At 62.7% G+C, this 202,039-nt stretch carries 185 protein-coding genes, 3 tRNA genes, 1 other RNA gene and 1 pseudogene; 71 read left to right on the forward strand and 119 right to left on the reverse strand.

What is annotated here, in order from left to right; genetic code table 11:
- From L2I41_RS10065 to L2I41_RS10125, 13 genes are all read right to left on the reverse strand, one after another.
- Positions 1-628 (reverse strand): ABC transporter ATP-binding protein (locus tag L2I41_RS10065; protein ID WP_237153423.1); only part of this gene is annotated, 628 nt, incomplete at its 3' end.
- Between the two features lie 37 nt (positions 629-665).
- A complete protein-coding gene (locus tag L2I41_RS10070; RefSeq protein WP_237153424.1) occupies positions 666-2,909 on the reverse strand; it encodes a glycoside hydrolase family 2 protein in 2,244 nt (747 codons plus the stop codon).
- A 16-nt stretch (positions 2,910-2,925) separates the two neighbouring features.
- Positions 2,926-3,741 carry a carbohydrate ABC transporter permease gene (locus L2I41_RS10075; RefSeq protein WP_237153425.1) on the reverse strand — a complete coding sequence of 272 codons (816 nt, stop codon included), beginning with the start codon at positions 3,739-3,741 and terminating at the stop codon, positions 2,926-2,928.
- On the reverse strand, positions 3,738-4,655 hold the full coding sequence (locus L2I41_RS10080) for a carbohydrate ABC transporter permease (protein WP_237153426.1): 918 nt from the start codon (positions 4,653-4,655) through the stop codon (positions 3,738-3,740). Before L2I41_RS10080 ends, L2I41_RS10075 begins: the two co-directional genes overlap by 4 nt.
- A 95-nt stretch (positions 4,656-4,750) precedes the next feature.
- A complete protein-coding gene (locus tag L2I41_RS10085) occupies positions 4,751-6,016 on the reverse strand; it encodes an ABC transporter substrate-binding protein (protein ID WP_237153427.1) in 1,266 nt (421 codons plus the stop codon).
- Positions 6,017-6,450: 434 nt separating this feature from the next.
- A complete protein-coding gene (locus L2I41_RS10090) occupies positions 6,451-7,491 on the reverse strand; it encodes a LacI family DNA-binding transcriptional regulator (RefSeq protein ID WP_237153428.1) in 1,041 nt (346 codons plus the stop codon).
- A 130-nt stretch (positions 7,492-7,621) separates the two neighbouring features.
- On the reverse strand, positions 7,622-8,239 hold the full coding sequence (locus L2I41_RS10095; RefSeq protein WP_237153429.1) for an ATPase: 618 nt from the start codon (positions 8,237-8,239) through the stop codon (positions 7,622-7,624).
- Positions 8,236-8,451 (reverse strand): hypothetical protein, encoded by a 216-nt coding sequence (locus tag L2I41_RS10100; protein ID WP_237153430.1) that lies wholly within the window; start codon positions 8,449-8,451, stop codon positions 8,236-8,238. Before L2I41_RS10100 ends, L2I41_RS10095 begins: the two co-directional genes overlap by 4 nt.
- 144 nt (positions 8,452-8,595) lie before the next feature.
- Positions 8,596-8,672, reverse strand: a tRNA-Arg gene (locus L2I41_RS10105).
- Between the two features lie 67 nt (positions 8,673-8,739).
- Positions 8,740-9,045 (reverse strand): ETC complex I subunit, encoded by a 306-nt coding sequence (locus L2I41_RS10110; RefSeq protein WP_237153431.1) that lies wholly within the window; start codon positions 9,043-9,045, stop codon positions 8,740-8,742.
- A gap of 64 nt (positions 9,046-9,109) precedes the next feature.
- Positions 9,110-9,186: transfer RNA gene (locus L2I41_RS10115), tRNA-Pro, on the reverse strand.
- A gap of 134 nt (positions 9,187-9,320) precedes the next feature.
- Entirely contained in the window at positions 9,321-9,848 is a 528-nt protein-coding gene (locus tag L2I41_RS10120) for a DUF192 domain-containing protein (RefSeq protein ID WP_237153432.1), read from the reverse strand.
- A gap of 153 nt (positions 9,849-10,001) precedes the next feature.
- Complete coding sequence (locus L2I41_RS10125) at positions 10,002-10,577, reverse strand: cold-shock protein (RefSeq protein ID WP_237153433.1); 576 nt, start codon at positions 10,575-10,577, stop codon at positions 10,002-10,004.
- Positions 10,578-11,035: 458 nt separating this feature from the next.
- On the opposite strand from L2I41_RS10125, the gene L2I41_RS10130 reads away from it, so the two are divergent.
- The 4 genes from L2I41_RS10130 (at position 11,036) to L2I41_RS10145 (ending at position 13,985) form a co-directional block, all read left to right on the forward strand.
- Entirely contained in the window at positions 11,036-11,476 is a 441-nt protein-coding gene (locus L2I41_RS10130) for a VOC family protein (RefSeq protein WP_237153434.1), read from the forward strand.
- A gap of 351 nt (positions 11,477-11,827) precedes the next feature.
- Positions 11,828-12,943 carry a YcbK family protein gene (locus L2I41_RS10135; RefSeq protein ID WP_237153435.1) on the forward strand — a complete coding sequence of 372 codons (1,116 nt, stop codon included), beginning with the start codon at positions 11,828-11,830 and terminating at the stop codon, positions 12,941-12,943.
- Positions 12,944-13,084: 141 nt separating this feature from the next.
- Positions 13,085-13,159: transfer RNA gene (locus tag L2I41_RS10140), tRNA-Glu, on the forward strand.
- A 295-nt stretch (positions 13,160-13,454) separates the two neighbouring features.
- Entirely contained in the window at positions 13,455-13,985 is a 531-nt protein-coding gene (locus L2I41_RS10145; RefSeq protein ID WP_237153436.1) for a dihydrofolate reductase family protein, read from the forward strand.
- Positions 13,986-14,190: 205 nt separating this feature from the next.
- Here the strand turns inward: L2I41_RS10145 and L2I41_RS10150 are convergent, their stop codons facing one another.
- Genes L2I41_RS10150 through L2I41_RS10180 form a run of 7 tightly spaced genes read right to left on the reverse strand, consistent with a single transcriptional unit; the run spans position 14,191 to position 20,136 of the window.
- Complete coding sequence (locus tag L2I41_RS10150) at positions 14,191-15,381, reverse strand: hypothetical protein (RefSeq protein WP_237153437.1); 1,191 nt, start codon at positions 15,379-15,381, stop codon at positions 14,191-14,193.
- Positions 15,375-16,004, reverse strand: a complete 630-nt coding sequence (locus tag L2I41_RS10155) for a tetratricopeptide repeat protein (RefSeq protein WP_237153438.1) — start codon at positions 16,002-16,004, stop codon at positions 15,375-15,377. Before L2I41_RS10155 ends, L2I41_RS10150 begins: the two co-directional genes overlap by 7 nt.
- Positions 16,004-16,924: a vWA domain-containing protein gene (locus L2I41_RS10160; RefSeq protein ID WP_237153439.1), complete on the reverse strand. Its 921-nt coding sequence runs from the start codon at positions 16,922-16,924 to the stop codon at positions 16,004-16,006. Before L2I41_RS10160 ends, L2I41_RS10155 begins: the two co-directional genes overlap by 1 nt.
- Positions 16,921-17,874, reverse strand: coding sequence for a VWA domain-containing protein (locus L2I41_RS10165; protein ID WP_237153440.1), 954 nt, complete (start codon positions 17,872-17,874; stop codon positions 16,921-16,923). The genes L2I41_RS10160 and L2I41_RS10165 overlap by 4 nt, the downstream gene beginning before the upstream one ends.
- 1 nt (position 17,875) lies before the next feature.
- Positions 17,876-18,235, reverse strand: a complete 360-nt coding sequence (locus L2I41_RS10170) for a hypothetical protein (RefSeq protein WP_237153441.1) — start codon at positions 18,233-18,235, stop codon at positions 17,876-17,878.
- On the reverse strand, positions 18,225-19,133 hold the full coding sequence (locus L2I41_RS10175) for a DUF58 domain-containing protein (protein WP_237153442.1): 909 nt from the start codon (positions 19,131-19,133) through the stop codon (positions 18,225-18,227). Before L2I41_RS10175 ends, L2I41_RS10170 begins: the two co-directional genes overlap by 11 nt.
- A gap of 10 nt (positions 19,134-19,143) precedes the next feature.
- Positions 19,144-20,136 (reverse strand): AAA family ATPase, encoded by a 993-nt coding sequence (locus L2I41_RS10180; protein ID WP_237153443.1) that lies wholly within the window; start codon positions 20,134-20,136, stop codon positions 19,144-19,146.
- A 333-nt stretch (positions 20,137-20,469) separates the two neighbouring features.
- On the opposite strand from L2I41_RS10180, the gene L2I41_RS10185 reads away from it, so the two are divergent.
- Complete coding sequence (locus L2I41_RS10185; protein WP_237153444.1) at positions 20,470-21,237, forward strand: 2-keto-4-pentenoate hydratase; 768 nt, start codon at positions 20,470-20,472, stop codon at positions 21,235-21,237.
- Positions 21,238-21,255: 18 nt separating this feature from the next.
- Here the strand turns inward: L2I41_RS10185 and L2I41_RS10190 are convergent, their stop codons facing one another.
- From L2I41_RS10190 to L2I41_RS10200, 3 genes are all read right to left on the reverse strand, one after another.
- Positions 21,256-23,439 (reverse strand): glycoside hydrolase family 44 protein, encoded by a 2,184-nt coding sequence (locus L2I41_RS10190; protein ID WP_237153445.1) that lies wholly within the window; start codon positions 23,437-23,439, stop codon positions 21,256-21,258.
- 344 nt (positions 23,440-23,783) lie between these two features.
- A complete protein-coding gene (locus L2I41_RS10195; RefSeq protein WP_237153446.1) occupies positions 23,784-24,470 on the reverse strand; it encodes a response regulator in 687 nt (228 codons plus the stop codon).
- Positions 24,442-26,013, reverse strand: a complete 1,572-nt coding sequence (locus L2I41_RS10200) for a sensor histidine kinase (protein WP_237153447.1) — start codon at positions 26,011-26,013, stop codon at positions 24,442-24,444. The genes L2I41_RS10195 and L2I41_RS10200 overlap by 29 nt, the downstream gene beginning before the upstream one ends.
- Before the next feature lie 345 nt (positions 26,014-26,358).
- Between L2I41_RS10200 and L2I41_RS10205 the strand changes: the two genes are divergently transcribed.
- Positions 26,359-28,239: a potassium transporter Kup gene (locus L2I41_RS10205; RefSeq protein WP_237153448.1), complete on the forward strand. Its 1,881-nt coding sequence runs from the start codon at positions 26,359-26,361 to the stop codon at positions 28,237-28,239.
- Positions 28,240-28,322: 83 nt separating this feature from the next.
- Complete coding sequence (locus L2I41_RS10210; protein WP_237153449.1) at positions 28,323-28,736, forward strand: nuclear transport factor 2 family protein; 414 nt, start codon at positions 28,323-28,325, stop codon at positions 28,734-28,736.
- 96 nt (positions 28,737-28,832) lie between these two features.
- Here the strand turns inward: L2I41_RS10210 and L2I41_RS10215 are convergent, their stop codons facing one another.
- From L2I41_RS10215 to L2I41_RS10230, 4 genes are all read right to left on the reverse strand, one after another.
- Complete coding sequence (locus L2I41_RS10215) at positions 28,833-30,503, reverse strand: methyl-accepting chemotaxis protein (protein WP_237153450.1); 1,671 nt, start codon at positions 30,501-30,503, stop codon at positions 28,833-28,835.
- 665 nt (positions 30,504-31,168) lie between these two features.
- Positions 31,169-31,651, reverse strand: a complete 483-nt coding sequence (locus tag L2I41_RS10220) for a YbaK/EbsC family protein (RefSeq protein WP_237153451.1) — start codon at positions 31,649-31,651, stop codon at positions 31,169-31,171.
- Between the two features lie 97 nt (positions 31,652-31,748).
- Complete coding sequence (locus tag L2I41_RS10225; protein ID WP_237153452.1) at positions 31,749-31,949, reverse strand: hypothetical protein; 201 nt, start codon at positions 31,947-31,949, stop codon at positions 31,749-31,751.
- A gap of 122 nt (positions 31,950-32,071) precedes the next feature.
- Positions 32,072-32,377: a hypothetical protein gene (locus L2I41_RS10230; RefSeq protein WP_237153453.1), complete on the reverse strand. Its 306-nt coding sequence runs from the start codon at positions 32,375-32,377 to the stop codon at positions 32,072-32,074.
- A gap of 171 nt (positions 32,378-32,548) precedes the next feature.
- On the opposite strand from L2I41_RS10230, the gene L2I41_RS10235 reads away from it, so the two are divergent.
- From L2I41_RS10235 to L2I41_RS10250, 4 genes are all read left to right on the forward strand, one after another.
- Positions 32,549-33,265, forward strand: a complete 717-nt coding sequence (locus L2I41_RS10235) for a response regulator (RefSeq protein ID WP_237153454.1) — start codon at positions 32,549-32,551, stop codon at positions 33,263-33,265.
- A gap of 1 nt (position 33,266) precedes the next feature.
- On the forward strand, positions 33,267-34,622 hold the full coding sequence (locus L2I41_RS10240; RefSeq protein ID WP_237153455.1) for an ATP-binding protein: 1,356 nt from the start codon (positions 33,267-33,269) through the stop codon (positions 34,620-34,622).
- Between the two features lie 102 nt (positions 34,623-34,724).
- Positions 34,725-36,764: a glycine--tRNA ligase subunit beta gene (glyS, locus tag L2I41_RS10245; RefSeq protein ID WP_237153456.1), complete on the forward strand. Its 2,040-nt coding sequence runs from the start codon at positions 34,725-34,727 to the stop codon at positions 36,762-36,764.
- 162 nt (positions 36,765-36,926) lie between these two features.
- Entirely contained in the window at positions 36,927-37,571 is a 645-nt protein-coding gene (locus L2I41_RS10250) for an HD domain-containing protein (RefSeq protein ID WP_237153457.1), read from the forward strand.
- Between the two features lie 48 nt (positions 37,572-37,619).
- On the opposite strand, the gene L2I41_RS10255 is transcribed toward L2I41_RS10250, so the two are convergent.
- Positions 37,620-38,078 (reverse strand): hypothetical protein, encoded by a 459-nt coding sequence (locus L2I41_RS10255; protein WP_237153458.1) that lies wholly within the window; start codon positions 38,076-38,078, stop codon positions 37,620-37,622.
- Between the two features lie 163 nt (positions 38,079-38,241).
- Positions 38,242-38,643: a winged helix-turn-helix transcriptional regulator gene (locus tag L2I41_RS10260; protein ID WP_237153459.1), complete on the reverse strand. Its 402-nt coding sequence runs from the start codon at positions 38,641-38,643 to the stop codon at positions 38,242-38,244.
- Positions 38,644-38,752: 109 nt separating this feature from the next.
- Here L2I41_RS10260 and L2I41_RS10265 point away from each other — a divergent pair, with 109 nt between their 5' ends.
- Positions 38,753-39,610: an SDR family oxidoreductase gene (locus tag L2I41_RS10265; protein WP_237153460.1), complete on the forward strand. Its 858-nt coding sequence runs from the start codon at positions 38,753-38,755 to the stop codon at positions 39,608-39,610.
- 84 nt (positions 39,611-39,694) lie between these two features.
- Here L2I41_RS10265 and L2I41_RS10270 read toward each other — a convergent pair whose 3' ends face one another.
- Together L2I41_RS10270 and L2I41_RS10275 are read right to left on the reverse strand one after the other, a co-directional pair.
- Positions 39,695-40,378 carry a response regulator transcription factor gene (locus L2I41_RS10270; RefSeq protein ID WP_237153461.1) on the reverse strand — a complete coding sequence of 228 codons (684 nt, stop codon included), beginning with the start codon at positions 40,376-40,378 and terminating at the stop codon, positions 39,695-39,697.
- A gap of 32 nt (positions 40,379-40,410) precedes the next feature.
- On the reverse strand, positions 40,411-42,087 hold the full coding sequence (locus L2I41_RS10275) for an electron transfer flavoprotein-ubiquinone oxidoreductase (RefSeq protein ID WP_237153602.1): 1,677 nt from the start codon (positions 42,085-42,087) through the stop codon (positions 40,411-40,413).
- Positions 42,088-42,444: 357 nt separating this feature from the next.
- Between L2I41_RS10275 and L2I41_RS10280 the strand changes: the two genes are divergently transcribed.
- Positions 42,445-43,302 (forward strand): uracil-DNA glycosylase, encoded by an 858-nt coding sequence (locus L2I41_RS10280; protein WP_237153462.1) that lies wholly within the window; start codon positions 42,445-42,447, stop codon positions 43,300-43,302.
- Between the two features lie 384 nt (positions 43,303-43,686).
- On the opposite strand, the gene L2I41_RS10285 is transcribed toward L2I41_RS10280, so the two are convergent.
- The 9 genes from L2I41_RS10285 to L2I41_RS10325 form a co-directional block, all read right to left on the reverse strand.
- Positions 43,687-44,238: a flavodoxin family protein gene (locus L2I41_RS10285; RefSeq protein ID WP_237153463.1), complete on the reverse strand. Its 552-nt coding sequence runs from the start codon at positions 44,236-44,238 to the stop codon at positions 43,687-43,689.
- Positions 44,239-44,865: 627 nt separating this feature from the next.
- Positions 44,866-45,246: RNase P RNA component class A (gene rnpB / locus L2I41_RS10290), an RNA gene on the reverse strand.
- A gap of 49 nt (positions 45,247-45,295) precedes the next feature.
- On the reverse strand, positions 45,296-45,895 hold the full coding sequence (locus tag L2I41_RS10295) for a lytic transglycosylase domain-containing protein (RefSeq protein ID WP_237153464.1): 600 nt from the start codon (positions 45,893-45,895) through the stop codon (positions 45,296-45,298).
- Between the two features lie 144 nt (positions 45,896-46,039).
- Positions 46,040-46,768 (reverse strand): N-acetylmuramoyl-L-alanine amidase, encoded by a 729-nt coding sequence (locus tag L2I41_RS10300; RefSeq protein WP_237153465.1) that lies wholly within the window; start codon positions 46,766-46,768, stop codon positions 46,040-46,042.
- On the reverse strand, positions 46,765-47,505 hold the full coding sequence (locus tag L2I41_RS10305) for an SDR family NAD(P)-dependent oxidoreductase (RefSeq protein ID WP_237153466.1): 741 nt from the start codon (positions 47,503-47,505) through the stop codon (positions 46,765-46,767). Before L2I41_RS10305 ends, L2I41_RS10300 begins: the two co-directional genes overlap by 4 nt.
- Before the next feature lie 24 nt (positions 47,506-47,529).
- Positions 47,530-48,999: an amidophosphoribosyltransferase gene (purF, locus tag L2I41_RS10310; protein ID WP_237153467.1), complete on the reverse strand. Its 1,470-nt coding sequence runs from the start codon at positions 48,997-48,999 to the stop codon at positions 47,530-47,532.
- A 288-nt stretch (positions 49,000-49,287) separates the two neighbouring features.
- Positions 49,288-49,968 carry a CvpA family protein gene (locus L2I41_RS10315; RefSeq protein WP_237153468.1) on the reverse strand — a complete coding sequence of 227 codons (681 nt, stop codon included), beginning with the start codon at positions 49,966-49,968 and terminating at the stop codon, positions 49,288-49,290.
- A gap of 166 nt (positions 49,969-50,134) precedes the next feature.
- Positions 50,135-51,553: a DNA repair protein RadA gene (radA, locus tag L2I41_RS10320; RefSeq protein WP_237153469.1), complete on the reverse strand. Its 1,419-nt coding sequence runs from the start codon at positions 51,551-51,553 to the stop codon at positions 50,135-50,137.
- Positions 51,554-51,799: 246 nt separating this feature from the next.
- Positions 51,800-52,432, reverse strand: a complete 633-nt coding sequence (locus L2I41_RS10325; RefSeq protein ID WP_237153470.1) for a hypothetical protein — start codon at positions 52,430-52,432, stop codon at positions 51,800-51,802.
- Between the two features lie 432 nt (positions 52,433-52,864).
- Here L2I41_RS10325 and L2I41_RS10330 point away from each other — a divergent pair, with 432 nt between their 5' ends.
- Positions 52,865-53,131, forward strand: a complete 267-nt coding sequence (locus L2I41_RS10330; protein ID WP_237153471.1) for a hypothetical protein — start codon at positions 52,865-52,867, stop codon at positions 53,129-53,131.
- Positions 53,132-53,802: 671 nt separating this feature from the next.
- Here the strand turns inward: L2I41_RS10330 and L2I41_RS10335 are convergent.
- Complete coding sequence (locus L2I41_RS10335; RefSeq protein ID WP_237153472.1) at positions 53,803-54,237, reverse strand: CBS domain-containing protein; 435 nt, start codon at positions 54,235-54,237, stop codon at positions 53,803-53,805.
- Between the two features lie 269 nt (positions 54,238-54,506).
- Entirely contained in the window at positions 54,507-55,226 is a 720-nt protein-coding gene (locus L2I41_RS10340; protein ID WP_237153473.1) for a rhomboid family intramembrane serine protease, read from the reverse strand.
- Positions 55,227-55,709: 483 nt separating this feature from the next.
- On the opposite strand from L2I41_RS10340, the gene L2I41_RS10345 reads away from it, so the two are divergent.
- The 3 genes from L2I41_RS10345 (at position 55,710) to L2I41_RS10355 (ending at position 58,274) form a co-directional block, all read left to right on the forward strand.
- Positions 55,710-56,357: a PAS domain-containing protein gene (locus L2I41_RS10345; protein ID WP_237153474.1), complete on the forward strand. Its 648-nt coding sequence runs from the start codon at positions 55,710-55,712 to the stop codon at positions 56,355-56,357.
- Positions 56,358-56,531: 174 nt separating this feature from the next.
- Complete coding sequence (locus L2I41_RS10350) at positions 56,532-57,146, forward strand: PilZ domain-containing protein (protein ID WP_237153475.1); 615 nt, start codon at positions 56,532-56,534, stop codon at positions 57,144-57,146.
- Between the two features lie 525 nt (positions 57,147-57,671).
- Positions 57,672-58,274, forward strand: coding sequence for a transglutaminase-like cysteine peptidase (locus L2I41_RS10355; protein ID WP_237153476.1), 603 nt, complete (start codon positions 57,672-57,674; stop codon positions 58,272-58,274).
- Between the two features lie 320 nt (positions 58,275-58,594).
- On the opposite strand, the gene L2I41_RS10360 is transcribed toward L2I41_RS10355, so the two are convergent.
- Both L2I41_RS10360 and L2I41_RS10365 read right to left on the reverse strand, forming a co-directional pair.
- Positions 58,595-60,646, reverse strand: a complete 2,052-nt coding sequence (locus tag L2I41_RS10360) for a putative bifunctional diguanylate cyclase/phosphodiesterase (RefSeq protein WP_237153477.1) — start codon at positions 60,644-60,646, stop codon at positions 58,595-58,597.
- A gap of 341 nt (positions 60,647-60,987) precedes the next feature.
- Entirely contained in the window at positions 60,988-61,317 is a 330-nt protein-coding gene (locus tag L2I41_RS10365) for a DUF6949 family protein (RefSeq protein WP_237153478.1), read from the reverse strand.
- A gap of 221 nt (positions 61,318-61,538) precedes the next feature.
- Between L2I41_RS10365 and L2I41_RS10370 the strand changes: the two genes are divergently transcribed.
- Entirely contained in the window at positions 61,539-62,255 is a 717-nt protein-coding gene (locus L2I41_RS10370) for a hypothetical protein (protein ID WP_237153479.1), read from the forward strand.
- Between the two features lie 125 nt (positions 62,256-62,380).
- Here the strand turns inward: L2I41_RS10370 and L2I41_RS10375 are convergent, their stop codons facing one another.
- Both L2I41_RS10375 and cysE read right to left on the reverse strand, forming a co-directional pair.
- Positions 62,381-62,593, reverse strand: coding sequence for a DUF3126 family protein (locus tag L2I41_RS10375; RefSeq protein WP_237153480.1), 213 nt, complete (start codon positions 62,591-62,593; stop codon positions 62,381-62,383).
- Between the two features lie 303 nt (positions 62,594-62,896).
- Positions 62,897-63,730, reverse strand: a complete 834-nt coding sequence (gene cysE, locus L2I41_RS10380) for a serine O-acetyltransferase (RefSeq protein ID WP_237153481.1) — start codon at positions 63,728-63,730, stop codon at positions 62,897-62,899.
- Positions 63,731-63,902: 172 nt separating this feature from the next.
- Between cysE and L2I41_RS10385 the strand changes: the two genes are divergently transcribed.
- Positions 63,903-64,709 carry an enoyl-CoA hydratase gene (locus tag L2I41_RS10385; RefSeq protein ID WP_237153482.1) on the forward strand — a complete coding sequence of 269 codons (807 nt, stop codon included), beginning with the start codon at positions 63,903-63,905 and terminating at the stop codon, positions 64,707-64,709.
- A 969-nt stretch (positions 64,710-65,678) separates the two neighbouring features.
- Here L2I41_RS10385 and L2I41_RS10390 read toward each other — a convergent pair.
- From L2I41_RS10390 to cysQ, 3 genes are all read right to left on the reverse strand, one after another.
- The gene (locus L2I41_RS10390; protein WP_237153483.1) at positions 65,679-67,271 is read right to left on the reverse strand and encodes an AMP-binding protein; all 1,593 of its coding nucleotides are present in this window, start codon (positions 67,269-67,271) and stop codon (positions 65,679-65,681) included.
- A 263-nt stretch (positions 67,272-67,534) separates the two neighbouring features.
- A complete protein-coding gene (locus tag L2I41_RS10395; RefSeq protein WP_237153484.1) occupies positions 67,535-68,695 on the reverse strand; it encodes an AGE family epimerase/isomerase in 1,161 nt (386 codons plus the stop codon).
- 52 nt (positions 68,696-68,747) lie between these two features.
- A complete protein-coding gene (gene cysQ, locus L2I41_RS10400; RefSeq protein ID WP_237153485.1) occupies positions 68,748-69,557 on the reverse strand; it encodes a 3'(2'),5'-bisphosphate nucleotidase CysQ in 810 nt (269 codons plus the stop codon).
- 325 nt (positions 69,558-69,882) lie between these two features.
- Here cysQ and L2I41_RS10405 point away from each other — a divergent pair, with 325 nt between their 5' ends.
- The 3 genes from L2I41_RS10405 to L2I41_RS10415 all read left to right on the forward strand — a co-directional run bounded on the left by L2I41_RS10405 (position 69,883) and on the right by L2I41_RS10415 (position 73,027).
- Positions 69,883-71,466: a hypothetical protein gene (locus L2I41_RS10405; protein ID WP_237153486.1), complete on the forward strand. Its 1,584-nt coding sequence runs from the start codon at positions 69,883-69,885 to the stop codon at positions 71,464-71,466.
- Between the two features lie 120 nt (positions 71,467-71,586).
- Positions 71,587-72,324, forward strand: a complete 738-nt coding sequence (locus tag L2I41_RS10410) for an ABC transporter permease (protein ID WP_237153487.1) — start codon at positions 71,587-71,589, stop codon at positions 72,322-72,324.
- A complete protein-coding gene (locus L2I41_RS10415; protein WP_237153488.1) occupies positions 72,308-73,027 on the forward strand; it encodes an ABC transporter ATP-binding protein in 720 nt (239 codons plus the stop codon). Before L2I41_RS10410 ends, L2I41_RS10415 begins: the two co-directional genes overlap by 17 nt.
- Before the next feature lie 3 nt (positions 73,028-73,030).
- On the opposite strand, the gene L2I41_RS10420 is transcribed toward L2I41_RS10415, so the two are convergent.
- The gene (locus tag L2I41_RS10420; protein WP_237153489.1) at positions 73,031-73,678 is read right to left on the reverse strand and encodes an SGNH/GDSL hydrolase family protein; all 648 of its coding nucleotides are present in this window, start codon (positions 73,676-73,678) and stop codon (positions 73,031-73,033) included.
- A gap of 38 nt (positions 73,679-73,716) precedes the next feature.
- Complete coding sequence (locus L2I41_RS10425) at positions 73,717-74,760, reverse strand: acyltransferase family protein (protein WP_237153490.1); 1,044 nt, start codon at positions 74,758-74,760, stop codon at positions 73,717-73,719.
- Positions 74,761-75,086: 326 nt separating this feature from the next.
- Here L2I41_RS10425 and L2I41_RS10430 point away from each other — a divergent pair, with 326 nt between their 5' ends.
- From L2I41_RS10430 to L2I41_RS10450, 5 genes are all read left to right on the forward strand, one after another.
- Complete coding sequence (locus tag L2I41_RS10430; RefSeq protein ID WP_237153491.1) at positions 75,087-76,070, forward strand: helix-turn-helix domain-containing protein; 984 nt, start codon at positions 75,087-75,089, stop codon at positions 76,068-76,070.
- A gap of 243 nt (positions 76,071-76,313) precedes the next feature.
- On the forward strand, positions 76,314-77,165 hold the full coding sequence (locus tag L2I41_RS21530; protein ID WP_304610550.1) for a hypothetical protein: 852 nt from the start codon (positions 76,314-76,316) through the stop codon (positions 77,163-77,165).
- A gap of 50 nt (positions 77,166-77,215) precedes the next feature.
- The gene (locus tag L2I41_RS21535) at positions 77,216-78,283 is read left to right on the forward strand and encodes a hypothetical protein (protein ID WP_304610551.1); all 1,068 of its coding nucleotides are present in this window, start codon (positions 77,216-77,218) and stop codon (positions 78,281-78,283) included.
- 1,023 nt (positions 78,284-79,306) lie between these two features.
- Positions 79,307-80,215 carry a TolB family protein gene (locus L2I41_RS10445; RefSeq protein ID WP_237153492.1) on the forward strand — a complete coding sequence of 303 codons (909 nt, stop codon included), beginning with the start codon at positions 79,307-79,309 and terminating at the stop codon, positions 80,213-80,215.
- 247 nt (positions 80,216-80,462) lie between these two features.
- On the forward strand, positions 80,463-81,785 hold the full coding sequence (locus L2I41_RS10450) for a solute carrier family 23 protein (protein WP_237153493.1): 1,323 nt from the start codon (positions 80,463-80,465) through the stop codon (positions 81,783-81,785).
- Between the two features lie 49 nt (positions 81,786-81,834).
- Here L2I41_RS10450 and L2I41_RS10455 read toward each other — a convergent pair whose 3' ends face one another.
- From L2I41_RS10455 to xoxF5, 7 genes are all read right to left on the reverse strand, one after another.
- Positions 81,835-82,440: an alpha/beta hydrolase gene (locus L2I41_RS10455; protein ID WP_237153494.1), complete on the reverse strand. Its 606-nt coding sequence runs from the start codon at positions 82,438-82,440 to the stop codon at positions 81,835-81,837.
- Positions 82,441-82,472: 32 nt separating this feature from the next.
- Positions 82,473-83,435: a glutathione S-transferase family protein gene (locus tag L2I41_RS10460; protein ID WP_237153495.1), complete on the reverse strand. Its 963-nt coding sequence runs from the start codon at positions 83,433-83,435 to the stop codon at positions 82,473-82,475.
- A gap of 169 nt (positions 83,436-83,604) precedes the next feature.
- A complete protein-coding gene (locus tag L2I41_RS10465) occupies positions 83,605-84,105 on the reverse strand; it encodes a rubrerythrin family protein (RefSeq protein ID WP_237153496.1) in 501 nt (166 codons plus the stop codon).
- Positions 84,106-84,289: 184 nt separating this feature from the next.
- Positions 84,290-84,844 carry a PQQ-dependent catabolism-associated CXXCW motif protein gene (locus L2I41_RS10470; protein ID WP_237153497.1) on the reverse strand — a complete coding sequence of 185 codons (555 nt, stop codon included), beginning with the start codon at positions 84,842-84,844 and terminating at the stop codon, positions 84,290-84,292.
- Between the two features lie 11 nt (positions 84,845-84,855).
- Complete coding sequence (locus L2I41_RS10475) at positions 84,856-85,737, reverse strand: substrate-binding domain-containing protein (protein ID WP_390634095.1); 882 nt, start codon at positions 85,735-85,737, stop codon at positions 84,856-84,858.
- Positions 85,738-85,961: 224 nt separating this feature from the next.
- Positions 85,962-86,471 carry a c-type cytochrome, methanol metabolism-related gene (locus L2I41_RS10480; protein ID WP_237153498.1) on the reverse strand — a complete coding sequence of 170 codons (510 nt, stop codon included), beginning with the start codon at positions 86,469-86,471 and terminating at the stop codon, positions 85,962-85,964.
- 319 nt (positions 86,472-86,790) lie between these two features.
- On the reverse strand, positions 86,791-88,596 hold the full coding sequence (gene xoxF5, locus L2I41_RS10485) for a lanthanide-dependent methanol dehydrogenase XoxF5 (protein WP_304610552.1): 1,806 nt from the start codon (positions 88,594-88,596) through the stop codon (positions 86,791-86,793).
- 328 nt (positions 88,597-88,924) lie between these two features.
- Between xoxF5 and L2I41_RS10490 the strand changes: the two genes are divergently transcribed.
- Together L2I41_RS10490 and L2I41_RS10495 are read left to right on the forward strand one after the other, a co-directional pair.
- Positions 88,925-89,992: a quinoprotein relay system zinc metallohydrolase 2 gene (locus L2I41_RS10490; protein WP_237153499.1), complete on the forward strand. Its 1,068-nt coding sequence runs from the start codon at positions 88,925-88,927 to the stop codon at positions 89,990-89,992.
- Between the two features lie 81 nt (positions 89,993-90,073).
- Positions 90,074-90,892 carry a quinoprotein dehydrogenase-associated SoxYZ-like carrier gene (locus tag L2I41_RS10495; RefSeq protein ID WP_237153500.1) on the forward strand — a complete coding sequence of 273 codons (819 nt, stop codon included), beginning with the start codon at positions 90,074-90,076 and terminating at the stop codon, positions 90,890-90,892.
- A 60-nt stretch (positions 90,893-90,952) separates the two neighbouring features.
- Here the strand turns inward: L2I41_RS10495 and L2I41_RS10500 are convergent, their stop codons facing one another.
- From L2I41_RS10500 to L2I41_RS10510, 3 genes are all read right to left on the reverse strand, one after another.
- Positions 90,953-91,327 (reverse strand): hypothetical protein, encoded by a 375-nt coding sequence (locus L2I41_RS10500; protein WP_237153501.1) that lies wholly within the window; start codon positions 91,325-91,327, stop codon positions 90,953-90,955.
- A 94-nt stretch (positions 91,328-91,421) separates the two neighbouring features.
- Positions 91,422-93,188, reverse strand: a complete 1,767-nt coding sequence (locus L2I41_RS10505) for a cation:proton antiporter domain-containing protein (RefSeq protein ID WP_237153502.1) — start codon at positions 93,186-93,188, stop codon at positions 91,422-91,424.
- A gap of 574 nt (positions 93,189-93,762) precedes the next feature.
- Positions 93,763-94,158, reverse strand: coding sequence for a septal ring lytic transglycosylase RlpA family protein (locus L2I41_RS10510; RefSeq protein ID WP_390634098.1), 396 nt, complete (start codon positions 94,156-94,158; stop codon positions 93,763-93,765).
- Here L2I41_RS10510 and L2I41_RS10515 point away from each other — a divergent pair.
- Positions 94,109-94,333 (forward strand): hypothetical protein, encoded by a 225-nt coding sequence (locus L2I41_RS10515; RefSeq protein WP_237153503.1) that lies wholly within the window; start codon positions 94,109-94,111, stop codon positions 94,331-94,333. The genes L2I41_RS10510 and L2I41_RS10515 overlap by 50 nt on opposite strands.
- A 257-nt stretch (positions 94,334-94,590) precedes the next feature.
- Complete coding sequence (locus L2I41_RS10520; RefSeq protein ID WP_237153504.1) at positions 94,591-95,019, forward strand: hypothetical protein; 429 nt, start codon at positions 94,591-94,593, stop codon at positions 95,017-95,019.
- A 61-nt stretch (positions 95,020-95,080) separates the two neighbouring features.
- Here L2I41_RS10520 and gpt read toward each other — a convergent pair whose 3' ends face one another.
- Complete coding sequence (gene gpt, locus L2I41_RS10525) at positions 95,081-95,599, reverse strand: xanthine phosphoribosyltransferase (RefSeq protein ID WP_237153505.1); 519 nt, start codon at positions 95,597-95,599, stop codon at positions 95,081-95,083.
- A 57-nt stretch (positions 95,600-95,656) separates the two neighbouring features.
- Positions 95,657-96,424, reverse strand: a complete 768-nt coding sequence (locus L2I41_RS10530) for a competence/damage-inducible protein A (protein WP_237153506.1) — start codon at positions 96,422-96,424, stop codon at positions 95,657-95,659.
- A 153-nt stretch (positions 96,425-96,577) separates the two neighbouring features.
- On the opposite strand from L2I41_RS10530, the gene mprF reads away from it, so the two are divergent.
- The 5 genes from mprF (at position 96,578) to L2I41_RS10555 (ending at position 102,814) form a co-directional block, all read left to right on the forward strand.
- Positions 96,578-99,190 carry a bifunctional lysylphosphatidylglycerol flippase/synthetase MprF gene (gene mprF, locus L2I41_RS10535; RefSeq protein ID WP_237153507.1) on the forward strand — a complete coding sequence of 871 codons (2,613 nt, stop codon included), beginning with the start codon at positions 96,578-96,580 and terminating at the stop codon, positions 99,188-99,190.
- Positions 99,187-100,557, forward strand: coding sequence for an AcvB/VirJ family lysyl-phosphatidylglycerol hydrolase (locus tag L2I41_RS10540; RefSeq protein ID WP_237153508.1), 1,371 nt, complete (start codon positions 99,187-99,189; stop codon positions 100,555-100,557). The genes mprF and L2I41_RS10540 overlap by 4 nt, the downstream gene beginning before the upstream one ends.
- A gap of 141 nt (positions 100,558-100,698) precedes the next feature.
- Entirely contained in the window at positions 100,699-101,400 is a 702-nt protein-coding gene (sfsA, locus tag L2I41_RS10545; RefSeq protein WP_237153509.1) for a DNA/RNA nuclease SfsA, read from the forward strand.
- 158 nt (positions 101,401-101,558) lie between these two features.
- Positions 101,559-102,389: a type I methionyl aminopeptidase gene (gene map / locus L2I41_RS10550; RefSeq protein ID WP_237153510.1), complete on the forward strand. Its 831-nt coding sequence runs from the start codon at positions 101,559-101,561 to the stop codon at positions 102,387-102,389.
- A gap of 5 nt (positions 102,390-102,394) precedes the next feature.
- Positions 102,395-102,814 carry a VOC family protein gene (locus tag L2I41_RS10555; RefSeq protein WP_237153511.1) on the forward strand — a complete coding sequence of 140 codons (420 nt, stop codon included), beginning with the start codon at positions 102,395-102,397 and terminating at the stop codon, positions 102,812-102,814.
- 74 nt (positions 102,815-102,888) lie between these two features.
- Here L2I41_RS10555 and L2I41_RS10560 read toward each other — a convergent pair whose 3' ends face one another.
- Positions 102,889-103,128 carry a DUF1178 family protein gene (locus L2I41_RS10560; RefSeq protein ID WP_237153512.1) on the reverse strand — a complete coding sequence of 80 codons (240 nt, stop codon included), beginning with the start codon at positions 103,126-103,128 and terminating at the stop codon, positions 102,889-102,891.
- Positions 103,129-103,376: 248 nt separating this feature from the next.
- On the opposite strand from L2I41_RS10560, the gene L2I41_RS10565 reads away from it, so the two are divergent.
- Positions 103,377-105,407 carry a DUF4139 domain-containing protein gene (locus tag L2I41_RS10565; protein WP_237153513.1) on the forward strand — a complete coding sequence of 677 codons (2,031 nt, stop codon included), beginning with the start codon at positions 103,377-103,379 and terminating at the stop codon, positions 105,405-105,407.
- A 50-nt stretch (positions 105,408-105,457) separates the two neighbouring features.
- On the opposite strand, the gene L2I41_RS10570 is transcribed toward L2I41_RS10565, so the two are convergent.
- Positions 105,458-105,787, reverse strand: coding sequence for a MazG nucleotide pyrophosphohydrolase domain-containing protein (locus L2I41_RS10570; RefSeq protein ID WP_237153514.1), 330 nt, complete (start codon positions 105,785-105,787; stop codon positions 105,458-105,460).
- 126 nt (positions 105,788-105,913) lie between these two features.
- Between L2I41_RS10570 and radC the strand changes: the two genes are divergently transcribed.
- The gene (radC, locus tag L2I41_RS10575; RefSeq protein ID WP_237153515.1) at positions 105,914-106,615 is read left to right on the forward strand and encodes a RadC family protein; all 702 of its coding nucleotides are present in this window, start codon (positions 105,914-105,916) and stop codon (positions 106,613-106,615) included.
- 102 nt (positions 106,616-106,717) lie between these two features.
- On the opposite strand, the gene L2I41_RS10580 is transcribed toward radC, so the two are convergent.
- From L2I41_RS10580 to L2I41_RS10605, 6 genes are all read right to left on the reverse strand, one after another.
- Positions 106,718-107,404 carry an OmpA family protein gene (locus L2I41_RS10580; protein WP_237153516.1) on the reverse strand — a complete coding sequence of 229 codons (687 nt, stop codon included), beginning with the start codon at positions 107,402-107,404 and terminating at the stop codon, positions 106,718-106,720.
- A 72-nt stretch (positions 107,405-107,476) separates the two neighbouring features.
- Entirely contained in the window at positions 107,477-108,283 is an 807-nt protein-coding gene (locus tag L2I41_RS10585) for a hypothetical protein (RefSeq protein WP_237153517.1), read from the reverse strand.
- A gap of 12 nt (positions 108,284-108,295) precedes the next feature.
- Complete coding sequence (locus tag L2I41_RS10590) at positions 108,296-108,811, reverse strand: hypothetical protein (protein ID WP_237153518.1); 516 nt, start codon at positions 108,809-108,811, stop codon at positions 108,296-108,298.
- Entirely contained in the window at positions 108,808-109,878 is a 1,071-nt protein-coding gene (locus L2I41_RS10595; RefSeq protein WP_237153519.1) for a hypothetical protein, read from the reverse strand. The genes L2I41_RS10590 and L2I41_RS10595 overlap by 4 nt, the downstream gene beginning before the upstream one ends.
- 37 nt (positions 109,879-109,915) lie before the next feature.
- Positions 109,916-110,464, reverse strand: coding sequence for a hypothetical protein (locus tag L2I41_RS10600; RefSeq protein WP_237153520.1), 549 nt, complete (start codon positions 110,462-110,464; stop codon positions 109,916-109,918).
- Positions 110,461-110,988: a hypothetical protein gene (locus tag L2I41_RS10605; protein ID WP_237153521.1), complete on the reverse strand. Its 528-nt coding sequence runs from the start codon at positions 110,986-110,988 to the stop codon at positions 110,461-110,463. The genes L2I41_RS10600 and L2I41_RS10605 overlap by 4 nt, the downstream gene beginning before the upstream one ends.
- A gap of 243 nt (positions 110,989-111,231) precedes the next feature.
- On the opposite strand from L2I41_RS10605, the pseudogene L2I41_RS21675 reads away from it, so the two are divergent.
- Positions 111,232-111,333: pseudogene (locus tag L2I41_RS21675) on the forward strand (RadC family protein); the annotation flags it as partial.
- Positions 111,334-111,587: 254 nt separating this feature from the next.
- Here L2I41_RS21675 and L2I41_RS10615 read toward each other — a convergent pair.
- Positions 111,588-113,846, reverse strand: a complete 2,259-nt coding sequence (locus L2I41_RS10615; RefSeq protein ID WP_237153523.1) for a putative bifunctional diguanylate cyclase/phosphodiesterase — start codon at positions 113,844-113,846, stop codon at positions 111,588-111,590.
- A 516-nt stretch (positions 113,847-114,362) separates the two neighbouring features.
- Positions 114,363-115,382 (reverse strand): 1-aminocyclopropane-1-carboxylate deaminase, encoded by a 1,020-nt coding sequence (locus L2I41_RS10620; protein WP_237153524.1) that lies wholly within the window; start codon positions 115,380-115,382, stop codon positions 114,363-114,365.
- Between the two features lie 198 nt (positions 115,383-115,580).
- Between L2I41_RS10620 and L2I41_RS10625 the strand changes: the two genes are divergently transcribed.
- The 6 genes from L2I41_RS10625 to L2I41_RS10650 all read left to right on the forward strand — a co-directional run bounded on the left by L2I41_RS10625 (position 115,581) and on the right by L2I41_RS10650 (position 122,012).
- The gene (locus L2I41_RS10625) at positions 115,581-116,042 is read left to right on the forward strand and encodes an Lrp/AsnC family transcriptional regulator (protein ID WP_237153525.1); all 462 of its coding nucleotides are present in this window, start codon (positions 115,581-115,583) and stop codon (positions 116,040-116,042) included.
- 195 nt (positions 116,043-116,237) lie between these two features.
- Positions 116,238-117,641, forward strand: coding sequence for a circularly permuted type 2 ATP-grasp protein (locus tag L2I41_RS10630; protein WP_237153605.1), 1,404 nt, complete (start codon positions 116,238-116,240; stop codon positions 117,639-117,641).
- Positions 117,642-117,714: 73 nt separating this feature from the next.
- A complete protein-coding gene (locus tag L2I41_RS10635) occupies positions 117,715-118,659 on the forward strand; it encodes an alpha-E domain-containing protein (protein WP_237153526.1) in 945 nt (314 codons plus the stop codon).
- 6 nt (positions 118,660-118,665) lie between these two features.
- Complete coding sequence (locus L2I41_RS10640; RefSeq protein ID WP_237153527.1) at positions 118,666-119,490, forward strand: transglutaminase family protein; 825 nt, start codon at positions 118,666-118,668, stop codon at positions 119,488-119,490.
- A gap of 187 nt (positions 119,491-119,677) precedes the next feature.
- Complete coding sequence (locus L2I41_RS10645; RefSeq protein WP_237153528.1) at positions 119,678-120,418, forward strand: proteasome-type protease; 741 nt, start codon at positions 119,678-119,680, stop codon at positions 120,416-120,418.
- An 82-nt stretch (positions 120,419-120,500) separates the two neighbouring features.
- Positions 120,501-122,012 (forward strand): capsular polysaccharide export protein, LipB/KpsS family, encoded by a 1,512-nt coding sequence (locus L2I41_RS10650; protein WP_237153529.1) that lies wholly within the window; start codon positions 120,501-120,503, stop codon positions 122,010-122,012.
- Positions 122,013-122,171: 159 nt separating this feature from the next.
- Here L2I41_RS10650 and L2I41_RS10655 read toward each other — a convergent pair whose 3' ends face one another.
- Together L2I41_RS10655 and L2I41_RS10660 are read right to left on the reverse strand one after the other, a co-directional pair.
- Positions 122,172-122,939, reverse strand: coding sequence for a siderophore-interacting protein (locus L2I41_RS10655; protein WP_237153530.1), 768 nt, complete (start codon positions 122,937-122,939; stop codon positions 122,172-122,174).
- 241 nt (positions 122,940-123,180) lie between these two features.
- Positions 123,181-124,713: an acyl-CoA carboxylase subunit beta gene (locus tag L2I41_RS10660; protein WP_237153531.1), complete on the reverse strand. Its 1,533-nt coding sequence runs from the start codon at positions 124,711-124,713 to the stop codon at positions 123,181-123,183.
- Positions 124,714-124,879: 166 nt separating this feature from the next.
- Here L2I41_RS10660 and L2I41_RS10665 point away from each other — a divergent pair, with 166 nt between their 5' ends.
- Complete coding sequence (locus L2I41_RS10665; RefSeq protein WP_237153532.1) at positions 124,880-126,505, forward strand: alkaline phosphatase PhoX; 1,626 nt, start codon at positions 124,880-124,882, stop codon at positions 126,503-126,505.
- 450 nt (positions 126,506-126,955) lie between these two features.
- Here L2I41_RS10665 and L2I41_RS10670 read toward each other — a convergent pair whose 3' ends face one another.
- The 4 genes from L2I41_RS10670 to ndk form a co-directional block, all read right to left on the reverse strand.
- On the reverse strand, positions 126,956-127,750 hold the full coding sequence (locus L2I41_RS10670) for a glycoside hydrolase family 25 protein (RefSeq protein ID WP_237153533.1): 795 nt from the start codon (positions 127,748-127,750) through the stop codon (positions 126,956-126,958).
- Between the two features lie 99 nt (positions 127,751-127,849).
- Positions 127,850-129,526, reverse strand: a complete 1,677-nt coding sequence (locus L2I41_RS10675; RefSeq protein WP_237153534.1) for an NAD+ synthase — start codon at positions 129,524-129,526, stop codon at positions 127,850-127,852.
- Positions 129,527-129,568: 42 nt separating this feature from the next.
- Entirely contained in the window at positions 129,569-130,111 is a 543-nt protein-coding gene (locus L2I41_RS10680; protein WP_237153535.1) for a response regulator, read from the reverse strand.
- 181 nt (positions 130,112-130,292) lie between these two features.
- Complete coding sequence (gene ndk / locus L2I41_RS10685; protein WP_237153536.1) at positions 130,293-130,715, reverse strand: nucleoside-diphosphate kinase; 423 nt, start codon at positions 130,713-130,715, stop codon at positions 130,293-130,295.
- A gap of 338 nt (positions 130,716-131,053) precedes the next feature.
- On the opposite strand from ndk, the gene L2I41_RS10690 reads away from it, so the two are divergent.
- A complete protein-coding gene (locus tag L2I41_RS10690; protein WP_237153537.1) occupies positions 131,054-132,097 on the forward strand; it encodes a cytochrome-c peroxidase in 1,044 nt (347 codons plus the stop codon).
- A 6-nt stretch (positions 132,098-132,103) separates the two neighbouring features.
- On the opposite strand, the gene L2I41_RS10695 is transcribed toward L2I41_RS10690, so the two are convergent.
- Positions 132,104-133,039 (reverse strand): LysR family transcriptional regulator, encoded by a 936-nt coding sequence (locus L2I41_RS10695; protein WP_237153538.1) that lies wholly within the window; start codon positions 133,037-133,039, stop codon positions 132,104-132,106.
- A gap of 145 nt (positions 133,040-133,184) precedes the next feature.
- Here L2I41_RS10695 and L2I41_RS10700 point away from each other — a divergent pair, with 145 nt between their 5' ends.
- On the forward strand, positions 133,185-135,188 hold the full coding sequence (locus tag L2I41_RS10700) for an oxidoreductase (protein ID WP_237153539.1): 2,004 nt from the start codon (positions 133,185-133,187) through the stop codon (positions 135,186-135,188).
- 105 nt (positions 135,189-135,293) lie between these two features.
- Here L2I41_RS10700 and L2I41_RS10705 read toward each other — a convergent pair whose 3' ends face one another.
- The 3 genes from L2I41_RS10705 to L2I41_RS10715 form a co-directional block, all read right to left on the reverse strand.
- Entirely contained in the window at positions 135,294-136,217 is a 924-nt protein-coding gene (locus tag L2I41_RS10705; protein ID WP_237153540.1) for a hydrogen peroxide-inducible genes activator, read from the reverse strand.
- 205 nt (positions 136,218-136,422) lie between these two features.
- Positions 136,423-136,917 (reverse strand): SRPBCC family protein, encoded by a 495-nt coding sequence (locus L2I41_RS10710; protein ID WP_237153541.1) that lies wholly within the window; start codon positions 136,915-136,917, stop codon positions 136,423-136,425.
- Between the two features lie 265 nt (positions 136,918-137,182).
- Entirely contained in the window at positions 137,183-137,866 is a 684-nt protein-coding gene (locus L2I41_RS10715; RefSeq protein WP_237153542.1) for an invasion associated locus B family protein, read from the reverse strand.
- A gap of 367 nt (positions 137,867-138,233) precedes the next feature.
- Here L2I41_RS10715 and L2I41_RS10720 point away from each other — a divergent pair, with 367 nt between their 5' ends.
- Positions 138,234-140,048 carry an extracellular solute-binding protein gene (locus L2I41_RS10720; protein WP_237153543.1) on the forward strand — a complete coding sequence of 605 codons (1,815 nt, stop codon included), beginning with the start codon at positions 138,234-138,236 and terminating at the stop codon, positions 140,046-140,048.
- Between the two features lie 44 nt (positions 140,049-140,092).
- A complete protein-coding gene (locus L2I41_RS10725; RefSeq protein WP_237153544.1) occupies positions 140,093-141,742 on the forward strand; it encodes an AMP-binding protein in 1,650 nt (549 codons plus the stop codon).
- Here L2I41_RS10725 and recO read toward each other — a convergent pair.
- From recO to L2I41_RS10745, 4 genes are all read right to left on the reverse strand, one after another.
- Positions 141,723-142,451, reverse strand: coding sequence for a DNA repair protein RecO (recO, locus tag L2I41_RS10730; protein WP_237153545.1), 729 nt, complete (start codon positions 142,449-142,451; stop codon positions 141,723-141,725). The two genes, L2I41_RS10725 and recO, sit on opposite strands and share 20 nt — an antisense overlap.
- A gap of 113 nt (positions 142,452-142,564) precedes the next feature.
- The gene (locus tag L2I41_RS10735; RefSeq protein ID WP_237153546.1) at positions 142,565-142,927 is read right to left on the reverse strand and encodes a c-type cytochrome; all 363 of its coding nucleotides are present in this window, start codon (positions 142,925-142,927) and stop codon (positions 142,565-142,567) included.
- A 66-nt stretch (positions 142,928-142,993) separates the two neighbouring features.
- Positions 142,994-143,845, reverse strand: coding sequence for a quinoprotein dehydrogenase-associated putative ABC transporter substrate-binding protein (locus tag L2I41_RS10740; RefSeq protein WP_237153547.1), 852 nt, complete (start codon positions 143,843-143,845; stop codon positions 142,994-142,996).
- Positions 143,846-143,861: 16 nt separating this feature from the next.
- Positions 143,862-145,670, reverse strand: coding sequence for a PQQ-dependent dehydrogenase, methanol/ethanol family (locus tag L2I41_RS10745; protein ID WP_237153548.1), 1,809 nt, complete (start codon positions 145,668-145,670; stop codon positions 143,862-143,864).
- 644 nt (positions 145,671-146,314) lie between these two features.
- Between L2I41_RS10745 and L2I41_RS10750 the strand changes: the two genes are divergently transcribed.
- Entirely contained in the window at positions 146,315-147,796 is a 1,482-nt protein-coding gene (locus L2I41_RS10750) for a GGDEF domain-containing protein (RefSeq protein WP_237153549.1), read from the forward strand.
- Positions 147,797-147,817: 21 nt separating this feature from the next.
- Here the strand turns inward: L2I41_RS10750 and L2I41_RS10755 are convergent, their stop codons facing one another.
- From L2I41_RS10755 to L2I41_RS10805, 11 genes are all read right to left on the reverse strand, one after another.
- Entirely contained in the window at positions 147,818-148,447 is a 630-nt protein-coding gene (locus tag L2I41_RS10755) for a regulatory protein RecX (RefSeq protein ID WP_237153550.1), read from the reverse strand.
- Positions 148,444-149,187: an RlmE family RNA methyltransferase gene (locus L2I41_RS10760; protein ID WP_237153551.1), complete on the reverse strand. Its 744-nt coding sequence runs from the start codon at positions 149,185-149,187 to the stop codon at positions 148,444-148,446. The genes L2I41_RS10755 and L2I41_RS10760 overlap by 4 nt, the downstream gene beginning before the upstream one ends.
- Positions 149,180-150,754 (reverse strand): Ppx/GppA phosphatase family protein, encoded by a 1,575-nt coding sequence (locus tag L2I41_RS10765; RefSeq protein ID WP_237153552.1) that lies wholly within the window; start codon positions 150,752-150,754, stop codon positions 149,180-149,182. The genes L2I41_RS10760 and L2I41_RS10765 overlap by 8 nt, the downstream gene beginning before the upstream one ends.
- 229 nt (positions 150,755-150,983) lie before the next feature.
- Complete coding sequence (locus L2I41_RS10770) at positions 150,984-151,253, reverse strand: usg protein (protein ID WP_237153553.1); 270 nt, start codon at positions 151,251-151,253, stop codon at positions 150,984-150,986.
- Between the two features lie 145 nt (positions 151,254-151,398).
- A complete protein-coding gene (locus L2I41_RS10775) occupies positions 151,399-152,493 on the reverse strand; it encodes a branched-chain amino acid ABC transporter substrate-binding protein (RefSeq protein WP_237153554.1) in 1,095 nt (364 codons plus the stop codon).
- A gap of 166 nt (positions 152,494-152,659) precedes the next feature.
- Complete coding sequence (locus tag L2I41_RS10780) at positions 152,660-153,778, reverse strand: branched-chain amino acid ABC transporter substrate-binding protein (RefSeq protein ID WP_237153555.1); 1,119 nt, start codon at positions 153,776-153,778, stop codon at positions 152,660-152,662.
- Between the two features lie 175 nt (positions 153,779-153,953).
- Positions 153,954-154,301, reverse strand: a complete 348-nt coding sequence (locus L2I41_RS10785; protein WP_237153556.1) for a DUF6867 family protein — start codon at positions 154,299-154,301, stop codon at positions 153,954-153,956.
- Between the two features lie 13 nt (positions 154,302-154,314).
- Positions 154,315-155,052 carry an ABC transporter ATP-binding protein gene (locus L2I41_RS10790; RefSeq protein ID WP_237153557.1) on the reverse strand — a complete coding sequence of 246 codons (738 nt, stop codon included), beginning with the start codon at positions 155,050-155,052 and terminating at the stop codon, positions 154,315-154,317.
- Positions 155,049-155,939, reverse strand: a complete 891-nt coding sequence (locus L2I41_RS10795; protein ID WP_237153558.1) for an ABC transporter ATP-binding protein — start codon at positions 155,937-155,939, stop codon at positions 155,049-155,051. The genes L2I41_RS10790 and L2I41_RS10795 overlap by 4 nt, the downstream gene beginning before the upstream one ends.
- A 1-nt stretch (position 155,940) precedes the next feature.
- A complete protein-coding gene (gene livM, locus L2I41_RS10800) occupies positions 155,941-157,329 on the reverse strand; it encodes a high-affinity branched-chain amino acid ABC transporter permease LivM (protein ID WP_237153559.1) in 1,389 nt (462 codons plus the stop codon).
- A gap of 5 nt (positions 157,330-157,334) precedes the next feature.
- Positions 157,335-158,252 carry a branched-chain amino acid ABC transporter permease gene (locus L2I41_RS10805; protein WP_237153560.1) on the reverse strand — a complete coding sequence of 306 codons (918 nt, stop codon included), beginning with the start codon at positions 158,250-158,252 and terminating at the stop codon, positions 157,335-157,337.
- Positions 158,253-158,769: 517 nt separating this feature from the next.
- On the opposite strand from L2I41_RS10805, the gene L2I41_RS10810 reads away from it, so the two are divergent.
- Both L2I41_RS10810 and purB read left to right on the forward strand, forming a co-directional pair.
- Positions 158,770-159,327 carry a flavin reductase gene (locus L2I41_RS10810; protein ID WP_237153561.1) on the forward strand — a complete coding sequence of 186 codons (558 nt, stop codon included), beginning with the start codon at positions 158,770-158,772 and terminating at the stop codon, positions 159,325-159,327.
- An 80-nt stretch (positions 159,328-159,407) separates the two neighbouring features.
- The gene (gene purB / locus L2I41_RS10815) at positions 159,408-160,736 is read left to right on the forward strand and encodes an adenylosuccinate lyase (RefSeq protein ID WP_237153562.1); all 1,329 of its coding nucleotides are present in this window, start codon (positions 159,408-159,410) and stop codon (positions 160,734-160,736) included.
- Positions 160,737-160,757: 21 nt separating this feature from the next.
- Here purB and L2I41_RS10820 read toward each other — a convergent pair whose 3' ends face one another.
- Positions 160,758-161,024 (reverse strand): excalibur calcium-binding domain-containing protein, encoded by a 267-nt coding sequence (locus L2I41_RS10820; protein WP_237153563.1) that lies wholly within the window; start codon positions 161,022-161,024, stop codon positions 160,758-160,760.
- 96 nt (positions 161,025-161,120) lie between these two features.
- On the opposite strand from L2I41_RS10820, the gene L2I41_RS10825 reads away from it, so the two are divergent.
- The gene (locus L2I41_RS10825) at positions 161,121-161,672 is read left to right on the forward strand and encodes an RBBP9/YdeN family alpha/beta hydrolase (protein WP_237153564.1); all 552 of its coding nucleotides are present in this window, start codon (positions 161,121-161,123) and stop codon (positions 161,670-161,672) included.
- 6 nt (positions 161,673-161,678) lie between these two features.
- Here L2I41_RS10825 and L2I41_RS10830 read toward each other — a convergent pair whose 3' ends face one another.
- On the reverse strand, positions 161,679-161,894 hold the full coding sequence (locus L2I41_RS10830) for a hypothetical protein (protein ID WP_237153565.1): 216 nt from the start codon (positions 161,892-161,894) through the stop codon (positions 161,679-161,681).
- 93 nt (positions 161,895-161,987) lie between these two features.
- Here L2I41_RS10830 and L2I41_RS10835 point away from each other — a divergent pair, with 93 nt between their 5' ends.
- Complete coding sequence (locus tag L2I41_RS10835) at positions 161,988-162,881, forward strand: LysR substrate-binding domain-containing protein (protein ID WP_237153566.1); 894 nt, start codon at positions 161,988-161,990, stop codon at positions 162,879-162,881.
- 16 nt (positions 162,882-162,897) lie between these two features.
- Here L2I41_RS10835 and L2I41_RS10840 read toward each other — a convergent pair whose 3' ends face one another.
- Together L2I41_RS10840 and L2I41_RS10845 are read right to left on the reverse strand one after the other, a co-directional pair.
- The gene (locus L2I41_RS10840) at positions 162,898-163,656 is read right to left on the reverse strand and encodes an HpcH/HpaI aldolase family protein (protein WP_237153567.1); all 759 of its coding nucleotides are present in this window, start codon (positions 163,654-163,656) and stop codon (positions 162,898-162,900) included.
- 143 nt (positions 163,657-163,799) lie between these two features.
- Positions 163,800-164,123, reverse strand: a complete 324-nt coding sequence (locus L2I41_RS10845) for a DUF1476 domain-containing protein (protein WP_237153568.1) — start codon at positions 164,121-164,123, stop codon at positions 163,800-163,802.
- 350 nt (positions 164,124-164,473) lie between these two features.
- Here L2I41_RS10845 and purC point away from each other — a divergent pair, with 350 nt between their 5' ends.
- The 8 genes from purC (at position 164,474) to grxD (ending at position 170,502) form a co-directional block, all read left to right on the forward strand.
- On the forward strand, positions 164,474-165,271 hold the full coding sequence (purC, locus tag L2I41_RS10850; protein WP_237153569.1) for a phosphoribosylaminoimidazolesuccinocarboxamide synthase: 798 nt from the start codon (positions 164,474-164,476) through the stop codon (positions 165,269-165,271).
- Between the two features lie 85 nt (positions 165,272-165,356).
- Entirely contained in the window at positions 165,357-165,599 is a 243-nt protein-coding gene (gene purS, locus L2I41_RS10855) for a phosphoribosylformylglycinamidine synthase subunit PurS (protein WP_237153570.1), read from the forward strand.
- Positions 165,600-165,602: 3 nt separating this feature from the next.
- The gene (locus L2I41_RS10860; RefSeq protein WP_237153571.1) at positions 165,603-165,722 is read left to right on the forward strand and encodes a phosphoribosylformylglycinamidine synthase-associated small membrane protein; all 120 of its coding nucleotides are present in this window, start codon (positions 165,603-165,605) and stop codon (positions 165,720-165,722) included.
- 24 nt (positions 165,723-165,746) lie between these two features.
- Positions 165,747-166,418 (forward strand): phosphoribosylformylglycinamidine synthase subunit PurQ, encoded by a 672-nt coding sequence (purQ, locus tag L2I41_RS10865; RefSeq protein WP_237153572.1) that lies wholly within the window; start codon positions 165,747-165,749, stop codon positions 166,416-166,418.
- 205 nt (positions 166,419-166,623) lie between these two features.
- Positions 166,624-167,193, forward strand: a complete 570-nt coding sequence (locus L2I41_RS10870; protein WP_237153573.1) for a BLUF domain-containing protein — start codon at positions 166,624-166,626, stop codon at positions 167,191-167,193.
- A 234-nt stretch (positions 167,194-167,427) separates the two neighbouring features.
- Positions 167,428-169,632 carry a phosphoribosylformylglycinamidine synthase subunit PurL gene (purL, locus tag L2I41_RS10875; RefSeq protein ID WP_237153574.1) on the forward strand — a complete coding sequence of 735 codons (2,205 nt, stop codon included), beginning with the start codon at positions 167,428-167,430 and terminating at the stop codon, positions 169,630-169,632.
- A 100-nt stretch (positions 169,633-169,732) separates the two neighbouring features.
- A complete protein-coding gene (locus tag L2I41_RS10880) occupies positions 169,733-169,963 on the forward strand; it encodes a BolA family protein (protein ID WP_237153575.1) in 231 nt (76 codons plus the stop codon).
- A gap of 200 nt (positions 169,964-170,163) precedes the next feature.
- Positions 170,164-170,502, forward strand: a complete 339-nt coding sequence (grxD, locus tag L2I41_RS10885) for a Grx4 family monothiol glutaredoxin (protein ID WP_237153576.1) — start codon at positions 170,164-170,166, stop codon at positions 170,500-170,502.
- Positions 170,503-170,592: 90 nt separating this feature from the next.
- Here grxD and L2I41_RS10890 read toward each other — a convergent pair whose 3' ends face one another.
- Positions 170,593-172,476, reverse strand: coding sequence for a methyl-accepting chemotaxis protein (locus L2I41_RS10890; protein WP_237153577.1), 1,884 nt, complete (start codon positions 172,474-172,476; stop codon positions 170,593-170,595).
- Positions 172,477-172,841: 365 nt separating this feature from the next.
- On the reverse strand, positions 172,842-174,182 hold the full coding sequence (locus L2I41_RS10895; protein ID WP_237153578.1) for a DUF4832 domain-containing protein: 1,341 nt from the start codon (positions 174,180-174,182) through the stop codon (positions 172,842-172,844).
- A 172-nt stretch (positions 174,183-174,354) separates the two neighbouring features.
- On the opposite strand from L2I41_RS10895, the gene L2I41_RS10900 reads away from it, so the two are divergent.
- On the forward strand, positions 174,355-175,467 hold the full coding sequence (locus tag L2I41_RS10900) for a serine hydrolase domain-containing protein (RefSeq protein ID WP_237153579.1): 1,113 nt from the start codon (positions 174,355-174,357) through the stop codon (positions 175,465-175,467).
- A 62-nt stretch (positions 175,468-175,529) separates the two neighbouring features.
- On the opposite strand, the gene rpsD is transcribed toward L2I41_RS10900, so the two are convergent.
- Positions 175,530-176,147, reverse strand: coding sequence for a 30S ribosomal protein S4 (gene rpsD / locus L2I41_RS10905; protein WP_237153580.1), 618 nt, complete (start codon positions 176,145-176,147; stop codon positions 175,530-175,532).
- A gap of 539 nt (positions 176,148-176,686) precedes the next feature.
- On the opposite strand from rpsD, the gene L2I41_RS10910 reads away from it, so the two are divergent.
- The gene (locus tag L2I41_RS10910) at positions 176,687-178,486 is read left to right on the forward strand and encodes a bifunctional diguanylate cyclase/phosphodiesterase (RefSeq protein ID WP_237153581.1); all 1,800 of its coding nucleotides are present in this window, start codon (positions 176,687-176,689) and stop codon (positions 178,484-178,486) included.
- Here L2I41_RS10910 and murI read toward each other — a convergent pair.
- The 3 genes from murI to L2I41_RS10925 all read right to left on the reverse strand — a co-directional run bounded on the left by murI (position 178,458) and on the right by L2I41_RS10925 (position 181,079).
- The gene (gene murI / locus L2I41_RS10915) at positions 178,458-179,249 is read right to left on the reverse strand and encodes a glutamate racemase (protein ID WP_237153582.1); all 792 of its coding nucleotides are present in this window, start codon (positions 179,247-179,249) and stop codon (positions 178,458-178,460) included. The two genes, L2I41_RS10910 and murI, sit on opposite strands and share 29 nt — an antisense overlap.
- Before the next feature lie 325 nt (positions 179,250-179,574).
- Positions 179,575-180,333, reverse strand: coding sequence for an RNA methyltransferase (locus L2I41_RS10920; protein ID WP_237153583.1), 759 nt, complete (start codon positions 180,331-180,333; stop codon positions 179,575-179,577).
- A gap of 323 nt (positions 180,334-180,656) precedes the next feature.
- Positions 180,657-181,079, reverse strand: a complete 423-nt coding sequence (locus L2I41_RS10925; protein ID WP_237153584.1) for a winged helix-turn-helix transcriptional regulator — start codon at positions 181,077-181,079, stop codon at positions 180,657-180,659.
- A 98-nt stretch (positions 181,080-181,177) separates the two neighbouring features.
- On the opposite strand from L2I41_RS10925, the gene L2I41_RS10930 reads away from it, so the two are divergent.
- Positions 181,178-181,993 (forward strand): oxidoreductase, encoded by an 816-nt coding sequence (locus tag L2I41_RS10930; protein WP_237153585.1) that lies wholly within the window; start codon positions 181,178-181,180, stop codon positions 181,991-181,993.
- A gap of 60 nt (positions 181,994-182,053) precedes the next feature.
- Here the strand turns inward: L2I41_RS10930 and chrA are convergent, their stop codons facing one another.
- A complete protein-coding gene (gene chrA, locus L2I41_RS10935; RefSeq protein WP_237153586.1) occupies positions 182,054-183,229 on the reverse strand; it encodes a chromate efflux transporter in 1,176 nt (391 codons plus the stop codon).
- A 253-nt stretch (positions 183,230-183,482) separates the two neighbouring features.
- Here chrA and L2I41_RS10940 point away from each other — a divergent pair, with 253 nt between their 5' ends.
- On the forward strand, positions 183,483-184,700 hold the full coding sequence (locus tag L2I41_RS10940) for an NADP-dependent isocitrate dehydrogenase (RefSeq protein ID WP_237153587.1): 1,218 nt from the start codon (positions 183,483-183,485) through the stop codon (positions 184,698-184,700).
- Positions 184,701-184,877: 177 nt separating this feature from the next.
- Here L2I41_RS10940 and L2I41_RS10945 read toward each other — a convergent pair whose 3' ends face one another.
- The 5 genes from L2I41_RS10945 to L2I41_RS10965 all read right to left on the reverse strand — a co-directional run bounded on the left by L2I41_RS10945 (position 184,878) and on the right by L2I41_RS10965 (position 189,010).
- The gene (locus L2I41_RS10945; protein ID WP_237153588.1) at positions 184,878-185,411 is read right to left on the reverse strand and encodes a hypothetical protein; all 534 of its coding nucleotides are present in this window, start codon (positions 185,409-185,411) and stop codon (positions 184,878-184,880) included.
- The gene (locus L2I41_RS10950; protein WP_237153589.1) at positions 185,408-186,253 is read right to left on the reverse strand and encodes a ParA family protein; all 846 of its coding nucleotides are present in this window, start codon (positions 186,251-186,253) and stop codon (positions 185,408-185,410) included. Before L2I41_RS10950 ends, L2I41_RS10945 begins: the two co-directional genes overlap by 4 nt.
- A 1,264-nt stretch (positions 186,254-187,517) precedes the next feature.
- On the reverse strand, positions 187,518-188,039 hold the full coding sequence (locus L2I41_RS10955) for an EVE domain-containing protein (RefSeq protein ID WP_237153590.1): 522 nt from the start codon (positions 188,037-188,039) through the stop codon (positions 187,518-187,520).
- On the reverse strand, positions 188,039-188,407 hold the full coding sequence (locus L2I41_RS10960) for a VOC family protein (protein WP_237153591.1): 369 nt from the start codon (positions 188,405-188,407) through the stop codon (positions 188,039-188,041). The genes L2I41_RS10955 and L2I41_RS10960 overlap by 1 nt, the downstream gene beginning before the upstream one ends.
- An 87-nt stretch (positions 188,408-188,494) precedes the next feature.
- Entirely contained in the window at positions 188,495-189,010 is a 516-nt protein-coding gene (locus L2I41_RS10965) for a GNAT family acetyltransferase (protein WP_237153592.1), read from the reverse strand.
- A 208-nt stretch (positions 189,011-189,218) separates the two neighbouring features.
- On the opposite strand from L2I41_RS10965, the gene L2I41_RS10970 reads away from it, so the two are divergent.
- On the forward strand, positions 189,219-189,818 hold the full coding sequence (locus L2I41_RS10970) for a PadR family transcriptional regulator (protein ID WP_237153593.1): 600 nt from the start codon (positions 189,219-189,221) through the stop codon (positions 189,816-189,818).
- Between the two features lie 140 nt (positions 189,819-189,958).
- On the opposite strand, the gene L2I41_RS10975 is transcribed toward L2I41_RS10970, so the two are convergent.
- The 3 genes from L2I41_RS10975 to recA all read right to left on the reverse strand — a co-directional run bounded on the left by L2I41_RS10975 (position 189,959) and on the right by recA (position 195,572).
- Positions 189,959-191,194 (reverse strand): cyclic nucleotide-gated ion channel, encoded by a 1,236-nt coding sequence (locus L2I41_RS10975; protein ID WP_237153594.1) that lies wholly within the window; start codon positions 191,192-191,194, stop codon positions 189,959-189,961.
- Positions 191,195-193,852 (reverse strand): alanine--tRNA ligase, encoded by a 2,658-nt coding sequence (alaS, locus tag L2I41_RS10980; RefSeq protein WP_237153595.1) that lies wholly within the window; start codon positions 193,850-193,852, stop codon positions 191,195-191,197.
- A 634-nt stretch (positions 193,853-194,486) separates the two neighbouring features.
- Entirely contained in the window at positions 194,487-195,572 is a 1,086-nt protein-coding gene (gene recA, locus L2I41_RS10985; RefSeq protein WP_304610553.1) for a recombinase RecA, read from the reverse strand.
- A 148-nt stretch (positions 195,573-195,720) separates the two neighbouring features.
- On the opposite strand from recA, the gene L2I41_RS10990 reads away from it, so the two are divergent.
- Positions 195,721-196,668, forward strand: coding sequence for a PfkB family carbohydrate kinase (locus tag L2I41_RS10990; RefSeq protein ID WP_237153597.1), 948 nt, complete (start codon positions 195,721-195,723; stop codon positions 196,666-196,668).
- Between the two features lie 276 nt (positions 196,669-196,944).
- Positions 196,945-197,856: a pseudouridine-5'-phosphate glycosidase gene (locus tag L2I41_RS10995; RefSeq protein ID WP_237153598.1), complete on the forward strand. Its 912-nt coding sequence runs from the start codon at positions 196,945-196,947 to the stop codon at positions 197,854-197,856.
- A 76-nt stretch (positions 197,857-197,932) separates the two neighbouring features.
- On the opposite strand, the gene L2I41_RS11000 is transcribed toward L2I41_RS10995, so the two are convergent.
- A complete protein-coding gene (locus L2I41_RS11000; RefSeq protein ID WP_390634115.1) occupies positions 197,933-199,159 on the reverse strand; it encodes a cytochrome P450 in 1,227 nt (408 codons plus the stop codon).
- 311 nt (positions 199,160-199,470) lie between these two features.
- Here L2I41_RS11000 and L2I41_RS11005 point away from each other — a divergent pair, with 311 nt between their 5' ends.
- Positions 199,471-201,411: a putative bifunctional diguanylate cyclase/phosphodiesterase gene (locus tag L2I41_RS11005; protein WP_237153600.1), complete on the forward strand. Its 1,941-nt coding sequence runs from the start codon at positions 199,471-199,473 to the stop codon at positions 201,409-201,411.
- Between the two features lie 40 nt (positions 201,412-201,451).
- On the opposite strand, the gene L2I41_RS11010 is transcribed toward L2I41_RS11005, so the two are convergent.
- The coding region (locus L2I41_RS11010) for a response regulator (RefSeq protein ID WP_237153601.1) at positions 201,452-202,039 on the reverse strand (588 nt) is incomplete at its 5' end.

The raw sequence follows: 202,039 nt of genomic DNA on the forward strand, positions 1-202,039 counted from the left end.
CCCCGCGCAGCACCACGATCCTGTCGGCCAGCGTCATCGCCTCGACCTGGTCATGGGTCACGTAGATCACGGTGGCGCCGAGCTTGCGGTGCAGCTTGGCCAGCTCGATGCGCATGTGCACGCGCAACTCGGCATCGAGGTTGGACAGGGGTTCGTCGAACAGGAACACCTTGGGATGGCGCACGATGGCGCGGCCGATGGCGACGCGCTGGCGCTGGCCGCCCGAAAGCGCCTTCGGCTTGCGATCGAGCAGCGGTTCGAGTTCGAGAATGCGCGCGGCGTCCAGAACCTGCTTCTCGATCTCCGGCTTGGGCACGCCGGCAAAGCGCAGGGCAAAGCCCATGTTCTCGCGCACGGTCATGTGCGGATAGAGCGCGTAGCTCTGGAACACCATGGCGATGCCGCGCTTGGACGGATCGACGTCGTTCATCCGCTCGCCGCCGATCTCCAGCGACCCCGAGGTGATGTCCTCAAGGCCGGCGATCATGCGCAGCAAGGTGGACTTGCCGCAGCCCGACGGGCCGACGAACACCACGAACTCCCCCGACTTCACGTCGAGATCCACGCCCTTGATCACATTCACCGTGCCGAAGGATTTGCGCACGTCCCGAAGGATAACGTCGGTCATGATCTGGCTTACCTCAAGGCGATTGGAGTTCGAGGGATCAGGCGACCGTCAGCGAGACGGTCGTGGCGGCAAAGCGCGGCGAAGTGACGGTGAGCGTGGCCGCTCCGGCGCCGCCGGTGGTCTCGACCCAGAGGCCGACCGAACCACCCTTCAGCACCTGCGACGACGGACCGATGACCTTGATCGGGCCGGTGACCGAGAAGGACACGGTGTCATCGAGGAACGGCAGGATATTGCCCTTCTGATCGAGCGCGCGGACGATGACGCGGGTGGCGTCCTTGGCCGTGGCGGAGAGTTCGAGATCGTCGGCCTCCACCTCAAGCGTCGTCGGCAACGGATCGTCCGCATAGTGGATCGACTTGACTTCCTTGCCGTCGATGAAGCCGGTGATGGTGGCCGCTTCCCACTGCATGCCCCACAGGCCCAGTTCGTCGGGCGTGAAGACGCGATGGTCGATGACCACGGGCGCATGTGGCAGATGCGGGTAGGTTTCCCGATCCGGCTTGACGCGCTTGACCACTTGGCTGCCGTAGCGGATCTCCACCTCGTCGCAGTTGGTGAGCACGATGAGCGGCAGGATGCCGCCGATGTTGCGCTCGCCTCGGGCATAGAAGGTGACGGGCTGCATCACCACTTCATCAGAGGGATCGCACTGGGAGGTATAGACCCAGGCGGCGAACTTTGGCTCGCGGAACATGTCCATCACGCCGTGATGGCAGATGCGGTCGCCGGAACCGAAGTCCTTGTGGGTGTTGTAGTCGAACATGCACCAGCCGATGCAGCCGGAGATGTTGGGATCGCCATAGGCGGCGTTGAGGATTTCGAGATAGCGCGTCACATGCTGAGCCTGGCGCTGCTCCTGGTCCCAGCGCTTGGTGGGATGCATGTGGCCGTTGAACTCGGTGACCATGTAGGGAACATTGCGGCCGAGGCCGGTGATCTCCGTCTGGCTGCGCAGCGCCGTGCGCGGACGATTGTTGCCCGGCAGCTCCTCGTTGCCGAGGATGAAGTCGTTCATGGTGTAGACGTCTTCGAGGAACTCGCTCTCGGTGATGTAGCGCACGCCGCCGGTCTGGCGGGTGGAATCGAGTTCATGGGCGAGACGGTTGGTCTCGATGTAGAAGTCGTGCACGTCACGCGACTCGTTGATGCGCACCCCCCACAGGATGATCGAGGGATGGTTCCAGTCGCGCGTGACCATGGCGCGCACATTGGCAATCGCTTGCGCCTGCCAGGCCTCGTCCCCCACGTGCTGCCAGCCGGGGATCTCCTCGAAGACCAAGAGCCCCAGTTCGTCGCAACGATCGAGGAACCAGGTGGACTGGGGATAGTGCGAGGTGCGGACCAGATTGACCTTCAGCTTGCGCTTGAGGAGTTCGGCGTCGCGCTCCTGGGCGCGGCGGCCCATGGCGTAGCCCACATAGGGCCAGGCCTGGTGGCGGTTGAGGCCACGGATCTTCAGCGGCCGGCCATTGAGGCGGAAGCCTTCCGGCGTGAACTCGGCGGTACGGAAACCGAAGCGGACCGCATGGGAGTCAGAGCCGGAGGCGTGGGTGGTCTCGACCTCGGCGGTGTAGAGCACCGGCGTATCGAGATCCCACAGGGACAGGCCTTCGAGATCGGTGAACACCAGCTTCACGTCGGCGGCGAGCTCGGCGGTCGACGTGGCAAGAACGGAACCCGTGGCGTCCTTCAGCGTCACCTTGACGGTGCCCTCGAGCGGCAGCTTCTGCGGGTTGGCAGTGAGCACGCGCACGGACACCGACTTGCGCTCGGCAAGCGCGTCAAGCGTCTCCACCTTGACGTTGGAGACATAGACCGGGGCAGTGACGCGCAGCCAGACGTCGCGATAGATGCCAGCATAGGTGAGATAGTCGATCTGGCCGCCGAAGGGCGGGATCGCCGGATTCTCGGCGCCGTTGATGGTGACGGTGACGAGATTGTCGCCCTTGTTCAGAAGATCGGTCAGGCGCGCCTCGAAGGGCGTGTAGCCGTCCGGGTGGGCGGCAACCGTCTCGCCATTCACATAGACGACGCTGTCGGCCATGGCGCCGTCGAAGACCAGCGCCACTTCCTTGCCCTCGAAGGCCGGCTGCCAGGCGATGCGCTTCTGATAGGTGAAGGCGCGCTGGTATGCGGTTTCGTCAAAGTAGTTGAACGGCGTCTCGACGGCGGTGTGCGGCAGGGTCACGTCGCGCCCGGCAGCGAAGGCTTCGATCAGCGCCTTCTCGGCACCTTCATGGAAGGACCAGTTGCTGTTGATTTGAGTGGTGGTGCGCATTTGCAAAGCCCTGGAGTTACTTGACCGAACCGATCATGCCTTCGACAAACTGCCGCTGCATGGCGAAGAAAACGAAGAGCGTGGGAACCGTGGCGATCACCGTGCCCACCATGACGACGCCATAGTCGGGGTAATAGGCCGATCCCAGCGAGGAGATCACCAGCGTGATCGTCTTCATCTCGTTGGACTGAAGCACGATGAGCGGCCAGAGATAGTTGTTCCACGCCGTCATGAAGATGATGATGAAGGCCGCCGCATAGGTGGACCGCATCACCGGAATGTAGATCAGGAAGAAGATCTGCCATTCCTTGAGCCCGTCCACCCGCGCCGCATCGCGCAGTTCATGGGGGAAGGACTTGGTGTTCTGGCGGAAGTAGAAGATGATGAAGGCGGACCCGACGAAGGGCAGCAGCACGGCGACATGCGTGTTGATCAGCCCGGCCTTGCCCATCATCATGAACAGCGGGATCATCAGCGCCGCAAACGGCACCATCAGCGTCAGCAGGATCGCGTTGTAGATGCGCTCCTTGTTGCGCGAGCGGAAGATCTCGAAGCCATAGCCGGCCATGGACGAGACCAGCAGCGTGATCAGCGTCTGCAGGATGGCGATCTTCAGCGAGTTCCAGAACACCACCGGCACATTCACCTGGGTGAAGAAGGCCGCGGCATTGGCGCTGAGCGCATCGCCGAAGCCGACCTTGCCCTTGACGATGTCGGTGGTGGGGTTGGTGGCGCCGAAGGCCATCCACAGGAAGGGGAAGACCGACAGGAAGGCCATCACGCCGAGGAAGGCGTAGGTGCCTGCGGAGCGGAGCGTGCGCATCGGGTTCATCGGTCGCTCTCCCGGGCAAGATAGAACTGGATGAAGGCCAGGATCGCCACCAGGAACACGATCACATAGGACACCAGCGCGGCGTAGCCGAAGCTCGGCATGAACTTGAAGGTGAGGTTGTAGATGTAGAGCGACAGCGTCAGCGCCGAGTTGGACGGCCCCGCCGCACCGCCGGCCGAACCCCCGCCGGTGATGTTGGCGACTTCGTCGAACAGCTGCAGCGTACCGATGGTGGAGGTGACCGTGGTGAACAGGATCACCGGCTTCAGCATCGGGACCGTGAGGAAGGCGAAGCGGCCGATGGAGGGCACGCCATCGATGCGCGCGGCCTCGTAGACCGACTTGTCGATGTTCTGCATGGCCGCCAGATAGAAGATCATGTTGTAGCCGGTCCAGCGCCAGGTGATGGCGATGATGATCATGGTCCGGCACCAGAAGGGATCGGTCATCCAGGGGATGGGATCGCTGATGAGGCCAATGGTCTCAAGCGTCGAATTGACGATGCCGTCGGTGACGAACATCGACTTGAACAGCACCGAGTAGGCCACCAGCGAGGTGACGCAGGGCAGGAAGATCGCCGTGCGGAACAGGCCGCGGAAGCGGATGGCCGGATTGTTGAGCACCGCCGCCATCACCAGCGCCAGCGTCAGCATGATCGGCACCTGGATCAGGAAGAAGATGAAGGTGTTGCTGAGCGCCTGAATGAAGAGCGGATCGTTCCAGAGTTTGACGAGATTGCCATAGCCGGCAAACGTCATGTTCATGCCGCGTCCCTGCTGGAACGACATCCAGAAGGATTGCAGGATCGGGAAGATCATGAAGATGGCGATGAGCGTCAGGGCCGGGGCGACGAACAGCCAGCCGTTGATGTCAAATCTGCGGCGCTGGGCCGGGCCACTCGCAAGCGAAGACATGCGCCCTCCTTCTCCGGAAGCGGTGCTTTGGCAAGAGCTGATAAAAGCCGGGCGCGGAACCAAAGGCCCCGCGCCCGGGCAGCAACAGGGGAGGATTACTGCAGCTGCGACTTGACCTGCGCGTCGACGGCCTTCAGCACGTCGTCAACCGAGGTGCCCTTGGCCAGATCCGGCAGGTGGGCGGCAATGGCGCTGTCCACTTCGTTGGTGAACACGCCGTAGTTCACGGACGGAACCTTGCTCAGCCAATCGGAGAAGTTCTGCCAGATTGGCTCGCCGCCGAAGAACTCGTCGTTGGACGAATAGGCAGTACCCGTACGAGCGGCCAGAAGCGAACCGACGGCACCGCGATCCACCAGGATCTTCTGGTAGAAGTCGATGTCCTTGGCGTAGATCTCGTTCAGGAAGTCGATGGCTTCGTCCTTGGCCTTGGAGCCGGACAGGACATACCAGCTGGAACCGCCGAGGTTCGACGCGGCGACAGCGCCGGGCACGTCGAGCTTCGGAATCGGGGCGACGCCCCACTTGCCCTTCTGGTCGGCACCGGACTTGACCGTGCCGGTGATCCACACGCCGGTCGTCACCGAGGCAACGTCACCCGAGGTGAAGGCGCCAACCCAGTCGGCCCAGCCGGCGGCCGGCTTGTAGATGCCAGCCTGCAGGATCTTCTGCTCGACTTCCAGCGCAGCCTTCAGGCCGGGGTTGTCGAGGATGTTCGGATTGCCGTCCTTGTCGAAATACCACGAACCAGCGGACTGCATGAAGATGCGGACATAGCCGGCGTCATTGGGATCGAGCGCGAGCATCTTGTGGCCGGTCTTGGCTTCGACGGCCTTGGCGATCTCGATATACTTGTCCCAGGTCAGGTCCTGCATGTCGGCGGGCTTGTAGCCGGCAGCCTCGATGTAGTCCTTGCGATAGTAGAAGCCGGTGACGCCGGAGTCGAAGGGCATGGAGTAGACCTTGCCGTCGAGCGTGGCGAGCTGAACCTTGTAGGGCGCAAAGCCGGAATAATCGACCTTGTCGCTGAGCGGGGCGAAGGCGCCCGGGAAGGACTGAAGATACTTCTGCGCGCCGTAATCTTCGATCAGGACGATGTCGGGCATGCCGTCGGAAACGCCAGAGGCCAGACCGGTCTGCAGCTTCTGCTCCACGTCGACCTTGGCGAAGTCAACAACGTTGAGCTTGAAGTCCGGATGGGTCTTCGCATAGCGATCGCCGGCTTCCTTCATGATCGCGACGTTGAAATTCGGGTCCCAGCACCAGACGGTGAGTTCGGCGGCCTGAGCGGTCACGATGGCGAGGAGGCTCGCGCCGGCAAAGGCGAGCGTTCCCCGGCGAAGGGTCTTGCTGAAATTCATCTATGTCTCCTCCACTGCCCGGCACCCTCCTCCGACCTGCCTCTCAGGTCGCGCGACAACGCGGGGGTGCCCGTCGAAGGCGATGTCCTCGCCTTGTGCCGCCAGTATTGCCCAGAAGCGAACAGCGCGCAAGGTGTTTAGTAAAATTTACTAACTTTTGCCTCAAGCATTTGAAACGATTGAATTTTTGAAAGGTAAATTTTTCAGGCGGTCTACGGCACGGCCTTTTGGCCCACAGATTCTTTACCGCCAAGCACCACCCGAGCCCCGCCGCGAAGGGGCAGATGAAAGGGACGGAATGCTGTAAAAACGTTTCAAGTCAGATAGATAGCCGGAAAATATTTTCAGTGCGCATGGACGCCCGGAGGGCTCCGTCAGCGCGCAGCCAACAGGGTTCCAGACAGGTCAAATCCACAGGGAAGCCAGCAAAGGCGTTAACCAGTTCCACCGGGCGCCCGCGTGCTGTCGCGCCAGATGATCTCGGTGGCGATGATCAGCTTCTTGGCATAGTCGCGCCCCGCCATGCGCTCGGCAAGCAGGTCGAAGGCATTCTCGCCGATTCGCTCGGCCGGGATGCGGACGGTGGTCAGCGGCGGCGCCAGGAACTGGGCCGAGGGAATGTCGTTGAAGCTGGCGATGGCGATGTCGCGCGGGATCGACAGCCCCTTCTCCTGGATCGCCCGGTAGGCACCGATGGCCATGTTGTCGTTGGAGGTGACGATGATCTCCGGCAGCGTCGGTGCCTCGAGGAGGCTGCGCGCCAGCTGGTAGCCGTTTTCGAAACAGAGCCGGTCTGCCAGAAGATAGAAGGCGGGATCGAACAGCTCGTGCTGCTGGGTCCACTGCTTGAAGGTGATCGCCCGCTCCTCGTTGGAGGGATAGCGCACATTGCCGCTCGGCCGATCGTCGCCCAGGAAGGCAAAGCGCCGGTAGCCGACGGCGTGCAACTGGTCGAGAAGCCGCGTCATGGCAAAGCGCAGATCGCAAGCCACGATGTCGAGATCGTCAACATAAGGCGCAAAATCGGCAAAAATCAGGTTCGGCGTCATCTGCCGCACCCAGTCGATCTCCGCATCGGTGTGCAGCCCCAGCGCGATGATGCCGGAGAGTACGGATGGGTCATCGACCGTCGGCAGCGCACCGGAATTGTAGAAGGTGACCACCTCCACCCGGTTGGCCCGTGCCCGTGCCTCGATGCCGAGCCGAACGCCGATGTAATAGGGATCAGCCATCTCGTCTTCGGCGCGCAGGAAATGCACGATGGCAATGCGACCGTTGCTGGCGGCGTCCGCCCCGACCGGTCGGCCGGCGCGCGGACGGTTGCGCGGCGTCAGATAGTTGAGCGCCTCCGCCGTCTCGATGATCGCCTGCCGCTTCACCTCGGTGATCGACAGCGAGGTGTCGTAATTGAGGACGCGCGACACCGTGGCGGACGAAACGCCCACCGCCTTGGCTATTTCCTTGATCGTGACCATGGAACCGCGTCCCGCATTGCCTTGCACAATCGATGCGCTTGCTAAGCGTACTGCAGGACCGGGAGCAAGCTCAAGCGGTCCAGGTAAAATATTTACCAGTGGATTTTACCGGATTTGAAGATGGCAGTCCTTAGAGCATGACGTCAGAAATGGTCAGACCGAGAGCGGTGGCGAGCGCCTCACCGATGCGCGCTTGTACAGGGACTCGTTCATCGAGATCGCTTTGGTCAAGATGAGAGCCTGACACAATTGCCAGGATTTTCGATGCAATTTCGGAGTTGTCGTAGATGATGGCATTATGTGCGAGTGAAAGCGCCGGAGAGAGATTCAACAAAGACGAAACGAACCTGCGACGCACTGTCACGTCGTCGATATGATGCCCGCCGCGCTCGACCCTCTCTTTGATCCGCAAGATGCACGCATCGTCGCTGCGAACGCAAACAAACACGAGACCAACTTCGTATCCCAACTCGCGACACTTACGCATGATCTCAATCGACTGTCGACTACCCAGGGTCGTCTCATATACGAAGCTTTGGCGTAACGACATGAGCTCTTTGAGACGCATCAATACGGCACGCCCAGCCTTCACAGAAGCACTTGAAGGGGAAGTTGGGCTCAGGTTCCGTGCAATCAGATCGGCATTGACATATTCGCCAATTGGCCTGAGCAGCTCATAAATGGTCGACTTCCCCGATCCATTCGGCCCCGCAATAATGGTGCAGAACGACGGGACTGTGGTGGTCATCTGCGACGATCTGCAGATTCAACAATTGCCCCCATCACGCTCACAACTTTAACCAAACGCTGCACACCGCCGGGAAGCTCCTCAATAAAGCCGCCACGAGCCAAGTCGAGGTAATAAATTGAGGTCCCCGCCGCTTGCGCAATCATGCGGGCAAACTGACCGATCTGCCTGACAGACTCGGCATTCTCACGGCTCTTGTCTAACAGCATCATCGAGCATCATCTCCGTTGACACGACAAATGGGCATGAAGCGAAGGGTAGAAAAGTACCCCCATAGACATCCGTGCGGCTTGCCTTGCGACGTTCTGACTTTGACGCGGCCTTTCACACAATGAAAGGCGAAAACTCTTACCATTTGGCGACTCCAGCAGGGCTCGAACCTGCGACCTGCCGCTTAGAAGGCGGCTGCTCTATCCAGCTGAGCTATGGAGCCATGCCATTGCGGTGACGCGCCCATGAGGTGCGTCGGACGCTGGCCGCTCGGGGCCAGCCGACCCCGGTCAGTGCGTCCAGACTTCGGCCTTGGAGCTCTTGAAGTTGTCCGAATAGGACATGCGCTTGGCGGTGCGCTCCTTGGGCTCGACCACACGATAGGCAAGGCCGTTGCGCGTGGCATAGGCGATGGCCTGATCGCGCGTCTCGAAGCTGAGCTTGACCTGCTGCAGCATGTCGGTCGACGAGGTGTAGCCCATGAGGGGCTCGACGGTCTTGGCCCGCTCCGGTTCGAACTCGAGCACCCAGTTCTCGGTGCGACCGCGCCCCGACTGCATGGCGTTCTTGGCCGGTTTGTAGATGCGAGCTGCCATATGTCCCACTCTTGCTGCCAAGGGTCATCGACCCGGCGGAGCCGGATCCGTGGCCCGGAAGTGATGGTCGGGGCAGCAAGATTCGAACTTGCGACCCCCTGCTCCCAAAGCAGGTGCGCTACCAGACTGCGCCATACCCCGACGATGAATTTCTGCTGGTTTTCCTAGCCGCTTCAGCGGTGCGGTGCAAGGGATCATACGCAAAAAGCACTGCAAGCGCACCTGCCACGCGCCCTCGCGAACGGCAAAACACGGAAAAAACCGCGATGCTCGCCTCAGCCGGCGACCTTGCGGGCGATGCGGTCGATGACGGGATGGCTGATGCGGTCGCCCACCTTCAGCTTGATGTAGCGCGCCTGATCGGCGTTGAGCTCCAGCACGAAGCGAACCGGCGGCCCGGAGGGAATCAGGGAGTCCGACCGCGGCCGGGCATCAGGCGCGATCGAGACAACGCGGCCATCCTCGCCGATGAACACGATATCGAGCGAGATCAGCGTGTCATGCATCCAGAAGGTGGCCTCGCCAGTGCGCTTCATGTCGAAGAGCATGCCGTGATCGCGCGGCATCTCGCGCCGATACATGAGGCCGAGCTCGCGCGTCTTTTCGGTGTCGGCCACCTCGACGTTATAGGGGTAGACGCCGGTCTCGGTGGCGATGCTGAGCACGCTGGTCGGCCCTTCGACCGGCACCGGCATGCTGTCGGCCCGACTTTCACCGGGAGCCAGACGGAAAACGACAAAGGCCACCACAAGGGCGGCGATCAAGGCGCGCAGCACGAGGCGCCAAGAAAAGGATGACTGCATCGAAGTCCGCTCCATACGAGATACACGGAAAAGACCAACCCGCGGAAAAGCCCCCTCATCCCCCAGGGCAAAACCAGCAAATGTCAGGAAGAAAGCGCGAGCCAACAGGGTCTCGCGCCAGAAACGAGAGGCGACAAGCCGCCTCTCCTAGCCTCAATGCGACGACGGAATGCCGCCCGACTGCACCGGCCGGATCTCGGCGACCATCTTGCCCTTGGGGCCGTCGCCATAGCGAACCAGCACCTTCTGGCCCGGCCGCAGCTCGGTGATGCCGAAGCGGCGCAAGGTTTCCATATGCACGAAGATGTCGTCCGACCCGTCGCCCCGGGTCAGGAAGCCGAAGCCGCGGATGCGGTTGAACCACTTGACCTCGACCTGCTCAAGCCCGCTCGACGGCGTGACCTGAACATGGGTCCGCGAGGGCGGCAGCTGAGAGGGATGAACGGCCGTGGATTCGTCCATGGACAGAACGCGCAGAGCCTGCAAGCCCTTGGGCCGCTTCAGCACTTCGCAAACCACGCGGGAGCCTTCATAGGCCGTCTGGAAGCCATCGCGGCGCAGACAGGTCACATGCAGCAAAATGTCGGGAAGCCCCGGCTCGTCGGGAACGATGAAGCCGAAACCCTTGGCGACGTCAAACCACTTGATGACACCGACCAGCTCGACAACCTCGAGCCCGAGCTCCTGCTCGATCTCCTGATTGTCACTAAACACCTGAGCCTTGGCCATGCTCCCAGCCCCCACGATTACACTGACCCCCGACGCAAATGCCTTCGCGCCCCGACTATTCGTGATTCTGCAGGTTCAAATCTACCATCAACAAGGAGGCCTTCCGCAAGCCCCGAAGACCGGCCAATTAACTATTTTCGCCGCTTTTTCGCCAAACTTTCCGTCAATCGTTACCATGAAAGCCGGTTTGGCCCGAGATCCAGCTAAATATCGCAGCGCACAAGACAATTTCCGCGAGGCCACAAAGCCTCTTGCCATGCCGCGGCGACCGAAGGCATGCTGCCGGGCCTCTCACCGGGCCATTATCCGGCCGGTCAACCTGCCAGAGCGCTTTCCGACCTGATGGAATCATCAAGTCGACTGGAAATCGTTCCGGATTCAATACCTTGCGCAGCCGTTTTTCGATCATGCGGTTTCAACATGATCGGCGGACGCTCCAGCCAATCAGGGAAAACTCCATGCGTTATCTGCACACCATGGTCCGCGTGACCGACGTGGCCCAATCCCTCCACTTCTATTGCGACCTGCTCGGCATGCGCGAAGTGCGTCGGCATGAGAGCGAGAAGGGCCGCTTCACCCTGATCTTCCTGGCCGCCGCCGAAGATGTTGCCCGCGGGACAGCGGAATCGGCGCCGCTCGTGGAGCTCACCTACAACTGGGATCCGGAAGTCTATGGCGAAGGCCGCAATTTCGGCCATCTCGCGTTCGAAGTGGACGACATCTACGCCCTCTGCGCCAAGCTGCAGGCCGGCGGCGTGGTGATCAATCGCCCGCCGCGCGACGGACACATGGCCTTCGTGCGTTCGCCCGACAATGTCTCGGTCGAACTCCTGCAAAAGGGCGACGCCCTGCCCGCCGCCGAGCCCTGGGCCAGCATGCCCAACACTGGAAAGTGGTGACCGGCACAGGTTTGCCGGCGCCCGCGCCGACAAGGGGCGGCGAGCGAGCAGAAGTCTCGCCGCCCAAAAATTCGTGAATCTTATCAATTACTTGAAACAAGGCCCACAGTGGCAAGCACCAGCCGCGGGCCGCAACGGTTCGCTACAGCCGCCTCCGTTAAGACATTTTTTACTTGCTTGCTTTGCCGCGCCGGTATTGTTTGTGCGCGGTGATTACGGGGGACGGTCCGTGCGGGAGGCGCGGCACCGACCATATTTTGCGTTTTTGTTCCGGCTGAACACGCTCGGTACTGCCTGTTGCAAGGCAAGGGCAAGACAGCGGTTCGGCTGATTTGGGGAAGGATATTGCGTATGGATGCAAAATGGCTCATTGCGGCCGCTCTGGCTGCCCTGACCGCCGCATCCTGCTCTCAGGTGATGGACGGCAGCGACTTTGCTCCCGTCAAGACAACCAGTGTCACGGCCTCGGCCTTGCCGACGCCCACAGACCCGAAGGCGCCCGCCGACACCAAATCTCCCGCCGACGCCACCGCCGCAGCTGCACCCGCCGCCACCGATCAGCCGACCCAGGCTGCCGCTCTGGCGCCCGCCCAGGCGGGAACGGCCCGCAGCCTGTTCGCCATGCTGCTCGGCCCATCCGATACACCGCCCAAGGCGCAGGAAGCGGAAGCGGCCATCCGCACCGAGGAAGCCGGAGCGCCCAAGGCCGCCGACACGGCCGCAGCGACGGCCGCACCGGACGCCAAGGCCACCGATGGCAAGACGGCGGACGGCAAGACGGCGGACGGCGCCTCGGCGCCGCAGGCGGCCGAGGACGACGCGCCCGACGAAATCTCGGAAGCCGATCTCGCCGGCGAGGCGGAAGCCGACCCGACCAAGGTGGCCGTACCGGAAGAGCCGATCAACGACGGCCTCGAGCACGACTTCGTCAACGTCTACACCTCCAAGCCGGACAAGCCGGTGGAGAAGATCGAAGGATTGCCGGGCGTCGACTGGAACAACGGCATCGTTATGGCCTCCATCGGCTCCGACGATGACCCGCGCGATCTCTTCGGCGGCGAAACCCACCCGTTTGCCCAGCAGGTTCCCGGCATCCCGCATCAGACCGTACAGGCGGCCAACGGCCTTCTGCTGGCCTGGTCCGGCATCAATGTGGACTGCGTCAAACCCAACCTGCTTGGCCTTGTGCGCCGCGCCGAAGGCCATTTCGGCCACAAGGTGGTCGTCACCTCCGGCTACCGCTCGCCGTCGCACAATCGCCGTGTCCGGGGCGCCCTGCACTCGCAGCACCTCTATTGCAACGCGCTGGACCTCTACATGCCCGGCGTATCGCGCGACGACCTCGCCCGCTATTTCTTCGACCAACCCGACCGCGGCGGCCTGGGTCTCTATTGCCACACCAGGTCGATTCACATCGACACCGGCCGCCGTCGCGAATGGCGCTGGAGCTGCACCCGCCGCGGCTGAGCGGGCTAATCCGGACAACAATTTTCCGAATATTTCACAATATATTTCAATGGCTTACAATTTTTCCGCAAAAACTTGTCCGATTTTGCGTTTGCCCACTTGCCCTCTCCGGGGAAGCCCTCTATAAGCCCCCCTCGTTGGGCGGCCTTCGTCTATCGGTTAGGACACTAGCCTTTCACGCTGGAGAGACGGGTTCGATTCCCGTAGGCCGTACCACCCCAACATTTTCCCCGACATCGATGATGTTTCACGACCGTGCCCAGCCTCGGGGCAAATCGAGTGTCGTATCGCGAGTGCCCGCATCGGTGAACCATTTGCCGAGGGGCTGGACAGATCCGGCCACGCGAGACACAGTTCCCGGATAACCATTGCCGCCGGATCCCGAGAGCCGCCGCCGATCAGACTGAAACCGCATGATCGACAAGCACCTGCTCGAACGCCTGGATGCGGAGCGATTTCCAGTCGGCTTGGGCGATAGCCTCGGGTCGGACAGCGTTTGAGGAGCAGGCTCATGGCAAAGCTGGTGTTCGGAATGAACATGTCGCTCGACGGCTATGTCGACCACACGGCCTTTGCGCCAGGCCCGGAGCTCTTTCGCCACTTCATCGAACAGGTGAAAGGCCTTGCCGGCGGCCTCTACGGGCGCAAGATCTATGACCTCATGCGCTATTGGGACGAGGATCAGGACGACTGGGGCGACGCCGAGCGCGACTTTGCGGAGGCCTGGCGCGCGCTTCCGAAGTGGGTGGCCTCGCGGTCGCTGACGGAGGTCGGCCCCAATGCCACGCTGGTTTCAGGCGAGCTGGACGACTTCGTCCGCAAGCTGAAGGCGGACAGGGATGGCACGATCGATGTCGCCGGCACGCGCCTTGCGCACAGCCTGGTGCCGTCCGGTCTGATCGACGCGTATCACCTCTACATTCACCCTGTCGTTCTGGGTTCCGGAACACCCCTCTTTGCCGGGCCACGCCCGCCGTTACGTCTGGTCGCGACCGAGCAGATGGACGCGAACGTCGTCCGGCTGAGCTACGTTCCGGCGTGAGGCTGAGGCGGTTCGGCCATAGGCCGAGCGCAAGGAATGGATCGGCAAGCGTTTGGTTGCCGGTGCCCGGCAACCCTGGCCGGCGTGCCTCCTCGAGCGCTTTCCGACCTGACGGAATCGTCAGGTCGACAAGAAATCGCTCCGGACTCCAGAGTTTGAGCAGCCGCTTGTCGATCATGTTGGTTCAACCTGATCGGCGGGCGCTCTAAGCCTCCCGCAGCACGCGCCGCGCGAAGGCTCTGGCGTCGAAGCCTTTCGTCTGGGGCTGCGGACTGAACAGCGCGCTGTCGATGGGGGCCAGCAGGTCTCGTCGCCGGGCTGTTGGCGTTTGCTGGCGCGAGAGCCAGCGAGCAGCGGCCTGACGCGCCGTCGGCAAGTCGCCGCGACGGGCGGCGGCCTTGAGCAAGGACGCGTCGCGATCGGGCAACAGGCGCCGGAGGCGCCGGCGAAACAGGTCTCGCTCGGCAGGCGTCAGCGGACGCACAAGCGAGGCAAGCGCGATCAGGGCCAGGAGCAGGCCGACGATGCCGGCGAGCACAAGGCTCCAGGCGGGACTGAAATAGTCGGTCCACACGGTCGTGGTGTTGTTGCCGAAGCGCGCGTCGCCGATACGGCGCGGTCCAAGGGCGGCCTCGCGCGCCTCGCCGGAGGCGACATCATACCAGGGGAAGACGACCGCCGGCAGCGTGCCCACCTCGCCGGTGATCGGACGCAGCTGCCAGCTCCAGGTGAGCGTGGCGAGCGGGCCGTTCGGTGTCGGCTCGATGTGGCGCTCCTCGGGTGCCACGAAGCTGATCAGCCACGGCTCGCGGATCACCGGTGCCGCCGGCAAGCGCTCGGGATCGGCGCCCAGGATCTTCAGCGTGATGGTGCGGCGCGTGTTGACGCCGTCGGTGAGCCCGGCGGGATCGCGACTCCAGTCGTCGGTGAGTTCGACCGAACTTGCGGGCATCCAGGCCTGCCCGGCCACGGCGGGCGCGGGCGCGATGTCGATGGTTGTCGGGCCCGACGTGAACACCTTGTCGACCCAGCGATTGTTCTGTTCGACCACGGAGACGCGGTGCACGAAGGGCGCGAAGGTGAAATGGCCGGGCGCCTTGGCAAACAGGGCCAGACGCCGCTCCAGCACCTTGAGGCGCCGATCGCCGACGGTCTGCTCGGTCCACTTGTCGCGTTCGAGCTGCACCCAGTTGAAGCCGGTGAAGGGGGGCATCTGCAGGGACTCGCGACCGATGCCATAGGTATATTCGGCCCGGAATGTGGCGAAGATCATCTGGCCGACGATCGGGTGCGGGGTCTGGAACAGAAGCTCCAGACGGGCGTCGGGCTCGGCGGCGCGGGAGGCTCCGAGGCTTGTGCAAAGCGCAAGCACCAGGACAAGGAGGCGGGTCACCATGGGCTCTCCTCCGGCTGAATCAGGCCATTGTCCTGACGCCGCTTGTACTCGACCGCCAGCAGCTTCTTGAGATACTCCCCCGGCGAATCGGTCAGGCCGGTCATCCAGCCGACGGAAGCTTCGATGCCGCGCGCCTTCAGCGGCTTGTAGACATGGCGCTGGTCGGTCAGCGTCCCGGGTACGACGGGATCGTTCTGGTCGCCGGAGGCAACGCCCATCACCTTGGTGGGAATGCCGCCATGGGCGCCATTGGTCTCGCCCACCACCACGTTGACGAACTTGGCGACGATATCGCGGTTGATGCGCGCGTCGTCGTCGCGCGGATTGGCGAACAGCACCGCATCGAAATAGGCGAGCGACAGATCGTATTTGCCGATCTTGGCCAGGGTCAGCGCCCGGTCATAGGTGGCGACCCGGCCTGCGGCGGTGAAGGCCGAATCGGCCGAGGTATAGTCGCCGGCGTGATAGAGCGCCACGCCGCGAGCGGCTGGATCAGACAACAGGCGAGCGGCCAGGGCCGGTTGCCCGGCAAGCAGGGCGAGCTTGCCCCAGGCGTCCGGTCCGGCGGCAACACCGAAGGCGACTGCGAGCAGAGCCAGCACGGGAACGAGCAGGCGGCGCATCAGGCAGTCCTCCGAAACAGCAGGAAGACAGGCAGCAAGGCGAGCAGGATCAGCCAGCGGCCGAGATCATGGAAGAACAGTGGGGCCAATCCGGCCTCGACGATATCGCTATCGGAGGATGCGACCGCGCCGGCCACGCTGACCGGATCGGCGGCGCTGAAGGTCTGGCCACCGGCGCGGGCCGCAAGCTCTGCCAGGGCCCCAGGCTCAACGGCCGGAGCGCCAGCGGGCGGCGTGACCTTGACCGCCACCGTGAACAGGCGACCACCCGTCTTCCGCAGGCGTTCGGCGGCGGCATCGGCGGCGGGGGTCAGGCCGCCGCCATCGGAGATCAGCAGCACGTCCGCATGGGTCAGATGGGCGTCGGTGAGGACGTCGGCGGCAAGGTTGAGGGCCTTGTCGGGACGCGAGCCACCGGCCGGCATGGTGTCGGCGTCGAGCACGCCGATGAGGCTTTCCGGCGTTGCCGCGTCGGTGGTGAGTGCACTGGCGAGATAGGCCTCGCCGGAATAGAGGATCAGGCCAACCGGCCGGCCGCCGGATCGATCGAGCACCAGGGCTGCCACCGCCTGCGCGTCGTCGAGACCGCCGCCCTTGATCAGCGACGGCGACAGGTCGATCAGGACCAGGATGCCGTTGAGATTGCGGAAGGCCGGCGCCTGCAAGCGCGTCGACGGCCCTGATAGGGCCAGCGCCAGCAACAGGCCAGCGACCAGCGGCAACGGCAGCACCCAGCCGGCCTGGCGTCGCATCACGTGGCCGACCCGCTGCATCGCCGCCAGCAGCGCCGGATCGGTGGCCTTCTCCCAGGCTGCAAGCCCCAGACTGCGCCGATGCGCCAGCAGCGCCACAGCGATCAGGACCGGAAGGGCGAGAAGCCAGAACGGGCGTTGCAGGATGAGACCAAAGACGTCGATCATGCCTCGCGCTCCCGCGTCAGCAGCAGAACGAGCGACAAGAGGAGGGCAAGCCCGGCCGGCCAGATCCAGAGATCGCGATAGACGCTGACCGGCGGCTGGTCGGCCAGCGACGGTTCCAGCTTGTCGATGGCAGCGGTGACCGCGCCGAGATCGTCGAGCGTCTTGACGCGATAGCTGACGCCGCCGCTCGCTTCGGCAATGGCGCGCAGCGTGGCGCTGTCGACGGCGTCACGATCGGTGGGCGAGGTCTCAAGGTCGCGCGGGCCAAGGGCGATACTGTCGATGCGGACGCCGAAGGACCTGGCGAGCGTGCCGACTTCCGCCGGGACGACGGTGCCGGAGGTATCCGATCCGTCGGAAAGCAGAATGATCACGCGGCTCTTGGCGTCCGAAGTGCGCAGCCGTTTGAGCGCGAGGCCGAGCCCGTCGGCAATCGCGGTCGACTGACCGGAAATGCCGATGCTCGCCTGCGCAATGGCCGCCGACACCGCCGGCAGGTCGAAGGTCAGCGGCGCGGCGAAATAGGCCTGCTCGGCGAACAGGACCAAGCCAACCCGATCCCCCTTGCGCCCCTCGACAAAACGGGTCGCCACATGCTTGACGGCGTCGAGCCGGGTGATGTTGGCGCCGCCCAGGGAGAAGTCGGCGATCTGCATGCTGCCGGAGAGATCCAGCACCAGAACGATGTCACGGCCGGAGACGGACAGCGCGTCCGTCACCGCGATCTGGCGCGGTCCGGCCAGGCCGACCACCAGCAACAGCCAGATCAGGGCCGGCAGGAGGCGTGGCGCGAGCCGCACGAGGCCGCCACTGGCACCGCTCGCCAGACGATCGGCGATGGAGGGCGGCAGGTAGACGGCACCGCTCGGCGCCCGCTTGAGCGGCGGCAGCAAGCGCGCCAGCAAGGGCAGCGGCAGAAGCAGAAAGGCGAGCGGCAGGGCGAAGTCCATGTCACCTCCGCCGCGCGGCAAGCGTGAGGATCCGCCGATCCACCGCGTCGAGATCGACGCTGCCGGCCGCGCCATAGAGGGCGGCGCGGTCGTCGTCGGAGAGACGCCGCCCGAACCGGGCCAGCACCTGCCCCTGCCGGAACAGGCGCTCGTCGGCCGGCAGCGTCGCCAAGGTCGCAAGCTCTGCCCTGACGCGCAGAAGGTCAGCCTGCCGCGACGCGAGGAAGGGGCGCAGGGCGAGACCGATCAGCAACGCCACCAGGATGCCGAGGCTGAGCGCCGCCATAAGGTCCTGCACCCCGAAATCGGCGAAGGCAAGCGGCATGCGCACCGGCCCGAGGGCGGCGATTTCAGGCGGCATGACGGCTGTCCTCCAGTAGGGCGAGGCAAAGCTGCTCGTCGGTCGCCGCGGCGTCGACCAGCCGCACTTCGGCCCCGAGCCGGCGAAGACGTTCCGGCCGCGGGTCCGGTGGGACGGAAGGCTTGACGCCGATGTCCGTCCAGTTCACCCGGCCGGGCCGCGTGAACCAGGGATAGCCGCCCGGCAGCGGCGCCGTTTCGAAGGCGTCGGTCACCAGCAACACCACCAGCCGCATGCGGCGGGCAATGGCCTCGGCGAGCGCATCGAAGTCGTCACCGGCGTCGTCAAGCGCTGTGGCCAGATAGAGCGTGCTGCCCGAGGGCATCAGGCGCCCGGCCTGTTCGAGCGAGACTTCAAGCGTCTGGCTGCGTGCCCGGCCGGCGGCGGCCATCGCCCGGGCATGGCCGTAGGCGAACAGGCCGGCTGCTTCGGCCATGGCCCGATCGCGCGACCGCAAGGCGAGAAAGCTGCCTTCGACTTCATCAAGGCCAACGATCATGGCGCCGAGCCGACCGCCGGCCATCACCGCCTGCCAGCCACAGAGCGCCAGCACTTCGGCGGCAGCGACCGATTTCAGGCGGCGACGTGTGCCCCAGAGCATGGGCGGCCGAAAGTCGGCGATCAGCAAGGCCGCCTTGTCGCGGTCATCATGGAAGCTGCGCACATGCACGCGACCGGTGCGGGCGGTGGTCATGGCATCCACATGCCGGAAATCGTCGCCTTCCACATAGGGGCGCACCTCGCGGATATCGAGGCCGTTGCCGCGCGCCCGTGTCGGGAAACCGCCCGGCCGCCCGGCAGCGGCCAGCTTCGGCTCGGGCAGATGGCCGACAAGATTGCGCAAGTGGATCAGACGGTCGGCATCGACCTCTGCGCCGGCGGTATGCGGCTCGGCCATGGCGCGCTCCTCACAGCGGTTCGATACGATCGATCAACTTGGCAATCAGGCTGCGCGCGCTTTCGCCATCGGCGGTGGCGCGCCAGGTGGGAACGAGGCGATGGGCAAGAATGTCGGGCGCAAGCTCGGCCACATCCTCCGGCAGGCCGTGGTCGCGGCCTCGCAGATAGGCGCGGGCCTTGACGGCAGCAGCCAGCGACAGGGTTCCGCGCGGAGAGACCGGATGGGCGATCAGGCGGCGGATGTCGGGCGCTGGCTGCTCCTCGCGCGTCGCCATCACCAGACGGACGATATAGTCCTTGAGCGCAGGCGCCAGCCGGACGGAGGCCGCCTCGGCGCGGGCGGAGAAAATCGATGCCGCATCAAGGTTATGGCTGACGGCAGGCGCGGTGCCGGCCGTCTCGCTCTCGACGAGATCGATGATGGCGCGCTCGGAGGTCGCGTCGGGCAACGCGACCAGCACATGCATCTGGAAGCGATCGAGCTGGGCTTCGGGCAGCGGGAACGTGCCCTCGTGCTCGATTGAGTTCTGTGTCGCCACCACCATGAAGGGGCGCGGCAGAGCGTGCGTGATGCCGCCAACCGTGACCTGCCCCTCGGCCATGGCCTCAAGCAGCGCCGACTGCACCTTCGGCGGCGCCCGGTTGATCTCGTCGACCAGGAGCAGCGAATGGAACACCGGGCCGGCGACGAACTCGAAATCGCCCCGCTCCGGGCGGAAGACCTGCGTCCCTGTCACATCGGCCGGCATCAGGTCCGGCGTGCATTGGACGCGGGAGAAGGAGCAGTCGAGCCCTTCGGCAAGCAGCTTCACGGCGCGCGTCTTGGCAAGACCGGGCGGTCCTTCGACAAGAACGTGGCCGCCGGTGAGCAGCGCGATCATCAACCGCTCCACCAGGGAGCCGCGACCGATGAGGCCGAGTTCAACCGAAGCGGCGAGATCGATGACCTTTTGGCGCGTGACGAATGCGACGGACGACGTGGACGGCGTCTGGTCGTTCATGAATCCCTCCCGGATACACAGGCGCCTCTTCGGTGCGCTTTTGCGGAAGGTTACGGGGTTACCCGGACGTCGCCAAGGCTGCACCGATGGGCGAGCCTGAGACATATTGCCCTGCGCGAGCCACGACACGCAGCCGGCAAGCACGGGAAAATCCCATTCGGCAGAGGACGTTCTGGCCAGCACGGACGGCAAACGATATCAGTTCCTGTCAACCCGCTCGGCAAGTGACTCGGCTGACCGGACGATTGCCTCGTCCGCAACAGCGATTCTGCCGACAAACTGCGTGACGTCCCGGGCTTTCTGCCCTCCCCGTTTCGATGTGAAGGACATTCCATGCCCAGCGAGACCGCCGTTCAACGCCTTGCCGCCCTGCTTGTTGATGCCCGCCGCACCGGCCGAAAGCTGGCCAGCATTGAAAACGATCTCATCCCCACCGCTGCAATGCAGGCCGACGCCGTGCAGATGGCGGTGGTCGACGCGCTCGGGCGCATCGGCGGCTACAAGGTGCTGCAGATCGGCGAGGCCGAGGGTGCCTGGGGCGCCATTCTGTTCAGCCATGTCTACGCGGCCCCCGCCGCCACGAACTACGACCTGTCGCCGCTGAAGGTGGAAGTCGAGGTTGCCTTCCGCATGGCCCACGACCTGCCCGGCAAGCCGGACGGTAGCGCCTATTCCACCGAGGAAGTGCATGACGCCGTCGGCTGCGCCTTCGTCGCCTTCGAAATCCTCGAGAGCCGCCTTGCCGCCGATCCCAAGCCGGCACCGCTCCTGTCGCGCGCCGACGCCATGGGCAACTGGGGCCTGATTTCCGGCCCGGCGGTGACCAACTGGCTGCCGCTGATGAAGTCCGACCTGGAGGTCTCGCTGGAGATTGCCGGGCGGAGCGTGGTCAGCCAGACCGGCGGCCATCCCTCGGGCTTGCCGCATCACGCCCTGACCTGGCTTGCCAATGCGCTTGCCAAGGCCGGACACGGCCTCGTGGCCGGCCAGGTGGTGACCACCGGTGCTTTCGGCGGTGGCCATCTCATCGCTCCGGGAGAAACCGCCATCGCCTCCATCGAAGGCCTTGGCAGCATCCGCTTCACGCTCAACCGGTCCTGACGGCGGGGCCGGCAGGGATCAGTGAAGCGTACAGGTCATGCCGTTCAGCTTGATGCTGACCGGCTTGGCATTGGCGCCGGTATAGTCGGCATAGAAGCCGACGTCGATCGAGCCACCGGCGCCGATGGATTTCGTCCAGTCGGCAGGCGTGACCAGCTGCTCCTTGCCGAGCGTCTGCAGGGTGCCGTTCCACAAGTTGGAAATCACCTGATTGCCGGCAAAGCTCCAGTTGAGCGCCCAACCGTTGATCGCCTTGCCGCCGGTGTTGGTGATGTGCAGGTTGGCGACAAAGCCGGTATCCCAATCGGACGTCACCTTGTAGGTGATGGCGCAGGTCTTGGCCGTCTGATCGGCCGGTCGCACCGGCACGGTGATCGTCCTTGCGTCGACAAGCCCCTTGCTGTCCTTGACCGTCAACGACAGCGGGAAGAAGCCATAGCTCTTGTAGGTGTGACTGACGGCGACGCCGCTGGCGGTCTTGCCGTCGCCGAAGGTCCAGGCATAGGACGCGATCGGGTTGGTTTTCGCCTGCGAACTGTGGGCGTCGAGCGACGTTGTCGCCGAGACGGGCAGCGCCGATTGCAAGGTTGCCGGCGTCGCAGTGAACTTGGCAACAGGCGGCTCGGCCACCACCGTCCCCTTGGCGGCGACGACCACCATCGTCACGCTTTGGGCCGGCGTCGGCACGGTGATGCTGCCACCGGAGACCTTGGGCGCGGCAAGGCGGGCAATGGTGTTCTTCGAGGTAAGCTGATAGGCGAGCACCTGCCCCGAGGGCGTGAACCCCTTGAGCTCCACACGCGTGCTGCTGGCCGCCCCACTGGTGCCGGGCAGCGACTTGTTGATCACCATCACCGTCAGCGCCTTGTCGGCCTGACGCAAGGCGGCAAAGGCGGAGAGTTCATCGGGATTGGCCACCTTGGCGGAAACGCCGGTTTCACCGAAGACATGCAGGTTGCCGTCGTAGTTGCGGTAGAGCTGCATGGCCTTGAAGGTGGGCGTCTCGGTATGCGGCACCGTCCAGCGCGTGGCGATGTCGAGACCTTCGCGACCGAAAATGCCAAGCACGTCGGCCTGCGCGGTCGCGCCGCTGATGGTGCCGTCCGCACCCCAGCTGTATTCGGTCAGGGCCGTCGGAGTGCCGGCGTAATAGTTGTTCTTCACCAGCGCCTTCATGCGCGGGATGAGATTGACCTTCTGGCCGATCCAGCTCTCCGACACATAGGACGGATCCCACAGCTCGCGCGTCGAACGATTGCGCAGCCGCTGCACGGCGGCGCTCATGTCGTCGCTATACTCGCCCGACTGCGGATAATAATGCATGCTGAAGACGTCGATCGGCCGACCGGCCTTCTTCATCTCGGCGAGCAGCCAGGCCATGTAGTCGGCCCCCTTCTGGACGCCGGCGTGGTCTGGCGGCTCGCTGTTCCAGCCGTGGTCACCGGACCAGACTTGGTCGTAGCCGCTGTAGAGGAACGGCAGCCAGCCCCATTCCTCCGGCCCGACGATCTTGGCCGAGGGATCGGCAGCGCGAATGACGGCGGCATAATCGATCATCGCGTCGCGCGCTTCGACGGCGTGCACGCCTTCGGGATGGACGTCCCGATGGGTCGAGGACCACAGGCTGACTTCATTGTCGAGCAGATAGAAGTCCGGCCCCTTCGAGGTTGCCGGGCCGAAGGCCGTCACCAGATGCTGCACGAAGCCCTTCTGGGTCGCCGGCGTCGAGGGCACGTAAGCGTCCTGAGGGGCGTTATTCTTGACGTTGCCGCCCGAGACCAGGATGCCGTTGCCGGCATCGGGATACCAGGAGTCATGCTCGGTCTGGGCGCCGTATTTCTTGATGGAAAAGGCCGGCAGCACGCTGCGCTGATCGCCGAGCTTGGCGATCCAGGCCAGCATGGGCACCGTCACCATGGACGACACGTTCGCTGCGTTGTTGGTCTTGACGAAGGTATCCGCCTCGCCCGACGGGGCCGAGGAGGCGTAGGGATAGCTCTCAAAGAACCAGTCGCTGGCAAGGTTATGCGCGTTCTGCTGCCAGTTATAGGTGGAGAGACCGTTGCCGCCCATGCGGTTGATGGTGAAGTTCAGGCGCTTCAGATCCGTCGCGGAAATCGTGTCGGCGTCGCCAACGCTGATGCCGTAGATCAGCGGGTTGATCGGGTGCTGCCGAGCCGCCGACGCATCAACTGACACCACGGCAGTGCTCCGCGCTTGCGCGGAGCCAGTGGCAAGACAGGTCGTCAGCAGCAAGGCAGAGCCAAGACGGCGAAGGGATGACGAGCAAATGATCATGGGTCACCGTGAATGAACTGGTGGACGCAAAAGACGTAAAATCTGACGAAAAACTCATGAATTCGAACCGAAACCAGCGGTTCGCCCTTCAGTTTTAACACCTGAAAGCAAATTGAAGTCAATGATCGGCAGTCACGGGCCGATGCCGTGCTTGCAAGAGCCCGAGATCAAAATGAACGGTTCATCACCATCAAGGATTCAAGGCTTCCTGCAGGTATTGCAGGTGACTTTACCCTTTTCCAACCACCTCAACCGGCATCGGACAGACGATAGCCAACCCCAGGTTCGGTAATGATCAGCCTGACATCTCCGGTATCACCCAACTTCTGTCGCAGCTGGCCGACATAGACGCGCAAATACTGGGTATCGCCGGCATGTTCATCGCCCCAGATGGCCGAGAGCAACTGCCGGTGCGTCAGCACGGTGCCCGCATGGCGGGCCAGTTGGGCCAGCAACTCGTATTCGGTCTTGGTGAGGCGAATGTCCTCGCCATCCCGGGCGACACGGTGGCGAGCCAGATCGATCTCATAGGCACCGCAGCGCAGAACCGGACCCTCGCCGTCGATCCGCCGCCGCTGCCGCAGGGCGGCGCGCAAGCGTGCCAGCAGCTCGCCGACGCTGAAGGGCTTGTTGACGAAATCATTGGCGCCCATGTCGAGCGCCAGGATCTTCTCGGCCTCGCGATCCCGCGCGGACAGCACGACGATCGGTGTGGCGGACCACTGCCGAAGCGCGACGATCACATCCTTGCCATCGAGATCGGGCAAGCCGAGATCGAGGATGATCACGTCCGGCTTGCGGGACTGCGCGAGGTCAAGTGCCGCCCGACCGGTCTCCGCCCGCACCACCTCGTAGCCCTCCACCTCCAGCACCGGCGTGAGGAACCGGTGGATGGCTGGCTCATCGTCAACCACCAGCAGGATCGGCTTGTTCATCTTCACTGTCCTCTGGATGCGAAGCCTCAAGGGGCAGGCGCAGGGTGATGCGACAGCCGTGGCCATCGGCAACCGGACTTTCGGCCGTCACCTCGCCGCCGTGCGCTTCGACGATACCCTGGGTGATGGCAAGGCCGAGGCCGAAGCTTTCTCCGCCATCGGCCGCCGACGCCTTAGCGCGGGCAAACTTGGCGAAGACACGCGGCAGGAGATCCGCTGGGATGCCCGGTCCATCGTCGGTCACCGCGACGAGCGCCCGCTGCCCCTCGCGCCGGATGGAGAGATCGATGACGGCCCCTGCCCCGGCATGCCGTAGGGAATTGCCCAGCACGTTGCCGAGCGCCTGTTCAATCAGGCTGGCATCCGCCCGGACAAGCGGCATGTCCGCGGCGAATTGAACCCGGATCGACTGGCTTGCGCCGCGGCGACGAGCCAGCGCAACGACGCGATGGACGCTGTCGGCAAGGTCCACCCAGTCCCGTTGCAGGTCGAGTGCTCCCGCCTCAAGACGGGTGATGGCGAGCAGATTGCGGACCATGCCGTCGAGATGCTCGGCTTCCTCGTGGATCGAGGACAGTAAGTCGGCACGCTGCGGCGCCGAGAGCCGCTCGCCATAGTCGATCAGGCTGGACGCAGCTCCGAGGATCGAGGAAAGCGGGGTGCGGAAATCATGGCTGACGGACGCCAGCAGGATGTTGCGGACGCTTTCGGTTTCAGCCGCCGCCTTGGCGACGCTGATCTCCGAGGCCAGGCGCGCCCGGTCGGCGGCAATGGCCGCATGCTCGGCAAGGGAATAGAGCAGGATGACCTGTTCGGTGTCGAGCGGCGCGCCCTTGCCTTCGGCCGCAACGCCGATGACGCCGAGGCGGCGATGGCCCGCCGACATGGGGGCGAAAATCCAGCTGGCCTCGGCATGGGTCGCCGTGCCGGCACCGCTGAGTTCGCGACAGGCAAAGGCCCAGCGCGCGGCGGCCAGTGCCGCCTCGTCGAGCGTGGCCGATGAGGACGCCGCGGCGAGCGTGAGGTCGTCATCCTCGGCCAGCAGGAACACCGTCCGCCGCCCGAGGATGGCGGAGGCCTCGTCTGCCGCCGTCGCCAGCACCGTCGCGCGATCGGCGACCGACGACAGTCGGCGGGCAAATGCATAGAGCTGGCGCATTTCGAGGCCGCGGACCACCACCTCATGCGCCCGCTGACGCGATCGACCCGCCACCGCCGACGTGATCACCGCCACCACCAGGAAGGCGACCAGCGTGACCAGCTCGCGCGGCCGGGCGACGGCGAGCGTGTACAAGGGCTCGATGAAGAAGAAGTTGTAGGCGAGGAAGGCCAACCCGGACGCAAACACCGCCGGCCAGATGCCGAAGCGGATGGCCGGAACCAGCACCGACAGCAGCAGGATCGGAGAGACGTCCACAAGGCCAAGGCGGCGCGACACCACCAGCGCCAGGGCCAATCCGGCGCCTACACTGAAGCCCGCTTCCACATAGGCACGTACCGGCCCCGGTCGCCGCCAGTCGAGCCGCAGGGCGCTATCGGGCATATCGCCCTCCGCGCGCGCCACCAGCGCCGGCGTATCGGTGCCATCAGGTGCCTGGCGCGAAAAAGGAGGAGGCTGCAATCCGCTCATGAATGGCAACACTATCAACCTTGCTGCACCAGGAAAACACCAAGCCGCACCGCGCGACGAACATGAGCCCAGCCAAGCCAAGGACCGGACAACCGACCACCGTGCGGCCGACATAAAGTTTATATAAATATCTGATTTCAAACCATAAAGAAAAAATAAAAAACGGCCAGATTCCCTGTCTTTGAAATAGATATGACATTGAGATCGGCCATATGAAAATTATACTTGGGCCATCATTTAACGAAAGACCGATCTTTCATGACTGACACTGCACATGCGTCCCACCCGAAGGCCGGTTTCTGGACGCTGGCGCTTGGCTCCATCGGCGTTGTCTACGGCGATATCGGCACAAGCCCGCTCTATGCCCTCCGCGAATCCCTCAATCACGCTGCCGCCGACGGCCTCACCCAGGAAGAAGTGGTGGGCATCGTCTCGCTGCTGCTGTGGTCGCTGACGCTGATCGTCACCATCAAATACGTCATCTTCATCCTGCGCGCCGACAACCGCGGCGAAGGCGGCACGCTGTCGCTGCTCGCCCTTGCCCAGGAAGCGGTTGGGCGGCGGACCCTGGCCCTGTTCCTGCTCGGTGTCGCCGGCGCGGCGCTGTTCTACGGTGACGCCATCATCACGCCGGCCATCTCCGTGCTGTCGGCAGTGGAAGGCCTGGAACTGGCCTCGCCCGGCTTCACCAATTATGTGCTGCCGCTGACGGTCGTGATCCTGATCGCGCTGTTCGCCATCCAGAATCAGGGAACCGGCAGTGTCTCGGCCTGGTTCGGGCCGATCACTCTCGTCTGGTTCCTGATCATGGGCGCGCTCGGCGTGATGCACATCGGCGACGACCTGTCGATCCTGGCCGCGCTCAATCCGATCGAAGCGATCCGCTTTGTCGTCATCCACGGCTTTGGCGCCTTCACCGTGATGGGTTCGGTGTTCTTGGCGGTGACCGGTGCGGAAGCGCTCTATGCCGACATGGGCCATTTCGGTCGCAAGCCGATCCAGTTCGCCTGGATCGTGGTGGTGTTTCCTGCGCTCGCGCTCAACTATCTGGGTCAGGGCAGCATGGTGATGGCCCATCCGGAAACGCTGGAAAACCCGTTCTTCCTGATGGCGCCGAGCTGGGGCCTGCTGCCGCTGGTGGGAATGGCCACCGTTGCCACCGTCATCGCCAGCCAGGCCGTGATTTCCGGCGCCTTCTCGCTGACCCAGCAGGCGATCCAGCTCGGCTTGCTGCCGCGTCTGGAGATCCGCCATACGTCGGAAGCACAGGTCGGGCAGATCTACATGCCCAAGGTCAACTGGCTGCTGCTGGTTGGCGTGCTGTTCCTGGTGTTCACCTTCAGGAGCTCCAGTGCTCTGGGCAACGCCTATGGCATCGCCGTCACCGGCACCATGGTCAGCACCTCGCTGATGGCCTTCATCGTCTTCTGGCGCGCCTGGCATTGGCCGCTGTGGAAGGTGTCCGCCGTCATCGCGCCGCTGCTGGTGGTGGAAATGGTGTTCCTGACCTCCAACATGCTGAAGCTGTTCGAAGGCGGTTATGTACCGCTGTTCTTCGCGGCCATGGTCGGCTTGATGATGTGGACCTGGGTGCGTGGATCGGACCTGACGCTCGCCAAGGCGCGCGCCGAGACCATCCCGCTCGCCGACCTCATCGGCATGCTGCAGCGCTCATCCGCCGTGGTGAGCAAGGGCACGGCAGTGTTCATGACGTCGGACCCGGAGATTGCCCCCAGCGCGCTGATGCATAACCTCAAGCACAACCACGTCATTCACCAGAATAATGTGGTGGTGAAAGTAAGCTACGCCACCGCGCCGCATGTGGCCGAGGCCGACCGGATCACCATCACGCCGCTCGACAGTTCCTTCACGCAGGTCACGGTGACCTTCGGCTACATGGACGACGCCAATCTGCCCATGGCGCTGGCGCATGCGCGCAAGAGCGGTATCAAGTTCGACATCATGTCGACGAGCTTCTTCCTGAGCCGACGCTCGTTCAAACCCGCCGCGCAATCGGCCATGCCGCACTGGCAGAACCGCCTCTACATCGCCCTGACCAAGCAGGCGACCGACGCGACTAGCTACTATCGCCTGCCCTCCAATCGCGTGGTGGAGATCGGCCAGCAATTCACCATTTGACCAACGGGATGGAGGAAGTTGCCGGCGAAAGCTGCAAGATTTACACTCAATGCCTCTCACACAGTCTCTGGAAAGCTCCGAGCATGACCGCAAGCGAAACGACAGAAGCTCTTCGACGCAAGGTCTCAACAATGTCGCGCCTTCTGCATGATCGCGACCCGGCAATCGTCGATGAACTCTGGTCGCCGGGATTCCGGCTGGTTGGCTCGGAAGCGGGAGAGATCGCTGCAAACCCGGACGAACTGCATGCACTGTTCAAGATGCTGTTCGCGCGGCCCGTGCGGCATGCCTTCGACTTTTCAAGGTTTGATGTAGACCGCGAAGGCAATATCGCCTGGCTCTTTGCCGAAGGGCACCTGGTCATGACAGGTGATGCAGGCGTCTCCAGGTGCCCCTATCGCCTGACGGCCATCTTCCAGCACACGGGAACAGACTGGATCTGGAGGCTGTTTAGCGGTGCAGAACCGGCAGCACCAGTCGAACATAGCCAGGACTGAAGACGGCGGCTTGCCGGCCGAACTTGAGTCAAAAAGGAAACACGGGGCTCGGAAGGACATCCGGGCCCCGCGCAACTTGGCAAAATCGGTAGACGATCAAGCCGCCCGCAGCGACCGCACGAAGTCGGCGACTTCCTGCTGCAGCGATGACGACTGCTCGTTGAGGCGGCTCGACAGCGTCATCAGCTGGGTAGAGGCGGCACCGGTCATCTCGGCGGCCGTGGAGACGCCGGCGATGTTGCTGGTGACCGCCGTCGTACCGGTGGCAGCGCGCTGGGTGTTGGCGGCGATCTCGTTGGTGGCAGCCCCCTGCTCTTCCACCGCCCCGGCGATGGCCGACGACGACTGCTGGATATTCTGCACCGTGCGGACGATGCGCGAGATGGCATCGACCGTCGTGCCGGTGGCCGTCTGGATTTCGCCGATCTTCTTGCCGATCTGGTCGGTCGCCTTGGCCGTCTGGTCGGCGAGCTGCTTGACCTCCGCGGCAACCACCGCGAAGCCCTTGCCCGCATCGCCAGCGCGCGCCGCTTCGATGGTGGCATTGAGCGCCAACAGGTTGGTCTGGGCGGCAATGTTGTTGATGAGCTCGACCACTTCGCCGATCTGCTGCGCAGCCTGCGACAGGGTCTGCACATTGTGGGCCGACGTTTCGGCTTCGACGGCGGCTTCCTTGGCAATCATCGACGACTGACCGACCTGCTTGCTGATCTCCTGGATCGAAGCGGAAAGCTCCTCGGCGCCGGCCGCGACTGTCTGAACGTTGGAGGCCGCTTCCTCGGCGGCACCGGCGACAGCCTGGGCCTGGCGAGCGGTTTCCTCGGCGGTAGCCGACAGATTGCGGGCGGCGTCGGACACTTCACCCGACGACTTGCCAAAGCCGGTGGCGAGGCTCTCCATGCGAGAAACGAAGCGATCGGCAAGTTCCGCGCGACGGCGGATCGCGGCTTCCTCTGCGGCCTTGGCCGCTTCCTGCGCCTTGCGCTGAGCTTCGGCATCGGCAAGGCTGACGCGGAAGGCCTCAAGACCGCCGGCGATGCTGCCAACTTCGTCCTTGCGCCCGATGCCGGCAATGTTGAGAGCGTAGTTGCCGCCTTGCATGGATTTCATGTTGTCGATCAAGTGAGCGATGGGCCCGGTGACCGCACGCCGCAACAGGAAGACCGCCAGGGAAACAACCGCAACAATCATCACGACGATGCTGCCCAAGGATAACCAGACCGCGGACCAGCTATCTGCGGTGTTTCCGTCGGACTCCGCAGTCATCTCTGCGATCAAGTCGTTGTTGAATTCCACAGCCTGCTTTTGGATGTCGACCAGCGCCGGGCGGCACTCGGCATTCATCTTGTCGAGTGCCTTGAGGTTATCCGCCGCATCGTTGGACTGCCCGAGCTTGGCAACCTCACCACAGGCGCCGGAAAGCAGCGCATGCAGTTTTCCCTCAATACTCTCAAGTTCGGCACGCTTTTCCGGCACGGCGCCGATCACAAGCGACATGTTCTTGTCGTAACCTTCCATCGCTGAACTGCGGGCCGTCGCAGCATCCTGATTGTCCTTGTCCGTCTTTGCCGCCGCATTCCAGTAGAGCGACATTGCAAGATCGGAGATGTTTCGATTGGCCCGCGCCAGATTGATTGCCGCCGTGCTCGGCCCGTCGATCAAGGTCGAGTAGCTGCTGTCGATGCCAATCATCTTGTAACCGGAGAAGCCGCCTCCCGCGAGCGCTCCCAAGCCCATCAAGCCGATCAGTGAAGCGACTTTCGACATTAGCGATAGATCTGCGTAAGACATCCGAGCCAACCCCCTCAAATAAACTGCCAGCCCAAGGCAATTTTGCGCCAATATAAAAATGTTTCATACAAATGATTAATGAAAAATTAAACATCACATACACGGAATTGATATCTAGTGCTGTCAAGACAATCATTTGTATATAGGCGCAGTACAACTTCCTCATCAATTGTTTTATATTGATATTTATATCAATGATAAAAGCTGCTGAATTTGGAAAAAACTATGATGTTTTTGCAAGTATGGCTTGACGAGATGCGGCAGTACGTAAGAGCGGTAAGTATCAATCGGTAAACAAAAAAAGTTACACGCAGGCCCTTCACAAATGGATGTCGCACCGAGATGACACTGCAAAGCACCGGACTTTGATGTCGCGCGTTCTGCCAAATGATTCGCGCATATGGGGAAACCTGCAGGTGGCTTGCCTGCCTTGTCTGTGCGCACTGGATGGACCTGCGCCATGTATACAAGAGGCCCGGGCATGGTGGCCGGGCCAGTCGTTGTCTGAACAACTGCGGCAGGCAACGCATATATCTCGACACAGACCAGAAGGTCTGGAAAATCAGTCTCCATGCTGCACATTTCAGAAGCTTGGAGGCACCTGGAATGCACAACCTTAACGCCACCAATACACGTAAGATTTACGCTACAAAGCGAATTGCTTGAGTGGCTTGCAGCAAATCGGCGGGAGTCGTTTGAAAGACGGCGTTCGGTGTTCCGGCAGCAGCCCAGATGACATCGAAGCTCATCAAGTGTTCGTCGATGTATGTCTTGAGCGGCGAGACATGCCCCAAGGGCGGAATGCCGCCGATGGCAAAGCCGGTGATCGCACGGACCTCAGCCCCCTTGGGCCGGTCGAGCGCCTCGCCGAAGATGGCCACAGCGCCGTCCTCGTTGACGCGGTTGATGCCGGAGACCAGCAGCAGATAGGGCGTCCGCGTCTCGCGACCGACGAAAACAAGCGACTTGGCGATCTGCGCCACCGTACAGCCGCAGGCCGCAGCCGCGTCCTCCGCCGTCTTGGTGCTGTCGGCCATGACCTTGATGGAGATGGACAATCCCCGTTCGGTTGCTCCGGCAAGCACACGCAGGCAGGCATCAGGCAAGGCTTGATCGGCAGACATGGAACGCTCCAAATGAAAAAGGCACCCGGGATGACCCCGAATGCCCTTATCACCTCTTTGCCCCTTGGGAAATTCCTACCCTTGAATTGTCGCCTGTTCAGGCTGTCTTGTGCTCGTCGTCATGGACGAGATTGCTGATCGTCTTCCAGGCCCCCGGAAAGGCACCGGCGCGGCCGGCGAGTTCCCTGATGTCGTGCTGGCGCACGGCCTCAACGACCTCTTCGCCCGTCGGCACGGCGGCCGTGAGCTTGTCTTCCTTGGACAAAGGCGAACCGTCACCATGAGGCAGATTGGACATTTGGGCACCGAAAAGTGAACCTGAGAATTCAATTATACAGGACCCACCCCAATCCGCTCCATTGGGTGAAAACACCATCGGTAGCAGTCGCTATGCCTTGATCGTGCCCATGCAACCGACCGTCAGCGGGAAATGCTGCCGGACCGCTGCACGGTACGCCCGGCCGGGCCGGTCGCCGAACCATTGGAGGTGCAGACACCCTGATAGCAGGTCACCGAACCGCCGTAGGTGGCAACACCGCCGTTGGGGCCGGTCACGGTGCCACCATAGTTGCAGCTGCCGTTCGCGCAGGAGCCGGAGCCCTGGCTGTTGATGGTGCGACCGGACGGCAGGGTGACCGTACCGTGACGCTGCCAGGCACTGGCGTCGGAAACGGCTGCGATGGAAACCAGGGCGGCAATGGCAAGCGAGACGAAGGACATTTTCATTGGCTTCACTCCAGAGATCCGGTTCAGCGACCGGCGACGAGATGAAGCTAGACTTGTCGTGTCATCCTGATTTGATGGGAACGTAACGCTTGGTCCAAGCCTTGTAACAGTTTGTCAAAAGCACCGGATTCATCTTGCGCGACAAAGGTGATTTGGCCAACCATGAAGCCCATGAGCGCACATGAAACATTCATCCTGATGGTTGAGGACGATCCTGAGATCCGCAGGATGGTCGGTGACTTGCTGCGGGGCGAAGGCTACGAGGTCGTCGCGGTGGAGAGTGCAGCCGGAATGGACCAATGCCTCGCCACGCGCCAGCCGAACCTGCTGATGCTGGACCTCATGCTGCCGGGCGAGGACGGGCTCTCGATCTGCCGGCGCATCCGCCAGACCCACCGCTTTCCGATCCTGATGCTGACGGCCAAGAGCCACGAAGTGGACATCGTGGTTGGCCTCGAAATGGGGGCCGACGACTATCTGAGCAAGCCCTTCGGTCCGCGCGAACTGCTGGCGCGCGTGCGGGCCCTGCTGCGCCGGGGCCACAGCCCCGCGGAGACGGCGGCCTCGCGCCGCCACGGCTTTGCCGGCTTCGTCATCGATCTGGACATGCGCAGCGTCAGCGATCCCGATGGCGAGCCGCTCCCCCTGACCACGTCGGAGTTCGATCTCCTGGCCTGCTTCGTCCAGCGGCCACGCAGGGTGCTGTCGCGCGACCAGATCCTCGACATGCTGCGCGGCCATGAGGCGCAACCCTTCGACCGAACCGTGGACATGCTGGTCTCCCGCCTGCGCAAGAAGCTTGACCGGCAGGATCAGGACACGCCCCTGATCTCGACGGTCCGCAACGGCGGATATGTGTTCACGGCCGCCGTACAGAAGATGGCCTGACATGCTGCGCATCGCCCTCCTGATCCGCGTACTGTTCGGCTTCGTGGCGGTGCTGCTGCTGGCCTGGCTCGGGCTGATCGCCTTCGCCTATCTCGTGGCCAATGAGCGCCAGTCGGACATCAACCCCGCCCCCTCGGCCACCCAGGTCGCCGCATTGGTGACACTGCTCGACGCCGCCGAGGCGGGCGACCGGGAAACGATCCTGGCAGCGGTGCACACCAATCGTCTGGATGCCCGCATCCTCTCGGACGAAACGCCCTTGAGCGTGGGGGAGACACCCGACAGCGCCGCGATGGCTCTCGCCAACGAAGTCAGCCGCCTGTTGCCCGGCCGCCCCTTCAGCGTTGACGCAATCTGGCTGCCGCCCCGGCAGGAGCGCTGGCTGCCCGGACGACCGAATGGCATCGAGTTCCGCATGAAGCTCGCTTCCGGCGAGCTGCTGGTGGTGGACACGCGCAGCCCCGTGGTGATGACCGGGCTGGGACTGCCGGTGGGCTTCGGCGCCGGCCTCGGCAGTGCGCTGCTGGCGCTGATTGCGGTCGCCCTGCTGATATCGGCAACCCGCCCCCTCGTCCGACTGGCAGCGGCGGTGGACAGCCTCGAGCCGGGATCGGCACCAATCGATCTGCCCGACAGCCGCACCGTGGCGCCGGAGATACGCGCCATCGCCCAGGCGATCATCCGCCTTCAGGACCGGCTGTCGTCCATGCTGGCGACCCGCATGGTGCTCATCGGCGGCATCTCCCACGACGTTCGCACCTTCGCGACCCGATTGCGGTTGCGCGTCGAGAAAATCGGCGATCCGGAAGAACGGGCAGCCGCCGGCAACGACATTGACGACATGATCCGCCTGCTGGACGACGCCATGCTGGCCGCCCGCGTGGGGGCCGGCGAACAACAACTGGAAATGATCGATTTCCGCGATATCGTCGCCGATCTGGTCGCCGACAGACAGGCGGTTGGCCAACCCGTCGAGCTTGCCGCGACGCCCGCTCAACCGACCTTTGTGCTGGGGGATGCCTTGGCACTCAAACGCGTTGTCGGCAATCTCACCGACAATGCCGTCAAATATGGCCAGCAGGCGATCCTGACGCTGGAACTGTCAGCCCGACACGCGACGCTGCATGTGGACGATCGTGGCGCCGGCATCCCCACCGATCAACGCCAGGCGGTGCTCGAACCCTTCGTGCGCCTGGAACAGTCACGAAACCGATCGACCGGCGGCGCGGGCCTGGGCCTCGCGGTGGCGCGAAATCTGGCCGAAGGCCACGGCGGAACGCTGACCATCGGCGACGCGCCGACCGGTGGCGCCCGGTTCACCCTGCAGGTGCCGCTCATGGAAATGGATCCGGGTTGAGCCCGAGCGTGCGAAGTCCCTCAATCTCCGTCGTTCCGGGGATGACATTTTGCTTCGAACCGACTAATCAGGGCCCGCGCATTTTGTCAGGACAGGACCGCCATGCCCGATCTTCTCATCGAACTCTTTTCCGAAGAGATTCCCGCCCGCCTCCAGGCGAAGGCCTCGGACGATCTGAAGGCCCTGATCACCGGCGGTCTGGTCGAGGCAGGCCTGACCTATGAGAGCGCCGGTGCTTTTGCGACGCCGCGCCGCCTGACGCTGATCGTTCATGGCCTGACCGCCCGCTCGCCCGATCTCAAGGAAGAGAAGAAGGGCCCGCGCACCGACGCCCCCGCCGGCGCCATCCAGGGCTTCCTGCGCGGCGCCGGACTGGCCGACATCTCCGGCGCGCGCGTCGTCAGCGATCCCAAGAAGGGCGACTTCTATGTCGCCGATCTCGTGAAGCCCGGCCGCGCCGCCACCGATATCATCGCCGAGCTGGTGCCCGCGGTGATCCGCGCCTTCCCCTGGCCCAAGCCGCAGCGCTGGGGCGCTGGCAGCCTGTGGTGGGTGCGCCCGCTGCATTCCATCGTCTGCACCTTCGGCACCGAGACCGAAGAGCCGGAAGTGGTGCATTTCGAGATCGAGGGCATCAAGTCCGGCAACATCACCTTCGGCCACCGCTTCCTCGCCAACCAGGCGATCCGCGTGCGCCGCTTCGAGGATTATGTGGCGAGCCTGGAAAAGGCCAAGGTGGTGCTGGATCCGGCCCGCCGTCGCGACATCATCCTGCATGACGCGCGCAACCTCGCCTTTGCCGCCGGCCTCGAGCTGGTGGAAGACGAGGGCCTGCTGCACGAAGTGGCCGGCCTCGTCGAATGGCCGGTGGTGCTGATGGGCAGCTTCGATCCGGCCTTCCTGGAAGTGCCCGACGAAGTGATCCGCGCCACCATCCGCGCCAATCAGAAGTGCTTCGTGCTCAAAGACCCGAAGACCGGGCGGCTTGCCAACAAGTTCATCCTCACCTCGAACATGCAGGCGGACGACGACGGCAAGACCATCATCGGCGGCAACGAGCGCGTCATCCGCGCCCGTCTGTCGGACGCCAAGTTCTTCTGGGACGGCGACCTGAAGATCCCGCTCGACAGCCTCGTGCCCAAGCTCGACGCCATCACCTTCCACAAGGACATCGGCACGCAGGGCGAACGCGTCCAGCGCATCGTGGCGCTCGCTCGTCAGATCGCCCCGCTGGTCGGCGCCGATGTGGACCTGGCAGCCCGCGCCGCCCTGCTCTGCAAGGCCGACCTCCTGACCGGCGTCGTCGGCGAGTTCCCCGAAGTGCAGGGCCTGATGGGCCGCTATTACGCCACCCGCGCCGGCGAACCGGCTTCCGTGGCCACCGCGCTCGAAGATCACTGGAAGCCGCAAGGCCCGTCCGACCGCGTGCCGACCGACCCGGTCGCCATTGCCGTGGCGCTGGCCGACAAGCTGGATACGCTGGTGAACTTCTGGCTGATCAACGAGAAGCCGACGGGTTCGAAGGACCCGTTCCAGCTGCGCCGTGCCGCGCTGGGCGTGATCCGCATTGTGCTGGATAATGAACTGCGGCTGTCGCTCAACACGATCGCCGCCCGCACGCCGGACCTCCTCGACTTCTTCGCCGATCGCCTGAAGGTGCAGCTGCGCGAGTCCGGCGCCCGCCATGACCTCGTCGACGCCGTCTTTGGCCTCGGCGGTCAGGACGATCTGCTGATGGTGGTCAAGCGCGTGCAGGCGCTGGGCGCCCTGCTCGCTTCCGACGACGGCAAGAACCTGCTGGCCGGCTACAAGCGCGCCGCCAACATCCTCAAGGCCGAGGAAAAGAAGGGCACCAAGGTTGCGGCGGCCGTCGACGCCTCGTTGTTCAAGGTGGCCGAAGAGTCCACCCTTGGCACTGCCGTCGACGCCGCGTCGAAGGCCGCCGCCACGGCGCTCGCCGCCGAGGACTTCGAAGGCGCCATGAAGGCGCTCGCCAGCCTGCGCGCCCCGGTCGACGCCTTCTTCGACAAGGTTCTGGTCAACGACGAGGACGAGGCGATCCGCGCCAACCGCCTCGCCCTGCTCACCGCGATTCGCAACGCCTGCCACCAGGTGGCGGACTTCTCGCGCATCGAGGGATAAGGACGCTCAAGGCCGGACCGGCGGCGCATCCGTGCTGCCGCCGGCCGTTCCTCTGTCTCCTTGCAAGCCGACGAAATATCAGCGCAGGACAATATAAGTTTGCAGCGCACCAAGGGCTTGGTTAATACTTAAGGCGAACCTTCATCTTCATCGGATCGCCCCGTGATCGAGCCGCCGTTTACCCCGCATGACCACCTCGCCGCGCGCCTGCTGCCGCACTCCGGCGGCAATTCCGGCGACGGAAGCCACGACATGTCGCATCTCCTGCGCGTGTGGAAGAATGTGGTGACGATCCAGGCGATCGAGGGCGGAGACGCGGAGATCCTGGCCGCTGCCGTTCTGCTGCATGACGGCGTGTCGGTGGAGAAGAACTCGCCCTTGCGCTCCAAGGCTTCGACGCTTGCCGCCGAGAAGGCACGCGGCATCCTCAAGGGACTCGGCTGGGCCGACGATCGCATCGACGCTGTGGCCCATGCCATCGAGGCGCACAGCTATTCCGCCGGCATCGAACCGACCACGATCGAAGCGCGCATCCTGCAGGACGCCGACCGACTTGATGCCATCGGCATGGTCGGCGCCGCCCGCTGCTTCTACATCGCCGGCCGCATGCAGAGTGCGCTCTACGATCCCGGCGATCCCTATGCCGCGACACGCCCGCTCAACGACGCGCGCTATGCGATCGACCATTTCAAGGCCAAGCTGTTCAAGCTGGCCGACGGCTTCAAGACCGAGACCGGCCGCCGCCTGGCGGACGAGCGCCAGAGCCGCCTCAAGCGCTTCTACGACGAGTTCCTCGAGGAGATTTGAGGGCGCAGGACTGGGTTGACCGGTGCCCGCGCCCGCCTGAACTCGGCCTCAGCTGGCGCGCAGGAAATAGTCGGTCGGCGTCTTGCCGCCCTTCCCGCTGGCGTAACGCAGATGCGGTTCCGGCGCCTGATTGTCGGCGATGATCATGTGATCGGTGGTGACGGTGTGCAGCACCAGATAGACATGGTCTGCACCGGGAACACCGCCGAAATCAAAGGTAACGCCAACATCCCCCGGCTGCTGCTCGCCGACCGGAATGTGAGCCCAGCCGCGGCTGCTGATCTGGCCGCCGAGAATATGCGCCAGCTTGCCAGCCCCCAGGGTCATCGGCACGTCGATGCCGGCGAGCTTCAGCAGTGCACTGAGCGTCGCCGCGCAGCCATTCTTGGGAAACGGCGGCTCGCCCGCAGCCTTCAGCGCCTGCGCGGCAATCTCCTGCGCATGCTTGAGGCTTGCGAGATCGTCACCAAGTTCGATCAGTTTGGCAATGTGATCCTTGTCCGCCATGGTCCACCCCCTCGATGCGGGCGCGACAGGCAGCGCGCGATGACTTCCATCGCTTCAGCCGCTCATCAGCCTGACGCCGCAGGGCTAGTATAACCACGGACAATGCGCGTTAATCAATCATTAATTGCAATACAATCAAACACAACTTTAAGACATCCCTTCCTCAAGCCGCCTCGTCTTCCTCGCCGCGTTTGCCATGCAGAACCCGGCCAACGTTGACCTCGATCCAGTTGACCAGAGTCTCAACCAGATCAGACACTTCACGCCCCATGGGCGTCAGGCTGTACTCCACGTGCGGCGGCACAACCGGGTAGGCCTTGCGATGGATGAAGCCGTCGCCCTCCAGCACCTGCAGCGTCTGCGCCAGCATGCGCTCGCTGACGCCGCCGATCTTTCGGCGGAGATCGCTGAAGCGATGGGTACCGTCCTTGAGAGCCACCAATACCAGCACACCCCAGCGGCTGGTCACATGCTGGAGGATATCGCGCGACGGGCAATCTGCGGCAAAAACCTCGCCGCGACGCAGGGCTTCCGACAGGCTTCCGGTCTGGGGTTCAGAGGGCATCGACGTTTTTTCCATACTAACATTTTTGTACGTACTTCCGAAAAGGAAGTTAGTGGCTTATCTCCGGGGCGTCAACTGCGTTCCATTCGAACATTCAAGGGATACCATCATGATTGCCGTTACCGGAGCCACCGGCCACCTTGGCCGCCTTGCCATCGAAGCCCTGCTGAAGTCGGTTGCCGCGAGCGAGATCGTCGCCGTGGTCCGCACGCCGTCCAAGGCCGAAGACCTCAAGGCCAAGGGTGTCGTCGTGCGCCAGGGCGACTATGACGCCCCTGCGTCGCTCGAAGCCGCTTTCGCCGGCATCGACAAGCTGCTGCTGATCTCCTCGAGCGAAGTCGGCAAGCGCCTGCCCCAGCACAAGGCTGCGATCGATGCCGCCAAGGCGGCCGGCGTCAAGCTGATCGCCTATACGAGCATCCTGCGCGCCGACACCTCCCCGCTCGGCTTGGCCGTCGAGCACAAGGCCACCGAAGCGCTGCTGAAGGACTCGGGCGTGCCGCACGTCATCCTGCGCAACAGCTGGTACAACGAGAACTACGTGGGTTCGATGCACGCGGCCCTGCAGTTCGGTGGCTATGCCGGTTCCGCCGGCAACGGCAAGATCGCCGCCGCCTCGCGCAAGGATTATGCGGAAGCCGCCGCGGCCGTCCTCACCTCCAGCGAGAACCAGGCCGGCAAGGTCTATGAACTCGCCGGTGACACCGCCTTCACCATGAGCGAACTGGCCGCCGAGACCGCCAAGCTGGCCGGCAAGCCGGTCGGCTACAATGACCTGCCGGAAGAGGCCTACAAGGGCGTCCTGGTTGGCGCCGGCCTGCCGGAAGGCTTTGCCGCGCTCCTCGCCGATTCCGACGTCGGCGCTTCCAAGGGCGGCCTCTTCGACGACAGCCACACCCTCAGCAAGCTGATCGGTCGCCCGACGACGCCGATGCTGGAAACGCTGGCCGCCGCCCTCAAGGGCTGAACGAGCGAGACAGCCTGAAAGCACAACGGCCGGTCATTGGAGACCGGCCGTTGCCATATCTGCAGAAAATCTTCAGACCGAAGGTCAGATGAGACCGTGCTCGACCATCCAGGCCGACGTGATGGCCGCTTGGCTGCGCGAGGTGATCTTCAGCGTCTCCAGGATCTTGCCCACATGCGCCTTCACGGTCGCTTCGGAGATGCCGAGCTGATAGGCGATCTGCTTGTTGAGCAAACCGTCGCCCAGAAGCTGGAACACCTTGAGCTGCTGCGGCGACAACGCCGACACCAGGGCGGAACGCTCGAGCACCGCCTGCGAAATGGCCGTAGGATCGGCACCGACCTCGATGATGGTGCCGCCGTCGAGCACCGTCTCGATCGCCGCCGCAAAGGCGTCTTCCGACGACCGCTTGCCGATGAAGGCGCGGCAGCCGAGTTCGAGACAGCCCTGGGCCAGTTCCTCACCCGAGTTGGACGAATAGACCGCCACCCAGGCCTTCGGCGCCAGCGCGCGCATGCGCTTGATGGTGTCGAGGCCGCGCATGCCGGGCATCACCAGATCGGTGATGACCAGCGTGTTCTCGCCCGTCTCCATCACCGCATCGGCCAGCTCGTCGTAAGTGGTCGCCAGAATGGGCTGCTTGAAGCCGAAGCGCTTCTTCAGCATGCGCACCACAGCGGACTGAATGATCGGATGGTCCTCCGCCACGATCGCAGTCCAGGTACGGCCGATTTCCAACGGCGAGGCTTCGTCGCTCTTGTCACTCATCTCCAGTTCCTACCCTTCATTCAAGCCTGACGTCACATGTTCGGGTAGTTCGGGCCACCCGCCCCCTCCGGTACCGTCCAGTTTATGTTCTGATTTGGGTCCTTGATGTCGCACGTCTTGCAGTGCACGCAGTTCTGCGCGTTGATCACGTAGCGCGGTGCGGCTCCCCCTTCCGTCACCCACTCGTAAACGCCGGCCGGGCAGAAGCGGGCCGACGGTCCGCCGAAGACGCCGAGTTCCGACGACGCCTGCAGCGCCAAGTCCTTCACCTTGAGATGAACGGGCTGGTTTTCCTCATGATTGGTGCTCGACAGGAACACCGACGACAACCGATCGAAGGACACCTTGCCGTCCGGTTTGGGATAGGCGATCGGCTTGCATTCCGCCGCCGGCTTCAGCGAGGCCGCGTCGGTCTTGCCGTGCTTCAACGTGCCGAAGACCGAGAAGCCGAAAAGCTCGTTGGTCCACATGTCCAGCGCGCCGAGCGGAATGCCGACGAAGGTGCCGAGCTTCGACCAGAGCGGCTTGACGTTGCGAACGGTCTTGAGGTCCTTGCCGACCGCCGAGGCGCGCCAGCCATTCTCATAGGCCGACAGCTCGTCATGCGCCCTGCCCTCGGCCAAGGCCGCCGCGGCAGCTTCGGCCGCCTGCATGCCGGTCAGGACAGCGTTGTGGCTGCCCTTGATGCGCGGAACGTTGACGAAACCGGCCGCGCAGCCGATGAGCGCGCCGCCGGGGAAGGTCAACTTCGGCACCGACTGATAGCCGCCCTCGGTGATGGCGCGCGCGCCATAGGCGATGCGCTTGCCACCCTCGAAGGTGCTCTTCACAAGCGGGTGCTGCTTGAAGCGCTGGAACTCTTCGAACGGCGACAGGTGCGGGTTGGAATAGTTGAGGTGCACCACGAAGCCGACGGCCACCTGATTGTCTTCCAGATGGTAGAGGAAGGAGCCACCGCCGGTCTTGTTGCCGAGCGGCCAGCCGAAGGAATGCTGGACGAGACCTTGGGCATGCTTGGCCGGATCGATCTGCCACAGTTCCTTGATGCCGATACCGAACTTCTGGACGTCGCTGTCCTTCGACAGATCGAATCGCCCGATCAGTTCCTTGGCGAGCGAGCCGCGCACGCCCTCGCCGATCAGCGTATACTTGGCGTAGAGCGCCATGCCGCGCTGGAAGTTGGGGCCTGGGGTGCCGTCCTTGTGCACGCCCATGTCGCCGGTCGCAACGCCGATCACCTTGCCGGCATCGTCATAGAGCACTTCGGCAGCTGCAAAGCCGGGATAGATCTCGACCCCGAGGGCCTCGGCCTTCTGCGCCAGCCAGCGGCAGACATTCCCCAGCGAGACGATGTAATTGCCGTGATTGCCCATCAGCTTCGGCATGAAGAAGTTGGGCAGGCGGACGCCGCCGGCAGGTCCGAGCAGATAGAAGCGGTCGTCGTTGACCTTGGTCTTGAACGGATGATCAGCCTCGTCGCGCCAGCCCGGCAACAGCGCATCGACGCCGATGGGATCGACGACGGCGCCGGAGAGGATGTGCGCACCGACTTCGGAGCCTTTCTCGAGCACGACGACGGAGATCTCCTGCCCCTTCTCGGCAGCGATCTGCTTCAGGCGAATGGCGGCGGCAAGCCCTGATGGGCCGGCTCCGACGATCACCACGTCGAATTCCATTGCGTCCCGTTCCGGCAGATCCATCGACGTCATCTTGCTCAACAGCCCCTTGTTGCCTGTGCCCCAAACGGAACCTTCACCCCTCGTGCCGAGACGGCTCCGCTGTCCAAATGCGAAAACCTACCGGTCATACCGCAGCGCGAAAAGCCTGTCCCTTAACAATTCTGACAAATTGACGGTTCGATCCAGGCATTTTGGCGCAGGCATGCTGTTGAAACACTATATGCCCCCCTGATGCAACCGAAATCCAGAATGATAACGTTTACGTAAAGGGAAATCATATGCACCCTGCCTCTGCACGACCGGCGGGGGAAGCTGCAGCAAGCTACTTGCGGGGCTGAAACAGTGAACTATAGATAGCCTATGCAGACCGAAGCCGCCCCAGCCAGCATGTCAGGACTCGACGCAGCGACCGCGCTGTTCGAGTGGTATGCCGCCATGGGCGTCGATCTCGCCGTTGATGACGCCCCCGTCGATCGCTTCGCGCAATCGGCCGCGCAGATGGAGGCGCAGAAGGCCCAGCGTGCCGCCCCTGTCCCACGCGTTGCCCCGGCACCCGCGGCCGCGACTCGCTCGGCAGCGCCGCCGCAGGCCAAGACCGCGTCGCAAACCGCACGCCTGCCCTCCAACGAGACCGTGATGCAGGCCCGCGAAGCCGCGAGTTCGGCCCAAACGCTGGATGAACTGCGGGCTCTGCTGGAGCGTTTCGACGGCTGCAATCTGAAACTCACCGCCAAGTCGCTGGTCTTCGGCGACGGCAATCCCAAGGCCCGCCTGATGCTGGTGGGTGAAGCCCCCGGGCGGGACGAGGACATCGAGGGGCGCCCCTTCGTCGGCCGCTCGGGCCAGCTGCTCGACCGGATGCTGCAGGCGATCGGTCATAGCCGCAACGAGAACGCCTATATTGCCAACGCCGTCTACTGGCGGCCGCCGGGCAATCGCGATCCATCCGATCAGGAAGTGGCGGTGTGTCGCCCCTTCATCCTGCGGCAGATCGAACTGGTGAGCCCCGATATCGTGGTGTTTCTGGGCGCCCAACCGGTCAAGGCCTTGCTCGGCGGTGACGCCGCCCGCAGCGGCATCCGCAAGTTGCGCGGTCATTGGACCGAGCTCGACACGGGAACGCGCAAGTTCAAGGCACTGCCCACCTATCACCCCGCCTATCTGCTGCGGGCACCGCTCGAGAAGCGCCTCGCCTGGCGCGACTTCCTCGACGTGAAGGCGACGCTGGAGCCGGCGGCGCGCTGAGCGCAGCCCTGAAGAGCCTGCAATCCCTGACGCCGATCCTATCACTACAGTTGCAATATTTGTGATGCCGGTCTGCAAGAGGCAATTTTCTGCGCTTCGGTGCTCACGTACTCAAATGTACGCTCCGCTCCGAGGCTCGAAAATCACCCCTTTCGCCACGGCCTGACAAATCAGCAACTGTTGTGCTATCCCCCAAATAGAAAAGGGCGACCACCGGAGTGATCGCCCAATCCTTCAGAACGCTAGAGCATCCGCCGATCATGTTGAAACAACATGATCGAAAAGCGGCTGCTCAAGTTCTTGAATCTGGAGCGATTTCCAATCGACCTGATGATTCCATCAGGTCGGAAAGCGCTCTAGACGCCGCTGATGCGGATCGCCCGATCAGGCCAGCTTGGCAGCCACTTCGGCAACGCGCTTGCCATAGGCCTTGGCGGTGTCGAGGTCGCCCTGCGGGATCTCGTCAACACCGGCATCCGACGGCGACTGAACCAGAAGACCGACCGAACCACCGAGGTTGTTGACGTCGGTGCGGGCAGCGGCCTTGCTGTTGGCCGGGGCCAGACCGAGGCTGACCCAGATGCCGCCGTGCTGCGAAGCCAGCGTCTGCAGGGTGATCAGGGCCACCTGCTTGTCGCCGTTGAGGCTGGCGGAGTTGGTGAAGCCGCCGAACACCTTGTCCTGCCACTTGCGGGTGAACCAGGCCTTGGAGGTGGCATCGGCGAACTTCTTGAACTGCCAGCTCACGTTGCCCATGTAGGTCGGCGCGCCGAAGACGATGGCGTCAGCAGCATCGAGAGCTGCCCAGCCGGCGTCCGAGACATTGCCTTCGGCGTCGATGGCGACGAGTTCGGCAGCAGCGCCGGCAGCAACCTGCTCGGCAACAACCTTCGTGTGACCGTAACCGGAATGATAAGCAACAACGACCTTGGCCATTTTCATTTTCCTTGTGTGCGGCGGCGACATTCGCCCCGGAACTGCTGACGGCCCCAAGGCCCGCTTCAATGCGGCCCCCTGGAACACATCCAAATCTTCGACAGCTGGCTGATGAGGCACCGCGCAGCACCCACGGACGGCAAAATGACGCCTACATGGATAAAACCGCTGAACACATCACCTCACGACGACACTGGATCGCGTGAAATCAATGGAGAGCGCCAAGACGACACCCCAGCTGACTGCGATGAGAGCTAATCAATATGAGGCTGTAACGCAAGACGGCGACGATCACTGGCGCGATGATCAATATGTTCACGGAAAGTGGACAATGAAGCCGCTTCTGACGACGCAGGCAAAATCACCGAGAGTTTTGCTGAAAGGCGCGGGAATATGGAAAATTTTATCGCATTGCCCCCGTCCGGCGCAAGCGTGCCATGGCAAGTCAACGACCACGCGGCGCGATAAACATCTTGTGATGCACCGCGCTGGAGAGCCTGCCGGCCTGAGACGATTGTCCGGGCGACAACAAATCGCGCCCACTTCAAGAGCTTGCGGGCCGATGTGTCACATCGACCGCGGACCGGAGTCTCGCGGCCAGTCCACAAGGGACGGCCGGAGAGGAGAAATGCCAGTCGGTCTGTAAGCCGGGTTCTGTGAGCGTTGCCGCCCGACGACCATTCATCTGGGACGCCCGTTGCCGGACGCCTCGTGCAACCAACCCGGACGACTGGCCCGCAGACAGGCTGGAGCCGAAGCTCCGCGTCATCCCTATTCGGTCTTGCTCCCGGTGGGGTTTGCCGTGCCGGTTCCATTGCTGGTCCCGCGGTGGGCTCTTACCCCACCGTTTCACCCTCACCCCGGCGCGCCGGGGCAATCTCATCTCTGTGGCACTTTCCCTAGGGTCGCCCCCGCCGGGCGTTACCCGGCACCGTGTCTGCGTGGAGCCCGGACTTTCCTCCCGGACGGGCTTTCGCCACTTGTCCGCGCGGTCGTCCGACCGACTGGCGCGCTCCCTGTTGCACGGGGGCGCGCCAAGGTCAAGCCAAGCCCTCGGTCAAAGGGATGCGACATAGTCCTGAACCGACGAACAATAGTCGGCGGCATGCCGGTTCATGCGCGTGGCCTTGAGGCCCGCGTTGTAGCGCAGGATGGTGCCGCAGGTGTTGCCCCCGGCAAGCTTGTAGGCACCGGCCAGATAGGCCATGCCCCAGGTGAGATTGGTATCGACGTCATAGAGGGCAGCGGTGCTGCCGTGATAGCCGAGACCGCGCGCCGTGGCCGGCTTGATCTGCATGAGGCCGACCTCGCCCTGGCTTCCACGCGCCTTGGGATTGAACTTGCTCTCGTAGGCAACAACGGCTTCCGCAAGATCGGCGGGCACACCGGCTGCCTTGGCATGGGCGGCAATTCGGGCCTTGAGATCGCCCTGCGTCCTGGAAACGCCCTTCACCTTGTCCGAGGCCGCCTCAACGGCATCCAGCTTGGGCTTCTTGCCGAACAACATCTCGTAGATGTTGTGGGGCTTGTCGTCGTCTTGGACCGTGGCCGTCTTCGGCTCTTCGGCGAAAGCTTGCGGGGCGGCCAGTTGGGTGACGAAGGTCGTCACGAACACGGTGGCCAGGATCTTTGCAGTCACGTTATTGCTAGTCTTCATGCGTTCACTGTCCTGTCATCCTCCCAGCGGATGAGGAACGGAACTGCCTGCCGAATGGGGCCTCAAATTGATTCGAATGCGGCGCATGGCAGCCATGCAGCCGCAAAATCCTCCCCATTCCAGCCGCATTCCTTCGGACGCAACTTAACCGGCTACCGTTTGGAACGGTGGAAAGAGCGCATGAACCCGGCGCGCCGTTGCCATGGTGATCGCATCGAGATGACCGTCGACACGCGACATCCGCCAGTGGCGCTGGAAGGCGCGGATGACGGACGTAGAGTCGGTGTCCTCGTGGTGAATGCCGAAGCCGATCTCGCCGCAAAGGCGCAGAAACTCAGGCAGATCGGCCAGTTCGCCCTCTACGGCTTCCGGTGCCCAGAGGCCGATCCCGGACTTCGCGCACACATCCCAAGGGAAGAACTCGCCGGGATCATCCTTGCGGGTCGGCGCAATGTCCGAATGGGCCACCACCTGATGGGGCGGGATCGCATGGCGGGCGAGGATGTCGCGGCAAAGCTCCAGCACGACCGCGATCTGCCGATCGGGAAAGGGTCGGTAGCCGAACTCGTGGCCGGGATTGCAGATCTCGATGCCGATGGAGCGCGAGTTGAGATCGGTCACGCCCCGCCAGAAGGACCGACCGGCATGCCAGGCGCGCCGCGCCTCATCGACCAGCTGGAAGATGCGACCATCCTCATAGACCACATAATGGCTGCTGACCTGCGCCACTGGATTGCACAGCCAGTCGCGGGCGCCCTCTTCGGTGCGCATGCCCGTATAATGCAGCACCAGATGATCGATCGGGCCGCCGCCAACCCGCTCACCGTGATTGGGGGACGAAAAGCTTCGATCGACGGAAAGGGCTGAGATCATTGCGGCGGCTGCAGCTTCATCCAGGTCTGGGTGGGGAAGTCATAGAGCGCGCCGGTGCGCGATTCTTCCGGCGCCACCATGGCGACGATATGCGGCGCAAGATCTTCCGGCGTCTTCAGCGTCTCCGGATCCTCGCCCGGCATGGCCTGAGCGCGCATGCGCGTGCGCAGCGGGCCGGGATTGAGAAGATTGGCCGTGACGGTGAAGTTCACCATCTCCGCCGCATAGGCCAGGACCAGCGAGTTGAGCGCCGCCTTGGTTGCCGCATAGACGCCCCAGAACGGCCGGTCCTTCCAGGATGCGGCCGAAGAGACGAACACGCAACGCGCCGCGGACGACGCGCGCAACAGCGGGTCGAGCGAACGGATCAGGCGATAGTTGGCGGTGACGTTGATGGCGAAGGCCTGATCCCACTTGTGCAGCGGGATATGACCGACCGGAGACAGCCCGCCCAGCACGCCGGCATTGCCGACCAGCACGTCGACGCGACCGAAGCGCTGATCGAGCGCAGCGCCCAGCTGGTCGATCTTGTCCCCCTGGGTCAGGTCGAGCGGGACCAGCGTCGCCGAGCCGCCGACGGCGGTGATGGCATCATCAAGCTCTTCGAGCCCACCTTGCGTGCGCGCCACAGCGACGATGTGGTGGCCGGCCTTGGCCAAGGCCACGGCCGTGGCAAAGCCGATGCCACGGGACGCGCCGGTGACCACGGCGATGCGCTTGTCGGTAGCTTCCGTCATGATCTGCCCTTCAGCTCTGAACGCTCAAGTGCCGTCGCCGACAGCCGACAGCTGCCGCACCGGTCCGGAGCTGTAGGCGTCGATCAACGCCGTGGGATACTGGCCCGTGAAACAAGCGTCGCAATATTGCGGGTTGTCATTGTCGCGGGCCATTTCGCCAACGGCGCGATAGAGACCATCGATGGAGAGGAAGGCGAGGCTGTCCACCTGGATATAGCGCGCCATCTCGTCGATGGTCATGCGCGAAGCCAGCAGCTTGCCCTTCTCCGGCGTATCGACGCCATAGAAGCAGGAGTCCGTGGTCGGCGGCGAGGCGATGCGCATATGCACTTCCGCCGCGCCGGCCTCGCGCATCATCTGCACGATCTTCAGCGAGGTGGTGCCGCGCACGATGCTGTCGTCGACGAGCACGATGCGCTTGCCCTCGATCACCGTGCGATTGGCATTGTGCTTGAGCTTGACGCCCATGTGACGGATGGAGTCGGTCGGCGAAATGAAGGTACGGCCGACATAGTGATTGCGGATGATGCCGAAATCGAAGGGAATGCCCGACGCTTCCGCAAAGCCGATGGCCGCCGGCGTGCCCGAGTCCGGGACCGGGATCACCACATCGGCTTCCGCGTGGCTCTCACGGGCGAGTTCAGCGCCAATGCGCTTGCGCACCTGGTAGACCGACGTGCCGCCATAGACCGAGTCCGGACGGGCGAAATAGACATATTCGAAGATGCAGAAGCGCGACGGCCGCTTGTCGAAGGGACGCAGGCTGTCGACACCGCGGTTGGAGATCACCACCATCTCGCCCGGCTCGATCTCGCGCACGAAACGGGCGCCGATGATGTCGAGCGCACAGGTCTCCGACGCCAGCACCACGGCGCCGTCCAGGTCGCCCATGATCAACGGGCGAATGCCGTGCGGGTCGCGGCAGCCGATCATCTTTTCCTGGCTGAGGCAGACCAGCGAATAGGCGCCCTCGATCGACTTCAGGGCGTCAACGATCTTGTCGACCAGCGCCGCCCGCTGCGAAGTAGCCACCAGATGCAGGATGGTCTCGGTGTCGGAGGTCGACTGGAAGATGGCGCCCCGACGCTGCAGCTCGCGCTGGATCGTCATGGCATTGGTGAGATTGCCGTTGTGCGCGAGAGCAAAGCCGCCGATGGCGAGCTCGGCATAGAGCGGCTGCACGTTGCGCAGGCCCGAACCGCCGGTCGTCGAATAGCGAGTATGGCCGATCGCCCAGTCGCCCGGCAGACGGCTGATGACATTGGGCTTGGAGAAATTGTCGCCGACGAGACCGATGTGACGTTCGCTGTGGAACTCGCGGCCGTCAAAGCTGGTAATACCGGCCGCTTCCTGCCCGCGATGCTGCAGGGCATGCAGGCCAAGGGCCGCCAGCGCCGCCGCATTCTTGGCGCCGAAAATGCCGAAAACACCGCATTCCTCGTGGAAGCGATCGTCGTCGGGCGACGAGAACGGGTCGAGCGTGAAATCATCCATGGTCGGCTCTCTCTGTCGAAGCTCTGGCCGGGCAAACCGCGCCCGATCCCGCCATCTGATTGCGCTGCCCCTTGGGATCGCGATCCCGGACAGGCGGTTATCCTGCTCACTCCTTGAACCGTCAGGCCATTTTGCCTGCCGCCGCCGGCTTGCGCCGGACCGGAGCGTCTCCTCACCCGCAATTAGCCGGCGGTATAGTACAAACCGCGCGCTCTTCAAACGACAAATGCGCCGGATCAACCGACGCATCGCCGAAAGAAGTGGCTGACCCGCGCACCAACACCCAGATCAAGGCGTCGGCTTCGGGGGATTTGTCGACTGCAGCAACTGGTCGAGACCCTGCTGCTCGTTGGGTTTGTAGTCACCACCGGGCGCCGGCTGGTCGGCGTCGGGCTGGTCAGCGGCAGCACCATTGTCCTGGGGAGCGGCGTTACCGGTGTTGTCTTCCATGAGCGGGTTCTGGAACTGCTCGAGAATCTTCTGCTCCGGATCCTCAGGCAGCGCCGCCATCAACTTGGCACCGATGGCGTTGATCAGCGGCCGCGACTTGGCATCCGCCACCCACTGCGGCTGCGACTTCTCGTCATGGACGAACCAGTTGAAGAACAGCATGCCCACGACGACCAGCAACAGGCCGCGCGCGGCGCCGAACAGGAAGCCCAGCGTGCGGTCGAGCGGACCGATGCGGCTGTCCAGCACGAAATCGGAGATGCGCATGGTGATGAAGCTGACAATGATCAGCGTCACGATGAACACCCCGCCGGCCGACGCCGCGATGGCAATCTGCTTATGCGAGATGTGCGGCTCCACATAGGGCAGCACGCGATCATAGAGGAAGAATGCCGCCGCAGCTGCGGCCACCCAGGCCGCAATGGACAGCACTTCGCGCACAAAGCCACGGATCATCGCCAGAAGGGCGGAAATCAACATGACGACGATCAGAATACCGTCCAGGAGCGTAATCGGCATCTTGGGCCCTTTGAAGCGACAAAAGCGCGGACGCGCGCGCCCGATTCCCTGTATGTTTGCCAGCGGACATAACCGTAACGGCGCGACCTTGCAAATTCAATCGGCTCGCAAGGCCTCCGTCGGGCCGTCCCCGACTATTGGAACATGAAGCGCGCGCAGGCGTCCGTCAGCCATGAGCCGCCCGCCGCTCGCGTTCCGGTACGCCACCGGCGGCAATTCGCGTGACCAGATCGACCAGTTGCGCCACTTGCGCCCGCTTGATCGCAGCCCCTGCGGACTCCCCTGCCCCGGCCTTCGGCGCGACAGCGCGAACAAATCCCAGCTTCTCCGCCTCCTTGAGACGTGACGCCGCATGCGCCACCGGCCGAACCGCCCCCGACAGCGACACTTCGCCGAAATAGACGCAATCATGGCCCAGCGGCACACCGGCCAGCGACGACACCAGCGCCGCAGCAACGGCCAGGTCGGCGGCTGGCTCCTGGATGCGCAGCCCCCCTGCGACCGCAAGGTAGACATCATGCTGGCCGAAGCGGACGCCACAATGCGCTTCCAGCACGGCCAGGATCATCGACAGGCGATTGCCGTCCCAGCCGACGACCGCCCGTCGCGGTGTGCCCAGCGAGGTGGGCGCCACCAGGGCCTGAATTTCGACCAGCATGGGGCGCGTCCCCTCCATGCCGGCAAACACCGCGGCGCCTGCAGCCGACGCGTCACGCTCGCCCATGAACAGGGCGGACGGGTTGGGAACTTCCTTGAGGCCGAGCCCGGTCATCTCGAACACGCCGATCTCGTCAGTCGGCCCGAAGCGGTTCTTGACCGAGCGCAGCACGCGGAAATGCCGCGCGCCGTCGCCTTCAAAATAGAGCACCGCATCGACCATATGCTCGACCACGCGCGGACCGGCGATGGAGCCGTCCTTGGTCACGTGGCCGACAAGAACCACGGTCGCCCCGCTCTCCTTGGCATAGCGGACCATGGCCTGCGCAGCCGTGCGCACCTGCGCGACCGTGCCGGGACCGGCCTCCACCAGCTCGCTCCACAGCGTCTGGATGGAATCGATCACCACAAAGTCGGGCGCGGGACCATCCTGCAGCGTGGTGAGAATGTCCTCGACCGAGGTTTCCGCCGCCAGCGACACGGGCGCGGACGCAAGCCCGAGCCGTTCAGCCCGGAGGCGCACCTGTGCCACTGCCTCTTCGCCGGAGATGTAGACGACGCGCGCGCCCTTCTGCGCCAGCGTCGCCGCCGCCTGGATCAGAAGCGTGGACTTGCCGATGCCGGGATCGCCGCCCACCAGCAGCGCCGAGCCGCGCACGAAGCCGCCACCGGTCACCCGATCGAGCTCGGCAATGCCGGAAGCCAGGCGTGGCGCCTGCTCGATCTCGCCGGACAGCGCCACCAGAGGCACCACCCGGCCCTTGCGCATGGGGCGGCCCTTCTGGCCGAACACCGACGTCCCGATGCTGCCGCCCGCCACCTCCTCAACGAAGGAGTTCCATTCCCCGCAGGACTCGCATTTGCCAACCCAGCGCGGGCTGGTGGCGCCGCAAGTCTGACAGACGAAGGTGGTGCTACGCTTGGCCATGAATGCTCCCGACGGAATCGCTTCGGGCCACACTGCCCCAATGTTCCTGTTTTGTCCACAACATTCCCTTGGACCGCGCCATTCGCCTGACGGAGGCAATGAGGTTGGGAAAACGCCGCCTCAGACCAATTCGCCAGAATGCTGACGCATTGGCTCATTGAGAACAATTCGAATTTCTCATTTGCGTCAAAGGCATGAGAAATTCGAATACGGAATACCAAGAGTCATTTTCAATGCCACTTGGTATCAGACCAGCAGGTTCAAACTGCCCGGCGCCTGGCTGGAGTCGGAAGCGGTCGATGACGTGTCCGTGCCCGTCGAGCTGGATGTGCTCCCGGATGTGGCATCGGTGGAGGACGTCCCGTCGGATGCTGTGCCCGAGGTGCCGTCGGTCACCGTCGTGGTGCCGTCTCCGGCCGTATCCGGCGCCGCAACAGCGCTGGCGCCACTGGCTTTCGAAGAAGTGGGGGCGGCAAGCGAACTCAGGATCGACTGTGTGCGGCGGGTATCGAACATCGGCTCGCTGATGTCGCCAAGCGAAGCCTGGCTTTCCGCCAGCTTCTTCTGGCCTTCAGCGATCTTCTTCTGCATTTCCGACTTGTACCAATCGACCAGATTGGTGGACTCCAGCATGGCCTGGAGCGTAGCGCCTTTGAACTTGTCGTAGTTGCGCTTCACATAGTCGGCCATCGCCTCGTCGGTGCTGGTGGCATTGAGGAAAGCCGCGCCCCAATCGGTGCCGGTCTGGGCCGGGCCGAAGAAGATGTCGTTGGCGCTCGCGGATGCGGAACTGGCGCTCGTGCCACGCGACTTCACCGCCTCCATCGACCATTTCGATGCGGTGCCATATGTCGCGATGGAATGGACCCTGTAGGCCATGGCCAGCATACCCCTTCTGGCCGAAAACCATGGACCAACATGGTTAATGCTCTGTAAATTTCAGGTGAGCCCAGCCGCCCTGCCCGCGTGCCTCCCCGCGGATTTGCAGGATTTTCCCGCAATCGTCATTAACGAAGGGCGCCAGCTTGCCCCACTATTGGACAGGCGAAAACTGCCAGGGCCACGGGCCGGGATGGCCGGTCTCAACAAAGAATTACCCAGGCTGGCAATCCTGACCAGGGTCCGCTGTCCGGCAAACGGCCACGCGGCATCCTTCTGGTCAAATCTGCGCATTCGCGGCACGTGGCGCGGATATCCCGTGAAAAATGAAGCTAACAAAGCCCTTAAGCCACAGTTTCGACGTCATTAGCCGAAAAACAACCGTCTCCTGCTAAGTTGAGTTCGTCAGCAGGGATAAGGGACCACAATAAAATGCAATCGACCAAATCATTGATCGTGGACGCCGTTTGCCGCTTCCCCGTGCAAGAGACGGCAGCCTGGCGTGAACTGAACAAAGGCCCCGCCACCGCGGAAATCGATCACATTGAAGCCCGCGCCGCCTCCATCAACACCACCGACTGCCTGTTCGACGGCGAAGCGACGATCGTCCTCAAGGACGCCCGCGCCCTGCAGGCGATGATCTTCGGACGGTTCGATGGCCGCCGCGCTGAAGTCGAGCGCATCGTCATTGCCGCCTGATCACGGTTTGCATGAAAAAGGGGAAGGCGCAGGCGCCTCCCCCTGAATTGCTTTTGAGCCTGCCGAACTGACGGGCTCACGATCGTCGACGTTGAAGACTGCCCGGTGCTCAATGCCCCTGTTCTTTTCGAACAAGGCCGCACCAATGGGGCAAAGCCTCAGATCACGCCGGCAACGATCGCGACGACGAATAAGAACGCCGCACACACAATCAACGTGTTGAGACTTCTGGTCATGCTCATCGCGGGCCATCCCTCTCGTTAGTGATCGGTGCCAGCCATATTGCAGCCGGCACACCAGGCTTCTCGTTCGTGCCCCAGCCCTATCGGCCGAGTTTCCTGCAGGAGAGCATAGGCCATGAAGGCGCTCTTCCATCAGGGCGCAGAGGGAAACTGTATCCCCAAAATCGGAAATGACAATAGATTTCGTTCATGCACCGCAGCAATCCACAAAATGGCCAGCGAAGACAGCCGATTAATGCGGGATTGAAGCGATTTAACAAATATGCAGGATTTACTACATACTGAAGAATTAAATCTGACGGAAAATACTTGGAAACTACTGAGTTTCGACAGTAGCTGTCGCGCAGACAGCAATATTCGGACCCGGGAACATCCCGGATCCGATGGACCAAACAGGCAACGAAGTGTAACGGGCTGGCGATGCCGGGATCACGCCGTGAACAGGTAGTTCCGGAATTCCGACGTCTCCAGGGCAATCTCCGCCATGCGATGCTTGACGACGTCGCCAATCGAGATCAATCCGACCAGCACACCACCTTCAACAACCGGCATGTGGCGGAAGCGCCCGGTGGTCATCATTTCCATGATGTCCTCAAGCGTATCGGCCTTGGAACAGGTGGATACCGCCCGCGTCATGAACTGCGAGACCGCTTCGTCCAGCGCAGCCGGTCCCTGCAGCGCCAGAACGCGCACCACGTCGCGCTCGGACAGGATGCCCACAACGCGGCGTGCTTCATCGACCATGACAAGAACGCCGATGCGCTTCTCGGCAAGCCGCGCAACCGCGCGACCAAGCGACATCGTGGAGTCTCCCGTGACGACTTCGTTGCCCTTGAGCGACAAGATCTGCTTTACGGTGGTCATCTGAAAAATCCTCCGCTTGCGCCTGAATGTGACTGTCGTGGAATGCCTGCTGCAATCAGCGGGACGCCGCCTCTCCCAAAGCGCACGCCCTCGCCGAATAGAGCGACGGGCATCACACCACGGTGACGCGCCCAACAGCCTTCCGCTCCAAGTCCTCCCGGAAGCCGTCCGCAGGCACGACCGTGGATCATGATGGATGCAAAGGCGGCCCAAGATCAAGTCAAATTTCAGAGACCTTCAAATACGTACTACCACATCGCAACAATTCACTAGACGATCCGATTAACTGAACCACGATCAAATATCGAAAACAACAGAATTCCCGCAATATATCCAAACACGTTCATGAGGATTGTAACGGAAAGACCTCCATGCGAGCCGAAAATGAAGGCAAACAGAGCGTTTGCAACGAAAATAAAACCAAAAAGTCGCAAAACCTTTTCGTTTGACCACATTTCGACGATCCCCAGCGCCTTCACATGCCACTGGTTGCCATCACCGGTCATCATCCCAGAGAAGCCACTCTGATAGACAAACCTGACGGCACCACCCAGTTGCGCACTGATCATGAATGACGGACCGATCAGAACCGACTGCGGATCCCGCGACAACACCCAGAATACCGCGGCGCCGATCGCTGCGGACATGCCGGAGAACAGTGCGAATCGCAGCGTGCCGAACCGGAAGGCCAGCGCCGAACCGAAGGCCATCATCCAGAGCATCTCGAAGACGAGATCGGAAAGAGACGTGTTGAGGAAGACGTAGGTGACGAACGTCCAGGCCTGTGCGCCCGCCCCTCCGGGCATGATGACCCCGGCAATATAGCGCAAGGGCGTGAAGCAGAAGGTCAGGAAGAAGTTCTCCGCCCCCGCCTCCGCCAGATAATACCGCTGACCGACGAAGACGGCAGCCGACACGAAGATGAAGACGATGATGGCCGAAGGCAGGTTGAACATGGGCTCCTGCCCATGACCAAGGTCGCGATTCATGACGGCTTCCAGACGCGGAACGATAAATGAAACAGTGGTGCGCCGCGCACGGAGGTCTCGGCCAGATCAGCCGTCACCATCGCCGCCGGCAGCCCACGGTCGAACGCCCGATCCATAGCGAAGAAGCGGCAAAGATGCAAAGAAAAGCCCGGCACCTGTTGCCAGGGCCGGGCCGGTCGCCTCCCCGAAGTTAACCTTCGGTGGTCTTGCCGAAAAGTGATGCTGTCAAGTTCAGAGCCAGAACTTGAGAGAAACTATGCGGAAATCATCGTTCGTTAGCAAGCGCAAGCCGTTATTAACCTTAACTCGCGCAGCCCCGGTTAGCCACCCCCTGCAACAATTAACAATTGGTTAGCACTGGCACGCGCCCTGCAAGACCTATGTCGGAACAACGACACCACAGCCCGATCTGTCTCAAAATGACAAGGGATCAGGCTGAGCCGGACCGGGATACCCTGGAATCGGCGGCAACTGGGGACCGACATGAAACACGCCGTCACACGCTCGCTGTACGAATATTGGACCCGCCTGCGCGGGCACCGTACCGCACCGGGACGGCACGAGGTCGAGCCCGGCGAAATCCGCAGCATCCTCGGCGACACCTTCATCCTCGAGGCGGCCGATCGCAACGTCTACAATTTCAGGCTCGCCGGTACGCGCCTCTGCGCGGCCTACTGCCGTGAACTCAAGGGACGCAACCTCCTGGACTTCTGGTCCGGCAAGGATCGGGAGTCCGTGGCTTGCCTGCTCGCCGCGATCGTCGAAGACGGCGCTGCTGCCGTCATCGGCCTGAACGCGCAGAATGAGCGCGGCCAGATCATGCCGGTCGAAATGATGCTGCTGCCGCTGCAGCATGACGGTCCGGGGCATACCCGGATCCTCGGCTGCTTTGCCCCGATGGACCAGCCCTACTGGCTCGGAATGCTGCCCGTGATCCGCCAGCCCATCCAGAGCCTGCGCCTGATCTGGCCGGACGAAAAGCCGTCCTTCCTGCTGCGCGGCGATCAGGCGCCGGCAAGCCCCAGCCAGGAGCCCCCTGCCCTCAGGACGGGCACCGGGCGCACTTTCGGCCACGCCCCGGGACGCCCGGTTGGGCATCTTCGGGTCATCGATGGCGGCCGCCGGGAGTGAATCCCGCCCGGCAAGCCACATCTCAATGCCAGCAGACCGCCACACGCAACGCGAGTGGCGGTCTTTGCATAAGTGTATAAAAACTAGGTCGCAACATACACCCAATATTAAGCAAGGAACGCCTAGGCTCCATTTCACACCGGAGGCTATTCTCCCGTTTCAATGGACGTCACAATGGCGACCCTCGCTGATCCCGATCGCGCCACGCGAAAGATGCCTAAACCGGAGAGACGCCGGTTTCAGCGCGTGAAGATCAACGTGCTCGGCCGCTTCATGCTGTCCAATCGAAATGAGTATCCTTGCCAGGTCCTGGACATGTCGCCAGGCGGTGCCGCGCTGATGACGCCGGTATCCGGGGAACTCGGTGAACGTGTGGTCGCCTATATCGACCACGTCGGTCGCATCGAGGGGGAGATCACACGCCATCTTGAAGGCGGCTTTGCCATGACGGTCAACGCGACCGCCGGCAAACGCGAAAAGCTCGCCGCGCAGCTGACCTGGCTTGCCAACCGCGACGTACTCAATCTTCCCGAAGACCGCCGCCACGAGCGCATCACGCCGCGCCGGCCGTTCTCCGACGTTGTCATGCCCGACGGCAAGGAAGTCCGCTGCAAGATCATCGACGTGTCGCTCTCCGGCGCCGCTCTTGCGACCGACGTCCGCCCGCCGCTTGGCTCGCCGATCACCATCGGCCGCATGCGGGCCCGTGTGGTGCGCCACTTCCCCGAAGGCATCGCCGTTGAATTCGCGATGCTGCAGTCGGAAGACATGATCAACAACAACCTTTGACGCGCGATGGCGGCGACCTGATGCGAGCCCATCACGGCCCGCATTTACCCGCCATTGACTCTGCGGCCATTTCAGCCAAAGCAATGCCGTAATTTCTCCTGCAATTTCCGACGCTTCGTAGGCATTGCAAAGGATTTTAGGCGTCGAGGGCGCAAGCCGCAGCCCAACCGTTGCCATGGCATTAAGAGCCCTGCCCCGGCTATTTCCCCTTCGCCGTTAATATTCGCGCCCAGCACCGGGGCATGGCCGTCTCTGCCGAAAAGTCGCTGCTTTCCGGTCCCTGTGCCGCCCCGACGCAGGGAGCGACACCGCATTGAACGGTAAACATTCACGAACTCACCTGACGCCGACGGTAAACGCCACCTCAACAAGGCGTATTGGCCCATAGTAAAAATTAGGTTATCCGAAACCAATACAAAGTTAATCAGAGATTATTTCGGCACTGAAAGTTTGAATTCCTGATTTCACGCGACCTCAAAATCATTGTGTCAATCTCCCTAGCAACAACAGGGAGACGTCACGACGATGTTCAAGATCGCGACGCTTAAGAATATAACGCTATTTAGCTTGATCGTCATGGGCAGCAGCGAAGCATTTGCTACCCAGAAAATGATGGAGATCAAGGGAACCACGCCGCCGCCGATTGGATATATCCAGTTCTGCGGAGTTCATCCTGACGATTGCCGCCCCTACGTGCGCCCCAACCAGATCGTTCGTCTGGACACAAACTCATGGACTCAGTTGTCGCAGGTCAACTCCGGCGTCAACGCGGCCGTCATGCCGGCCACGGACATGCAGATCTATGGCGTCATCGAGCGCTGGGAATATCCCAAGGTCGCCGGTGACTGCGAGGACTATGTCCTGGAAAAGCGGCGCGAACTGGTGAACGTCGGCTGGCCGGAGAGCGCCTTGCTGATCACGGTTGTCCGCGATGAGGCCGGCGACGGCCATGCGGTCCTGACGGTCCGGACTGACCGCGGTGACGTGGTGCTGGACAACAAGACCGACCAGATCCTCGTTTGGGCCGATACGCCCTATTCCTACCTGAAGCGACAGTCCCCTGCGAACCCCAACAGCTGGGACCTGATCCAGGATGCACGGACCTCCCTTGTGGGCTCGGTCAACTGATCAACGCGTTGGAACAGCCATGGACTTTGCCGGTGCCGGGAACCCCAGCACCGGCTTTTTGCTGTCCATGGAAGACGGACGGCCGAGTGCTGACGGCATCAGGCGCAGGTGCCTGCAGGCCAGAGACTTTACTAGTCGTTACAGCTCATGACGCTGTGACGGCCTGAAATGGGACGGGTTCGGGATGAGGGACTGGCGATGTGCGTCATGCGCAGACCGACGGAAGCGCTGACCTTCGGTTCGGGAGGCATCCAATCTCGCGACAGGTACGCAGACCAACCGCAGAGAGAAGACACCGGGCTTGCCCCAAAGACACGCAGTCAGATGCCAGCGGCTGCCAACAAGGGCTCAGACTTGACGCCGGGCATGGACGACGCCATGCGGTCGCCGATCTGCCGCAACTGCTGAACCGCCGCCTGCTCGTCGGGATAATTGGCATCGCGCCAGGCTTCAAAGGCGTCCGCCGGCATGGGCTTGGCGAAATAATAGCCCTGCACCAGATTGCAGCCGAGCGATTTGACTTCCGCCAGCTGCTCGGCCGTCTCGACACCCTCGGCAACAACATCGCAATCGATGGCGCGCCCAATACCGATGATGGCGGAGACCAGTGACTTCATCTGCTTGTCGTGACCGATGCGCCGAACGAAGGTCTGATCAATCTTGAGACGATCCGGCTTGAGATGCGACAGATAGGCGATGTTGCTATAGCCGGTCCCGAAATCGTCGAGCGCCAGTCGGACCCCGAGCTGCTCCAGGCCTTCGAGATTGCGCGAGACGACGGCATCATCGCCGAGGATGACGCCCTCGGTGATCTCAAGCTCCAGCCGATGAGGATGGAGATTGTGCAGCCTGAGGAGATCGCGCACCTGCGACACGAACTCCCGCTGCTGGAAGTGCATGGCCGAGACGTTGACCGCCACGGTCGGCGGGTGCTGCCATTTCTTGGACCAAGCGGCCGCCGTGCGGATGGCCTGATCGAGCACGAAGTTGTCGATTTCGAGAATGAGTTCGCTGGTCTCGGCGGCCGGGATGAACAGCGCCGGCGGCACCATGGCCCCCGTCTCGCGATCATACCAACGCAACAGCGCTTCGGCCGAGGGAACATGCGGATAGGCGACATTCACCTGCGGCTGCCAATGCAGCTGCAACTGGCCATCCTTGAGAGCATTGCGCAGACGATCGCGGATCGTCAGCACGCGCTGCCGTTCCTGCCGGATCTCCGCGTCGTAGAACTGCAGCCGCCCGGCCCCTTGCCGCTTGGCCTTGTAGAGGGCAAGGTCGGCAAATTGCAGCGCTTCGCGCACCGTCGTCGCATCGGATGGGCAGAAGGCCGCGCCGGCCGAGCAGCGGACCACGATCTCGGTGGTGCCGAACTGAACCGACGTGTTGAGCTGGGTGAACGCCGAGCGCAACATGGTGACCGCGCCGGCATCGAAGAACCCGTCGATCGGCAGCGCGACGACGAACTCGTCACCGCCCCAGCGTGCAACGTGGGAGTTCGGACCGAAGTTGGCCGTCAGCTGCCGGACGAACGCCCGTAGCACGGTGTCGCCGGCCATGTGCCCGAACTCGTCGTTGACCTCCTTGAAATCATCGACGTCGAGAACAACCAAGGCCAACGGCAGACGGTCGCTGCTGCGCTCGTAGCTGTCGATCCATTTTTCAAAGCCCTGACGGTTCAGGAGCCCGGTCGTCGCGTCGTGACTTGCCTGGAACTCGGCTTCGCGCCTCGACTTGCTGTTCAGCCCCAGGAGCATGAGCATCGACGCAACAGCGCCAAGCAGGGAGATGAACAGCTTGAGCAAGGCATGTCGGCTGGCGTCCAGCGCCTTGCCTTGCATGTCAATCAGCACCGCGCTCTGAACATTGAGCTCCTCGTTCATCCGCTCGAACAAGGTCTTCAAGCGCGTGAGGTCATGGGTGAGTGCCTGCCTGAAGCCCGCGTCCGTGATGTCCCCCGTGGCCATTGCGGCGATCACACCATTGCCAAGTTCCTGAATCTGGCTGGTGTAGACCCCAAAAGGGGACTCAGCCCCACCCTCGAGATCGGAGACATTGTGAACGAGAGGCAGGAGATTCTTGATGTAGCTCGCAAGCATGGCCAAGTCGGTTGTCGACAGCGACTTGTGCCCCCCGATGTCGAAGAGCGACTCCATCCCGCCGAGCGACTTCAGCTTCTCGATGACCCAGCGATTGGCAGCGAAACTCAAACTGGGTCGGGAACTCTCGATGCTTTGAACCGTGTTGTAGGCGTCAATCGCCGTATTCTCGGCAAAGACGATCAAACCCAAACAAAGCGCGATCGGGGCCGTCGTTCGCAAGTATTTTGCCTTGGCGATGGTCTGCAGATGCAGACGACGCAATAGTTTCATCAGGAACCATCCGGCCTTTGCTCAACCGCCCTCAAGTTCGGCGACTATGACCGAACCTTTCGAAAGGCGTTTATCTCTTGGCGCAAATCATTGCTGCGCAAGAGCGATCCTGGCAAAGACAGGTTGCGGAAACGTTTCTAATTCTTCGGCTTGATCAAAAGGAGGCCATAAAAGAGACAAATTCCCAATCACGCTTCAATTCGTGAATTGAGTGCGTCAAAATAAATATATCTCAAAGCTAATCAAACGGACAACTGGCCACCTCAACCTGATGTGGCAGCCTGTACGACATAACACTTGACGTGGTCGCCCCATCGGGAAATGGGGCGGGCAACAAGGTCTTACTGGAACGTTTGCGCCAGCACCACAAAGAACGGCAACAGCATCACGCCCGAGCACAGGCTCCAGGCACCTGCAATCGCTGTGGATGCAAACAGCCAGCCAACCGGGCGATGTTCGATGACACGGCCACGAATGGCGTTCCGCATCAGGATTGCCGGACCGGCAAACATGATGAGGAACGTCTGGGCAATACCCATCAGCATGGAGTCGCCCTTCAGCTCGAAGCGCGCCGGTTCGGTCGTGAACAGCTGATAACCCGAGGACAGAATGCCCGCGAGCACGAAGCCGATGGCAATCGAAAAACTGGCCAGCACCAGATCCTGAGACATATCTTTAACCCCGAATTAACCCAAATCCGAAATGAAACATTAAGGACTGTTTCGGCAAGCGAGTCGCAAATGGCGGGCCAGCAGCGATCTGGACCTGATATTGGCGATTTTCCGCGCAGTCTCCCAGATTTTCCAGGCCACGAGGACAATCGAGCCTCGGGACTGTTTCATTTCGGGAGTTGGGTGTGACCCATTACGCGGCATATCAGGACCATGACCTGATGCAGACACGCCGCCGCCGACCGCAGCGCCGGGCGAGTGCATCGGCTTGGCTGTTGCGCGGTATCACCACCTGCGTTGCCCTTGCCGGCTTTGCCCTCCTCGGCAACCTGATCCTCGGATGGGCCAACGACCTTGGAGAGCTGGACGGCCGAACCACGGATGCCTCGCCCGTAACCCTGTTCATCGGCCAGCAGCGCCTGTCGGTTCCCGCCAACATGTTCCGCTTCGACAACCAGCGCAACGTCGGGCCGCATGACCACGTGGATCTTGCCGTCCATTGGCCCGAGATGGCCGGCTATCAACCCGCCTTCCGCAGCGACTACATGGACACCGGGCCGGATGCCCCCATCGTCTATGTCACCGTCCGCGTCCGCGATACCCTGACCGACAGCGCCGGGCGCCTGATCAACGTCTACCAGCACTTCTTCCAGGACGGCGCCATTCCCGCACCAGCCGGCCTGATCGGCCATCGCATGAGCGCCGAGTCCGGGCTCGAAGGCGAAGAGGTCTACTTCGAAGCCGGCTCCACCGACCCCTTCACCACCCATTGCACGGCACCGGACAGCTCAGGCTATCCCGCCTCTTGCCTCACCGAGATCCACGCCGGTGACGACCTGTCTGTCCTGATCCGCTTCCGCAAGGGCATGCTGGGGAACTGGGCCGGCATCAAGAGCGGCATTCGCGTGCTGCTGCTGAGCTTCGGCGTCACCGCCTGACAAAGGCGACCGCGCAGGCTGTGTGTGCAGGGGCGCCTGAGATCGGAGCGCACGCCCCTGCGCCAATCCCTCTCAGCACCTCTCAAGAAAAACGCGCGCCGGAGACCGGCACGCGCTCTGTTTGATCAGCCTTCGAGATCCATGCCGAGAATGGCCATCTGGAAATTGTAGGACTTCTCGTCATCCTCGTCGTCTTCATAGACCACGCCGATGAACTCTTCGCCGACGTAGACTTCCGCCGAGTCCGACTTCCTCGGCCGCGTCCGAACCGAAATGGTCGGCGACGCGAGGGTCTTGCGCAGGAATTTTTCGATCTTGGCGAGTTCGTCTTTCGTCAACTTGTATCTCCAGAAAATGTAGTGGCCGGCAACGGGCGCAAGGGACTGCGCCGCAGGAGGTACCCCGGCCCCAGCCCCTTCATACACGCTCCGCCCCACAAAAAAACCCAGGCGCTCGCATATGCACCGAAGTTATGCCATTTCGCCCAGATGCTGACGCATCGGCTCAATGAAGACATTTCGAATTTCTCATTTGCGTCAGAAGCGTGAGAAATTCGAAAGCGGAATACCAAGAGTCATTTCCAATGCCACTTGGTATTATGCGTCCCGCCAGAGAGGATGAAGCAAGACGGCAGACAGCACTCAGATCGCTTCGCCGCCAAATTCAGGCAGACGCTGCTCCATGCTGTGCGACGGCTCGGCGCACCCGGCCTCGCCGATCACCTTGGCGGGAACCCCGGCAACGGTGGTGCACCGCGGCACCGGCTTCAGCACCACCGAACCGGCGGCGACACGCGAGCAGCTGCCGACCTCGATGTTGCCGAGGATCTTGGCGCCGGCACCGATCAACACGCCCGCCCGAATCTTCGGGTGACGATCGCCGGTCTCCTTGCCGGTGCCGCCCAGCGTCACATCCTGCAGGATCGACACATCGTCGTCGACCACGGCCGTCTCACCGATGACGATGCCGGTAGCATGATCGAAGAACAGCCCACGCCCGAGCTTGGCGCCGGGGTTGATGTCGGTCTGGAACACTTCCGACGAGCGGCTCTGGATGTAGAGCGCGAAATCGCGCCGCTTGCGCGTCCAGAGCCAATGCGACAGGCGGTAAGCCTGGATGGCATGGAAGCCCTTGAAATAGAGCAGCGGCTCGATCAGGCGGTCGCAGGCGGGATCGCGATCATAGACCGCCATGATGTCGGAGCGGAAAGCCTCGCAGATCGAAGGATCATCGGCTACCGCTTCCTGATAGGCTTGCGCGATCATGGTCGGCAGCACCGTGGTGTTGCCCAACCGATCTGCCACGCGCTGAATGACGGCGTCTTCCAGGCGCACCTGATCGAGAATGGTCATGTGCAGGAAACTGCCGAGCGCCGGCTCGCCATCGACGGCGGCGGAGGCTTCGAGGCGCAGCCGCGCCCAAACCGGATCAAGCGCCTCCGTATGCCGGCCTCGCGCCGATGCCAAGCTGCTCATCGTGACACTCCAATCTCATTTCGACACGCCACGCGGACGTCATTTGCCGGCGCGAACACCTCACTCTCGACCAAAAGCGTGGGTGAGGTCGTCCACTGTTGTGCCATAGGATAGTGGTTCATGCGCCTCAGGAAAAGTCCGGGGTCGATGACTTTATTTCAGGGACCCATCAATGGCTGAAATTGATTGCCTTTCCACCCCGTCCATTCGCGTGGAAATTCGCGATAGTGTCGGCTGGCTTCTGATCGACAATCCGGCACGGCATAACGCCCTGACGTTCGCCATGTGGCAGGCGATACCCCAGGCAGTCGCCGCGCTGGATGCCGATGACTCAGTCCGGCTGATCGCAGTGTCCGGCGCCGCCGGGGCTTCCTTTGCCTCTGGCGCTGACATCTCCGAGTTCGATATCGTCCGCTCCGACGAAGCCGTATCGATCGCATACGAGGCGGCCAACGCCGACGCCTTCAGCGCCTTGCGCAAGGCCGCCAAACCAACCGTCGCTGTCATCCGGCGCTTCTGCATGGGTGGCGGCATCGGCCTGGCCGCCGCTTGCGACTTGCGCTTTGCCTCCGACGACAGCGTCTTCTCCATTCCCGCCGCACGTCTGGCTCTTGCCTATCCGGTCGACGCGGTGGCCGACATCGTGCATCTGATCGGCCCTTCCCCAACGCGCGATCTCTTCTATACGGCAAGACGCCTCGATGCCGCGGAGGCTCACCGGCTCGGCCTGATCGACCGCCTGATACCGCTCGAAGGTTTCGAGGCGAGCATCGCCGCCAGCATCGCCGAGATCACCGCTCTCGCGCCGCTCACCCAGCGCGCCGTCAAGTCCGCGGTTCGCCTGGCCCTGGAGCCGGACGCTCGGAACCTGCGCGAACAGGCGCTGCGCGATGCAGCCCGCTGCTTCTCGAGCGACGATTACAAGGAGGGGCGCGCCGCCTTCCGGGAGAAGCGCCAGCCGACGTTCACGAGCCGCTAGTGCCTGGAGTGACGCCGGCTTTGCCGCCTCACGCTGAGGTGCTCGAATGACATGAGGCCGGCCGCGCTGAGACCGTCGTCGTCTCGGTCACACGCAGGGCGGTGCGAACCTGACGGCAGCAACGAGAGATTCATCTGCCCGGTCAGCCCTTTGCCTCGTTATGCACAAGGCTTCGAAGCGCCGGTCGAGTGACTCCAAAAGAGGCATCAGCACCCAGCGCCAACTTACGGAAATGACTCCAATTTAGGCTTGCCTGAGCAGTCGGATTTTGATTCTCTCTGCCTCAAGGCCGAAGCAAATCGGCCAGAAAAAACGTGCCTGATCCGCAGGGAAACTGCGGTTTGGGCTTTAACAGGCTGACGGCGAAAGTCACAAAAGCGCTGTTCTCTGCGTAGGCGACGGCAATGCCTGACTTCAGGTGTTGCGTTCGACGCTTGAGGAGGCATGAGCGCAAAGAGCAAGGATTTCGACACAAAACATTGTTTTTATTGATTTTCCTAGATTCTCTTAAAGCACATCGACAAATTCAGGCAGCCGCGCAAGCCCGACCTGCCTTCAGGCTTTAAGATTTACCTTTAACTATATGATAACCATATATTTTTATCGACTGTTAATGTGTTACGTAATCCCGATAGTCAACCGGAAGGGTTGAGCGAACGGAATCCTCACCCGCTTTAAGAGTCTCATGCAATGGATAACAAAGCTTGAATCCGGATCAGAAACTGAATCCGTTCAATCGCTTAGGCCATTCTGAACCTTTATCTTTCCCGCCTTGCTGAGAAAATGAATCCGCCGGCGCGAACCGGATACGCTGTGAAATGACTGGCCGCGGGGGCGATGGTGCGTGGATCTTGTCGCAGCGGATTTGATCGAGGGCGCACGGGCGTCTTGACACAGGGCCTCACCTGCCCGGCAAGCGCCATGGCGCGATCAGGTCAGTCGCAGGTCAATACAAAGATGGAAACGGGCTCAGGTTGAGCGGGCCATCAGTTCGATGGCGACGAGATCCATCTTGCCTGTGCCAAGCACCGGCAAGCTGTAGGTCTTGACGATCTTGCGGGGGATGCTGAGTTCGGGCACACCATGGGCCTGGGCGTAGGCCAGCAGGGCATCCACCGACGCCTCACCACTGTCCGTCACAAGCACCAGAGCTTCGCCCTTGCGGGCATCGGGCACGCTGACCACCGCGTGGGACGTCTCCGGCCACAGCGCCGCCGCATAGGCCTCCACGGCCGCAAGCGACACCATCTCGCCGCCGATCTTGGCAAAGCGCTTGGCGCGCCCGCGGATGAACAGGAAACCTTGTTCGTCGATCACGGCGATGTCGCCGGTGTCATACCACCCGCCCGGCTCGCCCCGTTGCAGCACGCCGGGCTGATCGGCCTTGAAATAGCCGATCATCACATTCGGCCCGCGCAGGAACAGTCGCCCGCCGTCGTCGAGCCCCTGGATCGGCTCAAGGCGCGCTTCCATGCCCGGCAGCAGGCAACCGACCGAACCAGGCTTGAAGGCTCCCGGATAATTGCAGCAGACCACGGGCGCACATTCGGTGGCGCCATAGCCTTCGTTCAGCACCACGCCGAAGCGATCCATCCAGAGCGCGCGCGTCTGATCCTTGACCCGCTCGGCACCGAGAATGGTCAGCTTGACGCCCTTGAAATCCTCGTCCTCCGCCGACCGCGCCCAGCCGCCGGCAAAGGTGTCGGTGGCGATCAGGACGGACGACCCCGTCTCGCGGACCAGAGCCGGGATCTGCTTGTAGTGAAGCGGCGAGGGATAGAGGAAGCTTCTGAAGTTGGCGATCAGCGGCAGCAGCAGGCCTGCCGTCAGGCCGTAGGAATGAAACACCGGCAGCGCGTTGAACATCACGTCGCCGGGCACGAAGGTATAGAGATGCGTCACCTGACCGATATTGGCCAGCAGGTTGGCACTCGACAGGGCCACGCCTTTCGGCAGGCCTTCGGTTCCCGAAGTGAACAGAACCGCGGCGACATCGTCGGGCTTGCGACGATAGAGACCATGGAAGACGCGCGGCAGTTTTGCATAGGCAGCGCCGATCACCTTGTCGACAAGCGTCAGCTCCTTGCGCACCTTCTCAAGGTAGACGATGCGCACCTTCTCCGACAGCCGTTCAACCAGTTCCTCAAGCTTCAGCGTCTTGATGAAGAGCTCGGAGGTGACCACCGTCTTGATGCCGGCCACGATCACGGCCGCTTCAATGTTCTTGTAGCCGGCCGAGAAGTTGATGAGGGCCGGCGTGCGGCCGTAGGCGGTGAGCGCGAACAGGGTGACGGCAACGCCGTTCACATTCGGCAGCATGACGCCGACATTCTCGCCCTTGCGCGTCAAGGCCGCCAGGCGACGTCCGAGGACGCAGGACGCCAGCATCAGACGACGGCGGCTGATGGGCTCCCTTTGCTGATCCTCAATGGCCGGGGCATCTGGATTGACATCGAGGCTGTCGATGAAGGCGTCGAACAGACTGCGCTGGTAGAGCCGCCGATCGAGATCGGTCTTCTCCGGCGGGACGCCATACACCCTGTCGCCAATCGTTCCGCTCATGCTCTGCTTCCTGCCCCTGCTGCCTTGCGATCTCTTTGAGGGCTTGTCCTCGGATCACTTTGCGGCCGCCACGTTTCCAAGGGTGAACTTGCTATCACTTCAACGCAAGCCCCGAAAGATCAAGCACTTGCAAGATCCACCGGACTCTCTTTGTCAAACTCCCCGCAGAACCGATCGACGAGATCGCCCCTTCGCCTGGCAAAAGGGGCGGCAAGCGCCGCCCCATCCGTAGTCTCGGGAAACAGGTCGAACATCCTGCACCATCAATGCGTTACGACATACTTCCTGATTTCGTCGATCGCGCAGATGATGTGATAGAAGGTCGAGGCAGGTGCCGGCTCGACCACGAAAGAGCCATCCGCGTTCATACGATCGCGCCAGAGGCCTGGCGTATCGACCTCGAAGAAGCCCATCAGCGCCCGCGACGCCTTCTCGACGGCGATAAGATGAACGTCACGCGCCGCGTCGTCGGCGGTCAGGGCTGCCAGGGCGATGTTGCCCTTCATGCGCTCGGTCTGCGACCACAGACGGGCATGGCCCTGCTTGACCGAAAGATCGTCCCAAAGCTCGAAGATCGCCACTTCATGCGGACGGTTAAGGCCATGAACCTCCGTCTCCGCCACCATCTTGCGCGCGGCAGCAATGGCGTCGTCGCGCTTGCGCGACGCACCCCAGCGCGCCAGGAGCCAGGCCCATTCATACTGGTGGCCGGGTTCCAGGATGCGCCCGGCGTCGCCGGCGGCCACAACCCAGTCGCCGTCGAAGAACTCGCGCAGCCAGCCGGACTTGTCGATGAACTTTGTGAGGCAGAGGTTGGCGATCTCGTCGGCAAGTTCCGACCAGACTTTGTCGCCGCCGACCTCTTCCCAGGCAAGGCACGCCTCGAACATGTGCATGTGCGGATTGGCCTTGAGCGGCAGGCTGCGCGGGTTCGCCTCCTCGAAGCCGGCCACCGGATGCTTGTAGCGCGTCATCAACAGGTCGCGCAGCTTGACCGCCGCCGCTTCCACACGGCTGCGGTCGTCGAGAACGGACGCGGCAGCAGCAAGAGCGAACAGCGCAAAGGCCTGATCATAGAGCGAGAAGGTATCGTCCTTCGGGCTGCCGTCGGCTTCCGTGACCATGCGGATCGAACCGTCGGGCAACAGGCACTTCGCGAAGAAGTAATCGAGACCGTCGGAAACGGCCTTCTTCCACGGTCCCGACCAGCCCAGCCGGCCGGCCAGCGCGAAGCTGAAGATTTGACGCGAGGTCACGCGCGTGCGGCGGGCGCGCGGCTCGATCTCGCAGCGCAGTCCGAGCACTTCATGAAAGCCTGCGCCAGCATGATCAACGCCGAAGCCATACCAGATCGGCAGCGCCTCGCGGTGCAGCCAGGTCATCATCTCATCACAGACGGTCTTCACAGCCTCAGCAGCACTCATGTTCTTGATCCTCAATAAGACGGGGGCACTCAACCTTCGCTTCGCTCGCGCGTCAAGTTCGGATGAGGCTCGGGTGCCCTGCCGCCAGAAAATGCGGATTGGCAAAATCGCAGTCTTCGGCCTGATTGCGCTTGCCATAGAGGAAGGCCGTCCCGTCGGTTCGCGTCATCAGCCCACCAGCGGCCCGCAAAACAGCATCGCCGGCCGCCGTGTCCCATTCCATGGTCCGACCGAAGCGCGGATAGAAATCAGCCTCACCGGCAGCGATCAGGCAGAATTTCAACGAAGACCCGGCCGAAATGAAACGCTCTACCGCAAAAGCTTGCAAGAAGCTCGCCATGCTGTCGGAGCCATGCGACCGCGATCCAACCACGGTCACGCCCGAAGGCGGCAGCGCGCGCACCACGATCGAGCGACGCGGCCCGGCCCGCCCGTCAACCACCTCGGCCGTGCAAGCCCCATCCGGGCCGCCGGCGAAGAGACGCCCCTGCGCTGGGGCATAGACGACGCCCATCACCGGCACCCCATGCTCGATCAGGCCGATGTTGACGGTGAACTCGCCATTACCTGCGATGAACTCCTTGGTGCCATCCAGTGGATCGACCAGAAAGAAGCGCTCGCCGGTTGCTGGAATGCGCCCCGCGGCCACGCTTTCCTCGGCCACCACCGGCACATCCGGCGCCAGCCTGGCGAGCGCGGCGAGAATGACGGCCTCCGCTCGCTCATCCGCTTCGGTGACCGGCGAGGCATCCGCCTTGCGGCTGACGGCGATCGGCTGGGCATAGACGTCGAGAATTTCCCGCCCGGCCTCGATGGCCGCAAGGATCAGTCCGTCGAGTAGGGCCGGGGAAGCAAGGGTCATGGTGGTTTCCGGAAAATGCAGACTGGTCGCTCTATGGCAAGCCATCGCCTTGCCTGTCAACGCAAGAAGCCCGAACCCGCGGCAATCCCATGCCCGTCGTCCAGCCGACCGCAAGATTTCGACGGCAGCAAGGTCTCGAAAGTTGGCGACCTGCCAACCCGCCTGTCAAAGCAATAGGGCGAGCCAGTTGAACCGGTGCCCCATCGGCGAGCTTTTCGGTGGGTATCTTGCTGGAAATCTGTGACGCTTTGTTTCTGGTTTGCATCTTGCCAGCCCAGATTGCAGACTTGCGCCAGATAGACTTGATTCTGCCGGGGTGGAGACCATGCCTTTCGATTTGCTGCGCCGGATGATGCTGGTGGTGGCACTTGTGGTTCTCCCGAGCGCCGCAATGGCCGATGTCGTTCAGTCCCAACCCTTCGGGCCGATCAATGACAGCTTTGCAACGCCGACCGACTTGTCGGACGACGAGTATCTGACGTTGGGTTCGCTGCTCTTTGCCACGCGGCAGATCGGCGAACCGGCAATCTCGGCGACGTCTGCGGGTCGATCGGTCTGGTACAACTACAAGCCAAAGGCGGATACGCGTGCGGTCATCGCGCTGACAACAGGCAACCTCGAGGCGGCGCCGTTCCAGATTGCCGCCTACACCGGCGACACGCCGTCCAGCCTCAAGCGCCTGGCGGCAGCGACCATGAAGGGCGTGGATAGCGAAACCGTCAGCCTCGTCCTCGACCTGACGGCCGGCACCACCTATCGCATCAAGATCGACACGGCCATCCAGGCCGGCGGGTTCAGACCCTACTTCAACATCGGGCTGCGCCGGATCGCAAGTGCTGGCGGCCTTGCCATGTTGCGCTGGCGGTCGGCCATCATCGAGGATGGCACCTCGGAAAACCGTGAAGTGCTCGTGGTCAACGGGTATGGCAAACAGGTCGACGTCAAGCCGGACGTCGGCGATCTTGCCGATCGGATTGCCGTGGCATCCGCGACCATCAAGCTGGCACCCAAGGCCGCCACGTGGTTCCGGGTCGCAGACCAGGGATCGAAAGCTCCGGACAACACGACCAAGCAAGGCAAGCTCGTCGTCACCGCATCAGAGGTGAACGCCAAGGCATCCATCGGGTCGAGTTCCGTGGAAATCAGCCATGTCGCGGTCAACCTGACCGACCGCCCCACTCTTACAGTGCGGTTTGCACGGCCAGGGCAAGGCTTCCGCACCACCCTGCATTTCCTCTCGTCCGCAGACGTGGCGAACACATCGACAGTTGACGCCTCCGGCTGTCGTTTCGAACCCGACGAAGCCTTGGTGGGGACGAAGTTCTACCGGCTCGGTGACAACGGCAAATGGGTGGACATGAACCGGCCATTTGCCATCGCCGCAGGAACCACAAAGCACTTTCAGGTCGTCACCTCGGGCTGGATGTCCGGACGCGCCGTGTCGCTGCGCTGCGGCCATCGATCGATCAGCCTCAACACCGATCCCATGGCCCGGATGACCGGTTATCCGCAACTGGGCGAGCCAGCCACCCTGACGGTCACCTCGAAGAATGTCGACGGTCTGCTGCGCTTCGCCATGCCTGACTTTGCGACCTCGCGCCTCACCGCCAAGATCGTGAACGGAGCCGGCTACGCTGGCGAATACAGGTTCGCGGTTGCAGCGAACAGCACGCCCGCCGGGCAAGTGGAAGCCTATTGCCTGTCAAATGCCTCGGGCGTCTGCAAGGCCGCGACAACAACCACACCGCTCACCTTGAATCTTGCTGAGCGTGAAACCGTTTACGTCACCTTGATGATCCATCGCGGCAATGCGACCGGCGATGCGCTTGTCACCTACAGCGCTCTCGCCACCGACGGCATCGCCAACCGACAGGCGGCCACCGGTGGTTTCATGATCACCGAACAATGACGCCTGCGACCCTTCGGCGCCGATAAACCGATTGACGCCGCCACGCAGGCAATCCGACAATGCTCCGAGGAGGACACTGTCGTGCCGATGGGAGTGAGATCAGCCGCAGGGCGGCGAACCGTGACAGCTGGCCTGTCGGCAGTGATTCTGATCGGCGTGTGGGGTCTGGTGGCTGCCATATCCCCCTCGCGCACCCTGCCCGCCCCCTGGGAAGTGGCAACCGCATTGGGCGACGAGATCACCTCCGGGCGGCTGCCCTGGCACCTCTTCTGCACCCTCTCCCGCGTCAGTGCCGCATTCCTGCTGGCCATGAGCCTCGGATCGGCCATCGGCATCGCCATGGGCCGCCATCGCGCCGTCAATGAAGCGCTCGACCTCTGGCTGGTGGTGCTCTTGAACCTGCCGGCGCTGGTGATCATCATCATGGCCTACATGTGGTTCGGCCTCACCGAAGCCGCAGCCATCGGCGCCGTGGCGCTCAACAAGCTGCCCAATGTGGTGGTGACCTTGCGGGAGGGCGCCAGGGCGCTCGACCCGGATCTCGACCAGATGGCGCGCGCCTTCCGCCTGTCCTGGCGCAAGCGCATGGCGCATGTGGTGCTGCCGCAGCTGACGCCCTATTTCGCCGCCTCGGCCCGCTCGGGCCTCGCACTCGTTTGGAAGATCGTGCTGGTGGTCGAACTTCTGGGCCGATCCAACGGCATCGGCTTTCAGCTCAACATGTTCTTCCAACTGTTCGACATGGCGTCGATCCTGGCCTATGCCATCTCCTTCGTAGCGGTTATGCTGGCCGCCGAGATGCTGATCCTGCAACCTTTTGAACGACGGGCGAACCGCTGGCGTGTCCGAACCGCTTGAACTGCACATCGCCCGCAAGACCTATCGGGGCGCCGAGGGCGGAACGGTGGAGGCCGTCCGCGATCTGTCGCTGGCCTTTGACAGCGGCCGCTTCACCGCATTGATCGGCCCCTCCGGCTGCGGCAAGACCACATCCCTGCGCATCCTCGCCGGTCTTGACCACGACTTCGAGGGCCGCGTGAAGCTGCCCGCCGACACGCGCATCGGCTTCGTCTTCCAGGAGCCACGCCTCCTGCCCTGGCGCACGGTGATCGACAACATCCGCCTGGTGCTCGACGCGCCCGACACGGCCGATCTCACGCCTCTGATCGACGAGCTGGGCCTGTCGGGCATGGAACGCAAGTTTCCGACCGAACTTTCCCTCGGCCTCGCACGCCGGGTGGCGCTCGCCCGGGCGTTGGCCATCGCGCCGGACCTGCTGATCCTGGACGAGCCCTTCACTTCGCTCGACGAGACCACCGCGCTACGCCTCAGACAGATGGTGCTGACCGCCTGGAAGCGCCGCCACACCACGGCGATCCTGGTGACCCACAACATTCGCGAAGCGCTTCAGCTTGCCGACCGCATCATCCTGCTCGCGCCCTCCCCGGCCCGCGTCGTTGCCGACCTTGGCATCGGCCTGCCGCAGGAGGAGAGGACCGAGGCTTTTGTCGAGGAGATGCGCACGAAGATGGTGCGCGACTGGCCGGGACTGGTGGCGTGAGGCTCAGCCCTCCGCGTCGATCGCCTTCAGGAAGGCACGGGTGAGGATGGTGTGACCGGTCAGTGTCGGGTGGATGCGATCGGTGGCGATGCCCATGGGGTGGATGTCCCCGGTGATCGCGTCGAAGGCGGCCTGCGTATCGACGAAGATGGCCCCATGCTTGTCCGCCAGCTTGCGGACGACAGCGCCATATTGATCGATCAGGATGCGCATGGGATCGGCGGTGTTGGGCTCGACGAAATAGGGCGTCATCAGGATGAGGCCCTTGAGCGAGGGCAGAGTGCGGGCAATCAGCCGCTCGAGCGTTTCCTCATATTCGCCGATCAGCACGTGCTTTTCCGTCTGAAGTCGCGCATCGAACTGCCGCCAGACATCGTTGACCCCGATCATGATCGACAGCCAGTCGGGCTTGAGCGCCTCCACATCGGTGGACCAGCGGGCTTCGAGATCGCGCACGGTGTCGCCCGAAACGCCCATGTTGACCACGCGAATCCGGGCTTTCGCATGCACGGCGTTGAGATGGGCATTGATCAGGCCGACATAGCCGGTGCCGAGGGAGTCGAACAGGGCTTCGCCGATCGGTTTGGCCCGGCTCCAGTCGGTGATGGAGTCGCCAATCATCAGGAGCTTGCTGTTCGCATGGATCTTCATCGTCGTGTCCTCAGTTTTGGCGACCTGAGCTTCGACTTTCACCACACGCGGTTGAGCCAGGCGCGCACCCTGTTTTCATAGACGTAAAAGATGAAGAAACTGAAGGCGATGACCGCCAGGAGCACGATGGCCTTGTAGCCGGGATCGGGCGGAAAGACGTATTTCTTGTACTGATAGAAGGGCTGTTGCCACAGATAGAGCGAGAAGGACGCAATGCCGAACAGGCGCAGCGGATTGAAACTCAGCGCACGGCGGAACCAGGCCGGCGTTTCGGCGAGATGATTGACCGTGAAGGCGAAGAAATAGGGCGCGACCGTCATGGTCAGCATCCACGGAAACACGCTGCCGATGTAGAGCGCCGATCCGGCCGCAAGGGATACCAGCGGCATCCACGGCCGAACATGCGGGACCATGCGGTCTTTCAGCAGCGCATAGCCGGCGGCGAGCAGCAGATTGGTAGAAGCCACTTCCGAACGCACCCAGAAGTCGCCGGGCGGCGCGATGGCCGGGATCAGGAAATAGGCCCAGTGCAACGCCGCCGTGGCGGTGCCGACGCCGATCAGCACCCAGCCTTCACGACCGCGCAGAAACGGCAGGAGCGTGAGCAGCGACAGGAACACATAGGAGTGCTCCTCCACATTGAGCGACCACAGATGGCCGATGGGATAGTGGCTTGCAAAAATCAGCTCATCCGTCGGCACATAGGAGCGCAGGAACAAGGCCGTCGACAGCGTCTCGCCAAGGCTGGCCGGTTGACCGATCAGGGCGGCCACGCCGAAAACCACCAACAGGAACAGAAAGAAGGACGGGATGATGCGGGATATGCGGCGCTTGTAGAAGGTGGTGAGCGGCACGCGCTTGACGAACAGGATGCGGCTCATCAGCAGGCCGGACAGGCAGAAGAACACGTCGACGCCCATTCGTCCCGAGTGCCAACCCTGGACGATGAAGAAATGCCCCTGCAAGACCAGGAGGATGGCAAGACCGCGCCAGCCATCGAGATAGGCCACGCGATCAAGTTCGGACGAGCCATGGGTGGCGGAGGCTTCGACAACATGTCCGATGGTAACTGCACTACTCAAGATGACCTGTTCCCCGCATGCGCGCCACATGCCCCGACCGATTGCCTGCCACAGCGGCACCCGAGAGCTGGATCTCAACCTATTCGACCTGACGGTGCCCCTGCCGCCATGCCGATCATCAACTTGCCGAACCACTAGCAACTGACCGGGTCGCGGGCAACTTTGACAGGGCAAAACAGGCGAAATTACGTGCTGAGACACTCCGGAACCGATGGCTCCCGCGATTATCCGCATGCCGGACCCGAAGTCTTGCAAGAAGCGTCCGGTCGTCTAAGATGATCTCTGGATATTTCTGTCGATTTCATTGAGAGAGTTTTGCGTGGAGAGTGGACGTGAGCCTGCCATTTCGAAGTCTCACAACGGTTAGCACGGGCGGCGATGTTCGCGGCCTGAACGATCTTTACGATGCCTATGGGCACATGATCGGTCACCGCTACTCCATAGCCCATGGTGTCGCGACCGATGCGCCAAGCGACTTTGCCAACATCTCCGTACCCGGTGCCTGTGCGACGATCTTCCGCAATGGCGCGTCGGACTTCGTGATGTCGCCCAACCAGCAAGGCCTCGATCTGGTGATCTTCTCCGTTCCCGCTGCGGGCGCCACGCTGAGCTACGCGCAAGGTGGCAAACATGCGGTCGCGGCATCCGGGGAGGCGATTGTACACGCAACTGACAAGACGTTGGTTGGCAAGTCCAGTCAGACCGGTGATGTCACGGCCATCGCCCTGCCGCGGCAGAAGCTGAAGGAAAGGGTCGCGAGCGAGGACCTGCTGACGCTCAGCACCCTCACCGCCGACACCCCCAGCGTCGGGCTGTTTCTGGGCCATGCCCGCAATCTCCTCGGCCTCGCCAAGGTTCCCGACGCCGCCCTCTCGGATTTGATCAGCGAGCAACTGTGCGATCTGGCAGCGCTGGCCATCGGCGCCAGCGCCAAGGCCGTCGACGAACTCAAAGAGGGCGCCTCGCTGGCGCAGGCCCGCTATCAGAGGGCCATCCGGTACATCCGGTCACGGCTGACTGATCCTGCCCTGTCGGAAGACGAGATCGCCGCCAATCTCGCGCTTTCCACATCGTCGACCCGGCGCCTCTTCGCCCAGAACGGTACCTCGCTCGCCCGTTCGATCCGCAACATGCGCCTCGATCTGGCCGCCAGTCATCTCGCCGATCCGCGTCATGCACACCGGAAGATCCTGGACATAGCCCTCGACTGCGGCTTTCTGAGCCTGTCGGCCTTCTACGTCGCCTTCCAGGCCCGCTTTGACACGCACCCGACCGACATGCGGCCGGACAAGGCCGCGTGGTCAAATTGACAAAATCCGGAGTCCTTTTGACCGGATTTGGGACGCACGACACCCCTTAGCGCTGTTAACTGCCAAGGACGAACTCTTCCCGACGCTCGGCTCATCTGCCGACCGTCGGAGCGTTCGGCCTTGCGTCCTGTTCCGCTACCTCGACCCCAAATCCTTTGGCCCGCTCTCCTTTTACTGACGACAGACTGCGCCCGGCACCCGTGCCGCACCACAGGCTGAGCCCATTTTGATCAAGGACTTGCCATGCGTCTTCACCCCATTCTCGCCCTCTCTCTTTTTGCGACCTGCCTTGCCGTCGTGCCAGCCAGCGCCAAGGTCGTGATCACCAAATCAGAGATTTCCCAAGGCAAGCTGGTCGTCGAGGGCACCTCGACCACGGATACGACGATCAAGCTGGACGACGCCTATACGGCGACCATCAACGCCACGACGCGCAAGTTCAGCTTCTCCAAGGTCTATCTGCCGAAGAACTGCATCGTGACGCTCAAGCTCGGGGCCTCCAACGCAGTGGCGGCGACTGCCGTGGTGGCCTATTGCGGTCCAAAGGGCCTCAACGCCATGGGCTCCTGGTCCTCGTCCAAGGTCTACGCCGAGAATGACGTGGTCACCTATGCCGGTTCGACCTGGCGGGCCAAGGCCAATCCCGATGCCAACACCAACCGCCTGCCCAGCACGGCGACCACCTTCTGGGAAAAGCTGGCCGCCAAGGGCGACACTGGCGCAACGGGACCGCAAGGCCCAGCGGGAGCCCAAGGGGCGACCGGAGACCAGGGACCAGCCGGCCCACAAGGCGCCACCGGGCCGCAGGGCCCTGCAGGTGAAACCGGACCGCAAGGCCCGGAAGGCCCGACCAAGACCTTGGCCCTGTCCTGCACCAGTCCCACTCCGACAACCCTTACCCAGGCTCCAGGTGCAAACCAAGTGCTCTGGGCACCCGGCTGCCCGAACAACTACACATTGGTGTCCAGCTTTTGCTCGACGACGTCTTACAACGTGGCAATCGTCAACTACCCTCAACAATGCGCCGCATGGAACAAGACGGATACGACCCAGACCACCACAGCCCATTCGGTCTGCTGCAGGATTTTACAATAGCATGGAGCCACCTTGACGGGATGAGGGCAAAATTTTCTCAAGTGATTTGAATGACCGGGCTCCTCCAAGCGGCAAGCGAAGAGGCAGTGCGTGAGGAGAAACAAATGCGTGTTCTGCAAGTCACCTTGGGCGCGATGCTTCTGGCGACAGCGTCGTTGCTTCCGGCCAATGCCAAGGTGGTGATCAACAAGTCTGAGATATCCCAAGGCAAGTTGATCGTTGAAGGCACCTCGGACACCGGCAAGACGCTGTCCCTGGACGACACCTTTACCGCGACCATCAACACCAAGACCCGCAAGTTCAGCTTCAGCCAGGTCTACCTGCCCAAGAGTTGCACCGTCTCGCTGAAGCTCGATGCCGCCAACACCGTTGCCGCTACCGCCCTTGTGGCCAATTGCGGCCCGCAAGGCCTCAACGCGCGTGGGTCCTGGTCGTCGGCCAGGACCTATGTGGAAAACGACGTCACGACTTACGCCGGCTCCACCTGGCGGGCCAAGGCCAATCCCGGCATCAACAGGAACCAGTTGCCGACAACGGCCACCGCCTTCTGGGAAAAGCTCGCCGCCAAGGGCGACACAGGTGCGACGGGGCTGCAGGGCCCGGCGGGACCGACCGGACCTCAAGGCGATACAGGGCCAGCCGGTCCAAAGGGTGACACCGGCGCCCAAGGCTCGACCGGACCGCAGGGCCTGAGTGGCGTACTGGAATTCTGGAGTCGTGATGGTACGCCCAACACCAGCCTTTTCGACAGCACCGGTAACACCTACGTCTTCGGTTCACCTCCGGTCTCAGACATCTGGATCGGTAGCAGCGCGCAGAAGCTCTTCGTCAACACCTCCCTTTCCGCTCGCAGCTATACCGGACAGCATTGGCTTTCCCTGCATGTCTGCTGGCGTGAGACTGGCACATCGATTCTGCACGAAGCCAATGGCTATGATGCCTGGGGTTATTTCGGAGATCCGACCAACAACTCATCCTTGGCCAAGAGCACGGTTCTCGAACTCACCCCGGAAAAGCACTACGACGTCGGCCCCTGCATCAAGGCTGAAGCAAACTCCGCCCTCAAGTTTTCCTTCACTTATTCCAATACCACCATTTTGAAATTTGTGACCCCGTGACGCCACAAACACCGTCACCTCCGCGAGGCCTCGGCCTCCGGAGCTTTGCTTTGATCTTCTTCTCCCCACGAGATGCGGGGACGGGAGCGCGGCGGGGCCGCGGTAAGGTTTGGAGTAGGATAGCGGTCGCCCGCGCTCCCGTCCGGTGTGTACGAAGCCTGTCCGGAAGCTCGCGCCCCCGATTTTAAACGGTACGTCTTCAGGGCTGTCCCGGCTTTGGTCAGCGCCTCAAGCGAGGCACCTCCCGAACCTCCGTCTGCCGCAACGCTCGAAAGCGCGCGGGGGAAAGACGGAGGCCCATCGGCCGGAGCCGGGCGGTCCCGGTTACGTAAGGACGGGCTGCGTGACTCATCGCCATCAGTGCCGCCTCCGTCGCTCTGGACCCACCCGACACCCCTATCGCCCTCCTGCTTCAGGGCACCTGGTCCTAGTGCCAGGCAGTGGTACCGAGGTCAGGCTCGCCCGGGACTGCCGCCAGTCGGCAGGCGCGGGACCGGTCCCCGGCCAGATGCTCGGTGCTGGATCCTGACACCTCCCCGCCGGCCGCGGATGGGGGGAGTATGGGGGCGGGTTGGTGGGAGGGGGATAAGATTTTTTTGGGGGATGGCGGGGGGTGAGATTGGAAGTGGCCCGCCTCCCACCATCCCCAACGCCGTCATGGTCCGTGAAGACGGACCATCCATGCAGTCAGAGCAAAGATGTAGATGGCTGCATCGGCAACACTCTCCGAAAGAAGCGGGCCTTCGGACTTTGTTCGCGTGACTGCGTGGATGGTCCGTCTTCACGGACCATGACAATCGGAAAGGTGGGGGGATTGTTCTGAACCGATGGCGCCTGGAGCAAAGAATTGCGGCGACTGCTTTTCCAATTCACGCATGGCGACTGGGAGGCTGGCATAGGTGGCCCGAGGTGAACTCGGACAGCAGTCACCGCAATCCTGCGGCAAAGCAAATCCTCTGTCGCTTTTTCTCACGAAGCCTTTCATTCTCGGCGCGTCGGCACGCCATGGGAGGAGAGAGCGCCATGACTGGGGTTGAGACAGACTTCAAGGCACGTGGGAGAGCGCTCAGCGAGGGGCAGGTCTCCCAATTGACGGTGATCGACACTGTGTCCGGCGAGGCCAACGTTCTCTTGCGGACGCCAAGCGTCATTGAGGCGCCCAACTGGACGCCGGATGGGCGGCATCTCATTTTCAATGCCGGCGGTGAACTCTGGCGCATCCCAGCGGTCGGCGGCGAGGTGGAGCGCATCGACACGGGCCCGCTGCGCGATCTCAACAACGACCACGTCCTGTCGCCGGACGGACAGACGCTCCATGTCAGCTCGGACGACGGCCATCTCTACGCCCTGCCCGCTACAGGCGGAGAGCCGATGCGGGTCTCCAACGAGCACGCCGAGCCCTTCCATTATTACCTGCATGGCATCTCGCCCGATGGCGCGACCCTCGCCTATGTGGCGGTGGAAGGCCCGGCGGAACGGCGGCGGATCAATCTCTTCACCCTCCCTGCCGCGGGCGGGGCCGACCACCGGCTCAGCGACATCGACAAGCCCAACGATGGCCCCGAGTTTTCGCCCGATGGCGCCTGGATCTACTTCAACTCCGAGCGCGCCTCGACGACGCCGGGCCACGCCCAGATCTTCCGCATGCGCCCCGACGGTAGCGGCATCGAACAAATGACTTTCGATGAGCGCGTGAACTGGTTCCCGCATCTGTCGCCCGATGGCCGGCAGATGGTCTACCTGAGCTATCCCCCAGAGACGCTCGGGCACCCGGCGGACAAGCCGGTGGTCCTCCGGCTGATGGATCCCGACGGCGGTCCGGCACGAGATCTCGTGGCGCTGTTCGGCGGACAGGGCACCATCAACGTCAACAGCTGGGCACCCGACAGCCGGCGCCTGGCCTATGTCGCCTATCCCCTTGCCGGCAAATGACGGCAGGCAGGCAAACAGTCTTCATCCACATACCAAGCCTTACCGACTCGCCCCGAGGCGGCCCAAGGGCATAGTAGACACCCGGTCGTCCGCGAGTCTTCCCGCTGGTCTTCTGTTGCGCCGGGAATGCCTCCACCCACAAAGAACGTGCCTCCCTGATGTCCCGCTGGAGCCCTGTCGGTTCCGGCGGCAGAGCCGCAGGCGCAACCCGAACAGGCCCGCTCCGACCGGCGGCAAGCGAGGAAACATGACCGACACGCCTTCCGAAAGCTGGTTTCCCAAGTGGAAGCTGACGACGAGCGACCGCGTCGCGCCCGATGAGCGCCTGCCCTGGCCGCAGACCGTGATTGCCGGCCTGCAGCACGTGGTGGCCATGTTCGGCTCCACCGTGCTGGCGCCGATCATCATGGGCTTCGATCCCAACGTGGCCGTGCTTTTCTCCGGTATCGGCACGCTGGTCTTCTTCCTGATCGTCGGCGGGCGCGTGCCGTCCTACCTCGGGTCGAGCTTCTCCTTCATCGCCGTGGTGATCGCCGCCAGCGCCTATGCCGGCAGCGGGCCGAATGGCAACATCTCCCTGGCGCTCGGCGGCATCATCGCGGCCGGCGCCGTCTACGCACTGATCGGCCTTGTGGTCATCAAGGTCGGTTATGGCTGGATTGAAAAGCTGATGCCGCCGGTGGTGACGGGCGGTATCGTCGCCGCCATCGGCCTCAACCTGGCACCGATCGCGGTCAAGGGCATCTCGGCCTCGGGCTTTGACCGCAGCGTCGGCCTCGTGACCATCGTGGCGGTGGGCGTGGCGGCGGTCTATGCGCCGGGCGTGATGAAGCGCATCCCCGTGCTGATCGGCGGCCTCGTCGGCTATCTCTATTATGCCCTGGCCGCCGGCCTTGCCGGGGCGACGCCGATCGATTTCGCCAAGCTCGCAGACGCCCCCTGGTTCGGTGCGCCGCAGTTCACCGCGCCGACCTTCTCGTCGGGCGCCATCGCGCTGATCGCGCCAGTGGCCATCATCCTGGTGGCGGAAAACCTCGGACATATCAAGGCGATCAGCGCCATGACCGGCCGCAACCTCGACGCCTACATGGGCCGCGCCTTCCTTGGCGACGGTGTGGCAACCATCCTCTCGGGCTTCTGTGGTGGCACCGGTGTCACCACTTACGCCGAGAACATGGGCGTGATGGCGGTAACGCGCATCTACTCGACGCTGGCCTTCGTGGTGGCGGCGCTGTTTGCCATCCTGCTTGGCTTCTCGCCGAAGTTCGGCGCGCTGATCCTGACCATCCCCGGTCCGGTGATCGGCGGCCTCTCCATCGTCATCTTCGGCCTGATCACCGCCACCGCCGGCCGCATCTGGGTCGAGCACAAGGTGGACTTCTCGGAGACCAAGAACCTGATCACCACCGCTGCCGCCGTGATCGCCGGCGCCGGCGACCTGACGCTGAACATCGGCGGCTTCACGCTGGGTGGCATCGGGACGGCGACCTTCGGTGCCATCCTGCTCTACGCGCTGCTGAACCGCCGGCCGGATACGCCGGAGGAGCACACCTCGCTGCCGCCACTGTGACGACTCAGGAACACGAAACGGCGGGAGCCTGGCTCCCGCCGATTTGCTGTCACCCGAGCATGCCGGAGAGGAACCGCCCGGCGAGGCTGGCGCCTTCAGGCGAGATGGTGTGGCCGAGACCGGCCAAAGCGTGACGCTCGACAGTGAAGCCCGCCTGCTGCAAGCGGCTCTCGGCCTGCTCGCTCTCGGTCGCCGGAATCACCCGGTCGGCCGTTCCATGCACCAGCAGAACCTTGGTTTGCGTGGCGGGCGCAAAGGGCTCAGGTGAAGAGAGCCGTCCGGAAAAGCCCACCACCGCCGCCACCGGCCAGCGACCGGACGCAAGCGCATCCAGCGCCATGATCGTGCCCTGCGAGAAGCCGGCAAAGGCGACGCGATCGAGGCGATCGGTGAAGCCGGCCCCGGAAATCGCCGCGGAAACAGTGCGGTCGAAGGCCTCGCGCGCCGCGACGATCCGCTCGCCGCGATTGGACTCGTTGACGCCGGCAATCGAGAACCACTGATAGCCGAACCGGCTTTGATCGAAGGCGAAGGGCGCGTCAGGGGCGACGAAGACGGCGTCCGGCAATGCACCGGCCCAGACTTCGCCGAGCGCTTCAAGATCGGCGCCGCTGCTGCCAACACCGTGCAGCAGGATGACAAGGGAGTTGCTCATCTGGAAATCCTTGGAGGTCGGGACACGTGTCGTCAATGGCCAGCGAGCCAGGGCAGATCAGGGCCGACGGGAACGATGCAGTTGGGGTTCAGCGCCTTCAGCGAATAATAGCCGCGCTTGATGTGATCCATGTTGACGGTCGCGCGGATGCCGGGCAGCGCGAGCACGCGCAGCATATAGGCCTGAACCGCGGCATAGTCGGCAAGGCGGCGAAGGTTGCACTTGAACAGGCCGTGATAGGCGGCATCGAAGCGCACCAGCGTCACGAACAGGCGGATGTCGGCCTCGGTGAAGCGGTCGCCGAAGAGATAGACCCGACCGTCGGCGAGCCGCGCTTCGAGGTCATCCAGCATGCCGAACACCTGATGGAAGGCCTCCTCATAGGCGCCTTGCGTGGTGGCAAAGCCGGCGCGATAGACGCCGTTGTTGAGGCGGGGATAGATCTCGGCATTGAGGGCGTCGATATCGGCCGCCAGATCAGCCGGATAGAGATCCACGTCCGAACGCGCCAGCGTGCCGAAACCCGTGTTGAAGATACGCAGGATGTCGGCGGACTCGTTGTTGACGATGGTCTGCCGCTCTTTGTCCCAGAGAACAGGCACTGTGGCGCGACCGGTGAAGCGAGGATCGGCGCGGGTGTAAAGTTCGTGCAGATGGGTGACGCCGTGCAGCGGATCCGCCGTCGCGCCGGGATAGTCGCCGAAGCGCCAGCCCTGCTCTGTCATGGTCGGCTCGACCACGGAGACCGAGATCACATCCTCAAGCCCCTTGAGGCTGCGGGCCATCAGCGTACGCGAGGCCCAGGGGCAGATGAGGCCGACATAGAGGTGATAGCGCCCGGCCTCGGCGGCAAAGCCGCCCTCCCCGGTCGGTCCGGCTAATCCGTCGACGGTGACGAAATTGCGAAAGCTGGAGATCTGGCGCACGAAGCCGCCCTTGGCGTCTGCCTGCTGGACCGGATGCCAGTCCGCCGTCCATTTTCCGTCCACAAGCATGAAGTCACTCTCCGAAAGCCTAACTGCTGTTCGGAGACATAGGTCGTTCGACAAATGCAATAAAGAGCCCGCGACGAAACAAGATCGTTCACGAAATGGGAAACAATGCGCAAGAAGCGCTCCCCGCCGCATGGCGGAGAGCGAAAGATGCGGCCTTGAGCGAAGGAGCTCAGCCGATCACGTCGTAATTCTCGCCCTTGAGATGGCAGACCGGGCAGGCGTCCGGCGCGTCGCCGATGACGGTGTGGCCGCAGTTGGGGCAGACACGAACCACGACATCGCCGATGTCGGCGCCCGCCTCGACGGCGGCCAGCGCTTCGGTGAAGAGATCGAAATGCACCTTCTCCACATCGAGCGCATAGCGCATGGAGATCTCGGCCTTCTTCTGGCCCTCCGTCTTGGCCGTCTCGACCATGGGCGGATACATCTCGGTGAACTCTTCCTTCTCGCCGGCCATGGCGGCCTTGAGGTTCTCGACCGTGCCCTTGATGCCACCCATGGCTCGGAAATGGGCGAGCGCGTGAATGGTCTCAGCCGCCGCCACTGCGCGGAACAGCTTGGCGACGCCAGGGAAGCCGTCGTTCTCGGCGCGCTCACCGAAGGCGAGATACTTGCGGTTGGCCTGGCTTTCGCCGGCGAAGGCTTCCTTGAGATTGTCGAGCGTTTTCATGGGTCACGGTCCTTGCTGGGCGGGCGGCATGCGCCCGCTGTCGGGGGATCAGGGAACGGAAGCCCCCAAATCCGTCCGCTGTACCGAGACCTTAGAAAAGTTCCGAGGACTTGGGGATCAGGACAACCCCGCGAAACCGTGTTTCCCTGAGCCAGCGACCGCTCTGCAGGCCCAATGGTGCAAACTATTCCGTGATACCCGGCCGCGGTACCGGCTCCCGCTTCTCGACCGGCAGGCCTGCGGCTGTCCAGCCATCAGTCCCCTCGGGGTACCAGCTGACGGCGGTATAGCCCCAGGACACCGCCCGCTTGGCGGCGTTCCAGCTCATCCAGCATTGCGAGCGGCAATAGAACACGACGCTGCGGCCATGTTCGCCCGCAACGGCCTTGTCGAGATTGTCGCGGAAGTAGGCCTCCATCTCGGCCGAGAGCTCGCCATAGCCAACGTCCGGCAGCCAGATGGACCCGGGAATGTCTTCACGCGGCGGCAGATGGAAGATGGTGCCCTTGGGCAGGTTCGGCTTGGGCGGCTTGGGCAACACATCGATCAGGACGGACTTGCCGTCCGCTCGCCGCGCGACCATCTCCTTGGTGCTCAGCACATGCGCTCCGGCCAAAGTGTCGGGAACCGGCGCGCGATACTCTTCCGTGCGATAGCCGGACGGCTCAGGCACACCCGCTGCGGCAGTGCCGGCCAGAGACAAGACAATGACACCGCAGGCGATGAAGCTTCGAACCATGACACCCTCGCTCATTCGGTGATGGGACGATCCTTCTCATCCAGAATCGGAACACCAAAGTCGATCAGGATCTTGTTGATCTCCTTCTGGTTTTCCTTGATCAGGGTGTTGAGCTGACGCTTCCAGTTCTGGTCGGATGCCCGCACACCCATGGTGATGCGATAGGTCATCTTCGGACCGTGGGTCTCCTTGACCAGCGGCACCACCTTGAGATCCTGCCCGCTCTTCTTGGCAAAATAGCCCCCGATCGGCCCCCAGAAGATCGCTACGTCGGTGGTGCCATCCACGAGATCCTTGATCATCATCTCGGGCACATGCGTGTAGCGCGTGTCCACCTGCAGCGGATAGGGATGCACCGAAGCCATGAAGCCGGCGGCGGCGATGTTGTTGCCCGGCGGCGTGCCGGCAACGAGGCCGATCTTCAGCCCTTTGAGACGCGGATCGGACAAGGTGTCGATGCCATCGGCCTTGGAGCCGGCCTTGGTGACCATCACATAGGACGTCCGATAATAGGCATTGGTGTTCTGCACCAACTCGTCGCCCTGCGCATATCCCATGATCACGTCGCAGCGGCGCTCACCGAGCGTCTTGCGCACGAAGCCGGTGGCCATGGGATACCAGGTGTATTCGACATGCTTGCCGAGCTTGGCGGCCAGCAGGTCGGCAAGCTTGTTCTCGAAGCCTTCAAGCTTGTCGTTGGAGCTTGGCAGGCTCGACGGATCGGCACAGACCCGGAAGTTGTTGGGGTCGATGAGCTCGACGGCTTGCGAAAAGGTCTCTGCCGTCACGCGGTCCTGCGCCTGGTTGAGCGCGGCGTCCTGCGCCAGAGACGGCAACGTGTTGAGACCGGCCAGAAGACCGAAGAGAGCGGCAGCGGATTGCTTGCGGGACACGAAACCCTCCCATGGCTCGGCCATACACCGAGCCTTTCTTCACCGCGCCGATCTCCGCCGGCGTTTGGATTGCGTCGACTGAACCACAGGCCCAGGCAAAGATCACGTTACCATCTGGTCACATCGGGCGACGGACTCAACCTGGCACGCCCCAGATGGCGCCGCGAGGGCTCGCGATCCGATGTCCTGCGGGGCGGCGCATACCGCCTGCCCCGCCAACTGGATCAGTTCGTGAAGCCCAGGCAAGAGTAGGCAGCCTCCTTGGCGGTCTTGTTGAGCGGCGGCTTCTTGGGCTCGCCACGGTCGATCGCACCATCGGCACGGGCGCGCAGATAGACGTAGATATAGTCCATGTAGCACATGACGTTGAGGTCGGTGCCCCAGGCCGGCATCACCGAGTTGCCCGCGGTGTTCCACTTGTTCTGCTGACCGCTGGCGACGATGCCGGCAAAGGTCGAGTAGTCGAACTTCTGCAGCGACTTGGCGAGCGGCGGCGCAAAGGACGAACCCATGCCGTCCGGCCCATGGCAGGCCATGCAGTTGGCCGTATAACGCTTGTAGCCCATCCAGGTGTAGTAATCGACGGTGCCATCCGCTTCCTTCTTGTAGGTGGGATCACCGTTGGCATCCAGCCATTTGCCAGCATCATCCTGGCTTACGGGAGCGGGATCGTTGGCATAGGCTGCGCCGGCCACCAGCATTGCTGCAACAAAGGTCAAGGTCTTCACGAACATCAACGTCTCCAGTCCTCTCTGGTTGGGCTCTCTTCGCGCCGGCATCTTGTTTTGTCTTGAGCCCTGATTTGACACCTATTCCAGCTGAACAGTCGATGAGCCAAATGGCCGCGCCTATTCTTTGGAACCTCTGAGCCCCCGCCGATCAGGCAGAATCAATCGGATCGACAAGCGGTTGCCCAAACTCTTCAATCCGGAGCGACGTCCTGTGGGCCTGACAATGGCGTCAGACCGGAGATCACTCCAAGGAAAAGGCCCGGAGCGCCCCCGCGCGCGGCGGGTGAACCGGGCCTTTCCACTGTCACTTCAAGCCATACGATCAGGGCAGCGTGAACACGGTCAGCTGGCCACCGAGAGCGGTGTACTTGCTGAGACCGGCATAGCCACCCACCGCGCCAAGGCCGGCGTTCGGATCGGTCAGGCCGGCGGCGAGACCGATACCGGCCCAACCACCAACACCCGAGAGCACCGACACATACTGCTTGCCGGCATGCTCGTAGGTCATCACGTTACCGATGATGCCCGACGGGGTCTTGAACTTGTAGAGCAGCGTGCCGTCGGTAGCAGACACAGCCTTCAGGTAGCCTTCGAGGGTACCGTAGAAGACGATGTCGCCATCGGTGGCCAGAGCGCCGGACCACACCGAGAACTGCTCGGGCAGCGACCAGACGATCTTGCCGGCAACGCCGTCCCAGGCGATGAAGTTACCCATGCCGCCATGGCTGTTCGGCGCGGGATACATCGACAGGGTGGCACCGACATAGGGCTGACCCGCGGTGTAGGACACGCGGAACGGCTCGTAGTCCATGCAGACGTGGTTGGTCGGCACGTAGAACAGCTTGGTCTTCGGCGAGTAGGCCGCAGGCTGCTGGTCCTTGGAACCAAGCGCCGCCGGGCAGACGCCGGTGGTGTTGGTGTCTTCGCCGTTCTGATGGGTCGAATACTGGGCAACGACAGCCGGACGACCGTAGTTCGGGCTGTTCTTGTCCATGTCGACGCCGGTCGACCAGTTGACCGCCGGGTCATACTTCTGGGCAACCAGAAGCTCGCCGGATTCACGATCGAGCGTATAGCCGAAGCCGTTACGGTCGAAGTGTGTGAGCAGCTTGCGCGGCTTACCATCAACGTCCTGATCGGTCAGGATCATTTCGTTGATGCCGTCATAGTCCCACTCGTCATGCGGGGTCATCTGATAGACCCACTTGGCGACGCCGGTGTTCAGGTCGCGGGCCCAGATGGTCATCGACCACTTGTTGTCGCCCGGACGCTGCGACGGGTTCCACGTGGACGGGTTACCCGAGCCGTAATAGACCAGGTTCAGAGCCGGGTCGTAGGAATACCAGCCCCAGGTCGTGCCGCCACCGATCTTCCACTGATCGCCTTCCCAGGTCGAGATGCCCGAGTCCTTGCCGACCGGCTTGCCGAGAGCGGTGGTCTTCTCCGGATCCATCAGCGTGTCGCTGTCCGGACCCATGGAATAACCGCGCCAGGCCTTGGTGCCGTCCTTCAGGTTATAGGCGGTGATCGAACCGCGAACACCGAATTCACCACCGGAGATGCCGATGAAGACCTTGTCCCCGAACACATGCGGCGCCGAGGTGCCGGTCTCGCCGATGGCCGGATCGCCGTTCTTCACGGACCAGGCAACGGCACCGGTCTTGGCGTCGAGCGCCACGACGGTGGTGTCGGCCTGATGCAGGATGATCTTGCCGTCGCCATAGGCGAGACCACGGTTGACCGTGTCGCAGCACATCACCGGGATCACGTTCGGATCCTGGGTCGGCTGGTACTTCCAGAGAATGGCGCCGTCGTTGTTCAGATCGAGTGCGTACACGATGTTCGGAAACGGCGTGTGGACGTACATGACGTCGCCGATCACCAGCGGCGAACCTTCGTGACCGCGCAGAACGCCCGTCGAGAACGTCCAGGAGACCTTGAGGTCCTTGACGTTGTCCTTGTTGATCTGGTTCAGCGTCGAGTAGCGCGTATTGGAATAGTTGCCAGCCTGGGCCGCCCAGTTCTTGGCATCACCAATCAGGCCATCAAGTTCGGCATCGGCGTAAGCCGCACCGACCGAAAGGGCCATGAAGGCCGTCATGCATACTGTGGAAAGAATTTTCCTCATCAGTGTTCTCCCTAGACCACACTTTATGAGTGTACCGGATCTGACGACGATGCGTTTCGGCTGAAAACCGACCGCAAGCCAAGGATGTCCGGGTGTCCTCCGACCGTGTGTCACGCCCGATGCACTAAGTTCCCTCTCCCGTGCATCGGCCTCCGATATCGCCCGCACTTCCCTCCAGCGCGGCCGTCTATCGATCGGCGACTTCGATCAATGTACTGAGCTTTACGGATGCTCGCAAGCACACCCCCTTGTTCGACCTTGGGCTAACACCTACCAAACAAGTCAGGACAGCGGCCGGGAGACCGCTGAAGCCCCGGGAGGAAAATCAATGATTTTCAATGCTTTGCGCGAAAAACAACGAAAATCCTATATTCACATGACCAATCGACCGATTGATAGCGCCTATCAAAAGGTCGATGGACCGCGTGCAGTGCAACAGCAAAAGCCGTTGCCGCGGAGGTGTATTGCCGGCCTCGGCAACCTGGCTTCCCTGGCTCTCATGGCCGCAATGGCGCTGTCGTGTTCCCTCGCCGAGGCTGCCCCTCTGACCATCACGGAGATTGCGCCGGGCGTGTTCGCCCATCAAGGACAGGTGGAGCCTATGACCTTGGGAAACCGAGGGAATATCGCCAACATCGGCTTCATCGTCGGCGATAAATCGGTCGCAGTCGTCGACACCGGCGGCTCCGTTGCCGAGGCGCAGGACCTGCTCGAAACAATTCGTTCAACCACAGACAAGCCGATTTCGCATGTGATCCTGACCCACATGCATCCCGACCACATCTTCGGCAGCGCAGCATTCCTGAGACCAGATGTCGCATTCGTAGGCCACGCGCGTCTTAATGCCGCTATCGAAGCTCGATACAGCTACTATCTCGAAGCAAACCGGCCGATCCTCGGCGAAAAACTCGTCCGCGAACTCAGCCAGGCACATGTAACGCTTCCCGTCGCGGATCGGCTGGACATCGACCTGGGCGGTCGAATCATCAGCCTCCGCGCCTGGCCTCTTGCCCATACCGACAATGACCTGACGGTGCTGGACCAGAAGACCGGCGTGATGTTTACCGGCGACCTCGTCTTCACCACCCACACCCCCTCCATCGACGGATCGATCAGAGGCTGGCTGAAGGTGCTGGACGAGATGGCCCGGATGCCGGTCAGCAAGATCGTACCCGGACATGGGGCCATCGGCGCACCCTGGCCGGCCGCCATGCAGGCCGAGCAGCGCTATCTGAATGTGCTCGTGGACGACATCAAGGCCGCGCTCGCCGCCAACAAGACGCTGGCTGAAACGGTCGAAACCGCCGGCCGCAGCGAAGCGGGCAACTGGCTGCTGTTCGACGACTACAACAAGCGCAATGTCACCACCGCCTTTGCCGAACTCGAATGGGAGTGATCAGCGAGGCGCGGCGGGGGGACGCATGTATGAATGATCTCTAATATGCAACAATGCTTCAGGGAAATGGGAGGATTTTCCATGACACAGGCAATACGACTGACCATGGCAGCGGTGCTGCTGGCGCTTACGACCCAGCTGGCCATCGCCGAGACCACGACGGCAAAGGACGACGCCTGGCCCGGATTGGTGACCGACGTGTTCCAGGACCGCAAGATGACCGCGGATCCCGCGATCATCAGCCTTGAAGCTCCCTATCGTGCGGAAGACGCCGCCATCGTGCCGATTGCCATCAACGCCGCGCCACCGCCCGGCGACAGCCGCTATGTGGCGCGCATCACGGTGCTGGTGGACAACAATCCCTCGCCTGTCGCCGCCACCTTCGAGTTCGGACCGAAGGCCGGCGTGTCGCATCTCGAGACCCGCGTGCGCGTCAATCAGTATACCAACATCCACGCGGTCGCCGAACTCAGCGACGGAACGCTCTACGTGGCCGAGAAATTCGTGAAGGCCTCGGGCGGCTGCTCGGCCCCTGCCCTCAAGGATGCCGCGGAAGCGGCCGCCAACGTCGGCGTGATGAAGCTGAAGCAGTTTCCGCCGAAGGACGGCGGCTCGACCCTGCGGGAGGCCCAACTCATGGTTCGCCATCCGCAAAACTCGGGGATGCAGATGGATCAGATGAGCCACACCTATATTCCGCCGTGGTTCATCGACGAACTCGCCATCCATCAGGGCGACGACCTGTTGCTGAAGGTGACCGGCGGCATCTCGCTGTCGGAAGATCCCAACCTGCGCTTCACCTACATTCCCAATGGCGCGACCACCTTCAATGTGACCGCGACCGACACCGAACAGAAGACCTACAAGGGCAGCTGGCCGGTGCAGCCGAGCGGCTCCTGACCGGTTCCACGCTGGACCGAACGGGGCGAAATCGCCCCGTCGCGGTGCGCAAAGGCGACATCAGAAGCAGCGCATCTCCGCTTCGGCCTGCGCGCGCTTCAGCTCGCCCACCACATTCTTGGATTCCTTGGCGTTGCGGAACAGCGAGCCATTGTCGCCGGTCATCTGCCCGAGCGAAATGAACGTCGAGGCCTTCTCGTAGGTGTCGTAGCTGATGATGGTGGCGATCACGTCGACCGAACAGGAACAGCGATGCAGGGCATCCTGCGTCTCGCCGTTGGCCTTCATGCAGCCATAGACATAGTCGGCGCGCGCTTCGGTCGGAAAATCATTCGGGATCTCCTCGGCCAGTGCTGCGGTTGGCGCCGATCCCGCGACAGCCGTGGCGATCACGACGGCCCGCATGAGCGAACTCAACGGATAAGTCATTGGCATTCCTTCCTCCCCCACCGAATCTACCATTGGGCAGCGGAAGTTTCCAATCACGCGACCTGCGGCCAATTGATGCCGCGGATCGCGAGGAGCCCCATCACGCCGATGGGCGGCGATAAGTCGGCCGCCCGGCGGCCTGCTGCATCTCCCGCCGGAACTCATCCCGCTTGTCATGGATCGATGCGATCACCGGCCCCATGGCGATGCCGAGGCCGACGAGCGAGGTTTCGGACAGTTGAAGGCTGGACTCCACCGTCTCCGGCACCGCTTCGGAAACCCCGAGCGCATAGAGGTGTCGGGCATGGCCCGCATCGCGAGCCCGCGAGAAGATCGGAATGTCCGGCCTCAACATGCGCGCGACCGCCAGAACGGCGTCGATCGCTGCGGGATCGTTGACCGTGATGACTACAGCGGCCGCATCGGCGATGCCGCAGGTCTTGAGGAACGACTGGCTGGTGGCGTCGCCATAGTGGACCGCACGCCCCGCCCTGCGATCGCGCGACACCGTCACGGGATCAACGTCCACTGCCAGCACTTCCTTGCCATGGGCTTCGAGCATGTCGGCGACGACGCGACCAACGCGGCCGAAGCCGACGACAATCACGTGGCCCGCCCCGTATTCAGGCGCGGCGAGGATCTCCGGATCGATCGGGGCCGCGTTGAGCTGGTGTTCCAGCCGGCGTCCCAGCGCCGCCAGCGCCGGAATGAGCACCATGGAGATGGAGGCGATGGTGAGGACGAAACTCGCCGTCTGCCCATCGACCACGCCGGCCGCCTTGGCGGCCCCGATGCAGACGAAAGCGAACTCGCCGCCGGCGGCCAGGCCCAACCCAGCCTCGAGCGACGTGCCCAGCGACAAGCCGAACAGCCGCCCGAGCGGCAGCATCAGCAGCAGCTTGATGGCGATGATCCCGGCGAGACAGACCGCCAGCAGCATCGGTTCCCGCGCCACCTCGCGCAGATCGACGCTCATGCCGACGGTGAAGAAGAAGATGCCGAGGAACAGCCCCTTGAAGGGGTCCATGATGGACTCGATAGATCGCCGATATTCCGTCTCGGCGAGCAGCAGACCGGCGACGAAGGCACCAAGCGCCATGGACATGCCCGCCATGGCAAAGACCACGCCGGTGCCGACGATCACGAACAGGATCGCTGCAATCATCAACTCGCGCGAATGCACGCTGGCGGCCAGACGAAACAGAGGCCGCAGAAAGAGGCGCCCGAGCACCATGGTCACCGCCAGCGCCGCCAGCGCCTGCAGGAGCGCCATGCCGACGCTGAGGATCAGGCCACCCCGGGCCTCGCCCTCCAGCGCGCCCACCAGCATCAGGATCGGGATGACCGCCAGGTCCTGCGCCAGCAGCACCGCGAAGGAAACGCGCCCCGACTGCCCCGCCAATCGCCCCGTCTCCGACAGCGTCTCGATGACGATCGCGGTGGACGACAACGCCAGACTGGCCCCGACGAGAGCGGCCGTCGCCCCATCTGACCCGGCGATGAGCAGAACGCCGGCAATGGCGCCGGCCGCGAGCACGATATGCGAAAAGCCAAGCCCGAAGACAAACTTGCGCATGGTCATCAGGCGGGCAAAGGACAACTCGAGCCCGATGATGAACATCAGGAAGACGACACCGAGGTCCCCGATCGGCTCAAGCCCCTTGGGATCGACCACCGTCATCCAGTAGAGAAACGGCAGCTTGTCCATCAGGCTTCCCAGCCCGAGCGGCCCCAGCAGGGCGCCGGCACCGAGGTAGCCGAGAACCGGACTTATTCCCAGACGCTTGACGAGCGGAATGACAACGCCAGCAGTTCCCAGAACAACCAGAGCATCGGAATAGGCGGCAACATCAATCGAACTGCTCACGGACGGTCCTGCTGGGTAGACGAACATCAATGAGTGAAAATGGCCACAGCTTCACCGCGAAGGAAATAGCCAATTGCCGCCCGCTGAGCATTTTCCGGAGAAACTCGGGAATGTGACCCGTTCACGATTTCGCGCGCAGGCAATGACTTGCCGTGTCACCTGCAGAACAGGCGCCCGCCACATGGGTGGCAGTTGGTGCGGACGACGGGAATCGAACCCGTATTCTCAAAGAGAGGCAGATTTTCATACCACTTCGGCTTTCGCCGCCGCCCTGGGGCGTTCGTGGTCTGGACTGTCCCTTCGCCTTGGCCCTTCAGGCTTTAGGCGCCGCCCGTCCAGTCTCTACACCTTCCTCCCGGCGCGGGAGGCTTGGCTCGGGATTGGCCTAGGGAGCATGCCCTTTAGCTTTCCCCGACTTTGAGCGGTTCTACGCCGCGGATTTCCCCGCGGGCACTCCAATTTTAAAGTCTGCTGCGTCTACCGATTTCGCCACGTCCGCATGGCTGACCGGGATATGGCCGCACGCGCGCCCGGTCAAGCCCTGAAGGTTGCGTCGGATAGACTTTCGCTCGGCTTATCCGCAAGCGCCAGCCGGAACGGTGCCTTGACCGTTGACCACGGAAAGGCGCACGCGCGCCGTGCCGGCGCCAATGAAGCCGAGATCGCGGGCAGCGCCGCGCGAGACATCAATCACCCGATTGCGAATGAAGGGGCCCCGATCGTTGATGCGAACCACAACGGATCTACCGTTGTTGAGGTTCTCCACCTTGACCAAGGTGCCGAAGGGCAACGTCCTGTGCGCTGCCGTACGCTGATCCGGCGCCATGCGCTCCCCGCTGGCCGTCCGGCTGTGAGAGGCGTACCAAGAGGCCTTGCCACATTGGGCAGAGGCGGGTGCGCCCTGGTGAAAAAACGCGGTCATGACTGCGACCGTGAAAAAAGCGCGTCGTGCGCTTGTTTTGAGATGCATGCAAAAAGTCCCTGATCCAAGCCCGCGTTGCCACCGCGGCCATGCCTCCATTGCGACCTCCGGTGACATCCCGGACATCGGCGATGAGTGCGAAAGCGCCACAAAATGTGGCAAGAATCAGGCAACTACGAAACAGCGGCACACGCAAAAAGTGCGCAAGGGAAAAATCGATTAAGCATCAACTGTTTATCAGGTGAAGAAATTTCGTCGCAACTGTCCACTTTTTGCGAACAGATCCCCGATTTTGCCGGCAAATGAAGGGCGATCTGGCAAATTGTGCCCGCTCTGACCGGCATGCTAGAAGGAAGAGAGCCTTCCGGTGACGTTGGCTTGGCGCCACGATAGAGGGCTCTTTGAGCCATTCAGGGCGCTGTTCGGCGTCTGAGTGCACCGAGCGTCCACCGGCCGAGGCCGCGACAAGTGAGGGGAAACATGCTCAGGAAAGTTATTTTCACGGTTGGCATTCTTGGTCTCGCCAACCCGGCAATGGCGTTTCAGAGCTGCGCCGACGCCGGCATCGGACTGGAGTCCCTCGTTCCGCCGGCCGCATCGCATTCACGCTATTATTTTGACAATGCCGTCTCGCTCTATGTCGTCGACACCATCGAGCCTGCCTGCTGCTCCGCCGGGTTGGCGGTGGTGCTGCCCGATCCGGAAAGCCCGCAAGGCGACTTTCAGTGCCTCGCCATCCTGAACTATCGCGGCCTCGACCTTGAGAATGCGTCGGAGACCGACGAGGGCGACAAGGGCATCGTCTTGGAGATCCCCACCGGCGGCACGCTGCAGGACGCCGACTCCCAGGATGGCCGCGTGTTGCGTCTCAGGATCACGCCCGAGCCGTACACGGTCTCGGTCGAATGAAAAACGCCGCGTGCGGGCGAACCACACGCGGCGTTGAGGCAAATCGTCGACAGAAGGGCGCTCAGCCCTCGGTCTGCTTGCTGATCGGCGGCTGGAAGGCGAAGCCCATGTCCCAGGGGAAATAGATCCAGGTGTCCTGGCTCACCTCGGTGATGAAGGTATCCACCAGCGGACGCCCCTTGGGTTTGGCGTAGACCGTGGCGAAATGCGCCTTCGGCAGCATGTCGCGCACGATCCTGGCAGTCTTGCCGGTGTCCACGAGGTCGTCGATGATCAGGACGCCAGCGCCCTGCCCGCCATCCATGTCGATGACGTTCTGGTTGACTTCCTTGATGACCTGCAGTTCGCCCTGATCCTTGTAGTCATGGTAGGAGGCAACGCCCACGGTCTCGATGATGCGGATGCCGAGCTCGCGCGCCACGATCGCCGCCGGCACCAGTCCGCCGCGCGTGATGCAGACGATGGCATGCCATTCGCCATGACCGGCAAGACGCCAGGCAAGTGCGCGGGCATCACGGTGGAACTGGTCCCAGGAAACCGGAAACGCCTTGGGCGCCAGCGGCTGTGCATCGTTGGTCATCTTGTCTTGTCCTGAAAATGAAACTGGGGACGGTAAAAGCGAATTCCGCGACCTTTTTCAATAGGCAGCAGGCTTGCCATCCCCCGCTTTCATGCGCGTTACGGATTCAATCATATCGATGATCGCCGCCTTGGCCCTCGCCAGGGCCTCGGGATCGCGCGAACGCACCACCAGCTTGGTCGAAAAGGTGCGCTCCCCCATGGTGGGATAGCTGCCGATGACGGTGTCGGTATGCGCCTTGGCAATCGCCCCCAGACGTTCGGCGATCACGCCCTCGCCGAAGGGGCAATCAACCGTCTCGGACAGCATGCGCGTACCACCCTCAAGCTGAGGCTCTATGTTGAGGAGCATGGCCTCCATGATCTTCGGCACGCCGGCCATGACGAACACATTGCCGATGCGGAAGCCGGGTGCCTTGGAGACCGGGTTGGCCACCAGCGTGCCGCCAACCGGAATCCGCGCCATGCGCAGCCGCGCCTCCGTCAGTTCTTCCGGCGTGCGGTAGTGTTCGCGCAGGATCGCCACGGCGTCGGGATGATGCTCGACCGGCACGCCGAAGGCCAGGCCGATCGCATCCGCCGTAATGTCGTCATGCGTCGGCCCTATCCCGCCCGTAGTGAACACATATGTGTATCGGGCACGTAGAGCATTGACAGCTTCGACGATTCTATCGCTTTCATCGGGCACGACACGAACTTCCTTCAAGTCGATGCCGATACCCGTCAGGAACCCCGCGATGTGGCCTGAGTTGGAGTCTCGCGTACGACCGGAGAGAATCTCGTCGCCAATCACCAAAACGGCAGCAGTCGGTAGGACACTTGTCATTTGTTCTGTTCCTGAATGTTAAATCGCCGTCATGTTTGGCGTTTCCAGTGGAGCGCCACCCGTCTTGCCCAGATTTTGGCACAATGTTGTCCGCCATGCTCGCCTGATGCAAATCAGAGACAACAAGTGTCTGTTTTATAGGCTTTTATACAGATGTCGAAAGTCGGCGAAAACTCTATCGGCCACGCCACCGATGTTGGGTCATCCGAACTTGACGCCGTCAGGGTGTCGGTGCTTGGTCGCTTCAAACCGGCCATCATCGGCCTGATCGCCTTTGCCGTCGTCGGCTTGTCGGCGGTCGCCCTCACTCATCTCCTGTCCGACTTTGCATTCGACGACTTCATAGCCGCCGTTGAAGACACGACCTGGACCAACATCCTGCTCGCGATCGCCTTCACGGCCGTGAGCTTCCTGGCCCTCTCCGTCTACGACCTGCAGGCCCTGCGCTTTGCCGGCGCGAAGATGCCCTATCGGGTGGTATCGCTCGCCAGCTTCTGCGCCTATTCGGTCGGCAACATCGCCGGCTTCGGCCCACTGACCGGTGGATCGATCCGCTATCGATTCTACTCGCCCCTGGGGCTGGCACCAGAGACCATCGCCAAGATCGTCGCCTATGTGGCCGGCGCCTTCGGCCTTGGCCTGACCTTCGTCACCGGCATCGGCCTGACGCTCTCGGGCGGCGCCCTGGCGACGTCCGCCGGGCTTTCGACCGGCTTCGTGCATGTGGCCGGCTGGGTCGCGCTGGGCATCGTGGTCGCGGTACTAATCGTCTCCGCCGTCATGAAGGATGGCATCACCATCAAGGGATGGTCGCTGTCGCTGCCAAGCACCGGTGACCTGCTGGTCCAGATCGTCGCCACATCGGTGGACGTCATCGCCGCTGCGGCTGTCCTCTACGTCCTGCTGCCGCCGGGCGACGTGAGCTTCCTGCTGGTGCTCTCGGTGTTCTCGGTGGCGATCGGGGCCGGCGTGCTGAGCCATCTGCCCGGTGGCGTCGGTGTATTCGAGACCATCATCGTCGGCGGCCTCGGCTCGCACCTGCCGCTCGACGGCATCGTCTCCGCTGTCTTCCTCTATCGCGTCATCTACTTCGTGCTGCCGCTGGCTGTGGCCGTGCTCGTACTGATCGGCGCAGAGGCCCAGCGCGCCACCAAGGCCAATCCGGCGCTGGCCAACGCGCTCTCCGGCATCACGCCGACGCTCATCGGCACGCTGACCGTCGTGCTCGGTGCCATGCTGGTGTTCTCGGCCGTAACGCCGAAGGACGATGACAACATCGACCTGATTTCTTCACTCTTCCCGCTGCCGCTGGTCGAAAGCGCCCATTTCACCGGTTCGATCATCGGCGTCTTCCTGATGGTGGCCGGCCGCGGCCTGGTACACCGCCTCGACGGCGCCTGGTGGCTGGCCATGCTGCTGACCGCGCTCTCGATTCCCCTCGCCCTGGTCAAGGCCATGGCCGTGGGGGAAGCGGTGATGCTCGGCATCCTGATCCTCAGCCTGCTGGCGTCGCGCCCCATCTTCCGCCGCCGCGCCTCGCTGCTGCATGACCGGCTGACCGCGAGCTGGTGGACCTGCATCGGCATCGTTCTGGCACTCGCCTTCGGCATCCTGCTGTTCGACTACAAGGAAGTCCCCTACAGCCATGGCCTGTGGTGGCAATTCGAGTTCGACGCCGAAGCGCCGCGCTCGCTGCGCGCCGCGTTCGGCATCGGGCTCGCCACCGCGGCCATTGCCGCAACCATCCTCACCCGCCCGCCACGGGGGCGCATTACGCCGCCGACGCGAGAGGAACTCGATCTCGCCACGGCCATCGTCGCCACCAGCGACCGTGCCGACGCCAATCTGGTGCAGATGGGCGACAAGAGCCTGATGTTCTCCGACGACGGCAAGGCCTTCCTGATGTTCTCCAAGCGCGGCCGCTCCTGGGTAGCCCTCGGCGATCCCGTCGGCGCCGAAGAAGGCCAGCAGGAGCTGATCTGGCGCTTCGTCGAACTCGCCCGCGAGCACGGAGGACGCGCCGCCTTCTACCAGGCTTCGGCGGAGATGCTGTCCTTCTACGCCGACGCCGGCCTCTCCGCGTTCAAGCTCGGCGAGGAAGCGGTGGTCGATCTCGCCCGCTTCGACCTCAAGGGCTCGAAGAAGGGTAATTTGCGCAACGCCATGAACAAGGCCGAGCGCGAAGGCATCTTGTTCGAGGTCCTGCCGCCCGAAGCCGTTCCGGCCATCCTCGACGAACTCCAGGCGGTCTCCGTTGCCTGGCTCGGCGATCGCAAGGAGAAGACATTCTCCCTCGGCGCCTTCGACCGCGACTACATGCTGCGCCAGCCGGTCGCCGTGCTGAAGCGCGACGGCAAGATCTACGCCTTCGCCAACATCATGCTTGCGGGCGACAAGACCGAGGCCGGCATCGATCTGATGCGTTTCGTGCCCTCAGCGCCCAACGGCACCATGGAACTGCTCTTCACCCGCCTGCTGCTGCATTACAAGCAGGAGGGTTATGCCCACTTCACGCTGGGCATGGCGCCGCTGTCGGGCCTCTCGGAAAGCCCGATCGCGCCGCTCTGGCACAAGCTTGGCCGCGCCGCCTTCGAGCACGGCTCCGCCTTCTATAACTTCCACGGGCTCAAGGCCTTCAAGGCAAAATATGATCCGGACTGGCAGCATCGCTACATGGCTGTGGCCGGCGGCCTCAATCCCGTGCTTGCACTTGCCGACGTCACGTTCATCATTGGCGGCGGCCTCAAAGGGGTAATCTCCAAATGAAGCGACTACTGATCGTCGCGGTTGCCGTGGTGCTTTTGCTCACCGGCGCTGCGGCCCTCGCCTTCTTCTATCTGTTCCCGACCTACAACAAGGAAAAGCTGGACACGCTGGCGATCGCCGAGATCGTAACGCCGATCACCGCTGCCAAGGGAACGGTCGTTCTTCTCTCCGGCGATGCTGGCTACACCTTCAGCGACAAGATCAAGGCGCGCCTGCTGGCGGCCTCCGGCGCTGTGGTCATCGGCCTCGACACGCCCGCAACGCTCGCCAAGGGCGGCTCCACGAAGGACGATTGCGTCTATTTCGTTTCCGACATCGAACAGGCCAGCCAGGACGTCCAGCGCGCCTTCGACATTCCCCACTACCACTCTCCGGTCATCGCGGGCTCGGGCCTCGGCGGCACCTTCGCACTGGCGCTCGCCGCCCAGACGCCGGAAGCCACCATCGAGCGGACCATCGCCGTCGATCCGCTGGCCGCTCTGCCGCTGACCAAGGAACTCTGCTCGGCTGCCGAACACAAGAAGTCGCCCGACGGCAAGGGCTGGATCTACGCGCTGCAGACCGGTCCGCTGCCCGATCCGGTCGACGTCTACCTGACCGGCGGCCGCGACAAGGACGGCGCTGCCCATGTCGACCAGTTGATCGCCGCCGGTTTTGGCATCCACAAGATCGAAACCAACATGCCGGCTCGTACCGCCCTGCGCACCGCACTGACGGAAGAGCTGCACCGCAGCGGCGACGATTCCTCGCCCCTGTCCGATCTGCCGCTTTCGCCGCTGCCGGTGGCCGCCACGCATGACACCATGGCGATCATCCTCTCGGGCGATGGCGGTTGGCGCGATATCGACTCCCAGATCGGCACCTTCCTGTCACAGGATGGCGTGCCGGTCGTCGGCGTCGATTCCCTGCGCTACTTCTGGAACACGGTGCCGCCGGAACAGGCCGCCAAGGATCTGTCCCGCATCATCGACACCTATCAGGAGAAGTGGAAGGTGAGCAAAGTGGCGCTCGTCGGCTACTCCTTTGGCGCCGACGCCCTGCCCGCCATCTACATGGCGCTGCCGGACGCGGAAAAGGCCAAGGTGTCCCTCGTCTCGCTGCTCGCCTACACCGGCGCGCGCCAGTTCGAGATCCAGATCAGTGCCATCCTCGGCGGCAAGACCGATCCCAACGCGCCCTCGACGATCACCGATCTCGAGAAGATCCCCGGCAAGATCGTCCAGTGCGTCTACGGCACCGAGGACAGCGAGAGTGCCTGCCCGCGCGTCAAGCTTGACGGCATGCAGGCCGTGCAGCACCCCGGCGGTCATCACTTCAACGATGACTACCTGCCGGTCGCCAAGGACATACTCGCCCGCATCCAGTAAAATCGCGAGTCCTTGAAAATGACTCTCGGCATCCCGCTTTCGAATGTCTCATGCCCTTGATGCAGATGAGACATTCGAAATGTCTTCCATGAGCCGATGCGTCAGCGTCTTGGGCAGAATTGGTACAGCAGGAGCGCGCCCGTGCGTTTTGACAAGCCTCTGACGCCCGGGCGCCTCATCAAGCGCTACAAGCGTTTCCTCGCCGACGTCCTCCTGGACAGCGGCGAGGTCATTACGGCCCACGTGGCCAACTCCGGTTCCATGATGGGCCTCTGCGAGCCCGGCTTGCGCGTCTGGCTGTCGCGCTCGGACGACCCCAAGCGCAAGCTGGCCTGGAGCTGGGAGTTGGTGGAGACCGCCGAAGGCGCGTTGGTCGGCATCAATACCAGCCATCCCAACGCCATCGTCGCCGACGCCATTCGCGCTGGCCACGTCCCTGCCCTCGCCGGCTATGACAGCTTGCGCCGAGAGGTGAAATACGGCCGCAACAGCCGTATCGACATCCTGCTGGAAGCCGCCGATCGTGCGCCCTGCTATGTCGAGGTCAAGAATTGCACCTTGGCGCGACAAGCCGGTCTGGCCGAATTTCCCGATGCTGTGACGAGCCGCGGTGCCAAGCACCTGCAGGAACTCTCCGACATGGTCGCCGCCGGACATCGCGCGGTCATGGCCTATCTCGTTCAGCGCAACGACTGCGACCGTTTCGAGATCGCGGCCGACATCGACCCGGTCTATGCCGCCTCCTTTGCCGAAGCGACAACCGCCGGCGTCGAAGTGCTGGTCTTGCGTTGCGCCCTGAGCCTCGAGACGGTAGAGATAAGTCACCTCATTCCCCTGGCCTAGACCGGAGCCGCTCCCCCGCGGCCAACGCAATGACCAGTCGCGGTCTCCATGTCGGATCCCATGCCGTGAACGGTATACTCGACAGATCGGCCCGTTTTGTGAGAAAGACAATCGTTCGGTCGACCGCGCCCGAGCTGAGAACCAGGATTCAGGACCACATGATCAACTATGTCGACGCCGCAGTTGCCCCGCTTCGCAACACCGGCGACATCAGGCTTTACAATCAGACCGACTTCGAAGGCATGCGCAAGGCCAGCCAGCTCACGGCCTCCTGCCTCGATGAGCTGGTCGATATCGTCAAGCCCGGTGTCACGACACAGGCGATCGACGACTTCGTCTATGGCTACGGCCGGGACCACGGCGCCTTGCCGGCGACGCTCTTCTACCGCGGCTATACCAAGTCGGTCTGCACCTCGATCAACCATGTGGTCTGCCACGGCATTCCCGATGACAAGCCGCTGCGCGAGGGCGATATCGTCAACATCGACGTCACCTTCATCGTCGACGGCTGGCACGGCGATTCCAGCCGCATGTATGGCGTCGGCGCCATCAAGCGCGCTGCCGAGCGACTGATCGACGTCACCTATGAGTCGCTGCTGCGCGGCATCGCCGCCGTGAAGCCCGGCAACACCACCGGCGACATCGGCGAGGCCATTCAGAGATATGTGGAAGCCGAGCGCTGCTCGGTGGTGCGCGACTTCTGCGGCCACGGCGTCGGCAAGCTGTTCCACGACACGCCGAACATCCTGCACTACGGGCGCAAGGGCGAAGGCCCGGTGCTGAAGCCCGGCATGATCTTCACCATCGAGCCCATGGTGAACCTCGGCAAGCCGCATGTGAAGGTGCTGTCCGACGGCTGGACCGCCGTGACGCGCGACCGCTCGCTGTCGGCCCAGTTCGAGCATGCCGTTGGCGTCACCGATACGGGTGTCGACATCTTCACGCTGAGCCCCAAGGGCCTCGACAAGCCGCCGCTGATCGTGGGGTGATCGCGATGAGCGCGCCCAAGCTGGAAGGCCTGCTGGAAACCGCGCTCTATGTTTCGGATCTCCAGCGTTCGGCGGCCTTCTATCGCGATATCCTCGGGCTGACACCGCTGTCGGAAAGTCCGCGTCTGGTTGCCCTGGACGCTGGCGCGCAAGGCGTTCTGCTGCTGTTTCAGGCAGGGGCCACGTCGGCGGATTTGATCGATGACGACGGCTGTATCCCCGGTCACGAAGGGACTGGCCGCCTGCATATGGCCTTCGCCATCGCGGCCGATCAGCTGCAGCACTGGCGCGACCACCTCGCGGCAAAGGGCATTCCGCTTGCGGGCGAAGCGCACTGGAAGCGAGGCGGTACCAGCCTGTACATTCGCGATCCCGACGGCCACGCCATCGAGTTTGCCACCCCAGGCCTGTGGCCGACGCGCTAGATACGCCCGTTGCCGACGCTTGAATTTCGAGCGATTTCCTGTCGATCCGACGCTTCCGCAGAACGGAAAGCGCTCTAGAACCCTGCCGCCATGGCGCAACCGGGATTGCAGCAGGTAGCCGGATTGCAGGCCGGTTCCGGCGCGGCAGCCTTCGAGGCGCCGACGCTCGGCGCCATCAACGCCTTCTCCACTTGCGCCGCGCCGCAGGACGGACAGGCGAAGGACGACTTGCGTGCGTCCCAATCCGCCATGTTCTCAAACCAGTCGTCAAAATCATGGCCGCAGGCGACACAATGAAGATTGTAGTGGATCATCGATCTTCCCAAGGATAGGCGTGTTCTGCGCGGGAATGTTGCGGCCAGCGTTGATTTGTCAAGCTGGGGTCAACGCGGAGGAGAAGCCCCCAGGCCGCCCAGCCTTTGCCACACAGACGTCATCAGGCAAGCTCATTTGTCCTCGATGATCAAGAACATCCGACAACAAGGACTTGGCAAATCTGCGGATTTCGCCGACTTTCACGTCGGAGCATGTTGGACCATTGATTGTTCGGGAGGACATTACCTTGAAACGCCTTTCTCTCGTCACCGCCCTGCTCGCGGCGACCTCTTCGCTTGTCCTCGTCAACACCGCCTTCGGCGCTGAGCAGGTCGGCAGCATTCTGCTGTCCTCCGGCGGTTTGGCCGAGATTGTCAAGCACGTGGAACTCGGCGACAACGACAAGGCGATCTCCCTCGAAATCCCGGTGGATCAGGCAGACGACGTGCTGAAAAGCCTCATCGTCAGCGACCCCGCCGGCACCGTCGCCACGGTCACCATCGATGGCGCCAACGCCGTTGCCCAGGCCTTCAAGCACATGCCGTTCAAGCGCGAAGACCTCGCTTCAACGGCGACGATCGCCGCCGCCATGACCGGCTACAAGGCCACCATCGACGACGGCAACGGCCATGTGGATCTCGGCGTCATTCTGGGCGTGACACAGATTCAGCGCGCCACCACCGGCGAGCCGATCGAAGTGCCGGCGGCAACCGTGCAGCACGAGGACGGCTCGCTCGCCCAGGTCCTGCTCGGCCCCGGCGCCTCGGTCACCTTTGCCGACGAGAGCGTGCAGAAGCGCATTGAAACCGCCATCGCCGCCGTCCGGCAGGCGACCGACACCAACTTCCGCACCATCCGCATCGAAACCACCGGAAGCGGCAAGCGGACCGTCGATCTCTCCTATGTGGTGGCCGCTCCGGTGTGGAAGGCCGCCTATCGCATCGTCCCCGGCACCGACGGCAAGTACCGCGTCCAGGGCTGGGCCGTGCTGGAAAACGGCACGGGCGACGACTGGAACAACGTCTCGGTCACCCTCTCCTCGTCCAATCCGGTGGCGCTGAAGCAGCGCCTGCTCGACATGTACTGGCGCGACCGCCGTGAGGTGCCGATCATGCTGCCGGGCGGCGCCATCAATCCCATCGTCGACGGCTCACAGGGGGATGCCGCCGGTGCCATGGACCAGATGGGCGAGGCGGACATGCCAGGTCTTGCCGCGCCGGCACCGATGGCCATGGCCGAAGCGGCGCCTATGGTCGGCGGCATGGCCGCCAAGACGACGGCGCAGCGCTTCACGCCCCAACCGTCGCGCGGCCCGGAAGCCATCTCCAGCGAGGGCGACGTCGGCATAACCTTCACCCTGCCCCAGCCCGTCACGCTGCTCGCCGGTCAGACGCTGACCGTCCCGATCATCGACGCCGATTTCGACGCCGACCTCGTTTCCATGTGGCAGGGCGGCAGCGCCGGGGATCACCCGGTCGAGGCCATCTTCCTCGACAATGCCTCCGGCAAGAGCGTGCCGCCGGGCATCTTCACCGTCTATGGCAAGGAAGGCTATCTGGGCGATGCGCAGGTGCTGGGCATTCCGCCGGGCGAGAAGCGATTTGCCGCCTTTGCCGCCGATCCGAAGACCCGCGTCACCAGCGAGTCGACCGACGACTCCACCATCACCGGCATCAAGGCCCGCGACGGCCTGCTGACGGTCACCTCGACCGCCATACGCAAGACCGTCTACCACGTCACCGCCCCGAAGGATGCCGGGCGCACCCTGCTGATCGACCACATGAAGCTCAGCGGCTACGACGCCAGTACGACGGCCGAGGTCGTCTCCGACGAAGCCGATCGCCTCCGCCTGCGCGCCAAGGTCGAGGCCGGCGCCAAGCTGGATATTCCCGTGACCGAGAAGACCGTGGAAAGTCAGGTGGTGACGGTCGCCGAAAGCAGCGCCGACAGCCTCGTCTACTGGGCTTCCACCAAGGCCATCGAGCCCGAGATCGCGGCCAAGCTGAAGGCGATCGCCGCCCTCAAGCACAAGGTGGACGACTACCAGCGCGCCGTGGACGAAGCCGATCAGGTCGTCTCCCGCAAGACGGCCGAGCAGGAGCGCATCCGCGCCAACCTCGCTGCCCTGCCCGAGACCTCCGACAGCGCCAAGTCCTACATCGCCAAACTCGACAAGAGCGAAGCGGCCATCGACGCGGCGCAAGCAGATCGGACCAAGAATCAGGATCTCGCCGACAAGGCCAACCAGGACCTCGACGACGCGATCCGCGCGCTCTGATCACACGCCAACCTGTCAGCCGCCGTCCGCGTGACGGCGGCTCACGGCTTTCAGGCGCCCGGGCTCAGGCCGTAGGCCGCTTCCCATTTGAACCACTTGCGCGCTACCGCTGCATCCAGGTCGACCCCGGCCGCGCGGGCGAACACCAGCAGCTGACACAGCACGTCGGCCATCTCGTCGGCCAATCGCTCGTCGAGGCCCTCGTTCGGCCGGCGCGACCGACCGGTCTGCGCAAGATGGACCTGAACCAGTTCGCCCATCTCCTCCTGCACCTTCAGCATGAACCAATCGCCGCTGCGATCGATGCCGAAAGCACCGGCATAGCGGCTGGAAATGGCCTCAAGACGTTCGGCCATAGCGTTGAGATTCAACTCGGTCATCACGATTCCCCGGTTGGATGGCAAACGCATCCGAGCAGCATCGACTGTCTAAAACTGGCAGTATGCCGTCCCGACAAATCTGCTAAGTTTTATGCAATCGTGCCCGGACACCAGACGGATTCGCCCATGGGTGACTTTCAGGAAGGCAATGCCAATCTCCCCCACTACACGGGGCATCGCGAAAGACTGCGAGAGCGCTTCCGCACCGCCGGCGCCGAAGCGCTTGCTGACTACGAGATCCTGGAACTGGTACTGTTCCGCTCGATACCGCGTCAGGACGTCAAGCCTCTGGCCAAGCATCTCCTGGCCACCTTCGGCTCGCTTGCCGAGGTGCTTGGCGCGTCCGAAGCTCGGCTGAAGTCGATCAAGGGCATGGGCGACGCCACTATCGTCGACTTCAAGGTGGTGATGGCCGCCTCCCAGCGCATTGCCCGTTCGGCCATGGTCAAGAAACCGGTACTGTCGTCCTGGTCGTCGGTGATCGACTATTGCCGCACCGCCATGGCCTATGAGGAACGCGAGCAGTTCCGCATCATCTTCCTGGACAAGAAGAACCAGGTGATTGCCGACGAGGTTCAGCAGACCGGGACTGTCGACCACACACCGGTCTATCCGCGCGAGGTGGTCAAGCGGGCGCTGGAGCTGTCATCGACCGCCATCATCCTCGTCCACAATCACCCCTCCGGCGACCCGACGCCCTCGCGCGCCGACATCACGATGACCAAGAACATCGTCGACGCCGCCGCCCCCTTGGGCATCACCATCCACGACCACATCATCATCGGCAAGGACGGCCACGCCAGCCTGAGAGGCTTGCAGCTGATGTGAGGCGGCACCGCTTCTTGTGGGGCAACCGATTATCTCTGCAGCGCCAGGCATTCGAGGTGATCCAAGGTAGGTGACGACCGTCATCTCCATGGCCACCGGCCATCACTGGTCAGGCACAAGGAAGATCTCGACCCGACGATTCCGGTAAGAGCTCAGCGCGGCATCGTCGGGCGCGATCGGCTCGCTATGACCACGGCCGGCGACCCGAATGCGCCCCGCGGCGACACCGTTTCCCACGAGAATGGTCTTGACGCTCTCGCCTCGCTGCCGCCCGAGGGCATCGTCTTCGCCAAGTGACGTGTGGCCGATCACTGAAACCGCTCGCTGTGGGTAGCGATTGAGAATCTTGGCGACGGAACTCAGGCGCATCTGGCTGAGATTTTGCGGCACGTCGCTTCCGGTGTCGAAGCGCACATCCTCCGCGGAGTTAAGGACGATATTGTTCTCTCGAACGGAAACCGACAGCCCCGCTTTCTGGAATTCCGCATAAAGCTGTCGATCGCGCTCGTCGGCCAACGATCCCGCCATGGCTCCCTGCAGAGCCATCACGGCGCCGCACGCTGCGCCTTGCTTGAGAGCGGTCGCACCATTTGCGCCTTGAAGAATGGACACAAGACCGCAGGTCACAAATCCGACACCGAAGCCACTGGCCGTGCCCTTCGCAGTCTCGGAAATCTTCGGCTTTCCGGTCGCCGGGTCTTTGGTCTGGCAGCCAGCGAGCAGAATGGCCAGTGCGATCGCAGCCAGACCACAGCGCCGACCTACCGGCCGAGTGAAATACATATACATTGTACGCCCCCTGATTTCGCCGCAGACGCGACACTTTGAACCCCTGTTTTGAACGGCTTGGAGACAGACAGATCAGTGGCAATCTGGTGAAACTCCCAACCGAGACGCTCCCTTGAGAACATCCGGATCGTCGGAGGGGCGCTGGTTTCGATTGCAGGCACTCAGGATGAGCAGGCTGGCACGTGCTCTCGCATCACCGAGGTCCTCCATCCCGGCGAGCCAGGAAAGCGACGCCCCGGAACAACCGGCGGTCTCGGCGAAGCTTGCGATGGCCGTCCGGTCGTCGTCCGGCACGCCTTCCACCATCACAGCACAAGACTGGCCCTGCACCGGGTCGCCGCCGAAATCCCGGCAGAGTTCGAGCGTCGCAGAGCAATGCGCTTCCGAGTAACACTCTCGGGCAAGCGTCAGCAGATTGTGAGTGCGTGCAAAATTGATGCTTGCCGACGGGCAGGAAATGTCGTGTTCGACTTTGTGCGGCTCGCCGGTAACTTCCAAAGGCGAACGCGTTACCGGACTACCACCAGCTTGTGTTGCCGTCACACTGAAGACTTGGAGAAACGATGCGGGAACATCATATCCGCGCAACATTCCCACTAGCGCCACAAAGCCAACCAAGAATGAGCAGACCAAAAAATAGCGCCATGGAATAATAAATAACAATGTTGCAAATGAAAAACAAACAACAGCATAAGCATTCAACAAAACATATTTCAAATCAGAAACGCCAAGATCATATATGTACCTAGAAACAAAACCCGAGAAAACTATTATCAATAGGCATGAAATTATTACAGCAAGAATCAGCTTCAAGACTTCAACTGCATTTTTTTCCTTTAACTGCTGCCTAAACCATTCGAAGAGTTTTGCAAAATCCATGGATGCACCAATTCAGAATTGAGGGAAGTTCGCATGAATGGCGCTATCGACACTCATCAAGTGCCCCTGGGTCTTGTCGATTGACGTGTTGATGTCCTGTTCGACAGCTGAGACCGAGCAATAGGGAACCGCAGATTGTTTGAGGCTCTCAAGTCTGGCGAGAAGGCGATCCACTCGCCCGGAAAGCGCCCGGGCCTGCCCGCCGCAGACGTCCGGTCGGAGCGACATCAGGACGATGCGTTGCTTCAGCGGTGCGACCACTTCATCTGACGTGTAGTAGCGGACCTTGGCGAGATCGCAGCTGTCCACGTGCCGCAAGGTTTCGAGCCAACTCGATACGGACGAATGTGTCGCCATTGCCATCGGATCTGAGCCGCAGGCCGCGAGCATTGGAGCGGCAGCGTTACCAATCGGCTTGTAGCTTAGCCCCAGATCACCCCGACGAAGCGGGTCCGGTTTTGTGCTGACACAGCCAGCGAGAAGCAAGCCAACCGTCAAGGCCAATATGGAGCGAACAACATCCATCATGGCCAATCCTTCACCAAACCACGCGACAGGCGCACAAAGGCGGCCAGGTCGGTCCGACTAGTAAGTGCGACAGACTGAACTTCAGCCTGACGTTGCGGATCGAGGAGGACGGCAATATCGACTTCACCAGTCAGTGGCGGATGCTTTGCCGTGCACTCTTTGGAAAGTGCCTCCTTGACGGCACCCCAGTCGATGGTCACCCCCGGTTTGGCAGGAGGTAAGGGATGATCAGTCACGGCTCCCCGCAACTCCAGGACAGTCAATTTATCTTCATCGGGAGCTGGAGCGGGCGTTGAAACGGGACTGGCTGACATCTTCGCGCCAGCTTTCTTGTCGGCCAAGGCAGAGGCTATACATTCGGCGATGTCAGCTTGGGTGTTCTGTATTTTCACTTGCAGTTGACCAGGATCCGCGTCGGCCAGCTTGATGACCGATGCGATGTCCTCGCGCGAGAACCCGGATAACTCGAAATAAGCGACCAGCTTGGGTCGTTCGCTGGTCGCCGCGCCAGCAACAAACGAGCGCAGAAGGCTGTCACTCTTGGGAGAGTGGCGACTGAGCGGTGTGATCACCCAGTCAAGCCGTCTGGTCTTCGAGTCAGCTATCACGAGTTCAAAGGCCGAAACCTTGCTACCTTCAACGTTGAACCATCGGTGGACGAGGCGACGATCTGCTTGTGCAAACGGGTACAGACCAGCTTCTTCAGCGTCTACCGCAAGTGGCGCCACATAGGTGGACCACAACGCATCAGCAACCTTCTGCAAGCTGCCGGCAGCCCCTGAGCCTGATGCGAAGGCGATCTCATTGCCAATGGCGTCGAAGCTAGACTTGAGGATCTGCCCCTGCCCGACCACCATCTGCTCCGGATCCTTGTGCGCAGATGCCAGCTTGTCGATGGCCGCTGCGAGCAATAGGCGCAATTGCCGGTTGCCGGTCGACGAACTCAATTTGTAACGCTTGACAGCACCAACCGTGTCGCCGGGATCAGTGACAGCACCTGCCAACACTGCATCCAGGCCAGCTAGACTGCCAACCTCCTGTCCATGCGCAGCCAGGCAGCCAAGCATGATCAGAACGCCCCCACACAGGCCTTTCAAGCTCGCGCTACATGCCGCCATTTTTGACATCTTCACTGTATGTATTGATGGATTGCTCGAGAGTCTGCATGCCGTCATTAATCTGGAGCTGCCCTTTCTCCGAAGCTATACCCTCGCCAAAAGTGGGAATTAGGCGTTCAATTGCCTCAACCTTTTTCTTTATATCTTCAACTCTGTCAGCCATTTTTTGAAATCTCTTATAGATTTTCTTCATACCAATTGCGCATCTGTCAACAGCATCCTTGAACATCCATTGGCTTTCCTCAGGAACTTCTTTGAATTTCTCCTGAAGAGACGCGCAGCGAACCTGCTGGGCATTCAGTTGCGCTCCAGTGTTTTCGACGCCTTTCAGAAAGATCTCCGCCTCTTCCTGAATCCTGCGGCTAACAGCGATATTGTTCTCAAGCTTCTCAATGCTGCGCCGGATGTTCTCCGTTTCTTGCTTGTAATCGGGAAGAATCTCATCGGTGGCCTCCTGAGCCATCGCGCCAGAATTGGTCGCCACCATCAGACACAGCGCCAGGAGGTTTGCCTTCACAAAAGTTGCCAACTTCATTTGCGGCCTCCCTGTTCCTTTGACAGGCAGGCGTCGGCCAACATCTGGCGGCTGTCGCTCAATTGTTGGCGCCGCTGCTGCAACTCTTGTGTTCGTTTCGCACAGATCTGAAGGGCCTCGGTGTCCGTGGCCGGCAGGTGGGAACACAACCTGTCGGCCTCCTTCTGCATGTCGTCCACGGTCACGAGAGAGCGATCCACTTCGGCGATCTCCTGTTCGGCTGCATCGCAGTCGCGAACAAAATCGCCATTCCGAATGCGGGCGATCCGGAGATTGATCTGGAAAGCCAGGCTCTTCATCTCCTCGATCGTCTTCAGCATTTCATCGATCTTGGCATAGAGGTCGGCGTTGCGTTCGGCGCTATCCTTTTGAATTTGAAGGATTGTATCGAAGCTTGACGGCCCGGTCGCTTCGCCGGCGGACGAACCCGAGACCCCATTCAGAACCACCACCCCCGCCAACAAGACAAGACTTGGCCAATGCAGGCGCCGTCGGGCTTTCTGTGACTTGCATTCAATGGACACCCCGTCCCCCATCACAAAAATACAACCAACTACCAACAGTAGGTTGATATTAAAAATGCTATTTAAAGTAGATTGACTCAAATTTTGAAAGAATTCAACCCAGAAATGCCGCCCCTATCCGCGATACGTGATTTGCCGAAGGGAGCTTTCGAAATAGGCCTGAGACGCAAGTGGCCCGCCACGATCTCGTCGCGGCGGGCCAGCAGGTGCAAACACGTCTCGGGATGCTGACGCTGGAGCGAACACCCCTCGGGCGACCCGACCCCCTTGGGCATCGCCATCCACGACCACATCATCATCGGCAAGGACGGCCACGCCAGCATGAGAGGCTTGCAGCTGATGTGAGACCAAGTGGCATTGAAAATGACCTTGGTATTCCGCATTCGAATTTCTCATGCCTTTGACGCAAATGGGAAATTCGAATTGTTCTCAATGAGCCAATGCGTCAGCATTCTGGCGAATTGGTATGAGAGGCTGGCGGAAATGGCTGAAGCTCCCGCAGCATGACGCTGCGCGGCACGTCAAAAGCACGCTCTCTTGGCGCGGGCAGCTGCGAACCGAAGTGAGGCATGCTGTTGGAGCGGCAAGTACTCCATAGATCAACTGTTGGCTGAGCTGCGGCGTCGCAAATGCTGAATCCCGTGCTCAACCACAAGGTCGGCAGAGCCGTTGTCGGCCGACATTTCCAGCTTGCGGGCAAACAGCTGCAGGGCGTTGGCCGACATGGGTCGGGCAAAGAAATAGCCCTGCCCGTAGTGGCAGCCGAGATCGGCCAGGAAGGCAGCCTGTTCCTCGGTCTCGACCCCCTCGGCCACAACATCGAGCGCCAGACGCCGTGCAAGCCCATGCACCAGCTCGACGATGGCAAGGCTCGACCGATCCGACAGCAGGCTTTCGATGAAGCTCTTGTCGATCTTGATGACGTCGACAGGAAGAGTCCGCAAATGCGTCAGCGAGGCAAACCCGGTGCCGAAGTCATCAAGGGCGACCACGACGCCGCGCTGGCGCAAGCGATTGAGCATGCGGACAACGGACGAGTTCGAGCGATCGAGAAAGACCGATTCCGTGATCTCGAGGATCACCCCGTCAAGCGCCAGACCACGGCTCGAAAAGGCCTTGTCCAGACGCTCTTCCAGATCTCCGTGATTGAAGTCGGCGGGGCTTACATTGATGCCCACATGGGCTGGGTACCAGCCGTTGTCGTGCCAGCATTGCAGATCCTGCGCGACCCTCTCAAGCATCAGCGATGTGACGCGATGCGAGATCGTATGGTCGTTCAGGGCATCGAAGAACTCGGCAGCCGCCATCAGTCGGCCATCCGGCGTCTGCAGCCGGACCAGTGCCTCGACACCGGCAATGGTGTGGGAGTTGAGGTCGAAAATTGGCTGATAGTAAGGAAGCAGCCGGTCCTCATCCAGCGCCTGCTCGGTCAGGCGGAGGGCGTTGAGACGAGCCGACATCCGAGTGCGCAGCCCGTCCTCGAACATGACGAAGCCGCCGCGCCGGGTTTCCTTTGCATGATAGAGCGCAAAATCGGCATTCTGACACAAGCCGTCAAATCCGAGCCCCTCGCGCCAGATGGCGCCGCCCACGCTGACCCGTGCGACCACCGATGAGGATTCGGCTTGCAGCGGCTCGGCGCTGCGCGCGATGAGGTCCTGGGCAAAGACCTCCATCGACTCGGCCAAAGCTGCTGCCGAGAAGACAACGGCAAACTCGTCGCCACCCAGACGGAAACAGCGGGTACCGGAGAGGGTCGAAACCGCCTGCAAGCGCTTTGCCAGCTCCACAAGCACCAGATCGCCGACCGCATGGCCAAGAGTGTCGTTGAGCGTCTTGAAGCGGTCCACATCGACCAGCAGCAGCCCCACCTCCGAGCCGTCGACGCCAAGCAGCGTGTTGACGTGCTGATTGAAGCTGGTCCGGTTCCCCAACCCGGTCAGCGGATCGGTCACGGCGGCCTGCTCCAGCAGCCGCTGGTTTCGATAGAGATCGGAAACGTCCTGCACGATGCCAAAGGTGCGACGTGGCTTGCCATCCACCGACTCCACTTCGGTCACCACATGCATCCAGCGTTCTTCGCCTTGCGGCGTTATGATCCGATAGTGCCGGTTGGTCGGACGGCCTATGCCCGTGGAGTTGTCGGAGAGCCGCCGCTTCATCTCGGCAAGCTCTTCAGGGGCGTAACACGAGAGGACCACTTCGGTGCTCAGAGCCGTGCCGATGGGCAATCCGACATTGCGATAGACCTGATCGGACCAGCTGATCACGCCACTGTCCAGATCGACCTGAAAGCCGCCGACCTTCGCCGCCTTTTCCGTCTGCTTGAAACGCGCCTCGCGCAGTTCCAGCTCTCGCCGAAGATCTGCCATGGCCCGATGCTGGCTGTGCTCTACGATGAGCGCATCGACTGCCGAGCTCAGCAAAGCCAAGTTGTGCAGGATGACATCCGGCTTGTCGGGCGCCGTCGGCCCCATCACGCACAAGGCGCCGATCGCATGACCGTCCTTGTGCAGCGGTACGCCGGCGTAAAAGCGCACCCCATGCTCGCTGACGAGAACATTCGCTGCAAAGCGTGTGTCGGCCGCCGCATCCGTCACCACCAATGGAGCGTCACAGTCTACCACCGTGGAGCAAAAGGCGTGCTGTCGCGTGCTTTCGGAGAACGGAACGCCATAGCTTGCCTTGAACCACTGACGGTCAGCATCAACAAGCGTGACAAGCGAAATGGGCTGTCCACTCATGGAGCAGGCCAACTCGACAATGGCATCAAAGGTCCTGGCCTTGCCGGAATCCAGAATACCGGTCGACCTCAGACAACCAAGCCGCTCAATTTCGCGATCGACAGCCTCGGTCATTTCTTTCGCGAAAGCTCCATGCCAGCCCCATCCGATGCACTGCTGCCAACCATGTCAGATCTACTTTTGCGCTGTCACGCCGACACCGCAGAGCAAAGAGCGTGACAGGCAACTTTGTCGGCTCACCCCGGGAAACATCTTAGCAACGCCAGACTTCAAACGGCGAAAGCCAAGCAAGTCCAGCAAAGTCTTACACCAGGAATGTTAATCAATTCATTGTGCTGCATCTATTTATGAAAGCATTTTTCCGCTTAACAACAGAAGCGAATGGAGACAACACGGGCATCAAACTGTCGGCAGGCCGGGAGATTATGATCACAACGCAAAGTTGACCATCCAAAATGGGACATTACTTTGCAGCCAGAAGCCTCTTACCTATAATACGCGGCAATATCGCTATAAGAGCGGAGTCTATAACCAACTAAAAACAGCATGAGCGCACAAACTCACGCATGCGTTACAGCATTGTGGTCCGGGGACGAACCGCCGGACCACTGTTTGCTAAAGTAGGAGTTGTCACCCCTCGCGGTAATAGTAGCTGTAGCCGTTGATCGCCGGTGCACCGCCAAGGTGGGCATAAAGGACGCGCGAGCCCTTGGGGAAAAAGCCCTTGCGGGTCAGGTCGATGAGGCCCTGCATGGACTTGCCCTCATAGACCGGATCCGTGATCATCGCCTCGGTGCGGGCCGCGAGGCGGATGGCCTCGTTGGTTTCCTCGGACGGCACGCCATAGGCCGGATAGGCATAGTCGGGATTGATGACGATCTCGTCGTCGCGCACGGGTCGGCCGAGTTCCACCAGTTCGGCGGTGTTGTCGACGATCTGGCGGACCTGAGCTCGGGTCTGCTCCAGCGTGCCGGAGGCGTCGATGCCGATGACACGGTCAGCGCGGTTGTCGGCGGCGAAACCAACGATCATGCCGCCCTGGGTCGAGCCGGTCACCACGCAGACGACGATGTAGTCGAACTTGAAGCCGAGTTCCTTTTCCTGCGCGCGCACTTCCTCGGCAAAGCCCACATAGCCGAGGCCACCATACTTGTGCACCGAAGCACCCGCCGGAATCGCATAGGGCTTGCCACCCTTGCTGCGCACGTCCTCAAGCGCATCTTCCCAGCTCTTGCGGATGCCGATGTCGAAACCATCGTCGACCAGGCGGCTGTCGGCACCCATCAGACGTGTGAGCAGGATGTTGCCGACGCGGTCATAGACGGCGTCATAATGGGGCACCCACTTTTCCTGCACGAGGCGGCACTTCATGCCGATCTTGGCCGCCACCGCCGCCACCATGCGCGTGTGGTTGGACTGGACGCCGCCGATCGACACCAGCGTATCGGCGCCCGAAGCGATGGCGTCCGGCACAATATATTCGAGCTTGCGCAGCTTGTTGCCGCCAAAGGCGAGACCGGAGTTGCAGTCGTCACGCTTGGCATAGATCTCCACATCGCCGCCGAGCGCCTCGGACAGGCGCGGCAGATGCTCGATGGGGGTCGGGCCGAAGGTCAAGGGATAGCGGGCAAACTTGGAGAGATTCATCAAGATACTCCGTCGGAAAAAACGCGGGGAAAGGACCGGAAACTTTGTCGCGACTGAGCGCGCCAGATCATCGTGAATCTAACAAAGCAGGAATGAAATGTGCTTCCGAATTTGGCCTGATCTTCAAGCCTTGAACGCGAAGGATGCTCGATTTATGAAAAAAGCTAATCAGATATCGTCACTTCATAGAGAGATCCTTCCATGAGCGAGCTCGACTCCACGGACCTGCGCCTCCTCCGCCTGCTCCAGGATGACGGCCGCCTTACCAACGCCGAACTCGCCGAACGGGCCAACGTCAGCCCCGCCACCTGCCATCGACGCCTGCACCGCCTGTTCGAACAGGGCTATGTGCGCTCGGTGCGCGCGCTCATCGATCCGCAGAAGGTGGGCCTTGGCGCCATCGCTCTGGTCGGCGTCGTGCTCGACCGCTCGACCCCCGAGAGCTTTGCCTCCTTCGAAGCGGCCATCCGCGTGCTGCCCATGGTGCTCGACTGCCATCTGGTGGCCGGCGACTTCGATTATCTCCTGAAGATTCGCGTGCGCGACATGCAGGATTTCAACATCTTGCACGGCGAGCGACTGATCGCCCTGCCCGGTGTCCGGCAGACACGAACCTTCTTCGTCATGAAGGAGGTCAAGGATGGCGAGCCCCTGGATTTCTGACCAAGACATGGAAACCGGAACTATTTTCACGAACTAACGCGTAACGCGCAATCTTATGCACAACAATTAATCAAACTGAACCTTCGTTTGCTCAATCAGCGTCCTTGCTCTCCTGCGCAGTTTGCCGCTTAATTCATCAAACAAAGCAGTGGCAGCGCCCAGGGTGGAGTGACGGGATTGGCAGCTTTTGACGAGATGTATGGGATGGGCGACACCGCCCGTCCGGCCTACCGAACCATCAAATCCTGGCTCGATCAAAGCGATCCCGAGAATCTCAAGCGTCGACAAAAGGAAGCAGAGTTTCTGTTCCGCCGCGTCGGCATCACCTTTGCGGTCTATGGCGATGCCGAGGCCGAAGAGCGCATCATCCCCTTCGATATCGTGCCGCGCGTGCTGACATCCAGCGAGTGGGGCACGCTGCACAAGGGCCTTGTCCAGCGCGTCACCGCCCTCAACCGCTTCCTCACCGACGTCTACAGCGGTGGCGATATCGTGCGGGCCGGCATCGTGCCCGAAGACCTCGTCTACCAGAACCCGTCCTTCCGGCCCGAAATGGTCGGCGTGAAACTGCCCCACAACATCTACACGCAGATCGCCGGCATCGACGTGATCCGCACCGATGACAAGGACTTCTATGTCCTTGAAGACAATGCGCGCACCCCCTCGGGCGTGTCCTACATGCTCGAGAATCGCGACGTGCAGATGCGTCTGTTCCCCGATCTCTTTGCCGAGACACGCATCCAGCCGGTGGAGAACTATCCGGACGAGTTGCTGGCAACGCTGAAGTCGGTGGCCCCGCTGACCTCGCCGAGCGAACCGACCGTGGTGCTGATGACCCCCGGCCCGCTCAACTCGGCCTATTACGAGCACTCCTTCCTTGCCGACAAGCTCGGTGTGGAGCTGGTGGAGGGGCGCGACCTCTTCGTCATGGACCAGATCGTCTACATGCGCACCACGCGCGGCCCCAAGCGGGTGGACGTCATCTATCGCCGCATCGACGACGACTTCCTCGACCCGATGGTCTTCCGTCCGGACTCCGTGCTCGGTGTGCCCGGGCTAATCTCGGCCTATCGCGCCGGCAACGTCACGCTGGCCAATGCGGTGGGCACCGGCGTCGCCGACGACAAGGCCATCTACACCTACATGCCCGAGATCGTGAAATTCTATCTCGGCGAGGAACCGATCCTCAAGAATGTGCCCACCTGGCGCTGCCGTGAACCCGACGCCCTGAAGTATGTGCTCGAACACCTGGGCGAGCTGGTGGTCAAGGAAGTCCAGGGCTCCGGCGGCTACGGCATGCTGGTCGGCCCCAAGTCGACCAAGGAGCAGATCGACGCCTTCCGCGACAAGCTGAAGGCGCATCCGGACAATTTCATCGCCCAGCCGACGCTGGCCTTGTCCACCTCGCCCACATTCGTCGGTGAAGGCATCGCCCCCCGCCACGTGGACTTGCGCCCCTTCGTGCTCTCCGGCGCCGACAAGGTGCGCATCGTTCCGGGTGGCCTGACGCGCGTGGCGCTCAAGGAAGGCTCGCTCGTCGTGAACTCGAGCCAGGGCGGCGGCACCAAGGACACCTGGATCATCGAGGACCCCGAGTGATGCCGGATTGCGCCCCGTCCGCCCTCGCCGCGCCCCTCTCGCCCCTGCCCTTTTCTCCTTCGGGAGTCGCCCAATGCTGAGCCGCCACGCCGATAATCTCTTCTGGCTCGCCCGTTACGTGGAACGGGCCGAAAACACCGCGCGCCTCGTCGAGGCCGCCACCCGTCTCTCGGCCACGCCCGTGCCCTATGACGACGGCAAGAACGAGTGGGAAATGGCCGTTGCCGGTACCGGCACGCTGGATCTGTTCCGCAAGGCGCATGGCACCGAGGCCAATGCCCGCAATGTGGTCGACCATCTGGCCTTCTCCGCCGCCAACCCCTCGTCGATTCGCCAGTGCCTCGATATCGCCCGCTTCAACGCCCGATCGGTGCGCACGGCACTGACCATGGACATGTGGGAAACCATCAACTCCGGCTGGATGGAAACGCGCGGCGTCACGTCCGCCAACCTCAGCCGGCAGGACCTCTCGGACTATCTGTCCAAGGTCAAGGAAATATCGTTGCGCTTCGACGGCTCGGCCTACCGGACCATGCTGCGCAACGACGCCTATTATTTCCTGCGCCTCGGCACCTATATCGAACGTGCCGACTTCACCGCCCGTGTGCTGGCGCTGAAAGCCGACGTGCTCGATCCCAACCGTCCGTCCGCCGGCGGCAGCTTCGACTATTTCCAGTGGAGCTGGATCCTCCGCTCGCTCTCCGCCTTGACGTCATACCATTGGGTCTACCGCGACAACCTCAAGCCCAATCTCGTCGGCGAGTTCCTGATTCTCAGGGCGGAAATGCCGCGCTCGCTGGTGTCCTGCTACGAGAACATCACGCTGTTCCTGGACAGCCTGTCGCGCGACTACGGCCGCCAGGGCACCGCCCAGCGCAAGGCACGCGTCACGCTCGGTCAGCTGCAGGGAACCTCGATGGCCGATCTCTTCCGCATGGGCCTCAGCAACTTCCTCAACGACTTCCTCGTCGAGAACTCCACGCTCGGCAGCGCGATCGCCGAACAATATCTGGGATGACCGGCGATGCGCCTCAGGATCCACCACGAGATCAAGACCGAGTTTGATGAGCCGGCCAGCATGGTCGTGCGCTCGCTGCGCATGAGCCCGCGCAACTTCGATGGCCAATATGTACGCCATTGGCGCATCGACGTTGACAGCGACTGCCGCCAGGACAGGACGTCCGATCCCTTCGGCAACGTCGTCCACGACTTCGCCGTGCCGGGCCCCCTGCCCGGCATCGTCATCGTCGCTGACGGCGAGGTGGAAGTGGACGACATGGCGGGCGTGCTGAAAGGCATTGGCGTCGATCGCATGCCCATCGGCATCTACTTGCGCGATACGCCGCTGACGGAGATCACCCCCCCGATCAGAGCACTGGCGGCAGACGTACGCGCCACCAGCGACGGCTCGACTCTCGATGTGTGCCACCGTTTGATGGAACGTCTGCACGAAGCGGTGGCCGAGGTGCCGGCCGAGCTCGACGAACTGACTGGCGTTGCCACCGGCCGCCCCGAAGATACGTTGACCGCCGAAGAAGGCAGCCCTGTCGCCCAGGCGCATGCGTTCATCGCCGCGGCGCGCTCGCTCGCCCTGCCCGCCCGATTCATTTCCGGCTATCGCCTGCGCGACGGTGGGACCAACAGCCTCCACGCCTGGGCGGAAGCGCTGATCGACGGGCTCGGCTGGGTCGCCTTCGACGTCACCGCCAACAAATGCCCCACGGACAGCTATGTGCGGATAGCCTCAGGGCTGGATCAAGCCGGCGCGGCCTGGGTGCGCGGCTATGATCGCGGCAGTTCGTCTGCCGTATCCAGTGTGAAATGCGTGGTGGAACAGGTCGGCTACTGACAAGGACAGACGTTCGGGGCGCCCCGCTTGATCAGCGGAACGGTTCGGCAAGCGGCTCCCAACCGCTCTTTGGTCGAACCGTCTGTTTTCCCTGCAAGACCCCGCGCTTTCCCGAATTCGCACGTGACATTTTCGTGCGATCCTCTAATGACAACCCTCGAGCTGGACTTCATTTTCGGAGCTTGAAATGACTTATTGCGTAGGCATCCTCGTCAAGGAAGGCCTGACGATGATCGCAGATACCCGGACCAACGCCGGGCTCGACAATGTCTCGCAATACAAGAAGCTCCACATCTTCGAACGCCCGGGCGACCGGATGATCACCATTGCCTCCGCCGGCAATCTGGCCATCACCCAGGCGGTGCTGTCCTTCCTCAGCGAAGGCATCGAGAACCCGGAAACCGGGCAGGTCGAGACCATCTGGACCCAGCCGTCCATGTTCAAGGCCGCCCAGCTGGTCGGTCGCGCCATCCGCGAGGTCTATCGCATCGACGGCCCGTCGCTTGAGAAGTCCAATGCCGGCTTCGAGATCACCATGCTGCTCGGTGGCCAGGTCGCCAAGGGCCGCCTCCGCCTCTTCATGATCTACCGTCAGGGCAACTTCATCGAGGCGACGGAAGACACGCCCTTCCTGCAGATCGGCGAGCACAAGTACGGCAAGCCGATCCTCGACCGCGCCATCACCTTCTCCACCTCGATCACCGAGGCGCTGAAGCTCGGGCTGATCTCGATGGATTCCACCATGCGCTCCAACCTCGGTGTCGGCATGCCCATCGACCTCATCACCATCAAGCGCGATGCCATCGCCCACGACGTGCTCCACCGCATCGAGCCGGGCGAGCCCTATTTCCACGACCTCCGCGAACGCTGGAGCGCCGCCTTGCGCGCCGCCCACAAGGCGATCCCGACGCCCCCTTATGGGGGGTGAAAGCGTGGGATTTCCGGCGGACATTGCTCTACTGTCCCACAGGTAGATCGTCTCGACACGCAACACGCCTGGAGCCGACGGCATGGTCAAGCTGGGTGACATCGCGGCCCTGATCGTGGCCATCGGCGAGCGCACCGCTTACTGGCGAGATGGCCTCAAGGCCTTGCTCTCCTTCACCCGCGCCACCCGGTTCATTCGCCTCGGCGGATCAGGCCATGTGGGCGACGATCGCTGGCTGGTCCGTCTCGGCACATTCTGGCTCGACCTCAATCCCTTCCTCGGCCCGGAGCTTGCGATCGACATCGCCACTCTGGCCGAACGCAGCGGCGATCCTCGAGGCATGGCCAAGGCGCTGCGGCATGCCTATCGCCGGCTGGACAAAGTGAAGGGCGCTCACCTGGCGTCAGACGAGGCCGCCTTTGCGCGCGCCCACGCCTACCTGACCCTGCTCGATCTGGCCGCCGCCCAGAGCGTGGCAACACAAGCTGTCGCCCAAGGATTGGCCGCTTCGACCGACCTCGCAGAGGCCATTGCCGAGATCGCCAACCAAGTCCAGCCTTGGCGCCACGTGATCGACACAGCCGCTGCAGATCTGCGCGATCTGGCCGAGGGGAAAGTAAGCGGCCATCAGGACGCGACGCTGACCATCTTCCTGCCCAACGCCCTCACCCGCATCCATCCGGAAGGGTATGCGGGATTTCGGGCGACACTTCGGGCGATCTACGCACAGCTCTTCGCCAGAATGGAGCAGACCGGGATTCCCATCCGCCTGATCCCCCGCCTCGGCACCCATGGCGTCATCGACTGTGATAGTCCCTACGTCGCCTATCACACCATCGGGGCCCGCCCTAACGGCGTCCATATCAAGGAAACCGAGCGGCGCGGCTGGTTCAGTGTCGACAGCCAGGGTTACTCTGGCTGGGCGGCTTTCGCCAAGGCACCGCTGCCGGACGCCGATATCGCCACGCCGGAAGAGATCGCCGCCTTCATTGCCGAGGAACGCCGTATCGTCATCGGCGGCAACCAGTCCAAATACGACCAGCCCGCGACCGAGCGCTCCGCTGCCGCAACCGACCGCCCCTACATCTTCGTGCCGACGCAAGTGATCGGAGACGCCGTTCAGCGCCTTGCCCGCTTTCACCCGATCGAGATGCTGGAGGAAGTGGTGGCCGCCGGCCAGCGCCTCGGCATCGACGTCCTGGTCAAGCGGCACCCGCGCTGCAAGTCCTGGGCAATGTCGCTGGCGTTGCGGCGGGCCGAAAGACGCGGCCTCATCAAGCTGGTCGATGGTTCGATCCACGATCTGATCGCCGGCGCCTCAGCGGTCTGCGTCGTCAACTCCGGCACCGGCGCCGAGGCGCTCTTGCACGGCAAGCCGGTCTATACCTTCGGCGAGGCCGAATATCAGGCCGCCACCTTCCGCATCACGCGCCCGGGCGAGTTTGCCGACGTCTTCGTGCCCCATCGCCTGCCGGTGCCCCCGGAAGACATCGACCGCCTGATCTACGCCCTGCGCCACAGCTATTCGGCCAACCCGATGGAGCGCGACATCACGGCACTTTTCCCGGCGCGGTTCTTGGAAGGATTGCAATGACAGACGTGCCATTGCGGCATGAATGGTATCAGGACAGCAGTGCCGCTAGGCTCAGCTGGACCTTTCAACGCCAGCAGCACTGCTATTGGGCGATTGTGACATTTGCTCGATGGGTCGTGTCAGGCGGATGCAAATGTCAGAATCGAACCACTGGTCGGTTCAATCCAGCGACATGTGGGTATCCGCTTGCCCTGCGACCCAATAGCCCGCCGCCTTCATCCAGGAAATCGGATGCCGCACCTGGTCCAGAAAGTGCGCCCGCACTGCCTTGGCAACGTTTGCTTCTCCCGCAATCCAGACAAAGGTCTCCGCTTCAACTTCAAGCGATTTGACCTTGGCAAGCAGAGCGGCCGGCAGGGCGGCCGCCGACTCGGGTCGGAAGACCCAATGGACGTCCAGATCAGCCTGGGTATCAAAGTTTTGAACCTCTGCTTCTCCTGCAACAGCAACCACACAGGTGATCCGTTCGCCTGGGCCGGCCTCTTCAATCCGCCGGGCGATCGCAGGAAGAGCGGTTTCGTCACCGATCAGAACCCAACGCTGGACTGTTTGCGAAATCACCGCCGATCCCCGCGGTCCACCGATCTTGAGACGGTCGCCGGCCCTGGCGTTGAGAGCCCAGAGAGTTGCCGGTCCCGCCTCGTGCAAGGCAAAGTCAATGGCAAGCTGACGCTTCGCAGGATCAAACGAGCGCGGCGTATAATCGCGCATCGCAGTCTCCCCATTGGCCAGCGGAACAAAGATCTTCACATGATCGTCAGGTGACAGGCTGACAAAATCCGCCAGGTCATCACCACCAAAGGTAATCCGCACATAGTGCGGCGTCAGCCGGTCTACGCGAAGGACCTCAAGATCACGAATCTTCACGTCATGCCGGATGCGTGTGACCAGACCAGAACCAGTATTACGAGTGTTTTGTGTATTCATGTTGTCTCGTCGTTCAGTATAGGCTCGACTTGCAGCCTGACACGAGACAAACCCGCGCAGGCCAGCAACGGAAACCCGTGTAGCCATGCGCGTTGAGTGACGTTAACGCTTACGTGCTCTTGAAGCATCAGAGCAGTGACAACGCATTTTGAGAAAGCGACGCTGAAAAGGCAAGCATCCTGAGATCACACTCGCGTGTGCGGCCAAGACTTGCTTGACCACACACACTCGGCATCCTCGCTCACAGAGGAATGTTGTCGTGCTTCTTCCAGGGCTGCTCCATGTGCTTGTCGCGCAGCATGCGCAGCGCGCGAGCCAGGCGCTTGCGGGTGGAGTGCGGGAAGATCACCTCGTCGATATAGCCGCGTTCGGCGGCGACGAAGGGATTGGCAAAGCGCTTCTCATATTCCTTGATGCGCGCCGCGATCTTCTCGGGATCGTTGAGATCGCCACGATAGAGGATCTCGGCCGCCCCCTTGGCGCCCATCACCGCGATCTCCGCCGTCGGCCAGGCGTAGTTGAGGTCGCCGCCGATGTGCTTGGAGCTCATCACGTCATAGGCGCCGCCATAGGCCTTGCGGGTGATGATGGTGATCTTGGGAACCGTTGCCTCCGAATAGGCGAACAGCAGCTTGGCGCCGTGCTTGATCAGACCGCCGTATTCCTGCGCGGTGCCCGGCAGGAAGCCCGGCACGTCGACGAAGGTGACGATCGGAATGTTGAAGCAGTCGCAGAAGCGGACGAAACGCGCTGCCTTGCGGCTGGCGTCCGAGTCGAGCACGCCGGCCAGCACCATCGGCTGGTTGGCGACAATGCCGAAGGTCCGCCCTTCCATGCGGCCGAAGCCGGTGATGATGTTCCTGGCGAAGGTCGGCTGGATCTCGAAGAAGTCGCCCTCGTCGACCGTCTTCAGGATCAGCTCCTTCATGTCATAGGGCTTGTTCGGATTGTCGGGCACCAGCCAGTCGAGCGAGCGGTCGATGCGCTCGCTGTCGTCGTGGCATTCGATCTCCGGCAGGTCCGCCTGATTGGAGGCCGGCAGCAGGTCGATCAGGCGGCGCATCTCGATCAGCGCCTCGATGTCATTGTCGAAGGCACCGTCGGCGATCGACGACTTGGTGGTGTGAACCGAAGCGCCACCCAGTTGCTCGTGCGTCACCGTCTCGTTGGTAACGGTCTTCACCACGTCGGGACCGGTGACGTACATGTAGGAGGTGTCGCGCACCATGAAGATGAAGTCGGTCATCGCCGGCGAGTAGACGTCGCCACCGGCGCAGGGGCCGAGAATCAGCGAAATCTGCGGGATGACGCCGGAGGCCTGCACGTTGCGCTTGAACACCTCGCCATAGCCGCCCAGCGCCGCGACACCTTCCTGGATGCGGGCGCCGCCGGCATCGAACAGGCCGATGATCGGCGCGCGATTGCGCAACGCCATGTCCTGCAGCTTGGTGATCTTGGCCGCGTGGCTCTCGCTGAGCGAGCCACCGAACACGGTGAAGTCCTTGGAAAAGACGAAGACCTTGCGGCCGTTGACCGTGCCCCAGCCGGTCACGACGCCGTCGCCCGGCATCTTGGTGTCGGCCATGCCGAAGTCGACGCAGCGATGCTCGACGAACATGTCGAACTCTTCGAAGGACTTGTGGTCGAGCAGAACCTCGATGCGCTCGCGCGCCGTCAGCTTGCCCTTGCTGTGCTGCGCGTCGATGCGGCGCTGGCCACCGCCCATGCGGGCTTCATGGCGGCGACGGTCGAGTTCGTCGAGCACTTCCTTCATTTCACCGGTCTCCTGTCGTCTGCGTAATGACTTCCTACCACGAAGACGGACCGGTACGTACATTAGACGTTAGCCGAAGAACTGACGGAAAAGTGCATAAGTGTTGTCACGAAGTCGTTATGTGCCAGGACTATCTGAGGGCCGTACCCATCCTTGGAGACTCCAGATGAACCGCTACGTCCTGCTCGCCTCCACGGCGCTCGCCCTCGCCACTTTCCCGGCCTTCGCCGGCGATCTCAACTGGACTTCGGTGTCCGCCAACCCGCGTGAAGACGGCAAGACCGCCGAGGACATCCTCTCGCCCGAGATCAAGGAAGTCGTCGCGGCCAAGGGTGACATGAAGCTGGAGAACCCCTCCGAGCAGCTCGCTCACTATGGCTACGGCACCGACGGCCCGATGTCGCCGGCCGCTGGCGACGTGCAGGCCAAGGGCCACAACGTCGAAGCCACCAAGACCGAGCCGGACAAGAACACCTATCTGGTGCTCGAAGGCCAGAAGGGCCCGGACGCCGCCTACAACTACGGCACCCATTTCCTGTTCCAGGGTCATGAGAACGCCCCCACCGGCGCCGATGGCGCTGCCTATGGTGCCCTCACCCGCATCAATCTCGACGCCGACGAAGCCCATCGCGTCACGCTGATGCAGTTCAAGACCCAGGAAGGCCGTACCGTGCCGATGGTCGACGGCTCCACCTGGGACCCGTTCACCCGCACCATTCTGCTGACGTCTGAAGAAGGCGCCGAGGGCGGCGTCTGGTCGGCCACCGTCGACTTCCCCTCCACCGTGCACGACATCTCCGACGTTACCGGCCGCGCTTCCTATGAGGGCGTGCAGATCGCTTCCGACGGTTCGGTCTGGCTCGTTGAAGACAACGGCGGCAAGGGCGGCGAGAAGACCAAGAACGCCAAGCAGCCGAACTCCTTCATCTATCGCCTTGTCCCCGCCGACAAGACCGACCTGACCAAGGGCGGCAAGCTGCAGGTTCTGCAGGTCCTCGGCACCGACGGTCAGCCGATTGTCTTCCACAAGGGCCAAAATGACGCCGATATCCTCTCGGACGGCATGAAGGCGCTGCACACCTATGGCGCCGCGCTGAAGACCAAGTGGGTTACCGTCCACGACACCGCCGAGACCCCCGCCAACGCCTTCGACGCCAACGAGGCCGCCAAGGCTGCCGGCGGTACGCCGTTCAAGCGCCCTGAGAACTCCCAGTTCCGTCCGGGCACCGGCTTCAAGGAATATTTCTTCACCGAAACCGGCGACACCAACGCCAAGACCGAAGCGGGCGAAGAGTTCGGCGGCTTCGGCGGCATGTTCAAGCTGACCCAGGACAGCCCGTCGGCTGATGAGGGCTCGCTGTCGATCGTCGTGCGCGGCAACGCCGCCCACACCGGCTTTGACAACATGGCCTTCCTCACCGCCGACAGCCTGGGCGTGGTGGAAGACGGCGGCGACAAGCTGCACGGCCAGCGCAACGCCCTCGATAGCGCCTATGTCATCGACCTCACCGCCGATTACGGCAAGGTCGGCGCCGACGCCCTCGTCCGCTTCCTTGGCCAGGGCCGTGACGCGGCCGCCCTCAAGGACGTCGAGATCGGCTCTGCCGGCGACAACGACTTCCAGAACGACGGCGACAACGAGATCACCGGCCTGCACGTCTCTGACGGCGACGCCTCGGTCGAAGGCCTGATCGGCACCAAGCTGCCGACCCCGTTCAAGGATGGCTGGCGCGTGTTCTACACCCACCAGCATGGCGACAACGTCACCTACGAGATCGTCTCGGCCAAGTGATCCAGGCCGTCAGGCTCAACACTCTGGAGCCCGTTCGCAGCAATGCGGGCGGGCTTTTTCACGGCCGATAGCCCCGGAAATTGACAACCCGCGACAACTCATGGACGGTGAACAAATCGAGATCAAAAGCAGCAGCACCAGACCAGATGTGCGACCGGATGCGGCTGGAACAGCCGCCAGAGCCAAACGGCGACCGGCGCGAACGCGCCGAACAATAACTTGGCCTCGCCCGGCTGTGGCGACAGCCTCGCTCTCGATAGGGAGTCCAGACGATGCGGTTCAAACCGTTGAAACTGGAGTTCATCCTGACGAAAACAGCGGACCACTGGTCAACAACGGTCCGCCTCAGTTTTCGTCGATGAATAAAGGAACGGGCTGCGGGAACCGCCCATTCCACTCCGAATATCGCACATTCCCGCGCAATCGGAAGGCCGCTCGATAGCGCCCAGGTCACCGGGCGATCACGCTCTCCGCCAGAAACTTCTCGAATTCTTCGCTCGTTCCATGGAAGACGTTGCGATCCGCCTTGCCCGGCACACCCTTGACCTGCCCGGTCGAGGTATACTGCCAGAAATGCCAGAAGCGATTGCCGTATTTCTCCTGCGGCTCGGCAGCGACGGACCGCACCCAGAGCGGGTAATTCTGAAACGCTCCGACGAGCCGATCCCTATAGAAATCGACACTTGTGTAGATCACCGGACGCTTGCCGTAATAGGCCTGCACGGCATCGAGGAAGGCCTGCATGTCCGCATAGATCTGATCGGCCGGCGGCTGCTTGCGGCACGTGGGCGACGTCGGCGTCCATTCGATGTCGAGCACCGGCGGCAACGCGGAGGCGTCGCGCGGCACGTTGCGGATATACCAGGCGGCCTGCTCGGCACCGGACCGACAATGGTACCAGAAGTGATAGGCGCCGCGCAGGACGCCAGCGGCTGCCGCCCCGTCGAAGTTCTGGCGGAACTTTTCGTCGACCCGGTCACCGCCCTCCGTCGCCTTGATCCAGGCAAAGCGGATCTTGTCGGCGGCCACCGCATGCCAGTCCACGTCGCCCTGGAAATAGGAGACGTCGATCCCCTCGATGGTCTTCGACGACGGTTGCCGCACTTCGAAGGTCTCACCCGGGTCCGTCATCCGTTCGGCCGGCGCTTCCACAATGCCGACCGACGAACAGCCGACCAGTCCCAGCGCGGAAACGAACAACGCGCCGCCCATCAGGCGACGCAGCAATCTGGCCTGCAATATCATTTGAACTCACCGCAGAGTAAGCCGCCACAGCCCGCAACCGGACCCTCAGTGGCAGAGCCTAGCCGAGTTCAGCGATTCGCAGGATCTATCGGTATGCGCTTATCCCCGGTCGCGGAAGCGATTGGTGATGGGATAGCGGCGGTCGCGACCGAAGTTCTTGGTGGTGATCTTCACACCCGGCGCCGCCTGCCGGCGCTTGTACTCGGCGATGTAGAGCAAATGTTCGATGCGCTTCACCGTCGCCTCGTCGAGGCCGGAGGCCACCAGCTCGGCCACTGTCCGCTCTTCTTCCACCAGTCCCTTCAGGATGGCGTCGAGCACCGGATAGGGCGGCAGGCTGTCCTGGTCGGTCTGGTTCTCGCGCAGCTCCGCCGTCGGCGCCTTGGTGATGATGCGCTCGGGGATCACCTCGCCGCCCGGCCCCTTGAGGCCCTCCGGCTGATGGTCGTTGCGCCAGCGCGCCAGCGCGTAGACCTCCATCTTGTACAGATCCTTGATCGGATTGAACCCGCCGTTCATGTCGCCATAGAGCGTGCAATAGCCGACGCTCATCTCGCTCTTGTTGCCCGTAGTCAGCACCATCGATCCGAACTTGTTGGACACCGCCATCAGGATCACGCCGCGCGCCCGCGACTGCAGGTTTTCCTCGGTGGTATCCGACTTGGTGCCCTCGAACATCGGCCCCAGCGCCTTCAGGAAGCCCTCCACCGGGTCGACAATCTCCACCACGTCATACTGGACATTGAGCGCGGCCGCACACTTGGCGGCGTCCTCAAGGCTGTCCATGGAGGTATAGCGATAGGGTAGCATCAGGCAGCGCACCCGCTCCGGTCCGAAAGCATCCACCGCCATGGCCGCAACAACCGCCGAGTCGATACCGCCGGACAGGCCGAGCACCACACCGGGGAAACGGTTCTTGTCGACATAGTCGCGCAGACCGAGCACGCAGGCGCGCCAGTTGGCCTCCATGATATCGGGCAGCGGAATCACCTCGCCAGGCGTCACCGTCCAGCCATCCTCGCCCTTGATGGCGGTCACCAGGGTAAAGGCCTCGCGGAAGGCCGGCATCTGCAAGGCAAGGGTACGGTCGGCATTGATGGCGAAGCTTGCACCATCGAACACCAGTTCGTCCTGTCCCCCGACCGTGTTGAGATAGATGAGCGGCAACCCGCTCTCGACCACGCGCGCCACCGCCGCTTGCATGCGCTCGTCAAACGCCGTCCACCGATAGGGCGAGCCGTTGGGGACAACCAACAGTTCCGCGCCCGTCTCCGCCAGACACTCGACCACATCGGGACCCCAGATATCCTCACAGATCGGCACGCCAAGCGGTACACCGCGGAAGTCGATCGGCCCCGGCATCGGACCGGGCACGAAAACGCGCTTCTCGTCGAAGACAGAATAGTTGGGCAGATCCACCTTGAAACGAAGACCGGCCACACGCCCGCCATCCAGCAAGGCGGCGGCATTATGCAGCTTGCCATCAGCAACCCAGGGCGTACCGATCAACACACCCGGTCCACCGTCGGCGGTATCGGCCGCGAGAGCTTCGATCGCCTTGCGGCAGTCGCGCTGCACCGCAGGCTTCAGCACCAGATCTTCCGGCGTGTAGCCGCAGATGAACAGCTCGGTCAGCACCAGGAGATCGGCCCCGGCGCGCCTGGCTTCCGCCCGCGCCGCCCGCGCCTTTTCCAGATTGCCGGAGATGTCGCCCATCACAGGGTTGAGCTGAGCGAGCGCGAAGGTGAGGGAGCGAGGTGCCGAGATCGAAGTCATGATGGCTAGGATTAGCCTGTCCGATCGGGACGGGCAACACCATCACAGGAAGGTCAACGAACCTTCTCGCGTGGAAACGGGGATCACCACCGTCGGATCGAACCCGGTCTTCGTCTGTGCCGGCTTGACCGGGACCAGCCTGTTGCCCACGCGCTGGTACACGATCTTGGTCGTGGTCAACCGGCGCAGGCGCTCGTAGACGAGCTTGGCCGACACCGGCTTGACGATGAAGTCGTTGGCCCCGAGCCGCACCGCCTCCAGCACCTGCCGCTTGTCGCTGTAGGCGGACACCATCACGATCGCCTGCGTAGAGATCTGCCGATCGGGATGGGTGCGGACGGTGTCGATGAGGCTCATGCCGTTGCCGCCTGTGCCAAGGTTCCAGTCGAGGAGCAGCACGTCCAGACGCTGGAAACGCACCATTTCCAACGCCTCATTCTGCGTTGATGCCTCGAAGATCTGGCGGATGCCATAGGCGGTCAGGATGGTCCGCAGCAGTTTGCGGAAATAGGCGCTGTCGTCGATGATCCCGACGCGCAGCGCATCAAGCGCAACATAGGAGCCAAACTGGGTCCTTTGCAGCATGTCCAATCCCACATGTCACGACCCCGCCCTCTGCGCGACGGTCCACGCGGAGGCTAAATGCAAATATCGAAAATTTGGTTTAAATTGTCACGGCTCCCCGGCAAGCCTTGAGAACCAAAGACAAAAGGCGCCACCGGAGTTCCGGTGACGCCTTTCATCAACACCTGACCTGAAACGGCAATCAGCCGACCAGTTCGATGCCCGAGAACCAGTAGGCGATCTCGACGGCAGCGGTTTCCGGAGCATCCGACCCGTGCACCGAGTTTTCGCCGATCGACAGGGCGAACTCCTTGCGGATGGTGCCTTCGGCAGCGTTGGCCGGGTTGGTGGCGCCCATCACTTCGCGGTTCTTCAGGATGGCGCCTTCGCCTTCCAGAACCTGAACGACGGTCGGGCCGGCGGTCATCGTCTCGACCAGCTCGCCGAAGAAGGGGCGTTCCTTGTGAACGGCGTAGAAGCCTTCAGCCTGGGACTTGCTCATCCACACGCGCTTGGAAGCGACGACGCGCAGGCCGGCGGCCTCAAGCTTGGCGGTGATGGCGCCGGTCAGGTTACGCTTGGTGGCGTCCGGCTTGATCATGGAGAAAGTGCGTTCGATGGCCATTTGAAATCTGCCTCTTCTGGCTGGCAACTGGGCACAATCCGTAAGGATTGGCCCGGAAAAATGGAAAGTGCCGGGCTTATAGCCGTGCCGCGCCCGGCCCGCAAGACGTGACTTCCGACTTCGCCCGGGAACGAGAGCTCGAAGGCGGACTTCCCGGCCTGCCCCGGCGCCTGCCCCCTGTAAAACTTGACTATCAACCAGCTATGAAACCTTACTTTCAGCGCAAACGCTTAATTGCACTTTTGTCTCATTCTAATAACCTGCGATTGATCCAGATCAAAGTTTAGAATTAGACTAATTCTAATCTAAAGGGGTTCTCCAACTCACTGGGAGGCCTCATGCGCTTTCAACTCACCCTGCTGCTGGCCAGCGCGGTCCTCGTCGTGCCGGCCCATGCCGACGCCCTGCGGGATCAGGCAACCGCACAGTTCAAGTCCATTCCCTCGATCCTTCCCGCCGTGAAGGACAATCCCATCACCAAAGCCAAGATCGACTTGGGCAAGGCCCTGTTCTTCGAACCCCGCCTGTCGGAATCCGGCCTGATCGCCTGCGCCACCTGCCACAATCTGACAACCGGCGGCGACGACAATCAGGAAACCTCCATCGGCCACGGCTGGCAGAAAGGCCCGCGCAACGCACCGACAGTGCTCAATGCGGTTCTCAACGAAGCCCAGTTCTGGGATGGCCGCGCCGCGGACCTCAAGGCCCAGGCCAAGGGGCCGGTGCAGGCTGGTGTGGAGATGGCGTCGACGCCCGATCGCGTCGTCGCCACGCTCAACAGCATGCCCGCTTACGGCAAATGGTTCACCGACGCCTTCCCCGGTGAAAAGGCGCCCGTCAGCTTCGACAACATGGCCAAGGCCATCGAAGCCTTCGAAGCCACGCTGCTGACGCCCGCTTCCGCCTTCGACCGTTGGCTCGAAGGTGACGACGGCGCCCTCACCGCCCAGCAGAAGACCGGCCTCGCCCTCTTCATGGACAAGGGCTGCTCAGGCTGCCACAACGGCGCCAACTTCGGCGGCAACGGCTACCAGCCCTTCGGCGTGGTGGAAAAGCCAGGTGCCGACGTATTGCCGGAAAAGGACAAGGGCCGCTTCGCCGTCACCAAGACCGCCAGCGACGAATATGTCTTCCGCGTCGCGCCGCTGCGCAACGTTGCCATCACCGCCCCCTACTTCCATTCCGGCAAGGTCTGGGACCTCAAGCAGGCGGTGGGCATCATGGGCAGCGCCCAGCTTGGCCAGACGCTGACCGATCCCGAGGAAGTGGCTATCGCCGACTTCCTGACCACTCTCACGGGCGAACTGCGTCCGGTCGAGCTTCCGGTCCTGCCCCCGGAAACGGCCGACACACCGCGCCCTGAGCCCATCAAGCTGAAGTAACTCCCTTCACTTGCGTGTCGCCAAACTTGCGCCGGCGTCCTGCGATGCCGGCGTCTCTTGTTCTTGTGTCGCCCTCGGCCAATCGCGCGCCACCGCCGCAATCAACCGCTGCGTCGGCGAAGGGCCGAGCGGACGATAGGCTATGGTCAGAAGCAGCGGCGCCGGCCCATCGACGAGCGGCCGCACGATGACGGATGCCGGCAACAGCAAGGCCGCATAATCCGGCATGAGCGCCACGCCATTGGTTGCCAGGATCAACGAGAAGACCGAGGCAATGTCGGCGGCCACATGGGTGGGTGACAGGGCGAGCCCGCGTTGCTGCCCCCAGGCATCGATGCCGCCTCGCAGGAATGGCGCAACCTTGCGATTGACCGAAATGCACGTGTGGCCGACCAGATCGTTGAAGGTCAGCGCCTCGAGGGCGGCCAAAGGATGGTCCTCGCGCAGATAGGCGATGACGTGACTGTGGCCGATGGGCTCAAAGTGCAGGTCGAGGTCGGTCTCTGCGGGGCGGGCAAAGGCGAGATCGAGTTCTCCGTCCCGAAGGTCCTGGATCAGGGCCGTCGAGGCATTGCTGGTGACCTCGATCTCCACTTCGCCGGAATGGTCGCGCGCAAGGCGCATGAAGTCGGGAAGCACGAAGGTTTCGAGGCCAGGTATAATACCTACCCGAATGGTGAGCGGCGCGTCCCGCACCGCCGACACGGCATCGTCCACCTGCCGCAGGATGCGCCGGACATGGCTCAGAAACACCCGCCCGGCGCGGGTCAGGACGACACCCCGCACGCGCCGTTCGAACAGCTCGACGCCTAATTCCCTTTCAAGATCCTTGAGTTGGCGACTGAGAGACGGCTGCGCCGTATGCAGCCGATTGCGAGCCGCCTCACTGACACTCCCCTCATCGGCGACGGCGGAGAAGTAGCGAAAGTGCCTCAGGTCCATTGCTTATATACCCAAAAAGTATGGATACTATTCATATCAAGTCTTTGTAGGGATGGCAACGCACCCCTAACGTCACAGCGAAAGATCAGTCGCCGGTCGGGCGACATCCATCGCAGAAGGGGCGGGACACCCGCTGGAACCCATCATGAAACAAGCCCACGAAATCCTGTTCGAGCCCATGAAGATCGGCTCGGTCGAGATCAAGAACCGTTACGTGATGGCCCCGATCGGCCCCGGCGGCCTGTGCGATCCGGACGGCAGCTACAACTACCGCGGCGTCGAGTATTACGTGGAACGCGCCAAAGGCGGCGCCGGCCTGATCATGACCGGCGTCACCATGGTCGAGAACGACATCGAGAAGTGCGCCCTGCCCTCGATGCCCTGCCCGACCCTCAATCCGCTCAATTTCATCAAGACCGCCAAGATCATGACGGAACGCATCCACGCGTATGACGCCAAGATCTTCCTGCAGCTCTCCGCCGGCTTCGGCCGCGTGTCGATCCCCTCGATCGTCGGCTCCACCGCCGTCGCCCCCTCGCCCATCCCGCACCGCTGGCTGAAGGGCGTGACCTGCCGCGCCCTCACCATCGAGGAGATCAAGACCTACGTCCGCAAGTTCGCCGACAGCGCCGAAATCGCCCAGAAGGCCGGCTTCGACGGCATCGAGATCCACGCCGTCCACGAAGGCTACCTGCTCGACCAGTTCGCCATTTCCATGTTCAACCAGCGCACGGACGAGTATGGCGGCAGCCTGGAAAATCGCCTGCGCTTCGCCATCGAGATCGTCGAGGCCATCAAGGCCCGCTGCGGCAAGGCCTTCCCCGTGTCCCTGCGCTACTCCATCAAGTCCTTCATCAAGGACTGGCTGCAGGGTGGCTTGCCCGGCGAAGACTTCGTCGAGATGGGGCGCGACATTCCCGAAGGCATCGAAGCGGCCAAGATCCTCGAAGCGGCCGGCTACGACGCCTTCAACGGCGACGTCGGCTCCTATGACAGCTGGTACTGGAGCCATCCGCCCATGTATCAGTCCAAGGGTCTCTATCTGCCCTACAACAAGATCCTCAAGGACATCCTGAAGGTTCCGGTGATCACCGCCGGACGCATGGACAATCCCGACCTCGCGGCCGACGCCATCGTCTCCCGACAGACCGACTTCGTCGGCCTTGCCCGGCCGCTGCTCGCCGATCCGCAACTGCCCAACAAGGTGCGGGCCGGCAAGTTCGACCGCGTGCGCCCCTGCCTCTCCTGCCAGGAAGGCTGCATGGGGCGGCTCGCCAAATATGCTCAGGTCTCCTGCGCGGTGAACCCGGCCTGCGGCCGCGAAGCCGACTATCAGCTGACGCCGGCGCTTGAAAAGAAGACCGTGATGATCGTCGGCGGAGGCATCGCCGGTATGGAAGCCGCCCGCGTCGCCACCCTGCGTGGCCATGTGGTGACGCTCTACGAAAAGTCCGACAGGCTCGGCGGCGTCGTCATCCCCGGCGGTGTGCCCGACTTCAAGGAAGACGATCACGCGCTGCTGGCCTGGTACGAGCGCGAGCTGCGCGAACTCAAGGTGCCTCTGGTGTTCAACACCGAAGTCACCGAACAGATGATCGTGAAGGCGGCACCGGACGTGCTGATCGTCGCCACTGGTTCCAAGCCGAAGATGCTGAAGATCGGCGATGCGGCCAATGTCTACACCGCCGAGGACGTCCTCAACGGCGTCAAGCCGGCGGGCGACCAAACCATCATCATCGGCGCCGGCCTGGTCGGCTGCGAAACGGCGCTCTGGCTCTACGACCAGGGCAAGAAGGTGACCGTGGTGGAACTTGCCGACCACATCCTCGCGCTCGCCGGGCCGCTCTGCCACGCAAACCACGACATGCTGCACGAACTGATGGAGTTCAAGAAGATCGAGGTGATGACCTCGAGCTATGTGGCTGCTCCGACCGACGGTGGCTTCGTGGTGAAGTCGAAGGAGGGCGATATGGAGACCTATGTCCCGGCCGACAGCGCAATCCTCGCCATCGGCTACACCTCCGAACGTAGCCTGTTCGAAAAGGTGCGCAACAAGGTCCCGGAAGCCTATGCCTTCGGCGACGCCCGCGCCGTCTCCAACATCATGTATGCGATCTGGGACGCCTACGAGGTGGCCCGCGCAATCTGATCGCGCAGCACGACTGGCGCGCAAGACAAAAAGCGACCGGAGGCATCATTTGCCCCCGGTCGCCTCGTCATGCGTGTGAAAGCTGTTTCGACGCCTCGCCCGTGCTCAGCGGTCCGCAACAGGCCGGGACGTACGATCATTGGCCAGTCCCTGCACCACCTCGGCCAGTTTCTCGTAGATATCCGACAGCGGGCTGGTCTTGCGCCAGGCAACGCAGATCATCCGATGCGGTTCGGGCTCGGCAAAGCGCACGAGCCGGATCTGGCTCTCGTCCACCTGCCCGGCCGACAGGAACAGCTCCGGCAACAGCGTGATCCCCTGCCCCGCCGCCACCAGATGCAGAATGGTCGTAAGGCTGGTCACGCCCGCATTCCTGAGACGCCGCGCGTCGATGGCTCCGCAGGAGGCCAGTGTCTGGTCGCGCAGACAATGGCCATCCTCAAGCAGCAACAGCGCCTCGGGCGGAATGTCGGCGGCCGAGCTGACGGCACCGAGCGCATAGGGCCCCTTCGGTGGCAGGGCCAGCAGGAAGGTGTCGCGGAACAACGGCCATTCCACCAGATTGCTGTCGCCGAGCGGGCTGGAGGCCACGATGACATCCAGATGCCCCTGGTTGAGTTCCTCGACCAGCGTCGCCGTCACCGTCTCGCGCACTGTCAGCCGCAAGTCCGGATAGGTCTCCGCCAGACGCGGCAGCAGGCGTGGCAGCAGATAGGGCGCGATCGACGGAATAACCCCGAGCGACAGAGGCCCCGCCACCTTGTCCGATGCGGCACGGGCGAAATCCTCAAGCTCTCCGACATCCGCGAGAATGCGCCGGGCCCGTTCGACAATGGCTCCGCCAAGCGTGGTCAGCCGCGCGCCGCTCGGCACGCGCTCCACCAGGCGACACCCGAGGGCCTCCTCAAGTTCACGGATCTGGGTTGAGAGTGCCGGTTGCGTTACCGCCGACTTGTCGGCGGCACGCCCGAAGTGGCCCTCGCTTGCAAGGGCATCGAGATAACGCAGCTGTCGAAGGGTGATTTTCATAAGAAAAAGCTATCACCTGCGACCGAAAATGCAATTGGAACCTTTTGAGCGCCCGGCGCTATGTGGCAGTCGAGGGCCTTGTCACGCCTGAAACTGTCCCTTCGGTTCCCGCTGTTTTCCCGGCTGACACGGCGGCGGAAACCGGAAACGGCTGCCGCCGGCACCTGCAAGCCGGCGGCAGCCTCCTCGGTCGGGGCCCCTGAGATCAGGACTTTGGCTTGACGCCGAGTTTGGCGAACAGGCCCTCTATCCCGTGCTTGTAAAAGTTCTCGATCGGCGCCTTGGCGGCCTCTTCGCTCGCCCCAGCTTGCGGCTCGAAGGTACCGACCCATTTGATGCCGGCGCCACCTTCGTCATCCGGCTTGACCGACAGCTTGGCCATCAGCCACTGAACGGGAAACGGACCCTCGATCGTGCTGATGACCCAAGTCAACGTCCCCTTGTCATAGGCATCCAGCCGATCGACCATGTGGCCGCCATCCTTGAGCGTCAGGGTACGGATCTGCTTGCCATCCCGTTCCCCGATCTCGCAGCCGGTAACGTCGGGATGCCAGTCCTTGATGCCGCAGAAGTCGCCAATGGCATCGAAAGCCTTCAGCGCATCCACCTCTTGCGATTCCAGCCGAAACTTCACACCGGCGGCTTCCGCAGCGCTGGCAACGGTGGACAGGATCAGCAAGGCCGTTCCAATTCTCTTCATCTTCCCCTCCCCGAATGAGCCCGACCCCGCCGGAATCTGGCACACCATCCAAAGCAGAACGAAAGTCTACCTTGCTGATGCCGTCAGATTACGGGCGAAAGATCGGGAATATTTCTCAATTCAATTGGCCGACACAGGGAAAGTATCCAATCTGGAACACCACCAACTCCAATGAAATCCAGTTAATGTTGAGTTTGTCGCAGCACCAAAGAAAAACGCCCGCAGTGATGCGGGCGTTCGATCAGTCTTGACTTGAAGCCAGAGCTTACTGCTGCGGCGCGGGAGCCGCGTTGCCACTGGCGGCATTCTGCGCGTCCAGCAGCTTCTGCTGGGCTTCCTTGGCCTTGCGCTGCACTTCCTCGGCGAGCTGGTCGCGCTGGCGCTGCAGGGCGGCCGTGTCGATGGCCGGGCCGGTGTAGGAACCGGTGAAGCCCGTCAGCGAAATCGGGAAGTTCAGCGCCTTGGCCTGCTGGTTCTGCGTGGTGATGATCAGATCCTTGCCCTTCTTCATCCCCGAAACGAAATCGTCGTTGATCGGGATTTCGGCAAAGCAGGCGTTCGGCATGCAGATGGTGTACTTGCCCGGAACCTGGGCGTTCTGGTCGATCTGAACACGGATGCCCGGCTGGATCAGCATGCCCACAGGGGTCTGCACCAGCAGGATCTTGCGCGTCTCGCCATCGACTTCACGCACGCCGGCAGACGCAAGGAACTGGCCCGAGTCCGTCAGCAGCTGACGCACGGTGAAGCAGATCTGCTTCTTGGTCCGCGGATCCGAACCGCAGATCTTGTTCCAGGGATTGTCGGTGCCGGCATCCGTGCCGGCGGCGGCGCCTGCTGCGGCCGGAGCCGGCGCGGGGGTGGCGGCCTGCTGCGCCAGGGCGGTCGACGCCGTCAGCGCCAGCGTTGCCGCAGCGGCAAGCGTCCTGAGGGAGAAAAGTGTCGCCATTCGCTCAATCCTCTTTAAATGTTCAAAAACGAAGCTTCGCCGATCGGCGCTACCGTTCGTCCGATTTCGGTCAGCTTGTCAACAGCATAATGGGGATTCACATGCTCCGGCGTCCGGTTCGCGTTTTCTCGCCGAAGCTGATGCAAATAGGTCCCACCCATGTCCGCCGAACTCGGGATTTCTGTTGACCGCAAAATGGGGCGACATGGTGGCTGACGCCCGAACTGCCGCGTCAATCTGCCAGTCAGGACCGCACCACCACCTATCCACCGATAGAGCAAGGACAATCGCCCGGAGATTTTGGCGCAAGCGCCCGGTTCGTGTTAGCCTTTGTGAAAGAGATTCGTTGTTGTTTGCGGGAAGAATCATGTCCCTCGTTTTTTCGCGTCGCGCCTTTTGCGCCATGACCGCTGCGGCGGCGGTGTTGCCTGCGTTGCCTGCCAGAGCGGCTGCAGCTCACGGCATCGCCATGCACGGCATGCCGGCCTTGCCGGCTGACTTCTCGCACCTGCCCTATGCCAACCCCGATGCCCCCAAGGGCGGCAGCTTCTCCATCGGCTTCTCCGGCACGTTCGACAGCATGAACCCCTTCATCGTGAAGGGGAACGCGCCGCGCGGTCTGACCGATGCCCTCTATGGCAACAATCTGTGGGACACGCTCCTGTTCCGCTCGGCGGATGAGCCCTTCACGCTCTACGGCCTGCTCGCCGAACAGGTGGACATGCCGGAAGATCGCACCTGGATCGAGTTCACGCTGAACGCCAACGCGAAATTCTCAGACGGCACCCCCGTCACGGTCGATGACCTGCTGTTCACCATCGACCTTCTGAAGAACAAGGGGCGGCCGATCTACAAGCGCCGCTTCGAAAAGGTCGTCAGTGTCGACAAGACCGGCGAACGCTCCGTCCGCCTGACCTTCTCCGACGGCGAGGATCGCGAGCTGCCGCTGCTGGTCGGCCTCACGCCGATCTTCCCCCAGCACGCCGTCGACCCGGCCACCTTCGATCAGTCCTCCATGGCCGCCATCATGGGCGCCGGCCCCTATGTGGTCGACAGCGTCGATCCCGGTCGCCAGGTCGTGCTGAAGCGCAACCCGAACTATTGGGGCAAGGACCTGCCGATCAAGCGCGGCCTCGACAACTTCGATCTGATCAAGATCGAGTATTTCAAGGATCCAACGGCCTACTTCGAAGCCTTCAAGACCGGCGCTTTCGACGTCTACATGGAAACGGACCCCGGCCATTGGGCCAATGCCTATGATTTTCCCGCCGCCAGGGACGGACGGGTTGTCATGGAAAAGATCCATTCCGGCACGCCGCGCAGCATGAGCGGCTTCGTCTTCAATACCCGCCGCGATCTCTTCAAGGACATTCGCGTCCGCGAGGCTCTGATCCGTCTGTTCGACTTCGAATCCATCAATCGCAATCTCTATTTCAGCGCCTTCGCCCGCACCGGCTCGTTCTTCCAGGGTTCATCCCTGTCGGCACTCGGCATTCCGGCCAGCGATGCGGAAAAGGCACTGCTCGCGCCCTACGCCAAGTCACTGCGCGACGACGTGATGGCCGGCACCTACAAGCCGCCGGTCTCCGACGGCTCGGGCCATGATCGCAAGGCTCTGCGCGCCGCCCTCGACCTGCTCGGTCAAGCCGGCTGGACACTCTCGGGCAACAAGCTGGTCAATGCCGAGGGCAAGCCCTTCGCCTTCGAGTTCATGAGCAAGACTGCGGACGAGGAAAAGCTCGCCCTCGCCTATCAGGCAACGCTGAAGCTCATCGGCATCGACATGTCGATCCGAACGGTGGATTCCACCCAGTATTACGATCGTCAGAAGGTCTACGACTTCGACATGCTTCAGATGATCTGGACCGCGTCGCTGTCGCCGGGCAACGAGCAGAACAATCGCTGGTCCATGAAGTCGGCGGTCACAGAGGGCACCTTCAACTACGCCGGCGCCTCCGATCCTGGCATCGACGCCATGATTGCCGCAGTGCTTGCCGCCCGTAGCCAGGAAGACTTCGAGACTGCCGTGCGCGCCCTCGATCGCATCCTGATTTCCGGTCTCTATTGTGTGCCGCTGTTCAACCTGCCCGACGATCTCGTCGCACGCTGGAAGCGCATCACGCGTCCGGATGTCGTTGCCGTCAACGGAATTCAGCCGGAAACCTGGTGGACCACCGCCTGATCTACAGGACAACAGACCCCGAACATGGGTTGGGAAACAACACGATGATCCTGACGTCCGAAGAAAGAGCCAAGCAGCATGTGGCCTCCGGCGCGTGGAACCATGTGACCCTCTATCAGATGTTCAAGCGCACGGTGGCGTCCCGGCGCAACGAGATCGCCTTTGAGGATATCGGCCCCAGCGCCATTCCCGGCCTGTCGAGCCGTCTGACCTTTACCGATGCCGAGCGCCGCGTCGATGGCCTCGCCGCCTTCTTCGCCGGCATCGGGCTGAAGGCGGACATGGTGATCGGCATCCACCTGCCGCCCTGCGTCGATGCCTCGGTCATCGTGCTCGCCGCCATGCGCGCCGGGCTGGTGGTTTGTCCCCTGCCCGTCTACTGGTCCAAGGCCGAGATCGAAGCCGCAGTGGAAGCGGCCTCCATCAAGGCCATCGTTACCGCCTCGGAGATCGAAGACGATCCGTCCGGCGAAATGGTCCGCGACGTTGCCGCCGAGACCTTCGCCATCCGCTTCGTCTTCGCCGTGGGTGCCGGCCTGCCGGACGGCCTGATCGACCTTGCCGAAGTTCTGGCCGACGTCGAGGCCCTCGGCCCGCCGCCCGAGATCCAGCGCCGCGGACAGGCGGCAGAGCATGTCGCCCTGCTGTCCATGGCCAAGTCGGCCGACGACAAGCTGCTGATCGTCCCTTACAGCCACAACCAGCTGATGGCCATCGGTGTCGGACATCTGCTCGAAGGCGGCATTGCCGGCAGCGATACGCTGCTCTCCACCATGCATCCGGCCAGCCTCGCCTCGGTGGGCGGCGCGTTGGCCACGGCCCTGTTGTCCGGCTCCACGGTCGCCTTCCATCATGGCACCTCGCTGGCCGGCCTTGTCGAGGCCGTCGAGGTCTCTGCCGCCAAGCGCGTGATCCTTCCGGAAGCCATGGGCCCGGCGCTGTCGGAGTATGTTGCCGACGACATCGCCTTCTCGCTTGTGGGGACCGGCCTCGGCTTCACCCGTCCCGAAGCCATTCGCCCGGAACGGGCGACCCTCGATCTCATCACCCTCGGCGGCCTCTGCCTGATCCCGCGGGCCCGCGACGCCGACGGTGAAGCCGTCCAGCTGTTCGTCGGCCCCACCCGCATGGGCCGCAACAACGACGCCGGCCCCGTCATCTACGAGACCCGCGTCAAGCCACGCATCAAGGCCGGCGACCGTCGTGCGACACTCACCCAGGGCGAGTTGCACCTGACCGGCGCCATCATTCCCGACGCTCCCTGGCCGGAGCCTCATTCGGGCAAGTCCGGCGCCATGCTGGCGGTGACCTCCGACGGCTATCTGCGCACCGGTCTGCAGGTGGAAGTCCATGACGAGCGTCTGGTGATCCTAGGCTCTCTCACCGAGACCATTCAGGTGGCCGGCACCACCGTGTCGCCGGCGCGCCTCGACGAGTTGTTCAAGCGCCATCCTCAGGTGCAGGACGCGGCCGTCTTCCCCATCGAGGCCGGCCCGGTCGGCAATCGCCTGGGCGTCGCTGTGGTGCCCAAGCCCGGCGAGTATCCCAAGCTCCTGGATATTCTTATCTGGCTCGACGGGGAGAAGGCGGGCGCGCTCGACCGCCCGGTGTCGGTGATTGCCGTGCCGGAGATTCCGCGCGCCGCCGACGGTGCCGTGCTCCGTCAGGCCCTGTTCATGCAGGCTGTGGCCTGATCCGCTCGAGGAGCTGCGCCCGCGCTGTCGCCAACGGTTCGGCGCGCGGTTCCGCCACATGGCGGTTGAGAAAATGCCCGGTCAGGTGCAGCGCTTGCTGCACGGCATCAAGATCGGGAACCGCAGCACTGTCTGGCAGCAGGAAAGCCGGCAGAGGCAGCATGCGGTCGTGATAGGGCGCGCCGGCCTCCCGGCACACGGCGCGCGCCGACTTCGGGCTCACGTAGACGAGATCGTCGGTCCGTCCTGTCGCCGCGCAACAGGTGAGATCGAGGCCAAAGCCCAGTTCCTCCAGCAGCATCAGCTCGAAGCGCGCCACCAGCGCGCCGGCCTGCAGCGGATTGTCGAGATTGTCGAGCAGGGACAAGGCCGCGTGATAGAGCCCCGGATGCGGCTCGCGCTCGGCGAGATAGCGCAGATGGGAGGCGACGATCTGCACGCCGAACACGCCGGCTGCGCTTTCCATCAAGCGGGCGGCACGCGCCCGTTCGAGTTCGATGGCAAACAGTCCGAGGTGGCTTTCGAGCCGGGCGCGCCAGGTCACCGTGACGCTGTTGCCGGGCTGCAGCACCGGCTGCCAGCGCCGGGATCGCGCGCCCTTGACGAGCCCGAGATGGCGGCCAAGCTCCGGCGTCATCACCTCGACGATCGCTGAGCTTTCGCCATGCGGCCTGAGGCCCAGTATGATGGCGTCGGAAACCCATTCCATGTGTGGCGACCGGGGCTTGGAGGGCGGCACCTTGCTGCGCCGCCTGATTGTCTCCGATCGCCAGTTTTCACGCTTCGCCCGACTTGGCAAGGCCGGACATCGTCAATGCGTGATCAGCGGCTCGGAACCGTCTCCCACCAGTGCAGGAAGCTCGGCTCGGTCTTCTTGCCCATGGTGCCCATATAGGCGGCCAGGTTCTTGATGTCAGTCTTGGTCATATACTTCTTGTAGGACGGCATGCCTTCGTCGGCGCCGCCCATGACCTTCTCGTAGACATCGCCATACTCGCCCTCACCCGCCACGCGCGGCCCCATGCCGCCGGCGCCGTGCATGCCGTGGCAGCCGTAGCAGTTGAACTTCAGCCACAACCGGCGGCCTTCACCGGCAGAGTTGAGGGCATAGGCCGGTGAAAGCGTCGTCCCCAGCACAAGGGAGATGACCGCAAGGGCAGCAGCCCGATTGAACCGTGTCGTCATGAATAATCCTCCGCGGAGGGTGATCGGGAAAGCGCCGGACATACCGGACGCCATGGATTGCAAAGGTCAGCTGGCGTCGCGATAGGCGCGGGAATCCACCTGGGGGATGCCATAGTCCTCAAGCAGCGCATTCACTTCGGCTCGGTGTCGGTCGAGCGCGCCCTGCAGCTTGTCGCGCAAGCTGCCGTCGATCTTGCGGGTGCCAACCGAGATGGACCAGCTGAAGCGCTGCTCGGGCATCTGCGGATCGGCAAGCACGGGTGTCAGCTGAAGCCGAGCGCCGTAGCGCTTGGCATACCAGCCAGCCACCGGCCCCCAGGCCAAGGCGACGTCGATCTCACCGGTGGCCACCGCCTCGAACATCTGCCGCTGCGGCTCGGGGTTCTCGTCATCCCCCCACACCGCAAAGCCGACGACATTCTCGCCGAGCGATCGATGCCCGATCGCCATGGCCGGTGGTGTATTGGCCCCGTCCATGCCGATCACCTGCAGACCGATCTTCATCGTCTTGAGCGCCGGATCGTCGAACGAGGCCGGGGCCTTGCCCCGCAAGGGAGCGCTGACGAAGACATAGGACGTCTCGTAATAGGGGCGCGTTGTCTTCACCCCCTTGAGGTCGGTGGGCAAGCCCATCACCACGTCACAATCGTCCTCGCGCAAGGTCCGGCGCAGAAAGCCGCGATAGAGCGCGTCCCAGGTGTATTCGAGGCGCAATCCCAGATCCTTCGCCAGGATCACGGCCAGCCGGTTCTCGAAGCCCTCGCCCTTCATGTTGCTGAAGGGCATGTTGTCCGGATCGGAGCAGACGCGCAGTACGCCGTCTCCTTCCCGCGACAGACCTTCCCCGGCCAAGGCACCACCGCTGAGAGCCAGCAGGGCAACCAGCCCCAGGCCTCCGGCAGTCAAGTGATGTTGCATCACAGCCTCCCGCTGGTTACGGCAGCTTGAAGACGTGGACGAGCCCACCATTCGATGTGGCGCCTGCCGGCTTGGCGAGGCACTTGCCGCCGGCAAAGCCACCGGCAAACCAGCCGACACCCGAATAGATCGCAACGCGCTGCTTGCCGTCCTTGCCCATGAAGGTCATGGGATTGCCGACCACCGGGCATTCGAGCTTGGTGTCGAACAGCAGCTTGCCGGTGGTGGCGTCGAGCGCCTTGAAGTGCTTGTCGAGCGTTCCGTAGAAGACGAGGCCGCCGTCGGTCGCCAGCACGCCGGCATAGACCGGAAGCTGCTCCGTCACGCCCCATTTGCGCGTACCGGTCGCCGCATCCCAGGCGACGAGCTCGCCCATGTGGAACTTGCCGGACTCGCCATTCGGCCCAGGCAGCACGCCAAGGTCGGCGCTCATCACCGGGGCGCTAACGACATAGAGCGCCTTCAGCGGTTCCAGATTCTCGCAAGCGTTGATCGCCGGAATGTAGAACAGCTTGGTCGACGGCGAATAGGCCGACGGCTCCCAGTCCTTCACGCCAAGCGCGGACGGGCAGATGTTGCTGGTCACCCTGCCCTGATGCGGGATCTTGTCCGCGTTCACCGACGGCTTGCCGGTGGTGAGATCAACCCCGCTCGCCCAGTTCACCTCACCGAACGGTTCCGCCACCAGCACTTCGCCGGTCACCTGATCCATGGTGTAGGCAAAGCCGTTCTTGTCGAAATGGACGATGACCTTGCGGTCCTGCCCCTTGATGTTCAGGGTAACGGCAGTGTTCTCGTTGACGCTGTCATAGTCCCAGGAGTCATGCGGCGTCAGCTGATAGACCCACTTGGCCTGACCGGTCTGCGGATCGCGGGCAAAGACGGCCGACGACCACTTGTTGTCGCTGCGGCGCGGATCGGGATTGGACGGCGAACCGACGCGCATGTCCGGATTCCAGACGCCCGGATTGGCCGTGCCGTAATAGAGAAGATCGCTGTCCGGCGAATAGCTGAGCCAGGCCCAGGAGGTGGCCCCGCCCTGCTTCCAGGTCGTGCCGGGCCAGGTGGTGGTGCCAAGATTGGCGCCGTCGTCCTTCGAGTAGAAGGGTTTGAAGTCGCTGCCGATCAGCACATCGGAGTCCGGGCCAGTGGCATAGCCGCGCCAGACCTGCTTGCCGGTGGCCAGATCCAGGCCCGCGACCCAACCGCGAATGCCCAGTTCCGCACCGGCATTGCCAACGATCACCCGATTGCCGACGATCAGCGGCGCGCCGGTCAGCGTCTCGCCGGTTTCCGGACGACCGTGGCGATGGCGCCAAACCTGTTTGCCGGTCTTGGCGTCGACGGCGACGGTCGTATCGTCGAGCGTGTTGTAGACGATCTTGCCCGCCGCATAGGCGGCGCCGCGGTTCACCACGTCACAGCAGGCAACGCCATGCGCATACTCGTCCTGCGACGGGGTGAAGGTCCAGAGCACCTTGCCCTTCTGCGCCGTATCGACGGCGATCAGACGATTGGGATAGGGCGTCACGATATACATGATGCCGCCGATCACCAGCGGCTGGCCCTGATGGCTGCCCTTGGTGTTGGTGGGGACGGCGAAATCCTCGACCAGCTTGTCGACATTGGTGGTGTCGATCTGCTTCAGCGTTGAAAAGCGCGTACCCTCGAGGTCGCCGGCCGGCGTCACCCAGTCGTTGCCGGCCGGAGCCGCATTGGCGGATGGAGCCAGCGCTGAAAGTGCACTTGCGAGTGCCAGGACAGCGGTAGACCGCCGCAGACTCACGCCGCTGGAACACCGGTGGTTGGATCTTGTCTGTTGCACGTTAACCTCCACTCCTGATCGCCTTTGGGCACTGCAGCCATTTCGGAAGCGGCCTCAAGTCAGTTCTGCCGAACTGTCTCGGGTTCCCGTCATCAATGGCCCCTTGGATAAGCAAAACGGCTTACCCCGGGAATTAGTCCCCAGCGTCGACGGGCTATCGGCAACAAAGTCTGAAATTTGCCGTCCAGATTGCAATCCGGCCAAATATTCCCAAAGCGTCGACAGTTGACCGACAGCTTCAGGCAATCGGCGACAGGCCGGGGAAGAAGCATGGGTGGGTTCGAAGTGCATGCATCGAAAATGGATACAAGATTTCGAATATGTTTAAGAGGGAAGACGGCCAGTCACGCCGGAGTGTCAATTTGTAAACCGTCATATCTAACAATACTATGATTGGAATTTGCAAGTTTTTCGGTCGTCCCGTTATATGCTAGATATGGCATTGAACCACGATTGGATTGCCGAACTTGGGCCAACTGCCAGACACACCGAACTCGCCGGTGGATACCTTTTCTCGGATTGACGAGGCTTGGCTTCTGGCATGCACCGGCCAATCCGACCGAGCACTTGAATTTGCGCAGGAGACATTGAAGCTCGCTGCGTCCAGCGGTGACGCAGACCTGCAGGCCCATTGCGAAAGCGACATGGCCTTCTTCTTGTTCCAGCTCGGATCACCGCAGCAGGGCATCGATCTGGCCCGCCACGCGGCGACACATTGGGCAAGCCGCAATCAGCAAGGGCCCGAAGCCAAGGCGCGAGCGCACTACGCTTGGTTGTTGCTGGAGCTCGGCTCTTCTGAAGAAGCCATCGAAGAAGCTGCCCAGGCGTTGAAGCTCGCCGAACTCGCCAACGATACCCGCATCCTCTCCCTGGCGACGAACGTTCTCGGCGTTGTCTTCTGGATGTCCAGGCAACTCGATCGCGCCATGGAGCTTTGCGCGCGGGCGACAGATCTGGCACGGGAAGTTGGCGACAGCATCTACGAATGCTGGTGGATGATCAATCTCGGCTGCGTTTGGGCCGAAGTCGGCCATTTTGCTCTCGACAGTGGAGACACCGCGGCGGCGCGAGGCCCCTTTCTGAAGGCAGTGGAAATCACCGATCGAGCCTACCGCCTTGCCATCGCAAACGATGATCCGTGGGCCGAGCGTCTCTGCCTCGGCAACAACGCCGACTATTATACAGGCATGGGCGACACGATATCCGCCGCCGAGTGCCTCACCAAATACGCGAAGGTCAAAGGCCACAACTATACGCGCGGCATGGAGCAGTATTACTATACCCTTGGCCAGGCTCTCGTTGCCGAGGGCAGGTATCCCCAAGCCATTGAAAATCTGAAGGAAGCAATTCTCCTTGCAAATCTGACCGGCAACATCGAAACCCTGCTGCAGGCCAACAACTTCCTGTCCAAGGCTTACGAAAAGCAGGGCTGTTACCAGGAAGCGCTCGAAGCGCACAAGGAATACCACCAGCTTGCCCTTCACCTCGCCGCCGAGCGTGCCCAGCACAAGGCCCGCCTTGCCGAGATCCACTACGAAACGCGCAAGCTCAGGAACCTTGCCGCCAGCGAGACCCAGCGCGCGGAGCAGTTCGCCGCATCGTTTCGCATTCTTGAGGAGAAAGCTGCACAGCTTACCGAGGCCGCCCTTGTCGACCCCCTCACCAACCTGTGCAACCGCCGTCACCTCGACATGATCCTGACGTCCTATCGGGATGACATCCAGCGTCCCTTCGTGCTGGCAATGATCGATGTCGATCATTTCAAACGGATCAACGACACCTTTACGCACGTGGTCGGCGACAAGGTTCTGGCTGAGATCGGCCGGCTGCTGCGTCGGCACATCCGCTCCACCGACACCGCCGCCCGCTTTGGCGGCGAAGAGTTCCTGCTGGTGTTCGACAACGCGGAACTGGCCGACGCCTGCAACTCCTGTGAACGCCTCCGTCGCGTCATTCTCGAACGCAACTGGGACGAAATCGAACCCGGCCTGCAGGTCAGCGTGAGCATCGGCCTTGCCGACGGGCGGGCCGCCGGCTCGCCCTTCCTTGCCATCGAAGCTGCCGATCGCAATCTCTATACGGCCAAGCGACTTGGCCGGAACCAGGTGATCCCGTCGCAGGGCTGACGTCGCCCTGGCATCGTGGGCTCAATCCGGGAAGGCATTTCCCTCAAGCCGCGCCTGAGCTTCATCCGGGGCCATATCGATGATCGTCCTTGCCAGGCCGTAGCCGAAGCCCTGCCGCATCATCGCCGCGATCTCGCGATTGCGGAGCGTTGCAGCGTCTCCCCCTCGATCGCGCCGCCAGGGGCCGATGCGCCTGCGATGGGCAAAGCGGAGCGCCGCCTCCTCGTCGCTGCCCTCGTCACCGGCCAGCGCCACCTCTGCCGTCTCGGCGTCGACGCCCTTGCGACGCAATGTCATGGCAATGCGCAGCCGCGATGCGCCCTTGCGCCGCCCCGAAGCCACACGAGCCTCGGCAAAGGCCTTGTCGTCGAGCAATCCCAGACCTTGGAACTCTGCGACCACCGCTGCAACTTCGGCCTCCAGCGCCGCCGGTTCGGCCACGATATAGCCAGCCTCAAGCCAGCGCCGGAACTTGCGGCCCAACACATCGCGAAAATGCGCCTGCGAGGCGGCATAGCGCTGCAGATAGGCAAAGCCCGATCGCCTGAGTTTCTCCCGCAGGCGCGCCGGATCGGTCGGCTTGGCCGGCAGAGCCTCAGCCGCTGTGGTTTCCGGATCTTCCGCCGATGGCGTGCTCCGGCGCGGGTTCACGAAGGATCGTCCCCGGCGCCCTCCGCGTCGGCGCTACGGCCCTTGAAGCCCTTGGCCACCACATACATCTCGACGCTTTCCTGCCGAGAGGACGGCGGCTTGAAATGGAACACCTGGGTGAAGTTCTGCTTGAGTGTCGCCAGCAACTCGTTCTCGGTGCCGCCGCGGAACACCTTGGCCACAAAGGCACCGCCCGGCCGCAGCACGTCGACCGCAAAAGCCGCTGCCACTTCGCACAGATAGGTCGTGCGCAGATGGTCGGTCTTGTGATGACCGGTCGTCGGCGCAGCCATGTCGGACACCACGAGGTCCGGCGCATGCCCGCCGAGCGCCTGCATCAACAGGTCAGGCGCGTCGTCGTCGAGAAAGTCCTTCTGGAACAGCGTCACGCCGGGGATCGATCCCATCTCCAGATAGTCGATGCCAACCACCAGCGGATTGTTGGGGCTGGAGTTTACCTTCTTGGCCGCCACCTGGCACCAGCCCCCCGGCGCCGCGCCCAGATCGACCACGCGATAGCCGGGCTTCAGAAGATGATACTTTTCGTCGATCTCGATCAGCTTGAAGGCGGCGCGCGAGCGCCAGCCTTCCTTCCTGGCCTTGATCACATAGGGATCGTTGAGCTGGCGCTGCAGCCAGCGCACCGAGGAAGCCGTGCGCCCGCGCGCCGTCTTCACCTTGACCTTGAGGCCGTCGTTCTCGCCCCGGCCCTTGCCTTTGGATTTGTCTGAATCAGCCATGCTGCTCGCCTCTCGCCGCATGCGCCCGTCGGCGCCACACGCCGTCATGGGCCATCAGCTCCACCAATATGCCTTCACGCAAGCCACGATCGGCAACGCGCAATCGTTCGCAGGGCCACTTGCGCCGGATCGCTTCCAGGATCGCACAGCCCGCCAGCACCAGATCGGCCCTGTCGGCACCAATGCAGGGATTGGCGACCCGCTGGTCGTAACCCATGTCCAGCAGGGCCCGGATCATGCCGTCCACCTGCCCGCCATCCAGCCAGACGCCATCCACCCGGCGCCGATCATAGCGCTTGAGGCCAAGATGCATGCCGGCCAGCGTGGTCACGGTGCCGGACGTACCGAGCATATGCGCCCGCCCGTTCGCCACCAGTTCCATCGCGCCTTCCATGCCCTCGAAACCTTCGAGCATGCCTTCAACTTCGCGGACCATGTCCTGATAGACATCTTCGGTGACGATATGACCGCCATGCCGCTCCGACAGCGTCACCACGCCAACCGGCAGCGATGTCCACTTGCTGATGAAGCGGGTCAGCGCAAAGCCGCGCGCCTCGCCCTTGGCCCGAAGATCGAGCCACACCAGTTCCGACGAGCCTCCACCGATGTCGAACAGCAGCACGCCCTCGGCCTTGGGGTCGATCAGCGTGGCGCAACCGGCAACCGCCAGGCGCGCCTCCGTCTCCCGGCTGACGATTTCGAGCCGCAGCCCCGTTTCCTTGCGCACGCGCTCGAGAAACACCGGACCATTCTCGGCCTGCCGACAGGCTTCGGTCGCAATCAGCCGCATGCGCCGCACCTTGAGATCGGCGAGCTTGCTCCGGCACACGGCCAGCGCCTCGACGGCGCGATCCATGGCCGCTTCCGACAGGCGGCCGGTCCGGCCAATCCCCTCGCCCAGCCGCACGATGCGCGAATAGGCGTCCACCACGCGGAAGCCGCGATCCTGCGGTTCGGCCACCAGCAGTCGGCAATTGTTGGTGCCCAGATCGAGCGCCGCATAAAGCGGTCCGTCGCCATGCACGGGACCCGAACGGCGAATCGGCACCACCTGATCGGCGCCCGAGCGCGACTCCTGCCGGTGCGCCTGCGGTTGCGGCGCCCGAGCTTCGGTCGCGACATCACTGCCGCCACGGCGCTCGCCGCCCTTGCGCGCGCGCCCTTCGCCACCCTGACGTCCGCCCTCGCCCCGGGCTTCCGGATTGCCTTGTCCCGGCTTGCGCATGCCGCGCAACGCAGCCTTCTGCGCACCGGCTTGCCCGCCGCGCTTGCGGCGCCGGCGTCCACCAGCGGTCTTGGTCTTGCCTGTAGATGTGGATGAACCGCCCGACTTGGTCCCGGAAGCGGATTCGGTCCGTTCCGGCGCCTTGTCGCCAGCGGTGGGCGCATTTCCCACACGAGCCTTGTCTGCTTGCGCGTTGCCCGCTGGCGGGCGGCGCTTGCGGCGGCGGCGAGCCGCACGCTTCGACAGGCTGCCGGACGCAGGTTCGGAACCGCTGTTGGGATCCTTGCCGTCACGTCCTGATGCGAGGTTTGCGCGGTCGTTACCTTCGCCCGCGTCGCTCACAATAAGTCTCCTGCGCGCCGCGATCCACGTGGAGCCAGACCAGCCTTTCAGCCACGTCCGATCCTTGGGCTCAAGCGACAGCGCATTGTTTGTCGTCCCGACCACAGTACCAGTTGACGACGACAAACGCAAAGGCAGCAACGCAGCTGTATGACGGATTCTTGATACCCGAAATCGCCTCCGACGCCGGGCGCGCCGAAACCAGCGTGCCCGACGCGCGAGAAGAAGCTCAGTTCAGGCGATACTCCTCCCGCACCAAACGCAACTCGCGGAGACCGATGAGCCTCTTGGCGGCGACCTCCACCGAATGCAACGGCCCGTCCAGCTTGCGCCGCCAGAAGTCGAGGAAGCTGTTGAGCGCGGGAAACTCCGGGGCAAGGTCATAGTCTTGCCAGACGTAGGTCTGCAGGATCGCCGGGTGATCCGGCATGCGGTAAAGGATACGGGCAGTGGTCAGGCTGTAACCTTCAAGCTGAAATTTGAATTCCCGATCGATCATGCATAGCCTCCATGGACGTTAACCGGAGCCACGGAAACAAGATTGCAGGATAAATGATTTATGTAAAGTAAATCAATAAGTTAGCAGCAATGCCGCGTGAGTGCTGCCAGCCCGTTTTGTCGAAGCCAGCCCCCTCCGCCGGCGCTCACTCAAGCTTCTGCGCCACGCCATTCTTCCACACATAGGGCGCATAGCGCGCACCGGTCCAGTCGCCCTTGGCGTCGAAGGTGAGCGGTCCGAGCACGCTGTCGGCACCATTGGCATGCAGCCGCGCTGCGGCATCTGCAGCATCACTTGCCCCATCAAAGGCCGTCACCGCCGCCTGCAGCGCGGCATAGGAGGCAAACAGCGTGTCAGTCGCCTGCCGTTGCTTCTCCTGCAGCGTGATCTCGAGGTCGACAGCGGCCGCGCCGTCCCGGCCGACATCCGGCAGCATGAACACCGTCCCCTCCGCCGCATCGCCGGCAAGGTTGACATAGTCTTCGAGCCCCAGCGCCTCATCGCCGATGATGGCAGCGTCGAGCCCCCGCCCCCTGAGCGCCGTGCTGATCACCGCCGCGTCGGACTGCAAGGCACCCAGCACCACGGCCGAAACCGCCGCATCCTGGATCTTGCCGACAAGGCTGTTCTGGCTCTTCTCGCCCGGCGTGAAGGCTTCCGTCATCGCGACACTGCCGCCGGCATCGCCGAAACTCTTGGCTACTGCCTCCACGAGACCCTGCCCGTAGATGCTGCCGTCGTGCACGAAGGCCACGCGCTTGTCCTTGAAATGGGCGAGCAGATAGTCGGAAAGCGCCTTGGCCTCGAGATCGGACCGCACCGCCAGCCGAAACACCCCGGCGCCGATGCCCTCGTCCGTCAGGCGTGGATTGGTCGCCGCCGGCGAGAGGTAGAGCACGCCATTGGCCGCATAGACCTTCGCCGCAGCCAGAGCCGCCGACGTGCAGGCATGGCCGATCACCACCTTCACACCCTTGCCCACCAGCTGGTTGGCCACCGCCGTACCGGTGTCGGCGTCGCATTTGTCATCGGCCGTCACCACCGCGATCTTGTCACCGCCGACGCCACCTGCCGCATTGGCGGCATCAGCGGCCATCTTGACGCCCGCCTCGATGCCCTTCCCGATATCGGCGAAGCTGCCGGACATCGGCCCTGTCACGCCCACAAGAAACGGCGCGGCCAGCACCGGTGTTCCGAGCAAGGTCAGCACCATTGCCGTGAGGACAACTGTCTTTCGCATGCGCCTGCCCCACATTCCGCCAGCCCGGGTCCGATCGACCCGGCGGTTCCCGATCTTCTTGTCCGGCAATAGCATTTCGGCGCGCAAAGCGGAACCGTCCAGAAAGCGGAACACCGCCGCCCCTTGCGGGACGACGGTGCTCCTGTAACGCGACTGAAAGGCCGAATTACTTGATCATCTCATAGGTGATCTTGCCTTCGGCGTTCTTCTTCCAGACGTACATGGTGTAGTCGGCGTCCTTGCGGTCACCCTTTTCGTTATAGGCGAGGTTGCCGATAACGGTGGAGATCGCATCGCCCTTGTGCACCACGTCGGCCACAGCCTGCGGGTCAAGAGAGCCGGCGGTCTTGGCGGCCGAAGCAATCAGCTGCATGGCGGCGTAAGAGTAGAGCGTGTAGGCTTCCGGCTCGAAACCAGCGGAGCGGAACTTGGCGACAGCGTCGGCAGCAGCCGGGTTCTGGCGCGGGTCCGGACCGAAGGTCATCAGCGTGCCTTCGACGGCCGGGCCACCGATGGCGGCGAACTCGTCGGAGGTGATGCCGTCGCCCGACATGAACTGGGCCTTGAGGCCGGCTTCAGCCGACTGACGGATGATCAGGCCGCCTTCGGTGTGCAGACCGCCCCAGTAAACGACCGAGACGCCAGCTTCCTTCATCTTGGAGATGAGGGCCGAGAAGTCCTTGTCGCCGATGTTGACGCCTTCGTACATGACTTCCTTGACGCCAGCGGCGTTCATGGCCTTCTTGGTCTCGTCAGCGAGGCCCTGGCCATAGGGGGTCTTGTCATGAAGGACGGCAACCTTCTTGTCGGCGAAGTTCTTGGCGATCCAGCCGCCGGCAACAGCGCCCTGCTGGTCGTCACGACCGCAAGTACGGAAGGTGTTCCACAGGCCACGCTCGGTGAAGACCGGGTTGGTGGCCGACGGGGTGATCTCCATGATGCCGTTTTCGGCATAGACTTCAGACGCGGGGATCGAAACGCCCGAGTTGAAGTGACCGATCACGAACTTGACGCCGTCGCCGACGAACTTGTTGGCGACCGACACGCCCTGCTTCGGGTCGGACACGTCATCGCCGAACTCGAGGACGACCTTTTCGCCATTGATGCCGCCAGCGGCATTGATGTCGGCAGCAGCCTGCTCGGCACCCTTCTGCAGCTGAGCGCCGAAAGCGGCGTTCGGGCCGGTCAGCGGGCCAGCGACGCCGATCAGGATATCAGCGTAAGCGGCGCTCGAAACAACGAGGCCGGCGGCCAGCGCGACGCCCGACAAGAGGAACTTCTTCATATTATGCTCTCCCGTTATCATTCACTGGAAGTTGGCCCCGATACCCCGGGACCCCTGGGTCTTAGAATGACAAAGCCTCAGGAATGTTCCCTATTTTTTGAGGCTTGTCATCCTTAATTCGTAGATCTACGGAATTTTTCATCCCGCTGATATCACGACCAAATCGCCGTTCAACTCAGCCCTTGGCCTTCCAGGCGAAGGGACCGGATGCCTCGTAGAGCCAGTAGTATTGCGTGACCATCTGCCGGGTCCGCTTGAACTGGAAGCCGAGGAAGGCAATCGCTTCAAGCACCACGGCATCCACCACGTAATAGTGGAGCGACAGCAATGTGGCGTTGAAGATCGAGAAATGGATGAACCTGACGCCAGCCGTGAGGATCAGGACATAGATGGCCATCACCTGACGCGTACGCCAGGTCATGGCGCAGGCGCGTCCCGTCATCCAGGCCCCGAGCCCGCCCAGCAAAAGCGTGACGAACAGGAAGACGAGGAAGCTCTGCTCATCGTAGAGAATACCCTGCATGATCGCTCCTCCGTCAGTGGGCGCCACCCTCGAGATACGCGGCGCGCACCTCGGGGTTTTCGAGAAGTTCGCGCCCGGACCCGGACATGGTCACGACGCCGTTCACCATCACGTAGCCGCGATGGGCGAGCTTGAGCGCATGGAACGCGTTCTGCTCCACCAGGAAGACCGTCAGCCCCTGCGTCTTGTTCAGATTGCGGATCGCCTCGAAGATCTGCTTGACGATCAGCGGGGCAAGACCCAGCGACGGCTCGTCCAGCATCAGCAGCTTGGGGCGGGCCATCAGCGCACGGGCGATGGCCAGCATCTGCTGCTCGCCGCCCGACAGCGTACCGCCACGCTGATGCAGGCGCTCCTTGAGGCGCGGGAACAGCGTGAACATCTTCTCGGCATCCTCATCGAAATACTTGAGGTTGTCGAGCGAGGCGCCCATCTGCAGGTTCTCGAGCACGGTCATGCGCGGGAAGATGCGGCGCCCTTCCGGCGACTGCGCGATGCGCAGCCGGGCGATCTCGTGCGGCGGCATCTTGGTGATGTCCTGCCCCTGGAACGTGATCTGCCCTTCTCGCGCCCGCGGCTGGCCGAAGATGGTCATCATCAGCGTCGACTTGCCGGCACCGTTGGCACCGATCAGCGTGACGATCTCACCTTCGTTCACATTCACATCGACGCCCTTCAGCGCGATGATGTTGCCGTAATAGGTCTTCACACCCTTGACGGCCAGCAAGGGCTCCTTTGCAACAGCACTCATTGGCCGCTCCCCTGCGTATGATGGGCCTGAACCTCGTCCAGCTCATGTTCGACCTTGTCGACCTCTTCGTCGTCGACGCCGAGATAGGCGGCGATGACGCGCGGATCGTTCTTGGTCTCGGCAGGGGTGCCGTCCGAAATCTTGGTGCCATATTCCAGCACGACCACGTGGTCGGAGATTTCCATCACCACGGACATGTCGTGTTCGATCAGCAGGATCGAGGTATCCTCGTCCCTGCGGATGCCCAGCAGAAGCTCGTTGAGCTCGGCCGATTCACGCGGGTTGAGGCCCGCCGCCGGTTCGTCGAGGCAGAGCAGCGCCGGCCCGGTGCACATGGCGCGAGCGATCTCCAGACGGCGCTGGGCGCCATAGGGCAGATCACCGGCCGGATCGTCGGCGCGATCCGTCAGCTTGATCTTGTCCAGCCAATACTTGGCCTTCTCGATCGCCTGACGTTCCTTGGCCTTGTAGCCACCAATGCCGAGCACGCCGAGGAAGGTCATGCCAGAGGCGATCATCAGCGGATTGTGCTGAGCGACCAGCAGGTTTTCCAGAAGCGTCATGCCAGAGAACAGGCGGATGTTCTGGAACGTGCGGGCCACCTTGGCCTTCTTGGATACCACGAAGTCCGGCATGCGCTCGAGGAGATGGGTCGCCCCATCCTTGTGGCGCATGGTCATCATGCCCGTGGTCGGCTTGTAGAAGCCGGTGATGCAGTTGAACACCGTCGTCTTGCCGGCACCATTGGGGCCGATCAGGGCGGTGATGTCACCGCGCCCGGCGGAAAAGCTCAGATCGTTGACCGCAACCAGACCGCCAAAGCGCATGGTCAGGTGTTCGACCGTCAGGACAGGGTCCTTGTCCCAGGGTTTCGAAATCGTGCTCATGTCAGCCGTGGCCTTCCTTCACCAGATCGCCGGAAATGGTCTTCTTCTCAAAGAGGAAGGCCGTTGGTTGGCGTGCGGAGATGAAGCCGCGGGGCTTCCAGACCATGATCACCACCATGGCAAGGCCGAACAGCAGCATGCGGAACTGGTCGGGGTTGAAGTCGTCGCCGAACACTGCCTTCAGGAAGGAGAGTTCACGCAGCAACTCGGTGCCGCCGATCATCGCCACGGCAGCCAGTGCCACGCCGATCATCGAACCCATGCCGCCGAGCACCACGATCGCCACGATCACGGCCGATTCCATGAACACGAAGGACTCGGGCGAAACGAAGCCCTGACGTGCCGCGAAGAACGAGCCGGCGAAGCCACCGAACATGGCGCCGATGGCGAAGGCCGTCAGCTTGGTGTTGGTGGTGTTGATGCCGAGCGAGCGGCAGGCCACTTCGTCCTCGCGCAGCGCTTCCCAGGCACGACCGATCGGCAGCTTGCGCAGACGCGTGGTCACGAAGGCCGTCAGCAGCGCCAGCAGCAGGATCAGGTAGTAGAGGAACACCTTGTAATAGGCCGACGACGCCGCCAGGTGGAAAGCCTTGGCGAAGTTGTTCGTGGCCCCCATGTCGAAGGAGTAGAGGCCGAACAGCGAGACCTTCGGGATCGACGAGATACCGGCCGAGCCGCCCGAGAAGTCCTTCCAGTTGATCAGCACCAGGCGGATGATCTCACCAAAAGCCAGCGTCACGATGGCCAGATAGTCACCGCGCAGACGCAGCACCGGGAAGCCGAGGATCATGCCCCAGAAGGAGGCAAGGATACCGGCAAGCGGCAGCAGCACCCAGAAGGACAGGTGGAAGTTGATCGCCAGCAGCGCGTAGGAATAGGCGCCCACAGCGTAGAAGGCCACGTAACCGAGGTCCAGAAGACCCGCGAGACCGATCACGATGTTGAGGCCCCAGCCCAGCATCACGTAGATGAGGATCTGGACACCAAAGTTGTCCACCCACTTGATGGAGCCCTGCACGCCGAACAGCGCCAGGATCAGCATGGGATAGACGAACAGGAACACCAGACCGCCCAGGGACAGTCGCTTGGTGCGCTTGGCCTTGGCTTCAAGCTCGGCGAGCGACACCGCCGCCTTGGACTTGGCGCCCTTCGCGGCGATCGCCGGATAGATGAAGGCGGCGAGCAGGAAGCGACCGACCATCACCAGGGCGACGAAGATCAACGCCACCGGCATGTTGTTCACCAGCACCAGCTGGTTGTCCATGTTCTGATCGGTCTTCAGACCGATCAGCGGCCCGAGCAGAGCAAAGGCGATTATGCCAGCCAAAATGGCATCCTTGAAGGCCTTGCCCAGATCGGGACCGGCCTTTTTCGTTGTATTGCTGGTCATGCTTGTCAAACCTTCTCGACTTCCGGCCGGCCGAGCAGGCCCTGCGGCATGAAGATCAGCACGATGACGAGGATCGAGAACGCGGCGACATTCTGATAGTCGGCCGACACATACTGTCCCCAGAGCGTTTCAATGAGGCCGATGAGCAGCCCGCCAAGCACGGCACCCGGCAGCGAGCCGATACCGCCGAGCACGGCCGCGGTGAAGGCCTTGACGCCCGGGGTGAAGCCGTCGGCGAAATGCACGACGCCATAATACATCAGGTAGAGCGTACCGGCGACCGCCGCCAGCGCCGCACCGATCACGAAGGTCAGCGAGATCGTACGGTCGACGTTGATGCCGAGAAGACCGGCCATCTTGCGATCCTGCTCGCAGGCGCGCTGGGCGCGACCGAGCGCGGTCTTCTGCACCATGTACCAGAAGGCAACCAGCAGCACCGCCGTCACGGCCATGATGATCACCTGCTTCAGCGAGATGGTGACGGCATAGCCGTTGTTCTCCCAAAGGGTGAAGGTCTCACGCACCATCGGCGGAATGGGCTTGTTGCGCGGCCCCTGGGCGACCTGCACGAAGTTCGACAGCACGATGGACATGCCGATAGCCGAAATCAGCGGCGCCAGACGGAAGGATCCACGCAGCGGCGAGTAGGCAATGCGCTCGATCGCCCAGCTCAGAAGTCCTGTCAGCACCATCGAGATCACCATGACGATCAGAAGAGTGATCGTGATGGACGCGATGCCAAGCCAGGCCGTAAGCGCCAGAAAGAAGATGAGGGCGAAAAACGCCGATACCATGAACACATCGCCATGGGCGAAATTCACCATGCCGATAATGCCAAACACCATGGTATAACCAATGGCAATCAGCCCATAAAGCGAGCCGATGGTGATGCCATTGATCACCTGCTGGATGAATACTTCCATATGTTGATGACCCCCTGCAGCAGCCTATAACGGCAGCATTTCTAAGCGCTGCTTCATTTGTAGGCTTGATGGATTCCATTAGCAGGCTCGATTGGTCAAGACAACCGAACTCCGCAGTTTTCCCGACAAAAAATGAAAATTGCAGAATATATCTCCACAATGCGAATTTTAACGGGACAATCACCTAAAATGAGCCTGTTAATAGGTGACATTCGCTAAACAAGGCTTCTGGACCTGCCCATTCCCCCATGCGTGAATTTCATAATGTATGCAGGATATTTGCCGAAGGCGAAAAAGGCCACCTCATGCTTTTCGCTCTCAGCGAAATTTGAGGCGGTTTTTCAATGAATTTCGATTAGCTTGACGGACCGCACGCGCAGGGCGCATCCAATGAAGAACCAACACTTGGGTCGGAAATCAGCTCCAACTTAGTGGAAATACCTATAATTCGCCCGACGGGCGACCGAATCCCCCGCCGCTACGTGCGAGCTCAAAAAACCAAACCGGACGACCAGCCATGAATGACACCACACGACTGCCGCTGCCACCGCAGGCAGCCGACACTCCCAGCGACAAGGCCGACGTCACCGGCCAGGACTTTCGCAACTGCATCGCCCGCCTGCCCTCCGGTGTCCACATCGTCACCACGGCAGGCTCTGCCGGCAGCTCCGGCTTCACCGCCACCGCCGTCGCCTCCGTCTCCGATGACCCGCCAACCATTCTCGTCTGCCTCAATCGCAAGAGCCCGCAGAACCAGCTCCTCAAGGACAACGCCTGCTTTGCGGTCAACCTGCTGCCGAAGAACGAAGTGGAGCTCGCCAACATCTTCGCCGGGCGCACGGGCCTGCATTTCAGCGAGAGATTCGCCCATGGTAACTGGACCACGCTGACGACCGGCGCGCCTGTCCTTGCCAACTCCGTGATGTCGCTCGACTGCCAGCTGCTGCAGTTCCACGAGATCGGCACCCACACCATCTTCTACGGCGCCGTTGTCGGCACCCGCGTCAAGCCGGTCGATCCCAATGGCGCGCGCGAGATCCTCGTCTATCACGATCGCCATTATTCGGAGATCTGAGCGGGCCGGCGCGGTTGAGACGAAGGCGCCAACCTGCTAAACCCCGCCGCAAATCCACCGCTCGCCGCGAAAGGCCCGCCATGATCCCGCGCTATTCCCGCCCCGAGATGACCTCCATCTGGAGCCAGGAGACCAAATTCCGCATCTGGTTCGAGATCGAGGCCCATGCCACCGACGCCCTTGCCGATCTGGGCGTCGTCCCCAGGGAAGCGGCGAAGACCATCTGGGAAAAGGGCGGTGCCGCCACCTTTGACGTCGAGCGCATCGACGAGATCGAGCGCGTCACCAAGCACGACGTCATCGCCTTCCTCACCCACCTCGCCGAGTTCGTCGGCCCCGACAGCCGCTTCGTCCATCAGGGCATGACCTCGTCGGACGTGCTGGACACCTGCTTCAACGTCCAGCTGGTGCGTGCCACCGACCTGCTACTGAAGGACATGGACGCCCTGCTCGCCGCCATCAAGCGCCGCGCCTTCGAGTATAAGGACACCGTCTGCATCGGCCGCAGCCACGGCATTCACGCCGAGCCCGTCACCTTCGGCCTGAAGATGGCAGAAGCCTATGCCGAGTTCGACCGCTGCCGCACCCGCCTCGTCCATGCCCGCGAGGAAATCGCCACCTGCGCCATCTCCGGCGCCGTCGGCACCTTCGCCAACATCGACCCGCGCGTCGAGGAACACGTGGCAAAGGCACTCGGCCTCTCGCCGGAGCCGGTGTCGACCCAGGTGATCCCGCGCGATCGCCACGCCATGTATTTTGCGACGCTGGGCGTCATCGCCTCCTCGATCGAGCGTCTCGCCATCGAGATCCGCCACCTGCAGCGCACCGAAGTGCTGGAAGCCGAGGAATATTTCTCGCCCGGCCAGAAGGGCTCTTCGGCAATGCCGCACAAGCGCAACCCGGTGCTCACCGAAAACCTCACCGGCCTTGCCCGCATCGTCCGCTCGGCCGTCACGCCGGCGCTCGAGAATGTCGCCCTCTGGCATGAGCGCGACATCTCGCACTCTTCCGTCGAGCGCTACATCGGCCCGGACGCCACCGTCACGCTGGACTTCGCGCTGGCCCGCCTCACCAACGTGGTCGACAAGCTGCTGGTCTACCCCGAGCGCATGGTCGCCAACATGGACCGCCTCGGCGGCCTCGTGCATTCCCAGCGCATCCTGCTCGCCCTCACCCAGAAGGGAGTCTCGCGCGAGGACAGCTATCGCCTCGTCCAGCGCAACGCCATGAAGGTCTGGGACAGCTACCAGCAGGCCGGCGCCTCCAACGTCGACTTCCTCGACGAACTCCTGAAGGACGCGGACGTGCGCGCGGCCCTGTCCGAACAGGAAATCCGCGACAGGTTCGACCTCGGCTACCACACCAAGCACGTCGACACCATTTTCCGCCGGGTATTCGGCGCGGCCTGAGCGCCCCTCGCCAGATAGCGACTATCCGCAAATGGCCTCGCAGGGCACGCCGTCATGGTCGCGGTCCAGCGAGGTCACACCGCACTGTTCGAGGAAGTAATAAGCCTCTTCACAGCTGTGCATCTGCTTGCAAAGATGGCGGCCGTCGCAGATGAAGTCGATGCGATGGAGCGGCAAGCTGTGATTGGCGACGCAGCCGATGGCATCGGGTGACCTGCAGCTGCCGCCAGCCGTCGCGCCGACCGTGCTGATCAAGAACACCAGGAGTGCTGCGGACCGTTCGACCATTTCCATCCTCCGCTCATAGGATGGAGAACCGGTTCGAATCACGCAACGAACTGTATGCAATCAAAAATTGCAGATTTGGGAATAATCGTCGCCATCATGCCGCTCAAAACCTCCGAATGCGACATCCTCATCATCCCCGGCTGGCAGAACTCCGGCCCGAACCACTGGCAAAGCCGCTGGGAAGCCAAGTTGCCGACGGCGCGGCGCGTCGAGCAGCGCGACTGGGACAGGCCCGATAAGGATGCCTGGGTGTCTGCCATCGGCCTGGCGGTCAACGCCGCAACGCGCCCGGTGATTCTGGTGGCCCATTCGCTGGGCGTCGCGGCCGTCATTCATGCCGCGCCCTATATCGGTCGGTCCGTGCGCGGCGCCTTCCTGGTCGGCCTGCCCGATGTCGATCGGGACGACATGCCCGGCGAGGTCACCGGCTTTGCCGGCCTGTCCACCGATCCCCTGCCCTTTCCGTCCATGCTGGTCGCCAGCCGCACCGATCCCTATTGCGCCTTCGATCGCGCCGGCGATTTTGCGGCCGCCTGGGGATCGGACTTCATCGACGCCGGCGACAGCGGCCATCTCAACTCGGAGTCCGGCCATGGTCCCTGGCCGGAAGGCCTCACCCGCTTCGCCACACTGCTGAAGCGGGTGTAAGTCCCGTCAGCCGCAGCCCGCCGGCTGGCATGCCACCGGCATGGCGCGCGCCGCGCCTTCGCGCCTGGGCTCGCGCTTGGCCTCCGGTTCCGGCAGCTCGACCTCCGGCTCCGGGCGCTCTTGCCACTCCTCGCGGATATGGTTCTGGGGAGCCGTCGGGTGCCATTGCACCGATATCAGCCGGAACATGTCCAGCAGAACGTCATGAAATCTATGCCACATGTGGGCCTCCTTTTGCCGGGAAGAAACAGCACTTGCGGCGCTTGCACAAACGAGCTTATCGTCAGCAACGTATGACTTGAGGTTATGTATCCCATGAAGCGCGGCCGCCTGCCCCTCACCGCCTTGCGCAGTTTCGAAGCTGCAGGACGGCTCGGCAGCTTCACGCTGGCCGCTGAGGAACTTCACGTCTCCCAAGCCGCCATCAGCCGCCAGATTCGCGAGCTGGAAGACCGCGTCGGCCATGCGCTGTTCGAGCGCCGCCCGCGCGCCGTCAGCCTCACCGACAGCGGCCAGACCTTGCTCGCCACGCTGACCACGGCCTTTGACGCCATCGACGGCACCTTGGAGTCCTTGCGCTGCCGCCCGGAGCCGGCCCGCATCATCCTGAGCTGTGAGCCATCCTTCGCCGCCTGCTGGCTGCTGCCGCATCTGAGCGACTTTCAGGCCGCCCATCCGGAGATCGACGTCACTCTGGAGGCCGATCACCGTCTGGCACAGTTCCGCGCCCATGAAGCGGAGATCGCCATCCGCTTCACCAGCGAGCCGGGAGGCTGGCCGCGGACGGAGTGCCAACAGCTTTGCGAGTCGGAGCTTCTGGCAGTGGCAGCCCCTGAGATCGCCGCGGAGCTCGCCGGCCAACCGCCCACGGCCTTGCTTGGCCAGCCTCTGCTGTTTGAGGAAAGCCGTCAGCTCTGGACGCGCTGGTTCGCCGAAGCCGGCGTCACGTTGCCCGACACCCTGCGCGGCCCCGTCTTCACCGACGGTGGCCTGGTGATGCAGGCGGCTCTGCGCGGTCAGGGCGTCGCCCTCCTCGACCGCAGCTTCGTCGTCGAAGCCCTGTCGGAGGGCCGGTTATGCCGCGTGGCCGACACCACCTTCGTTTGCGGCAGCTATTGGCTGGTCGTGCGACGCTTCACGGCCCTGCGGTCTCCCGCACGCCGCTTCGTCGACTGGATTTCCGCCAAGTTCGCCGGCCCGGCACATTGAACCGGCGGCGCGCCCGTCAGTCGCTCGCCACCGCCGCCAGCAGCGATGCCACGCCGGACGAGAGGATGGCCGTGTCGCTCGACAGCGTCGCAAAGCTGTAGCCCATCGCCCGGTAGCGCTTCACATGGGCAGCCGAGGTGCCGTAGATGCCGCTCACCTTGCCCGCCGCAGCGGTCGCGCGCGCCACATGCTCAATGGCCTCCAGCACATCGGCACGGTCGATGTCGGGCTCGCCCTTGGGCGACAGCGCGATCGACAGATCGAAGGGGCCGAGGAACACACCGTCGATGCCAGGTACCGCCAGAATGGCTTCGAGATTGTCCAGCGCCGAGCGCGTCTCGATCATCACCAGCGTCCCCTCATTGGCCGAGCGGCGATAGGCATCGGGACCGAGCCCGGTCAACTGCATGGCCCGTGTCGGTCCCCAGGATCGCTGGCCAAGCAAGGGATATTTCATGAAGGATGCAAAGGCCGCGGCTTCCTCGGCGCTGTTGATCATCGGCGCGATCACACCGTCGGCGCCCCAATCGAGCAGGCGCGAGGCCGTCTGAAACTCGCCGACCGGCACGCGTGACAGCACAAACCCGCCGGCCGCCTTGATCGCCCCGATCATGCGCAGCGCCGCCGACATGTCGATCAGGCCATGCTGAAGATCCACCAGCATCGCCTCGAAGCCGGCCCGAATGCAGATTTCCCCGATCAGCGGCTCGGGCAGCGACAGCCAACCGATATCGAGCTTGCCACTGTCGGCCAGATGCGCGCGCAACGTCTTCACTCTCCGCCCCTCCTCGTTCCGTCCCGAACGTCGGCGCGGACACATCAACTCCGAACCGTCAAAAGACCCTTACCACCGGAGCTGCCCCATCGGAATGCTCAGGTCGCCTGTCGGGCGGGCAGACATCTCGGTTTCAGCGAAACTCAAAGCTCCGCGTGAACCTGTGCGATGGCCACGCCCATGAACTCACCCATGGACTTGCGAACCTCGTCCGGGCTGACGGGCAGCCCCTTCGCGCTCATGTCACCGACCAGTTTCAGCAAGACGTCGTCTTCGCCCATCTTGATGAGATCGGCCTGCACCACCGAGCGCGCGTATTCGGACGCGTCGTCGCCCGCAAGTCCCATTCTCTCAGCCGCCCAAAGTCCCAGGAGCTTGTTGCGCCGGGCGGTCGCGCGGAAGCGAATTTCTTCCTCGTGGAAGAACCTGCTCTCGAAGGCCTGCTCCCGTTGCTCGAACACGCTCATGTGTTGCCTCCCTTCCCTCGGTCGGCCAGTTCCTACGGCGGCCTCAGGCAGCCGGCGTGATAAACTGGCCCCTGCAAAGAATATAATGACGCTCTGGCGCTTTTGCATTTCCCTCCCTGCAGATTTTGGCAAATCATCGCTCAATTGCCAGATAGCTACAATTGGCATGAATGCGCCCCTCCTCGAAATTGCTGCAGTGCGGGATTGTTATCTTGGCTCCGATCGAGTAGTGTCCGCCCCGGCGAGGGAGCGGGCGGACGTCAGTTCGGCCCGCTTTCTTTGCTTGATAAACTGCCGAGGGCACCTTTGGCCGTTGTATTTCGTTACCGGACCCGGAGCCGCCCGCCCTCATGGATTTCATCAACAGACCACGGTATATCCCAATGAACCGTCGCCGGCGTATCTACGAAGGTAAGGCCAAGATCCTGTACGAAGGGCCGGAACCCGGCACTCTGATCCAGCATTTCAAGGACGACGCCACGGCGTTCAATGCCAAGAAGCATGAGATCATCGACGGCAAGGGTGTCCTGAACAACCGTATCTCGGAATATATCTTCACCCATCTCAACACGATGGGCATTCCGACCCATTTCATCCGCCGCCTCAACATGCGCGAACAGCTGATCCGCGAAGTCGAGATCATCCCGCTTGAAGTGGTGGTGCGCAATGTCGCCGCGGGCTCCATCGCCACGCGCCTCGGCATCGAGGAAGGCACGCAGCTGCCCCGCTCGATCATCGAGTTCTATTACAAGAGCGACGAGCTCAACGACCCCATGGTGTCGGAAGAGCACATCACGGCCTTTGGCTGGGCGGCTCCCCAGGAAATCGATGACATCATGGCGCTCGCCATCCGTGTCAACGACTTCCTCGCCGGCCTGTTCCTCGGCGTCGGCATCCGTCTTGTCGATTTCAAGATGGAATGCGGCCGCATGTGGGAAGGCGACATGATGCGCATCGTCGTCGCCGACGAGATCAGCCCGGACAGCTGCCGCCTGTGGGACATCGCCACCGGCGACCGTCTGGACAAGGACCGCTTCCGCCGCGACATGGGCGGCCTCGTCGAGAGCTATACCGAAGTGGCCCGCCGCCTCGGGATCCTCAACGAGTCCGACGCGACCCGTACTGCCGGCCCGAAACTGGTGAAGTAACCGCGGGCTTCGGCACAAAAAACCTTGTGAATCGTTGAACGCCGGGTTATCTCCCCGGCGTTCCTTTTTGGCAGGATGAAAGCCCATGAAAGTCCGTGTCACCGTCACGCTGAAGGCAGGCGTGCTCGATCCTCAGGGTAAGGCGATCGAAGGCGCCCTCAAGGGCCTCGGTTTCGCTGGCGTCGAGGGCGCCCGCCAGGGCAAGATCATCGACCTGATCCTCGCGGAGACCAGCGCCGATGCCGCCCGTGCCACCGTGACGGACATGTGCGAGAAGCTGCTCGCCAACACCGTCATCGAGAACTACCATATCGACATCCTGGGTTGACCCATGGCGGCGCCTGAAGACGACACCGCCCGGATCATCCGCTTCATGGTGATCAAGGCGGCCGTCTTCCTCGGCATACCCCTCGTCTGTGCGGCCGTCGCCGTCTATCTGACCCTTTATTGAACTGACCTGCAGCGGAGACCTCTCATGCGTTCAGCCGTCGTGCTCTTTCCCGGTTCCAACCGCGACCACGATATGGTGAAGGCACTGGCCTCCGTCACGGGCCACACGCCCACCGTCGTCTGGCATCAGGACAGCACCCTGCCCGACGTCGACCTGATCGTCCTGCCCGGCGGCTTCTCCTACGGCGACTATCTGCGCTGCGGCGCCATCGCCGCGCGCTCGCCGGCCATGCTCGACGTGGCCAAGAAGGCTGCCGCAGGCGTCCGCGTCCTTGGCGTCTGCAACGGCTTCCAGATCCTCACCGAGGCCGGCCTTCTGCCCGGCGCGCTGATGCGCAACGCCCACCTGCGCTTCGTCTGCAAGGAAGTGAAGCTGGAAGTTGCCAACGCCGACACCGACTTCACCCGTGCCTATTCCAAGGGTCAGGTGGTCCGCTGCCCGGTCGCCCATCACGACGGCAACTATTTCGCCGACGCCGAGACGCTCGCCCGCCTCGAAGGTGACGGCCGCGTCGCCTTCCGCTATGCTGAAGGAACGAACCCCAACGGCTCGGTCAACGACATCGCCGGCATCCTCAACGACGCCGGCAATGTGCTCGGCATGATGCCGCACCCGGAGAACCTCATCGAGGCCCTGCACGGCGGTCTCGATGGTCGCGGCCTCTTCGAAAGCGTCGCCAAGACCCTGGCCGCCTGAGTCGAACTTTCAGAGTTTGCCGGATTTCTTGCCTTCCGGCATCTTTGCCAACTGGCAAAAGCACACAGTACTCTTAAGCATATTTAACCATTAATTGCACAAATATTCCAAAAATGTAGAACAACACCTGCGCGTCAGGTGAATTGTCATTGAAACCGGATCTGGTATGCGGCACCTTGTCGATGCTGCATATTGGATAACGACCATGAGCCTCTCACGTCTGGTCTTCTTTAGCCGCACCAACATCAAGATCGGCGAGTCTGCCGGTATGATCCGCGGCATGCTGCAGGCCTGCAGCGAGTACAGCCCCGTCTCCGGGCTCACCGGAGGTCTGGTCTTCAACGAGAAATTCTTCATGCAGGTCATCGAAGGATCGCGTGACCAAGTCTCCAAGCAACTGAAAATTCTCTACGAAGACAACAGGCATGAAGAACTGACGGTGCTGTCGGTCTCAGAAATCTACCGGCGCGAGTTCGAGGGCTGGGCGGTCGGCTATGCCGGGCGGACCATCGACGCCGAGCGTCTCTACATGCGCTATTGCCCGACGGTCGATATCAATCCCACCATCATGTCCGCCGAAGCGCTGTTCAATTTCATCCGCGACTTCTGCGCCCTCGAAACGCTCTACGTGCAGCGCGCCGGCATCGGCGAGACCCGCGCGAGCGCTCCGCAGCCGCAGGCGGTGATGCCGCAGCGTCCTCCGCAGCCGCAGCGCCCGACGGACGCACCGCAGACCATCAAGGTGATCAACACCAAGATCCCCGGCACAGCCTGACGCAAGCCCGACTGCCGGCGCCACTTTCTGCCCGCTTCGCCCCTGATATCCGGGAATTATGCGCTTCGCTTCCTTGCGATTCTCCCGCAACCAAGCTATCCCCTGCACCAACTGCGGACCGGTTTGTCGGCTGCTGGGCGGCATGCTCTCGCCGACAGCTCGTGGCTGGTCCGACCTGATGCGCCAGCCCGCCCAAGTCCAGGGCAGGCTGGCTCGCCCAACAAGGGGATAGCCGTGCTTCGCAATGACATCGCCATCACGCCCGAACTGATCGCCAGCCACGGGCTGAAGCCCGACGAATACGAGCGGATCCTCGATCTGATCGGGCGCGAGCCGACCTTCACCGAGCTCGGCATCTTCTCGGCCATGTGGAACGAGCATTGCTCCTACAAGTCCTCCAAGAAGTGGCTGAAGACGCTGCCCACCAAGGGCCCCAAGGTGGTGATCGGCCCCGGTGAAAACGCCGGCGTCATCGACATCGAGGACGGCGACGTCGCCGTCTTCAAGATGGAGAGCCACAATCACCCCTCCTATATCGAGCCTTACCAGGGTGCCACCACCGGCGTCGGCGGCATCCTGCGCGACGTCTTCACCATGGGTGCCAAGCCCATCGCCGCCATGAACTCGCTGTCCTTCGGCGAGCCCAGCCATCCCAAGACCCGCCATCTGGTGGCTGGCGTCGTCGCCGGCGTCGGCGGCTACGGCAACTCCTTCGGCGTGCCCACGGTCGGCGGCGAAGTGCGCTTCCACGCCCGCTACAATGGCAACTGCCTCGTCAACGCCTTTGCCCTCGGTCTGGCCAAGGCTGACGGCATATTCCTCTCGGAAGCCAAGGGCGTCGGCCTGCCCGTCGTCTATCTCGGCGCCAAGACCGGCCGCGACGGCGTCGGCGGCGCCACCATGGCCTCGGCCGAGTTCGACGACCAGATCGAGGAAAAGCGTCCCACCGTTCAGGTCGGCGACCCCTTCACCGAGAAGCGCCTGCTCGAAGCCTGCCTTGAGCTGATGAAGACCGGCGCCGTCATCGCCATCCAGGACATGGGCGCCGCCGGCCTCACCTGCTCGGCCGTCGAAATGGGCGCCAAGGGCAATCTCGGCCTGCGCCTCGACCTCGACAAGGTGCCGGTGCGCGAAGAGAACATGACCGCCTACGAGATGATGCTGTCGGAGAGCCAGGAGCGCATGCTCATGGTGCTCGAGCCCTCCAAGGAGAAGCTCGCCGAATCCATCTTCGTGAAGTGGGAACTCGATTTCGCCATCTGCGGCGAGACCACCGACGACCTGCGCTTCCGCGTCATCCATCACGGCGAGGAAGTTGCCAACCTGCCGATCAAGGAACTCGGCGACCAGGCGCCCGAATATGACCGCCCCTGGGTCGAGCCCTTCAAGGCCGAGCCGATCTCCTTCACCTCCATCCCCGCCGTCAGCAACGTTGCCGACGCGCTGGTCAAGATCATCGGCACGCCCGACATGTGCTCACGCGCCTGGGTCTACGAGCAGTATGACTGCCTCGTGCAGGGCAACTCGGCCACCGTCCCCGGCGGCGATGCCGGCGTCGTTCGCGTCGAGGGCACCAACAAGGCGCTCGCCATGAGCTCCGACGTGACGCCGCGTTACTGCGAGGCCGACCCCTATGAAGGTGGCAAGCAGGCCGTCGCCGAGAGCTGGCGCAACATCACCGCCGTCGGCGCCACGCCCATCGCGGTCACCGACAACCTGAACTTCGCCAACCCCGAAAAGCCCGAGGCCATGGGCCAGTTCGTCCGCGCCCTGCAGGGCCTCGGCGAAGCCTGCCGCAGCCTCGAGTTCCCGATCGTCTCGGGCAACGTCTCGCTCTACAACGAGACCAACGGCCGCGGCATCCTGCCGACCCCCACCATCGTCGGCGTGGGCCTGTTGAAGGATGTGACCAAGATGGTCACCATCGCCTTCAAGAATGACGGCGACGAGCTCTTCCTCGTCGGCGGCCACGGCACCCACCTCGGCCAGTCCATCTACTTGCGCGAACTCTTCGGCCGCGAGGAAGGCACGCCGCCGCCGGTGGATCTGGCCAAGGAGCGCAAGCATGGCGACTTCGTCCGCGCCGCCATCGACAAGCGCCTGCTGACCTCCTGCCACGATCTGTCGGACGGCGGCCTCGCCGTCAGCCTCGCCGAAATGGCCATGGCCGGCAAGAAGGGCGCCAGCGTGCCGCTCGGCCAGTCGGCCCACATGGCCGCCTTTGCCGAGGACCAGGCGCGTTATGTCATCGCCGTCTCGCCCGCCAATGCGGCGCGTGTGGTCGCCGATGCCGCTGCCGCCGGCGTCCCGCTGGTGCGCCTTGGCACCGTTGGCGGCACGGCGCTGGACTTCGGTACCGCCGGCAAGGTCGAAATCGAGACGGTTCGCAAGGCCTTCGACTCCTGGCTGCCCGAGTATATGGGCGGTGAGATGGCTTGACCGCCGGATCGCCCGGCGCGAGGATTGCATGGAGTAAACCCGTTCGCGTTGCCCGGCCCGGTGTGGGACCGGGCAGAACGGGGTGAGAGGGGATGCGGCTATGGCGATGCAGGCACACGAGATCGAGGCGATGATCCGGGAAGCACTTCCCGACGCCAAGGTGGAGATCCGCGATCTCGCAGGCGACGGGGACCATTATTCGGCTATCGTCGTGTCGGAGTCCTTCCGCGGTTTGAGCCGCGTCAAGCAGCACCAGCTCGTCTATGATGCCCTCAAGGGCCGCATGGGCGGCGTCCTGCACGCCCTCGCCCTGCAGACCAGCGCTCCCTGAGCCGAGCCATCGGCTGGCCAAAGGTCGCTGGCCAGCGCCGATCTGTTATCCGGAAATCGTGATTCCACTTTGCAGGACTTGCCTGTAAACTGATCACTGGCGTGCTGTTCGGCAACAGATGCGGGTCTTCACAGGCCCCGCCTCAGCCGGCGGCAGACACCATATCCCCGGGCCTTGCCCCCGGTACTGATGAGGAACCCATGTCCGATATACACGCCTTCATCGACAATAAAGTGAAGACCAACGACGTCGTGCTGTTCATGAAGGGCACGCCCGATTTCCCCATGTGCGGCTTCTCCGGCCAGGTCGTCCAGATTCTCAACTACCTCGGCGTTCCCTTCAAGGGCTTCAACGTGCTTGAGAACAACGAGCTGCGCGACGGCATCAAGAGCTACACCAACTGGCCGACCATTCCCCAGCTCTACCTGAAGGGCGAGTTCGTCGGCGGCTGCGACATCGTCCGCGAGATGTTCCAGGCGGGCGAACTCCAAACCGCCTTCACCGACGCCGGCATCCCGGTCAAAGCCCCTGCGGCCTGATCAGGGCATTTGCCCGCAGGTTCCAAACGATGATGAGAGCGCGACATGACTTTCGCGCTCTTTTTCTTTCCGGCCTTGCCCTGTCCTCCACTATCGCGCGACCGCCTGCGCCTCGAACTTCATCCCGCCCGTATTTCCGTCCGCCCACATCAGCTGGCCGCCGCAGCATTGCGCGGCATGCAGCAGGCGCACGGCCTTGCCGACGTCGACCTTGCTGACGCCGACCAGCCCAGCCCCGCCGTCGGACACGTCGCGCACACCCACATTGCGCATGCGCTGCCGGTCGAACAGCAGCCCGATCGACATCACCTCTTCGCGGGGCGTACTGCGGCGGTCGCTCTGGCTCTCATTCTCGACGATGGCCGACGACAGATCCCCGAGGTTGGCGATGACCTCCTTGCTGGCCTCGTAGAGCCGCGACAGCTCCTCGAGTGCCTTGTCGTGGCGACCCATCTCGTGATGTTCGAGCGCGGCCTTGGCCGCCGCGTGCACGCGCTGATGCGGGGTCTCCAGCGACACATAGGCCGACAAGGCCTTGAGGCGCCTGTCATCCAGACTGTCGTACCACTTGCCCAGCCGGCAGGAGTGATGGTCCGGCACCGCCGATGCCTTCCAGTCGCCCTTGTTCATCACCGCGTCGACTGCCCGCTTGCGGAACAGCACATGGTCGATCTTGGCCATTTCGCAGAGGGATTGGGCCGACGACGAGCGGAACCAGGTCCGCGCCAGCCCGGCCAGCCGATCATTTCCGGACTGCAGCTTGCTGTTCATCGACTGCAGCAGATCCTCGCCCTGGCGCGCCAGATCCGCCGCATCGGACGCATCCTTGGCAATGATGGAACTCGCCTGCGACTGCTGTTCAATGACGGCGGTAATCTCCGAAATGCTCTGTGTAACGCCCGATGACGACGCCAGGATCTCCGACGCGATCCCGGTCGCCTTGGCCACGGCGGTCTGGCCATCCTCGACGGCTTTCTGCGACAAGCTCATCGCTTGGCCGATCCGGCTGATCACATCGCGAAGCGCCTCGATCTGGTGACCGATGCTGAGTGTCGCCCCACCGGTCTGCTGTGCAAGCTGCTTGACCTCGGCGGCCACCACCGCAAAGCCCCTGCCGCTCTCCCCTGCCCGCGCCGCCTCGATGGTGGCGTTCAGCGCCAGCAGATTGGTCTGCTTGGCGATGGTGTCGATCACTGCCAGCACGTTGGTGATCTGATCGAAAGCGGCTGCGAGCTCGCTCACCTCGGACTGTGCCCGGTTGGAGGAATCGTTGATGGCGTCCATGGATGCCGCCACACCGCCGACGGTGTGCTGCATGGCATCAACCGCATGCTGCGCCATCTCGGTCTGTTGCCGGGTGCGCACGCAGGACTGGGCGATCTCCTCGATCGAGCACATCAACTCCGTCACAGCCGCAGCGATCTGCGCCGAGCCGTCCGTCGCCTTGCCCATGGAACGCTCCAGATAGGCGATCTCGATCGCGATATCATTGAGATCCCGCACCATGTCACCGAGATGGGCGAGGTTGCTCACATCCACGTCGAGCGCCTTGCGCTCGATCTGATGGGCGTAGCTGCGCGCCGAAATGATCCTGTGCACTTCACTGAGCGCCCGCGCATAACGCTGCCCCAGAAGCCGCACTTCCCGGCGCGCCCTCCCCGGCAGCTGCGACCAGGACAACAACTTCGAAAGCGTCTGCACATGCAGAAAATCGAGCCCGTCCAACAGGATATGCGCTTCGACATCTCCTGCGATCGCCCGTGCCACCTCGATCTCAGGAAACTCCGCGCCAAGAATCTGCGTTGCCAGGTCGCCGACCGTCACGTCTTCAGGGCATTCCGGGTAGGCTAGATGAAAGGCTGCCTCGTCAAAGTCGAGCGCAGCAGCCAACTGTGCCGCCTCGCTCTTGCCGGCAAGTTCCACCAGCCCGGACAGAATATCCGCAGGACGCCTGTCTCCCAGGGAAGCACTCATGGCACCATCCGATCAAGCTCAATTGAATACTCCTGAACCAAGAGCTAGCTTCAATTGGCTAATCAGATGTTAAATCACCCCTTAATTGCATCACTCATATTGCATGCATAAGATTACATCGCAATAAATGACAGGGATACCAAAGTAACAATCAGGACACACGCATCATTTATATTTCAAAATCACAAGAATATTTTCACAATAATCCACAGTGTATACAATAAGGCACCGTACGTTCACAAGAACATATGTGACGACAGCCGAGTCGCAAACAGACCTCAATGTGAATTAGATTTCAATAATATATCAAAAGACACCGCCATACCTGTTTGTCGCTCAATGCGATCAGTCCGAAAGTCGGCGCCCTACTTCACCTTGACTTGCAACCCAAGCGCAAACTCGCCCAGACTTGCATTCCAGCCCTGCTTGAGCCCGCTGCCGGCGATCGTCTGCGCCCCATTGGCAAAGCGGATGGCATAGACCGGCCGTCCGGCAAGCGATGGCGACGCGTCCGGAGCCGCAGCCGACAGGAAATAGCTTCCCTTGGGCAGCGTCACCGGCACCGGCCAGGTCCAGCTCTCCGTCCTGGTGGCCGATGCCCCCAAAGTCGCAAGATCCCGGCCCGCCAACGTCTTCACCAGTGTCCCGTCCGCCGATCGGATCCGCAGAACCAGCCTGCGAGGATTGACCGGCGCCGCCCAGCCCACATTCCTGAGCGTCACCGACACTGCCGCGTCACTGCCGCGAAGGACGCTTTCCGATGCCGTCGCCTTGGTCAGCTGCAGCCGATAGCCCAGCGATCGGCTCACATCATCGAGACACCCGCCGGCGCGCCAGCCATCAATGAAGGGGCCATACCAATCGCGTCCCAGGAAGCTCATGTGAAACCTGGCGCCCTCCGCCAGAATGTCCGCGCATCCCGTCCGCTCGCCGACCGTCGTCTTGTCGTAGTAGCAAGTCTCGCCACCGAAGGGCGCCTGCTTGGTCATCGCGGCCAGATAGCCCTTCTCGGCGCTCCTCCTGGCCGCGTCGTCGGAGAATGTGCCCACGTCGGTGGTATCGGCCAGAAAACAGTCGTTGAACATACCGATGCGCGGCGAGGCCGCTGCCTGCGGATACCAGAGCTTCAGATCATCGGGCGTCCGCCACATCAGCTTGCGATCGGCCGGCAGCGCCGCCAGCAGTGCGTCGCCGATCTTCTTCTTGTTGGCGGGCGCCGACAGCCCGCTCGACGATGAATGCCCCTCGCCCCACGGTCCGATGAAGCCCATCTCCCAGACGAACACCACGTCCTTGTTGGCCGCCACCACAGGCTTCACCTGCGCGATATGGCGCAGCACTTGCGCCACGCTTGCATCAAGGCCAACAGAGCCGCTGAAGCCGTCGTTATAGGCAAAGCGCAGAATGAGCTTCAGCCCCTTGGCGCGCACCAACGCGAACTGCGTCGCGAGCGCATCGAGCACCGATTTCGGCAGATCGCGACCGCGATAGGCATCAAGCCGCACCGGCGCATAGATCACCGTCCCGGCACCTGCCGCATAGTCGAGATCCGACGCCGTCGCCTTCAGGAAATCGCCATTGGCCTCGCGCCAGAAGCCCCGCTCCGGATTGCGAAAATCGCTGCCCGAGGCAACGAACCCCACGCTTGTCGCCTGCGCGCCGGCGCAAAGACACACAACGACTGCCGCAATCAGCAAGCGCAACATGGCAGGCTCCCTCTGCCCCCGAACTTCCGCCAGGGACCTTTGCATCCACCTTAACGCAATCCGGTCATTTGCACCGATGACCGATAATTGAAGACGCGCTGCGCAATCACCCTTGATTGGCCGTCGACCCGCATGCTCTCCTCGCCGCCCAACCGCTTCCATGAGGATAAGCATGACCGTCTCCGCCGCCCGCATCGACGCTGTGATCGACCGCTATCTCGGCCCCAAAATCGTCGGCACCAACATCCTCGTCGCCGAACGAGGTGAGATTGTCTACGCCCGCGCCGCCGGCTTTCTCGATCGCGAGGCCGGCCGTCCGATGGCGCCGCGCACGTTGTTCCGCCTCGCCTCCGTCACCAAGCCCATGGTCTCCGTCGCCGCCCTCTCGCTTGTCGAAAGCGGCATCATCGCCCTCGATGATCCGGTCACGCGGTTCCTGCCGAACTTCCGCCCACGCCTGAAAGATGGCCGCGAGCCCGTCATCACCATCCATCACCTGATGACCCACACCTCCGGCCTCACCTATGACCTCGGTCACGGCCGCGTCGACAAGCCGGCCTCGGGCGGCCTCGACGACGCCACGCTCACCATGGCGGAAAATCTCGAGCGCGTCGCCGCGCTGCCGCTCGCCTTCGCGCCCGGCGCATCCTGGTGCTACAGCGTTGGCATCGATGTGCTCGGGGGGCTCCTGGAAGCAGCCACCGGAGAGAGCCTGCCCGATATCGTGCGGAGCCGCGTCACCGCCCCGCTCGGCATGGCAGACACCGATTTCTGGCCCCTCGCGCCAGACCGCCTGGCGATTCCCTATGCCGATGGCAGCACGCCGCCGCATGTCATGGGTGAAATGGAGCGCGTCCCCTGGAACGACGGCTTTGCCGTCTTCTCCCCTGCGCGCAGCTTCCGCCGCGACGTCTTCCCCTCAGGAGGCGCCGGCATGGTCGGCACCGCCGAGGATTTCATCGTCTTCCTCGAAGCCCTGCGCAAGGGCGGTGCGCCGCTGCTCAGCGCCGCCAGCCTGCCCCTGCTGTCCGACGTTCACACCAAGGGCATCGAGACCGAGCGCCCAGGCATGGGCTACTCGCATGGCTGGTCCATCATCCACGATCCCAAGGCCGGAATGGCGCCCTTCAATCCGGGCACCTGGAGCTGGGGCGGCATCTACGGCCATCAGTGGCTGGTCGATCCCACCGCCGAAATCTCGGCCGTGATCTTCTCCAACACGGCGATGGAAGGCTGCACCGGCCAGTATCCGCTGGACGTACGCGACGCGATCTTCGCCCGCTGAAGCCCCAAAACAAAAAGGCCGCCCAAACGGGCGGCCTTCTCGATTGTGTCCGGCAGAACCGATCAGCGCGAATAGAATTCGACGACCAGGTTCGGCTCCATCTTGACGGCGTAGGGGACGTCAGCCAGAGCCGGCACGCGGATCAGCTTGGCGACCTTCTTGGCCGGATCGACTTCGATATAGTCCGGAACGTCGCGCTCGGCGAGATCCTGGGCCTCGATCACGAGGGCCAGTTCCTTCGACTTCTGGCGCACTTCGACCACATCGCCAACCTTCACGCGGTAGGAACCGATGTTGACGCGGCGGCCGTTGACCTGCACGTGACCATGGTTCACGAACTGGCGGGCGGCGAAGATGGTCGGAACGAACTTGGCGCGGTAGACGATGGCGTCCAGACGCGACTCGAGCAGACCGATGAGGGCTTCAGACGTGTCGCCACGCAGACGGGAAGCTTCCTCGTAGATCTTGTAGAACTGCTTTTCGGCGAGATCGCCGTAATAGCCCTTCAGCTTCTGCTTGGCGCGGAGCTGCAGACCGTAGTCCGAGGTCTTGCCCTTGCGGCGCTGGCCATGCTGGCCGGGGCCGTATTCGCGCTTGTTGACCGGGCTCTTGGGACGACCCCACAGGTTTTCACCCATGCGGCGGTCGATCTTGTACTTTGCACTATGGCGCTTGGACATCGCGTATCCCGTTTGGCTATGGTTTTGTTCAGGACGCGCGCCCTCCTCTGCCTCCAGTCCGGAGTTTCCTCCGCGGAGACCGACAGGACGAGATGCCGCGCTGGCGTCTCGATCCACGGGACACGTGAACGATCACGCGGGCCCTCTCGATCGAAAGGTCCCGCGCGACTGCGGGCTCATTAGTCGACAACGGATGTCTTGTCAATCTTTGCGCTACAATTGGGACCATATCCGCCGCTGCTCCAGCAGGCGCCGCATGTTCTCTCGTCGCTCAGCCACCTTGCAGCACGTATTTCCCCCATCCCCAAAACGGGCAAAAGGCATTCCGCCCCAACTCATGCACATGTCCTGATGCGTCCGGTACAAACCGCGCAAATGGGCGAATAGTCGTCATACCGAGTTCATAATAAAGCGAACGGAGGTCATGTTAAGTCTATATCAAGGGCTTGCCCTATATTTCAAAAAGGAGACGGGCGATGCAATCGCGTCTCGCTCCAACGCCAAGTCCTTCGGGCCCAGACAACGAGCAATCGACGCTGATGCTGAGGTTAGCAGCCGAAAATGGCCAGTTCCGTGCGCCTCCGCCGCGCCTGGAACTTCCGTCGGCGATTTTCTACGCACTGCAACCCATCGTCGATGTGCACACCGGCGTTGCCTACGCCTACGAAGCTCTCGTCCGTGGAACCGACACCGCCGGCTACGCCAGCATTGATTCCTTCTTCGATCAGGCCGCCGACAACGGAACGCTGTTGCCAACGGAGTTGGCGCTGCACGAGATGGCACTGGCTGCCTTCCGCCGCCTGCCGCCCGGACCGGATCGCAAGCTGTTCCTCAACGTCGACAATCGCATTTTCAACTCCGAGCTCTTCGATCCCACGCTGATCGCCAACGCCGCCCTCAGCATGGGCGTGCCGCCCGCCTCGGTCACCATCGAACTGTCGGAGAAGCATTCGGCCAGCGCATCCGGCGATGCGGTGGATCTTGTGCGCCGTTTGCGCCGCACGGGCCTGAAGATCGCCATCGACGACTTCGGCCAGGGTTTCTCCGAGCTGCGCCTGCTCTATGACGCCACCCCCGAATATGTGAAGATCGATCGCTTCTTCATCGCCGGCATTGCCCAGTCGGCGCGCAAGCGGCTCTTCGTGACCACTGTCGTCAACCTCGCCCACGTCCTTGGTGCCCGTGTGGTCGCAGAGGGCGTCGAGACCGAGGAAGAGTTTCTCACCTGCCGTGAGATTGGCTGCGACCTGATCCAGGGCTGGTTCATCGCCCGCCCCTACCGCGATCTCACGTCGGTGCCCAATGTCTACATGGTCCCGCGGGAAATCGACGCCAACGGCCTGATGTCCTGCACGCACCAGTATTTCGGCCCCGAGGACTTCGAGGCCATTACCCCGCTGATGATCGACGCCCAACTGACGGCCTTGTTCCATCATTTCCGGGCAAATCCCGAGCGCAACGCCTTCCCGATCGTGGACGATCACTTCGAACCGGTCGGGATCGTCCGCGAACAGGACTTCCGCAGCTACGTCTACAGCCAGTTCGGCGCGGAACTGCTGACCAACCCGTCCTTCCCCAAGACCGTCACCGATTTCGTGGTCAAGGTCCCGGTGGTCGAGATCGGCAGCAGCATCGAAGCCGCCCTGGTCAAGCTGGAAGCGGTTGATACGCTGGACGGCGTGATCGTTGCCGAAAACAGCAAGTATCTGGGCTACGTGTCCGCATCGGCGCTGCTCTCCCTGATCAACGAGCATCGCGTCGTCGCCGCTCGCGACCAGAATCCGCTCAGCCAGTTGCCGGGCAACGCCTCCATCAACAGGCAGATCCTGACGATGGGCGAGCGGACCGGAGAGACCCGGCTGCTCTGCTATTTCGATTTCAACCACTTCAAGCCGTTCAACGACACCTACGGCTTCCGCCAGGGCGATCGGGCCATCGTCCTGTTTGCCGATCTGCTCAAGCAACGGACAGCGCCGCTCGGCGGCTTCCTCGGTCATATTGGCGGTGACGACTTCTTCGCGGCCTTCTCGGGTGTCGACATCTCCGATGTCGAACAGGCGCTCGACGAGATTCTCGACCGCTTCCACACCGACATCCAGGTCTTCTACGCCGCCGAGGATCGAGCCAACGGCTTCATTGAAGCCGAGGACCGCGAAGGGCGCAGGCAGATCTACCCCTTCATGACCTGCTCGGCCGCCTTGATGGTGCTGCCCGAAGGCCGCAGCCTCAAGACCATCGACGAGTTCTCCCGCGCCGCCGCTCTGGCCAAGCGGGCCGCCAAGCTGTCTCCCGGCAATCGCATCACGCAGATCATAGGGGAAGTTGTGCGTAATCCGTGAAGCCGAAGGCTTCGAGGAACCGCGCCGACGGCAGGCTACCTGTCGCCCGGAAACTGTGCTGACGCCGCTCTCCCGCCTGCGGAGCCCGCGCCATCTCAGCGGTCACCGACACCACGCGCCGCGCAATCGCCGGCGCCGGATCGATCCACTCCACCGGCCACGGGGCAATCGCCTGCAGGCGATCGAGCAGAAGTGGATAGTGGGTGCAGGCTAGCGCCACGCAGTCGGTTCTCCGTCCGTCCTTCTCGACGAAGCACGGCGCAATCTCGTCCAGCAGCTCCGCATCGCTGACGTCGCCGCCGTTGTAATGACGCTCGACGAGGCTGGCGAGTTTCCACGACCCCACCAGCGTGAACTCGCAGTCCTGGCCGTAATGCCGGATCAGGTCATAGGTATAGTCGCGCTTCACCGTGCCGGGCGTTGCCAGCACCGACACGAGGCGGGAATGGCTATGCTCGGCCGCGGGCTTCACCGCCGGCACGGTCCCCACCACCGGAAGGCTGAACCGGCTGCGCAGAGGCGGCAGCACCAGCGTCGAGGCGGTGTTGCAGGCAATCACCAGCGCCGCCGGGTTGAGATCGGGCAGCACCGCCTCCATCAGCAGCATCACGCGATCGATCAGGGCCTGCGGCTCCAGTCCGCCATAGGGGAAAATCGCGGAGTCGGCGAGGTAATCAAGCCCCACGTCTGGCATCGCCTTCATGATCTCGGCCGCAACCGAAAGACCGCCGACACCGCTATCGAACACGAAAATGCGCATCATCCCGCCATGGCGCCCCGCGGCGCCGTTCTGCTCCGTTTGTCCGCACCCTTACCGCACATTGCGGCGCCATTCCGGCGCGGACTCTGAAATATGCCTGCGATCCAGAGCCTAGCACTACAGTTGCTGATTTGTCAGGCCGTGGCGAAAGGGGTGATTTTCGAGCATCGGAGCGGAGCGTACATTTGAGTACGTGAGCACCGAAGCGCAGAAAATTGCCTCTTGCAGACCGGCATCACAAATATTGCAACTGTAGTGTTAGCCCCGAACCACCACCACATGGTTAACAAACCGTCGACAGCGCCTTCTCGTCGCCCGCCCGAGCGGCTTACTCCTCCACCTTGGGCGCGCGCTTTTCCAGCGTCGAGAAGATGCCCCGCAGCGTTCGCACCTCCTGCGCCGTCAGCTGCTGGCGCTGGAAGATGGCCCGCAGGTTGCGCACCATCGTCGGCCGCTTTTCCGGCGGATGGAAGAAATGCCGTTCGTCGAGCAGCCGTTCCAGATGCTCGAACATGTGGATCACGTCATCCTTGGTGGCCAGTGGCGACCGCTCCGACATGGCGAAGGGAATGGCCGCGTCGGGATCTTCGAACCCCGCCTTGCGCCACTCGTAGGCCACCACCAGCACCGCCTGGGCGATGTTGAGCGAGGCATACTCGGGCACCACCGGCAGCGTCAGGATCTCGTCGGCCAGCGCGATCTCGTCATTGTTGAGGCCCCAGCGCTCGCGCCCGAACAGCAGCCCCACGCGCGCGCCCTGCCCTTCCAGCTCGCGGATATGCCGCGACGCCTGCACCGGCCCGCGCACCGCCTTGGTCACGTCGCGATCGCGTGCCGTCGTCGCATAGACGAAGGAGAGATCGGCCACCGCATCCTCGAGCCGCTCGAACACCCGCGTTTTGGCGATGATATGCTGCGCCTTGGCCGCGTTGGCCTCCGCCTTCTCGTTCGGCCAGCCGTCCCTCGGGCTGACCAGCCTCAGGTCCGACAGGCCGAAGTTGGCCATGGCGCGCGCAGCGGCGCCGATATTCTCGCCCATCTGCGGCTCGCAGAGGATCACGGCGGGGGAAAGATCGATCTCACTCATGGCTCAGGCATCATCTGTCCGGTTTTGCCGGTTCACTGACACAGATGCGCGCCGGTGAAAAGCGGTTTCCCCTCCATAGCTGCAAAGGATGGCTCGGTGGCAGCCGCAATCTTCTCCGTCGCTGACCATGTCTCATTCTTGTCGTTGGTGCGCTAAAGCGCATCGATCACCAACCGATGGACATACTTCGGCAGCCGCAACCTTGCCCGCCGCACGAATGGTCATGGCGAAGTCGACGCTGAATAGCGGTCGCACCCACCACAAGACGTGTCGATATAGTCAACTCAATTGGAATCACTCCCCCACTTACTCACAACTCAAGATCAATCAGGCTCGATGATCTTGAATGGTCGAGTTCCAATCTCCGCGCCCGTCTCCGCATCCACCAGCTTCGCTCGGATAGGCTTTCCGGTTTCCGCGTCCACATAGCGAGCAAGGCGCCCTCCCCCACGATGTTTCTGCCCCCATGCCCCGATCATGACGAGGACCGGCAGAAAGTCCCGTCCTGCATCGGTCAGAAGATACTCGTCCCGTGGCGGTCGCTCCGAGTAGCGACGCCTTTCGAGCAGGCCATCTTCCACCAATGAAGCCAGGCGCTTGGTCAGTATGGTCGGAGCAATGCCGAGACTTTTCCGGATCTCGTCAAAACGCGTGATGCCCATGGCGGCGTCGCGCAGGACCAGGATGCTCCAGGCGTCACCGACACAGGAGACGCCTCTGGCGATTGGACAGGTGGATTCGGACATATTTTCATCTTCCATATCATTTTGATAGTGACTTAATATCGATATGATAGTATCTAGTTTTCCAGGATAGTTCTACACTCCCGAGGAAGGAAATCGGAATGAGCAGTTCAAACCGCGGCGTAGCCCTTGTCACGGGCGCATCCACCGGAATCGGGCGCGCTACCGCCGCCACTCTGGTAGAGGCCGGCTATCGGGTCTTCGGTACCAGCCGCCGGCTCATGTCGGACGGCCCGGCAGGTGTAACGATGCTGCCCTGTGACGTCGGCGACGAGGCGTCGGTGACAAGGCTGATCGACGACGTCGTTGCTGCGGCAGGTCGCATAGATCTGCTGGTCAACAACGCCGGCATTGGCCTGATGGGGGGAGCAGAAGAGTCCTCCGTCGCTCAGGCACAACAGCTTTTCAACATCAACTTCTTCGGGCTGCTGCGCGTCACCAACGCCGTGCTGCCGATCATGCGGCGCCAGAAGGTTGGCAGGATCGTCAACATGAGCTCGGTACTGGGCTTCATACCGGCTCCATTCACGGCGCTCTATGCGGCCAGCAAACACGCCGTCGAGGGCTATTCGGAATCGCTCGATCACGAGGTACGCACCCAGGGCATTCGCGTCGTCATGGTCGAACCGGCCTATACCCGCACGTCCTTCGAGGACAATCTGAGCAAAGCCGATCATCTGATCGAGACCTACGATTCAGGTCGCGCAAACGCGGCTGCGGTGATCCGCAAGGCCATGGAAACCGGCGACCTGCCGCAGATCGTCGCTCATGTGGTGCTGAAAGCGGCGACAGACAGCAAGCCCAGGCTCCGCTACCCGGCGGGAAAGATGGCACGCCAACTTTCCCTGCTGCGCCGCTTCGTTCCCGCCTCCGCTTTCGACAAGAGCTTGCGAAAGCAAAGCGGCCTCCCCGTTTGACCCGTGGGAGATCAGCAAGCCGCCGCAGCGACCCGCACAGTCGCTGTCGGCGGCGAAGCTCTAGATCCAGACCCGCGCACCCGATGCGGCAACCGTGCCGACCACCACGAGCAGCGCCGGCATGCGCCCGGCCACCAGCGCCGCAAAGCCGCCTGCCACGATCACCACGTCCCACCGATCCCCCACCGCCGTGGTCCAGAGCGGATCGTAGAGCGTCGCCCCCAGCAGCCCGACCACCGCCGCATTCACCCCGTCGAGCGCCCGCTGCAGTCGCGGCACCGACCGGAGGCGCGACCAATAGGGCAGCGCCGCCGCCACCAGCATCAGCCCCGGCAGAAAGATCGCCATCGTCGCCAGCGCCGCGGCCAGCACAGGCTCAGGCCCGCCCACCAGCGCGCCCAGATAGGTGGCAAAGCTGAACATCGGCCCGGGCACCGCTTGCGCCAGGCCATAGCCCGCAAGAAACCGCTCCGGCGTCACCGCTCCTTCGGTCACGACCGCGTCCGACAGCATCGGCAGCACCACATGGCCGCCGCCGAACACCAGTGCGCCGGCCCGATAGATCGCCGCCAGAACCGCCGCCGTCGAGCCCGGCCAAACCACGCTCACCGCCACGGCGGCCACCGTCGCCGCGACCAGCACCGCCATAGCCGCCCCCGCGATCGCCACCGGCACCCGCGGCAACGCGCCCCCAACCACCGCCCGCTCCCGCCCCGGTAACAGCAGCGCGCCCGCGACCGCCGCCAGCGCGATCACGCCCATCTGCCCGACGGCCCCGCCCGGCCAGACCATCGCCGCCATGGCCGCCACGGCGATTGCCGCCCGCGGCCCGTCCGGCGTCAGCGTCCTCGCCATGCCCGTGACCGCTTGCGCCACCACCGCGACCGCCAGCAGCTTCAATCCATGCAGCACCGCCCCTGACAGAGCGCCGGTCGGCGCGTCCCAATAGAGCGCCGCCACCCCCATCAACAGCGCCGACGGCAGCGTGAAGCCGAGGAAGGCCGCAAGCCCGCCCATCCAGCCGCCGCGCATCAGCCCGATGGCAAAACCCGTCTGGCTCGACGCCGGCCCCGGCAGGAACTGGCACAGTGCCACCAGATCGGCATAGGCCGCCTCACTGAGCCAGCGCCGCCGCTCGACGAACTCCCGCCGGAAATAGCCCAGATGCGCGATCGGCCCACCAAACGACGTCAGCCCCAGCCGCAGGAACACCGCAAAGATCGTCAAACTGCCCACTGCCGCCCGTCCTTTCGCCTCTCGCCATCGCCTCGCACCTGCCCCCGAACCCTATACCATCCTCCGTCTCTCCAGTTTGACGTTTTGGCCCGGTAACCAGACATTTTCCCTTCCCATTACGTAAAGGGCACCTAGCCAAATTATCTTGCCCGACGCCCTGTTCACCCGCGCGCGCCCATGCTAAACGGCCACATCCGCGTGTTTCCGTATCGAGCATGCGCAATCCCTTCATTTCCCTCGGAAGGTTCTGAATATGGCGAAGATCAAGGTGGCGAACCCGGTCGTCGATCTCGACGGCGACGAGATGACCCGGATCATCTGGCAGTTCATCAAGGAAAAGCTGATCCTGCCCTATCTCGACATCGACATCGAATATTACGATCTGTCGGTCGAGAACCGCGACGCCACCAACGATCAGGTGACCATCGACGCCGCCCACGCCATCAAGAAGCACGGCGTCGGCATCAAGTGCGCCACCATCACGCCCGACGAAGCCCGCGTGAAGGAATTCAACCTCAAGGAAATGTGGAAGTCGCCCAACGGCACCATCCGCAACATCCTCGGCGGCGTGATCTTCCGCGAGCCGATCATCTGCAAGAACGTGCCGCGCCTCGTTCCCGGCTGGACCCAGCCGATCGTCGTCGGCCGTCATGCCTTCGGCGACCAGTACAAGGCCACCGACTTCAAGTTCCCCGGCAAGGGCACGCTGACCATCAAGTTCGTCGGCGACGACGGCCAGGTGATCGAGAAGGAAGTCTACAAGGCCCCCAGCGCCGGTGTCGCGCTTGCCATGTACAATCTCGACGAGTCGATCCGCGACTTCGCCCGCGCCTCGCTGAACTACGGCATCATGCGCAAGTGGCCGGTGTATCTGTCCACCAAGAACACCATCCTCAAGGCCTATGACGGTCGCTTCAAGGACATCTTCCAGGAAGTCTACGAGACCGAGTTCAAGGCCGAATTCGACAAGCTCGGCATCACCTACGAGCATCGCCTGATCGACGACATGGTCGCCTCGGCGCTCAAGTGGTCCGGCGGCTATATCTGGGCCTGCAAGAACTATGACGGCGACGTGCAGTCCGACACCGTGGCCCAGGGCTTCGGCTCGCTCGGCCTGATGACCTCCGTGCTGCTCACCCCCGATGGCCAGACCGTCGAGGCCGAAGCCGCCCACGGCACCGTCACCCGCCACTATCGCGAGCACCAGAAGGGCAAGGAGACCTCCACCAACTCCATCGCCTCGATCTTCGCCTGGACCCGCGGCCTCGCCCACCGCGCCAAGCTCGACAACAACACCGACCTCGCCAAGTTCGCCGCCACCTTGGAAAAGGTCTGCGTCGACACCGTCGAAGCCGGCTTCATGACCAAGGACCTCGCCCTGCTGGTCGGCCCGGAACAGTCCTGGCTCACCACCACCGGCTTCCTCGACAAGATCGCCCAGAACCTCGAAACCGAAATGGCCAAGTGGTGAGAATGGGTTAGCTCAGCCGGAGGCGCGGAGCGCTGACGGGTGAGACATGAAAGATGCGATGGCCCGGGCCGTGAGGCTCGGGCTTTTTTGTTGACGGCACACCACTGTGTAGGAAAAAATTTGCGGAACGCAGACCATACGGAAGCGAAAAATTCTCTGCACGCTACATATACAGCTTCAGTCGCCTGCATCATCCTTAACAATTAAATCACTCCACTTCTTTAGAGGAGAATCAATTGAAGAACTAGAATGGAGTAACTCTATAGATTCCTTGCGCGTATTTTGATTTTGACTTATTAGGGCATCGAATATATACTTTAAAAGTTCGGCCCTACGCGCGCCTCTTAAAGGCTCATGCACACCCAACATGCGCACTGCCTCTTTCAAGCGCTGAATGTTTGAGAGAACTCTCCCCTGTTCAATATCAGCAAGTAGATTGATTAGTAATGGCCGTTGTTCAGTCGAGAGTTGGTCTATCAACGGCATAACCACCTCTCGTACTCTTTGGTTGTAGTCAGGGGCCTTGCGTTCGATGTGGCCGTTACCCTGCCGCTTGGTACCACCAGCTAGCAATACAGTTGTCGCATTTTTGACAGACTCAAAAAGCCCCCCTCTCGTGATAAGCAACATTGCTTCGCGGAATTCTGCGTCGCTGTACTTCAAATTCAAGCGAACCAGTTCCCGCGCGAGAGAAACGGCACGTTTCGTCATAACCCAATCCTTGAAGCGAAGTCGTTACAGAAGTTGGCAACTTTTGTCGCCACCGTGGATCTAGCGTAAGAGGTTTGAAATATTGGCTTACCCTCCCGCGCACCCTTTGGGAAGGACCGAGAATACGGAACCACTCGCGGGAAAACGTGCCAATCAAATGTTCTGGATAACTCACGAACCTCACGCAACGAACGTTCTTCCTCAGGCGAGTAGTCTGAGCACATATTAAAGCATACCCCCGAGACAGCAACATCCTTTCGATATGAGCTGCGAAAGTCTGCCAATGACTGCCTGATAAGCGGAAGCCCAATCGTTGAAAGGAACTCAGGCTTTACAGGTATCAGCATCATATCCGTCGTAAGATACGCCGCCGTTGTGAGAACAGATTCGGTTGGAGCACAATCAATAAGAATCATGTCGTAGTGATCCTCAATCTCAGAAATAAAATTTGAAAGCAAATGCTCCTTTTGACTTGGATTTTTAAGAGTATAACTTAGCTCAAGTTGAGACGGCAACAAATGAATGTATTGTCCACCGGAAAACTTAACGATCGTGCGAATCGAATCTCGTAGAGTTCTTTTAGACGATCGAAGTCCAGGAGCCCGGGACTGCTGTTCAAATACATCCCAAATTGTTGGGGCATCTGCATCAATGACTTCTTTTTCGTACCGATCAACACCCATCATATACTGACTAGCATTAAATTGAGGGTCCAGATCAACCAAAAGAACACGCTTGCGCCACTCCCTCATCGCCGAGAAATGCCAAGCTAGGTTTGTGCAAAGAGTGCTCTTACCGACGCCACCCTTCATGTTCATAATAGCTATTTTCTTCGCCATCATCCGTTCCCCTATGCCAAACTAGTGCAATCTCATTTACGTTCGCCAATCTTGGTACAACTAAGAAGCGAGTCGCTAGTAGTATAGCGCAATACCCCCCTGTTGAGGAATAGATTGCTGTCTACACGAAATATTACCTAAAATTGCATCTCCAAACAAAAACTGAGGACAATGGAATCATCACACAAACGCCAACGCGTACCACTCACCCCCCAAAAAATCTTATTCCCGCTCCACCCTCCCGCCCCATAATCCCCCCATCCGCGGCCGGCGGGGAGGTGTCAGGATCCAGCACCGAGCATCTGGCCGGGGACCGGTCCCGCGCCTGCCGACTGGCGGCAGTCCCGGGCGAGCCTGACCTCGGTGCCACTGCCCCGCACTACGACGGGGTGCCCTGAAGCAGGAGGGCGATAGGGGTGTCGGGTGGGTCCAGAGCGACGGAGGCGGCACTGATGGCGATGAGTCACGCAGCCCGTCCTTTCGTAACCGGGACCGCCTGGCTCCGGCCGATGGGCCACCGTCTTTCCCCGTGCGCCCTCGGGTGGTGCGGCAGACGGAGGTTCGGGAGGTGTCTCTTGAGGCATCGCCCAAAGCCGGGACAGCCCTGAAGACGTACCGTTTAAAATCGGGGGCGATGAGCTCTCGGACAGGCTTCGTACACACCGGACGGGAGCGCGGGCGACCGCTATCCTACTCCAAACCTTACCGCGGCCCCGCCGCGCTCCCGTCCCCGCACTTTGGCGGGGAGAAGAAGACCAAAGCAAAGCTCCGGTGGCCGTGGCCTCGCGGAGGTGAAGGTGTTTGTGGGGAGGTACGCGGCAGCCGGCCCCCCCTCTCCAACTCTCCCCCTCAAGGGGGGAGAGAGTGACGATTGGTTCCACGCAGAACCTTGGAAGGAACGCGGGTGGAGACTTTGAAGGATTGGCGGTGGTTAGCTCGTCATACTCTCTCCCCCCTTGAGGGGGAGAGTTGGAGAGGGGGGTGTTGCAACCGATTGTTTAACCGCCAACCTCTGGAATCCGTCCGGCAAACAGCCCACACACCTCGAACCCAACCGTCAACCCTGCGAAGGCTCTCGAAGACCAGCTCACCGCGTCCTCTCCCCCTTGCCGGGCTGAGGCTCGCCGAACGCCGAGCAGGCAAGTGACTGCGAGGCCGGCCGACTTGGAGAGAGGGAGAACCCAACTGCAAGATCAGGCGCCAACGCCGGACACAAGCCGCACCCCCTGACAGGCACAGGCCCTGCCCTCAAGAAAGCCTTATCCTCTCACGCCCACGCGCCTTCTTCCACCTTGCCGGGCGAGACCGGCACCTCCGGAAAGAGCAAGGCCCTCTCTGCATGATCGAGCAAATCCCGCTGAAGTCCGCCGCCCTCTGCCCTCATTGCCTTGGCAATCACGGCAAAATCGGCCAGTCCCACCTCCACGAAGCCGAAGCGGAACACGGCACCCCAGCTGCGCTTGCCGGCCGTCAGCACCAACTCGTCCAGCAGCGGCCGGATCGGCACCTCGTCGGCGCTCCACCAGGTCACGTCGCGGCGGTACGGATGGAATCCGCCGCCCATGTCGGCAAGGTAAGCCTCCCCTGCCCGCACCGCACCGATGGCGGTGAAGGCCTGCAGGCCGTCGCGGGCGCCGAAACACTCGGACGGCGAGTAATAGGCCACCCCGTCGCCGGGGCGGAGCCGCCGGAGCGGCGCCGCCTTGCCATGGCAGAGCTGCATGAAGCCTCCCGCACGGCCGATGCGCACGTGCTCGGCGGAGGCGACGCCGATCCAGAAGCGAGCCATCACATCACCACGCAGAAGACGCGGATGCGGTGGCCGTCGGGGTCCGTCACCATGAAGGAGCGGCCAAATTCCATGTCGGTGGGCACCTGCAGCACCGACACGCCGCGCGCCGACCAGGCCGCGTGCACGGCGTCCACCTCGCTGACGGTCTTGACGGGAATGCCGATCTCCAGTGCCCCTGGCGCACCGCCGGTGGCCGGCTCCACCGTCGCCTTGGACCACAGGCCGAACTTGATGCCGCCATCGAGCACGAACAGCACGAAGGTCGGCGACGAATCCACCGGTTGCACGCCGAACAGATCGGCATAGAAGGCGCCGCTGCTGACAGGATCGGCCACATGAAGCAGGTAGTAGTTGGGGTGAAGCATGCTCTGGTCCTCATCTCGTGTTGCGATGAAGGAACCATAGAACAGGCTACTGCCAAATTTTGTCAGCAGTCATACAGGGGCAGCCAGTCACTCCCTGGCCTTCAGCGCCTCCGCCCAGGCTGCCTTTTGCGCCGCCTCGCGTTCGGCCCGCTCGGGGTCAAAGGCGCGGTACAGCGAGACGCAGTGGGTGTCGCGGTAGCCGATCGCCTCGTAGAAGGCCAGAACCTTGGCATTCTCGCGCCGAACCAGGAGGTTGATCTTGGCGTGCCCGTGGGCCTTGCACCAATCCTCCGCCGCCGCCACCAGCGCCCGGCCGATGCCGCCCCGCTGCGCCTCCGGATCGACGGCAAGATAGTAGATGGCGCCGCGATGGCCGTCATGGCCCACCATGACCGCCCCTGCCACCCGGTCGCTCCGCTTGGCCACCAGAACGGTGCTTTCCGGCGTGGACAAGGCCAGATCGATGTCGCTGTCGGGATCATTCCACGGTCGGATCAACCCGGCCCGCCCCCAGAGGCCAATCACATCATTCCGGTCCCCTGCATCGAGGGGGCCAATCACCACGCTGTCGTCCACGTCCACGTCTCCAAGGCACCACGCCATCACAAGCTGCCACCGCGGAATCCGTCGCACAACCCCGCGGGATCCAAGCCGCCCCCTGTTTTCCACCGTGCCCCGCTGGCACCAAGGCCGAACACCCTCAGTCAGTGATCACGCCTTCGTGATCCGATACATTTAGATATATCTATTGCCAAATCGAATTTTCGATATATCTTATCCATATCGAACCCACAGAAAGAGAGTCTGAAACATGCGATTTCCCAACCCCTTCATCCACCGCCTGGCCGAACGCTGCGAAATGATGCGCGACCGTGGCGAACACGGCCCTGGCCACGAACGGCGCGGCTTCGGTCGCGGCGGCCCTGGCGGACGCGGACCCTTCGGTCGGGGCGGTCGCTTCTTCGAAAATGGCATGCTGAAGCTGATCGTGCTGGCCATGCTGGCCGAACAGCCTCGCCACGGCTATGAGCTCATCAAGGAGATCGAGGAGAAGACCGGTGGCACCTATGCCCCGAGCGCCGGCGTCATCTATCCCACCTTGACGTTGCTTGAGGAAACCGACCTGGTCACCGTCCTCAACGCCGAGGGCAACCGCAAGCTCTATGGCATCACCGACGCCGGCCGCGCCCTCGTCGAGGAGAATCGGCCCGCCATCGACGCCGTCTTCGCCCGCTTCGCCGATGCCGGCAAGGCCCGCGCCTCGGAACGCGATCCGCGTCTCGTCCGCGCCGTCGAAAATCTCAAGATGGCTCTCCGCTTCAAGGCCGAAGGTGGCAACCTCACCCACGAGCAGATTGCCGAACTCGCCGCCTTGCTCGACGAGACCACGCGCCGCATCGAAGCCCTGTGACGAACGAGCCGGTCATCCCAAGTGTAATTGAAAATGATTCTCGGTATCCCGCTTTCGATTTTCTCATGCCCTTGATGCAGATGAGAAATTCGAAATATCTTCAATGAGCCGATGCGTCAGCATCTTGGGCAGAGTTGGTATCAGACCGGGCCTGCCTCCACCGGCCGGCTCTGCGCCAGCTCCTCGTCGATGAAGTCACCGGTCACCGTGGCCCCGCCCGCCTTGATGCGGGCCTCCGCCACGGCGCGGATATGCGTCCCGATCTTCGGGCGCCGCTTCATCAGCACATGCAGATCGTCGGCATCGAGCACCAGCAGACGGCATGACGAGAGCGCCACCACATCGGCCGTTCGCCGCCCCTTGTGCAGCACCGCCATCTCGCCGAAGAAACTGCCCTCGCCCAGCTGCAGATGGCCCATCGGCCCATCCACATCCACACGACCACTGGCGATGAAATACATGGCATAGGCCGGTTCGCCCTTCTGGGTGACCACCATGCCGGCCTCCACCGTCTGGGCGCGCAACAACCGCGTCACCTCAGCGATTTCGGAGGCGTCGAGATCGGAAAAGATCGGCACGCGCGCCACCATGCCCCAGGTGACAACGAAGTCGCGGCTGCGGATCTCCCGGGCAAAGGCCGTGGCGATGATACCGACCGGCAGGGCGAACATGCACAGGCCCGCCAGCATCGTCAGCCCCGCCAGGAGCTTGCCCGCAGCAGACACCGGCACGACATCGCCATAGCCCACCGTCGTCAGCGTGGTCACAGCCCAGTACATCGCCGCCGGAATCGAACCGAAAGCCTCCGGCTGCACCCGTCGCTCAAGAAGATACATGATCGTCGCGGTCGTCAGGATCAAACCGGCCATCAGCACCGCGCTGGCGAGGATCGCTCGCCGTTCCGACACGAAGGCATTGAGCAGCGATCGCATGCCGGGCGAGTAACGGGCGAGTTTCAGGAAGCGCAGCAACCTGAACACCACGAGGACATTCACATCCTCCACCCCGGCAATCAGCCCCACCAGCGTCGGACCGAAGGCGAGAAAATCGATGATGCAGCTGGGCTGCGCCAGATGCAGCAGCCTTGCCTTCACCGGACCATGGCGCCGAAACGGCGGATGCAGGTCAGCCACCCACAACCGCGCCCCATATTCCAGCGCAAAGACAGTCACCGTGACCCATTCGACCCCGAGGAACAGGTCCGCATAGGCCTCTTTCAGGGGCGGCACCGTCTCCAGGATGATCGACAAAAGGTTGCCGATCACCAACAGAACCAGCACTCGGTCGACGATCCCCGACAGCCCGCCACCACTTGCCTCGAGCAAATCATAGGCGAAGCGCTTGGCCTTGCTGCCGGGCGATCGATTGTCGAGCACTCAGCCCCCCGCAAGTATCCGCTTCACAGCGTCGATGGCTTCACCGGCCTTTGCGCCTTCCGGACCACCGGCCTGCGCCATGTCGGGACGACCGCCACCGCCCTTGCCGCCCAGTGCTTCGGACGCCACACGCACGAGATCGACGGCCGACAGGCGTCCGGTCAGATCCTCGGTGACGCCGACGACCACGCCAGCCTTGCCATCCTCACCGACGCTGATCATCGCCACAACGCCCGAGCCGAGCTTCTTCTTGCCTTCGTCGACGAGCCCCTTGAGGTCCTTGGCAGCAACGCCTTCCGCCACGCGGCCGAGGAACTTGACCCCGCCCACCTCAATGGCCTCATCGCCGCCACCGGCTCCGCCCATGGCCAGCTTCTTGCGCAAGTCGGCCACTTCACGCTCGAGCCGCCGGCGATCTTCCACCAGCGTGCCGACGCGGTCGACCACATCGCTCACCGACACCTTGAGCTCACGTGCCACATCCTTGAGCTTGCGCTCCTGATCGGTGAAGTAGGCCCGCGCCCCATCACCGGTCAGCGCTTCCAGGCGACGCACGCCCGCAGCCACGGCGCCCTCGGCAACAATGTGCACCAGGCCGATCTCGCCGGTACGCCCCACATGGGTGCCGCCGCAAAGCTCCGTCGAATAGGACTTGCCCTGCTTCTCGCCTTCAAGGGCAACGCCCATCGAGACGACGCGGACTTCCTCGCCATATTTCTCGCCGAAGAGCGCCATGGCGCCCTCGGCAATGGCGTCGTCCACCGCCATCAGGCGCGTCGACACCGGCGCATCCTGCAAGATGATGGCATTGGCGAGACGGGCCGCCTCGACGATTTCGGCCTCGGCAACCGGCTTGGGATGGGAAAAGTCGAAGCGCAAGCGGTCCGGGGTCACCAGCGACCCCTTCTGCGCCACATGCTTGCCGAGCACGCTGCGCAGCGCCTCATGCAGCAGGTGAGTGGCCGAATGGTTGGCGCGGATGCGGGCGCGGCGCTCGTGATCGACCACCAGTTCAACGGCGGCACCGACGGCAACGCTGCCCTCGACAACCTCAACCGTATGGACGAACAGCCCGTCGGCCTTCTTGGCGACGTCGACAACCTTCAGCTTGAAGCCTGCCCCGGTGATGAGGCCCATGTCGCCAACCTGACCGCCCGACTCGCCGTAGAAGGGCGTCTGGTTGACGATCACGGCCCCGGTCGTGCCGACCGCGAGCACGGCAACGTCCTTGCCGTCCTGAACCAGCGCCTGGACGACGCCCTCGGCCTTCTCGGTCTCGTAGCCCAGAAACTCGGTCGCGCCGACCTTCTCACGCAGGGCAAACCAGATGGTCTCGGTCGCCGCCTCTCCCGAACCGGCCCAATTGGCGCGGGCTTCGGCCTTCTGCCGTTCCATGGCAGCGGCAAAGCCGTCGGTATCGACGCCGATGCCGCGCTGCTTGAGGGCGTCCTGGGTCAGGTCGAGCGGGAAGCCATAGGTGTCATAGAGACGGAAGGCCGTCTCGCCATCCAGGCTCGCGCCCTCGGACAAACCTTGGGTCGCTTCATCCAGGAGACCGAGACCACGCGCCAGCGTGAGGCGGAACCGCGTTTCCTCGAGCTTGAGCGTTTCCGTGATCAGCGCTTCGGCCCGCTGCAGTTCAGGATAGGCCGAGCCCATCTCACGGACCAGCGCAGACACAAGACGATGCAGCAGCGGCTCCTTGGCGCCGAGGATATGCGCGTGGCGCATGGCGCGGCGCATGATGCGGCGCAGAACGTATCCGCGCCCTTCGTTGGACGGCAGCACGCCGTCGGCGATCAGGAAGCTCGACGCGCGCAGATGATCGGCGATGATGCGGTGGCTCGCGGTCTGCGCGCCTTCGGCGGCCACACCTGTGGCCTCCACCGAAGCGCGGATCAACGCCTTGAACAGATCAATGTCGTAATTGTTGTGAACGCCCTGCAGCACGGCCGCGATGCGCTCGAGGCCCATGCCCGTATCGATCGACGGGCGCGGAAGGTTGAGCCGTTCGGCCTTGCTAACCTGCTCATACTGCATGAACACGAGATTCCAGATCTCGATGAAGCGATCCCCGTCCTGTTCAGCCGAGCCCGGAGGGCCACCCCAGACCTTGTCGCCATGGTCGTAGAAGATCTCGGAACACGGACCACAGGGCCCGGTGTCGCCCATGGCCCAGAAATTGTCGGACGTGGGAATGCGAATGATCCGGTCGTCGCCGAGACCCGCAATCTTCTTCCAATAGCCGGCCGCCTCTTCGTCCTCGCTGTAGACGGTGACCAGCAACTTGTCCTTCGGCAGGCCGAATTCCCGGGTGATCAGGTTCCAGGCGAGCTCGATCGCGCGATCCTTGAAATAGTCGCCGAAGGAGAAATTGCCGAGCATCTCGAAGAACGTGTGGTGACGCGCGGTATAGCCGACATTGTCGAGGTCGTTGTGCTTGCCGCCGGCGCGCACGCATTTCTGCGACGTCACAGCCCGGCTGTAGGAACGCTTTTCAAGGCCGGTGAACACGTTCTTGAACTGCACCATGCCGGCGTTCGTGAACATCAGTGTCGGGTCATTGCGCGGAACGAGCGGACTTGAGGCCACCGCTTCATGACCGTTCTTCGCAAAATAATCGATGAAGGTCGACCTGATCTCGTTCACGCCACTCATGATGAACCCAAAACCTCGCTGCCGGCGCGGCACCCCATTCAGAGCGTTACGCCTGTTTCCCCGCATGCGCCTCGGCAGCCCCGAGGCCTCGCCGCTCACACATGGCTCAAAATATTGACGCAGCAGCCAATTTCAATCGAAAAATCAATCCAATCCGACTGAGGTACACGCCAGGCCACAGCGCCAACTCTGAAAGCAGCCTCGAACAATCCGCAAGCGACAAGCCGCCACCAAGCACGCCTTGACCGCCCCGCCGTCCAAGAACTCTCTTTCAGGCACAAGTCAGCCGTTTATTAGCGATCGAGCCCATGGCTGTCCACAAAAACAACCGATATCGGCCCGGACCTCAGCATCGCCCCAAAGTCAAATAAATTGCAGCCTCCAGCCGAGAACGAACCGAGCAATCACGGGGAAACTCTGAGGTACCCACCGTCACGACAGCCAGCCTCTTTCGACCGAGCCAATGAAAACATCAGCCAGCAACAACTGCCCGTCACAACGCTGAACAGGAACACTTCACCCAGCCGAGCGCTCCGGCATCCCCAAGCGCGGAGCACTCCAAGGCTCCACCTCCTCAAAAGACGCCAGTTGCCCGGGCCGGACCGAAAAGGAGCCCGACCCGGGTCGGCGCGGATCACTCGGCGTCGGGCGGCGCCCCCTCGGCATCATCCTCGGGTGCCCCCTTCAGAATGGAATCGGCGATGACGCCAGCATTCTGCCGAATGGCCATCTCGATCTCGTTGGCCAGAGGCGGATTGTCCCTCAGGAACTGCTTGGCATTCTCACGCCCCTGCCCGAGACGTTGACTGTTGTAGGAGAACCAGGCGCCGGACTTCTCCACGATTCCCGCCTTGACGCCGAGATCGACCAGTTCGCCGGCCTTGGACACACCCTCACCATAGAGAATATCGAACTCGACCTCGCGGAACGGCGGTGCCAGCTTGTTCTTGACCACCTTCACGCGGGTCTGGTTGCCGACGATCTCCTCACGATTCTTGATCGAACCGATGCGGCGAATATCGAGGCGGACGGAGGCATAGAACTTCAACGCATTGCCGCCGGTGGTGGTTTCGGGCGAACCGAACATCACGCCGATCTTCATGCGAATCTGATTGATGAAGATCACCATGGTCTTCGACTTGGAGATCGAACCGGTAAGCTTGCGCAGAGCCTGGCTCATCAGACGTGCCTGCAGACCCGGCAACTGGTCGCCCATTTCGCCTTCGAGTTCGGCCTTGGGGGTCAGCGCCGCCACCGAGTCCACCACCAGCACGTCGATGGCGCCGGAGCGCACCAGCGTGTCGGTAATCTCGAGCGCCTGTTCGCCGGCATCGGGCTGCGAAATCAGCAGATCATCGAGATTGACCCCGAGCTTGCGGGCATAAACCGGGTCAAGCGCATGCTCGGCATCGATGAAGGCGCAGACGCCGCCGCGCTTTTGCGCTTCAGCCACCGTATGCAGAGCCAGGGTGGTCTTGCCCGACGATTCCGGGCCATAGATCTCGACAATGCGCCCCTTGGGCAGACCGCCGATGCCGAGCGCAATATCGAGCCCAAGCGAACCGGTCGGAACCGATTCAATCTCAACCACCTGCCCCTTGCCGAGACGCATGATCGAGCCTTTGCCGAACGCCCGTTCGATCTGCGACAGCGCTGCATCCAGCGCCTTGGTCTTATCCATTGAAGTACCCTCTACGAGGCGAAGTGAGTTCTGAGACACGCCGCTCTCCTTATTTCATGTCGGCCTGCGACTTTCAAACCAAGGTTAATGTACACGTTATGTTCCATTTCGCAAGCCCCCATTTACCGGATTGACGCAAAACACGAAATCTGATTTCGTTCATGGGACGTTCAGAGAAAATCAGCAAATGCCGCCAACAGCTTCTACTGCCCGGAAAAGCGAGAATCGCCATCCCTCCGACCGGGAGATTCTCATCATCGGCGGCTGCCACATGGACGTGCTCGGTCGCAGCACCGGCCGCTTCGAGCCCGGAACCTCCTGCCCCGGCGTGATCAGCCACAAACCCGGCGGCGTCGCGCGCAACGTCGCGTCGCTCTTGGCGCGCGCCGGCGCCCCGGTTCGCTTTTCCTCGGTCGTCGGCGACGACGAGACCGGCCGGGCCCTCATCGAAGCCTTGCGGCAAGCCCGTATCGAGACATCTGACATTCTGGCGCTGCGTGGTCGGCGGACCGGCAGCTATCTTGCCATTCATGACGAGCGGGGCGAGTTGGTTGCCGCCGTGTCGGACCTGTCGATCTATGACGATTACGCGCTGCCGGCCGACCTGTGGACAGGCCATTCCGGCCTCGCCTTCGCGGACGCGAACATTCCAGGCGCCTGCATCCGCGATCTGGCGGACCGCTTTGGCGCGAGCCTTTGCGTGGACGCCATCTCGCGCGCCAAGGCGCCCAAGTTGCGCGCCATCCTGGGGAGCGAGGCGCTGCTCGTCGCCAACCTCCCGTCGGTTTGCGCCCTGCTGGACGAGACGCTTCCCACAGCGCGACAAGCCGCCGAGAAGCTGGCCGCGGCCGGAGCCACGCGCGCCGTGATCAGCGCCGGCAGCGCGCCGCTTGCGGTATTGGACCAGGGGGAGATCACCGAATTTCATCCCAGGGCCGTCACGGTCGTCGACGTGACAGGCACGGGAGACGCACAGATTGCCGGCCTGTTGCTGGCAAGACTGGCGGGGCATGGCCTCACTCATGCCGTCACGCTGGGGATGCAGGCGGCACGCGCTGCCCTTGGCTGTGCCGGCGCGCTTGAGAGGTTGCCGAGCGATCTGATCACCGAGGCCGGGTGGCCGTCACCGTCGTGAAGCGCGCTGGCCCATAGCCCCGTGCGGCGATCGGCTCTTTGGGCGGCATGCCCTCAGGCAGGGTTTTGCTCGCTGCGGTAAGCTGATATCCAGACGGAGACTGGCCCGTCGGCCGCGGTCTTCGTCCGCGATAGCCTATGAGACCACCGCCCTGCTTCTTCGCAGGGCACCCAGTTCCACGGCGCCGCAGGAGAACCTGTGGCAACATCGAAGAGGTCCGGGGCACTGCCCCATCCGATTGGCCGAGAGCCAACGGAACAGCATTGAGGTCAAGCCATGGCATCGCTGCCAATCATCTATTCGCCCGAGGTTGAAGCTGCACTGGCGGCTGGAAAGGCCGTGGTGGCCCTTGAGTCCACCATCGTCACCCACGGCATGCCCTATCCCGACAATGTGGAGACGGCACGCGCCGTCGAAGCGGAGATTCGCGCCCGCGGCGCCGTTCCCGCCACCATTGCCGTGCTGGACGGGCATATTCGTGTGGGCCTTGATGAGGCAACGCTCGAACGCCTCGGCACCATGACGGGCGTCATGAAGCTGTCCCGCGCCGATCTTGCCTTCGCTCTGGCGACGAAGCGCCCGGGCTCGACCACGGTCGCGGCCACCATGATCTGCGCGCGGCTGGCCGGCATCGACGTCTTTGCCACCGGCGGCATCGGCGGCGTGCACCAGGGCGCCGAGGAGAGCTTCGACATCTCCGCCGACCTCGAGGAACTCGGGCGCACCTCCGTGATCGTCGTCGCCGCCGGCGCCAAGGCCATTCTGGACCTGCCCAAGACCCTGGAAGTGCTGGAGACCAAGGGCGTACCGGTCATCGGCTTCGGCACGGACGAGTTCCCGGCTTTCTGGTCGCGCAGCTCCGGCCTCAAGGCACCGCTCCGGCTCGACACAGCCGCGGAAATTGCCGCCTTCCAGAAGGCGCGCGACCTCATCGGCATCGCCGGCGGCATGCTGATCGCCAACCCGGTGCCCGAAGCCGACGAGATTCCCGCCGTGCGCATGAAGGGCTTCATCGAGGCCTCGCTCGGCGCTGCCCGCGACGCCGGCATCTCGGCCAAGGCGGTAACGCCCTTCCTGCTGGCCGACATGTTCGACCGCACCGCCGGCTCGTCGCTGAAGACCAACATCGCGCTGGTGATGAACAACGCCCGCGTCGCCGCCGATATCGCCAAGGCCCTGAAGGCTTGACGCTATTGCCTCTGCCAATGAAAAAGGGCCGTGACATTGCCTGGCAACGTCACGGCCCTTTGTGTTTCTGGCGCCGTCACCAGGCGAGCGGCAAGGCTTCAAGACCGTGGAAATGATAGCGATCGGCGAACACCGGCTGGCTCTTCAGACGCAAGCCGGGTAGCCGCTGAAACAGGATCGGCAGGGCGATCTGCAGCTCCAGCCGGGCGAGCGGTGCGCCGACGCAGAAGTGGATGCCGGCCCCAAAGGTCAAGTTGGCGTTTCCCGTCCGGGCAAGATCAAGTCGTCCGGGCTCGCTGAAGCGCTGCGGATCGCGATTGGCGGCACCCAACATGAGACCGATCTGGTCGCCGCGCTTGAGCGAGACACCGAATGCCTCCGTGTCTTCAAGCGCATAGCGCGTGAACATGTGCAACGGCGCATCATGGCGCAGCAGCTCCTCGACCGAGGCTTCCGTCGTCCGATCGTCGGCAAAGGCCGTGGCCACGTCGATCCCATTCTCCAGCAGCGCCTTCACCGAGTTGCCGATGGCATGCACCGTCGCCTCGTGACCGGCGTTGAGCACCAGAATGCAGGTGGTGATCAACTCGTCGGTCGTCAGCCGCTCACCCTGGGACTCGGCCGCAATGAGGCTCGAAATCAGATCGTCCGCCGGATGGGCGCGCCGTTCTTCCACATAGCCGCGCATGAAGCTGGTGAAGGCCTGCGTCGCGGCCACCGCGCTATCCTCGATCTCCCGCGTACGATTGAACTGATACATCGCCACCATGCGGTGCGACCAGTCGAGCAACTGGTCGCTCATGTCGACCGGAACCCCCAGGAGCTCTGCGATCACGATCACCGGTATGGGCGTTGCGTAGGCGTCGAGCAGGTCGACCTCCCCCTGCCCTGCAAATCGGTCGATCAGCTGATGCGACAGCTCGGCGATCCGCGGGCGAAGCCGCTCGATGGCGCGACTGACAAAGGCCCGGTTGATCAGGGTGCGCAGCCGCGTGTGAACCGGCGGCTCGACCTCCAGGATTGAATATTGTTCAACGTCGTAAAACGGCTTTACGTGCTCCGGCCGCTCTGGCCAGCCAAGTTCCTCACGGCTGGCGATATGCGAGAGATCCCGACCGAAACGCTTGTCGCGCAGCAGGGCAGAGACTTCGGCAAAGCCCGGAAAGCACCAAAATCCATAGTCTTCCCAATAGAATGCCGAGCCGAGCTGCCGCATGCGGTCGTAGACGGGATAAGGGTTCTGCACAAAGGCCTGATCAGTGGGCGATTGCCGGAAGGCGGTCATCTTCTCTCCATCGAGCATGTTGCCGATGGCTCTCAATAGCACATTCGGAGAAACTGCCAGACATGCTTTGATCAGCAAGGGATGTTGCGGGGGAAGCCCCACTGCGTGTACGTTTTGAGGTTACCGCGGTTGCTTGCAGAGACAGCCTTGCAGATTTTTTAATCCATCAGCAGATATTACTATGTTTCCTGCGAGTATTTGATCTTCGAATATTCATAATGTTTTATTTTTTAGGTGCGATAAGATGAGGGTATACATACGGTTTTGAGCATATGCGAAGCGATGTAGAAGAATTTTCACGCGCCATCAGGCGGGAACAGGCCCAGGCGGTGCTCAGTAATCTGAGCGTCACGCTGAACGCTTCGCTGGCGATCATGCTGTCCGCCACCTATGTCCTCTGGCTGAACATCGACGTCCCGTGGCTGCCATATTGGACCATGGCTTCGCTGGTGATGGCGATCTTGCGCGCCCGCATGCTGGCTCGCTTCCGTGCTCAAACCATCACCGTCGAGAACAGCGACTACATCCTTCGATCCTTCCGCCGTGGCGCCTTGGTAACCGGCACGCTTTGGGGTGTGCTGCCGCTGATGCTGAGCGTGCATACCAACACCATGATCGGCGGCTTCATGATCTTCATCATTGCGGGCGTCTCCGCCGGCGCAATGATCCAGAGCACCTGCTATGCCCCGCTCGCCATCAGTTTCGTGCTGCCGGCCATATCCGGCGCCGCTCTGTCGCTCTTCATGAACGGGACGGCAACGTCCATCATCATCGGCGGCAACACCATTCTTCTGGGCTTCATGATGGTACGCGCCAGTCGACGCGCCGAGCGCGAATACTGGGACAGCCAGTGGGTTCGGCTTGAGGCGACTGCATTGGCCAAATCGCTGAAAACCGCCAACCTCGACGTCACCGCCGCCAACGAGCAGCTGAGCAAGCTCGCCAATCACGATGTGATGACGGGCCTGCCCAACCGCGCCAGCTTCAACGACAACCTGCGCCGCCTGCTGGCCAGTGCCAGGCATGCCAAGACAGATCTGGCTCTGATCGTCCTCGACCTCGACAACTTCAAGATCATCAACGACACCCAGGGCCATGGCGCCGGCGACAACGTGATTGCCGAAGCCGCCCGCCGGCTCGACGCCCTGCGCCGGTCCGTGGATGTCGTGGCCCGCCTGGGCGGCGATGAGTTCGCCGTCATCGTCCCCGGTCCCAATGCGCGCGCCGAGGCAACCCGACTGGCCGGCGACCTGATCCAGCGCCTGTCGCTGCCGATCGCGCTCGGCGAGCGCTCGGCCAACGTGGGCGCCAGCGTCGGCATTGCCGTCTTCCCCGATGACGCCACCACCGCCGAAGACCTGTTCTCGTCCTCCGACATCGCGCTCTACGAAGCCAAGGCCAAGGGACGACGCCGGGCCGCCCAGTTCGACAGCCGCCTCAAGGAGCAACTGGAATTGCGCCGCCGGCTGGAATCGGACCTCGGCAACGCCCTGTTCCAGCGTGAACTGGACGTCAGCTTCCAGCCGCAGTTCGATCTCAGCTCCCGGCGGATCGTCGGCTACGAGGCCTTGATCCGCTGGACGCACCCGACGCTAGGCCCCATATCCCCGCCCGAGATCATCAGCGCCAGCCAGTTGACGCATCAGTCGGACCGGTTGACCGCCTATGTCATCGAAGCGTCCTGCGATTTCATCGAACGCATGGCGGCCCTCGGCCATGACGATTTCTCGGTCGCCATCAACATTTCGCCGGTGGAGTTTCTGACGCACTCGCCGTCCGAACTGATCCTCGGTTGCCTGCGCCGTCGCGGTATCGCGCCCTGGCGGCTTGAGGTGGAGATCACCGAGGAAGCCATCCTCGATGCCCGCGCCGCCGACACCGACCTGCGCCGCCTTGAAGACGCGGGCGTGCGTATTGCCATCGATGATTTCGGCGCCGGTCATTCCTCGCTTGCGCATATCGTCGGGCTGAAGATCGATCGCATCAAGATCGACAGGACCTTCGTCACTGGCCTCGATACCAACATACGGCATCAGGCTCTGGTTCAGGCCATCCTCAGTCTCAGCAAGACGCTCGGCATCGAAGTGCTCGCCGAGGGCATCGAGACCGAAGCCGAGTGCGAAACGCTTGTCCGGCTCGGCTGCCGCGTCGGCCAGGGCTTCCTGGTCGCCCCGGCCATGGTGCCGCCGGTGCTGACCAAGTGGCTCACGAAATACATCGAGACCAATATCAGCAACAGCGACCTGATCGCGCGCAAGCAGTCGGCCTGACGTCGGCCGGCTCACAGGGGTGCCAACAAGCCGACACCCGTCACTCGGCCAGCGTTTCCTTGACCGCGGTGGCCAGCTGCTTCAGCGAGAAGGGCTTGGGCAGGAAGTTGAACTGCTCGTTCTCCGGCAGGTTCTTCTTGAACGCATCCTCGGCATAGCCGGATACGAAGATGATCTTGAGGTCCGGCCGCGTCTTGCGCAGCTCCCTGAGCAGCGACGGCCCGTCCATCTCCGGCATCACCACGTCGGAAACGACCAGATCCACCTTGCCGTCGGTCTCTTCCATCACCTCGAGCGCTTCGGCACCCGTGGACGCCTCGTGCACGGTATAGCCGCGCGAGGTCAAAGCGCGCGCCGCAAAGGCCCGCACAGCCTCCTCGTCCTCCACAAGGAGGATCGTGGCATTGCCGGTGAGGTCGGACAGCGACGTCGCTTCCACATTCTTCTTCGGTGCCACATCCGGCGCCGCTTCATGACGCGGCAGGAAGATGCGGAAGGTGGTCCCCACCCCCACCTCGGATTCCGGATAGATATAGCCGCCGGTCTGCTTGACGATGCCATAGACCGTCGACAGGCCAAGGCCGGTGCCCTTGCCCACTTCCTTGGTCGAGAAGAACGGCTCGAAGAT

The organism is Oryzibacter oryziterrae (genome assembly GCF_021864535.1).
GTDB classification, from domain to species: Bacteria; Pseudomonadota; Alphaproteobacteria; order Rhizobiales; family Pleomorphomonadaceae; genus Pleomorphomonas; species Pleomorphomonas oryziterrae.

Coding starts and splice junctions, on each gene's coding strand:
- L2I41_RS10070 (WP_237153424.1), bottom strand. CDS start 2,909: ATGCGCACCACCACTCAAATCAACAGCAACTGGTCCTTCCATGAAGGT.
- L2I41_RS10075 (WP_237153425.1), bottom strand. CDS start 3,741: ATGAACCCGATGCGCACGCTCCGCTCCGCAGGCACCTACGCCTTCCTC.
- L2I41_RS10080 (WP_237153426.1), bottom strand. CDS start 4,655: ATGTCTTCGCTTGCGAGTGGCCCGGCCCAGCGCCGCAGATTTGACATC.
- L2I41_RS10085 (WP_237153427.1), bottom strand. CDS start 6,016: ATGAATTTCAGCAAGACCCTTCGCCGGGGAACGCTCGCCTTTGCCGGC.
- L2I41_RS10090 (WP_237153428.1), bottom strand. CDS start 7,491: ATGGTCACGATCAAGGAAATAGCCAAGGCGGTGGGCGTTTCGTCCGCC.
- L2I41_RS10095 (WP_237153429.1), bottom strand. CDS start 8,239: ATGACCACCACAGTCCCGTCGTTCTGCACCATTATTGCGGGGCCGAAT.
- L2I41_RS10100 (WP_237153430.1), bottom strand. CDS start 8,451: ATGATGCTGTTAGACAAGAGCCGTGAGAATGCCGAGTCTGTCAGGCAG.
- L2I41_RS10110 (WP_237153431.1), bottom strand. CDS start 9,045: ATGGCAGCTCGCATCTACAAACCGGCCAAGAACGCCATGCAGTCGGGG.
- L2I41_RS10120 (WP_237153432.1), bottom strand. CDS start 9,848: ATGCAGTCATCCTTTTCTTGGCGCCTCGTGCTGCGCGCCTTGATCGCC.
- L2I41_RS10125 (WP_237153433.1), bottom strand. CDS start 10,577: ATGGCCAAGGCTCAGGTGTTTAGTGACAATCAGGAGATCGAGCAGGAG.
- L2I41_RS10130 (WP_237153434.1), top strand. CDS start 11,036: ATGCGTTATCTGCACACCATGGTCCGCGTGACCGACGTGGCCCAATCC.
- L2I41_RS10135 (WP_237153435.1), top strand. CDS start 11,828: ATGGATGCAAAATGGCTCATTGCGGCCGCTCTGGCTGCCCTGACCGCC.
- L2I41_RS10145 (WP_237153436.1), top strand. CDS start 13,455: ATGGCAAAGCTGGTGTTCGGAATGAACATGTCGCTCGACGGCTATGTC.
- L2I41_RS10150 (WP_237153437.1), bottom strand. CDS start 15,381: ATGGTGACCCGCCTCCTTGTCCTGGTGCTTGCGCTTTGCACAAGCCTC.
- L2I41_RS10155 (WP_237153438.1), bottom strand. CDS start 16,004: ATGCGCCGCCTGCTCGTTCCCGTGCTGGCTCTGCTCGCAGTCGCCTTC.
- L2I41_RS10160 (WP_237153439.1), bottom strand. CDS start 16,924: ATGATCGACGTCTTTGGTCTCATCCTGCAACGCCCGTTCTGGCTTCTC.
- L2I41_RS10165 (WP_237153440.1), bottom strand. CDS start 17,874: ATGGACTTCGCCCTGCCGCTCGCCTTTCTGCTTCTGCCGCTGCCCTTG.
- L2I41_RS10170 (WP_237153441.1), bottom strand. CDS start 18,235: ATGCCGCCTGAAATCGCCGCCCTCGGGCCGGTGCGCATGCCGCTTGCC.
- L2I41_RS10175 (WP_237153442.1), bottom strand. CDS start 19,133: ATGGCCGAGCCGCATACCGCCGGCGCAGAGGTCGATGCCGACCGTCTG.
- L2I41_RS10180 (WP_237153443.1), bottom strand. CDS start 20,136: ATGAACGACCAGACGCCGTCCACGTCGTCCGTCGCATTCGTCACGCGC.
- L2I41_RS10185 (WP_237153444.1), top strand. CDS start 20,470: ATGCCCAGCGAGACCGCCGTTCAACGCCTTGCCGCCCTGCTTGTTGAT.
- L2I41_RS10195 (WP_237153446.1), bottom strand. CDS start 24,470: ATGAACAAGCCGATCCTGCTGGTGGTTGACGATGAGCCAGCCATCCAC.
- L2I41_RS10200 (WP_237153447.1), bottom strand. CDS start 26,013: ATGCCCGATAGCGCCCTGCGGCTCGACTGGCGGCGACCGGGGCCGGTA.
- L2I41_RS10205 (WP_237153448.1), top strand. CDS start 26,359: ATGACTGACACTGCACATGCGTCCCACCCGAAGGCCGGTTTCTGGACG.
- L2I41_RS10210 (WP_237153449.1), top strand. CDS start 28,323: ATGACCGCAAGCGAAACGACAGAAGCTCTTCGACGCAAGGTCTCAACA.
- L2I41_RS10215 (WP_237153450.1), bottom strand. CDS start 30,503: ATGTCGAAAGTCGCTTCACTGATCGGCTTGATGGGCTTGGGAGCGCTC.
- L2I41_RS10220 (WP_237153451.1), bottom strand. CDS start 31,651: ATGTCTGCCGATCAAGCCTTGCCTGATGCCTGCCTGCGTGTGCTTGCC.
- L2I41_RS10225 (WP_237153452.1), bottom strand. CDS start 31,949: ATGTCCAATCTGCCTCATGGTGACGGTTCGCCTTTGTCCAAGGAAGAC.
- L2I41_RS10230 (WP_237153453.1), bottom strand. CDS start 32,377: ATGAAAATGTCCTTCGTCTCGCTTGCCATTGCCGCCCTGGTTTCCATC.
- L2I41_RS10235 (WP_237153454.1), top strand. CDS start 32,549: ATGAGCGCACATGAAACATTCATCCTGATGGTTGAGGACGATCCTGAG.
- L2I41_RS10240 (WP_237153455.1), top strand. CDS start 33,267: ATGCTGCGCATCGCCCTCCTGATCCGCGTACTGTTCGGCTTCGTGGCG.
- glyS (WP_237153456.1), top strand. CDS start 34,725: ATGCCCGATCTTCTCATCGAACTCTTTTCCGAAGAGATTCCCGCCCGC.
- L2I41_RS10255 (WP_237153458.1), bottom strand. CDS start 38,078: ATGGCGGACAAGGATCACATTGCCAAACTGATCGAACTTGGTGACGAT.
- L2I41_RS10260 (WP_237153459.1), bottom strand. CDS start 38,643: ATGCCCTCTGAACCCCAGACCGGAAGCCTGTCGGAAGCCCTGCGTCGC.
- L2I41_RS10265 (WP_237153460.1), top strand. CDS start 38,753: ATGATTGCCGTTACCGGAGCCACCGGCCACCTTGGCCGCCTTGCCATC.
- L2I41_RS10270 (WP_237153461.1), bottom strand. CDS start 40,378: ATGAGTGACAAGAGCGACGAAGCCTCGCCGTTGGAAATCGGCCGTACC.
- L2I41_RS10275 (WP_237153602.1), bottom strand. CDS start 42,087: ATGACGTCGATGGATCTGCCGGAACGGGACGCAATGGAATTCGACGTG.
- L2I41_RS10280 (WP_237153462.1), top strand. CDS start 42,445: ATGTCAGGACTCGACGCAGCGACCGCGCTGTTCGAGTGGTATGCCGCC.
- L2I41_RS10285 (WP_237153463.1), bottom strand. CDS start 44,238: ATGGCCAAGGTCGTTGTTGCTTATCATTCCGGTTACGGTCACACGAAG.
- L2I41_RS10295 (WP_237153464.1), bottom strand. CDS start 45,895: ATGAAGACTAGCAATAACGTGACTGCAAAGATCCTGGCCACCGTGTTC.
- L2I41_RS10300 (WP_237153465.1), bottom strand. CDS start 46,768: ATGATCTCAGCCCTTTCCGTCGATCGAAGCTTTTCGTCCCCCAATCAC.
- L2I41_RS10305 (WP_237153466.1), bottom strand. CDS start 47,505: ATGACGGAAGCTACCGACAAGCGCATCGCCGTGGTCACCGGCGCGTCC.
- purF (WP_237153467.1), bottom strand. CDS start 48,999: ATGGATGATTTCACGCTCGACCCGTTCTCGTCGCCCGACGACGATCGC.
- L2I41_RS10315 (WP_237153468.1), bottom strand. CDS start 49,968: ATGCCGATTACGCTCCTGGACGGTATTCTGATCGTCGTCATGTTGATT.
- radA (WP_237153469.1), bottom strand. CDS start 51,553: ATGGCCAAGCGTAGCACCACCTTCGTCTGTCAGACTTGCGGCGCCACC.
- L2I41_RS10325 (WP_237153470.1), bottom strand. CDS start 52,432: ATGGCCTACAGGGTCCATTCCATCGCGACATATGGCACCGCATCGAAA.
- L2I41_RS10330 (WP_237153471.1), top strand. CDS start 52,865: ATGCAATCGACCAAATCATTGATCGTGGACGCCGTTTGCCGCTTCCCC.
- L2I41_RS10335 (WP_237153472.1), bottom strand. CDS start 54,237: ATGACCACCGTAAAGCAGATCTTGTCGCTCAAGGGCAACGAAGTCGTC.
- L2I41_RS10340 (WP_237153473.1), bottom strand. CDS start 55,226: ATGAATCGCGACCTTGGTCATGGGCAGGAGCCCATGTTCAACCTGCCT.
- L2I41_RS10345 (WP_237153474.1), top strand. CDS start 55,710: ATGAAACACGCCGTCACACGCTCGCTGTACGAATATTGGACCCGCCTG.
- L2I41_RS10350 (WP_237153475.1), top strand. CDS start 56,532: ATGGCGACCCTCGCTGATCCCGATCGCGCCACGCGAAAGATGCCTAAA.
- L2I41_RS10355 (WP_237153476.1), top strand. CDS start 57,672: ATGTTCAAGATCGCGACGCTTAAGAATATAACGCTATTTAGCTTGATC.
- L2I41_RS10360 (WP_237153477.1), bottom strand. CDS start 60,646: ATGAAACTATTGCGTCGTCTGCATCTGCAGACCATCGCCAAGGCAAAA.
- L2I41_RS10365 (WP_237153478.1), bottom strand. CDS start 61,317: ATGTCTCAGGATCTGGTGCTGGCCAGTTTTTCGATTGCCATCGGCTTC.
- L2I41_RS10370 (WP_237153479.1), top strand. CDS start 61,539: ATGCAGACACGCCGCCGCCGACCGCAGCGCCGGGCGAGTGCATCGGCT.
- cysE (WP_237153481.1), bottom strand. CDS start 63,730: ATGAGCAGCTTGGCATCGGCGCGAGGCCGGCATACGGAGGCGCTTGAT.
- L2I41_RS10385 (WP_237153482.1), top strand. CDS start 63,903: ATGGCTGAAATTGATTGCCTTTCCACCCCGTCCATTCGCGTGGAAATT.
- L2I41_RS10390 (WP_237153483.1), bottom strand. CDS start 67,271: ATGAGCGGAACGATTGGCGACAGGGTGTATGGCGTCCCGCCGGAGAAG.
- L2I41_RS10395 (WP_237153484.1), bottom strand. CDS start 68,695: ATGAGTGCTGCTGAGGCTGTGAAGACCGTCTGTGATGAGATGATGACC.
- cysQ (WP_237153485.1), bottom strand. CDS start 69,557: ATGACCCTTGCTTCCCCGGCCCTACTCGACGGACTGATCCTTGCGGCC.
- L2I41_RS10405 (WP_237153486.1), top strand. CDS start 69,883: ATGCCTTTCGATTTGCTGCGCCGGATGATGCTGGTGGTGGCACTTGTG.
- L2I41_RS10420 (WP_237153489.1), bottom strand. CDS start 73,678: ATGAAGATCCATGCGAACAGCAAGCTCCTGATGATTGGCGACTCCATC.
- L2I41_RS21530 (WP_304610550.1), top strand. CDS start 76,314: ATGCGTCTTCACCCCATTCTCGCCCTCTCTCTTTTTGCGACCTGCCTT.
- L2I41_RS21535 (WP_304610551.1), top strand. CDS start 77,216: ATGACCGGGCTCCTCCAAGCGGCAAGCGAAGAGGCAGTGCGTGAGGAG.
- L2I41_RS10445 (WP_237153492.1), top strand. CDS start 79,307: ATGACTGGGGTTGAGACAGACTTCAAGGCACGTGGGAGAGCGCTCAGC.
- L2I41_RS10450 (WP_237153493.1), top strand. CDS start 80,463: ATGACCGACACGCCTTCCGAAAGCTGGTTTCCCAAGTGGAAGCTGACG.
- L2I41_RS10455 (WP_237153494.1), bottom strand. CDS start 82,440: ATGAGCAACTCCCTTGTCATCCTGCTGCACGGTGTTGGCAGCAGCGGC.
- L2I41_RS10460 (WP_237153495.1), bottom strand. CDS start 83,435: ATGCTTGTGGACGGAAAATGGACGGCGGACTGGCATCCGGTCCAGCAG.
- L2I41_RS10465 (WP_237153496.1), bottom strand. CDS start 84,105: ATGAAAACGCTCGACAATCTCAAGGAAGCCTTCGCCGGCGAAAGCCAG.
- L2I41_RS10470 (WP_237153497.1), bottom strand. CDS start 84,844: ATGGTTCGAAGCTTCATCGCCTGCGGTGTCATTGTCTTGTCTCTGGCC.
- L2I41_RS10480 (WP_237153498.1), bottom strand. CDS start 86,471: ATGTTCGTGAAGACCTTGACCTTTGTTGCAGCAATGCTGGTGGCCGGC.
- xoxF5 (WP_304610552.1), bottom strand. CDS start 88,596: ATGAGGAAAATTCTTTCCACAGTATGCATGACGGCCTTCATGGCCCTT.
- L2I41_RS10490 (WP_237153499.1), top strand. CDS start 88,925: ATGATTTTCAATGCTTTGCGCGAAAAACAACGAAAATCCTATATTCAC.
- L2I41_RS10495 (WP_237153500.1), top strand. CDS start 90,074: ATGACACAGGCAATACGACTGACCATGGCAGCGGTGCTGCTGGCGCTT.
- L2I41_RS10500 (WP_237153501.1), bottom strand. CDS start 91,327: ATGCCAATGACTTATCCGTTGAGTTCGCTCATGCGGGCCGTCGTGATC.
- L2I41_RS10515 (WP_237153503.1), top strand. CDS start 94,109: ATGACTGCGACCGTGAAAAAAGCGCGTCGTGCGCTTGTTTTGAGATGC.
- L2I41_RS10510 (WP_390634098.1), bottom strand. CDS start 94,158: ATGCATCTCAAAACAAGCGCACGACGCGCTTTTTTCACGGTCGCAGTC.
- L2I41_RS10520 (WP_237153504.1), top strand. CDS start 94,591: ATGCTCAGGAAAGTTATTTTCACGGTTGGCATTCTTGGTCTCGCCAAC.
- gpt (WP_237153505.1), bottom strand. CDS start 95,599: ATGACCAACGATGCACAGCCGCTGGCGCCCAAGGCGTTTCCGGTTTCC.
- L2I41_RS10530 (WP_237153506.1), bottom strand. CDS start 96,424: ATGACAAGTGTCCTACCGACTGCTGCCGTTTTGGTGATTGGCGACGAG.
- mprF (WP_237153507.1), top strand. CDS start 96,578: ATGTCGAAAGTCGGCGAAAACTCTATCGGCCACGCCACCGATGTTGGG.
- L2I41_RS10540 (WP_237153508.1), top strand. CDS start 99,187: ATGAAGCGACTACTGATCGTCGCGGTTGCCGTGGTGCTTTTGCTCACC.
- map (WP_237153510.1), top strand. CDS start 101,559: ATGATCAACTATGTCGACGCCGCAGTTGCCCCGCTTCGCAACACCGGC.
- L2I41_RS10555 (WP_237153511.1), top strand. CDS start 102,395: ATGAGCGCGCCCAAGCTGGAAGGCCTGCTGGAAACCGCGCTCTATGTT.
- L2I41_RS10560 (WP_237153512.1), bottom strand. CDS start 103,128: ATGATCCACTACAATCTTCATTGTGTCGCCTGCGGCCATGATTTTGAC.
- L2I41_RS10570 (WP_237153514.1), bottom strand. CDS start 105,787: ATGACCGAGTTGAATCTCAACGCTATGGCCGAACGTCTTGAGGCCATT.
- radC (WP_237153515.1), top strand. CDS start 105,914: ATGGGTGACTTTCAGGAAGGCAATGCCAATCTCCCCCACTACACGGGG.
- L2I41_RS10580 (WP_237153516.1), bottom strand. CDS start 107,404: ATGTATATGTATTTCACTCGGCCGGTAGGTCGGCGCTGTGGTCTGGCT.
- L2I41_RS10585 (WP_237153517.1), bottom strand. CDS start 108,283: ATGGATTTTGCAAAACTCTTCGAATGGTTTAGGCAGCAGTTAAAGGAA.
- L2I41_RS10590 (WP_237153518.1), bottom strand. CDS start 108,811: ATGATGGATGTTGTTCGCTCCATATTGGCCTTGACGGTTGGCTTGCTT.
- L2I41_RS10595 (WP_237153519.1), bottom strand. CDS start 109,878: ATGCTTGGCTGCCTGGCTGCGCATGGACAGGAGGTTGGCAGTCTAGCT.
- L2I41_RS10600 (WP_237153520.1), bottom strand. CDS start 110,464: ATGAAGTTGGCAACTTTTGTGAAGGCAAACCTCCTGGCGCTGTGTCTG.
- L2I41_RS10615 (WP_237153523.1), bottom strand. CDS start 113,846: ATGACCGAGGCTGTCGATCGCGAAATTGAGCGGCTTGGTTGTCTGAGG.
- L2I41_RS10625 (WP_237153525.1), top strand. CDS start 115,581: ATGAGCGAGCTCGACTCCACGGACCTGCGCCTCCTCCGCCTGCTCCAG.
- L2I41_RS10630 (WP_237153605.1), top strand. CDS start 116,238: ATGTATGGGATGGGCGACACCGCCCGTCCGGCCTACCGAACCATCAAA.
- L2I41_RS10635 (WP_237153526.1), top strand. CDS start 117,715: ATGCTGAGCCGCCACGCCGATAATCTCTTCTGGCTCGCCCGTTACGTG.
- L2I41_RS10640 (WP_237153527.1), top strand. CDS start 118,666: ATGCGCCTCAGGATCCACCACGAGATCAAGACCGAGTTTGATGAGCCG.
- L2I41_RS10645 (WP_237153528.1), top strand. CDS start 119,678: ATGACTTATTGCGTAGGCATCCTCGTCAAGGAAGGCCTGACGATGATC.
- L2I41_RS10650 (WP_237153529.1), top strand. CDS start 120,501: ATGGTCAAGCTGGGTGACATCGCGGCCCTGATCGTGGCCATCGGCGAG.
- L2I41_RS10655 (WP_237153530.1), bottom strand. CDS start 122,939: ATGAATACACAAAACACTCGTAATACTGGTTCTGGTCTGGTCACACGC.
- L2I41_RS10660 (WP_237153531.1), bottom strand. CDS start 124,713: ATGAAGGAAGTGCTCGACGAACTCGACCGTCGCCGCCATGAAGCCCGC.
- L2I41_RS10665 (WP_237153532.1), top strand. CDS start 124,880: ATGAACCGCTACGTCCTGCTCGCCTCCACGGCGCTCGCCCTCGCCACT.
- L2I41_RS10670 (WP_237153533.1), bottom strand. CDS start 127,750: ATGATATTGCAGGCCAGATTGCTGCGTCGCCTGATGGGCGGCGCGTTG.
- L2I41_RS10675 (WP_237153534.1), bottom strand. CDS start 129,526: ATGACTTCGATCTCGGCACCTCGCTCCCTCACCTTCGCGCTCGCTCAG.
- L2I41_RS10680 (WP_237153535.1), bottom strand. CDS start 130,111: ATGCTGCAAAGGACCCAGTTTGGCTCCTATGTTGCGCTTGATGCGCTG.
- ndk (WP_237153536.1), bottom strand. CDS start 130,715: ATGGCCATCGAACGCACTTTCTCCATGATCAAGCCGGACGCCACCAAG.
- L2I41_RS10690 (WP_237153537.1), top strand. CDS start 131,054: ATGCGCTTTCAACTCACCCTGCTGCTGGCCAGCGCGGTCCTCGTCGTG.
- L2I41_RS10695 (WP_237153538.1), bottom strand. CDS start 133,039: ATGGACCTGAGGCACTTTCGCTACTTCTCCGCCGTCGCCGATGAGGGG.
- L2I41_RS10700 (WP_237153539.1), top strand. CDS start 133,185: ATGAAACAAGCCCACGAAATCCTGTTCGAGCCCATGAAGATCGGCTCG.
- L2I41_RS10705 (WP_237153540.1), bottom strand. CDS start 136,217: ATGAAAATCACCCTTCGACAGCTGCGTTATCTCGATGCCCTTGCAAGC.
- L2I41_RS10710 (WP_237153541.1), bottom strand. CDS start 136,917: ATGAAGAGAATTGGAACGGCCTTGCTGATCCTGTCCACCGTTGCCAGC.
- L2I41_RS10715 (WP_237153542.1), bottom strand. CDS start 137,866: ATGGCGACACTTTTCTCCCTCAGGACGCTTGCCGCTGCGGCAACGCTG.
- L2I41_RS10720 (WP_237153543.1), top strand. CDS start 138,234: ATGTCCCTCGTTTTTTCGCGTCGCGCCTTTTGCGCCATGACCGCTGCG.
- L2I41_RS10725 (WP_237153544.1), top strand. CDS start 140,093: ATGATCCTGACGTCCGAAGAAAGAGCCAAGCAGCATGTGGCCTCCGGC.
- recO (WP_237153545.1), bottom strand. CDS start 142,451: ATGGAATGGGTTTCCGACGCCATCATACTGGGCCTCAGGCCGCATGGC.
- L2I41_RS10735 (WP_237153546.1), bottom strand. CDS start 142,927: ATGACGACACGGTTCAATCGGGCTGCTGCCCTTGCGGTCATCTCCCTT.
- L2I41_RS10740 (WP_237153547.1), bottom strand. CDS start 143,845: ATGCAACATCACTTGACTGCCGGAGGCCTGGGGCTGGTTGCCCTGCTG.
- L2I41_RS10750 (WP_237153549.1), top strand. CDS start 146,315: ATGGCCTTCTTCTTGTTCCAGCTCGGATCACCGCAGCAGGGCATCGAT.
- L2I41_RS10760 (WP_237153551.1), bottom strand. CDS start 149,187: ATGGCTGATTCAGACAAATCCAAAGGCAAGGGCCGGGGCGAGAACGAC.
- L2I41_RS10770 (WP_237153553.1), bottom strand. CDS start 151,253: ATGATCGATCGGGAATTCAAATTTCAGCTTGAAGGTTACAGCCTGACC.
- L2I41_RS10775 (WP_237153554.1), bottom strand. CDS start 152,493: ATGCGAAAGACAGTTGTCCTCACGGCAATGGTGCTGACCTTGCTCGGA.
- L2I41_RS10780 (WP_237153555.1), bottom strand. CDS start 153,778: ATGAAGAAGTTCCTCTTGTCGGGCGTCGCGCTGGCCGCCGGCCTCGTT.
- L2I41_RS10785 (WP_237153556.1), bottom strand. CDS start 154,301: ATGCAGGGTATTCTCTACGATGAGCAGAGCTTCCTCGTCTTCCTGTTC.
- L2I41_RS10790 (WP_237153557.1), bottom strand. CDS start 155,052: ATGAGTGCTGTTGCAAAGGAGCCCTTGCTGGCCGTCAAGGGTGTGAAG.
- L2I41_RS10795 (WP_237153558.1), bottom strand. CDS start 155,939: ATGAGCACGATTTCGAAACCCTGGGACAAGGACCCTGTCCTGACGGTC.
- livM (WP_237153559.1), bottom strand. CDS start 157,329: ATGACCAGCAATACAACGAAAAAGGCCGGTCCCGATCTGGGCAAGGCC.
- L2I41_RS10805 (WP_237153560.1), bottom strand. CDS start 158,252: ATGGAAGTATTCATCCAGCAGGTGATCAATGGCATCACCATCGGCTCG.
- L2I41_RS10810 (WP_237153561.1), top strand. CDS start 158,770: ATGAATGACACCACACGACTGCCGCTGCCACCGCAGGCAGCCGACACT.
- purB (WP_237153562.1), top strand. CDS start 159,408: ATGATCCCGCGCTATTCCCGCCCCGAGATGACCTCCATCTGGAGCCAG.
- L2I41_RS10820 (WP_237153563.1), bottom strand. CDS start 161,024: ATGGTCGAACGGTCCGCAGCACTCCTGGTGTTCTTGATCAGCACGGTC.
- L2I41_RS10825 (WP_237153564.1), top strand. CDS start 161,121: ATGCCGCTCAAAACCTCCGAATGCGACATCCTCATCATCCCCGGCTGG.
- L2I41_RS10830 (WP_237153565.1), bottom strand. CDS start 161,894: ATGTGGCATAGATTTCATGACGTTCTGCTGGACATGTTCCGGCTGATA.
- L2I41_RS10835 (WP_237153566.1), top strand. CDS start 161,988: ATGAAGCGCGGCCGCCTGCCCCTCACCGCCTTGCGCAGTTTCGAAGCT.
- L2I41_RS10845 (WP_237153568.1), bottom strand. CDS start 164,123: ATGAGCGTGTTCGAGCAACGGGAGCAGGCCTTCGAGAGCAGGTTCTTC.
- purC (WP_237153569.1), top strand. CDS start 164,474: ATGGATTTCATCAACAGACCACGGTATATCCCAATGAACCGTCGCCGG.
- purS (WP_237153570.1), top strand. CDS start 165,357: ATGAAAGTCCGTGTCACCGTCACGCTGAAGGCAGGCGTGCTCGATCCT.
- L2I41_RS10860 (WP_237153571.1), top strand. CDS start 165,603: ATGGCGGCGCCTGAAGACGACACCGCCCGGATCATCCGCTTCATGGTG.
- purQ (WP_237153572.1), top strand. CDS start 165,747: ATGCGTTCAGCCGTCGTGCTCTTTCCCGGTTCCAACCGCGACCACGAT.
- L2I41_RS10870 (WP_237153573.1), top strand. CDS start 166,624: ATGAGCCTCTCACGTCTGGTCTTCTTTAGCCGCACCAACATCAAGATC.
- L2I41_RS10880 (WP_237153575.1), top strand. CDS start 169,733: ATGGCGATGCAGGCACACGAGATCGAGGCGATGATCCGGGAAGCACTT.
- grxD (WP_237153576.1), top strand. CDS start 170,164: ATGTCCGATATACACGCCTTCATCGACAATAAAGTGAAGACCAACGAC.
- L2I41_RS10890 (WP_237153577.1), bottom strand. CDS start 172,476: ATGAGTGCTTCCCTGGGAGACAGGCGTCCTGCGGATATTCTGTCCGGG.
- L2I41_RS10895 (WP_237153578.1), bottom strand. CDS start 174,182: ATGTTGCGCTTGCTGATTGCGGCAGTCGTTGTGTGTCTTTGCGCCGGC.
- L2I41_RS10900 (WP_237153579.1), top strand. CDS start 174,355: ATGACCGTCTCCGCCGCCCGCATCGACGCTGTGATCGACCGCTATCTC.
- rpsD (WP_237153580.1), bottom strand. CDS start 176,147: ATGTCCAAGCGCCATAGTGCAAAGTACAAGATCGACCGCCGCATGGGT.
- L2I41_RS10910 (WP_237153581.1), top strand. CDS start 176,687: ATGCTGAGGTTAGCAGCCGAAAATGGCCAGTTCCGTGCGCCTCCGCCG.
- murI (WP_237153582.1), bottom strand. CDS start 179,249: ATGATGCGCATTTTCGTGTTCGATAGCGGTGTCGGCGGTCTTTCGGTT.
- L2I41_RS10920 (WP_237153583.1), bottom strand. CDS start 180,333: ATGAGTGAGATCGATCTTTCCCCCGCCGTGATCCTCTGCGAGCCGCAG.
- L2I41_RS10925 (WP_237153584.1), bottom strand. CDS start 181,079: ATGTCCGAATCCACCTGTCCAATCGCCAGAGGCGTCTCCTGTGTCGGT.
- L2I41_RS10930 (WP_237153585.1), top strand. CDS start 181,178: ATGAGCAGTTCAAACCGCGGCGTAGCCCTTGTCACGGGCGCATCCACC.
- L2I41_RS10940 (WP_237153587.1), top strand. CDS start 183,483: ATGGCGAAGATCAAGGTGGCGAACCCGGTCGTCGATCTCGACGGCGAC.
- L2I41_RS10945 (WP_237153588.1), bottom strand. CDS start 185,411: ATGACGAAACGTGCCGTTTCTCTCGCGCGGGAACTGGTTCGCTTGAAT.
- L2I41_RS10950 (WP_237153589.1), bottom strand. CDS start 186,253: ATGATGGCGAAGAAAATAGCTATTATGAACATGAAGGGTGGCGTCGGT.
- L2I41_RS10955 (WP_237153590.1), bottom strand. CDS start 188,039: ATGGCTCGCTTCTGGATCGGCGTCGCCTCCGCCGAGCACGTGCGCATC.
- L2I41_RS10960 (WP_237153591.1), bottom strand. CDS start 188,407: ATGCTTCACCCCAACTACTACCTGCTTCATGTGGCCGATCCTGTCAGC.
- L2I41_RS10965 (WP_237153592.1), bottom strand. CDS start 189,010: ATGGCGTGGTGCCTTGGAGACGTGGACGTGGACGACAGCGTGGTGATT.
- L2I41_RS10970 (WP_237153593.1), top strand. CDS start 189,219: ATGCGATTTCCCAACCCCTTCATCCACCGCCTGGCCGAACGCTGCGAA.
- alaS (WP_237153595.1), bottom strand. CDS start 193,852: ATGAGTGGCGTGAACGAGATCAGGTCGACCTTCATCGATTATTTTGCG.
- L2I41_RS10990 (WP_237153597.1), top strand. CDS start 195,721: ATGCCGCCAACAGCTTCTACTGCCCGGAAAAGCGAGAATCGCCATCCC.
- L2I41_RS10995 (WP_237153598.1), top strand. CDS start 196,945: ATGGCATCGCTGCCAATCATCTATTCGCCCGAGGTTGAAGCTGCACTG.
- L2I41_RS11000 (WP_390634115.1), bottom strand. CDS start 199,159: ATGCTCGATGGAGAGAAGATGACCGCCTTCCGGCAATCGCCCACTGAT.